At 52.9% G+C, this 230,686-nt stretch carries 207 protein-coding genes, 6 tRNA genes and 2 pseudogenes (1 of these 215 cut by a window edge); 159 read left to right on the top strand and 56 right to left on the bottom strand.

All coding sequences use genetic code 11. The annotated features are described in order from the left end of the window. The 4 genes from N7326_RS01850 to N7326_RS01835 form a co-directional block, all read right to left on the bottom strand. A protein-coding gene (locus N7326_RS01850) for a glycogen/starch/alpha-glucan phosphorylase (RefSeq protein ID WP_259157645.1) crosses the window boundary here: on the bottom strand, window positions 1-565 show its start. It extends 1,823 nt beyond the left edge of the window; the window shows 565 of its 2,388 coding nt (coding positions 1-565); it begins with the start codon at window positions 563-565; its stop codon lies beyond the left edge, outside the window. 336 nt (window positions 566-901) lie between these two features. Then, entirely contained in the window at window positions 902-2,119 is a 1,218-nt protein-coding gene (locus N7326_RS01845) for an amidohydrolase (protein ID WP_259076228.1), read from the bottom strand. Between the two features lie 39 nt (window positions 2,120-2,158). Further along, window positions 2,159-3,487 (bottom strand): DUF4921 family protein, encoded by a 1,329-nt coding sequence (locus tag N7326_RS01840; protein ID WP_263088057.1) that lies wholly within the window; start codon window positions 3,485-3,487, stop codon window positions 2,159-2,161. A 63-nt stretch (window positions 3,488-3,550) separates the two neighbouring features. Further along, window positions 3,551-4,669: a glycerate kinase gene (locus N7326_RS01835; RefSeq protein WP_259076234.1), complete on the bottom strand. Its 1,119-nt coding sequence runs from the start codon at window positions 4,667-4,669 to the stop codon at window positions 3,551-3,553. A 380-nt stretch (window positions 4,670-5,049) separates the two neighbouring features. Between N7326_RS01835 and gdhA the strand changes: the two genes are divergently transcribed. The 15 genes from gdhA to N7326_RS01760 all read left to right on the top strand — a co-directional run bounded on the left by gdhA (window position 5,050) and on the right by N7326_RS01760 (window position 28,223). Further along, complete coding sequence (gene gdhA, locus N7326_RS01830; RefSeq protein WP_259076236.1) at window positions 5,050-6,396, top strand: NADP-specific glutamate dehydrogenase; 1,347 nt, start codon at window positions 5,050-5,052, stop codon at window positions 6,394-6,396. A gap of 72 nt (window positions 6,397-6,468) precedes the next feature. Beyond that, window positions 6,469-7,179 (top strand): DivIVA domain-containing protein, encoded by a 711-nt coding sequence (locus tag N7326_RS01825; protein ID WP_259076238.1) that lies wholly within the window; start codon window positions 6,469-6,471, stop codon window positions 7,177-7,179. Between the two features lie 100 nt (window positions 7,180-7,279). Beyond that, entirely contained in the window at window positions 7,280-7,813 is a 534-nt protein-coding gene (locus N7326_RS01820; protein ID WP_259076240.1) for a YceD family protein, read from the top strand. Beyond that, entirely contained in the window at window positions 7,810-8,589 is a 780-nt protein-coding gene (gene rnc, locus N7326_RS01815) for a ribonuclease III (RefSeq protein ID WP_259076243.1), read from the top strand. Before N7326_RS01820 ends, rnc begins: the two co-directional genes overlap by 4 nt. Continuing rightward, the gene (gene mutM / locus N7326_RS01810) at window positions 8,568-9,440 is read left to right on the top strand and encodes a bifunctional DNA-formamidopyrimidine glycosylase/DNA-(apurinic or apyrimidinic site) lyase (RefSeq protein WP_259157648.1); all 873 of its coding nucleotides are present in this window, start codon (window positions 8,568-8,570) and stop codon (window positions 9,438-9,440) included. Before rnc ends, mutM begins: the two co-directional genes overlap by 22 nt. Before the next feature lie 240 nt (window positions 9,441-9,680). Next, window positions 9,681-9,992: a hypothetical protein gene (locus tag N7326_RS01805; protein WP_259076248.1), complete on the top strand. Its 312-nt coding sequence runs from the start codon at window positions 9,681-9,683 to the stop codon at window positions 9,990-9,992. 265 nt (window positions 9,993-10,257) lie between these two features. Next, window positions 10,258-11,718: an alanine/glycine:cation symporter family protein gene (locus N7326_RS01800; protein WP_259076251.1), complete on the top strand. Its 1,461-nt coding sequence runs from the start codon at window positions 10,258-10,260 to the stop codon at window positions 11,716-11,718. 1,179 nt (window positions 11,719-12,897) lie between these two features. Then, a complete protein-coding gene (gene smc, locus N7326_RS01795; RefSeq protein WP_263088056.1) occupies window positions 12,898-16,413 on the top strand; it encodes a chromosome segregation protein SMC in 3,516 nt (1,171 codons plus the stop codon). A 67-nt stretch (window positions 16,414-16,480) separates the two neighbouring features. Then, the gene (locus tag N7326_RS01790; RefSeq protein WP_263088055.1) at window positions 16,481-19,903 is read left to right on the top strand and encodes a hypothetical protein; all 3,423 of its coding nucleotides are present in this window, start codon (window positions 16,481-16,483) and stop codon (window positions 19,901-19,903) included. A 106-nt stretch (window positions 19,904-20,009) separates the two neighbouring features. Then, the gene (ftsY, locus tag N7326_RS01785) at window positions 20,010-21,602 is read left to right on the top strand and encodes a signal recognition particle-docking protein FtsY (RefSeq protein WP_263088054.1); all 1,593 of its coding nucleotides are present in this window, start codon (window positions 20,010-20,012) and stop codon (window positions 21,600-21,602) included. Window positions 21,603-21,742: 140 nt separating this feature from the next. Further along, window positions 21,743-22,081 (top strand): P-II family nitrogen regulator, encoded by a 339-nt coding sequence (locus tag N7326_RS01780; RefSeq protein WP_259076267.1) that lies wholly within the window; start codon window positions 21,743-21,745, stop codon window positions 22,079-22,081. After that, complete coding sequence (locus N7326_RS01775; RefSeq protein WP_259076269.1) at window positions 22,035-24,179, top strand: [protein-PII] uridylyltransferase; 2,145 nt, start codon at window positions 22,035-22,037, stop codon at window positions 24,177-24,179. Before N7326_RS01780 ends, N7326_RS01775 begins: the two co-directional genes overlap by 47 nt. Before the next feature lie 75 nt (window positions 24,180-24,254). Further along, window positions 24,255-25,814, top strand: coding sequence for a signal recognition particle protein (gene ffh, locus N7326_RS01770; protein ID WP_259077084.1), 1,560 nt, complete (start codon window positions 24,255-24,257; stop codon window positions 25,812-25,814). Window positions 25,815-26,010: 196 nt separating this feature from the next. Beyond that, window positions 26,011-26,490 (top strand): 30S ribosomal protein S16, encoded by a 480-nt coding sequence (rpsP, locus tag N7326_RS01765; protein ID WP_259076271.1) that lies wholly within the window; start codon window positions 26,011-26,013, stop codon window positions 26,488-26,490. Window positions 26,491-26,597: 107 nt separating this feature from the next. Then, window positions 26,598-28,223, top strand: coding sequence for a hypothetical protein (locus tag N7326_RS01760; RefSeq protein WP_263088053.1), 1,626 nt, complete (start codon window positions 26,598-26,600; stop codon window positions 28,221-28,223). Here the strand turns inward: N7326_RS01760 and N7326_RS01755 are convergent, their stop codons facing one another. Next, entirely contained in the window at window positions 28,224-28,616 is a 393-nt protein-coding gene (locus N7326_RS01755; RefSeq protein ID WP_259157653.1) for a cupin domain-containing protein, read from the bottom strand. 78 nt (window positions 28,617-28,694) lie between these two features. On the opposite strand from N7326_RS01755, the gene rimM reads away from it, so the two are divergent. From rimM to N7326_RS01680, 15 genes are all read left to right on the top strand, one after another. Then, a complete protein-coding gene (rimM, locus tag N7326_RS01750) occupies window positions 28,695-29,210 on the top strand; it encodes a ribosome maturation factor RimM (protein WP_396124681.1) in 516 nt (171 codons plus the stop codon). Next, window positions 29,210-30,097: a tRNA (guanosine(37)-N1)-methyltransferase TrmD gene (trmD, locus tag N7326_RS01745; RefSeq protein WP_259157654.1), complete on the top strand. Its 888-nt coding sequence runs from the start codon at window positions 29,210-29,212 to the stop codon at window positions 30,095-30,097. Before rimM ends, trmD begins: the two co-directional genes overlap by 1 nt. Beyond that, entirely contained in the window at window positions 30,090-30,470 is a 381-nt protein-coding gene (locus N7326_RS01740) for a hypothetical protein (protein WP_259157655.1), read from the top strand. Before trmD ends, N7326_RS01740 begins: the two co-directional genes overlap by 8 nt. 154 nt (window positions 30,471-30,624) lie before the next feature. Next, window positions 30,625-31,743, top strand: a complete 1,119-nt coding sequence (locus tag N7326_RS01735) for a CE1758 family FMN-dependent luciferase-like monooxygenase (protein WP_259157656.1) — start codon at window positions 30,625-30,627, stop codon at window positions 31,741-31,743. A 6-nt stretch (window positions 31,744-31,749) separates the two neighbouring features. Beyond that, window positions 31,750-32,400, top strand: coding sequence for an FMN reductase (locus N7326_RS01730; protein ID WP_259157657.1), 651 nt, complete (start codon window positions 31,750-31,752; stop codon window positions 32,398-32,400). A 93-nt stretch (window positions 32,401-32,493) separates the two neighbouring features. Continuing rightward, window positions 32,494-34,767: a Tex family protein gene (locus N7326_RS01725; protein ID WP_259157659.1), complete on the top strand. Its 2,274-nt coding sequence runs from the start codon at window positions 32,494-32,496 to the stop codon at window positions 34,765-34,767. A gap of 7 nt (window positions 34,768-34,774) precedes the next feature. Further along, a complete protein-coding gene (locus N7326_RS01720; RefSeq protein ID WP_259289262.1) occupies window positions 34,775-35,338 on the top strand; it encodes a methylated-DNA--[protein]-cysteine S-methyltransferase in 564 nt (187 codons plus the stop codon). Between the two features lie 162 nt (window positions 35,339-35,500). Continuing rightward, window positions 35,501-35,842 (top strand): 50S ribosomal protein L19, encoded by a 342-nt coding sequence (gene rplS, locus N7326_RS01715; protein ID WP_259076284.1) that lies wholly within the window; start codon window positions 35,501-35,503, stop codon window positions 35,840-35,842. 124 nt (window positions 35,843-35,966) lie between these two features. Then, complete coding sequence (gene lepB / locus N7326_RS01710; protein ID WP_396124698.1) at window positions 35,967-36,758, top strand: signal peptidase I; 792 nt, start codon at window positions 35,967-35,969, stop codon at window positions 36,756-36,758. Window positions 36,759-36,773: 15 nt separating this feature from the next. Next, window positions 36,774-37,454, top strand: a complete 681-nt coding sequence (locus tag N7326_RS01705; protein ID WP_259289260.1) for a ribonuclease HII — start codon at window positions 36,774-36,776, stop codon at window positions 37,452-37,454. Then, on the top strand, window positions 37,444-37,749 hold the full coding sequence (locus N7326_RS01700; RefSeq protein WP_259076287.1) for a DUF2469 domain-containing protein: 306 nt from the start codon (window positions 37,444-37,446) through the stop codon (window positions 37,747-37,749). Before N7326_RS01705 ends, N7326_RS01700 begins: the two co-directional genes overlap by 11 nt. A 211-nt stretch (window positions 37,750-37,960) precedes the next feature. Next, the gene (locus N7326_RS01695; RefSeq protein ID WP_259076288.1) at window positions 37,961-38,359 is read left to right on the top strand and encodes a YraN family protein; all 399 of its coding nucleotides are present in this window, start codon (window positions 37,961-37,963) and stop codon (window positions 38,357-38,359) included. Continuing rightward, window positions 38,304-39,881 (top strand): YifB family Mg chelatase-like AAA ATPase, encoded by a 1,578-nt coding sequence (locus N7326_RS01690; protein ID WP_441303813.1) that lies wholly within the window; start codon window positions 38,304-38,306, stop codon window positions 39,879-39,881. The genes N7326_RS01695 and N7326_RS01690 overlap by 56 nt, the downstream gene beginning before the upstream one ends. Continuing rightward, window positions 39,868-41,043: a DNA-processing protein DprA gene (locus N7326_RS01685; protein WP_263088050.1), complete on the top strand. Its 1,176-nt coding sequence runs from the start codon at window positions 39,868-39,870 to the stop codon at window positions 41,041-41,043. Before N7326_RS01690 ends, N7326_RS01685 begins: the two co-directional genes overlap by 14 nt. A gap of 44 nt (window positions 41,044-41,087) precedes the next feature. Beyond that, the gene (locus tag N7326_RS01680; protein WP_263088049.1) at window positions 41,088-41,987 is read left to right on the top strand and encodes a tyrosine recombinase XerC; all 900 of its coding nucleotides are present in this window, start codon (window positions 41,088-41,090) and stop codon (window positions 41,985-41,987) included. 42 nt (window positions 41,988-42,029) lie between these two features. Here N7326_RS01680 and N7326_RS01675 read toward each other — a convergent pair whose 3' ends face one another. After that, window positions 42,030-42,563, bottom strand: a complete 534-nt coding sequence (locus N7326_RS01675; RefSeq protein WP_263088048.1) for a M23 family metallopeptidase — start codon at window positions 42,561-42,563, stop codon at window positions 42,030-42,032. 419 nt (window positions 42,564-42,982) lie between these two features. Between N7326_RS01675 and rpsB the strand changes: the two genes are divergently transcribed. From rpsB to N7326_RS01650, 5 genes are all read left to right on the top strand, one after another. After that, window positions 42,983-43,807, top strand: coding sequence for a 30S ribosomal protein S2 (rpsB, locus tag N7326_RS01670; RefSeq protein ID WP_259157664.1), 825 nt, complete (start codon window positions 42,983-42,985; stop codon window positions 43,805-43,807). A 281-nt stretch (window positions 43,808-44,088) separates the two neighbouring features. Beyond that, window positions 44,089-44,916 carry a translation elongation factor Ts gene (gene tsf, locus N7326_RS01665; RefSeq protein WP_259076294.1) on the top strand — a complete coding sequence of 276 codons (828 nt, stop codon included), beginning with the start codon at window positions 44,089-44,091 and terminating at the stop codon, window positions 44,914-44,916. 319 nt (window positions 44,917-45,235) lie between these two features. Continuing rightward, window positions 45,236-45,970: a UMP kinase gene (gene pyrH / locus N7326_RS01660; RefSeq protein ID WP_259076295.1), complete on the top strand. Its 735-nt coding sequence runs from the start codon at window positions 45,236-45,238 to the stop codon at window positions 45,968-45,970. A 151-nt stretch (window positions 45,971-46,121) separates the two neighbouring features. Beyond that, the gene (gene frr / locus N7326_RS01655) at window positions 46,122-46,679 is read left to right on the top strand and encodes a ribosome recycling factor (RefSeq protein WP_259076296.1); all 558 of its coding nucleotides are present in this window, start codon (window positions 46,122-46,124) and stop codon (window positions 46,677-46,679) included. A 129-nt stretch (window positions 46,680-46,808) separates the two neighbouring features. Continuing rightward, a complete protein-coding gene (locus tag N7326_RS01650; protein WP_259076297.1) occupies window positions 46,809-47,678 on the top strand; it encodes a phosphatidate cytidylyltransferase in 870 nt (289 codons plus the stop codon). A 67-nt stretch (window positions 47,679-47,745) separates the two neighbouring features. Here the strand turns inward: N7326_RS01650 and N7326_RS01645 are convergent, their stop codons facing one another. Beyond that, on the bottom strand, window positions 47,746-48,174 hold the full coding sequence (locus N7326_RS01645; protein ID WP_259076298.1) for a LapA family protein: 429 nt from the start codon (window positions 48,172-48,174) through the stop codon (window positions 47,746-47,748). A gap of 487 nt (window positions 48,175-48,661) precedes the next feature. Here N7326_RS01645 and rlmN point away from each other — a divergent pair, with 487 nt between their 5' ends. Continuing rightward, on the top strand, window positions 48,662-49,774 hold the full coding sequence (rlmN, locus tag N7326_RS01640; protein WP_263088047.1) for a 23S rRNA (adenine(2503)-C(2))-methyltransferase RlmN: 1,113 nt from the start codon (window positions 48,662-48,664) through the stop codon (window positions 49,772-49,774). 57 nt (window positions 49,775-49,831) lie between these two features. Here rlmN and N7326_RS01635 read toward each other — a convergent pair whose 3' ends face one another. Beyond that, window positions 49,832-50,254 (bottom strand): DUF2631 domain-containing protein, encoded by a 423-nt coding sequence (locus tag N7326_RS01635; RefSeq protein WP_259157667.1) that lies wholly within the window; start codon window positions 50,252-50,254, stop codon window positions 49,832-49,834. 338 nt (window positions 50,255-50,592) lie between these two features. On the opposite strand from N7326_RS01635, the gene dxr reads away from it, so the two are divergent. The 6 genes from dxr to N7326_RS01605 all read left to right on the top strand — a co-directional run bounded on the left by dxr (window position 50,593) and on the right by N7326_RS01605 (window position 58,716). Beyond that, on the top strand, window positions 50,593-51,756 hold the full coding sequence (gene dxr / locus N7326_RS01630) for a 1-deoxy-D-xylulose-5-phosphate reductoisomerase (protein WP_396124886.1): 1,164 nt from the start codon (window positions 50,593-50,595) through the stop codon (window positions 51,754-51,756). 22 nt (window positions 51,757-51,778) lie between these two features. Then, window positions 51,779-52,984, top strand: coding sequence for a M50 family metallopeptidase (locus N7326_RS01625; protein ID WP_259076301.1), 1,206 nt, complete (start codon window positions 51,779-51,781; stop codon window positions 52,982-52,984). Window positions 52,985-53,173: 189 nt separating this feature from the next. Next, the gene (ispG, locus tag N7326_RS01620) at window positions 53,174-54,364 is read left to right on the top strand and encodes a flavodoxin-dependent (E)-4-hydroxy-3-methylbut-2-enyl-diphosphate synthase (RefSeq protein ID WP_259076302.1); all 1,191 of its coding nucleotides are present in this window, start codon (window positions 53,174-53,176) and stop codon (window positions 54,362-54,364) included. A 118-nt stretch (window positions 54,365-54,482) separates the two neighbouring features. Next, on the top strand, window positions 54,483-56,318 hold the full coding sequence (locus tag N7326_RS01615) for a penicillin-binding transpeptidase domain-containing protein (protein ID WP_263088045.1): 1,836 nt from the start codon (window positions 54,483-54,485) through the stop codon (window positions 56,316-56,318). 62 nt (window positions 56,319-56,380) lie between these two features. Further along, window positions 56,381-57,253, top strand: a complete 873-nt coding sequence (map, locus tag N7326_RS01610) for a type I methionyl aminopeptidase (protein WP_259076306.1) — start codon at window positions 56,381-56,383, stop codon at window positions 57,251-57,253. A 23-nt stretch (window positions 57,254-57,276) separates the two neighbouring features. Next, window positions 57,277-58,716, top strand: coding sequence for a cobyric acid synthase (locus N7326_RS01605; protein WP_263088044.1), 1,440 nt, complete (start codon window positions 57,277-57,279; stop codon window positions 58,714-58,716). 48 nt (window positions 58,717-58,764) lie between these two features. Here N7326_RS01605 and mtr read toward each other — a convergent pair whose 3' ends face one another. Both mtr and N7326_RS01595 read right to left on the bottom strand, forming a co-directional pair. Beyond that, window positions 58,765-60,153 carry a mycothione reductase gene (gene mtr, locus N7326_RS01600; RefSeq protein ID WP_259076309.1) on the bottom strand — a complete coding sequence of 463 codons (1,389 nt, stop codon included), beginning with the start codon at window positions 60,151-60,153 and terminating at the stop codon, window positions 58,765-58,767. Window positions 60,154-60,174: 21 nt separating this feature from the next. After that, window positions 60,175-61,233: an alpha/beta hydrolase gene (locus N7326_RS01595; protein ID WP_259076312.1), complete on the bottom strand. Its 1,059-nt coding sequence runs from the start codon at window positions 61,231-61,233 to the stop codon at window positions 60,175-60,177. 407 nt (window positions 61,234-61,640) lie between these two features. Here N7326_RS01595 and mqo point away from each other — a divergent pair, with 407 nt between their 5' ends. From mqo to N7326_RS01570, 5 genes are all read left to right on the top strand, one after another. Then, entirely contained in the window at window positions 61,641-63,140 is a 1,500-nt protein-coding gene (gene mqo / locus N7326_RS01590) for a malate dehydrogenase (quinone) (RefSeq protein WP_259157848.1), read from the top strand. A gap of 137 nt (window positions 63,141-63,277) precedes the next feature. Beyond that, window positions 63,278-64,360 (top strand): ATP-binding protein, encoded by a 1,083-nt coding sequence (locus N7326_RS01585; RefSeq protein ID WP_259076313.1) that lies wholly within the window; start codon window positions 63,278-63,280, stop codon window positions 64,358-64,360. 70 nt (window positions 64,361-64,430) lie between these two features. Continuing rightward, entirely contained in the window at window positions 64,431-65,117 is a 687-nt protein-coding gene (locus N7326_RS01580; protein ID WP_259157849.1) for a vWA domain-containing protein, read from the top strand. Between the two features lie 78 nt (window positions 65,118-65,195). Next, window positions 65,196-65,816 (top strand): cob(I)yrinic acid a,c-diamide adenosyltransferase, encoded by a 621-nt coding sequence (gene cobO, locus N7326_RS01575; RefSeq protein ID WP_259076315.1) that lies wholly within the window; start codon window positions 65,196-65,198, stop codon window positions 65,814-65,816. Continuing rightward, on the top strand, window positions 65,810-67,198 hold the full coding sequence (locus N7326_RS01570) for a cobyrinate a,c-diamide synthase (RefSeq protein ID WP_259076317.1): 1,389 nt from the start codon (window positions 65,810-65,812) through the stop codon (window positions 67,196-67,198). Before cobO ends, N7326_RS01570 begins: the two co-directional genes overlap by 7 nt. Here the strand turns inward: N7326_RS01570 and N7326_RS01565 are convergent. Beyond that, entirely contained in the window at window positions 67,195-68,565 is a 1,371-nt protein-coding gene (locus N7326_RS01565) for a protein adenylyltransferase SelO family protein (RefSeq protein WP_259157678.1), read from the bottom strand. The two genes, N7326_RS01570 and N7326_RS01565, sit on opposite strands and share 4 nt — an antisense overlap. Window positions 68,566-68,600: 35 nt before the next feature. On the opposite strand from N7326_RS01565, the gene cobA reads away from it, so the two are divergent. Then, window positions 68,601-69,338, top strand: a complete 738-nt coding sequence (gene cobA / locus N7326_RS01560) for a uroporphyrinogen-III C-methyltransferase (RefSeq protein WP_259076321.1) — start codon at window positions 68,601-68,603, stop codon at window positions 69,336-69,338. 2 nt (window positions 69,339-69,340) lie between these two features. Here cobA and yaaA read toward each other — a convergent pair whose 3' ends face one another. Continuing rightward, entirely contained in the window at window positions 69,341-70,105 is a 765-nt protein-coding gene (gene yaaA, locus N7326_RS01555; RefSeq protein ID WP_259076322.1) for a peroxide stress protein YaaA, read from the bottom strand. Between the two features lie 214 nt (window positions 70,106-70,319). Here yaaA and N7326_RS01550 point away from each other — a divergent pair, with 214 nt between their 5' ends. The 3 genes from N7326_RS01550 (at window position 70,320) to N7326_RS01540 (ending at window position 75,112) form a co-directional block, all read left to right on the top strand. Continuing rightward, window positions 70,320-72,542: an acyltransferase family protein gene (locus N7326_RS01550; RefSeq protein WP_263088043.1), complete on the top strand. Its 2,223-nt coding sequence runs from the start codon at window positions 70,320-70,322 to the stop codon at window positions 72,540-72,542. An 87-nt stretch (window positions 72,543-72,629) separates the two neighbouring features. Further along, window positions 72,630-73,343 carry a copper homeostasis protein CutC gene (locus N7326_RS01545; RefSeq protein ID WP_263088042.1) on the top strand — a complete coding sequence of 238 codons (714 nt, stop codon included), beginning with the start codon at window positions 72,630-72,632 and terminating at the stop codon, window positions 73,341-73,343. Window positions 73,344-73,354: 11 nt separating this feature from the next. Further along, entirely contained in the window at window positions 73,355-75,112 is a 1,758-nt protein-coding gene (locus N7326_RS01540; RefSeq protein ID WP_263088041.1) for a proline--tRNA ligase, read from the top strand. 59 nt (window positions 75,113-75,171) lie between these two features. Here N7326_RS01540 and N7326_RS01535 read toward each other — a convergent pair whose 3' ends face one another. After that, on the bottom strand, window positions 75,172-76,014 hold the full coding sequence (locus N7326_RS01535) for a DUF4439 domain-containing protein (protein WP_263088040.1): 843 nt from the start codon (window positions 76,012-76,014) through the stop codon (window positions 75,172-75,174). A 28-nt stretch (window positions 76,015-76,042) separates the two neighbouring features. Between N7326_RS01535 and rimP the strand changes: the two genes are divergently transcribed. From rimP to N7326_RS01495, 8 genes are all read left to right on the top strand, one after another. Beyond that, complete coding sequence (gene rimP / locus N7326_RS01530; RefSeq protein ID WP_259076337.1) at window positions 76,043-76,582, top strand: ribosome maturation factor RimP; 540 nt, start codon at window positions 76,043-76,045, stop codon at window positions 76,580-76,582. A gap of 48 nt (window positions 76,583-76,630) precedes the next feature. Further along, window positions 76,631-77,629, top strand: coding sequence for a transcription termination factor NusA (gene nusA, locus N7326_RS01525; protein WP_259076339.1), 999 nt, complete (start codon window positions 76,631-76,633; stop codon window positions 77,627-77,629). A gap of 294 nt (window positions 77,630-77,923) precedes the next feature. Further along, window positions 77,924-78,280: a YlxR family protein gene (locus tag N7326_RS01520; protein ID WP_259076340.1), complete on the top strand. Its 357-nt coding sequence runs from the start codon at window positions 77,924-77,926 to the stop codon at window positions 78,278-78,280. A gap of 121 nt (window positions 78,281-78,401) precedes the next feature. Next, complete coding sequence (gene infB / locus N7326_RS01515) at window positions 78,402-81,305, top strand: translation initiation factor IF-2 (RefSeq protein ID WP_259289252.1); 2,904 nt, start codon at window positions 78,402-78,404, stop codon at window positions 81,303-81,305. A gap of 187 nt (window positions 81,306-81,492) precedes the next feature. After that, entirely contained in the window at window positions 81,493-81,918 is a 426-nt protein-coding gene (gene rbfA / locus N7326_RS01510; RefSeq protein ID WP_259076344.1) for a 30S ribosome-binding factor RbfA, read from the top strand. Window positions 81,919-81,944: 26 nt separating this feature from the next. Continuing rightward, window positions 81,945-83,309 (top strand): MATE family efflux transporter, encoded by a 1,365-nt coding sequence (locus N7326_RS01505; RefSeq protein WP_259076347.1) that lies wholly within the window; start codon window positions 81,945-81,947, stop codon window positions 83,307-83,309. A gap of 40 nt (window positions 83,310-83,349) precedes the next feature. After that, the gene (locus tag N7326_RS01500) at window positions 83,350-84,147 is read left to right on the top strand and encodes a metallophosphoesterase family protein (RefSeq protein ID WP_259076349.1); all 798 of its coding nucleotides are present in this window, start codon (window positions 83,350-83,352) and stop codon (window positions 84,145-84,147) included. Window positions 84,148-84,150: 3 nt separating this feature from the next. Beyond that, a complete protein-coding gene (locus N7326_RS01495; protein ID WP_259157687.1) occupies window positions 84,151-84,819 on the top strand; it encodes a 4'-phosphopantetheinyl transferase family protein in 669 nt (222 codons plus the stop codon). Here the strand turns inward: N7326_RS01495 and truB are convergent. Further along, window positions 84,816-85,733 (bottom strand): tRNA pseudouridine(55) synthase TruB, encoded by a 918-nt coding sequence (truB, locus tag N7326_RS01490; protein ID WP_259157690.1) that lies wholly within the window; start codon window positions 85,731-85,733, stop codon window positions 84,816-84,818. The genes N7326_RS01495 and truB overlap by 4 nt on opposite strands. 59 nt (window positions 85,734-85,792) lie before the next feature. Between truB and N7326_RS01485 the strand changes: the two genes are divergently transcribed. The 16 genes from N7326_RS01485 (at window position 85,793) to N7326_RS01410 (ending at window position 106,162) form a co-directional block, all read left to right on the top strand. Continuing rightward, entirely contained in the window at window positions 85,793-86,761 is a 969-nt protein-coding gene (locus N7326_RS01485; protein WP_259076367.1) for a bifunctional riboflavin kinase/FAD synthetase, read from the top strand. 35 nt (window positions 86,762-86,796) lie between these two features. Beyond that, the gene (locus N7326_RS01480; RefSeq protein ID WP_259157692.1) at window positions 86,797-87,756 is read left to right on the top strand and encodes a nucleoside hydrolase; all 960 of its coding nucleotides are present in this window, start codon (window positions 86,797-86,799) and stop codon (window positions 87,754-87,756) included. Between the two features lie 134 nt (window positions 87,757-87,890). Next, window positions 87,891-88,160 carry a 30S ribosomal protein S15 gene (rpsO, locus tag N7326_RS01475; RefSeq protein ID WP_259076371.1) on the top strand — a complete coding sequence of 90 codons (270 nt, stop codon included), beginning with the start codon at window positions 87,891-87,893 and terminating at the stop codon, window positions 88,158-88,160. 196 nt (window positions 88,161-88,356) lie between these two features. Beyond that, entirely contained in the window at window positions 88,357-90,636 is a 2,280-nt protein-coding gene (locus tag N7326_RS01470) for a polyribonucleotide nucleotidyltransferase (RefSeq protein WP_259076373.1), read from the top strand. Between the two features lie 776 nt (window positions 90,637-91,412). Further along, the gene (locus tag N7326_RS01465; RefSeq protein ID WP_263088038.1) at window positions 91,413-92,369 is read left to right on the top strand and encodes an aldose 1-epimerase family protein; all 957 of its coding nucleotides are present in this window, start codon (window positions 91,413-91,415) and stop codon (window positions 92,367-92,369) included. Window positions 92,370-92,450: 81 nt separating this feature from the next. Then, window positions 92,451-94,112: a sodium:solute symporter family protein gene (locus tag N7326_RS01460; RefSeq protein ID WP_259076385.1), complete on the top strand. Its 1,662-nt coding sequence runs from the start codon at window positions 92,451-92,453 to the stop codon at window positions 94,110-94,112. A gap of 22 nt (window positions 94,113-94,134) precedes the next feature. Next, window positions 94,135-94,386, top strand: coding sequence for a cell wall anchor protein (locus N7326_RS01455; RefSeq protein ID WP_259076387.1), 252 nt, complete (start codon window positions 94,135-94,137; stop codon window positions 94,384-94,386). A 5-nt stretch (window positions 94,387-94,391) separates the two neighbouring features. Next, window positions 94,392-95,537, top strand: coding sequence for a galactose-1-phosphate uridylyltransferase (gene galT, locus N7326_RS01450; RefSeq protein ID WP_259076389.1), 1,146 nt, complete (start codon window positions 94,392-94,394; stop codon window positions 95,535-95,537). Continuing rightward, entirely contained in the window at window positions 95,527-96,768 is a 1,242-nt protein-coding gene (gene galK / locus N7326_RS01445; protein ID WP_259157696.1) for a galactokinase, read from the top strand. The genes galT and galK overlap by 11 nt, the downstream gene beginning before the upstream one ends. A 97-nt stretch (window positions 96,769-96,865) precedes the next feature. Next, window positions 96,866-97,621 (top strand): 4-hydroxy-tetrahydrodipicolinate reductase, encoded by a 756-nt coding sequence (dapB, locus tag N7326_RS01440; RefSeq protein ID WP_259076393.1) that lies wholly within the window; start codon window positions 96,866-96,868, stop codon window positions 97,619-97,621. Then, window positions 97,614-98,372, top strand: coding sequence for an FAD-dependent thymidylate synthase (gene thyX / locus N7326_RS01435; RefSeq protein ID WP_259076395.1), 759 nt, complete (start codon window positions 97,614-97,616; stop codon window positions 98,370-98,372). Before dapB ends, thyX begins: the two co-directional genes overlap by 8 nt. Before the next feature lie 68 nt (window positions 98,373-98,440). Next, complete coding sequence (gene dapA / locus N7326_RS01430) at window positions 98,441-99,355, top strand: 4-hydroxy-tetrahydrodipicolinate synthase (RefSeq protein ID WP_259157698.1); 915 nt, start codon at window positions 98,441-98,443, stop codon at window positions 99,353-99,355. Next, entirely contained in the window at window positions 99,348-101,345 is a 1,998-nt protein-coding gene (locus tag N7326_RS01425) for a ribonuclease J (protein ID WP_259076399.1), read from the top strand. Before dapA ends, N7326_RS01425 begins: the two co-directional genes overlap by 8 nt. Before the next feature lie 83 nt (window positions 101,346-101,428). Next, window positions 101,429-102,061 (top strand): TIGR03085 family metal-binding protein, encoded by a 633-nt coding sequence (locus tag N7326_RS01420; RefSeq protein ID WP_259076401.1) that lies wholly within the window; start codon window positions 101,429-101,431, stop codon window positions 102,059-102,061. 76 nt (window positions 102,062-102,137) lie between these two features. Then, complete coding sequence (locus tag N7326_RS01415; RefSeq protein WP_263088037.1) at window positions 102,138-104,954, top strand: FtsK/SpoIIIE family DNA translocase; 2,817 nt, start codon at window positions 102,138-102,140, stop codon at window positions 104,952-104,954. 212 nt (window positions 104,955-105,166) lie between these two features. Beyond that, the gene (locus tag N7326_RS01410) at window positions 105,167-106,162 is read left to right on the top strand and encodes a TerC family protein (RefSeq protein ID WP_259076412.1); all 996 of its coding nucleotides are present in this window, start codon (window positions 105,167-105,169) and stop codon (window positions 106,160-106,162) included. Between the two features lie 75 nt (window positions 106,163-106,237). Here the strand turns inward: N7326_RS01410 and N7326_RS01405 are convergent, their stop codons facing one another. Next, window positions 106,238-106,534, bottom strand: a complete 297-nt coding sequence (locus tag N7326_RS01405; RefSeq protein ID WP_259076414.1) for a YciI family protein — start codon at window positions 106,532-106,534, stop codon at window positions 106,238-106,240. 61 nt (window positions 106,535-106,595) lie between these two features. On the opposite strand from N7326_RS01405, the gene pgsA (N7326_RS01400) reads away from it, so the two are divergent. The 4 genes from pgsA (N7326_RS01400) to N7326_RS01385 all read left to right on the top strand — a co-directional run bounded on the left by pgsA (N7326_RS01400) (window position 106,596) and on the right by N7326_RS01385 (window position 108,893). Continuing rightward, the gene (pgsA, locus tag N7326_RS01400) at window positions 106,596-107,177 is read left to right on the top strand and encodes a CDP-diacylglycerol--glycerol-3-phosphate 3-phosphatidyltransferase (RefSeq protein ID WP_263088036.1); all 582 of its coding nucleotides are present in this window, start codon (window positions 106,596-106,598) and stop codon (window positions 107,175-107,177) included. After that, entirely contained in the window at window positions 107,174-107,704 is a 531-nt protein-coding gene (locus N7326_RS01395) for a CinA family protein (RefSeq protein ID WP_259157702.1), read from the top strand. Before pgsA (N7326_RS01400) ends, N7326_RS01395 begins: the two co-directional genes overlap by 4 nt. After that, window positions 107,704-108,012, top strand: a complete 309-nt coding sequence (locus N7326_RS01390) for a helix-turn-helix domain-containing protein (RefSeq protein WP_259077089.1) — start codon at window positions 107,704-107,706, stop codon at window positions 108,010-108,012. The genes N7326_RS01395 and N7326_RS01390 overlap by 1 nt, the downstream gene beginning before the upstream one ends. Before the next feature lie 92 nt (window positions 108,013-108,104). Continuing rightward, the gene (locus N7326_RS01385; protein ID WP_259076426.1) at window positions 108,105-108,893 is read left to right on the top strand and encodes a PspA/IM30 family protein; all 789 of its coding nucleotides are present in this window, start codon (window positions 108,105-108,107) and stop codon (window positions 108,891-108,893) included. Between the two features lie 45 nt (window positions 108,894-108,938). Here the strand turns inward: N7326_RS01385 and N7326_RS01380 are convergent, their stop codons facing one another. The 3 genes from N7326_RS01380 to N7326_RS01370 form a co-directional block, all read right to left on the bottom strand. Beyond that, window positions 108,939-109,553, bottom strand: coding sequence for an energy-coupling factor transporter transmembrane component T family protein (locus tag N7326_RS01380; protein WP_259076428.1), 615 nt, complete (start codon window positions 109,551-109,553; stop codon window positions 108,939-108,941). Further along, window positions 109,550-110,242, bottom strand: a complete 693-nt coding sequence (locus tag N7326_RS01375) for an energy-coupling factor ABC transporter ATP-binding protein (RefSeq protein WP_263088035.1) — start codon at window positions 110,240-110,242, stop codon at window positions 109,550-109,552. The genes N7326_RS01380 and N7326_RS01375 overlap by 4 nt, the downstream gene beginning before the upstream one ends. Before the next feature lie 65 nt (window positions 110,243-110,307). After that, window positions 110,308-110,877 (bottom strand): biotin transporter BioY, encoded by a 570-nt coding sequence (locus tag N7326_RS01370; RefSeq protein WP_259077090.1) that lies wholly within the window; start codon window positions 110,875-110,877, stop codon window positions 110,308-110,310. A 68-nt stretch (window positions 110,878-110,945) separates the two neighbouring features. On the opposite strand from N7326_RS01370, the gene N7326_RS01365 reads away from it, so the two are divergent. The 3 genes from N7326_RS01365 (at window position 110,946) to N7326_RS01355 (ending at window position 113,063) form a co-directional block, all read left to right on the top strand. After that, window positions 110,946-111,152, top strand: a complete 207-nt coding sequence (locus N7326_RS01365; RefSeq protein ID WP_263088033.1) for a DUF3046 domain-containing protein — start codon at window positions 110,946-110,948, stop codon at window positions 111,150-111,152. Between the two features lie 195 nt (window positions 111,153-111,347). Next, a complete protein-coding gene (recA, locus tag N7326_RS01360) occupies window positions 111,348-112,451 on the top strand; it encodes a recombinase RecA (protein ID WP_259076434.1) in 1,104 nt (367 codons plus the stop codon). Window positions 112,452-112,463: 12 nt separating this feature from the next. Beyond that, a complete protein-coding gene (locus N7326_RS01355) occupies window positions 112,464-113,063 on the top strand; it encodes a regulatory protein RecX (protein WP_263088032.1) in 600 nt (199 codons plus the stop codon). Window positions 113,064-113,070: 7 nt separating this feature from the next. On the opposite strand, the gene N7326_RS01350 is transcribed toward N7326_RS01355, so the two are convergent. The 4 genes and pseudogenes from N7326_RS01350 to N7326_RS01335 all read right to left on the bottom strand — a co-directional run bounded on the left by N7326_RS01350 (window position 113,071) and on the right by N7326_RS01335 (window position 116,437). Next, window positions 113,071-114,012, bottom strand: a complete 942-nt coding sequence (locus tag N7326_RS01350) for an amino acid ABC transporter permease (RefSeq protein ID WP_263088031.1) — start codon at window positions 114,010-114,012, stop codon at window positions 113,071-113,073. Beyond that, window positions 114,012-114,698, bottom strand: a pseudogene (locus N7326_RS01345) (amino acid ABC transporter permease). Before N7326_RS01345 ends, N7326_RS01350 begins: the two are co-directional and overlap by 1 nt. Window positions 114,699-114,795: 97 nt before the next feature. After that, the gene (locus N7326_RS01340; RefSeq protein ID WP_263088030.1) at window positions 114,796-115,677 is read right to left on the bottom strand and encodes a glutamate ABC transporter substrate-binding protein; all 882 of its coding nucleotides are present in this window, start codon (window positions 115,675-115,677) and stop codon (window positions 114,796-114,798) included. Window positions 115,678-115,708: 31 nt separating this feature from the next. Beyond that, complete coding sequence (locus tag N7326_RS01335) at window positions 115,709-116,437, bottom strand: amino acid ABC transporter ATP-binding protein (RefSeq protein WP_263088096.1); 729 nt, start codon at window positions 116,435-116,437, stop codon at window positions 115,709-115,711. 234 nt (window positions 116,438-116,671) lie between these two features. On the opposite strand from N7326_RS01335, the gene miaB reads away from it, so the two are divergent. After that, window positions 116,672-118,222: a tRNA (N6-isopentenyl adenosine(37)-C2)-methylthiotransferase MiaB gene (miaB, locus tag N7326_RS01330; protein ID WP_263088029.1), complete on the top strand. Its 1,551-nt coding sequence runs from the start codon at window positions 116,672-116,674 to the stop codon at window positions 118,220-118,222. 51 nt (window positions 118,223-118,273) lie between these two features. Further along, window positions 118,274-118,918, top strand: coding sequence for an Rv2732c family membrane protein (locus N7326_RS01325; protein WP_263088028.1), 645 nt, complete (start codon window positions 118,274-118,276; stop codon window positions 118,916-118,918). A gap of 37 nt (window positions 118,919-118,955) precedes the next feature. Here N7326_RS01325 and N7326_RS01320 read toward each other — a convergent pair whose 3' ends face one another. Then, window positions 118,956-120,266, bottom strand: coding sequence for a DUF349 domain-containing protein (locus N7326_RS01320; protein ID WP_259076446.1), 1,311 nt, complete (start codon window positions 120,264-120,266; stop codon window positions 118,956-118,958). A gap of 256 nt (window positions 120,267-120,522) precedes the next feature. Here N7326_RS01320 and N7326_RS01315 point away from each other — a divergent pair, with 256 nt between their 5' ends. The 3 genes from N7326_RS01315 to dapF are packed head-to-tail and all read left to right on the top strand — an operon-like array spanning window position 120,523 to window position 123,018. Next, on the top strand, window positions 120,523-121,155 hold the full coding sequence (locus N7326_RS01315; RefSeq protein WP_259076448.1) for a hypothetical protein: 633 nt from the start codon (window positions 120,523-120,525) through the stop codon (window positions 121,153-121,155). Window positions 121,156-121,185: 30 nt separating this feature from the next. Continuing rightward, a complete protein-coding gene (gene miaA / locus N7326_RS01310; RefSeq protein WP_411512281.1) occupies window positions 121,186-122,115 on the top strand; it encodes a tRNA (adenosine(37)-N6)-dimethylallyltransferase MiaA in 930 nt (309 codons plus the stop codon). A gap of 18 nt (window positions 122,116-122,133) precedes the next feature. Continuing rightward, complete coding sequence (dapF, locus tag N7326_RS01305; RefSeq protein WP_263088027.1) at window positions 122,134-123,018, top strand: diaminopimelate epimerase; 885 nt, start codon at window positions 122,134-122,136, stop codon at window positions 123,016-123,018. On the opposite strand, the gene N7326_RS01300 is transcribed toward dapF, so the two are convergent. Continuing rightward, window positions 123,015-123,551 (bottom strand): hypothetical protein, encoded by a 537-nt coding sequence (locus N7326_RS01300; protein WP_263088026.1) that lies wholly within the window; start codon window positions 123,549-123,551, stop codon window positions 123,015-123,017. The two genes, dapF and N7326_RS01300, sit on opposite strands and share 4 nt — an antisense overlap. A gap of 43 nt (window positions 123,552-123,594) precedes the next feature. Then, window positions 123,595-124,347, bottom strand: a complete 753-nt coding sequence (locus N7326_RS01295; RefSeq protein ID WP_259076454.1) for a hypothetical protein — start codon at window positions 124,345-124,347, stop codon at window positions 123,595-123,597. A gap of 100 nt (window positions 124,348-124,447) precedes the next feature. Between N7326_RS01295 and hflX the strand changes: the two genes are divergently transcribed. The 3 genes from hflX to N7326_RS01280 all read left to right on the top strand — a co-directional run bounded on the left by hflX (window position 124,448) and on the right by N7326_RS01280 (window position 129,711). Continuing rightward, window positions 124,448-125,986 carry a GTPase HflX gene (hflX, locus tag N7326_RS01290; protein ID WP_259076456.1) on the top strand — a complete coding sequence of 513 codons (1,539 nt, stop codon included), beginning with the start codon at window positions 124,448-124,450 and terminating at the stop codon, window positions 125,984-125,986. A gap of 57 nt (window positions 125,987-126,043) precedes the next feature. Beyond that, the gene (locus tag N7326_RS01285; protein ID WP_259076458.1) at window positions 126,044-127,330 is read left to right on the top strand and encodes a uracil-xanthine permease family protein; all 1,287 of its coding nucleotides are present in this window, start codon (window positions 126,044-126,046) and stop codon (window positions 127,328-127,330) included. A 632-nt stretch (window positions 127,331-127,962) separates the two neighbouring features. Continuing rightward, entirely contained in the window at window positions 127,963-129,711 is a 1,749-nt protein-coding gene (locus N7326_RS01280) for a hypothetical protein (protein ID WP_259076460.1), read from the top strand. Between the two features lie 41 nt (window positions 129,712-129,752). Here the strand turns inward: N7326_RS01280 and N7326_RS01275 are convergent, their stop codons facing one another. Together N7326_RS01275 and N7326_RS01270 are read right to left on the bottom strand one after the other, a co-directional pair. After that, complete coding sequence (locus N7326_RS01275) at window positions 129,753-130,016, bottom strand: HPr family phosphocarrier protein (protein ID WP_259076462.1); 264 nt, start codon at window positions 130,014-130,016, stop codon at window positions 129,753-129,755. 172 nt (window positions 130,017-130,188) lie between these two features. Further along, on the bottom strand, window positions 130,189-131,154 hold the full coding sequence (locus N7326_RS01270; protein ID WP_259076464.1) for a 1-phosphofructokinase family hexose kinase: 966 nt from the start codon (window positions 131,152-131,154) through the stop codon (window positions 130,189-130,191). 394 nt (window positions 131,155-131,548) lie between these two features. Between N7326_RS01270 and ptsP the strand changes: the two genes are divergently transcribed. Beyond that, entirely contained in the window at window positions 131,549-133,234 is a 1,686-nt protein-coding gene (ptsP, locus tag N7326_RS01265) for a phosphoenolpyruvate--protein phosphotransferase (RefSeq protein WP_396124686.1), read from the top strand. A 44-nt stretch (window positions 133,235-133,278) separates the two neighbouring features. Here the strand turns inward: ptsP and N7326_RS01260 are convergent, their stop codons facing one another. Together N7326_RS01260 and lexA are read right to left on the bottom strand one after the other, a co-directional pair. Continuing rightward, window positions 133,279-134,058, bottom strand: a complete 780-nt coding sequence (locus tag N7326_RS01260) for a DeoR/GlpR family DNA-binding transcription regulator (protein WP_259076466.1) — start codon at window positions 134,056-134,058, stop codon at window positions 133,279-133,281. A 333-nt stretch (window positions 134,059-134,391) separates the two neighbouring features. Continuing rightward, window positions 134,392-135,105 carry a transcriptional repressor LexA gene (gene lexA, locus N7326_RS01255; RefSeq protein WP_259076468.1) on the bottom strand — a complete coding sequence of 238 codons (714 nt, stop codon included), beginning with the start codon at window positions 135,103-135,105 and terminating at the stop codon, window positions 134,392-134,394. Window positions 135,106-135,483: 378 nt separating this feature from the next. Between lexA and N7326_RS01250 the strand changes: the two genes are divergently transcribed. Further along, window positions 135,484-135,849, top strand: coding sequence for a hypothetical protein (locus N7326_RS01250; protein ID WP_263088025.1), 366 nt, complete (start codon window positions 135,484-135,486; stop codon window positions 135,847-135,849). Window positions 135,850-135,911: 62 nt separating this feature from the next. After that, on the top strand, window positions 135,912-136,376 hold the full coding sequence (gene nrdR, locus N7326_RS01245; protein ID WP_259077094.1) for a transcriptional regulator NrdR: 465 nt from the start codon (window positions 135,912-135,914) through the stop codon (window positions 136,374-136,376). 45 nt (window positions 136,377-136,421) lie between these two features. Here nrdR and hrpA read toward each other — a convergent pair whose 3' ends face one another. Beyond that, a complete protein-coding gene (gene hrpA / locus N7326_RS01240; protein WP_263088024.1) occupies window positions 136,422-140,459 on the bottom strand; it encodes an ATP-dependent RNA helicase HrpA in 4,038 nt (1,345 codons plus the stop codon). 142 nt (window positions 140,460-140,601) lie between these two features. On the opposite strand from hrpA, the gene N7326_RS01235 reads away from it, so the two are divergent. Then, entirely contained in the window at window positions 140,602-141,591 is a 990-nt protein-coding gene (locus N7326_RS01235; protein WP_259076474.1) for a hypothetical protein, read from the top strand. Window positions 141,592-141,623: 32 nt separating this feature from the next. On the opposite strand, the gene N7326_RS01230 is transcribed toward N7326_RS01235, so the two are convergent. Continuing rightward, entirely contained in the window at window positions 141,624-142,574 is a 951-nt protein-coding gene (locus tag N7326_RS01230; protein WP_259076476.1) for a hydrogen peroxide-inducible genes activator, read from the bottom strand. A gap of 263 nt (window positions 142,575-142,837) precedes the next feature. Between N7326_RS01230 and N7326_RS01225 the strand changes: the two genes are divergently transcribed. Both N7326_RS01225 and N7326_RS01220 read left to right on the top strand, forming a co-directional pair. Then, the gene (locus tag N7326_RS01225) at window positions 142,838-143,434 is read left to right on the top strand and encodes a peroxiredoxin (RefSeq protein ID WP_259076477.1); all 597 of its coding nucleotides are present in this window, start codon (window positions 142,838-142,840) and stop codon (window positions 143,432-143,434) included. A gap of 1 nt (window position 143,435) precedes the next feature. Continuing rightward, window positions 143,436-143,963 (top strand): carboxymuconolactone decarboxylase family protein, encoded by a 528-nt coding sequence (locus N7326_RS01220; RefSeq protein ID WP_259076478.1) that lies wholly within the window; start codon window positions 143,436-143,438, stop codon window positions 143,961-143,963. Window positions 143,964-144,015: 52 nt separating this feature from the next. On the opposite strand, the gene N7326_RS01215 is transcribed toward N7326_RS01220, so the two are convergent. Both N7326_RS01215 and N7326_RS01210 read right to left on the bottom strand, forming a co-directional pair. Continuing rightward, complete coding sequence (locus tag N7326_RS01215) at window positions 144,016-146,553, bottom strand: DEAD/DEAH box helicase (RefSeq protein ID WP_259076480.1); 2,538 nt, start codon at window positions 146,551-146,553, stop codon at window positions 144,016-144,018. Window positions 146,554-146,608: 55 nt separating this feature from the next. Next, window positions 146,609-147,544, bottom strand: a complete 936-nt coding sequence (locus N7326_RS01210; RefSeq protein ID WP_259076488.1) for a PAC2 family protein — start codon at window positions 147,542-147,544, stop codon at window positions 146,609-146,611. Window positions 147,545-147,695: 151 nt separating this feature from the next. On the opposite strand from N7326_RS01210, the gene N7326_RS01205 reads away from it, so the two are divergent. Beyond that, window positions 147,696-148,562, top strand: a complete 867-nt coding sequence (locus N7326_RS01205; RefSeq protein ID WP_259076491.1) for a DUF4192 domain-containing protein — start codon at window positions 147,696-147,698, stop codon at window positions 148,560-148,562. Here N7326_RS01205 and galE read toward each other — a convergent pair. The 6 genes from galE to N7326_RS01175 form a co-directional block, all read right to left on the bottom strand. Continuing rightward, on the bottom strand, window positions 148,559-149,536 hold the full coding sequence (gene galE / locus N7326_RS01200; RefSeq protein ID WP_259076493.1) for a UDP-glucose 4-epimerase GalE: 978 nt from the start codon (window positions 149,534-149,536) through the stop codon (window positions 148,559-148,561). The genes N7326_RS01205 and galE overlap by 4 nt on opposite strands. Before the next feature lie 20 nt (window positions 149,537-149,556). Next, window positions 149,557-150,243 (bottom strand): metal-dependent transcriptional regulator, encoded by a 687-nt coding sequence (locus N7326_RS01195; RefSeq protein WP_259076495.1) that lies wholly within the window; start codon window positions 150,241-150,243, stop codon window positions 149,557-149,559. Between the two features lie 291 nt (window positions 150,244-150,534). Then, a complete protein-coding gene (locus N7326_RS01190) occupies window positions 150,535-151,560 on the bottom strand; it encodes a sigma-70 family RNA polymerase sigma factor (protein WP_259077095.1) in 1,026 nt (341 codons plus the stop codon). A gap of 180 nt (window positions 151,561-151,740) precedes the next feature. After that, window positions 151,741-152,187, bottom strand: coding sequence for a D-aminoacyl-tRNA deacylase (gene dtd, locus N7326_RS01185; protein WP_259076500.1), 447 nt, complete (start codon window positions 152,185-152,187; stop codon window positions 151,741-151,743). Window position 152,188: 1 nt separating this feature from the next. Further along, window positions 152,189-153,775: a N5-glutamine methyltransferase family protein gene (locus N7326_RS01180; protein WP_263088023.1), complete on the bottom strand. Its 1,587-nt coding sequence runs from the start codon at window positions 153,773-153,775 to the stop codon at window positions 152,189-152,191. Between the two features lie 22 nt (window positions 153,776-153,797). Beyond that, entirely contained in the window at window positions 153,798-154,262 is a 465-nt protein-coding gene (locus N7326_RS01175; protein ID WP_259157745.1) for a DUF3099 domain-containing protein, read from the bottom strand. Window positions 154,263-154,319: 57 nt separating this feature from the next. Between N7326_RS01175 and N7326_RS01170 the strand changes: the two genes are divergently transcribed. The 4 genes from N7326_RS01170 to N7326_RS01155 all read left to right on the top strand — a co-directional run bounded on the left by N7326_RS01170 (window position 154,320) and on the right by N7326_RS01155 (window position 157,467). Then, window positions 154,320-154,556 (top strand): DUF3039 domain-containing protein, encoded by a 237-nt coding sequence (locus N7326_RS01170; protein WP_259076505.1) that lies wholly within the window; start codon window positions 154,320-154,322, stop codon window positions 154,554-154,556. Continuing rightward, window positions 154,556-156,232, top strand: coding sequence for a DEAD/DEAH box helicase (locus N7326_RS01165; RefSeq protein ID WP_259289237.1), 1,677 nt, complete (start codon window positions 154,556-154,558; stop codon window positions 156,230-156,232). Before N7326_RS01170 ends, N7326_RS01165 begins: the two co-directional genes overlap by 1 nt. Before the next feature lie 182 nt (window positions 156,233-156,414). Continuing rightward, window positions 156,415-156,852 carry a DUF4870 domain-containing protein gene (locus N7326_RS01160; protein WP_259076508.1) on the top strand — a complete coding sequence of 146 codons (438 nt, stop codon included), beginning with the start codon at window positions 156,415-156,417 and terminating at the stop codon, window positions 156,850-156,852. Window positions 156,853-157,287: 435 nt separating this feature from the next. Further along, complete coding sequence (locus N7326_RS01155; protein ID WP_263088022.1) at window positions 157,288-157,467, top strand: hypothetical protein; 180 nt, start codon at window positions 157,288-157,290, stop codon at window positions 157,465-157,467. Between the two features lie 230 nt (window positions 157,468-157,697). Here the strand turns inward: N7326_RS01155 and N7326_RS01150 are convergent. Beyond that, a pseudogene (locus N7326_RS01150) lies at window positions 157,698-159,308 on the bottom strand (RNA polymerase sigma factor); the annotation flags it as partial. A 464-nt stretch (window positions 159,309-159,772) separates the two neighbouring features. Continuing rightward, the gene (gene ppgK, locus N7326_RS01145; RefSeq protein WP_259076520.1) at window positions 159,773-160,528 is read right to left on the bottom strand and encodes a polyphosphate--glucose phosphotransferase; all 756 of its coding nucleotides are present in this window, start codon (window positions 160,526-160,528) and stop codon (window positions 159,773-159,775) included. Between the two features lie 310 nt (window positions 160,529-160,838). On the opposite strand from ppgK, the gene N7326_RS01140 reads away from it, so the two are divergent. Further along, the gene (locus N7326_RS01140) at window positions 160,839-161,132 is read left to right on the top strand and encodes a DUF4193 domain-containing protein (protein ID WP_259076522.1); all 294 of its coding nucleotides are present in this window, start codon (window positions 160,839-160,841) and stop codon (window positions 161,130-161,132) included. Window positions 161,133-161,168: 36 nt separating this feature from the next. Here N7326_RS01140 and N7326_RS01135 read toward each other — a convergent pair whose 3' ends face one another. Beyond that, complete coding sequence (locus N7326_RS01135) at window positions 161,169-161,699, bottom strand: DUF3093 domain-containing protein (protein ID WP_263088020.1); 531 nt, start codon at window positions 161,697-161,699, stop codon at window positions 161,169-161,171. A 133-nt stretch (window positions 161,700-161,832) separates the two neighbouring features. On the opposite strand from N7326_RS01135, the gene dut reads away from it, so the two are divergent. The 5 genes from dut to dxs all read left to right on the top strand — a co-directional run bounded on the left by dut (window position 161,833) and on the right by dxs (window position 167,140). Beyond that, window positions 161,833-162,291 carry a dUTP diphosphatase gene (gene dut / locus N7326_RS01130; protein ID WP_259076526.1) on the top strand — a complete coding sequence of 153 codons (459 nt, stop codon included), beginning with the start codon at window positions 161,833-161,835 and terminating at the stop codon, window positions 162,289-162,291. Window positions 162,292-162,406: 115 nt separating this feature from the next. Continuing rightward, on the top strand, window positions 162,407-163,117 hold the full coding sequence (locus N7326_RS01125) for a DUF3710 domain-containing protein (RefSeq protein ID WP_259076528.1): 711 nt from the start codon (window positions 162,407-162,409) through the stop codon (window positions 163,115-163,117). Between the two features lie 16 nt (window positions 163,118-163,133). After that, window positions 163,134-163,766 (top strand): DUF3159 domain-containing protein, encoded by a 633-nt coding sequence (locus N7326_RS01120; protein ID WP_396124688.1) that lies wholly within the window; start codon window positions 163,134-163,136, stop codon window positions 163,764-163,766. A 29-nt stretch (window positions 163,767-163,795) separates the two neighbouring features. Then, entirely contained in the window at window positions 163,796-165,040 is a 1,245-nt protein-coding gene (locus N7326_RS01115; protein ID WP_263088019.1) for a class I SAM-dependent RNA methyltransferase, read from the top strand. Window positions 165,041-165,214: 174 nt separating this feature from the next. Continuing rightward, complete coding sequence (gene dxs, locus N7326_RS01110; protein WP_259076532.1) at window positions 165,215-167,140, top strand: 1-deoxy-D-xylulose-5-phosphate synthase; 1,926 nt, start codon at window positions 165,215-165,217, stop codon at window positions 167,138-167,140. Here the strand turns inward: dxs and N7326_RS01105 are convergent. Further along, entirely contained in the window at window positions 167,090-168,337 is a 1,248-nt protein-coding gene (locus N7326_RS01105) for an HRDC domain-containing protein (protein ID WP_259076533.1), read from the bottom strand. The genes dxs and N7326_RS01105 overlap by 51 nt on opposite strands. Window positions 168,338-168,343: 6 nt before the next feature. Beyond that, window positions 168,344-168,958 (bottom strand): DUF3000 domain-containing protein, encoded by a 615-nt coding sequence (locus tag N7326_RS01100; RefSeq protein ID WP_259076535.1) that lies wholly within the window; start codon window positions 168,956-168,958, stop codon window positions 168,344-168,346. Between the two features lie 222 nt (window positions 168,959-169,180). Between N7326_RS01100 and hemQ the strand changes: the two genes are divergently transcribed. Beyond that, the gene (gene hemQ / locus N7326_RS01095) at window positions 169,181-169,885 is read left to right on the top strand and encodes a hydrogen peroxide-dependent heme synthase (protein WP_259076536.1); all 705 of its coding nucleotides are present in this window, start codon (window positions 169,181-169,183) and stop codon (window positions 169,883-169,885) included. 43 nt (window positions 169,886-169,928) lie between these two features. Here the strand turns inward: hemQ and msrB are convergent, their stop codons facing one another. The 3 genes from msrB to N7326_RS01080 form a co-directional block, all read right to left on the bottom strand. Further along, window positions 169,929-170,336 (bottom strand): peptide-methionine (R)-S-oxide reductase MsrB, encoded by a 408-nt coding sequence (msrB, locus tag N7326_RS01090; protein ID WP_259076539.1) that lies wholly within the window; start codon window positions 170,334-170,336, stop codon window positions 169,929-169,931. 64 nt (window positions 170,337-170,400) lie between these two features. Next, the gene (locus N7326_RS01085; RefSeq protein WP_263088018.1) at window positions 170,401-171,636 is read right to left on the bottom strand and encodes a glycosyltransferase family 87 protein; all 1,236 of its coding nucleotides are present in this window, start codon (window positions 171,634-171,636) and stop codon (window positions 170,401-170,403) included. A 39-nt stretch (window positions 171,637-171,675) separates the two neighbouring features. Next, a complete protein-coding gene (locus tag N7326_RS01080) occupies window positions 171,676-172,452 on the bottom strand; it encodes a dihydrofolate reductase family protein (protein WP_263088017.1) in 777 nt (258 codons plus the stop codon). Window positions 172,453-172,667: 215 nt separating this feature from the next. On the opposite strand from N7326_RS01080, the gene N7326_RS01075 reads away from it, so the two are divergent. The 16 genes from N7326_RS01075 (at window position 172,668) to N7326_RS01000 (ending at window position 184,600) form a co-directional block, all read left to right on the top strand. Next, window positions 172,668-172,740, top strand: a tRNA-Gly gene (locus tag N7326_RS01075). Between the two features lie 21 nt (window positions 172,741-172,761). Then, window positions 172,762-172,836 (top strand) — tRNA-Val (locus N7326_RS01070). Window positions 172,837-172,865: 29 nt separating this feature from the next. Then, window positions 172,866-172,938: transfer RNA gene (locus N7326_RS01065), tRNA-Gly, on the top strand. 36 nt (window positions 172,939-172,974) lie between these two features. Continuing rightward, window positions 172,975-173,048 (top strand) — tRNA-Cys (locus N7326_RS01060). 5 nt (window positions 173,049-173,053) lie between these two features. Beyond that, a tRNA-Val gene (locus tag N7326_RS01055) sits at window positions 173,054-173,128 on the top strand. 17 nt (window positions 173,129-173,145) lie between these two features. Next, window positions 173,146-173,221, top strand: a tRNA-Gly gene (locus tag N7326_RS01050). 953 nt (window positions 173,222-174,174) lie between these two features. After that, window positions 174,175-174,783, top strand: coding sequence for a copper resistance CopC family protein (locus tag N7326_RS01045; protein ID WP_263088016.1), 609 nt, complete (start codon window positions 174,175-174,177; stop codon window positions 174,781-174,783). A gap of 57 nt (window positions 174,784-174,840) precedes the next feature. After that, window positions 174,841-175,446: a copper chaperone PCu(A)C gene (locus tag N7326_RS01040; RefSeq protein WP_259157749.1), complete on the top strand. Its 606-nt coding sequence runs from the start codon at window positions 174,841-174,843 to the stop codon at window positions 175,444-175,446. A gap of 151 nt (window positions 175,447-175,597) precedes the next feature. Continuing rightward, window positions 175,598-176,860 carry a Dyp-type peroxidase gene (locus N7326_RS01035; RefSeq protein ID WP_263088015.1) on the top strand — a complete coding sequence of 421 codons (1,263 nt, stop codon included), beginning with the start codon at window positions 175,598-175,600 and terminating at the stop codon, window positions 176,858-176,860. 234 nt (window positions 176,861-177,094) lie between these two features. Continuing rightward, complete coding sequence (gene thrS, locus N7326_RS01030; RefSeq protein ID WP_259076570.1) at window positions 177,095-179,164, top strand: threonine--tRNA ligase; 2,070 nt, start codon at window positions 177,095-177,097, stop codon at window positions 179,162-179,164. A 178-nt stretch (window positions 179,165-179,342) separates the two neighbouring features. Continuing rightward, window positions 179,343-179,945, top strand: a complete 603-nt coding sequence (locus N7326_RS01025; protein WP_259076572.1) for an HIT family protein — start codon at window positions 179,343-179,345, stop codon at window positions 179,943-179,945. Beyond that, window positions 179,938-180,579, top strand: a complete 642-nt coding sequence (gene pgsA / locus N7326_RS01020; RefSeq protein ID WP_259076574.1) for a phosphatidylinositol phosphate synthase — start codon at window positions 179,938-179,940, stop codon at window positions 180,577-180,579. Before N7326_RS01025 ends, pgsA (N7326_RS01020) begins: the two co-directional genes overlap by 8 nt. A gap of 29 nt (window positions 180,580-180,608) precedes the next feature. After that, window positions 180,609-181,517 (top strand): phosphatidylinositol mannoside acyltransferase, encoded by a 909-nt coding sequence (locus N7326_RS01015; protein WP_259076576.1) that lies wholly within the window; start codon window positions 180,609-180,611, stop codon window positions 181,515-181,517. A gap of 77 nt (window positions 181,518-181,594) precedes the next feature. Beyond that, entirely contained in the window at window positions 181,595-182,689 is a 1,095-nt protein-coding gene (locus tag N7326_RS01010) for a glycosyltransferase family 4 protein (protein WP_259076578.1), read from the top strand. Continuing rightward, window positions 182,686-183,150 carry a hypothetical protein gene (locus N7326_RS01005; protein ID WP_259076580.1) on the top strand — a complete coding sequence of 155 codons (465 nt, stop codon included), beginning with the start codon at window positions 182,686-182,688 and terminating at the stop codon, window positions 183,148-183,150. Before N7326_RS01010 ends, N7326_RS01005 begins: the two co-directional genes overlap by 4 nt. Window positions 183,151-183,181: 31 nt before the next feature. Beyond that, window positions 183,182-184,600: a cryptochrome/photolyase family protein gene (locus N7326_RS01000; RefSeq protein WP_259076582.1), complete on the top strand. Its 1,419-nt coding sequence runs from the start codon at window positions 183,182-183,184 to the stop codon at window positions 184,598-184,600. On the opposite strand, the gene N7326_RS00995 is transcribed toward N7326_RS01000, so the two are convergent. Then, entirely contained in the window at window positions 184,590-185,831 is a 1,242-nt protein-coding gene (locus N7326_RS00995; RefSeq protein ID WP_263088013.1) for a hypothetical protein, read from the bottom strand. The two genes, N7326_RS01000 and N7326_RS00995, sit on opposite strands and share 11 nt — an antisense overlap. Window positions 185,832-186,126: 295 nt before the next feature. Between N7326_RS00995 and N7326_RS00990 the strand changes: the two genes are divergently transcribed. The 10 genes from N7326_RS00990 to N7326_RS00945 all read left to right on the top strand — a co-directional run bounded on the left by N7326_RS00990 (window position 186,127) and on the right by N7326_RS00945 (window position 197,976). Next, window positions 186,127-186,882 (top strand): YebC/PmpR family DNA-binding transcriptional regulator, encoded by a 756-nt coding sequence (locus N7326_RS00990; protein WP_259076586.1) that lies wholly within the window; start codon window positions 186,127-186,129, stop codon window positions 186,880-186,882. A 193-nt stretch (window positions 186,883-187,075) separates the two neighbouring features. Then, window positions 187,076-187,753 carry a crossover junction endodeoxyribonuclease RuvC gene (gene ruvC, locus N7326_RS00985; protein ID WP_259076588.1) on the top strand — a complete coding sequence of 226 codons (678 nt, stop codon included), beginning with the start codon at window positions 187,076-187,078 and terminating at the stop codon, window positions 187,751-187,753. A gap of 41 nt (window positions 187,754-187,794) precedes the next feature. Further along, entirely contained in the window at window positions 187,795-188,406 is a 612-nt protein-coding gene (gene ruvA / locus N7326_RS00980) for a Holliday junction branch migration protein RuvA (RefSeq protein WP_259076590.1), read from the top strand. Between the two features lie 17 nt (window positions 188,407-188,423). Then, a complete protein-coding gene (gene ruvB, locus N7326_RS00975) occupies window positions 188,424-189,503 on the top strand; it encodes a Holliday junction branch migration DNA helicase RuvB (protein ID WP_259076600.1) in 1,080 nt (359 codons plus the stop codon). A gap of 51 nt (window positions 189,504-189,554) precedes the next feature. After that, window positions 189,555-189,848 carry a preprotein translocase subunit YajC gene (gene yajC, locus N7326_RS00970; protein WP_259076611.1) on the top strand — a complete coding sequence of 98 codons (294 nt, stop codon included), beginning with the start codon at window positions 189,555-189,557 and terminating at the stop codon, window positions 189,846-189,848. A 277-nt stretch (window positions 189,849-190,125) separates the two neighbouring features. Then, a complete protein-coding gene (gene secD / locus N7326_RS00965) occupies window positions 190,126-192,006 on the top strand; it encodes a protein translocase subunit SecD (RefSeq protein WP_259076613.1) in 1,881 nt (626 codons plus the stop codon). A 1-nt stretch (window position 192,007) separates the two neighbouring features. After that, a complete protein-coding gene (secF, locus tag N7326_RS00960) occupies window positions 192,008-193,114 on the top strand; it encodes a protein translocase subunit SecF (protein ID WP_259076616.1) in 1,107 nt (368 codons plus the stop codon). A gap of 192 nt (window positions 193,115-193,306) precedes the next feature. Then, window positions 193,307-194,902: an ABC transporter substrate-binding protein gene (locus N7326_RS00955; protein ID WP_259076619.1), complete on the top strand. Its 1,596-nt coding sequence runs from the start codon at window positions 193,307-193,309 to the stop codon at window positions 194,900-194,902. A 149-nt stretch (window positions 194,903-195,051) separates the two neighbouring features. Next, complete coding sequence (locus N7326_RS00950) at window positions 195,052-195,603, top strand: adenine phosphoribosyltransferase (RefSeq protein ID WP_259076620.1); 552 nt, start codon at window positions 195,052-195,054, stop codon at window positions 195,601-195,603. 99 nt (window positions 195,604-195,702) lie between these two features. Further along, window positions 195,703-197,976, top strand: coding sequence for a RelA/SpoT family protein (locus N7326_RS00945; RefSeq protein ID WP_263088012.1), 2,274 nt, complete (start codon window positions 195,703-195,705; stop codon window positions 197,974-197,976). Between the two features lie 55 nt (window positions 197,977-198,031). Here N7326_RS00945 and N7326_RS00940 read toward each other — a convergent pair whose 3' ends face one another. From N7326_RS00940 to N7326_RS00925, 4 genes are all read right to left on the bottom strand, one after another. Continuing rightward, the gene (locus tag N7326_RS00940; protein ID WP_259076634.1) at window positions 198,032-198,559 is read right to left on the bottom strand and encodes a hypothetical protein; all 528 of its coding nucleotides are present in this window, start codon (window positions 198,557-198,559) and stop codon (window positions 198,032-198,034) included. A 238-nt stretch (window positions 198,560-198,797) separates the two neighbouring features. Beyond that, window positions 198,798-199,091 (bottom strand): hypothetical protein, encoded by a 294-nt coding sequence (locus tag N7326_RS00935; protein ID WP_259076636.1) that lies wholly within the window; start codon window positions 199,089-199,091, stop codon window positions 198,798-198,800. A gap of 217 nt (window positions 199,092-199,308) precedes the next feature. Next, window positions 199,309-199,581 carry a hypothetical protein gene (locus N7326_RS00930; protein WP_259076639.1) on the bottom strand — a complete coding sequence of 91 codons (273 nt, stop codon included), beginning with the start codon at window positions 199,579-199,581 and terminating at the stop codon, window positions 199,309-199,311. Window positions 199,582-199,793: 212 nt separating this feature from the next. Continuing rightward, a complete protein-coding gene (locus N7326_RS00925; protein ID WP_259076641.1) occupies window positions 199,794-200,648 on the bottom strand; it encodes a peptidylprolyl isomerase in 855 nt (284 codons plus the stop codon). Window positions 200,649-200,857: 209 nt separating this feature from the next. Between N7326_RS00925 and tpx the strand changes: the two genes are divergently transcribed. The 3 genes from tpx to hisS all read left to right on the top strand — a co-directional run bounded on the left by tpx (window position 200,858) and on the right by hisS (window position 203,346). Beyond that, the gene (gene tpx, locus N7326_RS00920) at window positions 200,858-201,355 is read left to right on the top strand and encodes a thiol peroxidase (protein ID WP_259076643.1); all 498 of its coding nucleotides are present in this window, start codon (window positions 200,858-200,860) and stop codon (window positions 201,353-201,355) included. A gap of 64 nt (window positions 201,356-201,419) precedes the next feature. Further along, window positions 201,420-202,058 carry an MBL fold metallo-hydrolase gene (locus tag N7326_RS00915; RefSeq protein ID WP_259076645.1) on the top strand — a complete coding sequence of 213 codons (639 nt, stop codon included), beginning with the start codon at window positions 201,420-201,422 and terminating at the stop codon, window positions 202,056-202,058. A gap of 19 nt (window positions 202,059-202,077) precedes the next feature. Next, window positions 202,078-203,346, top strand: a complete 1,269-nt coding sequence (gene hisS / locus N7326_RS00910; RefSeq protein WP_259076648.1) for a histidine--tRNA ligase — start codon at window positions 202,078-202,080, stop codon at window positions 203,344-203,346. A 28-nt stretch (window positions 203,347-203,374) separates the two neighbouring features. Here the strand turns inward: hisS and N7326_RS00905 are convergent, their stop codons facing one another. After that, a complete protein-coding gene (locus N7326_RS00905; protein WP_263088011.1) occupies window positions 203,375-204,730 on the bottom strand; it encodes an L-serine ammonia-lyase in 1,356 nt (451 codons plus the stop codon). A 39-nt stretch (window positions 204,731-204,769) separates the two neighbouring features. After that, on the bottom strand, window positions 204,770-205,489 hold the full coding sequence (locus N7326_RS00900) for a hypothetical protein (protein WP_263088009.1): 720 nt from the start codon (window positions 205,487-205,489) through the stop codon (window positions 204,770-204,772). Window positions 205,490-206,941: 1,452 nt separating this feature from the next. Here N7326_RS00900 and N7326_RS00895 point away from each other — a divergent pair. Genes N7326_RS00895 through N7326_RS00880 form a run of 4 tightly spaced genes read left to right on the top strand, consistent with a single transcriptional unit; the run spans window position 206,942 to window position 208,529 of the window. Then, window positions 206,942-207,406: a hypothetical protein gene (locus N7326_RS00895; RefSeq protein ID WP_259076655.1), complete on the top strand. Its 465-nt coding sequence runs from the start codon at window positions 206,942-206,944 to the stop codon at window positions 207,404-207,406. Between the two features lie 13 nt (window positions 207,407-207,419). Further along, window positions 207,420-207,638 carry a hypothetical protein gene (locus N7326_RS00890; RefSeq protein WP_259076658.1) on the top strand — a complete coding sequence of 73 codons (219 nt, stop codon included), beginning with the start codon at window positions 207,420-207,422 and terminating at the stop codon, window positions 207,636-207,638. A 12-nt stretch (window positions 207,639-207,650) separates the two neighbouring features. Continuing rightward, window positions 207,651-208,109 (top strand): hypothetical protein, encoded by a 459-nt coding sequence (locus N7326_RS00885; RefSeq protein ID WP_310593315.1) that lies wholly within the window; start codon window positions 207,651-207,653, stop codon window positions 208,107-208,109. Between the two features lie 15 nt (window positions 208,110-208,124). Continuing rightward, window positions 208,125-208,529: a YhgE/Pip family protein gene (locus tag N7326_RS00880; protein ID WP_259076660.1), complete on the top strand. Its 405-nt coding sequence runs from the start codon at window positions 208,125-208,127 to the stop codon at window positions 208,527-208,529. On the opposite strand, the gene ypfJ is transcribed toward N7326_RS00880, so the two are convergent. Then, window positions 208,526-209,419, bottom strand: coding sequence for a KPN_02809 family neutral zinc metallopeptidase (ypfJ, locus tag N7326_RS00875; protein ID WP_263088008.1), 894 nt, complete (start codon window positions 209,417-209,419; stop codon window positions 208,526-208,528). The two genes, N7326_RS00880 and ypfJ, sit on opposite strands and share 4 nt — an antisense overlap. 290 nt (window positions 209,420-209,709) lie before the next feature. Between ypfJ and aspS the strand changes: the two genes are divergently transcribed. The 16 genes from aspS to N7326_RS00795 all read left to right on the top strand — a co-directional run bounded on the left by aspS (window position 209,710) and on the right by N7326_RS00795 (window position 226,699). After that, entirely contained in the window at window positions 209,710-211,509 is a 1,800-nt protein-coding gene (gene aspS, locus N7326_RS00870; protein ID WP_259076664.1) for an aspartate--tRNA ligase, read from the top strand. A gap of 93 nt (window positions 211,510-211,602) precedes the next feature. Continuing rightward, window positions 211,603-212,847 (top strand): phosphotransferase, encoded by a 1,245-nt coding sequence (locus tag N7326_RS00865; RefSeq protein ID WP_259076667.1) that lies wholly within the window; start codon window positions 211,603-211,605, stop codon window positions 212,845-212,847. Between the two features lie 17 nt (window positions 212,848-212,864). Continuing rightward, entirely contained in the window at window positions 212,865-214,190 is a 1,326-nt protein-coding gene (locus tag N7326_RS00860; RefSeq protein ID WP_259076670.1) for a replication-associated recombination protein A, read from the top strand. A 62-nt stretch (window positions 214,191-214,252) separates the two neighbouring features. Next, window positions 214,253-216,919, top strand: a complete 2,667-nt coding sequence (gene alaS, locus N7326_RS00855) for an alanine--tRNA ligase (protein ID WP_259076674.1) — start codon at window positions 214,253-214,255, stop codon at window positions 216,917-216,919. 79 nt (window positions 216,920-216,998) lie between these two features. Further along, on the top strand, window positions 216,999-217,499 hold the full coding sequence (gene ruvX, locus N7326_RS00850; RefSeq protein WP_259076677.1) for a Holliday junction resolvase RuvX: 501 nt from the start codon (window positions 216,999-217,001) through the stop codon (window positions 217,497-217,499). 89 nt (window positions 217,500-217,588) lie between these two features. After that, window positions 217,589-218,740, top strand: a complete 1,152-nt coding sequence (mltG, locus tag N7326_RS00845) for an endolytic transglycosylase MltG (RefSeq protein WP_259076680.1) — start codon at window positions 217,589-217,591, stop codon at window positions 218,738-218,740. Between the two features lie 12 nt (window positions 218,741-218,752). Then, entirely contained in the window at window positions 218,753-219,565 is an 813-nt protein-coding gene (locus N7326_RS00840; RefSeq protein ID WP_259076682.1) for a shikimate dehydrogenase, read from the top strand. Window positions 219,566-219,629: 64 nt separating this feature from the next. Beyond that, entirely contained in the window at window positions 219,630-220,016 is a 387-nt protein-coding gene (locus N7326_RS00835) for a prepilin peptidase (RefSeq protein WP_259076694.1), read from the top strand. A gap of 37 nt (window positions 220,017-220,053) precedes the next feature. Then, window positions 220,054-221,259: a chorismate synthase gene (gene aroC / locus N7326_RS00830; RefSeq protein ID WP_259289229.1), complete on the top strand. Its 1,206-nt coding sequence runs from the start codon at window positions 220,054-220,056 to the stop codon at window positions 221,257-221,259. 11 nt (window positions 221,260-221,270) lie between these two features. Next, window positions 221,271-221,783, top strand: coding sequence for a shikimate kinase (locus N7326_RS00825; RefSeq protein ID WP_259076698.1), 513 nt, complete (start codon window positions 221,271-221,273; stop codon window positions 221,781-221,783). Between the two features lie 5 nt (window positions 221,784-221,788). Further along, window positions 221,789-222,850 carry a 3-dehydroquinate synthase gene (gene aroB, locus N7326_RS00820; protein ID WP_259077098.1) on the top strand — a complete coding sequence of 354 codons (1,062 nt, stop codon included), beginning with the start codon at window positions 221,789-221,791 and terminating at the stop codon, window positions 222,848-222,850. A gap of 12 nt (window positions 222,851-222,862) precedes the next feature. Then, on the top strand, window positions 222,863-223,306 hold the full coding sequence (gene aroQ, locus N7326_RS00815) for a type II 3-dehydroquinate dehydratase (protein WP_259076700.1): 444 nt from the start codon (window positions 222,863-222,865) through the stop codon (window positions 223,304-223,306). An 86-nt stretch (window positions 223,307-223,392) separates the two neighbouring features. Then, window positions 223,393-224,484 carry a M24 family metallopeptidase gene (locus N7326_RS00810; RefSeq protein ID WP_259076703.1) on the top strand — a complete coding sequence of 364 codons (1,092 nt, stop codon included), beginning with the start codon at window positions 223,393-223,395 and terminating at the stop codon, window positions 224,482-224,484. A gap of 119 nt (window positions 224,485-224,603) precedes the next feature. After that, window positions 224,604-225,167, top strand: coding sequence for an elongation factor P (gene efp / locus N7326_RS00805; protein ID WP_259076705.1), 564 nt, complete (start codon window positions 224,604-224,606; stop codon window positions 225,165-225,167). Window positions 225,168-225,194: 27 nt separating this feature from the next. Next, window positions 225,195-225,773, top strand: a complete 579-nt coding sequence (gene nusB, locus N7326_RS00800; protein ID WP_259076707.1) for a transcription antitermination factor NusB — start codon at window positions 225,195-225,197, stop codon at window positions 225,771-225,773. A gap of 194 nt (window positions 225,774-225,967) precedes the next feature. Next, window positions 225,968-226,699: a hypothetical protein gene (locus N7326_RS00795; protein WP_259076709.1), complete on the top strand. Its 732-nt coding sequence runs from the start codon at window positions 225,968-225,970 to the stop codon at window positions 226,697-226,699. A 622-nt stretch (window positions 226,700-227,321) separates the two neighbouring features. Here the strand turns inward: N7326_RS00795 and N7326_RS00790 are convergent. Beyond that, entirely contained in the window at window positions 227,322-228,680 is a 1,359-nt protein-coding gene (locus N7326_RS00790; RefSeq protein WP_259076713.1) for a TIGR01777 family oxidoreductase, read from the bottom strand. Between the two features lie 474 nt (window positions 228,681-229,154). Here N7326_RS00790 and pyrR point away from each other — a divergent pair, with 474 nt between their 5' ends. Then, window positions 229,155-229,724 carry a bifunctional pyr operon transcriptional regulator/uracil phosphoribosyltransferase PyrR gene (gene pyrR / locus N7326_RS00785; protein ID WP_259076715.1) on the top strand — a complete coding sequence of 190 codons (570 nt, stop codon included), beginning with the start codon at window positions 229,155-229,157 and terminating at the stop codon, window positions 229,722-229,724. Between the two features lie 2 nt (window positions 229,725-229,726). Further along, a complete protein-coding gene (locus N7326_RS00780; RefSeq protein ID WP_259076717.1) occupies window positions 229,727-230,668 on the top strand; it encodes an aspartate carbamoyltransferase catalytic subunit in 942 nt (313 codons plus the stop codon). The last annotated feature ends 18 nt before the right edge of the window (window positions 230,669-230,686 follow it).

The raw sequence follows: 230,686 nt of genomic DNA, 5'->3' as shown, positions 1-230,686 counted from the left end.
GAACGACCATATCGTCGAATTTTACGGTCCGCTGCTCTTCCTCGCGACGGACTACGAAGGGGTAGCCGTCTTCCTTCCACGCGTCAGGCTCCTCGGTCTGGAAGCCGTTGTCAAAAATCTGCTTGAACAAACCATAACGGTAGAGGATGCCGTAACCGGTTACTGGATAGTCGTGGGTGACGGCGGAGTCGAGGAAGCAGGCGGCGAGACGGCCGAGGCCGCCATTGCCTAGTGCAGCATCGTTTTCGGCTTCAAGAACATCCGAGAGCTCGTGGCCCAATTCCCTGGTGGCCTTTTCTGCATCCTCAACCAGATCGAGGTTGGTGAGATTATTCAGCAGTGCGCGACCCATAAGGAATTCAGCAGACAGGTAGTGCTGTTGGCGAGTAGCGTTATAGGCCTTGGTGGTCCTCTCCCAGTTATCGGAGAGCTGTTCCATAACGGAGTGCGATAGGCCGAACCAGAACTTGCGGTTGGTTGCGGTAGCTGGGGATGAGCCGGCTACGGCGCGGACGTGGCCTGCAACAGTAGCATCCAGCGCAGGGGTCTTCGTGGAATTCTTCATAATATAGAAGTTCTTCTCCTGTAATCATAGGGGATAGATCGATGGCGAAATGCATCTGAAGCCATCGATCTCTTCTTAGCGCCCCAGTCTAGTAGCCGCGTACTGAAAAGTACTATTGAAAATACCCACGAACCTGTTTTGCCCCCGTTTTTAGCGAAACTACAGCTGCGCTTTATACCGCCTAAATCATTTAATACCGTATCTAGCTGGTTAAATAAAGGTGATTAACGGTTCAAATTTGGGTGATGTGAGTTTGGACTACATTTGCTGCTTTGAGATTTATCACATCTTAATGGAGATGGATGGGGTTATGGTGCCGTGCTAGTTATGAACATTTTAATTTTTTGATGAGTGGCCCAGGTAGTGCAGCACCGCCAATAAGGAAGACTCAACGCAAGCAGAGAGTGTGGGAGCGAAATCGGGAAGGAAATCGGGCATGTGGTTTCCTGGCGCACTACTTGGATCGGCCTCCCACACGTATTTGGGCGTTGCTCCAACAAACCAGAAGAAATAGGGGCTGTCCCACGAGCGCGGAATATTCGAAAAATCTTCCGAAGCGGTCCACCGTTCGGCCACCTGTGAGTTGTCACCGAAGTGGGAGTCGAAAACTGGACGTAAATCCTGATAGATTTTCTCCGAGTTATCGGTGAGCGGGGCATGAGCATAGTAGCGAATACTAGGTTCTTCTATAATTCCAGATGCTTGGCACTCGGCTCGCACCACTCGTTCGATTGCGGCATAGAGTGTGTCGCGCACAGAGGAATCATAGCTACGGCAATTGAGCACCAGGCGCGCTGAACCTGGGATCGTATTCGAAGAATGACCGGATTCAAGAGTTCCTACTGAAATAACCGCAAAATCGTGTGGAGAAATTTCGCGACCTACTATGCCCTGTAGTCGCATCACAATGGCTGCAGCGGTAAAGGTGGGGTCGATCGACAAATGTGGCATTGAGCCGTGGGCGGATTTCCCTTCAATAGTGATCTCAATCGTGTCTGCAGTAGTGAGAATGGGGCCCGGGCGGGTGAATACTGTACCTGCAGAGCCGGCAATAATATGCAGTCCCAAGCAGAGATCGGGGCGCGGCAGGATGGCATGAAGCCCAGCGTCGACCATTTTTTGAGCCCCTCGACCGTTTTCTTCACTCGGTTGGAATAGCGCGATGAAGGTGCCCGACCACGCTTGACGGTTCGCATCCAAAATAGCTACGACTGAAAGTAACGAGGTTGCGTGCATATCGTGACCGCAGGCATGCATAACCCCAGGATTCTGTGAAGTGTAGCTCACCTGGGTCTCCTCCGTGACAGGCAGGCCGTCGAAATCCGCGCGCAATAAAACGCATGGTCCGTCGCCATTGCGCAGAGTAGCCACGATGCCAAAACCGCCTATATCTGTAATCACCTCCGCGTCAAAAGGTGCCAGCGCACCAATAATGCTCTTCGCGGTGAACTCCTCATGCTCAGATAGTTCAGGGTGCTGGTGAAGATATTCATAGAGTTCCCGCTGCCAGGAGAGATCTGTGTGGGAAATGAGTTCGTGGATGGAGTTAGTCATTCTTCATACTGTAGTGAGTGCGAACCTTAAGTGGGAGGCTTATAAAGGAAGTAGGCGATTGTATTTGAGACTGTTGCGCTCGATGGTGCATTCGGTAGCGATCCGAATATCTGAGGAGATACTGTTGCTATCTCTTAATTGGAACATCGATGACACCACTCGGTCACGGACATCCCAAGGACTGAGGGTGTTCAGATATACTTTTGTGCCACCTTCGAAACCTGCCAAGGTGGATACGCGCCACTTAATCATCACCCGCCAGGGCATGGGGATGTCTAGGTCAATAGGTTTATGATGCCACTCTTCATTGCTGGGCACATGGGGGCCAACCGCTGCGTGGCAGGCGTGGATCAAGTCACTCATTGAAGCTACTTCTGCTGGAGTTTGCAGCCAGGGCTCAGGGGTGGGGGACTTCGAATAAACCTCTAAGGTGGGGTAACGGTGACCGAAGCCAGCGAAGCAGATAGCATGCTCATTCTCGGCGATCACTAAATTCCGCATCGCGGCATAGTTGACGGCCCATTCGTTGTACATATTGGGATTCTGCCGTAGTTTGGCTACCTCGTTCTCGGCCGCCAGCCCGCGCTCATCGATGCTAACTAGTTGCTTGTGCAAATGATCGAAAGAGGCGCCGGCGGGTTTGAGCCAGTTCTGAAAAACGGCAACATAAGGGGTGTAGCGATTATTGGAGTATAAATCCTGCATGGTGTGGATAGTGAACTGGATAAAGGCTCGGTGCTCCACGACGCTTAAGCTGCCCGCGGAGGCTAGGCCCGTATGGTCATGTGCATGATCGGAAAAATGCCGTCGGCCGATAATGAGGTCATGGCCACCGCCAAAAAAGCTCTCAGCTTCCTTGACCAGGATCTGGCTAGGAAGTTCAGGGTCAAGTCCAGCGGCCTGGCGCTTGGTTTTTACCATCCGCAATATATGGTCGATGCCGCGTGGATCCGATTGGTACTGCTGCATCCATGATCGTTGCGCTGCATTCATTTCGAAGCCGTAGTTGGCCTGCCAGTAGGCGTAACTGACGATCTCGAATAGGTTTGATACCCGCCTAAACTCCGCCTCGGTGCCATCGATTTCGGCAAAGCTGGGTTTTTCTACAATTTCAAAATCGTTTTCGCCGTGACGGATAACCCGCGCCTTTTCTGGTGGTGTTTCGTCTAAGCGAGCACTGCAGAAAGCGCAATAGTTTTCCCGTTCTCCTGGTGTGATTGGGAGAGTATCGCGGGCTGGGTGATCAAGAGGGCGGTGCCCGCGTCCGGGTACCGTCCAAACCTCAGTACCCGAGAAAGGATTAATTTGCTTAATCGTGCCATCGGCCATGGTTTGGATCGGATTAACTCGCGAAAACAGGAAACTCATAGGCACTGATAATAGTCGGTATATCGGTGCCTATTGCCAAACTTTGGGCGAAGGAGGGGAAAATTATTTCCGAGGATTCTCCTGTAATGTCCTCAGAATTTCGTGGGCGATCTTTTTGCCGGCGTCGCGAAGCTGTTCTGGCAAGGGGGCATCGATGAGTGTGTAGGTCCAATCGGCCTGAGGAGTGCCCTCAATTTTCCCCGCCACCACTATCGTGCGCGCCGGGGAGTGTGAGGCTATATCTAATACTTCAAAGACCACTTTCCCCGCCTCGGATTGGGAGTCAAACTGTCCTTCGCCCGTGATAATCCAGTCCGCTTCGTGGCTTAGATGCATGAGATCGAGGGAGTCGGCAACAACCTTGGCACCGGGGAGTAGATGGATATGATCGCTAGACCCATAGATAAGCCGTGACAGCCAGATGAGTCCTAGGGGTAGAGCCCCTGCTGCCCCGAAGCCGACTGTTTGCGGGTCGAGGTCGACGAGACTCGCAAAATCGGTGATGCCGCGCTCGAGAATGTCCTGCTCAGCTGGGGTTGCTCCCTTCTGCGGAGCGAATTGACGGGCGGTGCCGTTTGGGCCCGTGGCTGGGTTGGAGACATCTCGTAGTAGAATCCACTCGAGTTGGGCAGCGCCGATATTGAGGGTGGCGGTATCGAGGCGGTCAATGGAGCTCAGAGAACCCCCACCGTGAGCGACTGGGCGACCGTGAGTATCGACTGGCACCACTCCTAGGGCCGCGAGAATACCCGTGCCCGCATCAGTGGTGGCTGTGCCACCTAATCCCAGGACTATGCGGGTGGCTCCGCGGGCATGAGCATCCGCAATGAGTACACCGGTTCCGAAAGTATCGGCATCAAGAGGTCGTGGATCATCTGCTACGAGTGGGAGGCCAGAGGCTTGAGCGAGATCGATATAGGCCGTGTGGATCTCGGAGTCGAAGGTGTAACTAGCCTCAATCAGGCGCCCATTAGCGTCGATAGACGGAAGAGTGATGCGCTCACCCGTGAAGACTTCACTGGTTCCCTCACCGCCATCGGCCATGGGGCATTGTACAATATCAATCTCCTCTGGAGCCATGTGGTGTAAGAGTTCCGTTTGTATGCTGTGAGCGAGCATGGCGGCGATTTCGGTGGCACTACCAGAGCCCTTGAAGGAGTCGGGGGCGATAACAATGCGCATCGAAGGAACTTCCTATCGTGTGGTACTCGGGGCTAGATTTCTAGCCCCATACTATAGCGAGCGAGGGGCCACGCTGGAGTAATTTACCCCCACGACGAGCCCTTAATGAAAACTATATATAGCGATCCTGACGGTCGGATAATCTGGAAAAACCTCAGATGACATGCATCTATCCCAAAAGGGGGTATTGAATTCGATAGCTGAATAGGTACTAATTTCTATAGCTGTGTAGAATTATGCTGCACACAATAGTCGCCCCGACTCTTCGGCTCGTGAATATAGAGTTTTTATAGGTTTTAATCATCTCTCACTACGGTCGTAGCGGTTGTAGCTCAAGAGTACAAGCGGGGTGCTTTATATGGACTAGGGAAGGAACCACTATGTCTGAAATCAAAAAAACCATCGATACTTATTACGAAACCCTGGTCAAGCGCAACGCCGGCGAGGCTGAATTTCATCAAGCTGTCGACGAGGTTTTTGAGTCCCTGAAAATCGTTGCAGAAAAAGATCCTCAATATCTAGAAGACGGCCTAATCGAGCGCATCTGCGAACCCGATCGGCAGGTTCTCTTCCGGGTGACATGGGTCGACGACCAGGGGCGAGTGCAGACAAACCGCGGTTTCCGTGTCCAATTCAATGCAGCACTGGGGCCCTATAAAGGCGGCCTGCGTTTTCACCCCTCGGTCAACTTGGGCATTGTAAAATTTCTAGGCTTCGAACAGATCTTTAAAAATGCTTTGACGGGCCAGGCCATTGGCGGTGGCAAGGGTGGATCGGACTTTGATCCAAAGGGTAAGTCTGACGCCGAAATCATGCGCTTCTGCCAGGCATTTATGACCGAACTGCGCCGCCATATCGGCCAGTTTACCGATGTGCCTGCCGGTGATATCGGGGTAGGCGGCCGGGAAATTGGTTATCTCTTTGGCCAATATCGACGCCTCGCTAATCAATACGAAGCTGGAGTGCTTACCGGTAAAGGTTTGGGTTGGGGCGGATCGCTGGTGCGAACCGAAGCCACAGGTTATGGTTGCGTCTACTTTACCCAAGAACTAATGAAAACCCACGGAGCCTCCTTCGATGGTGCCACAGTGGTGGTCTCCGGTTCTGGCAATGTCTCGATATATGCCATCGAAAAGGCCCAAGAACTGGGTGCAACGGTGGTTGGTTTTTCGGATTCATCAGGTTGGGTTCATACCCCAGAAGGAGTGGATGTAGAAAAGCTCAAGGAGATCAAGGAAGATCGACGCGAGCGCGTTTCGGTCTACGCCGATGAAGTTGCTGGAACAACCTTCCACCCTGAGGGGTCGATCTGGGATCTGCCATGTGATGTGGCCCTTCCGTGCGCAACCCAAAACGAGCTCGATGGCAATCATGCTCGCACCCTGGCTCAGAATGGCTGTAGATTCGTCGCCGAAGGCGCTAATATGCCGTCGACAGCTGAGGCTATCGATGTCTATCGGGAACTTGGTATCCACTTCGCACCTGGTAAGGCCGCTAATGCTGGTGGTGTAGCCACCTCTGCATTGGAAATGCAACAAAACGCCTCCCGCGAGTCGTGGACTTTTGACTACGCTGATCAGCGCCTGCAAGAAATTATGAGCGATATTTATCGCACCTGCGAGGAAACCGCCCGCGAATACGGTCACGAGGGAGACCTTGTCATCGGAGCAAATATTGCTGGATTTAAGAAGGTTGCCGACGCCATGTTGGCTCACGGAGTTTTCTAAGCAGAAAATTTTCGGGCGGGATGCGTTGTTGCAGACAGCGCATCTCGCTTTTGTGCAGGTATGCTTGGAACTATGTACCGCGTCTTCCAATCCCTTGATGAACTAGTCCGTAACGTTGAACAAGCTTACGGGGTGCCCATGACCGCCAACTGCATGGTGCCTCGCAACGAGATGCTTGCGCTTCTCGATGATTTACGCAATGCGCTACCGATAGAAATAGACGATGCCCAAGACGTCATCGACCAAAAAGATGAGATCATTGGACAGGCTCAGATTGAGGCTCAGAATTTAGTAGACGATGCCCGTGAAGAAGCTCATTCGATGATGAGTCATGCTCAAAGCGACTCTGAAGCTATGCTGGCCGATGCGGAAAACAGGGCTCATGCCACTGTGGCGCGCGCCCAGGATGAAGCTGACGCGCTTTTAGAATCGAGCCGTCGAGAAGCTGAGAGCACCGTTGAGCGCGCGGGGATTGAAGCCAAGCGCCTCATTGACTCCGGTAACGACCAATACCAGCGCAGCATCGACGAGGGGCTTGCTGAGCAGCAGCGGCTTGTCAGCGAATCCGAAGTGGTACGCCGTGCTAATGAAGAAGCCCACCGCATCGTCGACGCCGCACACGCTGATTCGAACCGCCTGCGAACTGAATGTGATCAGTTCGTGGATTCAAAATTAGCTGAATTCGAAGAGGCTCTCTCCGCTACGCTGCGGGTTGTTTCCAAAGATCGCAGCGCACTGCGTAGCGGTGCCGGAGCTTCGGGTGGCGCCCGTTATAGCAAGTAGTTACTGAAACCCTAGGCCCCGAGTAAGCACTCGGGGCTTTTACTTCTGTTGGAAGCCTTAGGCTGCTAGAAGAATAAAAAGGGAGTAGAGTTTCAAAGCGATGAATACCGTAAAAAATAGCGCGCAATCGCCATTTATTTTCAACCTGTCGGAAGTGCTTCGCACCGGCGAAACCACCTTTACCACCCAAACCGGGCCAAGTCCCGAGCGTATTGGCCCGGCCATGATCGCCATCGATAAAGGCACTGAGGTCACCGTCGAAGCCACCATCAGTTCACTCGGCGAGGGCATCATGGTTGACGCGACAGTAAACGCCACCCTTAATGGTCAATGCGTACGCTGCTTAAGCTCCCTGAATCCCGACGCACGAATCCGCATCACGCAAGTCTATGCACTCAGCGATGATTTTATCGGGGGAGAAGACGCTGATGGAGACGATGATGACATTGAAGTCCTCACCGATGATTATGTCGATATCCTGCAAGCCGTCATCGACGAAGCAGGCATCACCCTTCCCTTTAACCCGCAGTGCGCCGATGAGTGTGATACTGAAAACGTACCGGAGCCAGACGGTCTGGCCGATGGCCCCATCAAGGCCGATCCGCGCTGGGCAGGCTTGGAGAAATTCCTGTGAGTAGGAAATCAACCCGATTGAGCGGGGACCTTGCCCTCGACGCAGCGTTTAATGCTCTCGATCTGGAGCCCCTGACCTCGGCGCTTGGCGTCGACATTCCCGAGGAGCTCTTTAAACTAGCGCTCTCGCATCGCTCATTCGCCAACGAAAACGGCCATCTCGCCAATAATGAGCGCCTAGAATATCTGGGCGACGCAGTGCTGAGCCTGTCAGTTGCTGAGAAGCTATACGATATGTATTCTTCTCGTCCCGAAAGTGACTTATCCAAAATGCGAGCCAGCATCGTTTCTCGCTATGGCCTCGCCGATATTGCTCGCGACATTAATCTTGGCGCCTATGTCCTCCTTGGAAAGGGTGAACTGCATACGGATGGGCGTAATAAAGACTCCATTTTGGCCGATACTATGGAGGCTTTACTAGGAGCTATCTACCTCGCGCATGATTTTTATACCGCGCGTGGGGTGGTATGGCGGCTCTTCGCTGAGAAGATCGCGCGTGCAACTGCGGTCGGACTCCACCAAGATTGGAAAACTACATTGCAGGAGCGGCTTGCCGAATATAAACTGCCGATGGCTGATTACCAGTCCACCAGCGAAGGCCCTGAGCACGACCAACTTTTTACTGTTGTTGTTAAGGTTTTCGGGCGGATTATCGGAACGGGCCAAGGGCGCAATAAAAAGCAGGCTGAACAGCAGGCTGCTCATAACGCTTTGGATATTCTCAACGATACCGCAGCGCGAAACGAGCTTCTTTTATGCCGGAACTCCCAGAAGTAGAAGTTGTACGTCAGGGGCTCAACGAGCATATAACGGGCAAAAATATTCTCGAACTTAAGGCCTACCACTCGCGGGCTATCCGACATATAGCCGGTGGGGAAGCGCAGCTGCAGGCAGCCCTTATTGGTCGCCGCATCTCCGCGGTAAACCGACGCGGAAAATTCCTCTGGCTCAGCCTTGAGAATGCAAACCAACCGCTTAAGACCACTGTCATAGTGCACTTGGGTATGAGCGGACAAATGCTCGTCAAGAACAACGAACCTCAAGGTGTGCCCACGCACACGCATCTACGTATCCGCGTTCTCTTCAGCGATAACTCCGAACTCTGGTTTGTCGATCAGCGCACATTTGGATATTGGGATATTAGCACTCTTGAGATGGTGCACGGCCGTGAGGTCCCAGCCCGAATTCGCCATATTGCCCCTGACCTTATGGAAAAGTGCGTCGACCTCGACACGATAGCCGCCCGAATCAAGCACAAAGATATTGAGATTAAGCGTATCTTGCTCAACCAAGAAATTGTCTCCGGTATCGGCAATATATATGCCGACGAGATGCTGTGGCGGGCCCGCGTACACCCGCAGCAGCGCGCATCCAGACTGTCTATCAAACGCATTATCGAGCTTCTTCAAGCAGGGCGCGACGTAATGACGAGTGCGCTTCGAGAGGGCGGGACCAGTTTCGATTCCCAGTATGTGAATGTGAACGGTCAATCAGGGTATTTTTCGCGATCTCTCCACGCCTACGGTCAAACCGGCCTGCCTTGCCAGCGCTGTGGTCAGGTTCTTATCCGACTACACGTAGCAGGGAGATCCAGCCACCTGTGTCCCAACTGCCAGCGCCGGCACTAAAAACGAAGCTGTTCGGTACGCCGATCTGGGATGAGGTGCACATACCTTGAGAGCTAGGGCGGAGCCTTCTCAACTAGGCGTGCCGTTGGCCAGGTCCGTTTCTTGTGCGGGGATCCCTAATATCTTGTATCGTGATCATCTTCGTGGATATTTTCAAGGGTTTCTCGGTGCGCAACCTTCTCGTTTTGTTTGCTTTAAATATTCAAAGTAACGTGAATATAAAAGATTGGAGTTAGTATCATGAGCACAGTTAGCAAACGCATCCTCGCAATAGCTTTGAGTGCGTGCATGTTCAGCACCGCTCATGTGAACGCAACCGAGATGGGCACTTCAGATACCATCGATCAGCCGGGAGCTTCAGCAAGCAGTCTTAGTCAGCCAAGCGATTCCAGAAGGGTCGGTACTCTTGTTTTAGGAACTGGGGCTATTCTCATTGCGATTTCCGCGTTTATTGCAGCAGCATCTCATCTTTGGTCCTCGGTGACAGCCCACCCTTCCCCCGAGTATCCTCAGGTGCAGGGGCCAAAAGGAAAGGCTATCGCTAAATCTTAAGCACCGGAATGCCCAAAAACAAGCGATCTACTCTCATATCTACAGCCCTTTACCTGTTATTTAGTAGGTTCAGATCGTTAGTAGAGGGGCTAATAGCGGGGGGTATCCATGCCGCTATCTGTCATTCATCAATGCCAGCAAGAATTAAAATTTTCGCAGTTTATGTGGCTTTTTTCTCGGATAATAGGGCCTAAAGTCACTCAAATTTTCTCAGTTTTTAGTTGTGATGCGGACGTAGTTCTCTTGCGGCTGTAAGGTAACTCGCATGGGAACCTTCGAATCATTCGTAACCGAATCGGTCAACAATAATATCTGGAAAGTTATTCCTTACCTCCTGATCGCCGCTGGGCTTTATTTTGCAATAGCAACCATCGTGGTGCAGCTTCGGATGCTGCCGGAGATGTTCCGAGCGGTCGTCGACAAAGGAGGCGAAACCCGAGCCGACGCTGAAGGCATTTCCTCGTTTAAGGCCTTCACGATCTCGGCTGCTTCCCGGGTGGGTACCGGCAACGTCGCTGGTGTTGCCGTCGCTATCACCCTCGGCGGTCCGGGTGCAGTCTTCTGGATGTGGATTATCGCATTACTAGGCGGCGCTACCGCCTTTGTAGAAGCAACTCTCGCACAGCTTTGGAAAGAGCGAGAAGGCGATGGCACCTACCGCGGTGGCCCAGCCTACTACCTCACTCGAGGTCTCAATATGCGGTGGTTGGCTATGATCTTCGCAGTGGCCATCACCTTCACCTTTGGTTTTGTCTACAATGCCATTCAGTCCAATTCCATTGCCGAAGCTCTCTCTACTTCCTTTGAAACAGACTCGACCATCTTCAAAGGTGGTATTGGTTTGGTCCTGGCTATACTTACAGGTCTCATCATCTTTGGCGGAGTCAAGCGCATCGCCAACTTTACCCAGGTGGTTGTGCCATTTATGGCGCTGTTGTACTTGACGGTAGGCATAGTGGTTGTGCTCATCAATATCTCCGAAGTTCCCGCAATGGTTGAGAATATCGTCCTGCATGCCCTGGGCTTCCGCGAGATTGCCGGTGCGACTGTGGGTGCAGCCTTCATGAATGGTATGCGTCGCGGTCTTTTCTCCAATGAGGCGGGACAAGGTTCCGCTCCAAACGCCGCGGCCACCGCCACTGTTTCCCACCCAGTCAAGCAAGGTCTCGTTCAAACGCTCGGCGTCTACTTCGATACCCTCTTGGTGTGTTCGATTACCGCCTTCATCATTTTGCTTGGTAACCCCACGATTAGCGGGGAAGTTGAAGGCGCAGCACTGACCCAAGCCTCCTTGGCTAATGAGATTGGTAGCATTGGCATTCACTTTGTCACCTTGATCCTCTTCTTCCTCGCCTTCTCTTCGGTCATTGGAAACTACTATCTGGCCCAAGCCAATTTGGAATACTTCACTCAGTCGAAGCCGGCACTCAATATTTTCCGGGTGGCGGTTATGTGCTTCGTCTTCTTCGGCTCAATCGGATCTGTTCCACTGGTGTGGGCACTCGGCGATACTTTCGCCGCGTTGATGGTGCTTATTAACCTAGTAGCTATTGTCCCACTGGGTGGAGTAGCTGTGAAGTTGTTGAAGAACTACACCCAACAAAAGGCCAAAGGCCTCGATCCAATTTTCCACCGCGATATGCTGCCCGAGCTTAGAAATATCGAAGCGTGGGATGGCTCTGACGCCTGCACGCGACGGGCTGGCAAAGTAGTCACCAGCTTCTAGTCATGACTTACCGCACCGGCCACGCGCTGGTGCGGTTTCTTCGATGGTCAGTCAAACCCGACCAGAATTATCAACGTCTGATATCGGTTTCATATCCCCTGTATGAACGACATAAATAACAAATCTCATTAGTCGACGGATCCTCTGGACTGCCAAGGGAGTGGTTGTAAGATCCGATGGATGCGACCGTGAGCTACTGCAGGCATAGGTCCAAGTGAATACGTTCGCGTCGACCGAGCAAATTGTGCTTCCGACAATACAGCCCCGGGTTGCCAGTAGGCACTGAGGCGATTCCTCATCGCGTATAGCTAGCTGCACGCGTTCTCGACGTTCACTAGAAAACTGCTCAGAATATAGCGACCTTAGACCATTAAGGCGGCGCTAAATCCCTACTAGTAGTTCTACCCGCCTCGACAGAGATAGGGCGGGCTGGGTTTCTGTCTCGACCCGGATTGCGACGAAGAACTACTCACACCCGAGCTGATTCACACTAATCCTTATGTGTGCCCATGAGCACCGTACAGAAGCGGACGCTCAATAGTTCTATGGTGACTGCTCAACCCAAATTCTTACCTATCGCATAAGTGAACCCACAACAGTTATAGCACCGCTCATATTGCTGAGCGCCTGCAGAGTCGATGAGGTTGCTGTGGAATAGATGGGTAGCCTGGGTACAAAACGGTGAGTCTTAAAAAATCGAGCGACAGTTCATTGATGGTATCAACTTAGCCTCCAGCCCGATCTCCGGCCGGAAGAACCAAGGTCTTGTACGAGATGATTTCTTCTTCATAGTCTGTCCTTCTGTTGGCATCTCATAGTTGATCGCTCATCGTTTTTACTGTTTGGGCTAACGTTTTATCGTATGCCAAGGGAAGTAGTATCCAAGGGTCCGATGAAATGGGAGGTCGGTAAATGAGAATCGCGCACAAGCATTCACCATGATTTTAGCTCCTAGTTAGGATATTGCGGTCGCGTAAACAGCCCATATCTCCGTGGCACGACTAGGAGTCTAGATTTATACTCAGAAAGCTCCCTGCCACCACGCTGCAGATATACTACCCACTTACCTAGGGTAAGAAAATGCTTGGCACTTTTTTGTCCCCTTCAGATTCAATGGTTTGAATGAGGAGCTAATACAATCAAGGTGCTAGATGCGTCTGATACTAAGGAATGGCTACCGTGCATTTAAAGTCACTGACTCTTAAGGGGTTTAAGTCCTTCGCGTCTGCAACAACTCTGAAATTCGAACCCGGTATATGTGCAGTAGTTGGCCCTAATGGCTCCGGAAAATCCAATGTCGTCGATGCCCTTGTCTGGGTGATGGGTGAGCAGGGTGCGAAGACTCTGCGTGGGGCGAAGATGGACGATGTCATCTTTGCCGGAGCAGGTGATCGTAAACCCTTAGGTCGAGCTGAAGTGACGCTGAGCATTGACAACTCTGACGGCGCACTGGATATAGCCTACTCCGAGGTATCTATCACCCGCCGAATGTTTAGAGACGGAGCTAGTGAGTACGAGATCAATGGTTCAAAGGCCCGTCTCATGGATATTCAGGAACTTCTCAGCGATTCCGGTATCGGGCGAGAAATGCATGTGGTGGTGGGCCAAGGAAGGCTAGCTCAAATTCTGGATTCCAAACCAGAAGATCGTCGCTCCTATATTGAGGAAGCTGCAGGCGTGCTGAAATACCGACGACGCAAAGAAAAAGCAGAGCGAAAAATAGTCCATATGCAGGCAAACCTGGACCGCCTCCAGGACCTCACAGACGAGTTGAAAAAGCAGCTCAAACCTCTAGCCCGTCAGGCCGCGACTGCGCAACGCGCCCGGACTGTCCAGGCAGAGGTCCGGCAGACTCGCCTTGATCTCGGCGTGTACCACATCCGCAGCCGAAGGCGCGCACTGGAAACGAGTGCGCATGCCCATCAGATAGCGGCTGCAGAAGTAGCCGCTATTAGCAACACGCTTGGCGAGGAACGCCAGCGCTTGACAATTATCGAAGAGGAAAATGCACAAGCAGAAGAAGCCGCCCGCCGCGCCCAAGAGATGTGGTTTCAATTCACCAGGTTAAAAGAGCAAGCTACAGCCACTGCGCGCATTGCCAATGATCGGCAACATTCTTTTCAACCCGCCCCTTATTCGGGACGGGACCCAGAGGAATTGAGTAGACGGGCGAATGAGATGGCAATCGAATGCGAGATTGCTGATGAGAAGATCAACATCGCTACCGACACTCTCGAATCCATTCGCGAGGAAGTAGTCGATAAAGAAGACCAAGCCCGCGAGGCCGAGCACGAATACTACCGCCATGTGCAGGCGCAGGCGGATCGTCGCGAGGGGATTGTCAGACTTCAAGCCCAAGAGCAATCGCAGCGTACCGCTCTAGAAGCAGCTCGTGCTGAGCATGCTCGTATCGTGGAACTAAACACTGATTATGCAGCGCAACTGGATGAGGTTGTCAGCGCTCTCAAGGAAATATCTGACCAGTTACTCGTGGCGCGAGACGAATGCGAACTGCGAGAAGAAGCTCACCGCCAGGCCGAACAGGAACTAGTTGATGCAGAGCAGAGGCTCGATGACTTGCGTCTTAAACAACGCTTTGTAGAGAAGAAGATTGCAGCTTTGGACTCTCGCGTGGGCACGTTACGAGATACCCTGCCCACAGCGCCCGTAGAAGCCCTTTCGGTTATAGCACCTGATCGCGAGGGACTACAGACCTTGGCAGAATTCATTCAGGTGAAACCCGGCAAGGAAAAAGCTCTCGGGGTAGCCCTCGGCTTGTACCAAGAAAGTCTCGCCGGTGGTTTACCATCAGCTCCCGATATCATCGCAGCACTTGAAGGATCACATAACGAGGCTATCGAGCGCACCACAATAATGCTCGAACAACCTCAGCAACTATCCTGGCACCTTGATATATCCCTGTCCGGCGGGGCCTCGTGGTTGCTAGACGATATCACCGTCGCAGAGGAATTCCGAGCTAGTGTAAGCAGACTTCTGGCCGATGTCGTGTGTGTCAATGACCTGAAACAGGCGCACATGCTAGTCGCCCAGGAACCTCGCCTCAGAGCGGTGACCGTAGATGGCGAAATGGTAGGGGAGGGGTGGATAATCTTCGGTCATCGGAGCGCCCCGAAAGCCATAGAAGTCCATAGCGTCATTGAGCAAGCCTTGGCCGAAAGAGATACCTATCAGGCTGAGCTCAACGAACTAGTGGGCACTCTTGAAGGCGCGCGCTTAAGTGCCGATGGGCGACGCGTCGAGCATGCTCGTCTTATTGCCCACTTTCGCGATAGTCTCGCTCACGTTCGAGAAATGGAGCAAAGCGCAGATAATTACAAGGCCAAAAAAGAGAAAATCCTGCTAGCGATGGAAACACACGGGCAACAGCGGAAAAAGGCCGAGCTCAGCCTCGCTGATTGTGAAGAGGCTATCACCGTCACTCGAGACCGTCTCGCACTGGTCGGGGAGATTGATCAAACACCTGATCTCAGCCCCATGCTCGAGCGCCGCGATCAAAGCCAATCTGCGCTCGCCCAGGTCAAGGCGATGGAGGTTGAAGCCCTCCTCCAGCTTCGCTCCCTGCAAGATGCCTTTCAGAGTAAAAGAGAGCGAGTGGAATCGCTTGAGCGTCAAGCCCGCAACGAGCGCGAACACAAGATACGCCATGAACGCACTCAAGCCCACCGCAAGGCCAAAGCAGACCTAGCGAGCACGGTGTCCTTCTTAGCTTCCACTATTAATCAGCGCCTCGATGCAGCCTTAGAAAAAGCCGCTGATGAGCGAGCACACTGCCAAGCAGATCTAGCAAGGAAGAAACTTATACGTGATCAGCTCAAGAAAGCAGTAAATAACTTAGACCGTGAACTTAAGGATAAAAGTGCTCGGGCCCATAGCGCTGAACTCGCCTACAGCGAGGAAGCAGTGCGCCTGAAGGAGACTGAGCGCCAAGTAGCCGAACAAATGGGTATGGCGATCGACGATTTGCTTACCACCCACCATATTCCTGAAGATTTCGATGCTCAGTCGGCCACTGCCAAGCTCGCCCAGGCCCAGCAGGATCTGAGTGCTCTGGGCAAGGTCAACCCCTTGGCCCTAGAAGAATATAAAGCTTTAGAAGAGCGCTATAATTTTTTGTCCTCTCAGCTTAACGACGTGGAGAAAGCTCGAAAAGACTTAGAGACTGTGATTAAAGATGTCAATCACAAGATCCTGCAACTGCTGACCGATGCCTGGCATGATGTCGAGCGAGAATTCCCCCGAGTGTTTGCTACTCTCTTCCCCGGAGGTGAGGGGAGGCTTTTTCTCACCGACCCCGAACATATTCTGACAACCGGCATAGAGGTTGAAGCGCGACCACCAGGAAAGAGAGTCAAACGACTCTCCCTATTATCTGGCGGGGAGAAATCTCTCACAGCTTTGGCAATACTGGTCGCTATTTTTAAAGCGCGACCCTCCCCGTTTTATGTAATGGATGAGGTGGAGGCCGCGCTCGATGATGTCAACCTGCGTCGCCTGATAGCGCTCTTTGAACAACTTAGAGAAGACTCACAGCTGATCGTCATTACTCACCAAAAACCTACTATGGATATAGCTAATGTGCTCTATGGTGTGACCATGCGCGGAGATGGTGTAACCAAGGTCATTTCGCAGCGAATGAACCCAGTGAGAACACATAAAAACCCCAGCTCCTTATGAGCGCTTAGGTTTCATTTAGAACATGGTAAACTCTGCTTTTTTAAAAAGAGAAAGGACGCAACTCTCTATGCCCGCTGAGGTTCAACCTATTGCCGATCCCACTGACTCCCTCCTCGGATGGGCATCGCAACACGACGTCGAGCTCACCGCCGACCTCGATGCGGCAACCTTGGTTGCTGATCTCGATCTCGCAACTGACGAACTGGAAAAGGTCAAAAAATTATACGGAATCTTCCTCAGTCGTCAGATCACAGCAGGCTCAACGCTCAAGGCGCTGCTAGAGATCAGTGAATCCACAGCGCTGATTACCTTGGTGCAACGTGCCCAGAAACTCGTTGATGCAGATAATTTTATCCACGAATACCTCAACGGTGTGGGCCTTGATATCACCCAGCAGACAGTTTCTGAGCTAGAGAAATTCCTCGAGGATGATCTAGAAGCCGCGTTGAAGCGTAGAGGTCTAGCAACATTTGATACCGATCCCATCTCTACCCTCTGCTTTCATGCTGGACTGATCAACACGGAAGTTCCTCTCTTGCTGGAAGCCCTCGATAGCAATCCAGACAAGCTACCTCCATATTTTTCTCGTTTTTCTGCCCATGCCCCCGAGCTTGCCCAGCGAATCCTTGACGGAGTTCTTACGGTGCGCGAATTCGCCCTCGCGCACCCACACTCGTGGGTGGATCGGGAAGATGAGGGCGTGAGAACATCTTTGGTGACTTCGATCAGGGAAGCGGTTATAGCAGAACTCCGAGAGCGTCCAGTGGGCACCGTAGACAGATTGGCTGCCGTAGGGGTGGCTAATCGCGAGATGCGACCACGCCTTATTCTTGATGCTAGGCGCAAAAAGGTGCTGCTGCGGCTGCCAGAACAAAAAGTGCCAGATTCGGGCGAGATCACTTGGCGAGTGAGTATCGATGGTTCCACCACGGTTTATCGCACAGGCCGTTCGTGGGGAGATGTCACAGGGTATTCCGATCCACTCGATATCAGCTTGCCCAAACCCGTTCGTGAAGTAACCGTCGAAGATTTAGCTAACTCAATCACGTGGAATGTGCCGGTGGTTGATGCTGCTGACCCCATACTCCTTTTTAATAAACGCGGCGGCACAGTAACCGATAAACGATCCTTGCACCATATGAAACTGCGAGCTCTGGTGCCAGAGGATTATAAGCTTATCGATCCTGTCACCGGCGCGCACAATGTTATTTCTGCGTCCTTTGCTATCGAAGGCTGGAGTGGGTGGACCTGCCATAACGTGGACCTTGCCGAGTCCCAAGCGATCGACGCGGTGGCGCCTGGTACCCACGCCGATTTAAAACGCGCTCGTTCCATTGACCCCCGGCAGCGTGTGAGCTTTTCGACACCCGATGACGCCTTGCCCGATATTTTTACGATGACTGGTCTGCGCGTCCATTCCACCAGTCTGCTAGCAGAATTTCCACCCACTAGCTCCGGTGTCAGCGAGATGTGGTACCTCTCTATTGCCTCGTTTTCCGGCGCGGGAACTCAAGGTGAGGAAGTCACCCAACCAGAGCCTTTGGAAGTTCCCGCTGAAGGAGGCGTTTTTGAGGTCTTTGATCCAGAATTGTACGACGCACCCTGGGTCGGTGAATATCTGGTGCGACTTCGAGGACCACGTAATGAATCCTTTCGCCATGAATTCGCCATAGTGGAGGGAGCCTTAGCTCGCAGCACTTTCCAAGGAGGCTGCGGCTCCTTCAGGATACCGTCCCAAGGAGGTCTCTCAGAAGCAACTCTCATCATTAAGCCTGGTGACAAATCCTTCGAGGTGCAGCCGGCTCATCCTGCCGTGGGGCCGCTTGACCCAGGATCAGACTTCGTCATAAGTACCGACGAGGGCGACGCTCTCCCGCTGAGATTTTCGCCTCCGCGGCTCATCTTTGAACTCCCCACCATTATCGAACCCGCGATGTGGCGAGCATCACGGATGTCCGTGCACCCGCACCATATCGATCTCGCGGGAGAGATTCGAGTGCGCGGTACGCGCTCTATGAACGATCCCAAGATCTCCGTAATCAACCGTCACGGACAGCCGGTTAAAACCACGACTATGGCCACCACCGACGGTGGTTATACCTATACAGCGCATATGTCGAAGATTGTCGGGGCCACCCACATGCTTCCTACGGGTCGAGTCAATCTAGAATGGACTGATCCCGCAACCGACCGTCGTATCTCGGTGGTATTAGCTGATAGCGAAATCGCAGACCTACCTCATATAAAACTGGACGGCTCCACGATCACCTCCGATGCATTGGGCCCCTACTGGGGGGTGTGGGTCTGGCCAGAAACTGCGCCGTGGGAGCCAGCCGAGCGTCTGGAATTCAGTGAGGGTAGAGCTGAATTACCGGTGCGCTATATCGGATCTGGCAACCTTATCGTGCAGGTTAATCGCCGCGATCCTTTTACAGCCCTCCGCACCCCGGTGGCACCAGGGCCGCAAGCTCAAACCCTTGAGCAACAGGGTTTCTATGGGGAATTAGACGGCGGACTGGGGACTCTGAGTGCTTTCCTCTCGGGGGAAACCGATCAGGTTCCCACCCAAGCAGCAGTGATGCCAGTACTGTGGGATATATTGGCAACTGGGGGGCGTCGGGGGGAACTCCGCAAGGCGGTGCGCACTGTGTTTAGTGCGCAACCGAATGCCGCTATCCGTGGTTTGGCACACTCACTCGTTACCTCTGAACAGCAACCAGGGCGCTTTATCGAAACCGGCCTTGTGCGAAGCATCTTCGATAAAAGCGCCGGATCCGATGAATCCCATCATCGCGCTGCTTGGATCGGGGCGCTCGAGCTGATGGGTACTCTCTCGAACCTTTATGGAACCGAGGGGATTACAGCCGAGCAGCGGAGCGCCGCTCGGCAGCTCTACCGCGAATTACAAGCAGTGGCGGGCGAGAATGTCGTGGAAATTCTAAAGACCGGGCGTGATCAGACTCTTGACTCTGCCTGCATTGATCGCTCTACAGTGATGATTGCGGGTCTTGACCCAGCGCAACAGCGGGCAATTTTGCAGCAACTTTTCGACGACGCTCATATTGTCCCGGGCGCAGTCTTAGACGACGGCTCACGGTTACTGGCAGTGTTCGAAACCTTTAATAAGCGCACAGAGCTGAACCAACTGCTCGCTGGTGAAAAGCTTATCGCCGCCGCCGTGACCATCTTGCGAACACTACGCAGCACCAACAAGACTGTTTACGCCCTTGCTCGGATCCGCTTCGATAAGCTCGATGGAGTAGATACCAATAATCAAGAACATTTATGGGCGCTGAGCCCAGTGGTTTCTTTCGTATTAGCTTTGGCTTCAAGGTTATCGGCACACGGACTCATTACGTCAAATAAAACTCTTGATGCGGCCACCGATGGGTGGGCGCGCATGGCCGATATAGTCCCCGATCTAGTGACCAGCGATCTGGTCTCAGCAGAGGCGATAGTTTTAGCTCTATCGAAACCCGGAATTGCCTAATAAAGTGTGGCCGCCACATGAGCGGCCACACTTTATTAGGCAATAAGAGTTGATGCATGGCGCGGTTCAAGGTGTGAAAAGCCTCTAAATTTGCCAAGATGGGAGCATGACTATCGAACCGCTCTATGGGATCATCCTAGCTGCCGTCGTGGTGGCAATCATTGTTGCCATCCTGATCGTTATTGGCTTAAAACGTAGAAAAACCAAAACAATCGCGTTCCAGAAACCCGATGATGATCAACCCAAAGAACTAACTCAAGAGCAAAAATCTGGAAATTATCAGGCTCATGGAGGCTTTCAATTCGCCCCAGCCGAGAAACACCCTGAGCTGCTCGATCCACCGCAACCTCCTGGAGCCGATCAAACACCGATCTCCACGGTGGAGCCACTAGCCCCCATACCGCCGTCGGACGGTGCCAAGGATCTCAAGCCGGATATCTCGAGCGATTTTAAGCCGGAAGCTGAGCTTGTCACAGCGGCCGACGAGGCACTACCAGACAACGGGTCGGTAGATGCTGATACAGAGGGCGTAGCCGATGATTTAGATGATAATTTCGTCGAGCTCGTTGATTTCGAAGATATCGCAGCCTTGGAAGAAAATGACGGTGATGACAAAGCCGAGGACGCTGCTGACACTTCAGACACCGCACCAACCGGGCTAGTGGAACCCGCTAATATCTCCGCTCACGGAGAAGTAAGCACGAGCTCTGAAAGGCTCGATGGGCTTGTTGATCGCTCCCCAGAAAGCGCTCGAGTGGAAGGCACCATCGACGATATAGCTCCCGCAGCCGGTCGCATGGGTCGACTGCGCGGTCGACTGGCGCGCTCGCAGAATGTTTTTGGACAATCTGTGCTGGGAATACTCTCTGCCGGCGATCTCGATGAAGAAGCGTGGGAGGATATTGAAGCTGAGCTCATTCAAGCTGACCTCGGGGTGGCGATCACCATGACTGTGGTGGAAGAGCTACGGGATATGATCGCGGTCCGTGGAGTGGAATCTGAAGCTCAAGCGCGTTCTATGCTTCGAGAATGCCTTATTAAAGCATGCAAGCCCGACATGGATCGTTCCCTTAAGGCTATCCCTTATGGAGGTAAACCGGCGATTATCTTGATGGTCGGCGTCAATGGGACGGGTAAGACAACAACCACCGGTAAATTAGCGCGCGTACTGGTATCGATGGGGCATAAGGTGCTTCTCGGTGCCGCCGACACCTTCCGTGCCGCAGCAGCTGATCAGCTCGAAGCTTGGGGGCGTCGGGTTGGAGCAGAGGTCGTTCGCGGTGCAGAGGCTGCCGATCCGGCATCCGTAGCTTTCGATGCTGTCTCACGTGGAGTGGACCACAAAGCCGATGTGGTGGTCATCGACACCGCTGGGCGACTTCACAATTCCGCCAATCTGATGGATCAGCTTGCCAAAGTCAAACGAGTTGTGGAAAAGAAGACTAACGTCGATGAAGTGCTGCTTGTTCTCGATGCTACGACGGGTCAAAACGGTTTAAATCAGGCCAAGGTTTTCGGTGAAGTGGTTAATATCACTGGTGTGGTGCTGACCAAGCTCGATGGCACAGCCAAAGGTGGGATAGTTTTCCAAGTCCAAGAGAACCTAGGTGTTCCAGTCAAGCTTGTGGGCTTGGGTGAAGGTGCCGACGACCTCGCTCCATTCGAAGTAGAAAGTTTCGTTGATGCGCTCCTCGGCTGAGGTCGCTATGACTAGTAGTTAGTAAAAGGTCATTCTTGACACCTAGCCAGCCTCCCCGCCAGGAGGCTGGCTAGGCTACTATTTTGGGGAGTACCCAAAAGATTTTCAGTGGGCTTAACGGAGCCTAGCAAGGACAAATAATGAAGCTCGTCACTGCCATTGTTAAACCATTTACATTGATGGATATCAAGGATGCGCTTGAGCAGGTGGGAGTTCACGCTATGACTGTCACCGAGGCTCAAGGATTCGGTCAGCAAAAAGGCCACAACGAGGTTTACCGAGGTGCCGAATATGCTATTGACTTCGTACCCAAGGTAAAAATCGAAGTCGTTGTTGAGGATCCCATCATTGACGATGTCGTCACAGCCATCGTCGACGCAGCCCATACCGGTAAGATTGGTGACGGTAAAGTCTGGGTCACCAACGTGCTGGATGTCGTTCGCGTGCGTACTGGTGAGCGCGGCTCCGCGGCAATTTAGCTCTGTGCGTGCTCACGATATCCGTGACCGCGCGAGAGCCCGTGCCGCACACGTCCTCGCCAATATCCGCCTACCGAAAGGGAGCGCACTCGCTGCCACCGGCTCGCTGGCACGCGGTGAACTGCAGCCGCAATCAGATCTGGACCTGGTGCTTATTTATGATGGCACCATTGCCGCTGAGAATCTTCAGGACCTGTGGTATCCAGTATGGGATGCATCCTTCCGCCTCGATCACGCGGTGCGCACCAGAGATGAGTGTGTCTCATTAGTCAACTCCGATCCCACCGCGGCATTGGCTCTATTAGAACTCAAGCATATTCGCGGCGATAAAGAATTAACGTCGGCCACCAGGGACGCTGTGCTGCGTAGGTGGCGAGTCCATCTCAACCGGAACTTTAATGCTTTTGTCGACCTTGCCATCGCACGGTGGCGACGTTCTGGCTCTGTCGTTGCGATGACGCGACCGGATCTAAAACATGGACGTGGGGGTCTGCGCGATCACGAATTTTTGCGTGCTCTAGCCCTTGGCCATATGGTCGATATCCCCGATCTATCCAAAGAACGTGCTTTATTAGTGGATTCGCGCACCCTCTTGCATTACCATGCCCGGCGCGCACGCGATGTGCTGGATCCGGAATTCGCTGTGGATGTCGCAGAAGATCTGGGCTACTCAGACCGGTATGCGCTCTCTCGGGATCTCGCTCACGCAGCCCACCGCATCGATGGTGCTCTGACTACCGCTCTAGCGTCGACGAGGCATCTGCTGCGCCGTAATTCCCCTGCGCGAAGTGCCCAGCGTCGCCCTCTCGATATCGACGTTGTTGAGGAGAATGGCGAGATTACACTCGCCCGGCAACCGAATCTCGGCGACCCAGGGCTGGTGCTTCGCGTAGCTGCGGCTGGCGCACGAACTGGAATGCCCATTCGACGCTCGGTCTGGCGACAGCTCATCACCGTCCCCAGGGCGAATCGCCATGAATGGACGAAAACGATGACAGGGGATTTCTTTGCTCTTCTTTCCTCACCAGATCATAGCGCTCGGGTGATTCTGGAGCTCGACGAATACGGGTTATGGGAAAATATTTGCCCTGGTTGGGGGCGTATTCGGGGAATGTTGCCCAGAGAACCTACCCACATCCACACCGTGGATCGACATAGCCTTAAGGTCCTAGAGTTTTGTGCTCGGTCTCGGGGCCGTGTCTCCCGTCCTGACCTCCTTTTCCTATCTGCCCTCTACCATGATATTGGCAAAGGTCACCACCGAAGTCATCAGGAGGTTGGGGCGCAGATGGTTGTCGAGATGGCCCAGACTTTAAAGCTCTCAGCTCAAGATCAAGCGGTGGTCCACGCCGTTGTTCTGCATCACACTCTTATTCCAAGGCTCATCGCAACCCAGGACATTGAATCCGATAATATCCGCGACACGCTTTTAGACACCCTTGGATACAATTTCCTTGTTCTCGAGTTATTAGAGGTCTTAGTAGCCGCAGATGCCCAAGCTACCGGTCCTGGTGTGTGGTCCCCAGCTCTGCAATCGGGCTCGAGGCTGCTCATTTCCAAAGCTCGTGCTCAGTTGCACAGCCATCAACCACGGCCTCCGGTTATTCGCTATCGCGCGGGTTTGGACCTGTTAGGAGGAGAAGAATCCCAAGCCAGAATCTGCTGGGAAGGGGAGTACTGGCGAGAGAGTATTAGGCTTTTTGCCCTCATCGCAGCTAAAGGATGGACAATTACTGAAGCAGACTTTATCGACGATGGATCACGGGGGAAGATCATCGCTGAATTGACCGTCTACAACACGCTAGGCACTGGTTTCGATAAGGGAGAATTCATCCAAGCCTATAAATCAGGAGTTTATTCGGCGCTGCCACCTGTTACGCGCTCCGACCCAGTCACCTACTGGCACGGAGATATATTAGAAATTCGTACCAGTGATCGGCGCGCCGCACTGGGGACCCTCATGGGGGTTCTGCCCGATCTACACTGGCTGAGCATGTCTACTCCAGGGGCAACCATTATTGTGGTGTGCTCGCTCAAACCGGGATATGAGCGAGCTGCCGTAGACCGTGACGTGACCCGAGTGTTAAGCAGAGGTTAGTATAGGTGGGAAGAGAACTGTGCGGAGACCTCGGAGCGAGGCTGAGCATAAGATATTAAGGAGATGAGTAGTAACGTGTTTGAATCTCTATCAGACCGCCTCGGCAAAGCCCTCACGGGGCTGCGATCAAAAGGTCGCGTCTCAGAAGCTGACGTCAATGCGGTGGCTCGCGAGATTCGACTCGCCCTCCTCGAAGCCGATGTTTCTCTCCCCGTCGTGCGTGGCTTTATCTCTCGAATCAAAGACCGCGCGCTTGGGGCCGAAGTTTCCAAGGCTCTCAATCCAGCTGAGCAAGTCATTAAGATCGTCGACCAAGAACTCACAGGCATACTTGGTGGGGAAACCCGCCGTCTCAGCCTAGCCAAAACTCCTCCCACGGTTATCATGCTCGCTGGTCTTCAAGGAGCGGGTAAGACTACTCTCGCCGGCAAACTTGCAAAATACCTGAAAGATCAAGGTCACACTCCAGTTTTAGTGGCCTGCGACCTACAGCGCCCTGGTGCAGTGCAGCAGCTTGAAATCGTCGGCGACCGCGCTGGGGTTCCGACCTTCGCTCCAGATCCAGGAACCTCCATTGATACCGTCGATCATGAAATGGGCACCTCCCATGCGGATCCGATCGAGGTGGCCGCCGCTGGTATCGCCCATGCCAAAACCAAAATGCACGACGTGGTGATCGTCGATACTGCTGGACGCCTTGGTATCGATGAGACTCTCATGGACCAAGCACGCGGGATCCGTGATGCTATCAACCCTGATGAGGTGCTCTTTGTCATCGATGCCATGATTGGCCAGGACGCGGTGCATACCGCGCAGGCCTTCCGTGACGGCGTTGATTTCACGGGCGTAGTGCTCACCAAGCTCGACGGTGATGCCCGAGGTGGTGCAGCGCTTTCGATTCGCGAAGTCACCGGCAAACCGATTATGTTCGCTTCCACAGGTGAGAAGCTCGAAGATTTCGACGTTTTCCACCCTGATCGCATGTCCAGCCGAATCCTCGGCATGGGCGATGTGCTTTCCTTGATCGAACAGGCCGAAAAGTCCATCGACCAAGAACAAGCTATGGATGCTGCGGGCAAGCTCGCTTCGGGTGAGCTCACGCTCGAGGACTTCCTTAATCAAATGCTGATGATCCGCAAGATGGGGCCAATAGGCAATCTTCTGAAGATGCTGCCTGGGGGCTCGCAGATGGCCAAGGTCGCGGATATGGTCGATGAGAAACAGCTCGATCGCATCCAAGCAATTATTCGTGGTATGACCCCCGCTGAGCGTGAAAACCCCAAAATTCTGAATGCTTCCCGCCGCAAGCGAATTGCACGTGGCTCCGGAGTGAGTGTGAGCGACGTCAATCAGCTGATTGACCGTTTCTTCGAAGCCAAAAAGATGATGGGAAAGATGGCTGGCTCCATGGGTATGCCAGGAGGCTTTCCTAATCGAAGCGCCACCAAGAAGCAAGCTAAGGGTCGTCGGAAGAAGAACGGGAAGCGGAAGGCCCCGAAGCGTCAAGGTCAGGGTATGCCTGATCTTGCGGAATTACAAAGAATGCAGCAGCAAATGGGCGGCGGTTTTCCCCAGATGCCCAAGGGTATGGAAAATATCGATCTGAATAATCTCGACTTTGGCAAAGGGCGCTAGTTTGACCCGAATACAGGAGGTGTACTAGTCTTGGCGGGGTTATCTACGATTTTAGATAACCCCGCAACCTGCAGATTACACCGCCTCCGGCTCCGGCCGAACGGTACGTCACATCGCAGGATAAATACGAAAGGGGCGCAACCGGCCGGTATATTTTCCGGTGTCTGAACGGCCCAGTGACTGAAAGGAAGCCTTCATGGCTGTCAAGATTAAGCTCCAGCGTCTCGGTAAGATTCGCACTCCTCAATACCGCGTGGTTGTGGCTGATGCTCGCACTCGACGCGATGGTAAGGTCATTGAGAACCTTGGCATTTACCAACCCAAAGAAGACCCATCTGTCATCCAGATCGACTCTGAGCGTGCTCAGTACTGGTTGAGCGTGGGTGCTCAACCTACCGAGCCTGTTCTCGCTCTGCTAAAGGTGACAGGCGATTGGCAGAAGTTTAAGGGACTACCTGGTGCTGAAGGTACCTTGAAGGTGGCAGAAGAGAAGCCTTCCAAGCTCGAGCTCTTCAACAAGGCACTCGCTGAGGCTAATGAGGGCCCTACTGCTGAGGCTATTACGGAAAAGAAGCGTAAGGCTAAGGAAGAAGCTGACGCTAAGGCTAAGGCAGAAGCAGAAGCTAAAGCTAAGGAAGAAGCTAAAGCTGAGGAATCAGTCGAGGATTCAGAGTAATTCTTCCTAATTTTTTCGCAGCCCTTTTCGGTGTGCATCCGTGATCTAGAATGATGGCGAGGCACTGAAAAGGGCTTTGTTAACCCTTGGGAAGGGAGAACTTGAGAGTGGATCCCATAGAGGAATGTCTGCATCTCGCTGCCAGCGGTCTCGATCGTGATATCGAGGATGCGATCGAGAAACTAGAGAAATTACTTGCTACGGTCGACGATGCGCAACAGGGTCGTATTCACATCTATCTGTGTGAGATGCACGCCGAATTTAATCGATGGGACAGGGTAAAAGAGCACGCCCTGAAGGCCTCTTCTCTCCCTTTTTCCGGCAATAGTGGGTGGTGCTGGCTCGAATATGCGCGCCTACAGACGGAGCCTGGCTATACCACTCCCGTCGCCCAGTTACTGCAGCGACTGAACTCGATCGCTTTAGAACCAGCTCACGAGTTCACTGGTTTGCAGCTTTTAACTATGTTGGAAAATACGTGGCAAGGTCGCAAATTTTTGCGAGTTTTTATACCGTGGTTGGGCGAACGTCGCGATGTGCTCTTTTCCATGGTTCCTGATTCTATTGTGGCTATCTTAGAAAGAAATCTCGCGCTTCTTGATGGCTTGGAACGGATCCACTGTTATGAGCGTGTCCTCTCCTGGCCAGAAGTTCGGAATACGAGCGCGGGTCTTGACTTCTATATCGAGTTTCTCGATAGCGTGGAATCGTCAGGTGCCATACAGGATCCCGTTATCCTCCCCGTGCTCCAGGAGCACACGCGGACTCTTGCCGATTTAGCGCTCATGCAGGATAGTCCCGGGGTCGAATTCATTGCGCGCAAGAAGTATGCTCTCTATCTCATGGCTGGGGCGCGTTACCCAGAGGCATTGATTGAGATTGATCGATTAATGGAATTCTACGATTGGGACGCGCGTCCGGAGCAGGAGCGCGACGACGCTAAAGTCGGCCAAGAGTTTCTGTCTCTGACAACCCACCACGAACTCCAAGCCATGCGCATCGAGTGTTTGGTCACTGTCGAACCTGGTGTAGCCACAGAGGAAGCTTTAGATATTCTCGCTGACTATGAAAAGCGCGCCCCTGTCAGCGATTACGGAGTTATTCTAGCTCTCTATTTACATGCCGAAGCGCTGAAGACGGGAGATAACGCCACCGCCACCACGTTTCTTGGGGAACGAGCCGCTCATTTTGCAGCAGATTCGTACGAGGAGTCTCATCGTGGGCGTTCTCTATTAGCCTTGGTTCTTGCCGAACGAGCCCAACGCTTATATCAGGATGGTCACTGTGAAGAAGCTATGAGCGATATCTACCGGGCGCTGAAAATCGAGCAGATTAACGAAGCGGTAGAATTTCTCGTTCGAAATATTTGGGAGCACGTGGAACTGGATCGCCACGGTCTCGACATGGTGTCATCGGTTACCGAAGCGGTAAGGTACCTATACGATTGTGGAATATTTGCGCAGAGCGAAGGGGATTGGTCCAGTGCCATTTACTACTTAGGTCGCTGTGTCGAGATTGCCGAGCATTCCCCCGATCCCGCCCACCGGACGCCACTGATTTATGCCACCTACGAGATGGGTGCTGTGCGCGAGGAACTAGGGGAGAACGAATCGGCAGCTCTGTGCTATCGCAATGTTATCGATATGGTGGAAAATGGAGAATTCAATGATCCGATTATCAATGAGCTCTACGAGGCTGCTGCCGAAAATCTCAGTGCTTTGCAAGGGCGCTAGCTAAACCTTAACCGGTGTGAGCATGGTGAGAAGCAGAATATTCTCAGCTGCGGCATCGGTCGGACAACTCACGCGGTGGACCGTATGCGCATCCAAGTGAATAACACGTCCAGGGGTTAGGACGATATTATCGCCATGACAGCCGAAGACAAGTGAGCCGGCTAAACATTGCACTGTGATGGGGTGCGCTGCCTTGTGATCTTTGAGCTCTTGGCCTGGGGCGAAATTAAAGAGAATGATATTCGCGCCATTTGCTCGAGCTACCCTTTGCACCCCGGGTTTATCCCCGTGCGGTTGTGGTGCTGCCTGCGGGGCGTCGATGACGGTGAGACCGCTGTCGGTGCGGTCGAGGTTGCCGAAAGTCTCTGGGGTATGTACGGGCTCAGTATTCATACCCGCCACTATAGTTCAGTCCCGATAGTTCTGCGCCAAAATTTATGCCCAGGGATTATGCTCTAAGCAGTGTTTGCTATGGTATTGACCATGGAATTGATGATTGGCAAGGTAGTAAAATCCCACGGGATCAAGGGCGAAGTGGCTGTAGAGATAACCACTGATGATCCGGAGCTTCGGTTTCGGGTCGGTGAGCCCCTGAAGGCTCGTCAGGGCCGCAAGGATAGCGTATTAACTATTGAGAGTCTCAGGCCACATCAGCATCGGTTATTAATTAAATTTGAAGAAATTGCTGACCGCACTCAAGCGGATAGTTTGCGCGGCACTCACTTTTATGCCGAGCCCCTTGATGCTGAGGATGACGAAGAGGCCTTTTATGACCACGAATTGGAAGGTCTGGAGGTCCACCATAACGGTCTACATATTGGCGAGGTTATCGGAGTAAGCCACGGACCAGCAGGTGAACTACTTGAAGTACGGTTGCGTTCGGGCAAAGAGGCGCTGATACCTTTTGTGCACGCCATCGTGCCAGATATTAACCTCGAATCTGGCTTCCTGGTTATTACCCCTCCCGAAGGGCTCCTGGATCTGTAATGCGTCTTGATATCATCACAATATTCCCCGAATATCTTGAGCCACTACGCCATGCACTCCTCGGGAAGGCTATTGAGCAGAAAATTCTTGAAGTTGGCGTGCATGATTTACGCCAGTGGGCTCATGATGTGCATAAATCGGTCGATGATACTCCCTATGGTGGAGGACCTGGTATGGTCATGAAACCGACGGTGTGGGGGCCAGCCCTCGACGATATAGCTACGCGAGATGGACTATTCTCCACTGCTCAGGATCTTAGCTCCGCCACGGCGCACCGTCACAGGTCCAGCGATAATTCCTCCACCCTTGATGAAGCCCGTGCGGATTGTCGAGATCCTCGACCCCTGCTTGTGGTTCCCACCCCGTCGGGTAAACCCTTTAGCCAGCGGGATGCAGAGGAATTTGCGGTGGAAGATCATATCGTCTTTGCCTGCGGGCGTTATGAGGGTATTGATCAGCGAGTCATCGATGACGCTCACAAACGTTATCGGGTGCGTGAGGTCTCCATTGGTGATTATGTTCTCATCGGTGGGGAAGTAGCTACTTTAGTCATTGCCGAAGCCGTGGTGAGATTGATTCCTGGCGTCTTAGGCAATCAGCTCAGCCATGAGGACGATAGTTTTTCCACTGGTTTGCTTGAGGGGCCAAGTTATACCAAGCCGCGGCAGTGGCGTAATCTTGATGTCCCGGAGGTACTTTTCTCCGGTAATCACCAAAAAGTGGCGCGGTGGCGTCGCGATCAAGCTCTTTTAAGAACTTATCTCGTACGCCCGGATCTCTTGGACGCAGTAGAGTTGAGTGCTCGAGATATGCAGGCTTTACGTGAATGCACCTTCTTCGCCGACCAACCTACAAAGAAAGAGCGAGGAACGGAATTCGATGACTAATCGAGCTGTGACAACTGATCTTTCCGTATTGATGGATCCGTTGGCACTCGATCAACTCGTGGCCGATTTACCGGTAGCTCTTAAATCGCACGGTTATACAGTGCGTGCGATTCATAGTGAGGCGGTAACCATGAGCTGCGAGCCGGAAAATATGCTGGTTTCGGAATATGAACAGCGTGAGGGCCGCGTTCCTTTGGTTGAAGTCCTATTTAGGGTACTGATCCACGGATCAACCAAGTTGGACTTGAAGGCGGCTACCCAGGCTGTAAGCTCCTCGTTTCCCCCTCAAACCTACTGGTATGGCACCAGTGTGGAGGGAAGTGTAAATCCCCACATCGATGCTATCTGCCAATTTAAAACTGAGGAGAGCTGATTCGCTAGATATGAGCGGTGCTTAACCTCTGTGTAGGCACAACAAGCGGTCGAGGTAGAACATTAAGCTGCAAATTTTGTGGTGGTGAGCCGGGGATGAGGGTTGAGAGTCCCTAGTTGTTGACACGTCTACAACTTTTATTTATTCTATGGTTATGCAAATCGGAATTTTCTCAATCGGCGACGTAACCAAAGACCCAACGACAGGTACAACCCCAACCGAACACGAGCGCATTAAGGCCACCGTAGACATAGCCAAGAAGGCCGAAGAAGTAGGCCTCGACGTTTTCGGTACAGGGCAACACCACAACCCGCCTTTCGTGGCTCCGGCGAATCCGCCCATCTTAATGGCTCACTTAGCGGCTCAAACTCGTCATATCCAGTTCACCACAGCTACGACTCTGATTACCACCACCGACCCCGTTCGAATCGCTGAAGATTATGCGTATGTCCAGCATCTAGCGGAAGGCCGGGTGGACCTGATGATGGGCCGTGGTAATACCGGCCCCGTTTATCCTTGGTTTGGTAAAGATATCCGCAAAGGCATTGAATTAGCAGTAGAAAATTACCACCTTTTACGTCGATTGTGGCGTGAGGAAAAGGTCAACTGGAAGGGGGAATTCCGCACCCCACTACAACAGTTCACAGCCGTTCCGCGGCCCCTCGACGACGTAGCCCCCTTTGTCTGGCACGGCTCCATCCGCTCCACCGAGATTGCCGAGCAAGCAGCTTATTATGGTGATGGGTTTTTCCATAACAATATATTTTGGAATATCGAACATACCGCCAGCATGGTGAATCTCTATCGCCAGCGTTTCGAGCACTACGGACACGGTGCCGCCGATCAAGCAATAGTCGGTCTCGGGGGACAATTCTTCGCTGCCGAAACCGAGCGTAAGGCTCAGGAGTTTTTCCGCCCTTATTTCGACGAGGCGCCAGTATATGGACACGGGCCTTCTATGGAAGATTTCACTCGCATGACCCCACTGACGGTGGGGACCCCAGAACAGATCATTGAACGGTACCTCGGCTATGCCGATGCGGTAGGCGACTTCCAGCGTTTGATGTTCCTAATCGACCATGCCGGTCTTCCTCAGGAGGTTGTGCTCGAGCAGATCGAGATTCTGGGTAAGGAAATCGCCCCAGTACTACGACAAGAATTCGAAGCTCGTCGCCCCGCCCACGTACCAAGCGATCCTCCAACCCACGCGAGCTTGGTTGCTGAAGGTGAGAACTCGTACCATCGCCTCGTTATTCCGGCTGAAGGAAAGTAGATAGAGATGAAGAAACTATTAGTGCTTAACGCTGGAATGTCTAGCCCCTCGAGTACCAGGCTTTTGGCCGAACGTATTGCGCAATCGGTGGTGGCCCAGGTTTCTAAGCGGGGTGAGGGACTTGAGGTTGAGTATGTGAACCTCACCGAATACGCAACTGATCTTGCCACGGTGATGACCACAGGTATCTATACCGATAAACTGCGTGAGGCTATGGACAACGTCACCGACGCTCACGCTGTGGTGGCGGCAACCCCCATCTTTGCGGCAAGTTACTCAGGGCTATTTAAGATGTTCATTGACACTCTCGATCCGCAGGCATTAACTCGGATGCCTGTCTTGATCGCAGCTACCGCGGGAACCCCACGGCATTCGCTCGCTCTCGAATATGCGATGCGCCCGCTATTTGCCTATATGAGAGCTGTGGTTGTGCCAACTGCGGTCTTCGTGGCCACCGATGATTTCGGTTCCGACAGCGAGATCGAACACCGCGTCAACCGTGCTGCTACCGAACTTGCAGAGCATATTGTGAGCACCAACTCCGGAGTTGTTGGATTCGGTCCCGATTACGATTCACTACCGCAGCGTAGCTCCAATACCACCATTAATCCCGAAGTCAGAAGCTTTGCAGACCTCCTGAAAGGGCATACTGGCTAGAACCTTCCTCCTATACTACCGTCGTCGAAGTCCATGATGGCGGTAGTATTTTCCTTTTCACAATCGATTTCTGGCCTGACTACAATAACGCTCATGAGTGAGTCAGCAGCGTTTCATGTCGAGACCATTGCCACGGAACTCAGTGTCGACCCCGATCAAGTTCGCCGTGCCCTGGCGCTAATCGACGCTGGAAATACCGTTCCCTTTATCGCCCGTTATCGCAAGGAACACACCGGTGGACTTGACGATTCCCAACTGCGTCATATTCACCAACGCAGCCAATATTTAGAGGAATTTCAGGCCCGTAAGCACGTTGTCCTCAGTGCCATCGACGAGCAGGGCAAACTTACCCCCACACTGCGTGAGCTCATTGCGGGATGCGAGAATAAAGCCCGCCTAGAAGATCTCTACGCACCCTATAAAAAGCGCCGGAAAACCAAGGCTGATACCGCACGCGAAGCAGGTCTCGAAGCCCTCCTCGACGAGCTCATGACCGATAAACCCCATGACCCAGATGAGTATGCAGCGCGATTTATCCACGCCGATTTCCCTGATATCAAGGCTGTGCATAAAGGTGCGCTTGCCATTTTTGTTGACCGGTTGACATTCTACCCGGATCTGCTCACTGAGATCCGCGAGGCCATGTTTAGAAATGGAGTACTATCTTCACAATTAATTGATGGTAAAGCTGAGGAAGGGGCGAAATACGCCGACTACTTCGATTTCTGCCAACCCTTCCATAGCCTCCCTTCCCATCGCATTCTGGCGATCATGAGAGGAGAGAAAGAAGGGATTCTTAAGCTCGAATTAAACCCGGGGGATGATGAATTCTATATCGGACTGGTCATGAAGCATCTGGGGCTCACCGCTGGGTATCCATGGCTCGACCACGCGGTGCGATGGGGCTGGAAAACCAAGCTTTATGTCGGTGCGAGCCTCGATACGCGGATGCGCTTAAATGAGAAGGCCGAAGCAGGCGCCCTCGATGTTTTTGCCCGCAATCTCAAAGATGTCCTGCTTGCAGCGCCCGCGGGTCAACGCACCACTTTAGGTTTGGATCCGGGCTATCGCCACGGAGTGAAATGTGCGGTGATCGACGGCACCGGAAAAGTTCTCGATACCGCTGTGGTCTATCCCCATCAGCCTCACAACCAGTGGGACAAGACGTGCCAGCACCTCACTCACCTGTGCCAACACTATGCAGTGGAACTAATCGCAATCGGCAACGGAACGGCCTCGAGAGAAACGGAGAAACTAGCAACAGAAATTGCCGCTGCTACCTCACAATCCGGCGCAGCCCGCCCGATCCCAGTGGTCGTGAGCGAGTCTGGTGCCTCGGTGTATTCTGCGTCCGAACTAGCAGCGCAGGAATTTCCCGATATGGATGTCTCCCTGCGCGGCGCTGTCTCCATTGCTCGGCGCTTGCAGGATCCCCTCGCCGAATTGGTCAAGATCGATCCGAAGGCAATTGGGGTGGGCCAGTATCAGCATGATGTCAACCAGGCAAAGTTAGCGTCAACTCTTGATGCCGTCGTTGAAGATGCCGTCAACGGGGTCGGCGTAGATCTCAACACCGCCTCCCATCCTTTGCTCACCAAGGTGGCTGGTATCACCCCAACGATCGCCAGCCACATCATTTCTTACCGCAATGAGCATGGTTCTTTCAGCTCTCGAGCTGCACTCAAGAACGTACCCCGTCTGGGGCCGCGGGCCTTCGAACAGTGCGCTGGATTTTTAAGAGTCACCGGTGCCGCAGATCCCCTCGACGCTTCCGCCGTGCACCCAGAGGCTTATCCGGTCGTGCGCGCGATTGCACGCAGCGCCAACCTCGACGTTGCTGACCTCATAGGTAATACCAGGCTTCTCAGCTCCCTCAATCCAGCTGACTTCGCAGACGATATGTTCGGTGTTCCCACCGTGGTAGATATTCTGGCTGAATTAGATAAGCCTGGTCGAGATCCTCGCCCAGAATTCAAAACGGCGGTCTTTAAGGAAGGCGTGACCTCGATTGGTGACGTCCAGCCAGGCATGATTCTAGAGGGAACTGTGACCAACGTTGCCCAATTTGGTGCATTTGTTGATATTGGGGTTCATCAAGACGGATTAGTGCATATTTCCGCTATGAGTGAGAAATTTATCTCTGATCCCCACGAGGTTGTCCGTTCGGGCCAAGTCGTGCGCGTGAAGGTTCTCGACGTGGATCCCCAGCGCCATCGAATTAGTCTCAGCATGCGCCTTCGAGATGAAAAAGCGACGCGGTCTCCTAATAAAAAACAGCCGCAGAGGAAGCAGCAAGCGTCGGCCTCCGGCTCTCTAGCTGATGCCATGCGACGCGCCGGCCTGGAAAATAACCTGGAACAAAACTAGTCTCGCCATGGCGCGCCTACCAAACTATGCGAGCATCGATATCGACTCTCCAGTAGGACAATTGCGGGCCCGTTTCTGCGGAACGCGTATTGTGGGTTTGTGGCACCGCGAACAGCGCGGCTTCCCCGACGAGAATCAGATCTCGAATGATACCGTTCCAGCTCATGCTGCGGCTGGATTACGACAGTGGTTAGCTCAGTATTTTGCCGGAGACGAACCTGACGAGGGTCTCATCACGCCTGAGATTCAGGGAACCGACTTTGCGATGCGTGTATACCGAGCCCTTCAAACCCTTCCGAGGGGGGAGATGATCACCTACGGAGGATTAGCTCGTGCTATTGGAAAACCAAGAACCGCCCGAGCGGTGGGACGCGCACTTGGAGCCAATCCACTCCTGCTCATCGTCCCATGTCACCGCGTCGTAGCGGCGCACTCACTCGGCGGGTTCGCAGCCCCCATGGTCATCAAGGAATTTCTCCTCACGCTCGAAGGAGCAGATCTCTGCGCGGTGAAAAGGAGGGAGCTGAAGAGACCGCAAGCGACGGATGGTGGCCTCCCTGAGCTAACTTGATGTTCCTAGCTAACAACGGTAATATTCCCACAGTTGTCTGGTTTCTTGCCAGCCTTCAATACTCTGTAGTGGATATGAACCAGCACGAGCGCCCAAAAGTTTTTTTAGAAGGAAGTGCCGCTAGGTTCCTCTTTCCTATAAAAGAAAAGGATTGGTTTAACTGTGAACCTTCTTGACAAAGTTGATGCAGCTTCATTGCGCGACGATATCCCAGATTTCCGCGCCGGCGATACTCTTGACGTCCACGTTAAGGTTATTGAGGGCAGCAAGTCTCGTGTGCAGATTTTCAAAGGTGTCGTAATCCGCCGCCAGGGATCCGGCATCCGTGAGACTTTCACCGTCCGCAAGGTGTCCTTCGGTATCGGTGTGGAGCGTACGTTCCCAGTGCACACCCCCAATATTGAAAAGATCGACGTGATCACTCGGGGCCGTGTTCGCCGAGCTAAGCTGTACTACCTGCGTGATCTACGTGGTAAGGCTGCCAAGATTCGCGAAAAGCGCTAATTTTTCTGGCGTAAAAAGAATTCATCCTGTGGGTACGGAGACCATCCGCCCACAGGATTTTTTGTTGGTGCCAGCTCAGCTTAGTCATCCGATATCTAGCAATAGGAATCAGACGCTGCACGAGATGCTGCTAAGATTCCACAGTGTGAATCAGCATCCAGAATATGACGCATCGGGCGCGAAAGATCCCGACGATAAGAAGCCGAAAGAGAAGAAGGGAAAGCCCTGGTATATCGAGATACCGCTGGTTGTTCTCCTCACCATTATCTTCATTTCGATTCTGCAAGTATTCGTCGGCCGCATCTATCTCATACCCTCGCAATCGATGGAACCCACTTTGCATGGATGCGCGGGTTGCTTCGGCGACCGCATCTTTGTAGAGAAAATAACCTACGCATTCGATGACCCTCAGCCAGGCGATGTAGTGGTATTTAAGGGTACCGATTCATGGAACACGAATTTCGTATCTTCGCGCTCCACCAATCCTCTTATCTCTGGTCTCCAGGAGGCAGGAGCCTTCATCGGATTCGTCGCTCCAGATGAAAACGATCTAGTCAAGCGCGTCATTGCTACGGGAGGACAAACCGTGCAGTGTTTGCCGGGTGATTCCGGCGTCATGGTTGACGGGAAGCGAACAAACGATTCCTTTATCAATACCCCACCTCAATACCCAATTTCGCCTGACACTGGTTCCGATGCATGCGGGGGCCCATATTTCGGCCCGGTTAAAGTACCCGACCAACACCTCTTCATGATGGGAGATAACCGAACCAACTCAGCCGATTCGCGCTACCACTTGGGGGACAACACCCAAGGAACCATCCCCGTAGATAATGTGAAAGGTAAAGTATCCTTTATTCTCTTCCCCCTACCGCGCACTGGTTTTATTGAGCACGTAGACCTAGGCACCAATTAGTAAACCATATTATCCATGCGCACCCTGAAATATCTTCGCACCTTCGAAGTCGCCCTAGACAAAGCAGGTCTAGGGCCCGTTGCGGGGGTCGACGAAGCAGGGCGGGGGAGTTGCGCTGGCCCTATTACAATCGCCGCGTGCATATTACCCTCTCATCCCATTGCCGAACTCGCGGAATTAACCGATTCCAAAAAACTCACACCGGTAAAAAGAGCCCAGTTATACCCACTGATCCTCCGCTACGCACTCGCAAGCGCAATTGTTCATATCAGCGCCCCAGAAATTGATATCCGCGGAATTCAGAATGCGAATACTTCTGGTATGCGTCGAGCGGTGGCTCAATTAAAACTAAGCCCGCACTATATTCTGACTGATGCCCTGCGCATTGAAGGTTTTTCCGCGCCCTCCTTGCCGATTATCGGCGGCGATAGCCAAGCGCGGTGCATTGCAGCCGCGTCGGTTCTGGCTAAATACGCGCGGGATACGGTGATGGAGGAATTCCATGAGAAATACCCTGTCTATAATTTCGCCCGACATAAAGGGTATGGCACCCGTGAGCATATCCACGCGGTGCGCCTCCATGGAGCCAGCCCTATTCATCGTTATAGTTATGCAAATATAGCCGCAGCGCATAAGCAGTGGCTGGCACAAGAAAATTTCCCACATCAAAGGGAGGAACAGATTGATGAGCGCTGAAGATCTAGAGAATTATGAGGCTGATGTCGAACTAGCCCTATACCGCGAGTATCGGGATGTGGTTAGTCAATTCTCCTATGTGATAGAAACTGATCGGCGCTTCTATCTTGCTAATGCGGTGGAGCTCATCCCGCATACCAACGGCGCTGATGTTTACTATGAAGTTCGGATGTCCGACGCCTGGGTGTGGGATATGTACCGAGCCGCACGCTTTGTTCGCTACGTGAGAGTTATAACGTACAAAGATGTCAATATTGAAGAACTAGATAAACCTGAGTTAGTCATCCCTGACTAGAGGCAACGCAACTCGATCTTTTACGGGTCCATTTAGACCAATGATAGCTATGGTCCATATGGACCCTTTAAGCAGAATCCCACAGAATCTGTTTGCCAGCATATTTTACCTTTGCCACGGTGCCCGTTCTCGTCAACGCTAAGAAGTGAGCGCAGAAAAATCTGCGTCCAATCACTTTAAGTTTTATGCCTTGCTAGAGAAGAGCACCCCAATGTCTATAACCTCTTTATCTTCTTCAACTCAGCAACTGCCACCTCCAATACTCGCCACCGTCGGCGAGAACGCAGCCGTCGATTTTCTGCGGCGGCGAGGTCTTAAGATCCTTGGTCGCAATATCGCCTATCCATGCGGAGAGATCGATATTATCGCCTACGATCCCCTCCACCGCATACGTGTGGTGGTAGAAGTGAAAACTCGAAGCTCCTACACCTATGGAGCCGCTGAAGCAGTAGATCAGAAGAAACTACGGCGGATGCGGGCCACCGCGATTTTATGGGCGAAAACGCGAATTTTCCTGCCCATGCGATTTGACGTTATCACTGTGGTCACACGCGATGGTCGCTTCGCTGAGATCACCTGGTATCGAGGGGTGGACTCGGGTGCTCGCTAAAACTTATTCAGTAGCCTTTGATGGGATCAACCCCATACCCGTAGAAGTGGAAGCAAATATAGGGCCGGGTCTGCCTGGAACCTATATCGTAGGGATGGCGTCGGCCGCAGTTATCGAGGCTAAAGATCGCATAAAAACAGCCGCCCACAATCGCAACCTTCCTTGGCCGAAGACTAAGATCACGGTGAACCTCCTGCCCGGGGATATCAGCAAAACGGGCAACCACTTCGATGCCGCTATAGCCACCGCCATCTTAGTTGCGCAATCGGGAGACACAGATCTTCATAGGCGCGCCGCTCGCACCTTGATTGTGGGAGAAATCGGTTTAGATGGTCGCCTCCGCGGGGTTCGTGGGACCTTACCTGGAATACTGTGCGCTCATCGTAATAAAATACCAACAGCGATCATTCCTCATGCCAATATCGAAGAAGCTCAAGTAGCCGCCGGTATCGGCGTTGAGATCAGGGCGGCGAAGACTGTCGGCGATATCGTGGCTTGGCTACGAGGGGATATAGTCCTCCCAACCGTATCGAGTTGCCCCAACCCACAGACACCACCACAGGGTGTCGTTGATATGAACCAGATCATGGATCAATCAGTAGCGAAAGAGGCAGCCGAAATTGCGGCTGCTGGCGGTCACTCACTCTTTTTAACCGGGCCTAGGGGAAGTGGAAAATCCATGATCGCCGAGCGAATCCCCACTATTCTTCCCCCTTTGAATCAAGCGGAAGCCATTGAAACCGCAGCGATCTATGCTCGTGCAGGGCAGCGAATGAGCCATGAGGCATATCGTGCCCCCTTCGTAGCCCCACATCACAGCGTGAGCGCGGCGGCACTCATCGGAGGAGGACATGGGCACCCTAAGCCCGGTGCGGCATCGCTGGCACATCACGGAGTCCTCTTCCTCGATGAGGTTTCGGAGATCCCCGCTAGGGTGCTCGATCATCTTCGCGTCCCCCTTGAACAAGGATGCGTGCGCTTGCAGCGCCGCCACCGCATCATCGAATTACCAGCACAGTTTCTGCTCATTATGGCCGCCAACCTGTGCCGCTGTGCAGCACATGAAGTTAGTGAATGTACCTGCTCCGCCACTACGCGGGTCAAGTACCTGGCTAATATTTCTGGACCGCTGCGGGATCGGATCGATATCTATGCCAAGACTCATAGCCGCGGAACCGTCACCCCAGCGACTACTGTCGAGTCTTCTGCCAATATTGCCCAACGGGTGAGCCAAGCACGAAGTCGAGCGCGTTATCGTTGGGAAAAAGCGGGCTTCGGCCCAATGATCAATGCCACATTGGAGCCAGCGGTAGTGCGCCGAAACCACCCCGCAGACGACGAAGCCATGGCGATGATGAGTAGTTTTCTAGCCCGCGGACTCATCACACAACGAGGAGTTGATCGAATCTTAAAAATCGCTTGGACCCTCGCCGACCTCGAAGGTGCGCCGCAGCCTGGGGTAGATCATATCGCGCGTGCCAGTAAACTGCGCGGATCGGAGAGATCTTATGCCAATATCTGACTCAAGAATCGAAGCGTGGGCCTATCTATCGCGCGTCATCGAAGGTCCCAGCCGGCATCTCCAAGCCCTGATCGATCAAGGCCATGATATTGAGGAGATTGCGTGTGGAGTCAAAAAGCGGGCTCCGTGGATCGGCTCCTTAGCGGCTGCAACGGCCGCTCGCTATCATATTGATCGGGCGAAAGAGGACCTAGACAAAGCCCATGACTGCGGCGCTAGATTAATAACACCCGAGGACAAGGAATGGCCAGGTGAGCTTTTTGATTCGGGCTTCGGGTTCGCTGAGCGTGGCATGAGCCAGTCCCCAAAAGGTCAGCAACCTGACGCAGCGAGGCCCCATGCACTGTGGGTCAAGGGGGCAAATATTCGTGCTCTAACCGCTCAATCACTGACAGTGGTAGGAACTCGCGCTGTTTCCGCATACGGACGCGATGTCACTGAACTCATGGTTGCAGGGCTCGTCAAACACCAATGGACCATTATTTCCGGGGGAGCACTCGGCGTGGACACCATCGCACACGCTACAGCTCTCAACGCGGGTGGAGCGACCGTGGTCGTTCAGGCATGCGGAATCAATCGAAGCTATCCAGCGGCAAATAGGGCACTGTTTCGGTCCATAGCGAAATCCCCTGGTGGGGCACTCATCAGCGAATACCCTCCAGATGCGCCGCCGTATCGGCACCGCTTCCTCACGCGCAACCGGCTCGCGGCAGTTCTTGGGCAAGGAACCGTTGTCACTCAAGCCGCATGGCGTTCCGGGGCTCTCAATACCCTGCAGTGGGCGGCAAGTCTCGGCCGCCAGCCCATGGCAGTTCCAGGCCCTATCACGGATATCAATTCCTTTGGGTGCTTGGAGAAAATAAAAACTGGTGAAGCGCAGATGGTTCGATCCCCGAACGAGGTCAGAGAACTCGTACAACCTCTGGGTACCATCGACCCCGAAGCACAATACGAGCTCGATTTTGCACCCACAGCGGTCCAAAGACTTTCTCGGAACGAATTGCGGGTCTACGATTCCACACATGCGCAGCCATTAAGCGCAACTGATATAGCCGAACGTGCAGGACTACCCGTGGGATTAACCATGCACCTCCTTATTGAATTGCACGGGAAAAATATGGTGAGCCGGAAGCGCAATTATTGGATTCGCGGCGAAAGCTAACGGTGCTCTAGACCTTTAGGCTCACATCCGCCTACGCTAGAGATATGACGGGTTCAGATAATGAATACGGCCAACTCGAGACCGCAATAGCAGATTATCTCACCCACCTCGAAGTTGTGGTGGGGCGTTCACCGGCGACCGTAAGAGGTTACCGCGCCGATCTGCGCGATTTTGCAGCCACCTACCGCAACTTCACGGACTTCAGTCTCAAAAATTTACGGGCATGGCTTGCGGGTGCGGTTGAATCTGGAAAATCCCGGGCCACCATGGCAAGACGAATCGCTGCAATCCGTAGTTTTTCTACCTGGGCTTTTAAAAAAGGTTATATCCAAGGCGATATTGCCCAACGCCTGCAAAGCCCCACCCCGGCGCGCAATCTCCCCCACGTCGTACCCGCACCTAAGATTAATCAACTCATGACAGCCTCCGCAGCCACCCGCGAGCCGGAGTACCTGCGCGATCACGCAATCTTGGAACTTCTTTATGCCACGGGAATCCGCGTATCCGAACTCTGCGGTATCGACTTGGGAGACTTCGACTTCACCAGAATGGTCGTTACAGTCACCGGCAAGGGCAATAAGCAGCGCGTCGTTCCCTTCGGAGACCCGTGCCGAACAAGCCTTATTACCTACCGCGATCAAGCCCGAGCAGAGTTAATCAAAGAATCCACTCCCGCCTTCTTCCTCGGTTCCAGAGGCGCACGTATTAATCCGCGTGTGGTACGGCGGTTAGTTGAGCGCGCCGGGCTGGAATTGCGCATCGCGGGGCTAGGGCCACACGCTGTCCGCCATAGTGCAGCCACCCATATGTTGGACGGTGGTGCAGACCTGCGAATGGTGCAGGAACTCTTAGGTCATTCATCGTTAAACACAACGCAAATCTATACCCATGTCTCTTCCCAACGGCTCTATGAGGCCTACAAGCAATCGCATCCCCGAGCCTAGTAGTCACGAGGGTATTGAAGTTGTACGGGTCGACGGTGGATTTCAGATTTTCATGTGATTCCATGGTTTGAGGCGGATATCTATATCCGCAAGAAGAGAAAGTGGATCAATATAGCGATCGGAGGCTATTTTGGCACCCCAGTGCAATCCGTCATGGTCTCGCCCCGAATTTCCTAAGGTTCCTAGGACCTGACCTTTATACACCGGATCTCCGTTAGAGAGGGTACTGTCGACAGGCGTATAGGTGGTGCGTACCCCGTTCGGATGCTGGATAGAGATTGACGGCACTCCGGCAACTGAGCCCGAAAAATATACCTCCCCCTCACCGGCAGCTACAACCGGTGCTCCGCGACTGGCGCGAAGATCCACCCCGCGGTGCCCAGCGTGCCAGTTGTGTTCGAGATCATCGAAGCCGTGGATGACAAAGGAGACGGTTGAAGTGCCAGTGATCGGGTCTATGAACGCCGCTTGGCTAGATGAATAGAGTTCATTCGGAGTCGCGGCGACGACGCCGTCGATAGAGAGAACACTCAATCCCGCCGATATTATGACGATCAATTTGATGTTTGTGAGCATAGCCATAATGACAGTGCACCACTACGGCCGCCTCTGCGCCTGTGCTGGTAACTGCTGTGAGCCACAAATGTGGATAACTGTGTCCTTTCAAAAAGATTAAGTCGACCGACTATATGGCGGGTTTTCGACTTGATTAGCTTACTTAGCTCCGCTAGAATTCACCAACGGCAGTGTGTGCTTTGGATACGTCTTGGATATGTCCTAGCATTCACGTGCTTAAATTTCGCGCAGTCACGTGTATTCCAGTCGTATCAAACGCACTTTGTGTGGGGATGTGCCAGGAATACGCCGGTGATCAGTGACATGGTCCGTGAATCCTAATATTTCAGGGTGTAACGGTGTTACTGTCGGTGCTGGCTGCTAGGAACTGGGGAAAGCCCAGTGATATATAACCAAAATTACTAGAGAAAGGAAGCACCATGGCAGTTGTATCCATGCGCGAGCTTCTCGATTCTGGTGTGCACTTCGGCCACCAGACTCGTCGTTGGAACCCAAAGATGCGTCGCTTTATCTTCACCGAGCGCAATGGCATCTATATCATCGACTTACAGCAAACCCTGACGTTCATCGATGAGGCTTATGAGTTCGTCAAAGAGACCGTCGCTCACGGCGGCACCATCCTCTACGTTGGAACCAAAAAGCAGGCTCAAGAGCCCATTGCTAACGAAGCCGAGCGCGTTAGGATGCCCTATGTGAACCACCGCTGGTTGGGTGGCATGCTCACCAACTTCCAGACTGTTTCCAAGCGTCTGCACCGCATGAAGGAATTGCAGGCCATGGATGCCGCTGAGAACGGCTACGAAGGCCGCACGAAGAAGGAAGTCCTCATGCTCACCCGTGAGCGGACCAAGCTTGAGCGCGTACTTGGTGGCATTGCCGATATGACCAAAGTTCCTTCCGCCTTGTGGGTAGTTGACACCAACAAGGAGCATATTGCCGTAGCCGAGGCACATAAGCTCAATATTCCAGTGGTTGCCATTCTTGACACCAACTGTGACCCTGACGTTGTGAACTTCCCAGTTCCTGGCAACGACGATGCTATCCGTTCCATTGCAGTTTTGACCCGGGTCATTTCTCACGCCGTTATTGAAGGCAAGAAAGCCCGCGAAGAGCGCGCTCTGGCAGCTGCTAAAGACGCAGCTGGCGAGAAGGAGGACAAGGTAGAGGTAGCCGCTAAGGTGGAGGCCCCTGCCGAGGTTGCTGAGGAAGCTAAAGAGGCGCAGCAGGAAGCTGAAGCCAAATAAGTACTTCCCACCATCAAGCCTCCGAGCTCCTACTCGATAACAGCCAAGCTACGAGGGGATAACGAGACTATAGATGCAGCGCCTCACCGGTTCAGCCACGAAAACTTTGGCGGCTATATATATTGGTGGGGCGCTCATTCTTTTCCTTTCGCTTAAAACGCGGAACAGAGAAAGAATCACAAACAAATACATCGTATTTCAGTGCGAGTCTGCTCCATGATGAGTACTCTAGGCACAGAGATATTAGTAAAAATTCCAACAACTGAGGAGGATCGCCCCCTATGGCGAACTACACCGCTGCAGACGTAAAGAAGCTGCGCGAAATCACCGGATCCGGCATGCTGGCCTGCAAGAATGCGTTGGCTGAAACCGACGGTGACTTTGAGAAGGCCGTCGAAATTCTGCGCATTAAAGGCGCTAAAGATGTCGGAAAGCGTGCAGAGCGCAACGCATCCGAAGGTCTCATCGCGGTCTCTGGCAATACAATGGTTGAGGTTAACGCCGAGACCGACTTCGTGGCAAAGAACGCTGAATTCAAAGAATTTGGCCAGAGTGTTGCCGATGCCGCTGCTCGCGTGAATGCTAATACCCCCGAGGAGCTGGCTGCTGCACCTCTCGGTGATAAGACTGCTGGTGAGGCAATCCTGGAACTCTCGGCAAAAATCGGCGAGAAGCTCGAACTCCGCCGCGCCGTTACCCTCGCCGGTGAGAAAGTTTCCGTTTATCTGCACCACCGTTCCGCTGACCTGCCACCATCAGTCGGTGTCATGGTTGCCTACACCGGTGAAGGAGAGGCCGCTGAAGAGGCTGCTCACTCCGCCGCGATGCAAATTGCTGCACTCAAGGCTCAGTACCTAACTCGCGAAGATATCCCAGAAGATGTTTTGGATAAAGAGCGCCACGTCGCTGAAGAGATCACTCGCGCCGAAGGTAAGCCAGAGGCTGCAATCGCCAAAATTGTAGAAGGCCGTCTTGGCGGCTTCTACAAGGACGTCGTTCTTCTCGAGCAGCCTTCAGTTGCGGATAGCAAGAAGACTGTCAAGGCACTGATGGACGCCGCTGGCGTTACCATTACCGCTTTTGCCCGCTTCGAGGTTGGCCAGCACTAAAAGTAATTCACTGACCAATCTGCGACTTCGCTTCCTCCCCTCCGCACGGAGATAGAGGGAGCGAAGTCGCTTTTTACCGCCTGATACAGCTATATCGGTTGGGTAGGTGAGGGGTCCATAGGAACGATTGTGTCCTCGAGGGAACCAAGGTTTTATCAGGGATAAGGTAAAATAAAGAATTTGAGACTGCTGTCTCATCCTCACCGCGGTCAATTGGTGGCGAGGACGAGATGAACTCCACAAAGCGGTTTGTCTTCCCTCTTAAAGAGAAGTGCAGGATAACCGCGATCGTTGAATATGAGGAAAGGCGCTGTGGACTATGACAATAACTGAATTTGAGGAACCTCGTACTGGCTATAAGCGGGTCATGCTTAAGCTGGGTGGTGAAATGTTCGGCGGGGGAGCAGTGGGTATCGATCCAGACGTTGTTTCCAATGTGGCACGTCAAATCGCTGGGGTTGCCCGCTCCGGAGCACAAATCGCAGTAGTCATTGGCGGCGGCAATTTTTTCCGGGGCGCCCAATTACAGCAGCGAGGCCTCGACCGTAATCGCTCCGATTATATGGGAATGCTGGGGACCGTCATGAACTGTCTCGCACTGCAAGATTTTCTGGAACGAGAAGGTATTGAATGCCGCGTACAAACGTCCATCAATATGGCTCAAATAGCGGAACCGTACCTGCCCCTGCGTGCCAAGCGCCATCTGGAAAAAGGGCGAGTGGTTATCTTCGGGGCGGGGATGGGTATGCCCTATTTCTCAACGGATACCACAGCTGCACAGCGCGCACTCGAGATCGACTGCGAGGTGCTCCTGATGGCTAAGGGCGTGGATGGGGTCTATTCTGATGATCCCCGCCAGAATCCTAACGCTGTGCTGTATGAGTCTATAACCCCTCGTGAGGTACTAGAAAAGAGCCTCAAAGTAGCCGATACTACCGCCTTCTCCCTCTGCATGGACAATAATATGCCGATCCTCGTCTTCAATCTCCTCACCGAAGGCAATATTGCCCGTGCTATTGCTGGCGAGAAAATTGGAACCTTGGTGAAATCCTAGGCCCTGGGCTCAGACTCTCAACCAGTAGCTAGATTTAAAAGTCGGCATCGACCATTGCACCCGGTCGGGCCACAGTACCCAAAAGATTGTTATGGGAGAAAAGAATTTCCCCCATAACGCATACCTTTACCAACACATAGAAGAAGGAAAAATGTTAGACGATATTCTCCTCGAGTGCGAAGAACGCATGAGCAACTCCGTCGAGCACACCCGAGAGGATTTGGTGACCATTCGAACCGGTCGCGCTAATCCCGCCATGTTCAATGGAGTCATCGCAGACTACTACGGTGTGCCCACTCCGATCACCCAAATGTCGACCATTTCGGTGCCAGAAGCAAGAATGCTCCTGATCAAGCCTTATGAAATGTCCATGATGGGCGAAATAGAGAATGCGATCCGCAACTCCGATCTTGGTGTTAATCCGACCAACGACGGACAAGTGCTGCGAGTGACCATCCCACAGCTCACCGAAGAGCGTCGCAAGGATATGGTTAAATTAGCTAAATCCAAAGGCGAGGATGGCAAGATTGCCATCCGTAATATTCGTCGCAAGGGGATGGATCAGTTTAAGAAGATCCAAAAAGACGGCGACGCCGGTGAGGACGAAGTCAACTCTGCCGAAAAGGAACTTGATAAGCTCACAGCTAAATATGTTGCCGCTGTTGATGAAGTAGTAGGCAAAAAAGAATCCGAACTCATGGAAGTTTAATCCACATATCACCGACCCCGAATTCGGCCGTTATCGATATGAGGAAAACGGCTCGGCCCGCACAAGCCTTCTGATCCTCTCATATTCTCTGAGGATCTATGGCGCGTGCGTGATTGAAGGAAATGATTAATGCCGTCCACACCTCGCCGCTTACCTAGGCCTAGGAATTCTGCCGGGCGCGATCTCAAACAAGCGATTCTGATTGGAGTCGCCCTCTTTGTGCTCGCTGCCCTCGCAATGTTCTCGGGACCTCATGGTTGGTACCTCTTCGTCTCCATCGCCATCTCCATTGCTATGTGGGAAGTGATGTCGCGGTTGAATGAAAAGGGCTATATCGTCCAACGCTGGTGGCTGCAAATTGGGGGCCAACTGATGCTGTGGCTCAGTCTCTTCTTTGGCCCCAAGGGGTTAGTCTCCGGATTTGTCACGGCCGTGTTATTACTAATGTTCTCTAGACTCTTCCACCACGGACGCCACGCCCCGCCACAAAACTATTTGCGTGATACCGCTATGGGAATCTTTGTCCTTACGTGGGTCCCGTTATTTGGTAGCTTTGCTGCGATGATGTCTTTGCTTGAGGGCGACGGCGGAATAAGCGGGACGATGTTTATTGCTACCTTCGCGCTGTGCGTGATTGCCTCCGACACGGGTGGATATATCGTCGGGGTGCTCATCGGCTCTCACCCCATGGCTCCGGCCGTTAGCCCCAAAAAGAGCTGGGAGGGCTTTGCAGGCTCCGTAATTTTTGGGGTAGCTACTGGAGCCATGAGTGTGCACTTTCTCCTCGGCTACGAATGGTTCTGGGGGATAGCTCTGGGGATTGGTCTTGTTATTTGTGCCACTCTGGGTGATCTCGTTGAATCCCAATTTAAGCGCGAATTAGGAATTAAGGATATGTCGGACTTGCTCCCTGGCCATGGTGGCGTCATGGATCGCTTTGACGGCATGCTGCCCGCAGCCATGGTGACGTGGTTAGTCTTGAGTTTTATTGCAAGCTAAATATCAAATGAGAAAACCGTAGCGCCGAGGGAGCTACGGTTTTTTCGATCTTTTTTAAAGCGAAGAACTAGATGTGGTGAGCAGCTTTCTTCACTTGACTGCGCAATTGTAGAATGCGTACACCGCCGACCAAAGCCATAATAAGTGCGCCTGCAATAGCTGCGAGAAGGAAGCCAACCCCAGCTGGGAACGTAAAGTTCCAAGCGAATAAGACCAGTTCAATTTGTTGCTGATTTTGCAGGATGAAGACCAAAAGAACAATAAGAAGCAGCGCCCCTAGGATCAAGGCCACCCACGTGCCACCGGCAATAGAGCTTTTTACCTCGGATGTGGAAGATGTCGCGCTCGCTTTATCCTCGTTGACCGCGGTGGCAGGCGTCACAGCTGCACCTTCATGGACAACAGGGGTGATTGAAGTCGCGGGATTTGCATCGCCAGGGTTGACCACGACCGGATCGGCGTCTAGGGGATGAGATTCGGGATTAAGTTGATTCATATTATTAATTCAACGTTAAGCAGCGGAACAACGCAACTATTTTTCACAGCTAAACCACCACAATCCCCCAATCGTATAAAGCTGGCCCCAAGGGGTATTGCCCGCGACCTTCTCAAGGTTCTCCCAACCCAAGTGGCAACTGTCAGTTTTAAAAGTTTAAGATATGGACTCTATCGAAGGGAGAGGGCTCATACTAAGGGAAATATCGCCTGGACGCACAGCCTACTAGCAGCCCTGATATATATACCATCACCATCGCGTGCAATGCCCCTAAATATTTGCGGAAGTTCAGAGTGATCGTTACCGGCGCCTGCTATATACAGGGTGAGCATTAGAACGAAAAATATAACCGTCCGATAGCTCCATCGCAACGGTGTTGGAGCTCGCGGCGGCAGATGGAATCTGGAGCACGCCTGGCACGGCTGGGTAGAACGAGAATCTGTGCTTAATCGACCTTTGCATCAAAACATGAAAAGATGGAGTGACTATGGCTACTGCAATTCCTCTCAATTTCTCCACCCCACGGCGATCCATGCCACCTACTCACTTTGCTGACTTAAGCACCGCGGAGCGTCAGGCTGCAGCCGAAGCGATGGGGCTGCCCAGGTTTCGGATCAATCAGCTAGCCAAACATTATTACGGGCGTCTCGAATCCAACCCGCGCACCATGACCGATCTACCTGCGAAGGATCGTGAACGTGTGGCGGAAAAGCTTTTTCCACCGTTGATGAGGCAGGTGCGGGTAGTCGAGGCTGATGATGGGGAGACCCAAAAAACCTTATGGCGACTGCACGACGGGACTCTCCTGGAGTCAGTATTAATGCGCTATCCACAACGCGCAACCTTGTGTATCTCCTCTCAGGCGGGCTGTGGAATGGCATGTCCGTTCTGCGCGACTGGGCAGGGAGGGCTGGATCGCAATTTATCCACCGGAGAAATCGTCGATCAGGTGCGCGCCGCGGCCGCAACGATGGCTAGTGAGGGTGGACGCCTCTCCAATATCGTATTTATGGGAATGGGAGAACCGCTAGCGAACTATAAGCGTGTGGTTTCTGCAGTGCGCCAAATTACGCAACCCGTTCCCGAGGGTTTTGGAATATCGCAGCGAAATGTAACCGTCTCGACGGTGGGTCTCGCACCTGCGATTCGCAAGTTAGCGGACGAAGATCTCTCCGTTACACTAGCCGTTTCACTGCATACCCCCGACGATGAGTTGCGCGATAGCTTAGTCCCCGTCAATAACCGTTGGGCGGTAGAGGAGGTCCTCGACGCCGCCGCTTATTATGCGGATCGGTCCGGACGGCGCGTTTCCATCGAATATGCACTCATCAGAGATATCAACGATCAAGGGTGGCGCGCTGATCTTCTAGGCAAACGATTACACAAGGCGCTCGGATCCAAGGCGCATGTGAATCTCATTCCCCTCAATCCGACCCCGGGGTCTCAATGGGACGCATCGCCTGTAGAACGCCAGGAAGAGTTTGTACGCCGTGTTATCGCTCAGGGCGTTACGTGCACAGTTCGCAATACCAAGGGCCAGGAGATAGCCGCCGCCTGTGGGCAGCTTGCCGCCGATGAACTGAGCCAATCATCGCAGTAGAATTATAAAAAAAGGAACGGCCAAATCGGCCGTTCCTTTTTTTAAGATGCGTAGCGCTTAGTTGTCGAGGGCACGCAAGTGTGCCACACGCGAAGGCTCGATATTGAGAGCGCGCAACTCAGAGTCTTTCAGCTGAGCATAAGGGCCAGAGACCGTGGCTTGAAGATAGGCCCAGTCTGGTTCCTCATAGCCTAAGGGCTTATTGCGCGCGGTGAGAGTCCGCGTTTGTTTACCCTGGGGCTCGAAGATCTGCCACAGCAGTCCGACGGCAATAAGAGCCGCGAAAGTAAAGAGATAAAAGGTTTCTACATGTCCGGTATGATTACCAAAATTGTAGGCCAACAGGATAAATACAGTGGTCCATCCAGATAGCTGGACAGCGTGGCGGCCTAGATGGTGCCACCCCCATGCAGCCGAAGGCTCATCCAAAGTGGACACACCATTATGAACTTCCGGGGTGATTTCGTGTGAACCTGCCACGCTAGTCTCCTTATATTACTTACTGATACTTCGCTACTAATAATACTGGTTATACGTCACCATTTTGGCATATCGGTACCGCAAATGCGAGGTGGGTCTAAACCCCATGCGCTGCAGAAGGATCCAGCACATACCGTATATGCGCTTTATTGTGCTCGAAGCCTTGGTGGCGCCATCATGAATCCTGATGACGTCACTTAGTGCGATCACATCCATCCACCAAAAGTACAGCCACTATAGGGGGATGGTGGCTATTATCGATAGGATTGAGATCCGCATTTTACCCAGTTACAGGCAACTATTCTCCAGTTGGGCACATTAGTGGAACAATAGAAAAGATGAGCAAGCGAATTTTAATTTTGGGCAGTACGGGCTCGATCGGCACCCAGGCCCTCGAGGTGATCGCCGATAACCCCGATAAATTCACGGTATGTGGCATAGCTGCCGGTGGTCGCAACCCAGAACTTATCATCTCTCAGGCTCGTGCTCTCGGTTTGACCCCCGATCACATAGCTGTCGCTGACCCCGCAGCGGCCGCGGTAGTCTCTCAAGCTCTCGGTGGAGCAGTACTCCAAGGATCCGATTCTGCGAAGGAACTTGTGGAGGCAGTACCCGCCGATACCGTTTTGAACGCGCTGGTAGGCTCCATGGGCTTGGCTGCAACGATGGCCACGCTAGCCAGCGGTGCTTATTTGGCTTTGGCTAATAAAGAATCCCTTGTCGCAGGTGGACGTTTGGCCATAGCAGCAGCTGAGCCGGGTCAGATCATCCCTGTAGACTCCGAACACTCCGCCATGGCACAGTGTCTTCTAGCTGGACACCGCGAAGAAGTAGCGCGCATCGTACTTACGGCCTCAGGGGGTCCCTTCCGTGGTTGGACACGACAGCAAATGTGGGATGTCAGCCCTCAGCAGGCGGCCAATCATCCCACGTGGTCCATGGGGCAGATGAATACCCTAAATTCAGCTTCGATGGTGAATAAGGGGCTAGAGCTAATCGAAGCCACCTTGCTTTTCGATATCGCTCCGGATCTCATTGAAGTCACCGTGCACCCGCAATCTATAGTGCATTCCATGATCACCTTCCACGACGGGGCAACTATTGCTCAGGCTTCGCCCCCTTCGATGAAACTGCCTATTTCTCTGGCACTCAACTGGCCTCACCGCGTGAAGGAGGCTCAACCAGCCCTCCAATTTTCCCACCAGCATATGTGGGAATTTGAGCCCCTCGATGATGAGGCATTTCCTGCCGTGCGTCTTGCTCGACTAGCAGCTGGCGAAGGTGGAACCTATCCAGCAGTGTATAACGCAGCCAATGAACAAGCGGCTGCTGCCTATTTGAAAGGGTCCATTAAATTCCCGCAGATCGTCGACACCGTGGATGAGATACTCTCCCAAGCCCCAGCTTTTGCCGAACCCGCCACCACAATCGACGAGGTCCTCGCCGTTGAGCGAGAGGCGAGGCTGCGCACGGACCAATTCCTCAGGACCATAACTAGGTAATTTTGCGGAGAAAGATAATTAGATGAGCTATATAGCAGGAGTTATACTGTTCGCCCTAGGAATTGCACTCACAATCGCTTTGCACGAGTGGGGGCACTATTTTGCGGCTCGGTCTTTTCATATGAAGGTGCGGCGCTATTTCATCGGATTCGGACCCACCCTCTTTTCCGTGCATCGCGGGCACACAGAATACGGCTTGAAGATGATCCCTCTCGGTGGTTTCTGCGAGATTGCTGGGATGACCAATCAGGACGAGGTCACCGCGGAGGAGGCCCCCTATGCGATGCGTAATCGGCCGTGGTGGCAGCGTGTCATCGTCATGATGGGAGGAATCGCGATGAACCTCCTGATTGCCGTCACAATCCTCTATGGCATAGCTGTATCTTCTGGCTTGCCCGACCCACGTGCAGATGTGCGTGCCACTGTGGCGAGCACTGGGTGCGTCGCTGAAATACAGCGAGCGGATGGATCCCTCAGTGAATGTTCCGGCCTCGGGCCCGCGGGGGAGGCGGGGATTCAGCCAGGTGATAAGATCATCGCCGCAAACGGCAATCCCCTCGGAAATTTCGGTGAGCTGCGACAATATATTCTCGACAAACCGGGTAAAGTGATCGAGCTCAGTATAGAACGAGCTGGAGAGGTGCAGGATATAACGGTGCAGGTGGCCGCGGCTCGCAGGATTACCACCACGGGTGAATCCGTGACGGTTGGAGCTATTGGAATTAGCAGCGCCCCGCTTGGTTATATCAAGCGATTTGGCCCCATCGAAGCAGTATCGGCCACGGCCTCCTTCACCAATACCGCAGTCAAGGAAACCGCTCGCGGACTTGCACAGTTCCCAGCGAAGATCCCCGGCGTCGTAGCCTCTATTTTTGGCGCAGAGCGTGCTCAAGATGGTCCTATTAGTGTGGTGGGAGCTTCGAGAGTAGGCGGCGAATTAGTAGAGCGATCTTTATGGGCTATGTTTTTTATGATGCTTGCCAGCCTTAATCTTTTCCTCGCATTTTTCAATCTCGTACCATTACCGCCGCTCGATGGCGGACATATTATTGTGGTGCTCTACGAGAAAGTGCGAGATTTCTTCCGCGCCCTCCGCGGCCTAGCCCCAGCCGGACCAGCCGATTACACCAAACTCATTCCGGTCACCTTATTTTTTGCAGGTTTACTGACTATTGTCGGAGTGCTTGTTATCGTGGCCGATATAGTGAACCCAGTTCGGTTATTCTAATGCTGAGCTTTAGCTATCGCTCGCTTATATCTTAGGGAAACCTCTCGCTTATATCTTAGGGAAACCTAAGGTATAGGCACTGCCAAGCGCTGCCCACGTCGGTGGTAGGCTATGAAAAAGAAGCACCGGTTTACTAACTCATTAAGTCCGATTTGAGGCTTCGCACATTTTTCATTTCCCCCTTGGGGAATGACGGATAAAGGAGTAACTGTTTCAGTGTCTACCTCGATAGGTTTAGGTCTTCCCTCAACTCCGCCCCGAGTTTTGGCCCCACGGCGCACCACCCGTCAACTGCAGGTTGGTAGCGTAGGCGTCGGTTCCGAATATCCCATCTCAGTTCAATCAATGACAACCACCAAGACGCACGATATCAATGCCACCCTGCAGCAAATTGCGCAGCTTACGGCATCAGGCTGCGATATCGTACGCGTTGCCTGCCCCAAACCCATCGACGCTGAAGCGCTGCCGATTATTGCAAAGAAATCGCCCATTCCAGTGATTGCCGATATTCACTTTCAGCCGAAATATATTTTCGCAGCTATCGAAGCAGGCTGTGCGGCAGTGCGTGTTAATCCAGGAAATATCAAGGAATTCGACGGCCGAGTTAAAGAGGTGGCCCTAGCGGCCGGTGAAGCTGGGGTTCCCATTCGGATCGGTGTTAACGCTGGATCCCTCGATAAGCGTCAACTAGAGAAATATGGGAAAGCCACGCCTGAGGCCCTCGTGGAATCTGCGCTGTGGGAGGCTTCTCTATTTGAAGAACACGGATTCGGCGACATTAAGATCTCTGTCAAACACAACGACCCAGTCATCATGGTGGAAGCCTACCGCCAACTAGCTGCGCAGTGTGATTACCCGCTTCATCTTGGCGTGACCGAGGCCGGCCCAGCCTTCCAAGGCACGATCAAGTCTGCTGTTGCCTTTGGTGCACTCTTATCCGAGGGAATCGGCGATACGATTAGGGTGTCACTGTCGGCGGATCCAAAAGAAGAAGTCAAAGTTGGCGACCAAATCCTGCAATCGCTGGGACTTCGTGAACGTGGCCTCGAAATTGTTTCATGCCCATCCTGCGGACGTGCTCAAGTTGACGTGTATACCCTAGCCGAAGAAGTATCGGCTGCTCTTGACGGCATGAATATTCCACTGCGAGTCGCTGTTATGGGTTGCGTGGTCAATGGACCTGGGGAAGCCCGAGACGCCGATCTGGGAGTAGCTTCCGGTAATGGCAAGGGACAAATCTTTGTCAAGGGAGAAGTTATAAAGACGGTTCCGGAATCCCAGATAGTGGAAACTTTGATCGAAGAAGCTATGAAGATTGCTGAGGCTGAGGGCCTCGAAATCAAAGAGGGTGGAACCACTAAAGTTTCCATCACATCCTAAAGATTTCCTCCACGCATATAACCCGAGGGTCCCGCTTCAAGACCGTCGGGTTTTGTCTCGATCAAAGAAATAGGTGCGCCATCGCAATAAGCACATGGCTGAGTGCTAAAATTTTCCCATGATCAGAGCTTTATTGCGGTCACCGCAGGCCCTTGTATGCGCCGTTTTCCTCATCGCTTCGCTTACGGCCTGTACCCCTAAACCAGCCGCAGTAAAGCCAATAGCGCAAGAATTTCTCTCCCATTTTATCGACCAAGATTTCGCCGCAGCCGCTGCTCTTACCGATATACCGAAAGACGCGGAAAATGTCCTCGCGGAAACTTTCCAAGGGCTGCAAGCCGACGCTCTCGAGGCTACTATCACAAAGGTCGAGGCGCGTGAAACTCTAGCTACAGTCTACTACCAGCTCACATGGATTATCCCGCGCGAGCGCACTTTGGAATATGAGAGCTCTCTGGTTTTAAATAAATTCAACGATCAGTGGGTGATCCGTTGGCAGCCCTCGATAATTCACCCGCGCTTAGGGGCCAGTCAGCACCTAGAGTTACGTGCCATTAATGCCCAACGGGCAAGCATCATTTCCTCTGATGGGGCAGCAGTACTCGTTCCGGGAGTTGTGGATCGGATCCTGGTCGATCTCGATCAAGTAGGGGATCGACGAGCAATGGCACGGGCCATTGCGGCAGCATTCGCCGAGATTCACCGCACTGATCCCAACGCTCTCCTTATCGATGAGGCCACTCTAGCCGCTAATCTACAAGAAGCCAGCGGAGTTTACTCGGTGACCACCGCGCGCAAGGAAATATCAGCTCAGATCAAGGCTATTTTGGGAGGAAAACCGGGAATAATTTTCCACGAAGAAGCAGCGATGGTGTCAACAGATCCGGGATTTGCGCCCGAGATCGTGTCCCGTGTGGCCCACCTCGTCAACGATCGTCTCGACGGAGTCAACGGCTGGCGTATCGTGGTGGTGACCCACGATGGAGCGGTGATTGATACCATCGAGCACCACGAACCGGATACTGCTCCCGCCATCGAGATTAGTTTGGATCATCTTGTGCAACGGGCTGCGGAGGAAGCCGTGGCGATGCGCAGTGAGCAACAAGCCATAATTCTCGCACTACGCCCCACAACGGGAGAGATTTTGGCGGTGGCTCAAACAAAAGAAGCAGATAAACAAGGTGCCCTCGGCCTGACGGGCCTATTCCCACCTGGTTCGACATTTAAAATTATCACCGCTGCAGCGGGTATCGAACAAGGGGGCCTTCACCCCGACACTGTGGTCCCTTGCCCTGGTTCGATGAATATCTATGGACGCATAGTCAATAACTATAATGGCTTCAGCCTCGGAAATGTTCCCTTAGAAACCGCGTTTGCGCGTTCCTGCAACACGACATTCGCACAGATATCAACCGACTTGCACGCAGGAGAACTGCAGGCTGTCGCTAAGGAATTCGGCCTCGGAGTGGACTATGAGATCCCGGGACTCGCCACCGTGACTGGCTCGGTCCCCACAGGGGAGAAGCCCCTTGAACGTACAGAGTCCGGCTACGGCCAAGGAGAGGTTTTAGTCAGTCCATTTGGGCTTGCTTTGGCCTCGTCGACCGCCGCAACCGGAAAAACTCCACTCCCGTGGCTGATCTCTGGGTTTGACACCAAGGTAACAGGAAAGAAGAAAGATCCCGATCCAGCTACTATCGAACAATTGCGGGCTCTAATGGGTGCCGTGACCGAACCAGGGGGCACGGCCGCCGGAATGCGCGCTGGTGGAAAGATTTTCGCGAAGACAGGCGAGGCCGAAATTAACTCAGGATCCCACTCATGGTTTACAGGGTATCGTGATGATATCGCATTTGCCACGCTCATCGTCCTCGGTGGGGGTTCAGAATCGGCTGTAGCGATGACCGATCGCTTCTTTAGTCGTCTCGATGAGCTAAGAGAGGGCGGGCAATAGGAAGATGATCTGGTCGGGTAGAAAATCGCGACCTGAAGCGGGGGCGTACTACGATAGAACTCATGCAGAAAAGAAGTCCCATTAAGCCTGGAAAACCCACTCCGATTCGCACCGTCCCGGATAGCATAGAACGACCAGAGTATGTGTGGAAGAAAAAGGTTCGTGAAAATATGGGCGAGCCTTTTATCCAGACCCCCGAGGTCATCGAAGCTATGAGGGAGTCATCCGCCATTGCCGCCAGCGCCCTACAGGAAGCTGGTAAGGCAGTCGCCCCAGGAGTGACTACCGACGAGCTCGACCGTATTGCTCACGAGTATATGCTCGATCACGGCGCTTACCCATCGACCCTAGGTTATCTTGGTTTTCCCAAGTCCTGTTGCGTATCGCTTAACGAGATCGTATGCCACGGAATTCCCGATTCCACGGTGATTCAGGACGGGGATATAGTCAATATAGATGTCACGGCTTACAAAAATGGAGTGCATGGCGACACTAACGCTACTTTTCTCGCTGGCAACGTCTCGGAGGAACACCGCCTCCTCGTCGAGCGCACGCACGAGGCAACAATGCGAGGGATTCGCGCGGCCAAACCAGGCCGTAAAATCAATGTGATTGGTCGCGTGATCGAATCATATGCCAAGCGGTTTGGCTATAACGTAGTACGGGATTTCACTGGCCACGGAGTGGGGCCCACCTTCCATAACGGACTCGTGGTTCTCCACTATGATTCCGACGCCTATACGGATACCCTACAACCAGGAATGACCTTAACCGTCGAACCCATGATTAATCTGGGATCCCTAGACTACCGGATCTGGAAAGACGGGTGGACCGTGCAAAATACCGATCACAAATTCACCGCACAATTCGAACATACCTTCGTGATCACAGACGACGGGAATGAAATTCTCACTATTCCCAGCTCCGGCTCATAGCCTATTCACGGGTAACGAATAATATGGTGAGTTTCTTAGTAGCAGGATGTACTTCCGACGCGGGTAAATCCGTGGTCGTAGCCGGACTTTGCCGCGCTTTCTATCGCCGTGGCGTCGCAGTAGCACCCTTCAAAGCCCAAAATATGTCCAATAATTCTGACGTCACCCCTGATGGTGGTGAGATCGGACGGGCACAGACATTCCAGGCCCTTGCTGCAGGTCTTGAGCCGGAGACAAAATTCAATCCAGTTCTGCTCAAACCCGGCAGCGATCGCACTAGCCAGCTTGTCGTGCGAGGCCAAGCGATGGGAGTAGTAAGCGCCCACGATTATTTTCACCACCGTAGCCATATTCGCGATGTAGCGGTGACAGCGTTGAAAGAACTCGAACAGGAATTTGACCTCGTCATCTGTGAGGGGGCGGGATCTCCCGCCGAGATCAATCTCCGTCACACTGATATAGCGAACTTCGGTCTTGCAGAGAAAGCGAATTTGCCCGTTTATCTTGTTGGAGATATCGACCGTGGTGGGGTCTTAGCCCATTTTTACGGCACACACCAGATCGTTAGTCCCGCAGACCGAGCTCGCATTCAAGGTTTTGTAGTGAACAAATTCCGTGGAACACAATCACTACTCGAGCCGGGATTGGCAGAATTAGAGCGACTCACCGGTGTGGCAACAAAAGCCGTCTTGCCCTTTATCGAGGGCTTGTGGATCGATGCAGAAGATTCCCTGCAGTCCCAACCTGGAGCTACCATCGGCCCGCACCAGCAGGCCCTCGGCTCACAGCGCATTAACGTTGCAGCTATCAGGCTGCCGCGTATCTCTAACGCCACCGATATCGAGGCACTCGCCGCCGAACCTGGGATAAATGCAAGTTTCAGTGTCGATCCCGACTATATCGCCGAAGCTGATCTAGTTGTCATCCCTGGGAGTAAATCCACTCTCTCGGATCTACTATGGCTGCATGATACTCACATCGCCGCAGCCCTCGAGCACCGTCGCATCAATAATCTACCGACGCTTGGAATTTGCGGGGGATTTCAAATGATGTGCAAGACCATCGTCGATACAGTCGAATCTAGTGATCAGACCTCAGCTCAGGGCCTAAATTTCTTCGATGCCGATATAGAATTCGCCGACACCAAAACCCTGATCCGTCATGACCACGGGGCCTATGAAGTGCACTATGGCCAGCTGGTGCGAGCACACGATGACCCGTGGATTTCAGGCGAGGGATTAAGGCGCGGAAACTTCTTTGGCACTCATCGGCACGGGCAAATGGAAAATAACAACTTCCGGCGTGAATTCCTCGGAGACATCGCAGGTGCGCTAGGAAAAAACGATTTTGTTATCAGCCCCACTACCGATTTCGCAGCTGAACGGTTGACACAACTCGATATGATCGCGGACCATATTGAAGACCATTGGGATCTCGATCAGCTTCTTCAGGAAATATCCTAAAATATCCCCGCGATCGCTACGTAGAGATCGCGGGGGTACGTGCAGATTTTAGGCCGACGCAAACTCCAGTCCTAAGAGAGCATTTTCCACAACTTCCGGCAGAGCTGGGTGAATCCAGTACTGCTTGCGGGCAAATTCTTTGATATTAAGATCATAAGACATCGCAGTGATCAGCGGCTGGATCAGGGTGGAAGCTTGGGGGCCAATTATATGGGCTCCCAAAAGTTTCTCACTGTCCCTATCTGCAATAAGTTTGACAAAGCCCGTGGTGTCCTCCATAGCCCATCCGTAGGCTACATCTTTGTAGTCTTGGATTTTCACGGTTAGCTCATGACCTTGCTGGCGTGCGGCAGCCTCCGTGAGACCTATGCTAGCAATCTGAGGATGGGTGAAAATGGCAAAAGGCACGTTGTCATGGGGCATGGGAACGAGATCATGAGGGTGGAGGAGATTGTGGCTAATCGCCCGGGACTCTGCGTTAGCAACGTGCTTGAGCTGGAATGGTGAGGATATATCTCCCAGAGCCCATACGCCCTCAGCCGTAGTGCGCCCGAAATCATCGACCTTGATCCGACCTGCATCGAGTTCGATGCCAGCCTTCTCTAGATCCATCAAATCTCCATTAGGGATGCGCCCGGTTGCTACTAGCAACATATCTGCATGCACGGTGTGACCATTGTCGAGAACGAGATCCACGGCTCCTGTTTCTTTTGACTGCTCAGCTTTAACAATCTCGACACCCACGTGGGTATCCATCTGCTGCGCTGTAAGTGTCGTGATCCGCTCGGCGATATCAGCATCCAATCGCCGCAAGAGAAGATCCGAACGGTTAATGATGGTTACTTTTACTCCCAGCTGATGGAAGATATGGGCAAATTCGAGAGCGATAAAGCCGCCACCCCACACCGCCATCGTCTCAGGAAGGCGCTCGATGCGCATGATATTTTCGTTAGTAAAAAAATCAATATCCCGGACTACTTCGGGGATTCTTGGCCGAGCGCCAGCAGCGATGACGATGTCCTCAGCGGTAATTTCCCATTCCTCTGCACCCTGAGCGGTGCGAATAGTGCGGGGGCCGGTGAAACGAGCGTGCTGATCAAAAACCTCGATATTAGGCGTCTGAGGACCGCGTCGGTATTCCTCGCCGCCCGCTGAGATGGGGTCAATGCGTTCCTCGAATACGCGTTTTTGAATGCTGTTCCAATCAATCTCGCCGCGCTCGGAGGCGATGCCGTACTTCTCAGATTCGGCTATCATGCCCGCCACCTCGGAGGCGTAGACAAACATTTTAGTAGGAATGCATCCTACATTCAGGCAGGTGCCGCCAAACGCGCCCTTTTCTACGATAGCGATGGATTTATCGCGGAAGTCCTCGCCTGGAATCATATTTCCAGAACCGGCGCCTATAACGATGAGGTCAAAATGAGCAGTTTTCATAAAATTCCTTATAACGAGGGATTACTGAAGGTGTTGCAGCCACGTCGTCGAGGCCTGGAGAGCTCGGTCGCGGACGGGCCGCGGAGATAGATATAGATCGTGCATACCATCCTCGATCTCCACGATGGTCGAGTGTGAGGAAACAAAGGGCGCCCATTGTTTTATCTGATCAACATCGAGCACAGTATCACTCCGATGAGAATAATCGTCGATGACCATGGACGTGTGCGACCTCGAGGAACACAGAGTAAGGACCGGAACTCCTGTGTTGATGGTGCGGCGACGCAGTTTGAGCTGCGCCCTCATCACTGCACGCATCCACCCAAAGTACTTCTGGCACCCCCCAATCGGTTTCATCCGTGTATCAAAATCCCATTCCCCAGAATAATCCTTGTGCACGGACTCTCCGTAAGTACCTAAATTCCCGAGCGTAAACGGGGTGAAAGGCTTGAAATAGCCTACGGTTCCGATCAACAGGTAAGCAAAAGGATACAATGCCTTCGGGAGTGGGACATCAAACCACGGGGAATTGAGAATAGCGGCTGTGACCACGGAGTGAAGGGTCGGGTTTGTGCGCCTAATATGATCAAGCCAGTCGACGACAACGAGTCCGCCAGTCGAGTGACCGATGAGCACAATGGAGTCGTATTTCGAGCTGAGGAAATCCACCGCGGTACTCAAATCCGGGTAGTAGTGATCCATATGCGAGGTATAGTGCCACGTTTGACCCGCCTGTCGAGAGCGCCCACATTTACGCAAATCAAGAGCAAAGAAGTCAAAACTGTTGTGGGAAAAGTGCTCGGCTAAATGTGTCTGAAAAAAGTAGTCGGTCATACCGTGGATATAGAGGACGGCCGTTTGGGCTGGCTCTGTGCGGTGACTTTGGTGCCGGATGAGGGTGGTACTCACCCGTCCTTCCTCGTCCGGGTCAGACCCCAGATCAAAAGTAAGCTGCCGGAATTCCGAGCCTAGAATATCGTCCTCCCACTGAGCCGTATCCCAAGTCGGAGGTGCAGGCGGCACCTTTTTTCGGGGAAGATCTGGGCTATAGGAGCGTTCGGAATGCGTCGGTGATTTCATACTTCGTAGTGTAGCCCGAGTTTTATATCAGTGGCTTGAGGGATAGATGTAGGTCACGGTAATGGGCCAGCCAACTGCTGGAAAAGGCCTCAGAAGTATCAAGGTGTAACTCAATAAAGGATGGATGGATAGGGGTAGCAGATGAATGGGACACCTAAAAAGGGGTGGGCATATGAGGCCTTTACGCACAGCCTCAGTGCAAGGATCGAGTCTATGATGGCGAGTAGGTACCATTTGTCTTGGGTCACACTCACTAGGGTGGAGTGGCGTACACTTATTCTTATCATTTTCTCACAAGGATAGTTGTCAGCACGCTACGGGCAACGAGATAGCTACTAGACCGTTTCAAGCTAGATATGCTTTCAGAAACAGATCTAACCAAGGAAGTTCTTACTATGAATAATGGCATAAATGACTCGATGACCGCGGGAAAAACAGTGGAGGATGATGTAGACGTCATCCTCATCGGCGCTGGGATTATGAGCGCTACCCTAGGCGCTATGCTGCGCACATTAGAGCCGCAGTGGTCGCAGCTCATCTTCGAACGCCTCGATGGTGCGGCGCTGGAATCATCGTCGCCCTGGAATAACGCAGGCACGGGTCACTCAGCACTGTGCGAGTTGAACTACACACCGGAAGTCAACGGGCGCATTGATATCTCCACCGCTCTTCAGACCAATGAGCGCTTCCAATTATCAAGGGAATTCTTGGCCTTCCAAGTCAACCAAGGAGTTTTACCCAATCCGCGGCAATTCATTCACCCGGTGCCTCATATCTCTTTTGGCAGAGGCCCCGATCAGGTGTCGTATTTGCGTAAGCGTTATGAAGCGCTTGCCCAGCATCCGCTATTCACAGGACTGAAATACTCCGATGACCGCGAAGTTTTCAATACCAAGCTGCCGCTGATGGCCGAGGGTCGAGATGCCAACGAAAAAGTGGCTATCTCCTGGTTCGATGGCGGGACCGATATCAACTATGGTGCATTAACTCGGCAGTTTTTGAAAAACGCCGCCGAGGAGGGTACCGAAATCCGCTACGGACATGAGGTAACCGACATCAAACGAGAGGGCAAGAAGTGGAAGGTCACAGTACGCAACGTTCACACCCGTGAAGAGTCGACCTATCGCGCCAATTTCGTATTCGTTGGCGCGGGCGGCATGGCTCTCCCACTTCTGCAGAAATCCAAAATCCCAGAGATCCGCGGTTACGGCGGATTCCCCGTGGCGGGGCAATGGTTGCGGTGTACAAATCCAGAGATCATCTCACGGCATCATGCCAAGGTCTATGGCAAAGCCGATATTGGGGCGCCTCCGATGTCGGTACCCCACCTCGACACGAGAATGATCGACGGTGAGAGGGGACTTCTATTTGGCCCCTATGCAGGATGGACGCCAAAATTCCTCAAGAATGGTTCCTGGTTTGATCTCTTGCACTCAGTCAAGCCAACGAACCTTCCTTCCTTATTGTCTGTCGGAATCCGCGAATTAGGATTGACGAAATACCTCATTCAGGAATTGCTGAAAGACCGTTCCGCGAAAATGGAGTCGCTGCGCGCATATATGCCACTCGCCGAGGAAGATGACTGGGAGGTTGTGGTCGCAGGGCAGCGAGTTCAGGTCATCAAGCCGGTGGTTGGCCCGTCATTCGGCTCCCTCGAGTTTGGTACCACCCTGATCTCCCACCGCGATGGCTCGATCGCTGGGCTGCTCGGCGCCTCTCCCGGAGCTTCAATTGCTCCAGCAGCAATGGTCGAGGTTCTGGAACACTGCTTTGGAGAGCGCATGGTCTTGTGGGGCGACAAAATCAAGGAAATGATGCCATCCTATGGAGTGAAACTCGGAACTGACCGGGAACTCTTCAACAAGATGTGGGCCTATACCCAGCAGACTCTGCAATTAGAAGAGTAACGGCTGCGAAAAATAGTGTAGCTTTTCACTCGGGCCTTATTTGTGGTTAAAGTAGACCACAATGAGGCCCGCATGCGGTCTGGTACTAGTAGTCCTCCGAGGCCTTTATGCTTGAGGCTAAGAAAGTTTGGGTTGATATGAGCGCTCAGATCCCTCCACTATATCCCTTCTCCGCCGTAGTCGGCCATGAAAAACTACAGGTGGCTCTCCTTCTAAACGCCATTAGTCCCCAAATTGGCGGGGTTGTCATTCGCGGCGAAAAAGGTACAGCTAAAACCACGACAGTTCGCGCCTTCGCTGGGTTATTAGAAGGCGCGCCCTTGATCAATCTACCGATTGGGGCTACCGAAGATCGAGTAGTAGGCGCGCTCGACCTGGAAACCATCCTGCACAGCGGTAGAGCTGAATACCGCCCAGGTTTGCTGGCTGCCGCCAACGGGGGCGTGCTCTATGTTGATGAGGTCAACTTACTGGCCGACCACATCGTTGATGCGCTTCTCGACGCAGCCGCAACAGGGATAGTCACCGTCGAACGCGATGGAATCTCTCACTCTGCTGCCGCTAAATTTGTTCTAGTGGGCACCATGAATCCCGAGGAGGGAGAGTTGCGCCCTCAATTACTCGATCGCTTCGGCCTCTCGGTCGCAGTAGAGGCTTCTCGGGACGTGGCGGTGCGCACCGAAATTATGCGCCGCCGCCTAGAATTTGATCGAAACCCCAGAATGTTCTGCGAGAAGTGGCGCGCGCAGGAATTAGAGCTTGAGCGTACGATCGCTGAGGCCAAACAATTGGTGGGATCGATCGAACTCAGCGATACCAACTTGGAGCGTATTGGCTTTATTTGCGCAAGTTTCGATGTCGACGGAATGCGTGCTGACCTCGTCATAGCTCGAACAGCCATCGCCCACGCAGCCCTCAAGGGTCGCGTGGAGGTAACAGACGAAGATATACGCGTTGCCGCCGAATTAGCTCTTGCGCACCGCAAGCGTCGCAATCCATTCGACGAGCCAGGTCTCGACGAATCACAGCTCGATGAGGTCATGGATCAGGCCCAACAATCCCACCCCGATGAAGATCCCTTTGAGAGCTCTGAGCAGCACAATCGCGATCAGCCACCCGCATCGCAAGACGATGACTCTAATACTCCTGATATGAGTGAAACCGAGGAGGTAAGCGCCGATCAGGGCGCTACCTTTCGCAGTCCGACAGCTTCGCCGTAAGCGGAGAAAGACCGAAAACGAGGCAACTCCAGGACGACGGCAAGCAGCCCATACCAGAGAAGGGTCCGTGGTGCGCGCCAGCGCGACGGGACGCGGAGTAAATATGGTCGCAACGATTCGCAATGCAGCCGAACGGGGGGCGCGCATAGATGGTGGGCGCCTCGAATTCATCCCCGATGACCTCGTGGGATCAACCCTGCGCTCAAAGGAATCTAATCTCATTGTCTTCTTAGTCGACGCTTCAGGATCAATGGCAGCGCGCGATCGCCTTGCTGCCGTAACAGGTGCGGTGACATCCCTCCTGGGAGATGCCTACCAGCGCCGCGATAAAGTCGCTGTCATTAGCGTGAGAGGCACGAATCCTAAAATCGTCCTACCACCCACCGGCTCCATCGACATAGCCCTCAAACGACTAGCAGATGTTAAAACGGGAGGACGCACCCCGCTCGCTGAAGGACTCAGCCTTGCATCGGAGCTCATCGAGCGGGAATTACGCCGCGAGCCAGGACGCCCAGCAATACTAGTGATTCTTTCTGATGGACGCGCCACCGGCCCTGATGGTTTGCAGCGACTACGCACCATCAGCGAAGTCATCGCGCGTCGAAAAGCGTGGGCAAATATAGTGATCGATTGCGAGAAACCGGGACGTATCCAACTCGGTTTAGCTCGTGAATTGGCTGAAAATATACACGGAGCACTCATTAAAGTCGATGAATTAAACGCTGATTCGGTTACAGGTATTATTGACGCATTCTAAACACTATTGCCCATCCAGCTTTCCCAAGAGCCCGTAAAGTGAAAACGTAACAACTTATTATTTTAAGGAGCACCCGAGATGGCCCGCGGACAACTAGACCCACTTTCAATTCCCGACGACGGTTTAACAACCCGGCAACGTCGTATGCTCCCCGTCACGGCGGTCCACACGGGCACCGGTAAAGGAAAATCCACCGCTGCCTTTGGCATGGCCATGCGCGCGTGGAACCAAGGCATGAATATCGGAGTTTTTCAATTCGTCAAATCTGCCAAATGGCGAGTCGGCGAAGAATCAGTCTTCAAAAAACTCGGCCAGCTCCACCTCGACGAGGGCATCGGGGGCGCAGTGGAGTGGCACAAAATGGGAGAAGGATGGTCCTGGTCGAAAAAGCGAGGAAACGAGGCTGACCATGCTCGGCAAGCCCTCGAGGGATGGGAGGAAATTAAGCATCGCCTGTCTCATCAACACCATGACTTCTATGTGCTCGATGAATTCACCTATCCCGTTAGCTGGGGATGGATCGATATCGACGATGTTATCACGACCCTCTCCAACCGCCCCGGTGTCCAGCACATAGTTATGACAGGACGCAATGCTCACCCCCGACTCATTGAACTCGCCGATCTTGTGACCGACATGCACAAGGTTAAGCATCCCATGGACCTTGGTCGTAAAGGGCAAAAAGGAATCGAATGGTAGATAGAGCTCAGTCGCAGAGATCCCGGGATCAGGAGCCAACAACACCGGGGATTTTAATCGCTGCCCCCGCCTCTGGGACAGGAAAAACGACCATAACCACCGGCCTCATCGCGGCCCTCAGCGCCCGCTTGTCCGTCGCGCCCTTCAAGGTCGGTCCTGACTATATTGATCCTGGTTATCACGGGCTGGCCGCGGGACGCACCGGGCGCAACCTTGACATGGTGATGTGTGGCGCGGATCTGATAGGGCCATTGTATCGACATGGTTCCAGCGGATGCGATATTGCCGTCGTGGAGGGCGTGATGGGACTGTTTGATGGCCGTATCCCTGATGGACTCGGATCCTCAGCCGATATTGCCCGACTACTCGGGCTACCCGTTATTCTGGTCGTTGATATTCGCGGTATGAGCCAGTCAGTAGGTGCCCTCGTACGTGGTTTCGCCACCGTAGATAAAAATGTTCGCATTGCAGGTGTCATCCTTAATATGGTTGGTAGCGAACGCCACCGCGATATTTGTACACAGGCGGTCGAATACGAAGGTATCCCCGTGGTGGGCGCCATACCTCGCCAAGATGCGGTGGCCGTACCATCACGACATCTCGGGCTAGTCACCGCCACAGAACACGGTCACCAGGCGGCCGAAGCCATCGCCCACATGGCTGATTTAGTAGACCGCTACTGCGATACCGATGCCATCGCTGCGCTCGCCTCCACTAGTTATTCCGGCCCCAGCTGGAACCCCGCTGCCCTCATGGACCGTGGGAATGCTGTTACCGTGGCAATTGCTAGTGGTCCTGCCTTCAATTTTTCCTATGCCGAGCATCGTGAGCTGCTGGCGGCTGGTGGAGCGCGAGTCGTGGAATTCGACCCCCTCGTCGACGAACTTCCTTCATGCGAGGGAATTATCATCCCAGGAGGTTTCCCTGAAGAGTATGCCGATATCCTCGCCTCCCGCGACAGCTTAAGGGAGGATATCAGAAGACATATCGCCGCGAAAAAGCCAGTACATGGGGAATGTGCGGGGCTTTTATGGCTTGTCGATCGCCTCGATGAGCGGCATATGCTTGGAGCGATCCCGGTATCAGCGAGTATGAAAAAGCGTCTCACCTTGGGTTACCGAAGCGCTGTGGCACTGGGCGATAATTTGCTATGCCGTGCCGGACAGCGCATTACCGGCCACGAATTTCACCACAGCGGTGTGGATCAGGAAACCGCCGAGGGCTTCGACCCCGCATGGGCGTGGCAAGACTACTACGGTAATACCAAGAGCGAGGGCTTCACCACGGCGACCGTCCACGCTTCCTATCTACACACTCATCCAGCCGCTTATCCTGAGATGGTGCAGCGCTTTATTCAAGCGTGCCAACGAGTAACCTCCTAGGTGCCACAAACCGTGTGGTAGGGTCCAAAGTCCCGGGGAGCGAGCTGCTCCAAGAACGCATAGTCTTGCCCAGTTCTGCGCCTAAAAGGATCCCCCAAAACGTCAAGGAGGAGGGTGCGCACCCGCGGGTCCTCGCTACTTGCCGCCACGAGGTGATTACGGGCGATATAAACGGGGTTCACCTTCAGCATCGCCGCGAAGTTTGGATCCATTTTTCGCCACCTAGCCATCCAAGACGCCCATGCCCCCGAATCTACGAGGTCGCCCACCTGTGGTAGAGCGCGCTGCTCGCTGAGTGCTCGAAGGACGAGCGTGCGATCGAGCTGATCATTTTTCATCAACTCCATAAACTCCTCGATCGTACTCTCCAGGTATGACCGCTCGAGGTGGGAGATCCCGAGCGCACGACCCATATACTTGAGCCACTGGCGGTAATACACCTCACCAAAGGTGGCCATGGTTTCCTGGGCCCACTCGAGTCCAACCAACGGAACAAGGCACTCAGCCAGGCGCGCTAAATTCCAGCCAAGAATCGATGGCTGGTAACCGTAGCGATAACGTCCATGCGTATCAATCGACGAATAGCAGGCATCATCGTTATAGGTATCGCTAAAGGCTGCTGGCCCAAAATCAATACTTTCCCCACTTAATGTGGTGTTATCAGTATTCATCACTCCGTGCACGAAACCGTGGCGCATCCACAGCGCCACCGTCTGAGCTTGACGCTCTACTACTGAGGAGAAAAAATCCCGGTAACGCTCGGGCCCGCGGGCGAGAGGATAGTGACGAGCGATCGTATAATCACACAAGGTCTGCACGACGTTATCTCCCAGCGTCGCAGCGTATTGAAAAGTTCCTACGCGGATATGACTTGAGGCTGCTCGAATGATGAGCGCGCCGGGTACCAGTTGCTCTCTTTTTATCATTTCACCCGTGGTAAAAGCCGCAAGAATGCGAGAGCTGGGAATTTTTAGACCAGTAAGTGCTCGGGAGTAGATAATTTCCTTCCACGCTGCATCAACCGGCATTTTTCCGTCACCTCCGCGTGCGAAAACGGTCGGGCCACTGCCTTTTAGATGAAGATCCACCACGTCCTCGCCCTTTGTGAGTTCACCGAGGAGCAAAGCTCGCCCGTCTCCTAAGCGCGGAGAGAAGTGACCGAATTGGTGGCCCGCATAAGCCATGGCGGGATAATTATTTTCCAGCAGGCTAGCCAGCCTATCTGCGCTGAGATCAGCCGGATTTAAGAGCAGGGAAGTCGCCACGTCGGTATTGCAATAAATTTGTTGCAAGCTGGGAAAATGAGGTGGTGTGGCGGGATGAACCAGTTCGGGAAGGGCGGCGGCGAAGTCCTGATGCAGATGCATGGAGATTACTTTATCTATGACTATGCTTATTTACCATGACTGAAATCAAGACCCACCCAGTTGTGCTCCTCGGTGGAGGGCCGGGCGCCTGGGATCTCATGACCATTCGCGGAATGAACAGACTCCAAGCTGCCGATATAGTACTCGTCGATCACCTCGGCCCCACCCAAGAACTCGACCGACTCTGCAATGTTGACAGCAAAGAAATTATCGATGTGTCCAAGCTGCCATACGGTCATCAAGTGGCTCAGTCAAAGATCAATGAACTACTCGTCGAGCACGCTCGCGCTGGTAAGAAAGTTGTTCGCCTCAAGGGAGGAGATCCGTATGTTTTTGGGCGCGGTTTTGAAGAGCTTGAATATCTCTCCGCCCATGGCCTCACAGTCGAGGTTGTACCAGGGGTGACAAGTGCAATCTCAGTTCCTGCTCTCGCAGGAATCCCCATTACCCAACGGGGAGTTGTACACAGCTTTACGGTTATCTCTGGACATCTGCCGCCAGAGCATCCTCAGAGTCTGATCGACTGGGATGCTCTGGCTCAATCTGGGGGAACTTTGGCGGTCATCATGGGTGTTAAGAATGCTCCCCGAATCGCTGAACGCCTCATTCATGCTGGGATGCGACCAACGATGCCAGCAGCGGTTATAGAAAATGGAGCCACCAGCGAGCAGCGTTCGTACCGCTGTACCCTTGAATCCCTCGCCGAGACCTTCAGTACTCACCACATTAAGCCGCCCGCTGTATATGTGATCGGCGAGGTAGCGGGACTGTAGCCTTAGGGATGAGGTTGTGAGGGGCGAACTACAAGGATCATGTCCCGCCCGCCACCGTGTTCAACATCGAAGCCGGCCTGAGTTGCGGTCTTTAATACATCCTGCACGCACGTCGGCTCCGTGTCAGTGATAGCCAACGCTCGTGCGAGGAGCCCCTTATAATGCTTATTGAAGTGGCTGACAACTGACCGACTCCCGTCAGCCTTGACGCTTTCAACTCGAACAGTTATTGCCTGTTTGTCTGGGCCTAATTGTCTATAAGCTCCTGAGCGCATATCTATAATCAGTTCATCGAGTTTCGCCAGTTCCGCTGAGATGGCCGCACCCCATCTTTTTTTCATCGTCGGTGCCGGAGAAATATTGCGATCCTCTCGGTAAGGCACCTTCGCATGAGCTGATAAGCGGTAGTGGGGAATGAGGTCATCTGCCTTGACCAGACCGAATAGTGCATCCCCAACAGCTAGGCGCTCTCGAGCGAATACGGGCAAAGTATCGGCGGAGAGGGCATCGAAAAGCACACCTTGAAAGCGTTCAATGGCGGGCATAGTCGGGGAGTGGAGAAGGTGTGTATTCGAGACGGCTTCTGTTCTCAAGTTTTCCGAAATTTTGAGTACCTGCAGAGCCTCATCAGGATGGAGGGCACCAAGATCCCGGGCGATGCTGCGGCGGATGGGATTGAGCACGGGGAAAGAGAGAGTGTCCCAAGAAAGCCGCGCTCCACTGCCACCTCGAGCTTTGGTCTCGGATGGGGGAAGTATGATCAACATAGTTTTTCACCGTACACTTCTCATCCCCGCCGAGGTGGAGCTCGGCTAATTTTTCGGCCGTGAACGCAGTGAATACTGAAGGTTGGGGTGATGCGTTAAGATGACTACTTTGTAAGGCCCTTTCGCCCCTTCCTTTTTAATAGCGGTGGATGAGGGACGGTCGTGGACTAAGTGAGTCCGCGATAGGCGCGAGTAACGAGGACAAAGTGGACACGTGTTGGCAGGACCATTAAATCGCAAGGGATCCGGTTCAAACCGTCGCGTCACCCGCTTTATCACAGCGGTCACGCGGCGAGTGATACGGGCAGTCCCTTGTTTAGCTGCCCTCGTGCGCTACCTAATGCTTAGCCTCCTTTTAGCACTGCTGAGGTTGCTAACGGGGCATACGATAACAACTGTCCGCAAACCCGTTCGACCGGATTTCGCGGCCGATCTCGAAGCGGCCATCGCCAAGGGCAGCCGTGGAAGGATCGGGGAAGAAAACCTTAAAAAGACCCCAGAGCCGCCTGCTCCGCACCCCGTGGCAAAGAGAGTGGGGGACCGCAACCACCTGGCAGCCAGCTCCCAGCAGCACGATGATTCCAAGAAAACCGTGACCTATCGAATTCGTCGAGTCCCTGGCATCGATGGGCTGCGCGGAATCGCGGTGATGGCAGTGGTCTTTTACCACTTCTTCCGCTCGGCCATGCCCGGGGGGTTTATGGGCGTGGATATGTTTTTTGTGCTGTCGGGATTCTTGATCACCTCACTTTTAGTTCGAGAGTATTCGGTCCTGGGAAGGATTGACCTAAAGAAATTTTGGATTCGCCGCGCACGACGCATCCTCCCGGCAGCTTTTATCGTCTTAATCATCACCACCGCTCTTGCAGGACTCGTCGGTGGTGACCCCAGTGTCAAACTAGGTGAGCAGTTTGCGGGCACACTGATTTTTGCCAACAACTGGACTCAAATTGCCGCAAGTGCCAGCTACTTTGCCGATTCAGGGGTGCAGATTTTAGCCCACTACTGGTCGCTTGCCGTGGAGGAGCAGTTCTATCTCATCTGGCCACTAATCTTCGTGGCCCTTATGAGGATGTTTAAGAAAATAGGGTGTGCGATCCTTGCGACGGTCTTAGTACTTGGCACTGCATCATTTGCCGCGATGCTCGCTCTCTATGATCCAGCAGCCGATCCCACCCGCGTGTATTACGGAACGGATACCCACAGCTTCGGGCTGTTAATGGGGGTATTTTTAGCTCTGATCATGACCTCGACCTCTGCAGACCCTCATGCGGATTCCTGGCCTCGCAACCGAAACCTCTTAGCTGGTTTACCTGGTGTTGTGGTCGGGGTGCTCAGTGTGATCGGACTAACGACTCTCTTCTTTGTCGTATCCGATACGGCTGCCTTCACATACCGCGGAGGCCTGGTTTTAGCCTCACTGTTCACTGTTTTGATTCTGGCGCAAGTAAGTTCCGAGGTAGGAATACTCTCCCGTGTGATGGGGACCTCGGTGCTGAGGTGGCTCGGTGAACGTTCCTTCTCCCTATACTTATGGCACTGGCCAATCGTTGTTCTCCTGCAAGAACTCAACCACCAACAGATGTGGGCACAGCATTCGGAGGTCATTGGTCTGCTCGCGCTGATCACCAGCCTAGTTATCAGCCATCTCAGTTATGTCTTTGTGGAAACCCCCGTACGCCGGCGCGGATATCGGCACCTATGGCGTAGCTCTGACCCTCGAGTTCGTGCTGTGGTGGCGGGAACGCTTATAACCCTCTTAGCGGCTGCTGCGCTGGCCATCGTGCGCTCTCCGCAACAAACTGAACTTCAATCCCAGTTAGAGCGGCTGGCTCACAATCAGACAGCGCCGCGTGAGATCACAGCAATTCCAGCTGCAGAGGCAACAGACGTTGCCACCCCCTTATATGGACCGCAGCTTCCTCCCACAGGGGATCGAATGACGGCTGTGGGAGATTCCGTTATGCTCGGGTCCGTACCTGCCCTGGAGAAGAACTTTCCGGGCATGTATATCGATGCCGAAGTGTCGCGGTCGCTCGTGGCAGCACCAAGTATCCTCCAGTCATTAGCTGATGCGGGGCGCCTTGATCCCTTTGTCGTTCTAGGTTTTGGAACCAACGGAGCACTAAGCGAGGAGGCATTGGAACAGGTCATGGATATAATCGGCCAGCAGCGCGTGGTCATTATGGTGATGCCTTATGGCGAGCGCACCTGGATTCCCATCTCTCAAGAACGTATCGCCCGTGCTCAAGACACCTATGAGAATCTCTATATTGCTCCCTGGTGCCAACTGGCTCAGGCGAACCCCGACAAGCTTTATTCCGACAGAATTCATCCCAATGAGCAAGGTCGCGAGCTATATAGCCAAGCGATCAGCGATGCTCTATCCCAATGGGCCAATCACCGCAAGAATCCAACAACCGGTTGTGGAGTTTAGCTGGACTTAGGCCATATACTTAGGGTGTCACTTGCACATGAAGCATCTAAATATCCCGACTCCTAACGTCAGCAAAGAGGATTCTTTATGAGATACCCGGCCATTGAAATCGCAGTGCAAGACCCGGTAGGAGCAGCCCAGGCTGCCCACGCAGGAGCCGACCGCATCGAGTTATGCGTGGGACTATCCGCAACCGGTGGGCTTACTCCCACCATTGGCAATATCCAGGCGTGCTCCACAATCATATCCACCCACGTCCTCATCAGGGTGCGGCCCGGCGGTTTCGTTTATAGCGAGGCTGAGATCGAAGTGATGGCTACTGATATTTCACAGGCCGTTAGCGCCGGCGCCGACGGAGTTGTTATTGGGGCTGCTCGATCAGACGGCACTCTAGACATACCTGCGCTGCGTTATTTAATCGATCATGCTCACGGCGCGGAGGTGACCCTGCACCGTGTATTCGATACAGTACCCTCGCGAATAGGTGCCTGCCACAGCATCAAGGACCTCGGAATCAAGCGCATCCTTAGTTCCGGTGGACAATCTAGTGCCCCTGCTGGAGCCCAGGAATTGGCGATGCTCGTAGCCCACGTACCGGAGATCGAAATTATGGCTGGAGGAGGCATCCGCCCAGATAATATTGATGCTCTGGCGACCACCGGAGTAGCCGCCATTCATAGTTCAGCTTCGACATTTGTTGAGCGAGGACCCGCCGGGCCGGGTGGGGGAGCAGCACCAGTTCAGGTCACAGATGAGCAAGCTATTAGAGCCTTGGTCAGTAAGGTACAAAGCTGGTGCTAAACTAACCAACCATGATTACTCGTCTTTCCACACTCTTCTTACGTACCCTGCGTGAAGACCCAGCAGATGCTGAAGTACCTAGTCACAAACTTCTTGTGCGCGCCGGCTATATTCGCCGCGCTGCCCCGGGAGTGTATACCTGGCTTCCGCTCGGGCTACGCTCCTTGAAAAAGATCGAAAATATCGTTCGCGAAGAGATGGACGCTATCGGTGGCCAAGAATTGTTATTTCCAGCACTCCTTCCGCGCGACCCTTATGAACAAACTGGCCGCTGGACAGAGTACGGGGACTCACTCTTCCGACTCAAGGACCGCAAGGGTCAAGATATGTTATTGGGGCCCACCCATGAGGAGCTTTTCACGGCTCAGGTTAAGGATCTTTATAACTCCTATAAAGACTTCCCTGTGACGCTGTATCAAATCCAAATTAAATATCGTGACGAAGAACGCCCTCGCGCGGGTATCCTCAGGGGCCGCGAATTCGTTATGAAGGATTCCTACTCCTTTGACATGACTGACGCTGGTCTGGAGGAATCCTATGCTCGCCACCGTCAGGCTTATCAGAATATTTTTGACCGTCTCGGCGTTGAATACGCGATCTGTAAAGCAACCTCGGGTGCGATGGGCGGATCGGCTTCGGAGGAATTTCTTGCTATTTCTCCTCATGGTGAAGACACCTTCGTGCGTGCCACGAAGGGAGACTATGCTGCCAATGTCGAGGCTGTAACGACTCAACCAGGTACTCCCCGGGAAATCGCCGGCCAAGCTCCTCTCGAGGTTCATGACACCCCAGGCGCTGAAACTATAGACAACCTGGTGGAGTGGGCACGCCGCAGTGGTCTTAGTATCGATGGGCGGGAATGTGGCGCTAGTGATACGCTCAAATGCCTCATGGTCAAGGTGCACACGCCGGGCGCCCAGGACGATGAGCTTATTGGTATTTTGTTGCCCGGTGATCGCGAAGTCGATGAGAAGCGTCTCGAGGCCTCTTTCGAGCCAGCTGAAGTGGAATTGGCCTCTGAGGAGGATTTCGCCGCTCGTCCGTTCCTTGTCAAGGGTTATATCGGCCCTCAGGCGCTCAATGAGCACGGCATTAGAGTTCTCGCTGACCCTCGGGTGGCAGAGGGAACAGCCTGGCTAACTGGTGCCAATGCTTTCGAGAAACATGCCAACAACGTTGTTGCTGGCCGCGACTTTACTATTGACGGATATATTGAGGCGGCCGAGGTACGCGAAGGTGACCCAGCGCCTGACGGTCAAGGCTCCCTTACCTTGGCTCGTGGTATCGAGATCGGTCATATTTTCCAGCTGGGGCGGAAGTACACCGAGGCTTTCGATGTGCAGATCTTGGATGAAAACGGCAAGCGAGTCATCCCCACCATGGGTTCCTACGGAATTGGTGTATCGCGGCTCATGGCTGTCCTGGCTGAGCAGCGTCATGATGACAGAGGTCTGAATTGGCCACTTGAGGTGGCCCCTTATCACGTTCACGTTGTTGTGGCTAATAAGGACGAAAAAGCCTTAGCTGCCGGTGATCGCCTCGTTGCAGAACTAGATCATAAAGGTGTCGAGGTTCTGTTCGACGATCGCACTAAGGTGTCCCCAGGAGTTAAGTTCAAGGATGCGGAGCTCCTCGGTATCCCGTATGTAGTGGTGCTGGGGCGCTCATTTAGTGAAGGCAAGGTCGAGCTACGCCGTCGGGGTCACGACATTGTAGAAGTCGACGCCGCTGATATCGTCTCTACTATCCTCGACACGGTCACCGCATAACTTCGAGTATCAAGGGCCACGGGACTATCTAGCGTCCGTGGCCCTTTTCTGCTGCGTGCCTATTGTGGATTCGTCAGGTAACCTAAGGTGCTCAGTGACGTCGTGCGCCATGGCGCATGATGCGCCTGGGAAGCGAAGGCTTGCCAGTCCCGTTCGTTACTTGCAACTAGCTCGTCCACAAATGCGGCTGCACTTCTATCATCGTAAGGAAGCTCGAGATCATCGAAGCTATATCCGGCCGCTGGCACCGGGATAAAAGCATCCTCGTTGAGGGCGAACTCCAGACTATCCGCAATTCGCTGATGGACTTTTTCCAGCTGCGCTATTCTCTGGTCCTGCATATCGTCAGCAAATGCAGTTGCCATGCCAAGGGCGTAGAGAAAACCGTATTCGCGGCGTAGCGCTTCCCTGGCCGCAACGAGATCAGCAAAAGCAGCATTATGAGAGTGGGTCTCGGGATCTGGTTCCTGTTGGGGAGCCGTACCGTCTGGATTGCGTTGTGCGGCAGCGGGAATATCCAACTTAACCACTACTTGGGAAATAGGTTCGGCATTTGTTGTGGCATAGAAGAGATATTGGTCAACGATAAGAGGCAGAGACTCTTGAGGGATATCAGCGATAATATTGAGGATGCCCGCTGTATCGGCGGAAAAATCCTGTGTCGAGGATTCTGTCAGGAATGTATCAGTTCCCTCGGGAGTGCAACTGGCCGGGACCTCGCCATCCCTGAGGTGACCGCACAACCTGGCGATCTCGGCACCCAGTTCTTGCTGTTGCTCCCCCTCGCTGACCCGGTAAAGCCCAGCCAAGGTGGGGTGGGGTGATGGGGCTGCGCAGCCACCGAGGATAAGACCGAGGACGAGAGCGCATAGGGGCAGGAATGAGATGCGAAATCGTGTCATAGTCGGTCATTGTACTACCATCGCCCTTATGGCTTTTCCTAGCAAAGAAACTCTCCTGATAACTCTAGAACCCCTAGCTTCGCAGTATGGTGTAGATATTGAAGATATCCGTATTGCTCTCGCTGGCAAGAAAACCACCGTAGCCATTGCCATTGACTCTGATGAGCACCCACATTCAGACCAGCTTGAGGCTTTGTCGTTGGAAATTTCTGCGCTTTTCGATGCCGAGGAGGAGGCCCGGAGGCTCAACTTTGGTGCCGGTTATACCCTCGAAGTTGGTACACCGGGTCTGGATCTGCCGTTAACCCTTCCGCGTCACTGGCGCCGTGCCCGTGGCCGCCTGGTGACGGTGGTCGTCCATGATAAAAAGGAGCGGTTTCGTGTTGGTCCCCTGAATGAGGATCACACTCACGTCATGCTCATTAGCAGTACAAAAGGGATAGCTCGCGCAGCAGCTTTCGAGATTGAACAGATCCTGCACGCACACCAGGAAGTTGAGTTTTCTGACGCACCTCAGTCCGAACTCGAGCTTGTGTCCATGTCTTTTGACGAGCTGGCCACTGTGTAGTTAGCTAAAACAGTCAGATTTAATCTCCACGAAGGGACTTTATTAAAAGTGAATATTGATGTTGCGGCACTCAAAGCAATTGAATCGGAAAAAGGTATCCCGGTGCGAGACTTGGTCGATACCATTGCCACCGCTTTGATGTTCGCCTACCGCGAGTATAAAGATGTCCCTCCACAGGACAATACGCGTACCCGGGTGGATATCGATATTCAAACAGGTTCCGTCGCGGTCATCGTCTCCAGCCTCGATGCCGAGGGCAACGTGGAATCGGAATACGATGATACCCCAAGCCACTTCGATCGACTCGGCGCCCACGCTGTGCGAGACGCAATCGTTAAAAGGCTCCGCGAGGCTGAAGCTCGGCAGGCGTATGTAGCATATTCGGATTATGAGGGCACTGTTGTTACTGGTGTCGTTCAAGCCGATGCTATGGCCAACGAGCGCGGCATGGTAGTGGTCCACCTTGGTACCGAGATGGACGGCCAAGACGGCGTGCTTCTTCCAGCTGAACAGATTCCAGGAGAAAAGCTGCGCCACGGAGACCGCGTCAAGAGCTTTGTCGTGGGGGTTAGTCAGAATCAACGCTCGCTCAGCATTAATCTCTCGCGTACCCACCCAGAGCTCGTGCGTCGGCTATTTGAGCTAGAAATCCCTGAAGTTGCCGATTCCTCGGTAGAGATCGTTTCCATTGCGCGCGAAGCAGGCCATCGCTCCAAGGTTGCTGTGAAAGCTAATGTCAAAGGGCTTAACGCAAAAGGTGCATGCATCGGGCCGCGTGGACAACGAGTCAGTAATATCATGCAGGAATTGGGAGGGGAGAAAATCGACATTATCGACTTTTCCGACGATCCTGCAACCTATGTAGGAAATGCGCTCGCTCCGTCGAAAGTAGTCAATGTTACTATTACGGACCCCGAGCAGCAGATCGCCCAAGTGACAGTTCCTGATTATCAGCTCTCCTTAGCTATTGGCAAAGAGGGACAGAATGCTCGTTTGGCCGCTCGCCTGACTGGCTGGAAAATCGATATTCGCTCCGACGCGGAATAGATCATTAGTCCGACGACCGTGTTGAGCCGACATCTATATAGACAGCGATGCACGGTCTCTTAGGGGGAAAGAACTTAACTTTTTCTGTTCCGTCGACTACTATGGGTTTAGGCCCTGTTGATTGTGGAATTTGCAGTCACGCAGAGCTGTTTCATTTTTACTGCCAGTATTATCAAGATGTCGATAATATCTAAGCGCGGGAAAAGATCAAACGCTACCGCTTAAACTACGCAGACTTGATATTGGAATCAATAGTGCGAGTGGCCTGTGAAGGTCGAAGATAAGGAATAGTACGTGAGCTCGAGCTTTATGCAGTCGTCGCCAGGCGACGGCGCTAATGCACCGACTATCCGTATTCGCACCTGTATCGCCTTCCGTACCCGGGCTCATGACAGCACGCTTTTGCGCGTTGTTCTCAGTTCGAATAAAGATGCACTCGTGCCCGATCCGCACCGCCGGCTTCCAGGTCGTGGATGTTGGATTACCCCAAATCTTGAAGCAGTGGAATTAGCGGAAAAACAGCGGGCGTTTACCCGGTCGCTGCGCGTGTCGGGACCACTCGATACCCGTTCGTTGCGCCAACATATTCAGGCGAGCCACGAACACACCAAGGAAATAGAAAGAGACCGAACACTGATGAGCACATCATGAAGCATCAGCGATGAACGTCAATGACATTCGGCTAGAAAACTGCATATAGGCTGTACTCCGCGGGTATTTTCCAGGACTTCAGGCTATCTGCTTGTTTTCTATCCATAACACAAGGAGAAAAGTGCCCGGAAAATTACGTGTACATGAGCTCGCTAAACAGCTCGGTATCACCAGCAAGGAGTTACTTGCCACACTCAGAGATAAAGGCGAGTTTGTCAAAACTGCTTCCTCAACCATAGAACCACCGGTAGTCAAGCGCATGAAGGCGCATTATGCCGCGCAGGCGGAAGCTGCACCTGCCGCCGCAGAAACACCTCAAGCTGATACCCAAAAAGCTGAGCAGACTACCAAACCCGCAGCAAAGCCTGCTAAACCTGCAGCCCAAGCGGCTAAACCCGCAGCTCAGGTCGCAAAGCCAGCCGCTCCAGCCGCTCAGCCAGCAGCTCAGACTGCAAAACCGGCTTCTCCCAAGCCAAGTGCGCCTGCCGCCACCCCTGCGAAACCTGTGGAGCAAAAAGCAAAACCAGCTGCACCCAAAGCGAAGCCCACTGAGCAAGTAGCGAAGCCTGTCAATCCAGCAGCCCAAACTGCCAAGCCGGCAAGCCCAACTTTCTCAGAGCCTGCTAGTGCAAGCTCTGATAAGCCTGCTCCAGCTGCTAAGCCAGCGGGACCCACCCCAGGGACAATGCCAAAGCCACAAGCGAAGCCTGCTCCAAAGCCTGGCGCACGTCGAGTGGCAAATAACCCATTCTCTACCGGAGGCCAAGACCGACCAGGTCCGCGTCCAGGAGGGCGCCCCGGTCCGCGCCCAGGAGGATCCACCGGCGACCGCCCAGCTCGCGGTGCTCGCGGAGGTCAGGGTGGCAATCGCCCTCAAGGTGATCGTCAGCGCCCAGGCGGACAAGATCGTCCGAATAACCAAGAGCGTCAAGGAGGAGGACGTCGTCCTTCGCCAGCTATGATGCCGAACCATCCATCACCAGGAGCTATGCCAGAGCGCGCAGCTTCTGGGGGTCGAGGTGGCCGAGGTGGCAATAATCAGGGCGGCGGCTTTGGACCGAATCGACCAGGCGGCGCAGGTCGCGGTGGTCGACGCGGAGGAACCGCGGGTGCTTTCGGACGCCCAGGTGGCGCCCCTCGCCGCGGACGCAAGTCGAAACGGCAGAAGCGTAACGAGTACGAGTCCATGCAGGTGCCAAATGTCATTGGTGGCGTCGCGCTGCCCAATGGCGCTGGCGCTACCGTGCGGCTCGCTCGCGGAGCTTCTCTCTCCGACTTTGCTGACAAGATTGATACCGATGCATCGGCATTGGTGCAAGCACTGTTCAACTTGGGCGAGATGGTAACAGCCACGGCTTCCGTTTCCGAGGAAACCCTCCAGCTTTTGGGCGAAGAAATGAACTACGTCGTTGAGGTCGTTTCCCCAGAAGATGAAGATCGTGAGCTACTGGAGACCTTCGATCTGCAGTTTGGCGAAGACGCCGGAACCGAAGACGATCTAGAATTTAGGCCTCCAGTTGTGACCGTAATGGGCCACGTCGACCATGGTAAAACTCGACTACTGGATACCATCAGGAAGGCTAACGTCGGTTCCGGCGAGGCAGGTGGAATCACCCAGGGGATCGGTGCCTACCAGGTTCAGGTTGATATCGAGGGCCGCGATCGAAAGATCACCTTCCTAGATACGCCAGGACACGAGGCCTTCACCGCCATGCGTGCCCGTGGTGCCAAATCCACTGATATCGCCGTACTCGTGGTGGCCGCAGATGACGGAGTGATGCCCCAGACCATCGAGGCGATCAACCATGCCAAGGCAGCAGATGTGCCGGTAGTTGTGGCTGTGAACAAGATTGATAAGCCGGGGGCTTCTCCTGATCGTATCCGTGGTCAACTTTCCGAATATGGACTGATCCCGGAGGAATATGGTGGCGACACCATGTTCGTTGATATTTCCGCTAAGGAAAATATCAATATCGATAACCTCCTCGAATCGGTTCTGCTCACCGCGGATGCTTCATTGGATCTGCGTGCTAACCCCGAGATGGATGCCCAAGGCGTTGCTATTGAAGCACACCTGGATCGCGGCCGTGGCCCGGTGGCCACCGTAATTGTGCAGCGAGGCACCCTGCGCGTCGGCGATTCGATCGTAGCCGGCGACGCATATGGTCGTGTTCGCCGCATGGTCGACGAGCACGGCAATGACGTGGAGGAAGCTGGTCCATCGCGTCCAGTCCAGGTACAGGGCCTCAACGGAGTTCCAGGCGCTGGTGATAACCTACTGGTTGTTGAGGATGATCGCGTCGCTCGCCAGATTGCAAATCAGCGAAATGCCCGCAAGCGCAACGCATTGGCTGCGAAGACTCGCAAGCGCGTTTCTCTCGAGGATCTGGATGCAGTATTGCGCGAGCACTCCACGCTCAACCTCATCCTTAAGGGCGATAACGCCGGTTCGGTGGAAGCTTTGGAGGAAGCTCTCCTACAGATCGATATGGACGACGAAGTCGAGCTCAATATCATCGACCGCGGCGTGGGTGCAGTAACCCAGACCAACGTATCGCTTGCTGCCGCTTCCGATGCCGTCATCATCGCCTTCAACGTGCGTTCCGAAGGTAAGGCAACCGAGGAAGCAAACGCTGAGGGTGTAGATATCCGCTACTACACGGTTATCTACCGCGCGATTGAGGAAGTTGAGTCCGCTCTGCGCGGCATGCTCAAGCCGGTCTACGAAGACCGCGATGTCGGACGCGCTGAAATTCGCGCCATCTTTAAGGCCTCCTCTGTCGGCCTTATCGCGGGCTGCAAGGTCGAAGATGGCAAGATGCGCCGTGGTGCATCGATCCGCTTGATCCGAGATGGCAACGTAGTAACCAGTGATGCCACAATCAGCTCGTTACGTCGAGAAAAAGACGACGTGACCGAGGTGGCTGCAGGTTATGAGTGCGGTATGGTGCTCAGCTACCCGAATATCGAGGTGGGCGACATAATCGAAGCCTACGAGAAGGTCGAAGTACCTCGCGATAAATAGGCTGACTATCCCGCTGTGAGAAGAATATCCCTCTCACAGCGGGATTTTTCTGCGCTATATAGCTTTCTCGCCTCGGATCGTTAATTGAGCACTAAACCGATACTATTTAAGAGAGGTTCAGGTGCACCGAAAAGTGAGCGCCCCCGCACCTCGTGATAAAAAAATATTATTCAAGGAGTGAGTTTTCATGGCAGATAATTCTCGCGCACAGCGTCTGGCAAAAAGGATCCTACAAATTGTTGCTACCGCCATCGAACGGGAGATCAAAGATCCGCGTTTGGAATTTGTTACGATCACCGACGCTCGAGTAACCGGTGACCTCCACGATGCGACTCTCTACTACACCGTGCGTGGAGCTAGCATCGACCAGCCAGCAGACCACGAACGAGCCGCTGAAGGGCTGGAAAAAGCTCGTGGTTCACTACGCAAGATAGTAGGTGAAGCGCTCTCAGTGCGTTTTACACCTACCCTGAAATTCGAACTCGATACCGTCCCGGAGACCTCTGCCCGCATGGAGGATCTCTTAGCGCGGGCTCGTGAGCGCGATGCAGAATTGGCGGAGTTGCGGAAGAATGCCCGGCCCGCTGGCGACGAGAATCCCTACAAGAACTAGAGCTAGGCGCTCGCAGCCGATAGGCTATGAATAATTCGATGATTACTGAGCAGTCCCACCCGGATACGTATGAGTTGCCTAGTGCTCGATCAATTCTCGCGCTGGCGCTTCCAGCCCTTGGCGTCCTCATTGCTACTCCGCTCTTCCTGCTACTCGATACTGCAGCAGTCGGACGGTTTGGAGGAGGAGAGTTCTTAGCGGCTTTAGCAACAGGAACGACGTTGTTCTCTATTGTGACCACGCAGCTGACTTTTCTTTCTTATGGAACCACTGCCCGTTCTGCACGATATTTCGGAGCGGGGGATCGAAGCAGCGCTATCGCCGAAGGGGTACAGGCAACTTGGGTGGGGATCGCCGTGGGAATCGTGCTCGCACTGATTATGTGGTTCGGGGCTCCATGGTTTAGCCTGTGGATCTCCGCTAATTCAGAGGTAAGCGAGCTCGCGACCACCTGGTTGCGAATCACTTCTTTCGCGATCCCGATGGTGCTATGTTCCATGGCGGGTAACGGCTGGCTGCGCGGGATTCAAAATACGAAGCTACCGCTCATCTTCACGCTGCTGGGCCTAGGTCCAGGCGCGGTTCTCATTCTGGTATTGGTTCACCGCTACGGAATCGTCGGGTCGGCGTGGGCGACTCTGGCTGCCGAAGCCATTATGGCTGGTCTGTTTGTAGGAGCCCTGGTGCTTATGCATAAGGGGAGCTGGGCTCCCGACGCGCGGATCATTAAGGATCAGTTAATTCTGGGTCGAGATCTCATTGTTCGTTCTCTCGCCTTCCAGGTGGCTTTTTTGTCTGCAGCCGCGGTAGCTGGACGCATCAGTGCGCAAGCTTTGGGCGCGCACCAGGTACTTCTTCAACTGTGGAATTTCTTTAGCCTGCTCCTCGATTCTCTGGCTATTGCTGCCCAGACCCTCGTGGGTGCAGCGTTAGGGGCGCAGAGTTTGAAGGCTGCTAGGCAAGTAGGTCAGCGAATTTTGCTCTATTCTCTGGGATTTTCTGTGCTGCTCGCGGCAGTGCTCGCAGCCAGTTACCGGATGGTTCCTCCTCTGTTTACCACCGATCAGTCGGTTCTTAAAGAGATCGCGGGCCCATGGTGGCAGCTCGTATTTATGATTATCGTAGCTGGTGTGGTATTCGCCCTTGACGGAGTTTTATTGGGCGCAGCCGATGCGGCATACCTGCGAACTACGACGCTTATCGGTGTCCTCGGCGGATTCCTGCCGGGAGTGTGGATTGCCAACTACTTTGGCTTAGGCCTGCAAGGGGTCTGGTGGGGGATTCTCGCTTTTATGATGATCCGATTCTTCAGCGTTGTGGGGCGCTTCTATTCCATGAAATGGGCCAGCCGGGCCCTCGCTTCCAACTACGCAACCTATACTGAAAGATAGTGCGTTCCAGCTTCTGCGTACCCACTTCGAAGGAGTGAATATGACCCAAACGCTGTGGGCGGTCGCCGACTTGCATGGAGCGGTTAAGCACAACCGGGAGATGATCGAATCCATCAAGGCTCGTGATCCGTCCGATTGGTTGATTGTCGCTGGCGATGTGGCTGAGCGCACCGAAGTGGTCATTAAAATTCTTGGCAAGCTACGCCGCACATTTTCCACAGTAATCTGGGTACCAGGCAACCACGAGTTATTTATGCGCACCGGCGATACCTTTCTGGGCCGGGCGAAATACGAAGAATTAGTGCGACGTTGCCGGCAAATTGATGTCCTAACCCCTGAAGATCCGTATCCTGTATTCCACGGCCGTACGGTTGTGCCGTTATTTACGCTCTATGACTACTCCTTTAGGCAACCCGATCTTAGCGTCGAGCAAGCAGTGCAAGCCGCTCGCGATAAGGGCATTATGCTAACCGACGAATTCGCTATAGCTCCCTTTGTCGATATTCGCGCGTGGTGCTGGGACAGGCTCGCGTACTCGGTCAAACGGTTGAGTAGAATCTCCGGCCCCACTATTTTGGTTAATCACTGGCCGCTCGTGGTAGAGCCGGTGAACCAGCTCACATATAAAGAGATCGGCCTCTGGTGCGGAACTCGTCATACGCGTACCTGGGCGCAACGATATCAGGCCGAAGCGGTAGTGTATGGTCACCTCCACAATCCTGGGTGCCTAAAGGTGGAGGGTATCAATCACCTCGAGGTCTCTTTGGGCTATCCGCGAGAGTGGCAAGCCACTATCAATAGTCGACAGTGGCCCTACCCAGTCGTGGAGGCATCATAGCGCATGGTAGAGGCTAATTTATTCCCTGAGTCCGCTCGCTTCCATGTCCTCAAAGTGGATCCTCAATCCGTTGATCTTCGGCATTTCAGGCAATTGCACCCCACGGAACAAGCAGCGGTGCACCATGCGGTTGATAAACGAAAGGCCGAGTTCGGCGACGGTCGCTTTTGTGCCCACCAAGCCTTACGGGCACTCGGGTGCGAATCAGGGCACCCCATTGTGCGTGGAGAACGCGGAATGCCGGTATGGCCAGAGGCAGTTTCCGGCTCCCTCACTCATACCGACGGTCTGCGAGCTGCGGTGGTGGCACCACGATCGCGGGTGCGCTCAATGGGACTCGATGCAGAGATAGCTGAGCATTTACCAGAGGGGATCCTGGGGTCGATTGCCCGGCGAGGGGAACTCGCCCAACTCGAGCAATTACGCAAACAAGGTATCACGTGTGCAGATCGCTTGCTGTTCTGTGCCAAAGAAGCCACGTATAAAGCGTGGTTCCCACTGACCCATCGATGGCTCGGTTTCGAACAGGCCGAAATCGATATTCGCCTAGATGGAAACTTCGTCTCCTACCTTCTGGTCCGGCCCACCCCCGTCCCTTTTATCGAGGGACGGTGGATGATTGCAGATGGCTATATTATTGCGGCAACTGCGGTGCTGAGCGAGAGCGCCTAGTTCAAAGTGTTGGGTCGTGCCACGAAGATGCTGGCCAGCCTCTTGCCCTGCTGTTTAACGAGGGCAATAGCTCGGCCATCTGGGTCTACCGCGGCAAATGGCCCCTCCTGCGCCACTGGTTGGAGCCATTTGCCCATCGACAGATCCCGAGCTTGGTCTGCAGTAATATCGAGAACAGGGTAGCAATGGGGGAGGGCTTGGTCTAGGCTCATGGATAGTTGTGGTGCCTTCTCGAGTTCCTCAAGGGTTCGAGCGTCCTCCAGAGAAAAGTGGCCGAGCACGGTACGGCGCAGATAAATAAGATGACCGCCGATGCCTAGAGCCTCTCCCAAATCGCGTGCCAGAGAACGGATATAAGTCCCTGAAGAGCACTGCACCCGAATATCTACGTCAATATGATCGCTGTGAGGGCGAATATCTGAGACAGAGTAGGAGAAAATTGTTACTGGCCGAGCAGGAATCTCTATATCCTCGCCATCACGGACTCGCTGATAGGCTCTCTTGCCGTCGATTTTAACAGCTGAAACTCGGGCTGGGCGCTGCATGATATCGCCACGAAATGGTCCGATGGCAGCGTTGATCGTTTCCACACTCACCTCAGCAAGCTCAGCTGCGCTAGCCCGTGAGATTTCCTCACCTTCGGCATCATCGGTGGTCGTTGCCGATCCAAGGCGGATTATCGCCTCATAAGTCTTTGTGGCATGGACTAAATGTGCTAAAAATTTAGTGCCGCGCTCAACCCCTAAAACTAAGACACCAGTAGCCATCGGGTCGAGCGTCCCGGCATGACCGACTGCGCGTGTATGAAAGGCGCGACGGACGCGCGCCACTACATCGTGAGAGCTCAGCCCAGCAGGCTTATCCACGATAACGAGGCCAGAACGGTCGAGTAGGGAAGAGGGCTTGTCAGTCATAAATCCCAAGTCTATGAGCTGCTATCACCTTTTGCCCATTTTCCCGTAAACTAAGCGGCGTGAATATATGGCGTGGACTCGACAATATACCGGCAGATCTCACATCTAGTGTGGTGAGTATCGGCGTCTTCGACGGCATGCACCGAGGTCACAAGACGCTACTCGATGCCGCCGTTAAACGAGCAGATGAGCTCGAGGTACCCAGTATCCTTCTCACTTTCGACCCACACCCGCTGGCAATCCTGCGCCCGGACCGAATGCCTCCGCTGCTAGCTAGCGTGGAAAGGCGGGCTGAGTTGGCGGCTCAGGAGGGAATAGACTTCATCCTCGCGATGACCTTCAGCGTAGACAAAGCGCAATTGAGCCCTGAGGATTTTTTCACAGAGGTTCTCGTCAATTCCTTACACGCCCGCGCTGTAGTCGTGGGTGAAAACTTCACCTTTGGTCACAATGCCGAGGGCACCACGAAAATATTGCAGGACTTAGGCAAAAAGTACGGGGTTGAGATTTATATTAAGGATCTCCTTGGCGACGACGGGGAGACCATATGTTCCACTTCGATCCGTCGGTATCTCAGTTGCGGTGAGATTCGCCTAGCTAACCACGCTTTGGGTCGCGAGTTCGAGGTGTGTGGCGAAGTGGTCCGCGGTGCTGGACGCGGCGGAAGAGAATTGGGCTATCCCACCGCCAACCTGTACTTTCCTGATTCGGTAGCCTTGCCAAAAGACGCCGTATATGCCGGATGGTTACGAGTGATCTCCGAAGCCCCAATAGATGGGGATATGGAGCATAATACTCGCTACCCAGCAGCGATCTCGGTGGGCCACAACCCCACATTCGGCGATAAACGCCGCAGTGTTGAGAGTTTTGTTATTGGGCGCGATGCCGATCTGTACGGACATACCGTGGTAGTGGAATTCGTAGATTTCGTTCGTGACATGGAAACGTTCAGCGGCATCGATGAACTAGTTGCCACCATTGACAAGGACGTGGCACATACCTTAGATATACTCAACCATTCCTCATAAGGCTAGGCGAGGACATTTACTGATCGGAGAGTGACATGTACACCAAGATCATTCTTGACCTCGATACAGGCATCGACGACGCGCTGGCAATCGCTTATACCCTCGGCTACTGCGCGGCCCATCCCGAGGTCGAACTCGTCGGGATCACCTCCACCTACGGGAACGTCGATATTGCCACCAGCGTGCGCAATAATCTAGCGGTGACGCAACTTTTTAAACGCTCCGATATCAAAGTCTATGCCGGCCCGCCTAAGGCTCTTGGTGCTTCAGATTTTAAAGTCCTTGAAATCTCGTCGTTTATTCATGGGGCAAATGGGATTGCAAATATGATAATCCCTGAACCGCATAAAAGTGGAGAGAACCGAGATGCCGCAGATTTCCTGATCACCTCCGTGCATACCTTCGGCGATGATCTCGTTATTATTCCCACCGGGCCCTTGACCACCATTGCTACGGCAATAGCGAAAGATCCCACCTTTGCACATAAGGCTCATATTGTCTTCATGGGAGGGGCACTAACCGTACCGGGCAACGTGAAGCCGTGGGCAGAGGCGAATATCCATCAGGATCCCGAGGCCGCTGATCGAGTGCTTCGTGAAGTCGAAGATATCACCATGGTGGGGCTCGACATCACCTTACAAACGCTATTGACTCCCGATGATCTCGCGATCTGGCGGGAGCTTGAGAATTCACGGGCGGAATTTATTACCGCACTCGCAGAATACTATATCGATGCCTATGCCGAATTTGATCCCACGCTTGGTGGGTGTGGGCTCCACGATCCGCTTGCTGTGGCTATTGCACTCAACCCGGATCTTGCTGTCTATCACAACATGAACCTCATGGTCGACACAGCGGAACCGCTGCGTGGGCGGACCACGGGCGACACCACACGTTTGGGGAATCACAGGAAAAATGTCAAGGTAGCCCTCGGGGTGGATGTGCAGCGTTTTAAGCAGCTCTTTATGCATTACACCACACTCGCTGCGAGCTAAGTGCACGAAAAGTCAACGCTCGTGCTATAGTCGTTGAAGTTTCTCTTACTGTGGTTCACAGCAGTTTGAAAAACCACCGTTTATAAGGCGGTGATGACGTTTAATGTGGACTGGAAATTTCAAGGAGTAACCCCATGGCTCTTAATGCAGAGCAGAAGAAGGCCATTCTCGCTGAGTTTGGTTTGCACGAGACTGATACCGGTTCGACCGAGGCACAGGTTGCCTTGCTCACTCACCGCATCAATACCTTGACCGAACACCTCAAGTCCCACAAACATGACCACCACTCTCGTCGTGGTCTGCTCTTGATGGTGGGTCGTCGTCGTGGTCTTCTGAAGTATCTGGCAGCCAATAACGTTGACCGTTACCGCGATCTCATCGCTCGTTTGGGTCTGCGTCGTTAAGCTCTAAGAAAAAAGAATCCCTCCCCTTGTGGGAGGGATTTTTGTTTGGGGCTAAAGACTGGGTGAAGTTGTGTTAAAGTCGTTCTTGTTGCGTTTTTTGGATATCCGAAAACAAAAATACCGAAGATATAAATCATGGTAGAAAGACGGCACCGATGATCGTCGAAAAGCACGCACAATAAAGAGGAGAACGTGCATGAGCAGTGCAAAAAAATTAGTTACTTTTACTGAGGATCCCGAAGTTGGCATTACCGAAGCAATAGCCACCATCGATAACGGCGATTTTGGAACCCGAACCATCCGCTTCGAAACCGGGCAACTAGCCCGCCAAGCGGGTGGTTCTGTTACTACCTATCTCGACGACGATAATATGCTGCTGTCAACGGTGACAGCATCCTCGCAGCCCCGCGAAAACTTTGACTTCTTCCCCCTGACCGTCGATGTTGAAGAACGGATGTACGCCGCGGGACGCATCCCAGGTTCCTTCTTCCGCCGTGAAGGCCGCCCCTCCACCGAAGCGATCCTCGCGTGCCGTCTTATCGACCGTCCTTTGCGCCCTACCTTTGTGAAGGGGCTGCGCAACGAAGTGCAGGTCGTGGTGACCGTTTTATCAGTCGATCCAGAAGATATGTACGACGTCGTAGCCATCAACGGCGCCTCCGCTGCAACCCAGCTCTCGGGACTACCCGTATCTGGTCCTGTAGGCGGCGTGCGCATGGCGCTTGTCGCAGATGAGAAACACCCCAAGGGGCAGTGGATTGCTTTCCCCACTCACGCCCAGCATCAGGAGGCTCTGTTCGAGCTCGTTGTGGCTGGCCGCATCATTACTAAGCGGCAGGGAAGGAAGACCGTCGAAGACGTCGCCATTATGATGGTGGAAGCGGGGGCCACCGAGTCCGTTGTAGACAAGATCAAGGATGGCAAACCAGCTCCAACGGAAGATGTTGTAGCGGCAGGTTTGGAAGCAGCCAAGCCTTTTATCGAGGTGCTCTGCCGAGCCCAGCTTGGTCTTGCCGAGCGAGCTGCAAAGGAGACCCAAGAGTTTCCTCTCTTCCCTCCCTATTCAGATGATATTTTCGCCGCGGTGGAGAAGCAGGCAACCAAAAAACTGGGCTCCCTACTCACTATCAAGGCAAAGCAAGAGCGCGATGATGCCACCAATGAATATATGGAGCACGTCGAGGCCCAACTGGTCAAGCGTTTTACTACGGACGAGAGAAGCGAGGAGACCGCTGCTAAGGAAATCCGTGCCGCATATAACGCTGTGATGAAGAAGGTTGTGCGTCGCATGATCCTCACCGATCACTTTCGTATCGATGGCCGTGGTGTCACCGATGTGCGCGACCTGGGCGTAGAAGTAGATCTCATTCCGCGGGCACATGGCTCCTCGCTCTTTGAGCGAGGAGAAACTCAGATCATGGGTGTGACCACGCTTGATATGCTCAAGATGGCGCAACAGATTGATTCGCTGTCGCCAACAACGTCGAAGACATATTTCCACCATTACAACTTCCCGCCATATTCGGTGGGTGAAACTGGCCGTGTGGGTTCACCGAAACGCCGCGAAATAGGTCACGGTGCTCTTGCTGAGCGTGCGCTTATTCCAGTGATCCCGTCCCGGGAAGAATTCCCGTACACGATTCGTCAAGTTTCCGAAGCCTTAGGCTCCAATGGTTCTACCTCGATGGGCTCGGTATGCGCCTCAACGCTTTCGCTTTATAATGCCGGGGTGCCACTGAAGGCTCCCGTTGCGGGTATTGCTATGGGCCTAGTTTCCGATGAGGTCGATGGGGAGACCGCCTATGTGGCGCTGACCGATATCTTGGGTGCTGAGGATGCCTTTGGCGATATGGACTTTAAGGTTGCCGGTACAGCAGATTTCATCACCGCCTTGCAGCTCGATACCAAGCTCGACGGTATCCCCTCTGAGGTACTCGCAGCAGCCCTATCTCAAGCTCGCGATGCTCGTCTGTATATCTTGGATACAATGGCTGAGGTCATTGATGGACCCGATGCTATGAGTGAATACGCTCCGCGAATCACCTCGGTTAAGGTTCCTGTGTCAAAGATCGGTGAGGTGATCGGGCCGAAGGGTAAGACCATCAATGAAATCACCGAGGCGACTGGTGCCGATATTTCCATCGAAGACGATGGAACCGTCTATGTTTCCGCAACCGGCGGCAAAGCTGCAGATGCTGCCATCGAGCGCATTAATGCCATCGCTAATCCGCAGTTGCCTAAGGTAGGCGAGCAATTCCTTGGTACCGTGGTCAAGACTACTGCTTTTGGTGCGTTTGTTTCCTTGGTACCTGGTCGCGACGGTCTAGTACATATTTCGAAGCTCGGGAATGGCAAGCGCATTAGTAAAGTCGAAGATGTCGTAAACGTGGGCGAGAAAATCGAGGTTGAAATCCTCGATATCGATAACCGCGGCAAGATTTCCTTAGGCCTAGTTAGTCACGAGGAAGAAAGCTAAGCAGAAACTCCGTTATGAGCCACCACCCCCCACATACTGGGGTGTGGTGGTCGTTGTGATTTTTAGGGCACTGATAACGCTCCATCACGCTTCAAGGGAGTAGCGTTGTCGAGCTCAGCGGAGCTCACGCCATGTCAGGCGCTCGAACCTATTTAATTTTTTTATCCCACCGATGGTTTTGATGAGAAATCTACGCCGGTTTCCCATCAGTACCGGGTATTAAAATCACGGGGCAGAGCAAGCGGATAGCTAGAAAAAATTACCGAGGACTTTGGTCAGATTCTGATGTGCTCCCTCTGGTAAAGGCATCTGCTGTTACCGGGCGCGAGCAGGTGTAGACCAACCGCTTAGCGTGAATACCAGTACAGGGTAGTAGACTCCGTGCATAATCAGATATCTAAGGCTATCCCTAATTACATGGGGCGCAGAGTAGGCACGGAGTTGGCGCAGAGATATAGGACCCCAAGCAAGACAAGCCTACCTAGGTGGTCCCCGAATCCGACATCGCGCACGATATAAGGGACGCGCGAACTGCATGCTTGTGCATCCTATTGGCTTTGCCCAAGTGGGGGTAAAGATAATGTGAATTAGTTCACGCTGCAACTGCGATGTCGAATAAAACACAACGCTTACACATCAGGTGTGTACTTATTCAACTAAAGGACCTCATCTTTTATGGCGATAATCGTTAACAACTCTTTATCTAAAAGCTAATATAACTTTTGGATGATGATCACCATGTGTGTGGAGCGGTAATAACTCGAAAGGCTACCGTTATGGGTAAGAATTTTCAGGAGCTCGTACTGGAGGCATCGGACTACCGCGCTGTCATAACCTGTAGGGGCGCCGGTCTGCGCGAGCTCAGTTATCGCGGGCGACCACTCATTCAGTCTTATAACCCAGGCGAGCCAGCTCCCTTAGGTGCCCACCAACTCTTGGCCCCCTGGCCCAACCGGACCGCGGACGGGCGCTTCATATGTGCTGGGCGCACCTTTGAACTCGAGCGCAGCGAGGCGGCCCGCCACAATGCGATTCATGGATTTATTCGTCGCCAAGAATTCGAGGTTATTAGCCTCTCTCCACACTCCGCAACCCTACGCCTTCGAGATCAACCACATCCCGGGTGGCCGTGGGCAGTGACCTATACCGTGGTGTGGTCACTTGGAGCTGAAACCGGCCTGAGTCTAGATTTCCAGGCCCACAATACATCAGATACTGCCATGCCTTTTGGGTTCGGTTTCCACCCGTATATATGTGCCCAAGGGGCGCCGGTAGATCGAAGTCTATTGGCTCTTCACTCGGTTTCATCGTATCTCCCACTCGAAACTTCCCGGAATCTCCCAGCCGGCCCTGTCTCTCCACTGCACACTCTGGAGAACGAAGGCACTGTTACGACACACCAGCTCGAGATGCTAGGAGAGGGGATGCCACTTGAAGGAGTATTTTTTGACCATTGCTTCGGACCTGGAGTTAATGAGGTAACTCTCATCGACCCCCGGAGCGGACGTGGAGTGAGGATTACAGGCGACGAGTCAATTTCCTGGATGCAGGTTTTCACCCCAGACCCTGCTCGTGGCTGCGGCTTCCCAGGGGTAGGGCGTGCAGTGGCTGTGGAGCCAATGACATGCCCGCCCGATGCTTTACGTTCCGGCACTGACCTTATGACCATCGCCCCGAATGAGGTGAAAAAAGTCAGTGTGAGTATAGGCGCCTACCAACGTACAACAACTTAATAAAACCGCCCAGTCTGACAATATTCCGCCCAGGCTGCGGCTTTGTCCTTCCTTCGTTCCTACTCTTTAAAGGAGGCAGCCATGCCCATGGCTGAATCTGCGCTGAAACTTGATGCTTCATGGGTCGATTATGCGCTTGTGGCACTCTATTTTGCATTCGTTCTCGGAATCGGCTGGGCGGCTCGCTCAAAAGTTTCAAGTTCGATTGACTTCTTTCTCTCCGGACGTTCCCTGCCCGCATGGGTGACTGGCCTCGCGTTCATTTCTGCGAACTTAGGTGCCGTGGAGATTGTGGGTATGTCAGCCAACGGTGTGCAGTACGGATTCCAAACGATGCACTATTTCTGGATCGGCGCCATCCCCGCCATGGTCTTCCTCGGCATCGTGATGATGCCCTTCTACTACGGATCGAAAGTACGCTCAGTACCCGAGTTTATGCTGCGGCGTTTTGGCCCCGGAGCGCACCTTGTTAACGCTATCTCTTTTGCCGTTGCCCAACTTTTGATCGCTGGTATCAACCTGCTCCTGCTGGCAAAGGTAGTTAACTCCCTGCTCGGGTGGCCACTATGGCTGACCCTCATCATTGCCGCGGTTATTGTGCTCTCTTATATCACTCTCGGTGGTCTTTCTGCTGCTATCTATAACGAGGTCTTGCAATTCTTCGTGATCATTGCTGCGCTGCTGCCGCTGACTATTATCGGCCTGCACAATGTTGGCGGATGGTCGGGATTGAAAGAGAGAGTGGCAGAGGAAAGCCACTTCCACACCTGGCCTGGCACCGATATCTCGGGTTTTGATAATCCAATTATTTCCGTGATTGGGCTGGTTTTTGGCCTCGGCTTCGTGCTGTCTTTCGGTTATTGGACTACCAACTTCGTTGAAGTACAGCGCTCCATGGCAGCAGATTCCTTGTCCGCAGCACGACGGACTCCGATTATCGGCGCCTTCCCCAAGATGTTCGTGCCCTTCATAGTGGTCATCCCCGGCATGATTGCCGGTGCTACAGTAGCCCCCATTATGGACGGCAGTGCCAAGCCAAATGATGCCATGTTGTACCTCATGCGCGATCTCCTCCCTAGCGGTCTACTCGGGGTGGCTCTCGCTGGTCTCTTGGCCGCATTTATGGCTGGAATGGCGGCCAATATTTCCGCGTTCAACACCGTGATCTCCTACGATATTTGGCAAACATACGTAGTCAAAGACCGAGAGGATAGTTATTATTTAGGCTTTGGTCGTCTTGCTACTGTAGCCGCAACAGTAATCGCGATTTTCACCGCCCTGATCGCGCAGAACTTCGGCAACGTGATGGATTATCTCCAGACTCTCTTTGGGTTCTTCAACGCTCCGCTCTTTGCCACCTTCATACTCGGTATGTTCTGGAAGCGAATGACCCCCACCGCCGGCTGGGTGGGCCTGGTCTGCGGTACTCTTTCTGCCATTATTTACTGGGTTCTAGCCACGTTCTCCGGCTCAGAGGCGGCTCTGTTCAATCTTCCGGGTCAGGGCACAGCCTTTGTTGCCGCATCCCTAGCTTTCGCTGTCGATATCGCCATCTCCATTGCTGTCTCTGCTCTTACGGTACCTAAAGCCGATCATGAGATGGTGGGCTTCGTACGCTCGGTAACCCCTAAGGAGGACTTGAGCGATGCTGCCGAGGTAGGTGTGGCCTGGTATAAGCGCACAGTTCCACTGGGTGCCCTATGCATGGCTATGGTCATCGTTCTTAATATCGTCTTCGCTTAAACCACAGTAAAGGACCAGCACAATGGCTCATCCACGTTCAATCAAAGCGAGTGCCTTTGATATCCGAAACGTAATCGGCGCCCTCATCGGCATCTATGGCGTCATCCTTGTTTTCGCTTACCTCGCCATCGACCCAGGTATCGACCCCAGCACCGGTATGCCCAAAGATGCCGGTTATAACCTCTGGGTTGGTCTCGCGATGGTGGGCTGCGCCGCAGTATTTTTCCTGTGGGCAAAACTGAACCCGGTCATACCGGAAGTCAAAGAGCACTAAGACTCATGACTGATATACGGGTAACCCGCACAACGCTTGCCGACGGCCGCGAACTGATATATTTCGACGACGATCCCAGCTATACGACCGGCGAGAAAACGCGTGAGCTTACCGACCCTCGCGATTTACCCGCGGCGACCACCGAATCAGAGATGCGCTGTGACCCCCTCACTGGGGACTGGGTAGTGTATGCCGCGCATCGCATGAATCGGACTTTTATGCCGCCGGCGGACCTCAACCCCCTCGCCCCCTCGCACCCGGGTAAACACCCCACCGAAATCCCTGCTCGAGACTACAACGTCGTGGTCTTTGAAAACCGATTCCCGTCTTTGTCTACCCATATGCATATTCCCGATGATTTCGCCCACCTGGTCGACGGTATCGAGTTGGTGCCGCGCCAGCCGGCATATGCCCGCTGCGAGGTCGTATGTTTTACACCTGAAGCGTCCCAATCATTTAAGGACCTCAGCCTGACTAGGGCGCGCACAGTGATAGAAGCGTGGGCGCATCGGACAGCTGAACTCTCTCGTATTAAGGGGGTGAGACTGGTATTTCCCTTCGAAAATAGGGGAGAGGAGATCGGGGTCACTCTCCAGCATCCCCACGGCCAGATCTATTCCTATCCCTTCCTCCCCGCCCGCGCTCAAGCGATTGTCAATCGCGCCCGGGCGCACCAAGAACGCACTGGTCGAGATCTTTTTGATGATTACCTCACTGCCGAGCTAGAGGCAGGGACACGAATTGTGGTAGCGGGAAAACAGTGGGTGGTATTTGTCCCCGCAGCAGCTAAGTGGCCAGTCGAACTGATGGTCATGCCGCGTCGACACGTGGCAGACTTTGCGGAGTTGAGCAATCCCGAAAAAGATGAGCTCGCTCGTATCTATCTCACCGTATTACAAGCTCTCGATCATTTCTTTGAGGGCGTCGACAAAACTCCTTATATCGCTGGATGGAACCAAGCGCCAGTTGGTGCGGATCGAACATTCGGCAGGCTACACCTGCAGTTATTTTCCCTTATGCGATCACCACACCGCTTGAAATACTTAGCGGGGTCAGAGTCAGCTCAGGGCGCTTGGATCTCCGATACAACACCTGAGCGGATCGCTCAACGCTTCCGAGATCTTTTAGAGGGGAAGATTGATGTCTTATAGCCCACGTTGGATGCAGACACACGGCGACGGTGCCGGTGCTAGCCTGGCACGAGAGTTATTTGTTCGCACATTCAACCGAGCCCCAGAAATCACTGTTGCCGCGCCGGGGCGAGTCAATTTGATCGGGGAACACGTAGATTATGCTGGCGGTATATGTCTTCCCTTCGCGCTGGGTCAGCGCAGCTATGTAGCGATCGCACGTAGAGATGACCGGAAACTCGCCGTCGTCTCGGATTGGCCTAATTCTGAGATCGAGTCTATAGATCTTCGCGATATTGGCCCCCAACATCCCGCTTCTTGGGCTGGTTATGTCGTTGGTTCAATTTGGGCCGCGTACCAAGCGGGAGTCATTGACGAGCAAGGTTTCGATATTGCGGTCGTCTCCGATGTGCCCGTGGGAGCTGGATTATCCAGTTCGGCTGCGATCGAGTGTTCGGCCGCCCTAGCCGCGGTGGAATTAATCCACCCAGGAAATCTCAACGATGAGATTCGCGAGCACCTTGTCGTAGCCACCATGCGAGCGGAAAACGAGATCGTAGGAGCCTCGACCGGCGGGCTGGATCAAAAGATTTCGCTCTTTGCGCGTCCCGGACACGCTCTTGCAATAGACTTCGGTGATAACAGCAGTCAGCACGTTCCTTTTGATATCGAGTCGGCGGGCTTAAGCCTACTGATTTGTAATACTAACGCCCCTCATTTCCTCGGCGATGGGCAGTATGCTTCACGGCGAGCGGTTATCGATGGGGTTGCCCACGCGGCGGGAGTTTCCACACTTCGCCAGGTGGAGGATCCTTTCGAGGTGGCGGCAAGCTGGGCAGCTAAGAACCAGCCCGCTAGCCAAAGCGCACAACAGTGGCAAGAGGTGGTGTATCGCAGGGTCAGGCATGTCGTTTCGGAGATAGACCGTACTGCTGAGGCCATCAATAGACTCAAAGCCAATGATATCGCTGGTTTTGGCACGTTAATGTGGCAGTCGCACGCTTCATTGCGTGATGACTATGAGGTGTCTACTCCAGAACTCGACCTCGTTGTCGAAGAAGCGCGAGCCATAGGCGCCCTCGGAGCGCGCATGACCGGGGGAGGCTTTGGCGGAAGTGCCATCGCTCTTGTGCGAACCCACGACGCTACCGAGTTAGCTCGCCGGATAGACACCAAGGCTAGGGATCAGGGGTTCCCGATACCGGAATTCCTCCTCGCAACGCCAAGCTACGGGGCTCGTCGACTCGACTAGATCCTACGGTCCGATCCTTCTGAGAAGGATCGGACCTTTTTAGCGCTTCCGCATTTGCTCTACACTATTAGACAGCAAACGCGAGAAAGAGGTTTTCATGACAATCAAAGTGGGTGTGCTGGGCGCACACGGACGCGTCGGACAAGCAATCGTCGACGGCATCAAATCTCAGGAGGATCTGGAGCTCTCAGCCGCTCTTGATCGCGGTGATGACCTGGCACAATTAGTTCAGACAGGAACCGAAGTCATTGTGGACTTCACCACACCGTCATCGGTGATGGACAATCTCGAATTTTGCCTACGTCATGGCATTCACTGTGTGGTCGGGACTACTGGTTTTACCCAGGAGCGCCTCGACCAGGTGCACAGGTGGTGTGATGAGGGCAAGGCTCACTGCCTCATCGCCCCTAACTTTGCCATCTCAGCTGTGCTGACCATGCATTTTGCTAGGATAGCGGCGCGTTTTTTCGAATCCGCCGAAGTCGTGGAATATCACCATCCTAAAAAACTCGATGCCCCGTCAGGAACTGCTATTCATACTGCGGAAATGATCGCTCAGGCGCGCGCTGCCGCTGGAATGGAAGCGATGCCAGATGCGACAGAGCAAAGCCTGGAAGGAGCACGGGGGGCGCTCGTCGATGGGGTACCAGTGCATGCGGTGAGAATGACGGGCATGGTTGCGCACGAAGAGGTTATCTTTGGCACCCAAGGACAGTCCCTGACTATTCGCCAGGATTCTTATGATCGGTCTTCTTTTTGGCCAGGAGTCTATGAGGGCATCCAACAGATTGGGAAGCACCCGGGTCTAACCGTAGGCCTCGAGCACTACCTGGGTTTTGGTAGCAATGGCTAAGACTGCCCACTTACGCGTCGAGTTAATTGCGTGTAGTTCCTTCTATGCACCCTCAGATATCGAGTGGGATACTCCCCCAGAAACCCCAGATTCGGAGGCTCTCATCGAGTTTGCGGGGCGTGCTTGTTATGAAACCTTTGATAAACCGAATCCTCGCACCGCAGATAATTCCGCCTATATCCGCCACATCATGGAGGTCGGTCACCTCGCATTGTTGGAGCATCCGACTGCGACCCTCTATATACGAGGTTTATCTCGTGCCGCTACACATGAATTAACCCGCCATAGGCATTTCAGTTTCTCGCAGCTGTCGCAGCGATTTGTCCATGCCGAGCATGCTGAGGTTGTCGTTCCTCCATTGATTGATCGGAACGAAGAACTTCGACGCCTGTTTATGGAAGCCGTCGATGAGACTCGATTCGTCTACAACGAGCTTGTTGATGCGCTCGAGCAACAACTCGATGGTGAATCCAACGCACTGCTGCGGAGAAAGCAGGCTCGTCAGGCTGCTCGTGCTATTTTGCCCAATGCGACGGAATCGCGAATCGTTGTTTCTGGCAATTTTCGCAATTGGCGCCACTTTATCGGAATGCGCGCGAGTGAGCACGCCGATAATGAAATCCGGGAAGTCGCTGTGCGGTGTGCGGAGGTCTTAAGAAGTGCCGCTCCTGCGGTTTTTTCAGACTTTGAGGTCACCACTTTAAGCGACGGTTCACGTATGGCATCAAGCCCATTTGTTAGCGACTTTTAAGGAATTATTTCCAACCCCTGGGCGGTGGATGCCAAACTTATGCTCAAAAGAAGGTAACGTTGAAGGTCATGAGCAAAGGTTTAGTAGCGCTAACGGGGGCCGAGTATTTCGGCTCGATTTCCGTTGCTATGGTTACCCCCTTTAACGAAAATGGTGAACTTGATCTCGGCGCAGCTGCTAAGCTGGCCCGCCACCTCGTTGATAACGGAGTAGATTCGCTCGTTCTCTCGGGAACGACCGGCGAAGCTCCGACCACCACGCTTACTGAAAAGATCGACCTGCTCACCGCCGTCCGTGAGGAAATAGGAGCAGCGGCCAGAATAATTGCTGGTGCTGGTACTAATAACACACGATCCACGGTGGAAGCATCAAAAGCCTGCGCCGACGCTGGCGCAGATGGGCTTTTAATTGTCACGCCGTATTACTCCAAACCGAGTCAAGAAGGCATTTACCAACATTTCTCCACAGTCGCGAAAGCAACCGAGCTCCCCATCTGTGTTTATGACATACCAGGGCGCACGGGAGTAGCGATCGAGGCGCACACCCTGAGTCGGATAGCGGAACTTCCAACAGTTGCGGCTGTCAAGGACGCCAAGGGAAATATCGCCCTGTCGACTGCACTAATCGATGCGCTCAATCTGGCATGGTATTCCGGTGACGACCCTCTCAATCTTCCTTGGTTGAGTGTAGGCGCCGTCGGGTTTATATCGGTGATCGGGCATCTAGCTCCGCGGCAATTGCGAGAAATGTACGAAAATTTTAACAACGGCAATCTCGCGGAAGCTCGTGAGATTAACGCTTCATTAGCTCCACTCGTGCGTGCCCAAGCGCGCTTGGGTGGAGTGGCCTTTGCCAAAGCTGGTTTAAGGCTGCAGGGCATAGATGTGGGCGAACCCCGCCTACCCAACCTTGCTCCCTCAGTAGAGGAATATGAAGCTCTCAGCCACGATATGAAAATAGCTGGAGTATTAACTAATGAGTGAAACCCGTAGTCGCAACCGACGAGCTGTGCGAAAAGCTGGCTCGCCAGAGACTGCAGACGCCCCAACCTTCATCTCGCCCGAAGGAAGCCCTGATACATCGGGCGCGCCAAGCGAAAAACGCAAGAATGCCACGCAGGGACGTGGCAGAAATAATCGCGGCCCTCAGAAAAATAAAAAGGGTCATGGCCAAGAAAGTGGTCAGCGCGACAGTCGCCGTAATGTGGTGAAATCAATGCAAGGTGCGGATCTTACTGGTCGCCTACCGTTGCCCGGTAAGCCGAAGCGGAACGGTTTGCGCATTTATGCCTTAGGTGGCATTTCGGAAATCGGACGAAATATGACCGTTTTTGAGTACAACAATAAGTTGCTTATTGTCGACTGTGGTGTACTTTTCCCGTCATCAGGCGAACCCGGCGTTGATTTGATCCTCCCAGATTTCGCGCCCATCGAAGACAAATTAGACCAGGTTGAAGCACTGGTGATCACACATGGACACGAGGACCATATCGGCGCCATTCCATGGCTGCTAAAGCTGCGCCCCGATCTCCCCATATTCGCCTCGCGTTTCACGACTGCTCTCATCATGGCAAAATGTCGCGAACATCGAATTCGCCCGAAGATCACGGAGGTAGATAAAGATTCCAACCTCGATCGCGGACCGTTCAATATTCGTTTCTGGCATGTCAATCACTCCATACCCGATTGCTTAGGTGTAGCAATCAAGACTGGAGCTGGCATGGTCGTGATGACCGGCGATATTAAGCTCGATCAAACCCCTCCCAATGGAAAGCCCACCGACCTGCCTGCACTCTCGAGGCTCGGGGATGAGGGGATTGACCTATTCCTGTGTGATTCCACAAACGCCACCACTCCTGGTGTATCTGAATCCGAATCTAATATTGCCCCTGCATTGCGACGTATCATCACCGATGCGAAGCAGCGGGTCATTCTAGCGTGTTTCGCGTCCAACGTTGACAGAGTCCAGGCGGCAATTGACGCCGCTGCGGAGTGCGGACGTAAGGTGGCATTCAACGGCCGCTCCATGATTCGTAATATGGAAATTGCCGAGAAGCTCGGCTATCTCAAGGCCCCGCGTGGAACTATTGTGTCCATGGACGATGCCGGCAAAATGGCTCCATCGAAGGTTCTCCTTATTACTACCGGTACCCAGGGTGAACCGATGGCCGCTCTGTCGAGGATGGCTCGTCGCGAGCACCGCCAGGTTACTGTTCGCGATGGAGACGTTATAATTTTTTCGTCTTCTTTGGTCCCCGGTAACGAAGAGGCTGTATTTGGCGTGATGAATATGTTGGCTCAAATCGGAGCCACCGTGATCACCGGTCGAGATGCCAAAGTACACACCTCTGGCCACGGTTATTCGGGCGAGCTATTATTCCTCTACAACGCTGCGCGCCCACGCCACGCGATGCCTGTACACGGTGAATGGCGACACTTGCGCGCCAACAAGGAACTTGCCATTGCCACAGGTGTGCCGCGGGAAAATACTGTACTAGCGCAAAACGGTGTGGTCGTCGATATGGTCGACGGCAAGGTAGAGATCGCGGGTCAAATCCCTATTGGGCACCTCTATGTGGATGGCGTCACCATGGGCGATATCGATCAAGAAGTGCTTGATGATCGCACGGCCCTTGGCGAGGGAGGTCTTATCTCTATCACTGCTGTGATTGATAATCGCACAGGCCGTCTCCTCGAAGCCCCCACAGTCCAAGCTAAGGGCTTCTCTGAGGATGCTATAGCGATGATGCCCGAGGTCAAAGATCTAGTTTCCACCACCATGAATGATCTCGCGGCGGAAGGGGAGAACGATCCCTATCGTATGGTGCAACAACTGCGGCGAAAAGTCTCCCGCTACGTGGAGCAGACATGGCGTCGTAAGCCAATGATTATGCCCACGGTGGTGCCAATGTCTTCAGATAACAGCACTCCGATACCCGATGAGGATGTGCGTCGCTCGCGTCCGAGTTGGTAACTAAAAAATCCCCGCCTCATTCAGACGGGGATTTTTTATGTCGAGCTTATGCCAAAGCAAAAGAAGATCGGTAGGCTAAATATATGACTCTTTCATCTTCCGAACGTTCCCGCTTGGCTGCCCTTTTTCGAGATACTGACCCCTCGGCGCCTACACTTTGTGGCCAGTGGAACGCCAAAGATCTTCTTGTTCACCTGGTGGTGCGTGAAAATGAGTTTCCAGCCGCTTTGGGTATTGTGAGCTCCCGATTTGAAGGTAGCTTGAAAAAACAGTCTGAGAAGGCGGCGAACCGTGACTACCAGGAACTTATCGATTGCTTTGAACAAGGTCCAGGTGCTTTGAGCCCGTTTCGATACCTTGATCGTTTCGTTAATGCTGCAGAGTTCTTTGTTCACCACGAGGATTTACGTCGTGGATCGGAGCCGGACTCGGTGGCACCCCGCAACTTTACCGATGCGGAAAACAAAGAACTCTATACTTTGCTGAAGTGGCTCGCACCGATGATGTTGCGGAGTTCACGTGTGCCCGTCGTCATCGAACCTCACGGTTTCCAACGGTTTGTGGGAAAAAACAAGCGTGGGGTCGCCACTAAAGGGGACCAGGTGGCAAGGATTCGGGGTGATGTGGGTGAAATCCTGCTCTATCTCTACGGCCGCGATTGGGCTCATGTCGATATCGTCGATGACTATGACGGAATCGATCGATCAAGTCTCTGAGGTTGATCGAGGGAAAATACGGTTCGAAAGTGTTTCAAATGTGAATAGTGTGATTTTTGAGGTTAAGCTTTAAGACATGACTGCCAAAAGCACTTCCTCCAGCCGCGGAGGGGCCGGACCTAAACGTCCCCCCTCACGTTCTGGTGACAGATCATCTCGCAGAGCACCAGAAAGACGAGTGAGCACAACGGCATTTGCCGCCTCGGGCAATTACGCTCGTTCGGCCAGACGTGCGGCTGAATCATCCGAGGAACGCACAGGCTCCGCCCTGAAGGCGGTGGGTGGGGGACTGGGCACCCTCTTTTCAGCAGCAGCCCACGGCGTGGGTACTCTGACACGATCCGTAGCTGGTCAAGAAGACGACCTCTATCCTCTGGACGAAGACCACCCCAACGAGAACCAGGAATTCGAAGAAGATACACGTGATGCTGAGAAGGAATCTCACCGAGACAGCTTCGGACTCGTCCTTATTGGTTTAGTCATCGTTCTCGGGGCTTCTGAATGGTTAAGCATCGCAGGTCCCATTGGGCAGTGGATTTCCACGGTGGCACACCTTCTCGTTGGTGCTGGCGCGTATATCCTCCCGATTATTCTTCTCGTTGTTGCCGTATTAGTCATGCTTGAGAAGCAGCCCAGCCTTAATATGAAGGGTTCCATGGTGCTTGGCGGTGGCTTGATAGTGCTATCAATGTTGGGACTATGCCATATTTTCGCCGGTCTTCCTGACAAGTGGTCGCAGCGCCAGTTGGCCGGTGGCGCCTTGGGTGCTTATATCGGTGGGCCTTTGGCGCAGGGCTTTAGCGGCTTTATCGCCGTGCCCCTGCTATTTATCATCATCATCTACGGCGCGCTCAAGCTCACAGGTATCAGCATCAGAGAGTGCATCGACGCCGCAACAGAATTTGTCGAGCAGCGCCGCAATCAGAACGACGAACTCAACGGGGATGATGAGGACGAATATTCCGAGGCCGAGGAAGACACAACTATCGCTCGCCGAACTCGCCCAGCGCCCGCGGAGATCCGACCACCGTATCAACGTGTGCGCCGTATAGAAAATAATCCGCAGCCGCTCTTTGGGGGCGGCCCGATGGAGAACTACCCCGTCAATGAAGCATCGGAAACCGATGAATTCCCAGTGGTCCCGGAGCAAACAGTTATTCTGCCCCGGCCAACGGAAGAACGGACCGAGTCCGCGGCACCCGTGGTTGCTTCACAACCAATGGCAGAACCGACTGAGGCCGCAGCGCCCGCGTCTGATTCGCGACCAACTCTCATAGGTCCCGTGGATGAGCATACAGACCCCGCGTCGGTCGAAGAGGACGTGGAGCCCGCCTCAGCGCCACAGATTATTCACTCTGATTACGAAGTACCCTCAACCAAACTTCTAGTGAACGGGGCGCCGCCTAAGGGGCACTCGGCGGCTAACGACCGCATGATTGAGGCCATCAGTGCGGTCTTCGAGGAATTTAAGGTGGACGCCCATGTCGTGGGACTGAGCCGAGGGCCTACAGTGACTCGATATGAGGTCGAATTGGGCCCGGGCGTTAAGGTTTCGAAGATCACAAACCTGCAGTCTAATTTAGCCTATGCAGTGGCCACTGATAACGTACGGCTGCTCACCCCAATTCCTGGCAAATCTTTGGTAGGTATCGAAGTCCCCAATGCGGATAGGGAAGTAGTTCGCCTGGCTGATGTCCTCAACGCACCTGCCATCCATGGCGATCATGATCCGATGCTGGTGGGACTAGGCAAGGATATCGAGGGCGAATTTGTGGCACACTCGCTCCAGAAGATGCCCCATCTACTCGTGGCCGGTTCCACAGGTTCGGGTAAGTCTGCTTTTGTAAATTCACTTCTAGTATCGCTGCTGACCAGGGCGCGGCCGGAAGAAGTCCGCCTGATTTTGGTGGATCCGAAGATGGTGGAGCTTACGCCCTATGAAGGTATTCCGCACTTAATCACCCCCATCATTACCCAGCCAAAGAAAGCCGCTGCTGCACTGCAATGGTTGGTCGAAGAAATGGAACAGCGATATATGGATATGAAATCCACTCGCGTGCGTCATATCAAGGACTTCAACCGTAAAGTAGAAAATGGCGAAATTCAGACTCCACTGGGTTCACAGCGTGAATATAAACCGTATCCCTATATCGTGTGCATCGTCGATGAGCTAGCCGATCTCATGATGACCGCGCCGAAGGAAATCGAAGAGTCCATCGTGCGCATTACCCAAAAGGCGCGTGCCGCAGGTATTCACCTCGTCCTTGCTACGCAGCGACCCTCCGTAGATGTGGTGACTGGGCTCATCAAGACAAATGTGCCGTCCCGCCTGGCTTTTGCTACCTCATCCCTGACCGATTCTCGTGTGATTTTAGATCAGGCAGGCGCTGAAAAACTCATCGGCATGGGCGACGGTCTGTTCATCCCACAAGGCGGCCGGGCGAAACGAATTCAAGGTGCGTATGTAACCGATGAAGAAGTACAAGCAGTAGTCGACGCCGCTAAATCCCAAGGTGAGCCAGAATATACTGAGGGCGTAACCGAGGACAAAGCCGCCGAGGCGAAGAAGAATATAGACGAAGATATCGGAGGCGATCTGGATGATCTGCTGCAAGCAGTGGAGCTAGTAGTAACCTCTCAGCTGGGATCCACCTCGATGCTGCAGCGCAAGATGCGCATCGGTTTTGCCAAGGCAGGCCGGCTGATGGATCTTATGGAATCGCGCGATATCGTCGGCCCTTCGGAAGGATCGAAAGCTCGGGAAGTTATTGCCAAACCAGAGGAATTAGAATCAATCTTGTGGCTGCTAAAAGGAGCAGATCCCGAGCAAGCGCCGCGTGAGGAAGACGACACAAATATTGAGACCTACAACCCCACAGGCAACGCCTTCTAGGGCGCGGATCCTAGGCCGCTGCATGGCTGTGCTAGCATCGTAGATCGTTGGAGGGGAGTACCCCGGTGACAACGTGAATCGTCAGCACGTGATTTATAAAGCACGCTTTATAGGGATCCGGTTCCGTTGGGCTAGTACCTGGTGCTGGCTGGGAGAGACCTCTGGCTTATTCGGAAAAATATTGTCCTCGAATGAGACCGGAGGTCTTTTTAATGGAAGTCAATCTTCTAACATGGGTTATTACCTGTGCTGTAGTGAGCGGATTTTTTATCTTCGATTTCTACTCCCACGTTCGCACCCCCCACGAACCGACCCTCAAAGAAGCAGCGTGGTGGTCTGCCTTCTATGTTGCACTAGCTGTTGCCTTCGGAGGTTTTCTGTGGCTGACCTGGGGCGAACCGGGTAATCCCCACCAACACGGAATCGAATTCTTCACTGGTTATATCACCGAAAAAGCGCTGAGCGTTGATAACCTATTTGTTTTCGCGCTGATCTTGGGATCCTTTAAGGTACCACGCAAATACCAGCAGAAAGTCTTGCTCATCGGGATAGCCTTGGCACTCATTCTGAGACTGATTTTCATCCTGGCGGGCGCAGCCTTAATCAGCCTGTGGTCAGATGTCTTCTATATCTTCGGCATCTTCTTGCTGTATACCGCGATCAAGCTCATTGTGGATGAGGTTCGCGATGCTCCCGAGACTGCCCCTGACGATATGTGGGTCATTCGGATGTTACGAAAAGTCGTGCCTGTTACGAGTGGCTATGAAGGTGACCACCTCTTCGTGCACAAGAAGGGTAAATTCGCGGTCACTACTCTTTTCGTCGCGCTCTTAGCCATTGGATTGATCGATGTTATGTTTGCTCTCGATTCAATCCCTGCCATCTATGGAATTACTACTGAACCTTATATTGTCTTTACCACCAATGCGCTGGCTTTATTGGGCTTGCGTCAGATGTACTTCCTCCTCGACGGCCTCCTCGATCGCTTGGTTTATCTCTCCTACGGACTAGGGGCGGTCTTGTCCTTTATCGGCGTCAAGCTTATCTTGCACGCGCTACACGAGAATAGTGTGCCCTTTATCAACGGCGGTGAACCTGTCAGTGTTGTGGAAGTGGATACGCTGACATCCCTTTTCATCATCGTGGGAATTTTGGCGGTGGCAATTATCGCCTCGCTGATCAAATCGAAGAAAAACTCCCCAGCATAACTAACTAGTGAGAGAGGGCCTGACGGTGAACGTCGGGCCCTCTCTCACGTTCATATCTTCTCTATTCAAATATATTTAAGCACTACCAAAGATATTGAGCACCGGATTCCAGGTATGGAAGTGCCGTTTCTCCAGAGCACCTGAGGTGAAGAAGGGATCATGATCGAGAAGTTCTCGAGCTTGATTGAGATCGGCTCCATCTGCCAACTGGATGATAATAAGTGCACCGCCCTTCCCATCCGTATACGGGCCTGAGCCGATGAGAATTCCTTGTTCCTTGAGCTTGGCTAGAAAACTGCGATGCTGAGGACGGATCTCGGCAATGGTAGGACTAGTAGGGGAGTAGCTGTATTCAACTGCGAAAACTGTCATATTTAATAGTCTAGTCTCCAGCAATTTCGAGAGCTGAAAGAGGCTGCTAAAATCGGGAAATATGAATGCTCCCAGCCCCGATCAGCTCAAGCCAACTAACCTCAATATTCCCAATATTCTTACTAGCTTGAGGATTATTGTTGTTCCGCTCTTCGTCTGGCTGGTCCTCACCAGTGAGAGTACGCGGCCTGTATGGATGTGGGCCTCTTTTGTGGTTTTTGCGGCGCTGATGATCACCGATAAATTAGATGGCGATATCGCTCGCTCGCGTAACCTCATCACCGATTTTGGTAAGATCGCCGATCCCATAGCCGACAAGACATTAATGGCGGGCGCGTTTATTTCTCTTAATATTACAGGCGCTCTCCCTATCTGGGTCACCGTTATTATTCTCGTCAGGGAAGTTGGCATCACGGTGTGGCGGATGGTGGAGCTACGCAAGGGTCGCATCGTCCCTGCTTCGAAGGGTGGAAAATTCAAAACGGTTTTGCAGACAGTGGCGGTGGCGCTCTACTTGATTCCGCTACCAGACTATATGAGCTTCATTGTCGCATTATTTATGTATATAACTGTGGCAGTAACAGCGCTAACGGGTGTGCAGTATCTTATCGACGCCGCTGCGGTGAAGAAGGCTAGGGGGTGAACACCGACCTCGCTATCCGCGTTGTTGCACGTTTGCGCGCCAATTCGCAAACGTTGAGTGTGTGTGAATCACTGAGTGCGGGGCTGCTGGGAGCCACGATCACCGGCGTTGCCGGGGCAAGTCAGGTATTTCGCGGGGGCCTGATAACGTATGCCACTGATACTAAACACCAGTTGGCTCATGTCCCGCAGCATATTCTCGAGGATTTCGGGCCGGTGAGTCCGCATACCGCACGAGCTATGGCGCAGGGTGCTCGGAATGTAGTGGGAAGCGATTGGGCAGTGGCGCTCACCGGAGTGGCAGGCCCTGATGAGCAAGACGGTCACCCCGTAGGTGAAGTATGGGTGGGTTTAGCTACCCCAGAAGGTCAGGTATCCGCATATTCTGCGGCTCAGATTCTCGGTAGTGCTTCATATCTTTGCGGCGACCGCGACGCCATCCGGTATTTAGCTGTTAGGGCTGCCTTGAGGATTTTCCTGGAATCTAGTTCGGGAACTTCTGCGATAGCTAGAACGTTAGCTGAGTGATGATGAAATATACTGCAGTTATTGAAAAGCCCAAGCCAAAGGCTTCGGAGCCGCTGCTGCGGCAAGCTCTTGGTGCAGCACTACGTGCCTTTCGCGCCGAGCGAGGTGTCACGCTGCGAGAACTCGCAGAAATATCACGAGTATCGCCCGGGTACCTCTCAGAGCTTGAGCGTGGACGCAAAGAGGTGTCCTCAGAACTATTGGCTAGTGTCTGTCATGCGCTGGGAACCAGTGTTGCCGATGTTTTAATTGAGGCTGCTGGATCCATGGCGCTCAGTAACGCTGAGCCGGAGCTCGTTGGCGTCTAAAGGCTTTCTAGGTAGGAGAGCGTGCGATCGTCTAAGATGGACGTGCAGATCTTTATCACTAACACTCGTTCCTGAAAGGGGCTTAATTCCCGATGGCTAACCCGTTTACTAAAGGCTGGAAATATCTCATGGCTCTCTTCGATAGCAAAATCGAAGAGCATGCCGATCCGAAGGTTCAAATTCAGCAAGCTATTGAGGATGCCCAGCGCCAGCACCAGGAACTCTCGCAACAAGCTGCGGCAGTGATCGGGAATCAGCGTCAATTGGAAATGCAATTGAATCGGCGTCTTGCTGAAATTGAAAAACTTCAGGCTAATACGCGTCAGGCACTGCAGTTAGCAGATAAGTCTCGCGCTGCTGGCGACGATCAGAAGGCGCAGGAATACGAAAACGCTGCCGAGGCTTTTGCTGCCCAGCTCGTAACCGCAGAGCAATCTGTAGAGGATACTAAGCAGCTACATGATCAAGCTCTGCAGCAAGCAACGGCAGCGAAAAAAGCAGTGGAACGCAACTCCATGGCCCTGCAGCAGAGGGTAGCTGAGCGGACGAAGCTGCTTTCGCAATTAGAGCAAGCGAAGATGCAGGAGAAGGTGGCTGATTCCATCACCTCGATGAATTCGATTACCGCGCGTAATACCCCTAATTTGGATCAGGTGCGCGAGAAAATCGAGCGTCGTTATGCCAATGCGCTGGGGACCGCTGAGCTTGCCGAGAACTCGGTTGGTGGTCGCATGGTCGAAATCGAGCAGGCCGGAGTGCAGCTTGCTGGACATTCTCGTCTCGAGCAGATACGCGCAGAGATGGCTACTAGCGAGAAAAAGGCAATTAGCGGAGACGACCCCGTGACCCGCCGTCTTGATGAACTCCGCGACGAATCTTAGATAATAGTCTGCAGAAGAAAAGGTGTCCTTTCAAGGGCACCTTTTCTAGTCTCCAACTCCTCGTGCCCACAAAGCATCAGCAATACCGCGGGCACGGCGAATAGCCCGGATGATCACAGGGGTTCCAAAAGCTAAGACCGAGAAATCGGCGCCGCGTGCTTTGCGAGCATCGAGGACCTCATTGACGGTACTCAGCATCACCGGAATCAGACGTAAGGTCAGTGAGATGGCTAGCACAATGGCATCGACATTCATCCCATATCTAGCTAGTGGTCTGAGATAAAACTCTAGAGAATCCATGAGATCCTCGAGCCGAGTGGTGAGAGTAAAAAGCGTAGCGAGCACTAGTGCCGAAAAAATAACCAGCACCAATCTGGCCCCCTCGGCAATCCCAAGCTGCCACGCCTGAAAGAGACCGAGCATGATGAGCACAGGAAGGGCCGGCCATAGTTGGCCCCAAGCCACCTGAAGAGGGATTCTAGCGAGAGCATGAAGGGCCAGACCCGCCCCTACCAAAACCAGAGCTAGATAGACGCTATGCACCCAGATTGTTGTGGTCACAACGAAAATAAAAAGAAAGAGAAATTTCCAGATGGGAGCCAAGCGATGTATGACCGTGTCTCGGTCGATATAAACCCCGAGGGGAACAGAACGAATCATGCCGTCATCTCCTGCATGAGAGTCTCATAGCTCGCAATGACGTCCTCGGGTTTGCCGTCAGCATATATTCGATGATCATGAATGAGCAGCACGCGATCGAAATCGCGAATGAAATCTAGGTCGTGGGTAACCACGATCAGTTGCTGGGGGAGACGAACAAAAGTCTTCTTTATCTCGAGCCTATTGCGCATATCGAGCAAGGTTGTAGGCTCGTCGGCAATTATGATATCTGGTTCGACCATCATGACACTAGCTAAAGCGAGGAGCTGTTTTTGGCCGCCGGATAGTAGATGCGGCGAGTGATCGTGGTGGGAAGCCAGGCCAAATTGCTCGAGTATGTCCTTTACCCGTTTTTGACGGTCGCTTTTGGGAAGCTTGAGGCGGCGCAGAGAAAAAGCAAGATCCTCGGCAACAGTAGGCATCACAATCTGATTATCGGCATCCGAAAAGACAAAACCTACTTTTCTGCGAATCTCTTTGCCCTTTTTGGCTACATCGATCCCATCCACGGTGACAGTACCGGTCGAGGCTTCGCTGAGACCGTTGATCAGCCGGATTAGAGTGGATTTACCACCGCCATTTGCCCCTATGATACCGATGCGCGACTCAGTGAGCTCGGTGGAAATATCACTAAGCACGAGCCGATCATCGTAGTTGACGGTTACATTCTCGAATGCGATGACGCTCATGGGGATACTTTCGTTAAAAGCGCTGCACAGGGCTGTCCCCGTAGCAGCGCTAATGAATGCTTGTTTTATCGACGCTTGAGGTCTGGGAAAGCAGCATGAACTGCGAGGGCGATGAAGATGATGAACACAACCTTGGCAATATCAGGAAGAATGAACGGTCCTTGAGCCACTACCGCAGCAGTCAAATCCATGTTAGCGCGCAGCATTAACCCGACAACGCCGAAGAAATACTGCAGTAATAGGCCGGCGAAACCACCCAGAGTGATGAAGAGTGTGCTGCGTGCGCGGTCTGAATTGGGGGCACGATAGGCAATGAGACCTGCCACGAATGCAGCGCATACATAACCTACAAGATAGCCCACTGTGGGGCCAGCGAGGGCGGCGAAAAGAGTGCGTCCCCCCGCTAGGATTGGGAGGTTCAGTAGACCGATGCCCAAGAAAAGCAGAGCTACGCTAAGTCCGCGCTTCGGACCAAGAACGAGCCCAGCGAGAATTATGGCAGCGTTTTGCAATACAATAGGCACACCGGCTGTACCGATGGGGATGGCAACGAAGCCTAGAACAATGATCAGAGCTGTAAATACAGCAATATAGGCAAGATCTTGGACGCCTGCGCGTGAAGAGGACGAATTCATATTCATAACCATAGTATTTAACGCCGTTCAAGAAAAGCAGCCGCTCAATATATGGCTAAACTATCCCTATGCGATTGACGGAATTTCACCAATTGGTTAATGAAGAATTCGGCTCGGCTCATGGTGCCTGGCTGGTCGATAGTCATGTTATCGAAAAATTTGGCAAAACTGCTCGGCAGTTACTAGTCGAGGGTACCGAAGTGCGAGAAATCTGGTGGGGGCTTTGTCACGATTTCCGCATTCCAGAGGAACGCTGGCTCGGTCAAGATCTTTAGAGTTGACGGAGCGCTAAGATTTCTTTTCGAACATATGTTCCTGTAAACTAACGGTTCGAACCATCTCATTTATTATGATTACACACAGATCGTTAAGGAACTGCAACTAATACAGAGCAGTCTTATAGAAGATGAATGCGGAGCGTTCGTTATAGCACCCCGCCTAAGACTGCCGACAAGAAAGAAGAATGCCCTATGGCTCCGAAGAAAACCACTAAATCTAAAGCGCCAGCTGGAAGCGACCGGACTAAAGCTCTAGATGCAGCGCTCGCTCTTATTGAAAAGGAGATTGGCAAAGGTGCTGTGATGCGTCTGGGTGACGAGAAACGTCCACCTATTAGTGCGATTTCCTCTGGCAATACCGCAATCAATATCGCCCTTGGTATCGGTGGTTTTCCCCGCGGGCGCGTGGTAGAGATTTACGGTCCAGAATCTTCCGGTAAAACCACGGTAGCTCTGCACGCCATTGCAGAGGCGCAGAAGGCTGGCGGAATAGCGGCATTTATCGACGCTGAGCATGCTTTAGATCCTGAATATGCGCGTAAACTCGGTGTTGATACTGATGCGCTGTTAGTCTCGCAACCAGATCACGGTGAGCAGGCACTTGAGATTGCCGATATGCTAGTGCGCTCCGGTGCCATCGATATTATTGTCATCGATTCTGTCGCTGCTTTGACACCAAAAGCTGAAGTGGAGGGGGAGATGGGCGATTCTCACGTGGGACTGCAAGCCCGTTTGATGAGCCAGGCGCTGCGCAAAATGACTAGTGCTCTTTATAATTCAGGGACTACGGCGATTTTTATTAATCAGCTTCGAGAAAAAATTGGAGTGATGTTCGGTTCTCCCGAGACCACTACAGGTGGAAAAGCGCTCAAATTCTACGCTTCAGTACGCTGTGACGTGCGTCGTATCCAAACCCTGAAGGATGGCCAAGATGCCATTGGTAACCGGACTCGGTTGAAGGTGGTCAAGAATAAGGTTTCGCCTCCCTTTAAGGTTGCCGAATTCGACATCATGTACGGGGAGGGTATTTCTCGTGAATCTTCATTGATCGATCTGGGCGTTGATAACGGCATCATTAAAAAATCCGGTTCCTGGTTTACTTACGAGGGAGATCAGCTGGGACAGGGCAAGGAAAAAGTGCGGATTAATCTCCGCAATAGTCCAGAGTTGGCTGATGAGATCGAGCAAAAAATCCTACAAAAGCTTAAAGTGGGCGAGTATGCCGATACTGACGATGAACTCAGCGATGAGCCAGTAGATCTCGTGCCCAATGTTGATTTTGATGACGAGGACTAAAAAACTTCCACAATGACGTCGCACGCGCAAACACTCGCCGAACTGAAGAAAGCTCTTAACAATTACGCCGGAGATGGCAGCTCCCTATTCGACAAGGAAAAGGACAAACTTAAACAGCAAATCCGCAGGCGCGCCTTGTTGCTCCTCGATCAGCGGCCACGCTCCGAAGCGGAACTGCGATCGCGGTTGATGGATATGGAGTTCGCGGAAGCACTTATCGAGGAAGTCATTCACGATTTTCGCTCTTCGCGCCTTCTCGATGACGAGAGTTTCGCTTTTGAGTGGGTGCGACAGCGTCATGAGAAGAGGGGTAAGTCGAAACAGGCCCTAGACCACGAGCTTCGCGACAAAGGAATTGTTAAGGACCTCAGGCTAAAAGCACTCGCTCAAATCGACGAAAACGACGAGTATCGCGCCGCTCTAACTCTTGCTGAGAAAAAGGCTCGGAGTGTACATACAGCCCCCTCTGATTACCAGGATTACCAAAAATTTCTGCGTCGTATTGTCGGCGTATTAGCGCGGCGCGGGTACTCAGATTCTCTAAGCCTAAACATCGGACGATCAGTGCTGGATGAGCGAATCAGTGAACTAAGCTCAGCGCGTAAGTTATAAAAGCACTCTAAAATCGCCCAGGGTCGCGCAGATCCTTGTGGTTTGGATCGTGCCAATCAACTATAACGGAATCCTTGGTATCGATTCCAGGATCGGGTTGATAGGGGACCGTGGCGAAAATATTCCGCCGAGCGCGCCCGGCGCGCAATTGGCGTTCCACCCTTTCCGCGAACACGGTGAGGGTGTAGTTGATGAGAATCATAATGGCTGCCACCACGACAAGTGAGGCTAGATAATTTCGGTTGAAAGCCGATGATTGAATACCCTGTCTGACTACCTCTACGAAACCAATCTGATAACCTAGCGCCGAATCTTTAATAGCGATCACCGCCTGAGCGATCAACGCCGGCAACATAGCGGCAATGGCCTGAGGGAGCATAACTGACCTCATCGTTTGTCCATGACTGAGGCCGAGAGCCGCAGCCGCCTCGTACTGTCCCCTGGGTAAATTCTTCATACCAGAGCGCAAAATTTCGGCTATGACCGAACCGTTGTACAAGGTGAGGGCGATTACGACCGCTGTGAAAGCTAGGTAACGAGGAAACACGATATTGTATACCGCGAGAAGCTGATAAGCGAAGATAATCAGAAGCAGGACGGGAATTGCGCGAAAAAACTCCACGAAGGCAGCGCAACACACAGAGATGATTCGCCATTGCGATAATCTTCCGAGCCCAAGGAGCACTCCGATGGCGATAGCTAGGATGACCGATGCAAAAGCCGACTGCAGGGTACCCAGGAGACCAGGAAGAAGGTAGGTCGTCCACGTATTAGCTCGAAGAAAAGGGGTCCACTTATCGGCCTCGAGTTGTCCCTCTCTTCCCAGGATGGTGAAGATCCATCCAGCTATAGCGAGAGCCATAACCAAGGTAGCAAAGGTGTAGATGCGATTGAAGAGACGGCCGCGGGCGCCCGGAGTGTCGTAGAGAACTGTGGCACGAGTAGACATTATTTACTAACCGCCACTTTCTGCGAGACGCGGCCTACGATAAGCCCCATAGGGATCGTAAGAATCATGAAGCCAAGAGCAAAACATCCGGAAATGATCCACAGTTGGTTGGCATTCTTCTCAATAACCTCTTTCATCAAAAGAGATGCCTCAGCTACTCCTATAACCGAAGCTACGGTAGTGTTTTTGGTCAGGGCAATAAGGGTATTGCCGAGAGGGACAACAGCGGCTCTGAATGCTTGGGGGAATACTATAGCGATGAAGGTCTGCCGGAAATTAAGGCCCAAAGATCTCGCCGCTTCCGCCTGGCCGAAGTCCACGGTATTAATCCCAGCCCGCAAGCATTCTGCTACGAAAGCAGAGGTATAGATGGTGAATCCAATCACGGCGAGACGGAAGTTATTATCTACGAGATAAGATGTAGAGTCGCGCTGGGCTAATTGCAATCAGAGGGTTTGGTAGAGGCCGAAGGAACAGAACAGCACGACCAGGGTGAGCGGAGTATTTCTTATTGTATTGATATAGAGGGTGGCTAGCGTGCGCAGGATCCCAATCGGGGACACCCGCATAGATACCAGGATGGTCCCGATGGCCAGCGCCCCTAGTGCAGAAAGGATAGTCAGTTTAATGGTGATCCAAAAAGTCGGAAGGATAGCTGGCCCGAGTTGTGCCCATAGTGCATCCATATAGTTCCTTCTCAATAGTTACCTCTACAATAAAGAGGCAAAAACTGCCATCTTCGATGGAAAGCATCTCAAAAATCAGCTGGGCTGATTGAGTGATCTAACCAATAAAGGCAAGGTCTCCTGGGACGTCAGTGGAGACACCAGTGGCATTTTTACCGAGGTTTTTGGTGATGAGCGCTGCAAAATCACCGGAGTCGTACATTTCTTGTAGTGCCTTGTTAACAGCGTCAGTAGCCTCTCGATCATCCTTGGCCAGACCAATGCCATAATGTTCATCAGTGAAAGGCATATCGTCCTTAGTCATCTCGATCACTGTGAAGGCGCCTTCATCCTGAGCTGCGTAGCCATTGAGAATAGTGGCGTCGGTGGTCATGGCATCGACATTGCCCTGGCGCAGCGCCTCCACGCATGAAGAGTAGGTATCATATTCTTGAAGTTGCACGTCTGGAAGCGAGTCCTTGACCTTTCGGGCGGGGGTGGAGCCCGATACCGAACATAAAATCTTGCCAGCACCAAGATCTTCTAGCCTCGTGATTTGGTCATCATCTAAGCGCACGAGTAGTGCCTGATGAGTAAGCAGGTAGGGGCCACCAAAGTTGACAGCTTCAGTGCGCGATTTGTTGATCGAATAGGTGGCCGCGATGAGATCGACTTCGCCGTTTTGGATCAATGTTTCGCGTTGCGAAGAAGGACACTCGCGCCATGTTATTTCCGGCTCCTCCCAGCCGTTATCGGCAGCGATTCGGTTGACGATATGGGTGGCAACATCAACGTCAAGTCCGGTGAGTTCCCCCGAGGCTTCTTTGAGGCCGAGTCCAGGTTGATTGAATTTAGTTCCTACTGTGACTGATCCTGCTTCAATATGTGCGATTAGTCCTGCGCCAGACTCCTCGGTAGAACCGCAGCTGGTAAGGGTAGCTAATCCGGCAATTGCGAGGGTGGTCATAGAAGCAATAGAGGTGGAGTGAGAGTTTTTCATAAGTGGTTCTCCTAGAGATTTGTAAAGGGATTTAATTGGATAGGATTTTGCTGAGGAAATCTTGAGATCGCTCGTGCTGCGGATTATCGAAGAAGGACTGAGGATCGCTGTCTTCGATGATTTCACCGTCGGCCATGAAAAGAACTCGGTGCGCAGCCTTGCGTGCGAATCCCATTTCGTGAGTGACGCAGACCATAGTCATACCTTCGTGGGCAAGGTCTGTCATCACGTCGAGAACTTCGTTAACCATTTCAGGGTCTAAAGCAGAGGTCGGTTCGTCGAATAGCATCACCTTGGGTTGCATTGCCAGAGCACGGGCTATAGCAACTCGCTGCTGTTGGCCACCTGAGAGTTGAGCTGGATACTTTTTCGCTTGATTTCCAATTCCAACCCTGTCGAGCAAATCGAGGGCGAGGGCCTGAGCTGTGTTTTTAGGCATACCCCGCACCTTGATGGAGCCGAGCGTGACGTTGTCACGGATGGTCATATGAGGGAAAAGGTTGAATGATTGGAAAACCATGCCCACCTCGCTGCGAAGCCGCGCGAGATCTTTTCCTTCTTCAGGTAGACGCTCACCGTCAATATAGATGGTGCCTTGTTCGATGGTTTCTAGTCTGTTAATCGCGCGACACAGCGTGGACTTGCCCGAGCCCGATGGCCCAATGACGACGACCACTTGACCGCGCGGTATATCGAGGTTGATATTTTTCAGAGCGTGGAAGTCATCGAAATACTTGTTGACGCCATCGAGCCTGATAATAGGGAACCGATCGGAGGAGGGGCTCCCATGCCCGTATGTGTTTTGTGTCATAGTTCTAGCCTGGTGATGCTTATGTCACTGCAGTAAGGCGGGTGTGGGAAAAGTAGAAAAAGTGCTGCACGATCACGTGTGGCGGGGGTGAGGTATAAACGGCAGGGTAGTCTGATTAATTCTAAGAACGAAAGTTCTCGATGCAGTTCGTCAAAAATTAAGGCAAGCGCTAGAATCACCCAAGTGTCTGCCACCAATAATCCTTCAGCCCTTACCGATTCATCGCGGTCTCCACTTAGCTACGAGGTTCGCACCTTTGGCTGCCAGATGAATGTCCACGACTCAGAGCGCCTTTCGGGCCTGCTTGAGGAAGCCGGATATCAGCACGTCGCCGAAGGAAGAGACCCTGACCTTATAGTCTTTAATACATGCGCAGTTCGCGAAAATGCCGATATGCGACTGTATGGCACTCTTGGCAATCTGCGTGCACTCAAAGAGCAAAGACCACATATGCAAATAGCGGTGGGGGGTTGCCTGGCGCAAAAAGACAAAGATGTGGTGCTGAAAAAGGCTCCGTGGGTAGACGTAGTATTCGGAACCCACAATATCGGATCACTTCCGGCGCTTCTAGATCGGGCGCGGCACAACAACAAGGCCCAGGTAGAAATCCTTGACGCGCTTGAACAGTTCCCCTCCGTGCTCCCCGCCAAGCGTGAGTCGGCTTATGCGGGCTGGGTATCGGTATCGGTGGGATGTAATAATACCTGTACCTTCTGCATCGTTCCATCTCTCAGAGGCAAGGAAACAGACCGCCGCCCAGGTGATATTCTCAGCGAGGTACAGGCCTTGGTAGATCAAGGCGTTAGTGAGGTGACGTTGCTCGGGCAGAACGTTAATGCCTATGGTGTCCACTTTGCGGATCCAGATTTACCTCGCGATCGTTTCGCTTTTTCCAAGCTGCTGCGTGCCTGCGGGACAATAGACGGTTTGGAGCGATTGCGTTTTACTTCGCCTCACCCTGCTGAATTCACCTCAGATGTCATCGATGCGATGGCTGAGACACCCAATATCTGTCCCCAATTGCATATGCCTCTGCAATCGGGATCCGACAAGGTTCTCAAAGAGATGCGTCGCAGTTATCGGTCAAAGAAGTTCCTCAAAATATTGGAGGAAGTGCGGCACAAGATTCCACACGCTGCCATTACTACCGATATTATCGTGGGCTTTCCAGGCGAAACCGAGGAAGATTTCCAAGCAACTCTTGCTGTGGTAGAACAATCACGTTTCTCTTCTGCCTATACCTTCCAATACTCACCGCGGCCTGGAACTCCAGCAGCCGAGTATGAGAACCAGATACCCAAAGACGTTGTGCAAGAGCGGTACGAACGATTGATAGCACTGCAAGAGCAGATCAGCTTCGAAGAAAACTATAAGCTTATCGGCCGCCAAGTCGAGTTATTAGTGCAAGAAGCAGCAGGACGCAAAAATGAGCTCACCCACCGGCTCTCAGGGCGAGCTCAAGATGGTCGACTCGTTCACTTCGCACCACAAATGCACGCTGACGGTTCTTCGATCGATATTCGCCCCGGCGATATAGTCACCGTGGAAATCACTGGTGCGAAGTCCTATTATGTGACAGCTGACCACGGGGTATTGACCTACCGTGCGACAAAGGCCGGTGATATGAGCGCGCAAGGACAACTACCAACTACCCCGCCAGTTGGCGTGCGCCTGGGCCTGCCTCCCATCGGCCGACCAGCTCGAGTACCGGACGAACAAGGTGGCTGTTGTTAGGGTGTAGAATGATGCTGCAACAAGCAATATGTTGATGGCGAGGAGAAATAGGTGTCAGCAGAGCTAGAGAATCTTAGCCCAGCACAATTAGCACTTGAGGAGCGGGAGGCATCACGCATCATCTCCTACCGCCCCTATGGGCCCTACCTCCGGCTTGCCCAATTATTCTTCGCGGTGGGCCTGCTCATACCGCATGCGGGTGATATGCGCGGTTGGCAGGTACTCTTCCTTCGCGCACCATCGGAGGGAATCCGCATCGGGATCGCGGAGCAGGTATTTGTTATTGTCTCCGCCCTCGGTGTGCTCGTCATGGGAGGTCTTCTGTTGACGACGTCTCGCACCATATTCGGCTGGGTGGCCTGGCTGCTGAGCGGAGTCGGTCTTGTTAGTTCCGTCTTCGCCTTGTGGATGCGATTGCAGGATAAAGAAGTAGGAGCGGCTCCAGGGATAGGTCCCGGATTTTATCTAGAGGTCGGATCCGTTATCTTTGCGGTAGTAGTGCTGAGCCTGATTGTGTGGCAGCGTACAGATCGGCAAAAGGAGATCGCCCAGATGCGAGCTGCCCGAGAAAACCTGGATGAAGTGGGATACGCCCAGCGCCAGGCGAGGGTAAATCCAGAGACGAATCCACTGCTTATTGATGACAGACGACAGCGAGCATCACGCAAACGAAAAATAAGACCGGTAGACGATTAGAAAAGCGGCCAAGATAGGTATCTTGGCCGCTTATTATTTAGCGATTTTCAACTGCGCTCAACGCAGCATCTGCCCATTCCTGCCACTGCTGAGCTTGCTCACGCAGTGACTGAGCTTTTTTGGCCTGCCCTTTTTCTTCGGCAGCAGTAGCCTGAGCATTAAGCTCCGTAACTTTGGCACTAAACTGAGCGGCGCGCGCCTGCGCCGCGGGATCGGTGCGCCGCCACTGCTCATCGGCAGCCTGAGTCACGCGCTTTTCCAGCTTGCCGATCTTCTGCTCGAATTCGCGCACCCTATCGCGAGGAACAAATCCGATGGCTTCCCACTTTTCCTGCAATTCTCGCAAGTGAGCTCGAGCCTTATCCAGCCCATTCTCGGGGTTGATCAGCGCATCATACTGATCGAGAAGCTCCTGCTTAGCCTGGGCGTTGTGCTCAAATTCCACATCACGCTCATGGGCCTGGGCATTACGTGCCTCGAAAAAGTGATCCTGGGCGCTCTTAAAAGCCTCCCACAATTTATCGTCAACGTCACGAGGTGCACGCCCAGCAGACTTCCACTCTTTCATCAAATCGCGGAAAGCTCGGGCGGTTTCGCCCCAATCCGTCGAGTCTTTTAATTCCTCTGCACGAGCGACAAGATCTTCTTTGACACGACGAGCTGCAGCGCGTCCTCGATCGAGTTCGGCAAAGTGAGCCCCCCGGCGCCGGTTGAAAGAATCTCGGGCCCGGGAATAGCGTTTCCACAAAGCGTCATCAGTCTTCCTATCGATGCCGCGAATGGTCTTCCACTCATCGAGGATTTCCCGAATCCGGTCACCCGCCTGTTTCCAGTCGGTGGACTTCTCCGCGAGATCCTCCGCCTCCAGGGCGAGCGCCTCCTTGCGCTTGATATTCTCTTCGCGGCGCCGTGCCTTTTCTTCCTTAGCCTTATGTCCTACTTCATCGGCATTTGCGATGGTAGATTTCAGACGATCTTCAAGGGCTGCAAGATCACCGATAACTGCAGCATCTGCGAGACTGGCAAAAAGTTCGTTAGCCTTAGTCTTGATATGCGATGCCTCATTAGGGTGACTGACGAGGCGGTTTTCCAGGTATGCGACCTCAGTTGCAAGATCATCGTATCGCGCCCCATAATGTGCGAGACCCTCAGCAGGAGTACCAGCCTGCCATGAGCCAATAAGACGATCCCCGTGAGCGGTGGTGACATAGGCGCTGCCGTCTTCCTCTACACGACCCCACTGAGTTGGATCGCTCACCGGTGTAGCGGTAACTATTGGTGCCACCGTGGCGGGCTTAGCACCAGCAAGAGTGCCAGGGCGGGGTACGGGTTTAGGGATACTGGTCATGGTCGGTGCCATCCTTTACTTCATGCGATCGTGCCGCGCGACGCGGCTGCCTCAACGGGAAACAACTAGAGAGAGCATCTCCCACTTCACAGAGCGGAGAGATGAAAATGCTCCTGTGATAAACATACCGCTGCAGCCAATGAATGTCATTGCTTGATGATCCCCCAGCTAACCAAGCGGGGGTAGAGAATCTAGCCACTCAGGCACGCTAGAATGGTGTGGGAGAAATTTCAACGATCAGTCTCGAGGAAACTCTATGGCAAGCGATTTGATTCTCATTCCGCCTTCTCCGGCCATTATCCCCGGGATCGGTCGCGGTGATGAGCAAGGAGCCTTACTGTACCAGCGGGCGAGGGCAAAGCTCACCGAGCTAGTGACAGGAAAGGCCGCCTCAACTCGCATTGTGTACCGCAAGTGTAGACGTGACTTTACTCGTCACACCGGCAGCTTGCAGGCGTGGGCACCCACCTCGTATCGGGTCAGTTCAGGCCACTATCTACCAGAGATTATCGCTCGACACCTACTTCCATACGAAGAGGCTTCCATCACTCACACGAGTGAGTCTATAGGCCCCCTTTGCGATGGGGAGGTCATTATCCTCATGCTCGACGGAAGCGCCGGCATGACCGAACGCGCTCCTTTAAGTCTGCTACCGCAATCTAGCGCAAGTGATCGCTGGTGCCTCGATCTTCTCCAGGGAAGAAATTTTCGAAGGATCTCGTACAATTTTCTTCTCGAGGCCGGTGTGGAAAACCCCGACCTATGGTTAGAACTGGCCAACTACCGACAGGAATTCCTCAAATCTGAACTCATTCACGTCGACTCCAGCCTGGGAGTAGCGCGCTATGTTGCACATATCAATATCCGTGTGGATACTGCTCTACACTAGGACCTCAAGTATGCAACACGAAGGGATATTATGGCTGCCACTTTGCCTCATCCAGTGGCGATAATCGGGCCTACAGCCTCTGGGAAGTCCAGCCTGAGCATCGCACTTGCCCACCACGTTAATGCAGAGATTGTCAATACTGATTCCATGCAACTCTACCGGGGCATGGATATAGGGACCGCCAAACTCACCGTCGGTGAGCGCGAGGGAATACCGCATCACCTACTTGATATCCTCGATGTCACCGAGCGGGCATCGGTTGCGAATTATCAAGCGCGAGCTATCGCCTGTGTAGAAGATATCCAACGACGCGGAAAAACCCCTCTACTCGTTGGTGGGTCCATGCTTTACGTGCAATCGCTAATCGACGACTGGCAATTCCCTCCAACCGATCCTGGAGTAAGAGCCTATTGGGAACAGCGCCTCGAAACAGATGGCATTGACCAACTCCACGCCTATCTGCATCACCTCGACCCTGTCGCTGCAGAAATCATCGAAGATAAAGATCCTCGTAGGACCGTTCGCGCCCTTGAAGTCATTGAATTAACTGGTCAACCGTATAAAGCCTCGCAGCCAGATAAAAGCGCCGCGCCGCGCTGGAATACAACCATTATTGGTTTGGCTACCACACCTGAGTGGCTGAACCCACGAATCGAACAGCGCACCCACCTGATGTTCGATCGCGGCTTTGCAGCAGAAGTGGAAAATCTCTACCGCAACCATGGGTTACGAGCTGATTCGACTGCGGGCAGCGCCATAGGTTACTCCCAAATGCTGGAGGTACTCACCGGAAATATGGAATTTGAAGAGGCATGGGAGAAAACTGTGATAGGGACACGGCGATACGTCCGCCGCCAGCGATCGTGGTTCCGTAGAGATCCGCGGGTGCAGTGGATCAAGGCCAGCGGCGATACCCTATCTCAAACCATGGATATCCTAGAAACTATAAGTGTTCCTTAACCGAGAAAGGATCGATCAGTGAATACCTCAGCCCATCTCGTACCTTTTATAAAAGGTCATGGTACGGAAAATGACTTCATAATCGTTGTTGATCCAGCTGCCAGCTTAGATTTAGCCCCCGAGATCATCCAGGCCCTCTGCAACCGGCATTCCGGTATCGGTGCCGACGGGTTGCTGCGCGTTGCTCATGCCGGGGCGCTACAGGAAGGAGGCTATATCTCTGAGCTCGCCGAGGGCATTAACGCAACACACTGGTTTATGGACTACTACAACGCAGATGGATCAGTGGCCGAGATGTGCGGGAATGGACTACGAGTATTCGCCCACGTGCTCTGCGTGGAAGGCCTCGTGGGTACAACCGAATTTACGGTAGGAACACGCGCAGGGGCGCGTCGGGTGCGGGTTTTAGCCGCCGATCCTCACCGTGCGATGGTCAGCGTTGATATGGGATCGGTTCAGGTCCGCGGTCTATCCACGTGTACCGTAGCGGGACAAGCCTTTGCTGGATTAGCAGTGAGCACAGGTAACCCCCATCTTGCCTGTGTGGTACCTGGAATGACGGCAGAGCACCTTAATTCTCTGGAGATGGCGCCACCGGTCTTTGATCGTGATTTTTTCCCCTCTGGTGTGAATGTGGAGATCATTGCGCTCAAACCCGGTGGAGATATCTATATGCGTGTATATGAGCGCGGAGTAGGTGAGACCCGTTCCTGTGGAACGGGAACCGTAGCTGCGGCCGTGGCTGCTCTTGCAGATCGGGGGGATACCACTGGGACGCTGCACGTAGGGGTTCTCGGCGGCGAGGTGACTGTGGAAATTACCGAAGACAGGGCAATTTTGAGTGGCCCTTCGCAGATCGTAGCGCGGGGAACGATCGATCTTAAAGCCTATACTGATCGCTAGGAAGATTTGTAATCAGTGCCGAGCCGTTGGGCAGCGCGGCGTGCCCGCATCCACGACTCTTGCAGTTCGAGGGCTCGGGCATCGGTGATCTTGAGAAGTTCTTCTAGTTGGGTTACCGAGAGGTTGCGGCGCAAACGTGAATCGAGGCGGGAGACGAAGCGCTTGGACGTCTTAGACAAGAAGATAAACTCTGAAATATCGGGCTCCGTACAATCCGAGTCAGCTAGGGCTGGTCTTATGATTGTGCGATCAGCTAGATCGTCTGCCTCCATACCATGTAAGAATTTGTCGTACTCGGCCAATACGTCCTCAATATCCTCTTTCGACAGAGAGATCGAGGACTTCAGGGCCGAGCCCTCCTGATAATTTGGTTGGAATTTAGTAATAAGAAAGACCCCCGCCAGGATGAAGACAGACAGTAAGACTCCCTCGATTTTGAAAAAGAAGATCAACAGTGCACAGCACACCAGCACCACGGGCCACGGCCACGTTGGCTGGGGGTTCCCACCGTCGATTGCTTCTAATTCGCTCATAAGGCCTTCAGATTACAAGATCTCGTCTCTTAGCGTCTAATTATTAATGGCTGCCGCAACCACCGGAGCCGCAGCCGCAACCCCCCGAACTACAGCCCTGAGGAGCGACTACAGATCCCACCAAGAGAGCTTCGCCCGTGATGACGCTGCCCTTCACAGGCAGCTCTGTTTGGTATGGCATGCATAGGTCCAACGCTATCGAAGCATCGATAGTGCAGTGTATGAACTGCTGACCATTGAGGGCGTTACGGCGATACTCGGCTTGCAAGACGCGCGCGCTAAATTTAACAGCGGCTGTTGGAGCAGAGGCAGCTGAGCCAGCGTTAATTACTTCGGCTCCTGGAGATTCGATGTACCCCGATTCACGACCGGAGGCATCGCGATATCTTTGTTCATCTGGGTGTATGACGAGTGTGTGCTCGTCAACCAGCGCCGTAATACCCACTTGTTGCCAGCGCTGTTGTGACTCATCGACCAACAACGGACCTTGAGCGAGATTAACTGTCAGGGTCGTGATCGGAGCGCCGTGGCAATCAACAACCTCCACAAGTGCGAGCACATCATTGATCATCGCGATATGCCCAAAATTCGTGGTCTCGGCTTCAAACCCCGCGAATGTTGCAAAGGGTTCCACAGCTAGGATATTGATCTGAGCCCCAGAGGGGTCGGCGTATTGGATTAATTGTCCGCCGCGAACCTCGCCTGTGACAGAGAGATTATTAGTAGCAATAGCTGCCTCCACGGCATCTTGCCAGTGCTCGTAGTTCAAGCCTAGGGCTTCCAAATCATGACTCATAGGACCCATACTATCCAGTGGGATCGGTCTTTACCATTTTATGAATACCAGTTAAATATTGGCCAAGACTGCCTAGGAAGTGAGACAATGAGTAGTAACGATGAACAATAATAAGAAAAATAACGAAATCGACCACGACGCACTACTCGCCCAAGCTTTCAGCGACCACCAGCAGACAGTACCCACCGAGCCTTCCGGCCACGACCTCACCGGCCTAGTGAGCGCTCAACCTACGGTCGGTGAACTCGATTTGGAACAGCGTAGTTCCTTAAGGCGAATCGGCGGTGAGTCCGAACTCCATGCGACCGACCAAGAAGACGGTTATGACGTCGAGTATCGGAAGCTCCGTCTCGAGCGAGTCATCCTCGTGGGCGTGTGGACCGAGGGCACTACCGCCGAGATCGAAGCAACAATGCAGGAATTGGCAGCTCTCGCAGAGACTGCAGGCTCGCATATCACCGATATGTTCTACCAAAAGCGCGACCGTCCCGACCCCAGTACCTATATCGGCTCCGGTAAAGTTAAAGAACTCAAAGAGATCGTTAATGACACCGGAGTAGATACTGTTATCTGCGATGGTGAGCTAAGTCCCAGCCAGATGATTGCACTAGAGAAAGCTCTCGATGTCAAAGTTATCGACCGCACCATGCTGATTCTCGATATCTTTGCGCAACATGCGAAGAGTAAAGAAGGAAAAGCACAGGTCTCGCTTGCACAAATGGAATATCTGATTACTCGCGTTCGTGGGTGGGGTGGGGCACTATCACGCCAAGCGGGTGGACGTGCAGGCTCCAATGGTGGTGTCGGTCTGCGTGGTCCTGGCGAAACTAAAATTGAAGCCGATCGCCGCCGACTTCGTTCTGATATGGCGAAGCTACGTCGAGAGATCTCTGGGATGAAGACCGCCCGTGACGTTAAGCGCTCACAGCGCCGCGATTCCTCGATCCCCCAGATAGCCATCGCGGGCTATACCAATGCTGGAAAATCCTCGTTGATCAATGCCATGACAGGGGCCGGGGTATTGGTGGAGAACGCCCTCTTCGCCACCCTTGATCCCACCACGAGAAAAGCAGAACTTGGCGATGGTCGCCACGTGGTCTTCACCGACACGGTCGGCTTTGTGCGCCACCTTCCCACGCAGTTGGTCGAAGCCTTCCGATCAACCCTTGAAGAGGTTGTGGAGGCAGATCTGGTCCTCCATGTTGTCGACGGTTCGGATCCCTTTCCGCTCAAGCAAATCGCTGCTGTTAACGAGGTGATCGGTGAAATCGTGCGTGAGCAAAAAGCCGACGCTCCCCCGGAGATCATCGTGGTGAACAAGATTGATCAGGCTGATCCGTTGGTTCTCGCTGAATTGCGACATGCGCTCGACGATGTTGTCTTCGTCTCTGCCAAAACTGGTGAGGGTATTCCAGCGTTAGAAGCTCGAGTTGAGCTTTTCCTCAACTCCCTCGATGCCCATGCCGAGCTGCTCATCCCCTATACCCGTGGCGATATCGTCTCTAAGCTGCACCACCTGGGAACAGTGCTGCAGGAATCCCACACCGAAGAGGGAACGAGGATGGACGTTCGCTTACCTCAGTCTATGGCCAACCAGTTGGCGGAGTTCCAGATCGCCTCAGCGGAAGGTCATGCCTAGAGCCTGGTTGGGGGAGAAATTTACAAAACGTCATATGCCGTTGGATAATAAGCCTTTGTGAGTAAATCTACCCTGGGCTGGGCCCTCCACGGAGACGGCAAGACAATTCAACCTGGTGCAGTTGTAGCACCTGAAGAGCGACTTAGTTGGGGTCGCACCATCGGGATCGGTATGCAGCATGTGATCGCCATGTTTGGCGCTACGCTCTTGGTGCCTACCCTTACTGGTTTCCCCGTTAATACCACTTTATTGTTCTCAGGTTTGGGGACAATGATCTTCCTTCTGGTCACCAGGAATCGCCTGCCTTCCTATTTAGGCTCGTCGTTTGGCTTTATCGCGCCCCTCATGGCGAGCCAATCCGAGGGGATCGCAGTGCAGTTAGGTGGCGTATTCGCTGCCGGTATCGCCCTCATCGCGGTGGGTTTTATTGTTAAGGCGATGGGTAAGCGGGTCATCGATATGGTGATGCCGCCGGCTGTCACGGGAGCGATCGTGGCTCTCATAGGTCTCAATCTTTCACCAGCAGCCGTCAATAATTTCCAAGAGCAGCCAGTGGTGGCATCAGTCACCCTGGCTGCAATTTTATTTTGCACGGTTGCTGGTCGCGGAATGATCGCGCGGTTGGGAATCCTTCTAGGTGTCATTATCGGCTGGTTATTTGCAGCCATAAGTGGCAATCTTTCGGAGGGGGCCCGCGAGACTATAGCTGCGGCACCATGGGTTGGTTTGCCACAATTTCATACGCCGCAGTTTACCGCTTCCGCAATCCTTATTACCCTACCGGTGGTCATTGTCCTCATCGCTGAGAATGTCGGTCATGTTAAAGCAGTCAGTGAAATGACTGGACGCGACCTCGACGACCTTGCGGGTGATGCTCTTATTGCTGACGGAATTGGTACCACCCTAGCTGGCGGCTTCGGTGGTTCCGGTACTACTACTTATGCCGAAAATATTGGTGTTATGGCTGCTACCAGGGTGTATTCAACAGCTGCGTATTGGATTGCGGCACTTACTGCCGTGATTCTAGCCTTCATTCCAAAATTTGGTGCTTTAATCTTCACGATTCCTGTCGGTGTTCTCGGTGGGGCAGCATTGGTGCTCTACGGTCTCATCGGCATGTTAGGCGTGCGAATTTGGCAAGACAATCATGTTAACTTTAACAATCCGGTTAATCTAACCGCCGCCGCTATCGCCTTGGTCGCAGGCATTGGTAATCTCACCCTTCCGATATTTGGAGTAGAACTAGAAGGCATAGCGTGGGGTTCTGTTGGCATTATTATCATCTACCCGCTATTGAAACGGGTGTATACTACCTTGGGCGAAGGTCAGAACGCACAGTTCTGAGCTGTGTTTTGATATTAGTCTTCCAACTTCTAACCCCTTGAGCTTACCCTTGGGGTCTTCCTGTCCTATACCCCGAGCCTGCTGTCGCGGCTGATTTTATTCCTCGATCCTGAGATAAATCCTGGACCCAATCGTGATCATGGTGGATATCTTTAGGGGCGACGCATGTGTAGGTGGAGTTTTGTCTCTCTTTTCTCTTGAAAAATAGGCCTTGGACAGAGGGTTCGATGCGATCGTGTTGGTATATGCTGTGCTCCGCCGGCTAGTTGTCGGCTATCTACGAAAGTGGTCGCGCATATTTAGGCATGGGGTGACCCAGGATAAGTCGCACCTATTTTTCCATGCTCTATTTCTGCTGGTTACCACGGCAGATCTGGCTGTTATAGTTGGCAGGGGACTAAGTGGATCATCAGGATTAGCAAGGCCGAATGCACCGATAGGCGCCCTAGGGACTTTATAGAAGTTCGGGATATTTAAGGCAGGGTGTGCTGGAGCGTCCCTTGTATAGTCTGTTGACAATAGGCGAGGGGAGAGGTGCCAGCGCTCATATTTTATGTGCCAGATATTGTGCATCTCGTTCCTTGGGCAGCCTCCTTTAATATCGCAGTGAAAATCTTGCTACCTTATACGATATGAGCGAAAACTATCTCGAGAAAATCCACCAATTGGTTGCTGATGCTCAGGACTCCACCCGGGCGCTGGAAACCTCCAACGAGGAACAGGTTTTCGCGGAAGAATCTAAGGACGCGCAACTGCGTCGCCAACAAGCAGTGGAGGCCTGGCATCTGGTTGTTGACGCTTGTACGATCGCACTCAGCGATGACGAATATTTCGGGGAGCACAGTGGCTACGGATTCGAGGTGCCAGAGCCCACTCTGCAGGTACTGAAGATGCGCAATATGGCCTTTATACATATCCAACACCTCAAACAGCAGGAATTTGAGGTCACGGTGGATATCGCACTCATGCGTAGTCTGCTTGATGCCGCCGTGGAGCTATACAACAATTATCACCAAACGGAGCAGTTTGAGCTACGCATGATCCTCGTAGAGTTGGAATTGATGTTGTGGCGGCTAGCAGATGTGGATCTTATTCGCACTGTCCTCGACGAACACGCTCATGGTCTAGAGCAGCAATGGAATGGCGAACCTGAGCAATTCTTTATCCATGTGGACTTTTTCCGAGCCCTCAAACTGTCCTCGGGGCGCTCTATTGAGCGGGCGCGAGCGTTGGCTATTTTTGCCCGGAGATATCCCGAATTTGGAAATGAAACGAGTCTCGATCTCGTATTCGCAGCATTCCAAATCAGTATCAGTGATTTTATGGCACAACCCACCAAGGAAACAGCGGAGATCCTGTTACTGTGTTCCGAAGCTATCTCCCTGTGGGACACACTTTCGCAAGAATTCGCGCAATCTTTGGCAATCCGCAATTCCGTGGCGACAATCGCCAAAATGAGAACTCAGCTCTTCCTTGAGGAATTTCTTGAGGCTCAAGACGAGGAGATGATTGCCGAAAACCACATAGAGATTTCGGTCCTCAGACTGCATATGATGATCAGCGAAGCTGCGGAAATTGAGCTCGAGGCCAGCAATGAGTCTAATGCTTTAGTCGACGCCACGGATGAGTTCATTGGACTTATTGAGGAGACTGAAGTCTACGAGCCACTTATGATCAAAGTTCTCTACGACGTGAGTAACAAACTCATGAGCGAGGGATTCCTGCGCGCTGGGGCGCGCCTGGGAGCAGCGATTGAACCTTTACTCCGCGGTCATATGGATCTCATTCCGCCCATTTTCCATGCCCCCCTGCGGATGCTAATGATAAACAGTGCAATCATCTCCCGCGTCGACCTTCAACGCGCCTTAGGATTAATTGGGGAGATGCGTCTGGAATTAGAGATGGCAGAGTTCTCAGACGAGTTCTATTCCACATCCACTAATTTGGCAACCACTCAAGCCACCGAAATCCTCGATGATCTTGAGCTCGCTGTTTACTATCTGCTGATTAACACCGAAAACGAAGACGCGGTGACCGCCCAGGGCGTTAGCGCTGCAGAAATTCAGGTGATCAAAGGCCTCGACACAAAGCTTTCCAGCCTTGAGGAAGCACAACGTTTAAGAGACCGCGGAGCTTTTGAACCAGCCTTAGAAATCCTAGAACAGGGTGGGGCTCTCATGGGCGAGCAACGCATAGGCGGTTTGCAAACCTTGGGCGCGCAAGCGACCCAACTTCAAGGTGAGCTGCAAAAGGCTCGTGTCAGTCAAGGGAAAAAGGTGCCGAAGGTCGCAAAAAATACAATAACCGAGGGGGTAAAACGGAACTTCTTCAATAGGGAGCCTGCACTGCAGCTCTTGAGGAAATTCCTCAGGCGCAAATAAAAAACGCGGGCTCATAGTGACCCGCGTTTGTTCGATATGCCCTAGGCGTCGAGATCTTTTTCGATCAAGGCAGCGATTTTCTCTACGGCTTCAGGGTTTTCCGAAACAACCGTAACTTTGTCACCCTTCTCTGCGCCGAGGGCCATAATCATCAACGAGGACGCAGCGTCAGTTTCGTCATCGTCTTCGCCTTCAATGCTTAGGAAGATGTCCTCATCAAATTCACCAGCAGCCTCGGCAATGATGGAAGCAGGGCGGGCATGTAGGCCGACTGCGGAGCCGACAACAACGGTCTTAGAAGCCATAGGAATGGATCCTTTCAGTAAAAGTGGACGCATAACGTGCCCACCGGGTCATTAAACTCATTCTCTTGTATTAACTCAGAGCTATACGTAGCTGCGACGTTAGAAGTCGCAATTCAAGAGTCAAACTTGATTCTAGGCAATTATCGACGCTTGTGCTACCTAAGTGGGTCTTTTAAGTCCATTGGCTAATCTTTATGCGCTCCGGATGTACTCCAGCGGGGTCTGGTATCTCGGTCCCTGGCAAAGAAGCGGCGGCGCAGCCATAAGCGGTCGCCAAAGCTAGAGAGTCGGGGTAAGACAGCCCCCTAGTACGCCCCATGAGATAACCCGCCAGAGCGCAGTCACCCGCGCCGACCGTCGAGCGCACATTGATATGTGGCGCCTTAGCGAAAAATATGCCGCTTTCTGTAGCCAATATTGCTCCTGCTGCTCCGAGAGTGATCAATAGTTCCTTGACGCCGCGCTTGAGAATCTTCTGTGAAGACAAGATGATAGGTTCGATATTGTCGTCGAAGGCCTTTTTTTCCAGCATTTCCCCGGGTATTCCGATAATCTGGCCGAGTTCGAAACTATTGGGGGTGAGAAGGTCAGGCGCCGCTATCAGGAGGTTGTCGCTAACCGACTGCAAGGGAGCATCCGACGTATCAACAGCGATGTTGAGATGAGGGAATTCACCTTTGATAAGGGTGATGAGCTCCGTATAGAAAGACGGCGAGGTCCCAGGCGGCAGCGATCCGGCCAGTACCACCCAACTCGCATGATCAAGGGTGTTCAGCAGCAGGTCTACCAGTCGCAGTTGATCTCGCCTATTGAGGGATGCACCCTGGCCATTCAGCTTTGTCGTTATGCCCTTCGGGGAAGAAAGCGTGGTATTAACTCGTGTAGAACCTAAAGTTTCGAGGTTTCGGTAGGGGATCCCGGTCTGCCTGATGAGGGGGAGGAGCGGGTCAGATTTCGAACAAGGGAAAACTGCCAGAGTTCGGCGATCGGCCTTGAAGATAGCGTGGGATACGTTAATCCCTTTGCCTCCAGCTGAACTGAGTGACGTTTCCATGCGGTGCACTCCACCTGGACGCAGCTCGTCGTTTAGCAGAAAAGTTGTATCTATGCTCGGGTTGGTAGTGAGGGTGACGATCACAAAAATTACTGGCTTTCATCGAAGGCACCATGGCACAAAGCCGGGTTGCGCGTATGAAGAACAGGACAAAACGCTTTCCGTGTGGTGCTATGAGGGGCACCTGAACCGTTGCGGATCCCGCAACCTAGCTCATGGCTGAAATATCTCATAGTTGATACGGAGTTGATATCCAGCCATCGAAGCTAAGGTGCAGCTCAGTGACGCGCTGCTGAGAGGATAACAGGATCTTCCTTGAAGAGTAAGCCTTATTATTTTTAGATGTCAATTAAAACCCAACAAAGAGGGTGAGTTTTGACGCCCGAATGTGTGAATCGTATTGCTTTTTTGGGATTTTTGTGGTGTTCTGGGTTTGTTAGCTATGTAAAAGTGAGGATGAATTATATTGACAAGCGATGTGACTGGTAACACGAAATATAAAGGTACTGGTGTGGTAGGGGGTGTCCGCTACGCGAAGGCTGTATGGATCAGCGCCCGCCCCGAGCTGCCCAAAGAGTCTCCCCAGCTTGCCGAAGATCTTCGGGCGCCAGAGGTAGAGCGCTTCGCTGGAGCTGCCGATATTGTGGCCGGACGCCTACTCAGGCGCTCGGAGCATGCCGTGGGCGACGCCGCTGCTGTACTGAAGGCTACCGCAGGTATGGTAAACGACCGTGGCTGGCGCAAGCTAGTGACCAAGGGAATCAAGGGTGGACACACCGCGGAGTACGCTGTGATGGCTGCTACCGATAAATTTGTGTCCATGTTTGAAGCCGCTGGTGGTCTTATGGCCGAGCGCACCACGGACCTGAAGGATATTCGCGATCGTGTAATCGCGGAGCTTCGCGGTGAACCAGAGCCTGGGCTCCCCGATGTCGATGAGCGCGTGGTGCTATTCGCCGATGATCTTTCTCCAGCAGATACCGCGGCGCTTGATACTAAATACTTCGTCGGTTTAGTCACGGAATTAGGCGGTCCTACCTCTCATACTGCCATCATTGCACGCCAGCTCAACGTGCCGTGCATTGTCGCAGCTGGATCAGAAATCACCGATATCAAAGCCGGAACGCACGTACTGGTGGACGGTTACCTGGGAACTATCGAGGTAGAGCCTCATCCGGAGACTGCTCAAGCAGCAGAGCGCAAGTCGGATGAATTAGCTGAGTGGGTCTCCAAGTGGCGAGGTCCGGCACAAACCAAGGACGGCTATGCTGTTCAGCTGTTGGCCAATGTGCAAGACGGTAAAGCCGCTCGCATTGCAGCTGAGGAATCACAAGCTGAGGGAGTCGGTCTATTCCGAACTGAGTTGTGTTTCCTGAATGCCACCGAAGAACCAAGTGTTGATGAGCAAGCCGACATTTACCGAAAGGTCCTCGAACAGTTCCCGGACTCCAAAGTAGTTGTACGCACCTTGGATGCTGGTTCTGATAAGCCTATAGCTTTTGCATCCCTTATTGACGAGACTAACCCAGCTCTGGGCGTTCGTGGTTTGCGCATCGCCTTGTCTAATGAATCACTGATGACCCGTCAGCTCGACGCTATTGCACAAGCTGCTCGTGAACTAGGCCGTGACGAGTCCGCTCCGACGTGGGTAATGGCTCCAATGGTAGCCACAACTCGAGAGGCCAAGTGGTTCTCAGATTTGTGCCGCGAGCGTGGCCTCGTCGCAGGTGCCATGATTGAGGTTCCGGCGGCTGCCCTTATGGCAGATAAAATCATGCAGTATCTAGACTTCGTCTCCATTGGCACCAATGATCTGACACAGTATACGATGGCCGCCGACAGGTTGTCTCCTCAGCTCGCCTATCTCACGGATCCATGGCAGCCAGCCGTGCTGCGTTTGATCGATCTCACGTGCAAGGAAGGCCAGCGGACGAATACCGCTGTTGGCGTTTGCGGTGAGGCAGCAGCAGATCCCATGCTTGCATGCGTGCTCACCGGTTTAGGTGTGAACTCGCTATCAACCGCTGCGACAGCTATCGCCGGAGTGGGTGCACAGCTAGCAGCCGTTGATTTTGAGACCTGCCAGAGAGCTGCTCAGGCTGCTCTCCACGCAGACGGTGCTAAGGATGCCCGCGCCAAGGTGCGTGACATCCTCGAAGGTTAGAACTAATCCCGCTAGTAGCTATGACTAGCGGGATATTTTTGTGCCTAGTCTGCGATTACTACCTCTATATTGTTTTCCTTCAGTGCTTTTACAAAGGATTCGGGGGCATTGGAATCAGTGATGATAACATCGATATCTGCAATCGAACCAAAGCTCACGAGATAATCTGTACCCATTTTAGTCGAGTCGCACAGGACGACGATCTTGCGTGCATTGGTGATCATGGCGGATTTAATAGCAGCCTCTTGCGCGTCCGCTGTCGAGAGACCGTGATCAAGCGTGAGGGCATTAGTCCCTATAAACGCAACCTCAGCACGCAGCAGTGCGAGGGTTCTTAGTGCGGTATCACCGACAACTGCCTGGGTAATTGAGCGAACGCTGCCTCCGAGTAGCTGGATTTCGTCGAGACCTGAATTGGCCAAATTAAGAGCAATGGACAAAGAATTAGTGACGATCGCCCATTGCTTGGCTTGGGGTTGTAGCGCGATGATATCTGCCAGGGCTGCTGTTGTTGTACCGGCATCAAGGAATATTCCTCCCTGTGAAGGCGGAAGGAATCTGACCGCTGCTTGTGCGATGGAATTTTTTGCCCCCGAGGCGGAACGGGCTCGGGTATCGAGGGGATATTCAGTGGTTTGAAAAGTCTGGTTCGCCACCGCGCCTCCGTGGACCCGGTGGACGACACCCTCGCGATCTAAAACCGCAAGATCACGTCTGATTGTCTCGGCAGTGACATTAAAGCGTGCGGCTAATTCGGTGACGTTAACTCGTCCTTCCACAGCGGTAAGAGAAGCAATTTGGCGGCGGCGTTCTTCTGAATACATGGTCTCAATCACTCCTCATATTGCCCCGAGCATGTGCGGCGGGTGCCCTAGAAACGGGCATAGGCCTGCGAGAAATAATGCCCGTTTTCTTTTTGTTTGGAAAATTCCTCCCTTTATTCTTGCATGTTTATGTGGGGAAAATCAGAAGTGGCCGTGCGATCACGACCTAAAAACCACACCTATACCTCTACGAGGCCGCTCAAATTGACTCATCTAGCTGGGGAAAAACTGATAAACACACTAGTTCTTTGTTTATGTTGTTTCCTGTGATTTCACTGACAATTCCGTTTCGGGGGTAATGTTTGTACCCCCGCAGGGTTCGGGCGGTAGTTCCTAAAAGGTGCGAAATACCGAGACGACCTTTCCCAAGATTTCGGTTTCGGGAGTTGCGGGGATGGGGTCGAAGACTGGGTTGTGTGGCAGCAGCCAGATGCCGGTTCGATCTTTTCTGAACTCCTTGACCGTAGCTTCCCCATCGATCATAGCCGCCACAAACTCGCCGTTATTGGCAACAGGCTGAGATCGGATGATGATATAGTCGCCGTCCAGTATTCCGGCGTCTTGCATGGACTCGCCAACGACCTGGAGCATGAAGAGGTCGCCATCACCTACAAAATCTTTGGGGACAGGGTAGTAGGTGTCGATATTTTCCTCGGCTAGAATCGGGTTGCCTGCCGCAATCGCCCCGACGAGCGGTATATAGGAAGTATGTGCACGATCACTCTCGTCTTGAACACTGATGGGTTGAGAATCCTTCTTGGCGGCAGTGCGCTGTGGAGAGAGGTTGACCTTGATATCAACAGCACGCGGCTTATTTGCATCCCTTTTTATATAGCCCTTGCGCTCGAGCTCTCTGAGTTGATAGGCAACAGAGGAAGTGGACTGCAAGCCAGTGGCATCCCCAATTTCTCGGATGCTGGGCGGGTAGCCGCGCAAAACCAGAGCGTCGTTGATGACTTGGAGGATGGTCTCCTGGCGCTTTGATAATTTCTCCCGAGCTAGAGTGCCAGAAATTTTGGTTGCGTCGGAGGTCTTCTTGGAGGCCATAATGCGCTTTCCTTGAGTGGGTTGGTCCTCGCGAGTTGACTCGCCAAGGTATTCGATTATTTAGTTTAGGGCACCGTGTTCGATTGTGCGAGTTTAGATGTAAAGAACTCCGAATTATTAGAACGCACTTACTATTTGCGCGATAGTGTTCGAAAAATCTGCGCCCACCCAAGGCGTTCCTGAGCAGCAAAAAAATGAGATTTCACACTTGTATATTGACATATCTCTCGAACATGAGCATAATTCGAACATAGTTGCTAAATGGATCGTATTGAGCCCCGCTTTGGATCTGTGGGGACGTTAAATTCGAACATAACTGTTAGAAATAGATCATGAGTCCAGACCCGGTGATTTTAGCGAGATATAAGGAGCCACACCATGACGATATTAGAACCATTGAACAAGGCAGATGCTGTTATGGTTCCTCCGGCTGAGGTTTGGGATGGAGGAGCTATTCGATCGCTCACGCATAGTAGTAGCGGACCTCGTTATATACGCACGTTGTCTTATTCGCTCGTATCCGACCCCTTCGAGCATGAGCCGCAGCGCGGTACAACCTATCCGGAGATAGTTTCCCACGACGAAGGTGATAGCGCTTGGAAAAATTATATTGCGGGTGGCATCTTTGGTCTTTTCATCTTCTTCGGACTGCTCGTCGCTAACGACGAGGGGGCTAGTAGCCAACCCGACGGGGAAAGTGCATATGCAGTCGCTTCCTATTCCTCGATTCCGCTGGGTGGTTAAATCGGGGCGGTCTATGATGTAGGTAAATATCGCTTTTTATTCGAAAAGGTATGAGTACGACTATGCACTGCCCCTTCTGTCAATATGAGCAATCAAAAGTGATCGACTCTCGGGTCGCCGAATCTGGTGCGGCGATTCGACGCCGGCGCGAGTGCATGTCGTGTGGCGGGCGCTTTACCACGGTAGAAAAAGCTCAACTACTCGTGATGAAGCGGAACGGCCTCACTGAACCCTTTAGTAGGGAAAAGGTGATTGTTGGGGTGCGAAGAGCATGCCAGGGGCGCGATGTGGGCGATGATGCTTTGAAGCTTCTTGCGCAGCAAGTGGAGGCCACTGTCCGGTCGCACGGTTCCTCGCAGATTCACGCCAATGATATTGGTTTGGCTATTCTCGATCCACTGCGAGAACTCGATGAGGTGGCCTATCTTCGATTTGCTTCGGTTTATAAATCGTTCGAATCAGCTGCCGACTTTGAGGCTGAGATTCGCCTGATGCATCGCCGCGAGCGCGAGGCTGAAAACAACTAAAAAGATCCAAGGGATGGAGGGAGTATGCCCCCATCCCTTTTAAATTTATGTCAGGCGAGTGATAGCTTTACTAATTTTTGCTTCTGAGACCTTTTCCGCTGTGCCTAATCGCTGAGCAAAGAAACTGACGCGTAACTCCTGGATGAGCCACTGAATATCTTTGACCTCACGTGACCGTCGCCGCGCTGGGGGGAGGTTCTCGATGCGAAGTGATAACTGATCTTCAAGCTTTTCAATTCGATGCTGATACTCTGCATCTCGATCGGGGTTGGCCGCCATATCATCGAGCCGATATTGCATGGCTTTGAGATACCGGGGAAGGTGTCGCAGACGTCTTATCCCATAAATCGTTAGCGCTTGTGCTGGTAGCAAGAACGCTAATTGCTTCCTCATATCCTCGATGGCCTCGCCGGTCCAGTTGTGTAGCTCTGCAGAAACAGCCAAGTATTCGACCAGTCCTGGTGCAATATCTACAATCATCCTGCGCACCCTAGACGGAGCATCATTTCTGATGAGAGCCTCTAATTGCTGGTATCTCTCTGGGTCTCGCACCGGGCCACCGTGATCGATAAGTGCATCTCGAATTGCTGCGATACGAGCATCGTTGACGAGTCCGTGCGAACCTCCATGGGGATAATTCTCCACCGCTACCCGTTGCTTGAGACTAAGTCCATTAAGCATCCTTTGATCGTTGACGTTAATGGCCCGCATCAACAGGGTCATCGTACTGGTCATCATCGCCTGCTCAGCTTCGGCCCGGGTGCCCATCGCCTGAATAGCTACGCCCTTTTCAGTAACTACTAATGCGGGATAGGTGGTCACGGGCAGTCCGTCGACCGTGGCAGCCGCTTCCTCGGCGATAGTTCCTAAAGTGTCGGCAGCCCACGTCTGTGAAATGCGGGTATTGACGTTTTGGGAAATATTTGCCACGGAGGACTTGATTTGATCCGAACGCCGCTTTTTTAGACGAGTGAGATTGCGGTCGTGGTCAATGACCTTCCCGCGACGATCGATCGCGGCGTAATTCACTTTGAGGTGATCAGGAACTTTTTCCCAATCAAATGCGCTAGGGCTTAAACCTTGGGCATCTAACTTTCCTAGTTGCTCTGATAACTGTGCGGTTAACGGAGTAGAAAGTCTGGCATCGAGGAGGGGGAGAACTTTTTTCGCAAACTCTGGAGCTGGAACGATTTGTCGCCGCAGAGGTTTGGGTAGCGATCTGATTAATTCAGTGATGAGCTCTTCGCGTAGACCAGGAACAAGCCACTGAAATGGATCTGGGTCGAGTCCAGCCAGCAGCGGCACCGGGACATAAACCGTGAGGCCATCATTATGGCTGCCGGGATCGAACTCGTAACTGAGTTCCAGCTTCATATCTTTAAGGTGCCAGAAGCTTGGGTAAAGGTCCTCGGTGATATCGCGGGCTTGTTCGTTGACCAAATTCTCGGGATCGAAGTCTAAAAGATGCGGATTTTTCGCCCGATTCCGCTTCCACCAATTATCAAAAGAGCGCCCCGAAGCAATATGTTCAGGGATTCGTTGCTCGTAGAAATCGAAGAGCGTGTCTTCGTCCACGACGATATCGCGTCGGCGAGCGCGGCTTTCGATGTCCTGTGCGCGGTCAAGTTTTTCCCTATTCTCGTGGAAGAAAGAATGGTGAGTGGTCCATTCGCCCTGTACCAGAGCGTGGCGAATGAAGATATCCCGGGCAGCTCGCAGATCAACTCGGTGATAGGGGACAAGCCGGTCGATGACAACAGGAACTCCGTAGAGAGTGGACTTTTGGTACGCCATCGCTGCCGTCTTTTTTGCCGACCAATGCGGCTCCGAATACTGATGCTTGAGAAGCGGGCCACCTAACTTTTCCACCCACCGTGGATCTAGTTCCGCAACATCGCGGGCCCAGAGACGCGACGTTTCTACGAGTTCGCCAGCCATCACGCACGGCGCCTTCGAAGAACTGAGCGCGGATCCGGGGAAAATCATGAACCGAGTATTGCGGGAGCCTCGGTATTCTTTGCTGTCCAGCTCTCGTATACCGATATGGGAGAGAAGACCCGATAATAGAGATTGGTGCAAGGCATCAGTCTGATTTTGGTCTATGAGCAAGTCGTGTGACTGAGAAAGTCCCTGCTTTTTTCCCCGAACAAAATCACTGAGCTCCTGCACAGTAGATAGGTTCCACCCTAATTGGGAGCAGATATTTATCAGCTGGTGAACTAAGTCAAACCATTCTCTAATGCGCATATAGTTGAGATATTCTCGGGATACACGCTTGCGGAATTGGTTGCCAGATAATTCTTGGCGAATCGTTGCCAGATATTCCCACAGATTGAGATAGGTCGAGAAGTCGGATTTCTTATCTTTAAATCGGGCATGGAGTTGATCCGCCTGAGCTTGGCTGTCGAGGGGACGCTCGCGAATTTCTTGGATACTCATGGCAGCTACGACGATCAGGGCCTCTTTCAGGCACCCCAGTTTATACGCTTCAACGAGCATACGGGCCATACGTGGGTCGAGCGGGATGCGAGCCACGTCTCGACCAATTGGGGTAAGTTTATAGCTCCCATTTGCTGTTTCCGTCTGTTCGAGGGCGTTGAGTTCATGCAGCAGCAATACTCCGTCCCGGATGGCCTTGGTATCGGGGGCTTCGATAAAAGGGAATTCCTCGATATCGCCAAGGTCGAGAGCTGACATTTGGAGAATAACGCTGGCTAGATTCGTTCTCAGAATTTCAGGATCGGTAAATTCGGGGCGAGATTGGAAATCTTGCTCCGAGTACAGCCGTATAGCTACACCGTCGGCTACACGTCCACATCGGCCGGATCGTTGGTTAGCGGAAGCCTGGGATATCGGTTCTATAGGCAGCCGCTGGACTTTGGTGCGAACCGAATATCGCGAGATTCGTGCTGTGCCAGTGTCAATCACGTAGTGAATCCCTGGAACTGTGAGGGATGTTTCGGCGATATTGGTTGCTAAGACTATGCGCCTGATGGAATGTGGGCTAAAGACCTTGTGTTGCTCATTATTAGATAGGCGTCCGAAGAGCGGAACGACCTCTACACGTGGCCACCCTCGGCCCTCAATTGCCTCGAGTGCTTCTCGGATATCGGCCTCGCCGGCGAAGAAACATAGGATATCGCCCTCACCGTAGCCCATAAGTTCCTCGATAGCGAGAAGAAGCCCATCGAGAGGATCCACTTCTACCGTTCGATCTGCTTCGACCAATTCCAAGGGGCGGTAGAGAATGTCCACGGGGTAGATTCGCCCCGATACCTCAATAATGGGTGCGGGCTTATCAGGCGAGGGTCCAAAATGACGCGCGAAGCGTTCGGGATCAATGGTTGCGGAGGTGATAATCACCTTAAGGTCTGGGCGCTTAGGCAAAAGCTGTTTGAGATAGCCGAGCAGGAAGTCAATATTGAGACTCCGCTCGTGTGCCTCGTCGATAATGATGGTGTCGTAGTTGTTGAGATAGCGGTCTCGTTGCATTTCGGCCAGCAAGATACCGTCCGTCATCAGTTTGACAGCGGTCGCTGGCCCAACCGAATCGTCGTAGCGGATGGCATAACCCACGGTTTCGCCTACACGTTGGCCGAGTTCTTGGGCTATTCGTTCCGCTACGGTTCGTGCTGCTAGTCGACGGGGCTGGGTATGCCCGATGAGCCCCCGTCGCCCGCGCCCTAAATCTAGGCATATTTTGGGCAATTGCGTGGTTTTACCTGAGCCAGTTTCGCCAGCGATAATAACGACCTGGTGATCGCGGATCGCTGCCGCTATATCGTCTCTACGGCCGGAAACAGGAAGGCTAGCAGGGTAGACAATGTCGGGTACGAGCATACTGCGCGAATGGACGAGTTTTTCGGCGCGGGTGATATCATTCTCGATCGCACAAAGGGCCTTCAGGCTGCGTGCTTTTTTAAGTCTGATACCAAAAACTCGGGCATCACTTAGGCTCACATTATCCAAGCGAGCTCGAAGCGTATCTCTTAGCTGCGAGTGCGCTGGATCTAGCTGTGTCTGATTGCGTCGCCGGCGACCTCGCTGATTTGTGTTGTGGTCATGTGATGTAGGTATAGACATAGTTGCTAAATCACTTTAGTGTATGGAAAGGGTGGCGCCCATTTTAAGGGCCTCACATTGAGGGGTGGTGCCAGCAGTGGTGAAAGTTTTTGGATACCCTTATATCCGTATTCGTATTTCACGTAACAGGAAGGCATAAATCATGACAGACAAGCACGAGCCACCATTAGGTGAAGATCCAGGTTCTGAGGGTTTCCAGCACCCGGAGAATGCTCAACCGTATAGCGAAAATCCATATGGCTACTACGGTGATGGCACCTCAGCCGGCTTTTCCGATCCTGTCCAGGATCGGCCAGATAAGATCAACCCCTACACTGAAACACGCATGGTGACTCGGGACAAGGGCCTCGATATCATGATGGCCTTTAGCTACGCCTTCAAGGCTACGTTTGCTAAGCCTTTACTCTGGATCGGCGGGGCGGCGCTCTTTCTCCTGCTGAGCCTGATTGTCGGTATAGCGTACGGTGTCTTAGGGTTTTACAGCTCAGGTGGGATGATCGCTGACCCCAACGCGGTTGATGGAGCTATCTATGAGGTACAAGCAGAGGATTCGCTGAGTTCGACCCTCCTCACATTTGGGATCTCCCTAATCATTGCTGCACTTTCCCCATTCTTGCTGGCTCTCCTCCTTGACCAGATTGATGGTCGCCCATTGAGCTGGGCAGGAATGAAAGAGCGCACTAACTATGTTCCTGTTTTCCTTGTGGCGCTTCTTGTAAGCCTGATTATTCAGGTACCAACGCTTCTCATTCAAGTAGCTCTCGGTGCTAACTCCTCCACGATGTTTGTTGATCCAGAAACTGGCCTCCCCACAGTGGCCATTGGGGCTCTTATTACGACCGTGTTGGTTTCTAACTTGTGGCTCTTTATTGCCTCGCTGTTCTTAAGCTTCTGTGAGTATTTGGTTGCTGATCGCCGCGATTCGGTAATTGGTTCCATCGGCACGTCAATCTCAATTGTTCTGAAGAACTTTTTCCCAGTTTTAGGAGCCACCCTTCTCATTGGTTTAGTAGCCGGTCTGGGAACTATCGTGACCTGCGGTTTGGGCGCAGTCATTCTGTTGCCCGCCATATACCATTTTTCCGTGCATATGTATCGGCAGCTTGCTCACGGAGAGTACCCGGAGATGTAGAAAAAAATTGCCCGCCTATGCGGGCAATTTTTTTACCTGATCCCAGGACGCTGGTGCCGAATATCATCAAAGGCGCGGGTAATAAGCTGTCCTAGGAGTTCGAAGTCAGTGGTACGTATTGAGGAATTTCTAAACGCTAAGCCTACCTCTCGCGAAGCCGTGACTCCCTCGGCAAAAGATGCTGTGGCCACATGCGTTCGAGAGCACTCGATTGCTTCAGCGGATTCGGGAATGAGGGTAGCTCCCATACCTGCGGTAATGAGCTGTAAAACGGTGGTTAGGGACGCCACGCGAGTTTCTTTGTATGTTGTGGGTAAAAAGTTATGGTCAGCCTGGCGGCACAAGTCTACTACTTGATCCCGGAGACAATGGCCATCATCAAGGAGGAGGAGCGATACATCTTTGAGGTTCTCCAATACTAAGTCGTCGCGCCCGGCTAGGGAATGATCAGCAGGAACCACCATGAGAAAGGACTCTGTGTAGAGAGAAATCTCATGCAGACCCGCTGTATTCGTAGGTAAAGCTAGTAATGCGCAGTCTATGGTGCCATCTCGCAACTGGTTAATGAGATGGTGTGTTTGATCTTCAACGATTTGGAGTTCTAAATTGGGATACTCTTCTCGTACTTTCGTAAATATCTGCGGCAAAATATAGGGTGCGATGGTGGGGATAATACCTAAAGAGAGGGGGCCGGTAAGCGTGCCTGAGGCGCCGTGAGCGTGGGCGATAAAGGTGTCTGCAGCGTCTAAGGTAGCCTTGGCGAGTGGGAAGAGCTTCTCGCCGGCTGGAGTAATAATAACTCGCCTGGTGGAACGCTCAATCAGTTGTACTCCTAAGCCTTGTTCGAGAGCAACGAGGGCTTGTGAGAGCGAGGGTTGGGAGATATTTAATTTACTGGCCGCTGTACCGAAATGTTTATTCTCCGCAATAGTGACGAAGGTGCGAAGCTGGGCGAGGGTAGGCCGATACTCTTTGTTCATCATAGCTATAGACAATAGCAAAGGAAGTATTATTTTCAGTTGATCTATAGCAGAAAATTAACAATGAAAGTCGATATTTTGAGTTGAGTGGGTAACCCTGGGTGAGGGAACCCAGTTAGCAAGATTGATAGTCAAAACCTTTTTCTCCATTCTTTAATTATAGGTTCAGTCGTTAGCGCAATGTGTCTATCGGATGTAAGATATCAATGGAGAGCCGGTTCATCGGCCGACAGTTTCAGAAACCATCCGCTTGAAGGAGCATACCCATGGCAGTTTTGTCTATTGGCGAAAAATTCCCCGAATTCAGTCTCACCGCACTCAAAGGTGGCGACTTGCACGATGTCAACGCCGCCTCACCTGAAGACTACTTCGAGACTGTTTCCCTCGACGCATATCAAGGTAAGTGGAAGGTAATTTTCTTCTACCCCAAAGACTTCACCTTCGTGTGCCCAACCGAAATTGCTGCTTTTGGAAAGCTCAACGAGGATTTCGAAGATCGCGATACCCAGGTACTCGGTGGTTCCGTTGACAACGAGTTCTCCCACTTCAACTGGCGAGCACAGCACGAAGATCTCAAAAGCATTCCTTTCCCGATGTTCTCCGATATCAAGCACGAGTTGGTTCGCGCTCTCGGTGTTGAAAACGCCGACGGCGTAGCTGATCGGGCAACCTTTATTGTAGATCCTGATGGATATATTCAATTTGTCACAGTGACTCCAGATGCCGTGGGTCGCAATGTTGACGAGGTCCTGAGGGTTCTTGACGCTCTGCAGTCGGAAGAAGTTTGCGCCTGCAACTGGCAAAAGAACGATCCGACCAAGAGCATCGATCGCTTCTCCGTTCTTCAAGAAGGCCTGAAATAATATGAGCATTGACAACCTCAAGACTTCGGTGCCGCAATTCGCTAAGGATCTTAAACTCAACGTGAGTTCGCTCGCGCGTGCTTCAGTTCTCACTGAGCAGCAAAAGTGGGGTACCTTCTTAGCTGCAGCAGCAGCATCCCGTAATGCTGTGGTACTACAGGAAATAGCTGCTGAAGCTAAGGAAAATCTGAGCCCCGAAGCGTATGAAGCAGCGTTTGCTGCAGCTTCTATTATGGGCATGAATAATGTCGCTTATCGCGCCAAAGGGTGGCTCGGCGACGATTATGCCCAGGTCCGCTTAGGCCTTCGCATGAATGTCATGGCTAATCCCGGAGTGGACAAGTCAGATTTTGAACTATGGGCCACCGCAGTTTCGACCATCAACGGCTGCGAACACTGCACGATTGCGCATGAGGACATTCTGCGTAAAGAAGGGCTCAGCAAGGAGCAAATCTTCGAGGCCATCAAGATCGCAGCAACCGTTCACGGGCTAGCTCAAGCTTTCGATATCGACGAAATTCTCAGCTAGTACAGCAAACGCCTGAAATCTCCTTGGTCTTCCAACCGAGGAGATTTTTCCTTTATCCGACAAAATCGATCGAAGCAAAGCGTACTTCGCCCGCCTCATCTGAGGCATCGAGATCGACATGAGCTATGAAACGGAAAGCCCGATCATCCTCGGGATCCTTGAGGATTTGGGTGGCCTTCATAACCCTGCCTTCCTCCTTAAGGTGGAAGTAGTCACCGCTGCGCGCCGCGGAACTTGTGTCTATATCCGCGTACTCGTCAAAATAATTATCCATCCAAGCCCCAAAGTCTGGTTGAGGGCTTAAATAATCGGTCATGGTCTCGAGCTCTGCCTCTTTCTCCCAGGCGAAAAGCGACAGCAACCGAAACATTGCATTGCGCACCATAATGCCGAAGGCACGACGATTAGCGCTGACTGCCGTTGGATCTTCCACTCCAAAGGCTAATTCCTGCTGGAGAGTCACTTCGGAGATAGGCGCGTCAGGATCTGCCATTTGCGCCCATTCGTCGACAAGAGAAGAATCGACTTGGCGCACTACTTCGCCGAGCCAAACAATAATATCGTCTAGCTCCTCATTGAGAAATTCAGTCGGCACTGAATGTCGTAGTGTGCGCCAGGCGTCCGTGAGATAGCGCAAGATGACCCCTTCTGCGCGGGCCAAAGAATAGGTGGCCACCAGATCCGAGAACGTCATGCCTTTCTCTATCATTTCTCGCACGACCGATTTGGGTCGTAGCTCGAATTCTCGTGCCCAGGGGACCTCCTGAGCATAGAGCTCGTAGGCTTTTTCTAACTCTTCCGCTAGCGGTTTGGGCCACGTAATATCCTCAACTATGGCCATGCGCTCGGTGTAGTCAACCCCCTCTGCCTTCAATTCCGCGATTTCTTCTCCTCGACGCTGCTTTTGCTGTGCAATCAAGAGGACTCTGGGGTCTTCCAGAATCGCCTCATACGTACTCACCACATCAAGAGCAAAGGTGGGGCTATCCGGGTCGAGGAGTTCCAGAGCCGCCATTGCAAAAGGACTCAATGGTTGATTGAGGGCGAAATCTCGCTGGAGCTCTTGGGTAAGAATATAGCGTCTCCCCGTGGCATCTAGGGTTTCAAGTCGCTTGGCGATCCCAGCATCCAAGAGACTGCGGAATAGCTCGAGAGCTTTGAGAATATCTTTGTTTTGCTTGCCGCGCCGGTCGTGATTACTGCGCACTAAATGGCGCATATGCTCAAATCCGTCACCCTCGCGGGACAAAATATTAATCAGCATGGAGGTGCTTACTCTGAACTGACTGCGTAAACCCTCAGATTCCGCTTCGATGAGTCGTTCAAAGGTCTTCTTAGTCCAGGTAATTTCCCCATCACGTGCAGACTTTTTGCGTAGCTTCCTGATTTTCGCAGGATCTGCACCTGCGCGTTCTCGCATCCGCCAATTCTCAATTTCATGTTCGGTTGCCTCAACGACCACGTAGCCAACAGAGTCAAAGCCTGCTCGACCCGCTCGACCCGCTATCTGGTGGAACTCCCGGGATGCTAAAATGCGCATCTTAGAGCCGTCAAATTTAGCTAATCCCGTAAAGAGTACCGTGCGGATTGGGACATTAATGCCCACGCCGAGTGTGTCTGTTCCGCAGATAACCTTCAGTAGACCCGTTTGCGATAATTTTTCCACTAAACGCCGATATTTCGGCAACATGCCAGCATGGTGCACTCCAATTCCACGCCGCAATAGTGAAGATAGAGTTTTGCCGAAGGTGGTGGTGAAACGAAAATCACCTATCTCTTGTGCAATCTTCTTTTTCTCTTCAGCATTGACTATGGACAGGCTGGTTAGGGATTGCGCTCTCTCAATGGCATCGCGCTGGGTAAAATGTACAACATAGACAGGAGCCTTGGAGGTACTCAGAATATTCTCAATTGTCTCATGAATGGGGGTGTAGACAAACGAGAAATCAAGCGGAACCGGACGCTTTGTATCTTGACCGATGAGGGAGGTTGTCCGACCAGTTCGGGCGCTCAAATCCTCCCTTAAAAAGCGAGTCTCGCCCAGAGTTGCAGACATAAGCAAGAATTGGGCTTGTGCCAATTCGATAAGAGGTACTTGCCACGCCCAACCACGATCCGGCTCGGAGTAATAGTGAAATTCATCCATTACTACTAGGTCTATATCTGCATCTTTACCCTCACGCAAGGCAATATTGGCAACAATTTCTGCGGTCGCGCATATGATCGGAGCGTTACCGTTGACAGTGGCGTCGCCAGTCATCATGCCGACAGATTCCGCGCCAAAAATCTCACACAGAGCGAAGAATTTTTCATTAACTAAAGCTTTAATGGGGGCGGTGTAGAAACTACGCTGGCCGCGAGCGAGAGCAATGAAGTGTGCTGCAATTGCCACCATTGATTTCCCACTTCCTGTGGGGGTTGCAAGGATAACGTTATCACCAGCAACTAAGCTGAAAGCTGCCTCATCCTGAGCAGGGTAGAGGCTAATTGAGCGGGACGTAGCCCATTGCTGGAAGGAGTCATAGATAACCTCATCAATGAGAGAATCAGGCACCTCCGCTAAATCGGGCAATACCTCGGTCAATTTCATAGCCACCCTCGCTTACGACTTAGCTGTTTAACTCAGAAAAGCTCTTTGAACTAAATTATTCAGATTTATCATCTTCAATGTCCTGCAAAAAACGTTCAAACTCAGCACCAAGCTTCTCTGCATCAAGAATCTCGTTGCCGAGAAGGGAAGCACGTCCCCGTTCGGATTCGATTTTCTCTCGGTAACGCGCCATCGACTCATCATATTGGTGCTCAAGATGTTCTACGATACTCAACATTTCAGGATGAGACTGCACTTGCTCCTGGATCATGGCAAATACCTTAGGTATATCCTCCTTCAAGCTTCCCAACGGTAACTCCAGGTCCAATGTATTGGCGGCCTCCTGAAGAAGGGTAAATGTTGCCTCGGGATAGTCAGAGGCTGCCACGTAGTGGGGAATATGTGCTGTATAGCCGCCCACTTTCCGCCCGGAATCCGCCAGCGCCTTTTCGATAAAAAGCGATGCTGATCCCGGTACTTCTAAGCGTGTATCAAGGGTGTAGTGCTCAGCGAGTAATTCCTGTGAATTGCCGTGCGCGCTTAGAACCAGGGGACGTGTGTGGGGAACTGTCATAGGAACGGCGTAGAGGCACAGCGTGCGGGAGACATTAAACTGCTCGACCAAATCGGCAATGACCTCACTAAAGGCCTCCCAACGTAGATCTGGTTCGGGACCGGACAACAGAAGGAAGGACTTATTCTTCGTATCTTTGAGCACATGAAGCGCCAGCATGAAATCGTCAATATGGGCGACCGAGTTATTGTCCACCGTTACTGTAGGACGGCGGGAGCGATAATCTAAGAGCTCGTCACTGTTAAAGGAAGCGACGAGATGATGCTCTAATGCGGCCAGAAGATGCTCCGCGCTGTCACTCACAGCGGAGCCGGCATCGGCGAAGCCATCGAGGGCAATAATGAGAGAGGGGCCCTCGTTCCTCGCCGCAGAAAACTCCGGAGCAGGAAATTCGAGTTCATATATGCGCTTTTCCATGGCACACCTCCCTAGTAGATAGTTAAAGGTCAATTCTAGCCGATTTAGTCAAACACTGAGTTTTTCTTAAAACTACCTCGTTATCCACAATTATCCGGACCCCACGACGCTCCGCCGCGCGGGGACCAACACGAGGCGCTCTGATGGATATATGAAACCATTCGACGCTGCAATATTCCTGTCCAGCCTTTCGCCATACCTTGGAGCTCCGTCAGATAAAAGGATAGTTGTAGCGGCGCTTGATGCTTCGCACTCCATTGTGGCGGTATTCGCCCTCAGAGATACCGAAGCCGTCCCAGAGCTAGCAGAGAAAATATCGGCGATGGCTCCACGGTATTGTTTCGGTCTCATCATCCACGGCGAGCTAGATCCTGGCCCATTGCTCAAATCTCTCCACCCACTCCGTCCTCTCGATGGCTGCTGGCTCATCCCTTCCTTGAGCGCCGGTGAGCGGTACCATCTTGCTTTTACCGATAAGAAATCCAATCTCAAGCAAAAGGGTTTTATCACTGGTCGCATCCCAACTTCCGCTGCATCCACGGAAGCTAAAAGTAGAAAGATGGTGGCTCGCGCTCAGGTTGATCCCGACACTCTGTTGAATCGCTGTCACGACCTAGCGACCATTCTTCTCAGCATCGAAGCGGATCCTTTACGGCCGATCACTGATTGCGATATAGATGTGCTCGCCCAGTTTATGGGGCATATAACCCTACGAGACGCCGTTCTTCGAGTGCTCTTTATAAGCCCCGGAGCGGCCATAAAACTTGCCCACGAGGTGGCAGCGCGGTACGGCGGAGGTATTCGGGCAAATGCCCTATGTTGCGTGAACCTTGCCCACTGCATCGCCAACCCAAATGATGAGCGCGCCGTGGGGGAGTTGGACCCTCATCACCGACTTAGTCAACTCATATATGAGTGTTATACAGCAGGTAAAAAAGAAGAGCTCATCGAGGCCGCAAAAAGAGGGTGTGACCGTACCTGGCTTAACCTCCTCAAAAATGGCCGCGCTGCCGCCTAGCTACTGTGCGCTTGATCTCCAAGGTTGGAGGTAAACGCCCACGCATCTTCTATAATGGTGCGCAGGTCCTTATGCTCTGGTTTCCAGCCCAGCTCTTTCTGAGCTTTGCTCGAGGATGCAATAAGCACAGCTGGATCCCCGGCACGTCTGGGCTTAATTTCTGCAGGGATCGAATGACCAGTAACCTCTCGGCAGGTATCTATGACTTCTTTGACCGAATAACCATCACCAGAACCAAGATTGAAAATCCTGTGGGTGAAGGGAGTATTACTCTCTAGTGCAAGGGCATGTGCTTGGGCTAAGTCAAGAATATGGATATAGTCGCGAATACAGGTACCATCTGGGGTCGGCCAATCGTCGCCGAAAATCATGATCTTTTCACGATGCCCCATAGCAACCTGGAGGACGAGCGGTATTAAATGGGTTTCAATCTCTCGGTTTTCTCCGATAGGTCCATAAGCTCCGGCTACGTTGAAATACCGCAGTGACGTGGCTCCCAAGCCATAGGCATGAGCATACGAAGAAATAGCATGATCGATCGCTAGTTTCGTGGCCCCGTATGGGTTCGTCGGCGAAGTAGGCATATCTTCGGTGATGGGCACCTCATCGGGTTCACCGTAGGTAGCAGCCGTGGAACTAAAAACCAGGTTATTAACCCCATGGCGTCGCATGCTGTCGAGAATGCCAAGAGTGGTGATGACATTACCGTGCCAGTAGTCGTGAGGTTTTTCTACTGATTCACCTACAAGGGAGCGAGCTGCGAAGTGGAGGATGCCGTCGATACGCCCAGAAGCGAGCACGGGATCAATGAGGTCAGCCACATCGCCTTCGTGAAGCTGCGCCTTCTTGGGTACGGCCTCGCGGTTTCCGGTGGAGAAATTATCGATAATGACAACCTCGTGACCGCGTTCTATGAGGTACTGGGCGCACACGCTACCTACATAGCCTGCGCCTCCGGTAACTAGGAGTTTCAAACCCTTGGCCTTTCTAGTGTCTAGAGAGCTTCAACCCGAACGGCGTGAGCCATCTCCTCATCGAGGTGGATCACCTTGTCTCCCTTTATCAGAGAGATGCCCCCATCTTCGCGGTGCTGGAGTTCTACCGTGGTTCCCACAGTCATCTCCGCGTCATACAACATTTTGAAATAATGTGGGTCTACTTGGAGGATTTCATTAATTTGAACGATGCGCACCTGCTGAATAGTGCTGATATTCCTAGTATCAGTGGCACGGACCCCCGGACCTGCGGGCTCCTGAAGGTGAACACCGAGCTGCTCAAGCCCTGGGATGGGGTTGCCGAAGGGTGACCGTTCGCAATTGCCAATCACTGAAATAACACGCCGCTCAACTTCTTCGCTCATAACATGTTCCCAGCGGCACGCTTCTTCATGCACCTTATTAATGTCGAGGCCTAAGATATCGACAAGCAGGCGCTCGGCCAGGCGGTGTTTACGCATGACAGAAATGGCGAGTGCTCGCCCCTTCACAGTCATCTGGAGGCTGCGATCGCTAGCGACAACGACGAGGCCGTCGCGTTCCATACGGGCAATAGTTTGACTCACTGTAGGTCCGGATTGTTCGAGGCGCTCGGCAATACGTGCCCGTAGGGGAGTGATCCCTTCTTCTTCTAATTCGAAGATGGTGCGCAAATACATTTCAGTAGTGTCAACGAGGTCTTTCATGGCTTAGCCTTCCATTCGCAGTGAGTCACCACCAGGGCGCTTTTCCCAATAATTATAGGTGGAATTTATGCTCGGGTGAATTTTAATAGTAAACAAAATGTGGGATGACCCACGCAGAGGTCTCGTGGAATAAATAATAACAACAAAAGCCCCAAGGCGGAGAAGTGGTGTCCACCACACCTAGCACAGGCACTAAGGCTGGCACATTCAGGGCGTTAATCAGACGTTAATCAGGCGTCGAACAACCTTGAGAAAAGGGTTACCCCCAAGGGGATAACCCGATCGTCTTATCTAGTGGGCATAGGCTCGTAATTTTTCGGCCCGATCGCCATCGCGCAATTTCCGCATGACTTCGCGCTCGATCTGACGTACCCGCTCCCGCGAAAGCCCATAACGGCGCCCAATCTGATCGAGGGTGCGAGGAACGCCATCATCGAGCCCATAACGCATTCGGATCACATCTTGTTCGCGCTGCTCTAGGGTGGAGATTACCTCTCTAATATCGGCATGTCGCAGGGTAGCAACCACCGAAGCTTCTGCATCTGCAGCCTCAGAGTCCTCGATGAAATCACCTAATGGAGCTTCCTCATCCGCGCCCACCGGCATATCAAGCGAGACGGGATCACGCGATTGGCGTAGAAGCATCTCAATCTTTGAGGCATCAATACCCGTTTCCTCGGCAAGCTCTTCGTGGGTAGCCTCGCGCCCGAGGTGCTGATAGAGCTCACGCTTGGTTCGCGAGAGCTTATTAACTTGCTCAACCAGATGAACTGGAAGGCGAATAGTGCGCGACTGATCCGCCATCCCCCGGGTAATCGCCTGCCTAATCCACCACGTTGCATACGTGGAGAATTTGAAGCCTTTCGAATAATCAAATTTCTCCATGGCACGGATGAGGCCCAGGTTTCCTTCTTGAATGAGATCAAGCAGAGGCATCCCGCGACCGGTGTATCTTTTGGCTAAGGAAACAACTAACCGCAGATTAGCTTCCAGGAGGTGTGATCGAGCCTTTCGCCCGTCGCGTACTAATACTTTCAAATCGCGTTTCATGGCTCGGGTGAGGGGACGTTCGGCCGATTGCAGGAGATGCTCGGCATACAGACCGACCTCGATAGTTTGAGCGAGGTAGACCTCATCTTCCGCGTTAAGCAGGGCGGTCTTGCCAATACCATTGAGATAGACACGAACAAGATCTGCGGAGGGGTTATCATTGGTTTGTCCCCGTCGCGAGCGGGTATCCACTTCTGGACGGGGGTCGTCGAGAATATTTTCCTGCACAGCATCATCAGTGTTCTCGGTGTATTTAGCAGCCGTCATCGACTTGTGCCCCGCTTTCTCCGTCTTATACTCAAGCACGCTACTTTACTCACAGCGATAAACTAATCTGAAGTAGATGTGGTAGCGACGTTTCTATATTTAACAACGGGGCATCGATGGATTTTGTTCCCCTAGGCCGAATGCGCGCCTACTTCTGGAAAAAAATTATTCCCTTCGCTGTCACAGTGTGGCTCGAGTATCCACGAGAACCGTATACGGCCCCTCATTAACACTCTCCACCTGCATATCTGCCCCGAATACCCCCTGTTCGCAGGAAATACCGCGGTTGGCGAGCTTCGAAACTACAGCATTAAAGAGGGCACGCGCTTGCTCAGCGTGAGCGGCATCGGACCACGAAGGTCGCCGCCCTTTTGCGGTTCGTCCTAAAAGGGTGAACTGGGAAACAAGGAGAACTGGGGCTGCCAAGTCCGAGATGCTACGCTCGCCCTTGAGAATTCTCAGTTCTGCTATCTTGCGCACCATCGTGTCAACGTCAGATTCATCGTCAGTTGCTGCGACACCAATAAGGGCCAGTATGCCGCCATATTCCGGACACGAAATCTGGCCAACTATGTGGCCATCTACCCTAACTTGAGCTTCGCTGACACGCATTAAAACTGCCCTCATACTAGGACCCAGATAGAAGATCGGCAGGAATGATAAATCCGTGACGAATCAGATCCACTACCGCGGGGAGCGCAGCTTGTTGGGTTAGATCCGGATCGAGACCACGACTGATAGCAAAGAGTTCGATAACTTCGCTGAGGTTGAGGCCTTCAGGGTGTAGCCCAGCCAAAATAGCGGCTAGCTCGGCGTCGATATCGTGAGACCATCTCGGTCCGTCCATGCGGGTTATTCGCCTGGCTGCGGGAACAAAGCCCATAGCCTCTCCTGCATCTGCCACACTTATCTCCTCCTGGGCAATACCGGGACGCACCTGATAGCGAGCCTGCAGAATCTCGTTCTCGGTCTGGGCGTGCAGCCACGAGATACGGGCGAAATACTCTTCAGCCTCTTGAGCAAGATCCTCAATGGGGTGGGTGAGTTCTTCAACAAGAATATCTGACGGCAGATCATCAGAGATTCTCTTGATGAAGACAAAACCGAATCCGATGGCTAAGACATGATGGGAAGCAAAAAAGTCGAGCCAATGGAGAGTCTTGTGAGCACCCTGTTCGCTCCGGGGATCGATGGATTCATCGCGTAGCCACGTGCCGCAATAATGTTCAGGCGAAACCCGGTCGCGTTCGAGTATCCAACACATCACACCCTTATCTGGAAGCCACGATGCTAAACGCTGCTGGAAGGAGTGCCCGGACTCGTGAATCCACGATCCTAAAAGCGTAGCTGTGCCGTCCATATTGAGATAGTCGGGTATATTTTCCATCAATAACTGCGTTGCTCCATCAAGAGCGAGACCTGAATCTCGATAGATATGCGAGACATCATCAGGACCAACCACGAAGGGTGGGTTGGCGATAATGCGGTCGAAGCGACGCCCGCGGACTGGCTCAAACCAGCTCCCGCGCTGAATATCAACGGTGGCGCGGTTATCGGATATCAGCCCTGCTGTGTCCACGAGGGTTGCGTGGGCAAATAGCAGAGCACGTGGATGAATATCGGTCGCCGTGATCGACTCTGCCGCGTGCAACTGGCCCAATACCTGGATGCCGGACCCGGTTCCCAGATCGAGTACCGAGGACACAGCACTGCGACTGGTTGCCGATAACAAAGAGAGGCTGGCTGCACCCACCCCTAGAACGTGATCCTTTCCGGGGATGTAGTTACTCAACTGAGAGGCATCGCAGTCCGAAAAAACAAAATAGTCATTGCCGTCAACTCTGTGGGGATGGATATCGATGAGCGCAGTCACGTGGCTATCGTTTGCGGATTTAGGCCCCAAGATGCCGACTCGAATCAGGTCGTGGAGCAGTTCGCTGCCGAAAATTTTGGTGAGACCTTCCTCGCTTAACGCCCGATGAAGGAGAAATACAGTTATTAATTGAGCCAGTGGTTGGGTTCGGCTATTTCTCATAGAAAAAAGCACCGCATGGGGTTCGCCTCGGTAGAGGGCCTTATAGGCATTCTCGCCTAAAAATTCGCGCACCCCATCAGCCGTGAACTCGTAACTGATAAGGGCTGCCTTTAGTTGGGCAGCACAACGCACAAAGTCATCGTGTTGTTCCTGCAGATGATCAGTGGCGGGAAATTTCATAAAGTTTCGTCACTTTCTCAGATTAGTTTGTATCGCCGGAGTCAATAGCGGCGGGACCAGGCCGGGAATTGTGGGATAATTGCTGGCGCGCCAGAGCCGGCTTGTACACAGATCTTTCGCGCGGATCACGCGGTTGTCCCACTCCATTAGCGATGACTACCGCGATCCATGGTAACGGGACCGAGATGACAAATAGCACGGCAGAGAACCACACCAACTCGAGATATAGGTAGCTAAATGCCGCGAGTGCTAGAAATGGCAGCCTGATCGCTTGGATGATCGCATATTGGCGTTCGCGCTGCTTCCGATTCTCAGCCGGGGACTGCCGAGCCGACGTAATGAGCGCAGCTTTTTTCCTTCTCCCAGGCCACCATATTCTCTGACTCATCCGTTGTGCGGAGAGTGGTCGGGAGGTAGCGTCGATAATGGTAGGCGAGGAGTCAGGTGCCGCGCCTGTGTGCGAGGTATCTCGTTTATCCTGCTCCATAGCTATAAACCTAGTCTCGCTTCGCGTCAGAGGCGAACGTGGGGCACAATAGGAGGAGTGACTACTCAAACTCAAACGATCGAACGTCCAGATATTCGTAGCGATGAGCTTCTTGACGACGATACTCCGAAGTTTTTCCATTATGTGAAGAAAAATCAGATAGTGGAATCGGCAGTATCCGGTCGCATCGTGGTTGCTCTCTGCGGTGAAACCTTTCCCGTAACCAAGCAAGCAAAACCTGGGTCCCCCGTGTGTCCCGACTGCGAAAGCATTTACAGGAGTATGCGCAAATAGTGAGTAATGATCTGCGCGTTTGGCAACGTCAAGCGCTAGAGAAATATCTTGCCGTTCAACCTTCAGATTTCCTCGCTGTTGCCACTCCAGGAGCTGGAAAAACGACGTTCGCGCTGCGGGTTGCCACCGAGTTGCTAAACAGCCACGTCGTAGAACGAGTCATCGTGGTGGTTCCCACCGAGCACCTGAAGGTGCAGTGGGCGGAGGCGGCGTCGAGGGTAGGAATCTCTCTAGATCCTCATTTCAAAAATTCGGGCGCAGTTAACCCTCATTACCATGGCATTGTGGTGACCTACGCCCAAGTTGCCATGCACCCATTCAAGCACTATGCCATCACCACGGCGCACAGGAGTCTCGTGATCCTTGATGAGATTCACCACGGCGGGGATGCAAAGAGCTGGGGCGATGGAATCCGGCAGGCGTATCGCGATGCCACGAGGCGCCTCGCGCTCACGGGAACCCCGTTTCGCTCCGATGATTCCACGATCCCCTTCGTCCGCTACGACGAAGATGGCGAGGGGCACCTCGTCTCCCAAGCCGATCACACCTATGGCTATTCCGATGCTCTCGCCGACGGCGTGGTCCGGCCGGTGGTATTCCTGTCCTACTCAGGGGAGGCACGTTGGCGTAACTCCGCTGGTGAAGAATACGCAGCGCGCCTTGGCGAGGCTCTTTCACCGGAGCAAACCGCACGCGCTTGGCGCACTGCGCTTGACCCTAAAGGCGACTGGATACCTGCTGTCCTCGGTGCGGCCCACACGAGGCTTCTCCAATTACGCAAATCGATCCCCGATGCTGGTGGTTTAGTTATCGCTACTGATAAGACCACAGCGCGCGCCTACGCCAAGATCTTGGAAAACTGGAGTTCAACACCGGTTACTGTGGTCCTCTCCGATGAAGTGGGTGCATCAGATCGGATTGAGGAGTTCTCCGCAAGCAGCGATGAATGGATGGTGGCGGTGCGCATGGTGAGCGAAGGGGTGGATGTGCCGCGGTTGGCCGTGGGCGTATACGCCACGAGCGCTGCAACACCGCTTTTCTTTGCTCAGGCAATTGGACGTTTTGTAAGAAAGCGCCGCCCTGGGGAGACCGCGAGCGTCTTTTTACCGTCGGTACCCGTGTTGCTGGAACTAGCGGCACAGTTGGAAGTTTCTCGGGATCACGTTTTGGGTAAACCTCACCGATCTAAAGAAGGTTTTGATGATGATCTTCTGGCTCAAGCTAACCGGACAGAAACCGAGCCCGATCTAGAACGTAGTTATGAGTCTTTAGGAGCCGAGGCGGAGCTTGATTCCTTGATATACGATGGCTCTACGTATGGAACGGGTTCGATTGCAGGTTCGGCTGAGGAGGCTGATTACCTCGGCTTACCAGGCCTTCTCGATGCTGAACAGATGCGGGAATTACTGCGTCAGAGGCAGGCCGAGCAAATTGCCCAGCGAGAAAAAGAAAGGGCTAACCACGTTAGCGACTCTTCCACCGATCACGTTGCTAGTAAGGAAATCCCAACACTGCGCAAAGAGCTCAATAGCCTAGTGTCTATGGAAGCGGCCCGTACTGGACGTCCTCACGGGGCCATCCACACAGAAGTAAGAGCTAGATGCGGAGGCCCCCCCACGGCAATGTGCTCTGCTGATCAGTTGCGCGAGCGTATAGCCTATTTGCGACGGTGGTAGCCCCGATTGTGGCTATGGAGTGGTGGGGCTTAAACGTTGCAGAGAATAAGTGCTGTAGGATAGTCCCCGCTGGTATGTACCCCGCGAAGCTACAGAAACGAAAGCGCAGGGGAGCAATACCATAGAACGCGGAGAAAAATTTTCTCCATATTTACAAATAACTACTCTCTAAGGACATCTTTATGACCAATCCCTATAACAACAATGACGAGTTCGTACAACCAGAGCAGAGCCTGCCCGCCTACAATCCCGTCGATCCCGCGCCTGCAGCAACACCGGTCGTCGTAGCAAAAAATGGCCTCGCACTTGCAGCTCTGATTGTTTCGGCTGTAGCTTTGGTGCTCACCCTCACCGTTGTTGGCGTTATCATTTCTTGGGCTGTAGCACTGGTGGGACTCGTGCTCTCCATTGTGGCCTTGGTTAAGGTGAAGAAATTCGCCCCAGGTGCCGGTCGAAAAGGTATGGCCATCACAGGTCTGGTCTTGAGCATTCTGGCACTTCTACTAACCATCGTTTTCGGACTCGTCTTTGCGCAGTTCGGCGCTATCGTGGGGGATTGCGCCCAGTATGAGGGTGAGGAGCTTCAAACCTGCATCGAGCAGCAGCTCGTTAACCAGTAGTAGCTACTACTACCTAGGTGAGGTGGTTACCGTGGTCAAGAGCTACGGTAACCACTTTTTGCTTATTGGCACAGATACCTGGGTAGAGAGATCAAGCTACGAGTGCGAGGTGCAGCCATGTGTAGACGCGCAAAATACTCATTTGCTGTGTAATCCGGACCACGGCTCAGCCTGGTGCTGGACTTTCGACTTTTGCCGGGGCGCTGGCGGTAGATATGCATGCGACCGAGCCCGGACGAGTATGGTCCCCATATTTGTTGTGGCTTTTTATAGACCGTGGGCATGAGGTTTCTCTCGGACCATCGGTACAGTTACGTACCTAGGGGGCGCGGGTCACTCTTATACGGCATTATATGGCTGACATCGTGTAAGACTGTGTGTGGAGAATAGCGCTGCGCCCAACTGCTCTTTACTCTAATAACGTCCTATTTGGGGGTGGATAACCTTTACGCAGCGATCGCGGAGGCCCAGTTATGTGCTGGTTTAGATTTTCATGCTTCACCCATTAAAAAACGCATGTGGAGTCCGACATCCCTCGTCGACGCCGAGATCGATAGTGCGTGGACAGCCCAGCAAGGTGCCGGTTCTGCTGCTCCCTCACCACAGCTGACGTAGGTGCAACGGTGAGTTACTACAAGTAGTGCGGGTCTGTTATGCAGATATAGCTAGTGTGGCACTGGAGTAATAGAGTGTATACGCGATCTTCCCATCGAGGTCACCTCACCGCGGCTGAAATCGGCCACTAATACGATATATGGCCTGCCGTATTCGCTTGGGAATGAGCGAAATTTTTAGACCCCTCGGACTATCCGAGGGGTCTAAAATTGTGATATTAACGTCCAGCGTTAGTCAAGATAATCGCGCAGTACTTGGGAACGCGAGGGGTGGCGCAGCTTAGACATGGTTTTAGATTCGATCTGCCTGATACGCTCGCGTGTAACACCATAGACCTGGCCGATTTCGTCCAAGGTTCGTGGCATGCCATCCGTGAGCCCGAAGCGAAGTCTCACAACTCCAGCTTCACGTTCGGTGAGGGTATGGAGGACATCTTGCAGTTGGTCCTGCAAAAGCGTGAACGACACCGCATCGACTGCGATAACGGCCTCAGAATCTTCAATGAAATCACCCAGCTGGCTATCGCCTTCGTCACCGATCGTCTGGTCCAGCGAAATGGGCTCGCGCGCATACTGCTGAATTTCGAGGACTTTTTCCTCGGTGATATCCATTTCCTTGGCAAGTTCTTGCGGAGTGGGTTCACGGCCAAGATCCTGAAGCAGTTCACGCTGAATGCGTCCGAGCTTATTTATGACCTCCACCATATGGACTGGAATGCGGATCGTTCGTGCTTGGTCGGCCATAGCGCGGGTAATAGCCTGCCTAATCCACCACGTGGCGTAAGTTGAGAATTTGTAGCCCTTGGTATAGTCAAATTTTTCCACAGCACGAATGAGTCCAAGGTTGCCCTCTTGAATCAGATCAAGGAAAGCCATACCCCGGCCGGTATAGCGCTTCGCCAAGGAAACGACGAGACGTAGGTTTGCTTCGAGTAGGTGGTTCTTGGCCTTGCGGCCATCGCGAGCGATAGCCCTGAGGTCGCGCTTGACTGCGGGGGTCAGTTTCGCTTCCTTATCGCCATTATGAAAAGCTTCTGTCATCTGGTCCATGCGGTAGGTTGCATAGAGTCCAGCCTCGATTCGCTTAGCGAGTGAAACTTCTTCCTCAGCATTGAGCAGCGCAACTTTACCGATCTGTTTGAGGTATGCGCGAACCGAGTCGGCTGAGGCCGTAAGCTCGGCATCCTTACGGGCTTGACGCAAGGCTGCGGACTCATCCTCGTCCCATACCGACGACCCATCGTCCTCGTCGTCTTCAGCATCCTCGTCGTCGTCATCTGGGACGTCGAGTTCATCGATTTCAGCGCTGAAATCCTCAGCATCATCGTCAATCAAAGTATCATCGGCGATGAGATCAACGTCAACGTCTTCATCGGAGGACTCGTCGAGAACGCCGGTATCTTCTACCTCGACAACAGGTTCTGCAACTTTTTTAGTCCGAGTCTTTTTGGCCGTCTTCTTCGCAGATTTCTTTGCAGTCTTTTTAGCTCGAGTTTTCGGTTTTTCCGACTCCGGAGCGTCTTCGGCTTTGGGCTGCACCTTACGGGAGCTAGCAAGCTTCCGAGAGACCTTTTTAGGCAAAGACGCCGACTCTTCGGAACCTGCGTCGGCTTCGGCTTCGGCTCTAGTCGCGCTCTGAGCAGATTTTGTCCGCGTGACCTTCTTCGCTACCTTCTTCACGACCCGCTTGGTAGTCGATTCGGTGTCAGTACTTTCCTCTACTTGAGCGCTGGATACAGTTGGCTCTTGCGATGTCGATGCGCTCTTACTGGTAGCTTTTCTGGTTACCTTGCGGGTCGTCTTACGCGCTACTTTCTTTGCTGCAGTCTTTTTCGTTTCAGTCACAATTGCCCCTTCTCCGGCGTGGTCACTACGTTAACGACAAAAATAAACTCTATGCACATTAGTGACCATCACTATGATGCTTATTCCAGCATAAAGAAAAATTAACAGTTATGCCGATATCCCCGTGCGATACCCACGAGTCTTTCCTATAACAAAGTCCATGGTACTGCTAGTTTCCCGGGTGGGAACGAGAGATATTGACGTGTCTCGGTGATCTTAATGTCAGTCCGTTAAGGGTGAAGGGTAGTTCGCAGGGGACGTATCAGGTCTATGCGCTGCGCGTAGTGACTTTATTATTAAGATCATAGAATCCGGGGAGAGCCAAACCTTGGGTCTCCGTCAGACAAACGGCAATTATAGAGCACGCGCAGGCAAAAGCCTAAATAATACTCTGGAATTAGCTGCGTTGGATTCTCCTCGGAAATATCCAACGCAGCGACACTAAGCAATCTAGCGGTAATCTAGGGGAATAAGCGGTGCTCGACCGCCAGTGCAGCACCCACGATACCAGCGCGATTACGCAATTTTGCTGCAATAACAGGGGTCTCATTGCTTAGTTTCGGAATCCACTTGTCGCCCTTGCGGGAGATGCCACCGCCGGCGATGAACAGCGTGGGATTAAAGATCCTCTCGTATTCCTTGAGAACTGTGGATACCCGAGCGGCCCACTTGGTGTAGCCAATCTCGTCCCTGTCTTTAGCGGAAGACGAAGCGAATGACTCAGCTTCACGTCCCTCGACAATCATATGCCCTACCTCTGTATTTGGAAACAGGGTGCCATCTACAATGAAGGCGGATCCGATACCGGTACCGAAGGTTAGCAAAATAACTGCACCCTTTGATGCTTTTTCGTCGCCGAAGGTCACTTCGGCCAAGCCGGCGGCATCAGCGTCGTTGAGTACGCTGATCAGGCGAGCCTCGCCGAGGTGATGAGCAAATAACTCGCGAACATCTACGCCAATCCACGAGGGGTCGATATTAGCTGCGGAAAGCACGAACTGATTTTTGATCACCGAGGGGAGGGTGATGCCGACCGGCCCATCCCATCCTGCGATTCTTAAGATCTCGTTGCACGTGTCCGCAACGGCTTGAGGGGTGGCGGGCTTCGGCGTCAAAATCTTAATGCGATCACCGACGAATTCGCCGGTATCCAAGTCAACGCGAGCTCCTTTAATTCCAGAGCCGCCAACATCGATTCCAAATCCAATTCTGCTCATGGCGCATAGTTTAGTGGACGAGTACGAGACCATCCCAATATCCTGATAGTGATAAATCTTAAATTCTCCGAGAGCTTTATAAGCTCTTAAAATAGGTACTCACATGGAGAAAGTCGCTGTGTAGCTGCAAGTAGGAGCGCTTTTTTGCTTGCATAAACGCTGCTGCATTATGGTATTGCTTGCTCGAAAATGGGAAAGAGTGTGACAAGAAACTCGATTCCGTGTATAAATAGCGACAACTAACACTTCACAATCTCGCATCCTTTGAGAGGGTGCAGCTAGCTAAACCGAAAGCGAGGGGATCGAAGGTATGGCTACCGACTATGACGCACCACGCCGTCGTTCCGACGATGACATTGAGGCCGATTCTCTCGAAGGTCTCAAGGCTCAAGAATCAGCTTCATCGACACTCGATGATGACGATGAGATGGTCGATTCCTTTGAGATCCCCACAGCCGATCTCACAGGCGAGGAATTGAACGTTTCCGTGGTTCCCCGTCGCGATGACGAATTCACGTGCTCCTCATGCTTTATTGTGCAGCGCAAGAAACGAATCGACCACGTCGAGGACGACGGCAGCATCATCTGCATGGATTGTGCCTAAAAAAGACGCTACTTAGAAAAGTAGCGTCCGCACCTCCTAGTTCAGGGACTGTGTCGCTTTATCGGCTTGATCGGGTAGATAGGCCCGCAATAGTTTCTCAGGATCGCGGGTTGCCACAAGCCAATAAGGGGTGGGGTCTTCGGGATCGTCAAGAACAAGCATCACCATTTCTGGGACCCACCCATGGGAGACCACGAAGGCTGCAGGGTCGAGCTGTCGTCCCATCGCATTACGTTTAGCGGTTGCTGGAACAGCTAGGCTGCGGGACACTACAGTATGGGGGAGGTTTGCTTGGCCAGTGACCAGCCATCGGGTGCCGTCGGGATCTCGTTCCACTCGCACCCGAGTACTCGACATGCTAAGCAGGAGCCAGACTGCAAGAGCGCCTAAGGAAACCGCTGACACCACAGTCCACACTAGACTTCTGTTGAGACCCAGTTGCGCGGAAATAAGCGAAACTACGAAGGTTGCCATCAGCCACCAATACCACGGCACCCACTGGCGCTCGGAGTAGAGAATGGCCGGCTTCAACGCTGTTTTCTTTTCACTGTCACTCACGGTATTCATTGTAGCGGCGATCTTCGGGAAAAAGCCAAGGAGTTGGTCGCTAGGCTGAGCGCTAGGTCTTAGGCTATCCTGCTTGCAGGAGATAACGCGAGAAGTCTTGCGAATATTTAAGTCTCAACAAAGGAATTACTCTGTGCATACCTATACCGAGCCAGTGAAAACAGTCGCCCTGAAATTGCTTGATCCGGGCCTTCCTGTTCCGAGGCGGGCCCACCGTGACGACGCAGGCGTGGACTTGTACTCCACCATCGATTTAACCCTGGAGCCGGGTGAGCGCTCTCTCGTCCCTACTGGGATCGCTATCGCCCTGCCTGTAGGATCCGTCGGCCTCGTGCATCCGCGTTCGGGTTTGGCATTGAAAAAAGGACTGTCAATTGTCAACGCTCCGGGCACTATCGATGCTGGTTATCGTGGGGAGCTTAAGGTGTGTCTCATCAATCTCGATCCCCGTGAACCTATCGTAATAAAGCGTGGAGAGCGCATAGCTCAGCTCCTCGTACAAAAAGTGGAACTCTTTGATTTCGTAGCGGTTGCTGAACTCGATGACACCGAGCGCGGAGTCGGGGGGCACGGATCAACTGGTCTACGTTAGGCTGGGATAGGTGTTCTCAACGCTGAGAGATAATGGCTCTAAGGCGCTGAGATTTAATCAGGCGTTCTAGCTGGCGCCACATGACGTAAATATAATGATAAAGAGGTATCTGGACATGTCACTCTGGCCGTTCTCAAAAGATAATAGTAGTGCCCCCCACAAGTCCGAGACAGAGCCGCTCGAAGCTCACCCAGCTCATGACGCCGTTAATGGGGGCATGGGGCCTTTCGACGGCGACTCGGTCGATATCGATGAGTTCGAGTTTGGAGACTTTGCCCAAGGCATCCTCAATCTAGGTTCCCTACAGGTGCCGCTCCCTATAGGTTCCGAGGTGCAGGTTGAGATGGGACCCAACGGTCCTACGATGCTCCATGTCCTCACTGAATATGGTCGTTGCACACCGGTTGCCTTTGCCGCCCCTCGTTCTGGAGGACACTGGGATGAGGCTCGCGCAGAAATCACCGCGGACATGAGCAAACAAGGTCTCAGTGTGAGCGAAGAAATGGGCCCCTGGGGACCGGAAATTGTGGGGGCAGCCCCGCAACAGGGCGGAACCATCCGTGTCATCGGCGTTGATGGCCCTCGCTGGATGCTACGTATGACCTTGGCGGCCCCGCTCGATAAAGCCGATGATATGGCAGCCTTGGGCCGCGAGATAGCGGCGCGTACTTTCGTCTACCGTGGCAACGATCCGATTCTTCCTGGTACCTCTTTGCCGGTAGCTCTTCCGCAGCCTTTGGCTGAACAGGTCGCCCAGGAGATGCAACGCCGCTCCCAGCAGAACAACGGTCGAGGTTTCCCCAATAACTCCGTGTCTTTGAATTAAGTCCAGGAGACTATCTGTGAACGATCACCAATCTAATTCTGAGACAAAACCCAATCTTATAGACCAAATGGGCGGCCTCGGGGGTCTAGTCGCATCGAGTGTACCTGTGATCACCTTTGTGCCCGTCAACAATAGATGGGGGCTGCATTCTGGTATCGCAGCAGCACTTCTAGTGGCCGTGGCAATCCTAGTGTGGCGCCTTGTGCGTAAAGAGAATCTCCAGCCCGCCATTTCCGGCTTTTTTGGCGTGGCTATTGCGGCCGGCATCGCTTGGTATACCGGGTCCGCGAAAGGCTACTTCCTTTTCGGAATTTGGATATCGGCCTTGTATGCAGCGATCTTCATTGTATCCATTATTGTGCGATGGCCCTTGGTCGGAGTGATATGGAAAGGGATCAACGGGGACGGCATGGCGTGGCAAAAAAACCCGCAGGCAGTTAGGGCTTATACCTGGGCCACCGCGGGGTGGGCTGTGGTTTTTGCCGTGCGCTTTTATGTTCAAAACTTTTTCTATAATTCCGATGCCACCAATTCCCTGGCCATAGCGCGTCTGCTGATGGGGTGGCCACTGTCCGCACTCGTCATGGTATTTACCGTAGTCATGGTGCGCAAAGCCACCGCGGCCCTCAAAACCACGCCTGCGGATTAACCAACAACGACGAAAACTAGGTTATTGTCATGAACTTTTACCCCAGTTCCACTGAACCAAAACTGTCCACGGGGCAGCGACTCGAGCTCAAGATCTCGCGAGTGGCCCACGGTGGGGAGGGTATCGCCATCTTCGACGGCCGAGTGATCTTTGTCCAAAGCTCCTACCCAGGTGATACTGTCCTAGCTGAGGTCACTAAGGTGAAGCGGAACTTTGCCAGAGCGCTACTCATCGATGTCCTCGAACCAGCACCCGCGAGGGTCGAACAACGGTGTCCCGCAGCTGCTCTAGGCGCCGGCTGTTGCGACTTTGGAGACCTTGAACCCAAAAGCGCCGTGGGCTTAAAGACCACCATCTTGCGAGACCAACTCACCCGCCTCGGTGGACTAGAAAATCTGCCCGACATCCAGCAACTGGCACTCAATCCTTATCAGGGGTGGCGGACCCGCATGCGATTGGGTGTTGACGACCAAGGACGCGCGGGAATGCGGGCTCTCCGGTCGAATGACGTTATATCTGCGGCCCCGTGTGCTCAAGCAGTGCCAGGACTGCTTGATTCAGTGGTGGGAGAAGAGGCGCGTCGTTTTACCCCTCATGCAGAGGTGATCGTGGTCATGGACGACGATCATAACCGTCATATCGTCGAGATCTCCAAAGCGCCTCGCGGGCAGCGGAGTGAAACCATCACAAAGATCATAGAAGGCAGCGATCACGCTATCCAAAAAGTCGCTGGATATACTTTTAAGATCCCAGCAACAGCATTCTGGCAAGCTCATGTGGCTGCCCTCGAAACGTATTCGCAGCAGATTACCTCGTGGTTGAAAAACTACGGTCCTAAGTCTCACGAGTTGCTAGCTTGGGACCTCTATGGGGGAGTGGGGGCGCTCGTTCCAGCCATTCGGGAAGGGTCAAACCCCCAAGCCACAATTTACTCGGTGGAAACATCTCCGGGATCAGCGCGCGCGGGGCGAAAGGCTTTCGATAGGGGGATAACCTTTATTACTAATTCCGTTGAGGCTGCCCTGGGAGAGTTGCCAAACCCGGATATCGTAGTCCTCGACCCGCCTCGTACCGGGGCTGCGTCAGGGGTTATCGAGGGTATTGCTGCTGCTCAACCGGATATCGTTATTCATATCGGTTGTGACCCTGCGACCTTTGCGAGAGATGTGCGACGATTTGTCGATCAGGGGTATATTTTCTCTGAGTGCGTGATGATTGACGCTTTCCCTGGCACCCATCATCTGGAAAGCATGGGCCTCTTCCTGCGCTCTTAGGCTTAAGTTACGGGGTAGAATGAGTATTAGCCGTCTGAGACGCTCAGCCGATATGATGGACAATAACTATTAGTGCGTGGGAAAAACAGTGACCCTGTGGACTCCCTCCAAATCTGATCGGAGAGGACCGATTTTCGATCAGTATGAGAAAGGACAAAGGTTTCTCTTTCGCCCATGAGTATTCTCGCAACACTTACACACCCCGCTGATGTCAAGAGGCTCAAGCCTGAAGATTTGGCGCAGCTATCTGAGGAAATACGAGAATTCTTAGTTGAGAAAGTAGCCGCCACCGGAGGCCACTTGGGGCCGAACTTAGGCGTTGTGGAACTCACCATCGCACTGCACCGAGTCTTTGATTCGCCTAAAGATCCAATCATTTTCGACACCAGCCACCAGTCTTACGTGCATAAAATGCTGACGGGGCGCATGAACCAATTTGATACTCTTCGGCAAAAGGGTGGACTATCTGGCTATACGTCTCGGAAAGAATCTCCGCACGACTGGGTTGAGTCGTCTCACGCCTCTGCTTCTTTAAGCTATGCAGACGGACTGGCTAAGGCTTTTGAAATCAAAGGGGAAACCGATCGCTGTGTCGTCGCAGTAGTAGGAGACGGCGCTTTAACAGGTGGCATGTGCTGGGAGGCGCTCAATAATATTGCCGCCTCCAAAAAACGCAAAGTCGTAATCGTTGTCAACGACAATGGGCGCAGTTACTCGCCCACAATCGGTGGTTTCGCGGAGAATCTAAAAAAGCTACGCACTCTCCCTACGTATGACAGAGTGATGGAGCACGGCAAATATACCCTTAAGCGTCTCGGCTGGGTGGGGGAGCGAACTTTTGATGCACTCCATGCGTTTAAGGAGGGGCTCAAATCCACAGTCATACCCACAGAGATGTTCAATGAGCTGGGAATAAAATATGTTGGTCCTGTCAATGGCCACGATTCCGAAGCTCTCGAAGATGTTCTCAACTATGCTCGTGATTTCGAAGGTCCTCTTATCGTTCACGTCGTTACAGAAAAAGGTCGCGGCTATCCACCTGCTGAAAATGACGCAGCGGAACTCATGCACTCCACCGGCGCTATTGATCCTGTTTCTGGACTACCTGTCTCCAAAGATTCTCCTGGTTGGACGGCGATTTTCAGTAAGGCGTTGGTAGCGGCCGGGGGACGCCGCGATGATATCGTTGCCATTACAGCAGCGATGGCGGGCCCTACCGGACTGGTGCCCTTTCAGCAGCGCTTTCCCGCACGTTTTTTTGATGTTGGCATCGCCGAACAGCACGCCTTGACCTCAGCAGCCGGCTTGGCGCTGGGGGGTTTACACCCCGTGGTTGCGGTATACGCGACATTTCTCAATCGGGCTTTTGATCAACTCCTCATGGACGTAGCTCTTTTAAAACAGCCCGTTACCCTGGTTCTCGACCGCGCTGGCGTCACCGGGAGCGACGGAGCAAGCCACAACGGCGTTTGGGATTTTGCGATTACTGGCATAGTCCCGGGTATCCACGTGGCCGCCCCGCGAGATGGGCTAAAATTACGTGAGCTTTTCGATGAGGCAATAGAGATTCAAGGGCCCAGCGTTGTGCGCTTTCCAAAAGGGGCACTGCCCCCAGTCTTTCCGGCCCTGGAAAAACGTGCAGATGGTGTGGAAGTCCTCTATAGCTCGGCTCGAGACGCAGAGAAGAAGATACTTGTCATTGCGGTGGGTCCTATGGCTGAGCCGGCCCTCTCGGCGGTTGAGGCTTGCACACATATACCAGTGGACTTTACGGTGATTGATCCCTGTTGGGTGGTGCCCGTCGCCCCCTCCATTCTCGAAATGGCACTCGACCATGATCTCGTCGTTACCATTGAGGACGGCGTTATCCATGGTGGCATCGGATCGATGATCGCGGAATCTCTAGCAGCAAGCGATATCGATACCCCGATTCGGCAGTTAGCTTTCCCTGAAATCTTTCCGGAACATGCCAGCCGCAATGAATTACTTGCGGAGGTAGGTTTGGATGCTCGCGGCATTACAGCGTCGTTGCAGGGATGGATTGAAACCTTAGTGGCGTCGTGCCCTATTGATGAGACGGCTGAAAATCCGGAATACTAGTCCCGCCTGCCAAGGGCGTACCCCAACATCCTTTAGGTAGCTCTGCAGTTCCCGTTCGCTGCTGACGAGACCCTCGTGGGCAATCGCCCACACCAGAGCGCGGCTATCGGCTGGAGTGATGATATTCTCTTGCGGCACAGCTAACTCAGCTGCTCTTTTGGCCAGCTGACTATTTACCCACTCCAGTTCTTCGTAGACTGCAGGGTAGTGCTGCTGTATAGCACGTTTGGATAATACGGTGATCTCACCGCCTGATGTGGTGTGCACTTTGTGGGGAAGTTCGAGCGGATCTGGCCATAGAGCTGAGTCAGTTCTCTTGGCCTCTGCAATAATTTTCGCCCACGTCGTAGCCCGAGAGCGAAGCCGGTGAGGGTAGCCCTTGGTGCGGAGAACTTTAGAGGCATGAGTCGGCATGGACGATGCTAGAGCCACCAAAACCCGATCCGGCAAAATTGCAGACGGGGCCAGATCTTCCATCGAACCCTCTCGTTCACGCTCCTGCCATAGGGCGCGGGCAACAGCTAATTTTTGGGGGGTTTTCAGAGAGTTAAGGCCTTTGGTGTCGGTCCACAGTCTTGATGGGGCTTGGTAGTGGGCAAAGCGAGTCTGAACGAACTGGCATTCCTGTTCTATCCAAGTGATTTTTCCTGCATCCTTGAGATCTTTGGCCATAAGGCGAGCTAATTCGATGAGCAACTCCACATCGAGAGCGGCATAGTTAATCCACTCCTGAGGAAGGGGCCGCCTAGACCAGTCTTCGGCTCCGTGGCCCTTGAGCAGCTCCCGATCAAAGTAATGCTGAACCATAGCTGCAAGGTTGACCTTGTCGTAGCCTAAAAGCCGTCCAGCTATTTCGGTATCGAAAAGTCTCCCTGGATGCAGGCCAAGGGCCGCTAGGCTGGGTAGGTCCGATATTGCTGCATGGAGAATCCAATCGGCGCCATTAAGGATTGGTTCCAGATATGTTGAAGTGGCTGCGCGATCACTTTCGACGTCGAACAACACTGTTCCAGCCCCCTCGCGGCGAACCTGGAGCAGAAAGACTCGGTCGTCATAGCGAAAACCTGCGGCCCGTTCAGTATCGATGGCAAAAGGGCCGTAGCCGAATTCCAAGACACTGACCGCAGCGGCTATTTCGCGGGCGCCTGTGGCCACGGAGGGGGTTCCTTCGCGTGGGACACCCAAGATTCTGGACATATTCTTCTACTTAGAGTTCACTGAATCTAATTCGCGCACACCCTCGGGTGGCAGACCAGCGACATGAGCTAAGATTTCCGCAAAGGCTGCGACGTGAGTGCTCAGATCGCTTTCGCTAGCGGTCCACGATGCTCGCATCTCGAGCTGGTATGCCGATGGTGGGCCACCAATCTCCCCGAAGCGAACAGATGTGGTGGAGGTGACTGTTCCCCCTAAATTCGTATACCCAACGCCTTCAAGTGCCTCCGCTAACCACTGCCACGCTACCTCCGGAAGAAGAGGGTCAGCTGCTACTTGGGAATCCATATCGGCCTGGATATACGCAACTAAGCGCATATCACCATCCCAAGTATCCTCAGCGTGTGGGTCATGAAGCAGGATCAGCCGACCGAATGCGTCATCGTCGCTGTGTGTTGTCAGCGGTTGATCATCATGAATGACCTCCAAGCCAATGGCATGGGAAAAAGGTGCAAGCCGCTGTGGTGGGCGAATGGTGCCGAGAGAGATTTCTGGGCGTAGCTGAGCCTGGTGCATGGACTCCACGGCGCGCGAGAAGTTCTCCGGTATGGCCTCGTCTGAGCCAGACTCTTTGGGGGGTGGAGATTTGGGATTTTCGGTCACGAATCAAAAGGTATCGAAAAATCTAAGCTTCTGTGAGTTGCCACGCCGCCTATGGGCGGAAAGATGCCGGATATTAGGCCAGCCTGCGTGATGAGAACCATACTTATATTCTAGTTGGGGTTCAATCTTTTGGATGAGTGTCGATATAATGGGTTTAGTTCTAAAGTGCGGGGCAGATATCCCGCTCCAACCAGTCGGCCGGCAGTGCAAAGGATCTTTTAGATGGCAGAGAAACTAAACTTCGAAGAGCTCAATAACATTCAGCGGTACTCACAATTTGCTGTATTCAAGGTGCAGCCTTTGGCGGTACACGAAGGGGAGGCCGAGATTGCGGCTGATGCTCAAGAATTTTTTACAAAGATGGCAAACTCAGGTTTGATCACGGTGCGGGGTCTTTATGATCTTGCGGGTTGTCGGGCTGAGGCGGACTTCATGATCTGGTGGCATGCGGAGCAGTGGGAAGATATTCAGAAAGCCCTCACAAGCTTCAGGCGTGAGACTAAGCTGGGGCGAAAATCAACAGCTGTCTGGTTCGGAAATGGCCTGCACCGCCCTAGCGAATTTAATAAATCCCATCTTCCTAGTTTCATTATGGGCGAAGATCCAGGTGCGTGGATTTGTGTCTACCCTTTCGTTCGTTCCTACGACTGGTATGTAATGGATGCTAAAGATCGCCGTCGGATTCTTGCTGAACACGGCAGGCAAGCCCGGGGATATCCTGATGTGCGGGCAAATACCGTCCCATCCTTTACCCTTGGCGATTATGAGTGGATGCTGGCCTTTGAGGCACCGGAACTTCATCGTATCGTTGATCTGATGCATGATATGCGCTACACGGAGGCTAGGCTGCATGTTCGCGAGGAGCTACCCTTCTTTACAGGGCGGAGGGTGACAGATCTCGCCGAGCTAATTAAAGCTCTCCCATAGAAAAAACCCCGCTATATGGCGGGGATTTTTTACTGCCAATTGCTCAAGGTTGCTCCGGTTGCAGAGTTAAGCATACGGAGTTGATGCAATAACGCAGATCGGTAGGTGTGTCATAGCCCTCGCCCGAAAAAACGTGGCCCAAATGGGAGTGGCAGTGTGCGCATATGACTTCCGTACGGACGTGCCCTAGTGAGCGGTCTTCACGTTCAATGATCCGATCTCCAGCTAGCGGGGAGAAAAAAGAAGGCCAGCCGCAATGAGAGTCGAATTTCTCCGTGGAGCGAAACAGCTCCGTGCCACAGGCCCGGCAGGAGTAAATCCCCGATGTTGTTGTATTAGTATACTGTCCGGTGTGTGGAGCTTCGGTTCCAGCCTGGCGTAGCACTCGGTATTCTTCGGAGTTGAGGCGCTCGCGCCATTGGGAATCGCTAAGTTTCCTAAAGTCAGTCATTGCATCTCCTTATTAAATTGGGTGTGCTTAATACTAGAAACCTACCAAAGATCACCAGGGGCGTCTAGAGCTGCTTCCCCTCCATCAATGTCCACCGTACCGCCGTGGTGGATATAGCAACGATAAGCAATGCCCAACCGGCGGTAGCTTGATAGACATTGAGCCACCAGCCCAGCTGTGGACTCACGATTGATCCGTAATCGAGCGGCGCTAGTGCCAGGTATAGACCAGCCCAGGCACCCCACGAATGCAGCACGCTCATTCGCGAGAATACCGTAAAAACAAAAGGGAAAAGCAGCATCGAATAATACATTTGACCGAGCGACGACAGCAGAAAAACCCCACTGAGAATGAGTGCAGACGTCGTCGTGATCCATACGAGAGGATCGGTGAGTCGAATCCTCAGCAAGAAGATAACACCAACAACAACTATCGAGGCGAAAAGAACCCACACACCCGTGGCGAGAAACGGCTGCAGACCAAAGTAGACGGAGAATCCCTGCCATGATGCATTGGCGTAATCGCGCACCTCGCCCAAATACGGGATAGTGCGCCGGATATAGTCATTGGCGCCTGGGATAATAGGCCATGCAACGAGATTGAGAATAAGCGGTACCCCTAAACCAGCAAGGATTGTCGAAATTTGTCCGCGAACAGCGGGCAAGAAAAGCAGGGGCAAGAAAATAGGCTTGATCAATATGGCAAAGCCGATGAGGATACCTGCCCATACCGTGCGCTCCGACCACAGGCAAATAATAAAGCCGGTGAAAATCAACAGTAAAACTCCGTTGATATTAGAAAAGACAAGCGTGTTCTGCACCGCTTCTGTCATAAAGGCGATGCTAATCGCGGTGGGGAAGGCTAGAGAGGAAAGCTTAAAGCCGCTCAGGCGCGTTAGTAGCCCCAATGACACAATGATCGCGGCGGCGTTACAGCAAATGAAAGCAAAGCGCGCCGCAGCAAAGGGCTCAAGAAAGGCGAGAGGCGCTAGGATGAGTGTCGCGCCGGGGTTGTATAGATAATGCGGATCAACGAATGTGTAATTTTCATTATAAACGTTGACACCCTCGATAAAGCGGCGTAGCGCCGTATAGACGGTCGTATAATCGTCAGTGATCGAACCGTTGATGGCGAGGAAGAATAACCGGTGAACCACGAGCAGGAGAGCCAACGGCCATAGGCACGCATTGCCAATAGCGTCCATGGAAGTCCCGCGCGGTGCTGGGTGGTGGTCACGAGCATGCTGAGGCGCGCGGCGCACCCACAAGGAATCAAGTTTTTGCTGGATAGCTAATGCCACTGCAGTCCCACCCTACCTTCGAACGGAGTCTAAAATTCTTCAATCTTCAACCATATATCGTTTCGATCGTTCGTAGTGGAGGAAAACGGTTCCATCATCGGTCGCCGCGAGAGAATGGAGTTGAAAGTGACGCGCGTCGTCGATGTGGTTCCCAAATAGGCGAAGATTCGAGCTATCAATGATGCACGGGCTCAAAGTGAGATGAAGGTGATCAACCAGATCCGCTGACATCAGATCGGTGATGACACTCGTTCCACCTTCCACGCAAATATTCGTCATTCCAGCTCGTCGTAGCCAACCAACGCAGTAGCGCGGGCTGAGATTGGCGCTAAAAATCACCTCGGCTCCTTGATTCTTCACGAATGCTAGGCGCTCTGGATATCTTCTCGCAGCTTTAAAGGTAGTGAAAATCAGTGGGGGCGTGCCAGCAAAAAATTCCGCTGCACCAGAAAAATCCAGTGTTGCTGTAAGAGTAGCAATCCGAGGCGGTAGATCGCGCCCAAATGTGCGGCGAATACGTTGACTTTGAAGATTTTCCACTATGGGGCCGTATTTTTCGCTACGAATCGTTTGCGCGCCCACGAAAACGACGTCGGAAAGAGCTCGCATATACAGTAATAAAGCTTGATCTACAGCATTGCCCAACCCCCCACTGGTGCCTGCAAGAGTCGATGACCCATTAATGCTTGTGATCCCTATCAGCCGAGTGCCAAAATCAAATCTCACAGTGCTGAGACCCACCTGGTGGGTGAGGAAATCAGGTGGTGGAGTGTCGCCAGCGGGCAAAATTACAGGGTAAACAACCGGAGCGCTCATGACTAATGAGTCTAATAATAACGAAGTGTCAGGTTTGGGATTTAGCGGGTTCAGTGCGCGGCATCACCGCCATCTGACTTCCTAGGGCCTAAAAAATCTGCGAAATCTGCTCAGCTCCAGCTCAATGGGGTTTTGGCTCGTGGATTTGCGTTCAGATGCAATGAGGCATTAAAGTTTCATCCGCACGACAAAATCCCTACCATGGAATGTCGTCTGCGGATGTAGCGCAGTTGGTAGCGCATCACCTTGCCAAGGTGAGGGTCGCGAGTTCGAGTCTCGTCATCCGCTCAGCTTTGAACACAAAGCTATGCGCGATTAGCTCAGCGGGAGAGCGCTTCCCTGACACGGAAGAGGTCACTGGTTCAATCCCAGTATCGCGCACCAGAGCAAAGAAGCTCTTTAAAACAATATATGCGGATGTAGCGCAGTTGGTAGCGCATCACCTTGCCAAGGTGAGGGTCGCGAGTTCGAGTCTCGTCATCCGCTCAGGCACTCTTCAGTGCTCCGAGGCAGGAATGCCACGGTGGAATGGCCGAGTGGTGAGGCAACGGTCTGCAAAACCGTGCACACGGGTTCGATTCCCGTTTCCACCTCCAATTTTGCGCGTTTAGCTCAGCGGGAGAGCGCTTCCTTCACACGGAAGAGGTCACTGGTTCGATCCCAGTATCGCGCACCAACCCTTGACAAACTCATGCGGATGTAGCGCAGTTGGTAGCGCATCACCTTGCCAAGGTGAGGGTCGCGAGTTCGAGTCTCGTCATCCGCTCCATACATCACCCAGCTGATACTTATGCCCAATACAATCGAGGCATTTGTCCCTGCTGGGTGCTTTCTATTAGCAACAAATATCTTGATAAGTAGAGTGCGATAAATCGCCTGGGCCATCAGATTAACGCTGTACCGCGGACAAGCCATCAGGTACGTCGGGGGGGGGGGCGTGCTCAGAGATCTGCGAATCCGCACCAACCCCTATATTTGGCTTTCGGAACTGACATCACTGGAGTGAGAGGTCTGCGGCATGCCCCAATCGCCCATCGAATTTCTTTACCGGGTGAACCCCTTATATGTGTGGGAGCCCTGCGCTTGGTGCGGCATTTTTACTGACTATCTCTCTTCCATAGGGGTCGTAGCCTCATCCTCATAACCCTGATTGCGCAACGAGAATATCTCGGTTTGTACGAACGTCCTCACAAAGGACAACGAGCTTGAGATCTGCTGATTTTCAAATCAAAGCACGGCATATTCCCCGTCCACCGGCGGGCGGCAGCGAAGGAGGAGCACAATCACCACTCTTCCTCTCCTAACCTCATCTCTACTCCCATATAGTCAAGTCCCAACTGCGCGCGTGTGGAGAAGTTAGCGTTGAACTACGGTCAGCCGAATGTGGCCAAAGTGCTCTTTGAGGACGGAGTCTAGGAAGACTAGAAACTGGAATATACTTTCGTTCAGTGCCTATGAGTCAAGGCATTATGGATCGTTGAGGTGATGCAGCGTGGATCCCACAAGGAATTTCCCGGATCATCTAAGGACAATATCGAGGGCCGGCTGGGTATTTTAAACTCAGCACCAAACTAATGAGGGGTAATAGGCGTAACCCAAAGGGATTGAGAGATCAATGTCTCTCTCCGTCCTCACGGATATAGCCAGGTGGGCTAAAGGAGGCAGAAAATCCCTAGTCGTAGTACGCTTCGAAGTAGAATATCAAGACGAGAATGAGGATATATGAAGGTATTAGTGCGAAAAGTTGCCACCATAGGCTGCCTCAGCGCATTACCGATGAGTGTCGGGGCTTTATTCCCAGACTTTATCCATCATGCGCAAGCACATGATGTGGTGGTCGGTGGTTCGCCAGCCGATGGGGAGGCCATTGACGGCACCCCACGTCGGCTGGTCCTCGAGTTCTCTGCTGAGCCAAAAGAGGGATTCAACTCTATGGCCTTGACTGACCAAAACCGCACCATTATTACGAGCGGGGAACCTGAGGTAGACGGTCGACTAGTAAGTCTTGATATGCCATCTGATCTTATTCTGCCGCCTGGGGCGTACACCATAGGCTTCCAAATTACTTCCTCCGATGGGCATTCAACCCGCGGGAAAACCACGTTCACAGTTCAAGGGACCGCCTCTGGCGCACCCTCGACTACTCCAGAAATAACGGCTGCTCGCCCGTCGGAATCAGCTGCAATCGATCCCGCAGACACTACATCGGACTCACAGCAGTGGTGGTTGTGGCTGCTAGGTGTAGTGGCGCTTAGTGCTATTATTGTGGCGCTAGCAATTGCCCGCCAACGCCAGAGGAATAAAGGTGGCAAACCTAAAAATGGCCGCTAAGCACTGAGGGAAATACCCAATTAATCTCAACAAATCTAACCGGAGGAATATATTCCAATGAAATCTTTATTCGTACGTCGAGCTGGACTCGCCGCTTCCGCTGTTGCTCTCACCGGGCTCGCCCTGGTTGGCTGCTCCGATAAAGAGGCTGGCTCTCCTTTGATCGAGGACCCCATCGCTACCACGATTTCCCCAGAAGAGGAAATCCTGGAAGATACGCCAGCCCTGACGTTCTCCGATGCTTACGTTAAAGCTGCTGGTGTGGACAGTGGAATGACCGCCATTTTCGGTGTGCTGCACAATAACTCTGATCAAGATCTCCACATCACCAGCTTCAGTGCTGATATTGATGCCGCGAAGTTCGAGATTCACGAGGTTGTCGATGGAAAAATGCAGCAGAAGCTTGATGGTCTAATGATCCCGGCAGGTCAGACTGCTGTTCTCGAGCCTGGTCATGACCACTTCATGATTTTGGGTCTCACGGAACCGGTGCTGGCCGGTGACGATCTCGATATCGAGTTGCGTCTAGCCGACGGTTCAGAGCTGGAATTTGAAGATATCCCAGTACGGACTATCTCCGCTGGCGACGAGGACTATTCCATGGACCACATGGACCACGACAAGATGGACCATGACGATAAGATGGAGAAGATGGAGAAATAATTCCATCGCATTGAGTATGGGATAAATAGTGATGGTGGGAGCGGGGAATTTCTTGGGATATTTCCTCCTCCCACTTTCGATCATTCACACGCTTTTCATAAGGCTGCGAGTCCTAGTGCCCGCACAACGACATTTTTAAGGTGATGCAATAATGAGTACGGGGTGTCCGCATAACGCGGGACGCAATTCGAGTGGATTTAGCCGGAGGGATTTTCTCCTCGGCGCGGGGGCATCCGTCGGCGCCGCTTCGGTAATCTCGACTCCTCTAGCTGAAGCTCAGCCAGCTGACACCGATGCGGACCCCTTCCTAGAAAACGCTCGTGTACCTTTTGACGGTCCGCACCAGGCAGGGATAGCAACTCCTGCACAGGCCTTGCTGCGAGTCGTCGCGTTTCAACTTTTTTCCAATAATGATCGCGAATCGGTACGCCGCTTGATGAAGCTGTGGACGGAAGATGCTCGTCGACTGTGTCGCGGTCAGGCCCCTTTAGGCTCCCTTGAGCCCGAAATGATCAATAAGCCAGCTAATCTCACCATTACCTGCGGATTCGGAGCAAGACTCTTCGATATCATCGGTGCAGCGGACCAGCGACCATCGTGGTTGGGGCCGCTGCCTGCCTTCGAGCGCGACGCTCTAGACCCCCGGTGGGGCGAGGCGGATATGGTGTTGCAAATATGCTCCGATGATCCCCTAACCCTCGCTTTCGCTAGCCGACGCATGCAACTAGCAGCTCTCGATTTTGCTCAGGTGAGCTGGGTGCAAGAGGGCTTCCTCAATGCCAATGGGGCTCTCAAACCCGACGAAACTCCCCGCAATCTATTCGGTCAAATTGATGGCACTGTCAATCCTCACACCAAGGATGAATATGACGACTATATTTGGATCGATTCCGAGCAAGATGCGCCTTCTTGGGCGCACGGGGGCAGCTGCATGGTCGTTCGGCGCATCAGTATGGACCTCGATGACTGGGAGCGCCTCGATCGCACCTCTCGAGAAGTCGCGCTTGGTCGCGCCCTCGACACGGGCGCTCCCTTGACAGGCGAGCGCGAGCACGACGACGCAGATTTTGATGCCACGGATGAGCTTGGATTACCCGTTATCGACCCGCGTAGCCACATGGCGCTTGCCGCACCGCCGGCGGATAAACCAAAGCAACGGTTGCGTCGCCGAGCGTATAACTTTGACGATCCGCCGCAGCCTGGCTCGCCCCGTACCTCGGATTCGGGATTAGTCTTTGTGTGTTTCCAGCAGAATCCGCTCCGGCAGTTTGTTGAGATCCAGAAGCGTCTCGATGCCGGCGACCGGTTGAATGAGTGGAATACCCACATCGGCTCGGCTGTGTTTATTGTACCGCCTGGAACTTCAGAGGATGGCCCAGAGCACTTCTGGGGCCAATCACTGCTGGAAACCTAAGTTCGTGAAGTGGATCAGAGTCCCAGTCCGGACATAACGGCTCGTCGGTCTCCTCAAGCGATATTTTCGAAGGATTCAAGCATCAGTTAAAATAGCTTGCTAGTTGCCAACCTCGTACTGCGTATGTCTGACCATATCCTTCGTAGTGATGGTGTCGGTAGCGGTTTATCCCATTCTTCTGCGCTCGCGTCCAGGTCTGACGGGGGCGCCTGAGCTCAAAGGAGCACACCCCATATGGCACAGCTTACTGCTGCCGCAAATCCCCATGCCGCTTTTCTTTGTCCCCAAGGTGTAGCCGCCGGTGCTGCAATGCGGGAATTGGACTTACCCAATAAGGGTCCAGAGGCGATTGTGTGCGTTAAGGATGCCACCGGCCAGTTACGGGATCTCTCCTATATCCCTGATCAAGACGTTGAGTTGACCCCTGTTCCCGCTAATACCGAGGACGGACGAGCGGTGATCCGCCACTCCGCCACTCACGTTTTAGCGCAGGCTGTTCAAGCGGAGTTCCCTGGGACAAAACTCGGAATTGGCCCTGCTATCGAGAACGGTTTCTACTACGATTTCGACGTAGCCGAACCTTTTACTCCTGACGATCTCAGGCGTTTGGAAAAACGCATGAAGAAGATTATTAAATCAGGGCAGCGTTTTGAACGTCGCGTTTATGCCACGCAAGCTGAGGCAGAGGAAGCGCTGAGAGATGAGCCCTATAAGCTCGAGCTCATACAGGACAAAGGTTCAGTCGATCCTACTTCTGATGAGGCAACCGAAGTTGGTTCAGGGGAACTAACGGGATATTACAATGTGAATCCGCGCAGCGGCGAGGTTGAATGGTACGATCTGTGCCGCGGACCGCATATCCCTACCACCAAGTACATTCCGGCATTCGCCCTGACGCGTTCGTCGGCGGCGTACTGGCGCGGCGACCAGACCAAGGCCGGCCTCCAGCGAATCTATGGCACCGCATGGGAATCCGCCGATATCCTCTCTGAATATCAGCATATGTTAGAAGAAGCAGAAAAGCGCGATCACCGCAGACTGGGCGCGGAACTTGATCTGTTCTCCTTTCCCGACGAGATTGGTTCAGGATTCCCAGTCTTCCACCCCAACGGCGGGATTGTCCGCCTTGAAATGGAGGAGCATTCACGCCGTCGCCATATTGCTTCTGGCTATTCTTTCGTTAATACCCCGCATATTACTAAGGGTGACCTTTTCCAGAAATCAGGGCATCTCGATTTCTACGCGGAGGGGATGTTCCCTCCTATGCAACTCGACGGCGAATGTGCTGATGATGGCACTGTTACTAAGCCGGCGCAGGATTATTATGCCAAGCCCATGAATTGCCCGATGCACAATCTGATCTTTTCATCGAGAGGTCGGTCCTACCGCGAACTCCCGCTTCGCCTTTTCGAATTTGGTACCGTGTACCGCTACGAAAAATCAGGAGTCGTACATGGGCTCACACGAGCTCGAGGGTTCACCCAGGATGACGCGCATATCTACTGTACCGAGGACCAACTCGAGCGTGAGCTCACCACAGTCTTAGATTTCATCATTTCTCTGCTCCGCGATTATGGCTTGGATGATTTCTACCTTGAGCTTTCCACCAAGGACCCCAATAAATTTGTGGGTTCGGATGAAATTTGGGAGAAATCGACCGCGATCTTGCAGCGAGTCGCAGACAATTCGGGCCTCGAATTGGTACCCGACCCGGCAGGTGCAGCTTTCTATGGCCCGAAGATCTCGGTACAGGCGCGCGATGCCATTGGGCGCACGTGGCAAATGTCCACGGTACAACTAGATTTCAATCTGCCAGAACGTTTCGATCTGGAGTACACTGCCTCTGACGGGTCCAAGAAGCGCCCTATTATGATTCACCGTGCACTTTTTGGTTCGATTGAAAGATTCTTCGGAGTGCTTCTCGAGCACTATGCAGGTGCTTTTCCTGCATGGCTAGCTCCGCACCAAGTAGTGGGTATTCCCGTAGCCGAGGCGTTCTCAGATCACCTTGAAATGGTGTGCGGGCAACTTCAGGCCCGCGGAATCCGTGCGAGCGTTGACACCTCTGATGACCGGATGCAGAAAAAGATCCGAAATCACACCCAGGCTAAGGCACCGTTTATGTTACTTGCCGGAGAGCGGGATGTGGAAGCGCAGGCAGTATCCTTCCGTTTCCTAGATGGTAGTCAAGTTAACGGAGTTCCCGTTGGCGACGCGGTAGCGATCATCGAGGCCTGGATTTTTGGCCGAGAAAATTCCCAGCCATCTGCCGAAATTATTAAGGAAAAATTAGCGGCTCGTTAATGAGCCGAGAACGCGGCGGTGCTAGATCCAGAAAGATCTGGGCTAGCCCGCCGCTGTGTCTGTGCGTGCTGATTGTTATCTAGAATAGGATGGTGATGGCACAGGGTAACGACAGCTCGACCGCCGAAGCGAGGGTGAGTAGGCCCTTGTGCAGGATTCGGGAAGCACGATATGGGAAGTGAGTAGCGTGGACGATAGTCAATCCAATTATGTCGATACTGGAGTAGGTATCCCAGATCGACTTATCCGCTTATGGGCTCCCTATCGCATGAACTATATTGTGAACAAAGGCGCTCACGATGACCAATCATCTCAGCGTGATAACCCTTTTATCCGCATCCCAGCGCTCAGCGATGAAGACGGTCTAATCGTAGCCCGAGGTGAGCTGGTGTACTGCGTGCTCAACTTATACCCCTACAATGCCGGGCACATGATGGTCGTCCCTTATGAGCAGAAAGCGAATCTCGAAGATCTCACGGCTGCAGAGATGACCGAACTCATGCAATTCGCTCAGATGGCAGTGCGGGTTCTCAAGCAGGTGTCGCAACCGGACGCCATTAATGTTGGATTTAACCTAGGGCGCTCAGCAGGTGGGAGCGTAGGGGAACACTTGCATCTACATATCGTGCCTCGGTGGAATGGCGACGCTAATTTCATGACAGTCATCGAAGGAACCAAAGTACTGCCGCAACTGCTGCGTGATACTCGCAGCCTCCTGGCGGCAGGGTGGCGTGATCTCACCCAGTCAGATCCTAGCGATATTGGAGCGAACGGTGCTTAGCGTACGAGGACGCAAGCCAGCGGCAGTGCTCACGGAACCGCTGGCTAAAATGCTATTGCAGGTCGGACTGACCCCAAATGCTGTCACCGTTATCGGAGCATTCATTACCATTATTATCGCCGTGACCTTGATACCTACAGGCCATCTTGTTCTAGCAGCTGTACTGTCGGCTCTTTTTACAACATTTGATCTCATTGACGGCACAATGGCACGGCTGCGCGGCTCGGGCACGGCTTTTGGTGCCACTCTCGACGCCACGTGCGATCGTATTACCGACGGAGTGCTATTTGCCTCGATTACGTGGTGGCTGATTTTTAGCTACGAGGCTTCACATTCCCTGATCGCGGCTAGCTTTACTGTGGTTATTGCCTCACAGGTCATCTCCTATGTGAAAGCACGCGGAGAAGCTAGTGGCTTGACCATGGATGGTGGGCTCATCGAGCGCGCAGAGCGCCTGATCATTGGTTTGCTAGGGCTGGGACTCACTGGGCTAGGAGTACCATGGGCTATTGATATAGCTCTCTGGGTTTTGGCAGTCGGGAGCGTCTTTACTGTTATTCAGCGTCTAGCCATGGCCAAAAAGGATCCCCGAGCACTTGACCCCATTGCTCCACCAACCGGGGCGAAGCTTTAAGATCCACTGATGAGAATAAGAGCCTCACGATGACTCCTATAAAAACCAAGAAATTTCTTAGTCTCGCCTCCACCTATGCCTATCTTGCGGGCTGGTCTGTGGTTAAGTGGTTGCCCTTAAGCATCGCAGCTCCGTTATTTATGTGCTTTGCAGATCGTGCGAGTAAAAATGGACGCGGCTTGGAGCAGCTACGCAGAAATCTCATGCGGGTTGTGGGTCCTGAAAATACCACCAGAGATTTAGTAAAAAACTCAATGCGTTCTTATATGCGTTATTGGTTAGAAGCCTTTCGGTTGCCACTTATTGCTCATGACCCCAGTGTCATTGATGCAATTGAGCAGAATATCCAGGGTAAAGAGCATCTGCTGAAATCCCTATCCGAAGAACGCGGGACAATTTTAGTTCTGACCCACTCAGGAAATTGGGATCTCGCAGGCCTCTATCTTGTGCACCTAGCGGGTGGTTTTAGTACCGTAGCTGAGCGCCTAAAGCCGGAGATCCTATACCGAGCCTTCCTCACTTTTCGGGAAAGTCTGGGCTTTACGGTGTACCCTCACCGAGATGAGTTGGGTCGATCTCCCATGGGCCAACTTACTCGCGATCTTGAATCTCGAACGGTGGTCTGCCTGCTGGGAGAACGTGACTTAGGTGGGCGGGGGTTAGAAGTCCAATTTTTTGGCGAAGAAACAACGATGCCAACTGGTGCCGTGAAACTTGCCTTAGATACCGGAGCCGATTTGTTGGTCGTAGCTAATTGGTTCGAGGGGAACGCCGCTCACCCCGGGTGGGGAATAAAAATCTCCGAACCGATAGCCCACACAACCTTGGCGGAGATGTTGCAAGCTCAGGCAGTAATTATGGAAGAAAATATCCGAGAGCACCCCGCAGACTGGCATGTCCTGCAGCCAGTATGGCCAACTGATCGAAGAGGCACTTAAGCTTTTTCATTGCTGAAGTTGACGGGCTATTAGACTGAGTGGGATCGTAATATCGGCCTGTGGAGAGGAGGGATTATATGAGAATCGGATTCGTGTGTCCTTATTCCTTTGATCATCCTGGGGGAGTGCAGGCTCATATCCTGGATCTCGCTGAAGTTTTCCGCCGTCAAGGTCATGACGTTGCTGTTCTGGGGCCAAGTACCCGCCCAGACACCCTCCCTGACTTCGTGCACCCTGGTGGGCCATCCATTCCAATTAAATATAACGGCTCGGTGGCCCGGTTGAGTATTGGGCCGAAAACATTCGCCCACGCTCGAGATTTTATCGAACAAGGGGAATTCGATGTCCTCCATATCCACGAGCCGAACTCTCCGAGCTACTCCCTTGTCAGTCTATCCATCGCACACGGACCAATTGTGGCCACGTATCATGCCTCAGCAGCCAATTCACGGCTATTGCGTTTGGTTCAGCCGATACTAAGGCCCCACTTGGAAAAAATTCGGGGTGGGATTGCAGTTTCGGAAATGGCTAGACGCTGGCAGGTTGAACAATTAGGGGGAGATCCCGTTCTGATCCCTAACGGAGTTCATACTGAATTTTTCCGGCGATCTGAGATCAAGACTAGCTCTCAAAAGGTCGAAATCGCCTTTCTAGGGCGGATAGATGAGCCGCGTAAAGGGCTAGATATCCTCCTCGAGGCATTTCAAGGACTCGAAGAATGCGCACATCTTACTGTTATGGGAGACGGTTCTGTGCGCCCCCAACCAGGTGTGAGCTTTGCGGGGCGGGTAAGCGAAGAGGATAAAGCAAGGATTTTGGGAGCGGCCGATATCTATGTTGCCCCCAATACTGGAGGGGAGAGCTTTGGGATTGTGCTGGTCGAAGCGATGGCGGCTGGATGTGCGGTAGTAGCTAGTGATCTCGAGGCTTTCGCCGCGGTTTCAGATGCCCACTCAGCCGTACCCGCTGCTCGACTATTTAAAACTGGTGACCCAGCCTCCCTGCATCACGCCCTAAAAGAGCTCATTGCCAACCCCCTCGAAAGAGAAAAGCTGCGTCAGGCCGGACGTAGTCGTGCTACTGATTTTGAATGGAAGAATATCGCTGATCAGATCATGCGGGTATATGAGACTGTTTGTGACGGTACGAAAGTGACGGTCGAGAGTCAGTGACTACCATCATTGCGGTCATATGTGCGGTCATCGGTGCGATCTTCTTATTCACGCTTTATTCCACCGCAGCGCGTCTCCATCGTCTTCATATTCGCACTGAGGCGGCGCTCGCGGCTCTCGAGGCGGCACTCGATCGCCGCGCAGCAGTATTTGCGGCATTGGCACCCGAGTACCGCGACCTAACTGCCGGCACTGAGGCGATCGGACTAGTTCCAGGCAACTTTAGGAGACGAAGTGAAAAGGAACGAGAGATTGCACGAGCAATATCAGCTGATGGTCATACCGTCGAACCCGCTATTGTCGATGCTCAAGCACGGGTTCATATCGCGCACCGATTCTATAACGACGCTGTGACCTCAACCCGCAGTCTGCGGCTACAACCAGTGGTGCGTATTTTTCACTTGGGCGGGACTGCCAAACTTCCCGAGTACTTCGAACTCGTTTACGATGAGACCGATTAGAGTCGGCGCTTTTTAACCAAGAAGGAAAAAGATGACAGAGAAAATATCCCTCATGTGGTTCCGCGACGATCTACGTCTCGAAGACAATAAGGCATTGGAATCGCTGGCTGGCCACAGTCGGATTCATGCCCTCTATATTCTTGATACCTCCTCATCGACTCGCCCCCTTGGCCGAGCCTCTCAGTGGTGGTTGCACCACAGTCTCGTCTCCTTGGCCACGCAGCTAGCTGATTACAATATCCGACTTCAGATCGCCTTAGGTGACCCGCGTAAGCTCATTCCACAGCTAGCTCATGATTTAGGGGCACAGAGCGTAGCCTGGTCTCGCAGGTACTACCAGCCGTGGTGTGAGATGGACGCCCATATCAAGAGCATGGTGCATGAGAGTGGAATTGAAGCCCACAGTTACCCCGGACACCTTCTACTTGAACCTTGGCAGGTGCGGACCCTACAGGGTGAGGCGTATCGGGTGTACACCCCATTTTCCAAGCGCTCGTTTGAGGTTCTGCACGCGCAGTCTTCCGTTGATCTAGCCGATGTTCTTTCCGATAATTCCTTCATCGAGCAACTCGATGGGGCCGGTGCCGATCTTGAGGCCAGTATGGTGGAAATCGCCCAGTTGAGACTCCTGCCAGCAGATCGCGGGGAACCCAATTGGGCTAAAGAATTTCCCTTCAAACCCGGCGAACAGGGTGCCTGGGAGGTGGTGGAGAAATTTGGTACACCAACTAACTACCACAAGGGCAGGGACTTTCCTGCGGTCAAGGCGACCAGTGGGCTCGCCCCTCACTTACGATTCGGTGAAATTAGCATACGCCGGCTCTTCGAACTTGTTGGAGATAGCGCTGATGCTCACGTTTTTCGCAAAGAGTTACTATGGCGAGACTTTGCCTGGCACCGACTCTATGAGAACCCTCAGATGATAGATACTCCCTTGAGGGAAAAATTTGCTGTCTTCCCATGGTGGAAAGAAAGCTACCGCATCGATGACATTCATCAAAGGAAAATCGCGCCCGATAATAAAATGGCAGAATTTACCGCTTGGGCCCGTGGTGAGACTGGAATCCCATTGGTCGATGCCGGGATGCGGGAACTGATGCGAACGGGCACGATGCACAATCGGGTTCGCATGGTTGTCGGCTCCCTGCTCACTAAAAACCTTGGAACCCACTGGATAATGGGTGAGGAGTGGTTCTGGGACAGTTTGGTGGACGCTGACCTAGCCTCCAATACCTTCAATTGGCAGTGGGTAGCTGGCTGCGGCGACGATGCGGCCCCATATTTCCGTATCTTCAATCCCATCACACAGCAGCAGCGCTTCGACGCAGATTACCATTACTGCTCATCGTGGGTTCCAGAGCTCCACACCCCCATCTACCCGGAGCCGGTTGTTGATGTGAAGGCTTCCCGCACCGCTGCTTTGCACGCGTATGACGAGATTAAAGAGTAGGCACCCGTCGGTGTGCATAGGCAGCTCGCAGCTCTACGATCGTCCACGCCATGCTGATGAGCATGAGGGCTACCACCAAACTGTTTCTTAGGTAGATAGCCACCAAGCCTATGGCCAAAGGATTATCCGAGGAGAAAAGGTCAGCGTAATGGAAGGGATAAATACAATGACTCAGCCCTGCTAATGCCAAAGTCAATAATGCAATAGCACTTACGAGTTTGCGGTGGCAGAAGACCACCGCTACCGCGACCATTGGGCCAAGCCATGTTATATACTGAGGACTAAATACTTTGTTAGCCACCAACAACATCGACGTTGCAGAAACCATAAAACTCAGCGCCAACTGTGGGTTCCACAGGTCATAGCGGAATACTACAAGCGCAAAGGTTAGTGCCATCAAAAATGTGAGAAGCAGGAGCGCTGATGCTATCGATAGGGCTAGGCTTACGGCGGGGCCAGTAATTTCGAAACTTTTAGAAGCTGCATAAAAAAGTTCGTACTCATCCGATCCTGGCTGAGCTGCTCGAAATAGCAGCGGGGTAGCAACGACCGACTCGATTTGAAGCCCACGTTCACCCTGATACGTCAAAGGGGTTAGCAAACGCCAGACTCCAGAGCGTAGTAAAACAGCGATGGTGAGCACGGTTAAGGTGATCGCGCCGACACCGATATCGATATATGTGCGCGTATTTCTATATCCTCGAACAGAAGCCACCGCTAGAAGACCTGGCCACAATTTAACCATGGTAGCCCATCCGATAAAGACCGCGGTCAGAGCAGGATAGGAGAAAAGAAATAGTGCCGCGATTCCAACCCCAGCAGCGGGGTAGAGGTCGAGACGGTAAAGGTAGACCGCACCAAGAAGGGGCGCAAATAAGGACCAAAATACGCTGGCAAAGACCCGATCTTTAGTACCAAGCCCGCGACTGCCGTATATGAGCGCCCCATGAAAAGCAGCGTCGCACAGTAGAATGAGCGCAATAAATGTGAGGAGAAATCTCTCCGGATCTTCTCCAGCGAGCCATAATGTGACCTCAGCGGGCCATATTCCTACGGGTGGATATTCGGCAGTTCCTGAAGAGGCTGGGTCCGTGAGGCTGGCAAAATAGTAATGAATATCAGCGTCTGAATCTACCCAGAAGGGTCGCATTAACAGCATGATGCCACGGCCGCATAGCCACAACGACCACAAAGCGAAGTGGATACTGATGGTGCGAGTGATCTTGGGCATCAATATGTCCTTTTCCGAGCAATGAAGGGATGTCAGAAGAATTCTAAACCAGTGTTTCTGGGTATAGAATATCTCAACGTATATCGACGGGATCAGGGTGTTCTCATTGAGGGTGACGGTGTCCAATTCAAGCAGGAGAAGTACCGATCGGGAGCGCTTTTACCGTATAATTGGAGCTTTGTTAGGTCAAAGAGCTAAATATAGCTATATACAACAGAGCTGAACATATACGTAACTCGTAGCTCGCTACACCTTCAAGACAGGCTGTAGCGGTGTAGAGGAGGAAAGGTAGCCAATGTCAGGCCACTCTAAATGGGCAACGACTAAACACAAAAAGGCAGCAAACGATGCCAAACGTGGTAAGGAGTTTGCCAAATTAATCAAAAATATCGAAGTCGCAGCACGCACCGGCGGCGGTGATCCCTCCGCCAACCCAACCCTCGACGATATGATCCGCAAGGCTAAAAAGGCCTCGGTTCCTAACGATAATATCGAACGCGCCAGGAAACGTGGGTCCGGCGAAGAGGCTGGCGGAGCCGACTGGCAAACCATAATGTACGAGGGCTACGGCCCGAATGGTGTGGCCGTTCTCATCGAGTGTTTGACCGACAATCGCAATCGCGCGGCTTCCGAGGTGCGTAATGCGATGACCAAACACGGCGGCAATATGGCCGAATCCGGTTCCGTCTCCTACCTTTTCACCCGTAAGGGAGTCGTACTCGTTGAGCGCGGTGAACTGGACGAGGACGATATCTTGATGGCGGTCCTCGATGCCGGGGCCGAAGAAGTTAACGCGGTAGGCGACAACTTCGAGATTCTAAGTGCCCCTAGTGAATCAACGGCAGTACGTGAAGCTCTTCAAGAAGCCGGAATTGAGGTTGAAGATTCCGATTCCGATTTCCGTGCTTCCGTCGAAGTTCCGTTGGAGCTTAACGACGCCAAGAAAATTATGAAGCTGATCGACGCTTTAGAGGATTCTGACGATGTTCAAAACGTCTATACGAATATGAGCCTCAGTGACGAGGTCATCGCTGCCCTTCACGCTGAATAACACGAAGATTCCTCGGTGCTGCGAAACGAGCACCGGGGATTTTCTATATCTGCGAGGCGGATGCTGAGCGAAGGGTGATCGAACATCTGTGTGATAGATTGTGTTACTCTGAATTCTCATATCAAAAGATTCTGAGACTCGATAAATGGCTCGATAAAAGGCTCAACAAAAGAAGCTCAGGGGAGAGGTGCGGATGTCTGTCAAGTCCATCGAGGGGTTGCGCATAATGGGCATCGACCCTGGATTAACGCGATGTGGCCTTTCGGTGGTGCAAGCCGGCCGTGGTCGCAGTGTTATCCCCGTGGCGGTGGGTGTGGTTAGAACTCCCGTCGATGCCGCGATAGAGAAGCGTTTGTTGGAGTTGAGCAAGGCCGTCAACGAGTGGATGGATGAGTATCGGCCTGACGTGGTAGCTATCGAGCGCATCTTCGAACGTGGCAATGTATCAACAGTGATGAACACCGCTCACGGCGTGGGCGTCCTTATGCTTGCTGCTGCCCAACGCGATTTGAGTTGTTATTTGTACACTCCGTCAGAAGTGAAGAAAGCTATCTCTGGTAATGGTCGCGCCGATAAGAAGCAAATGACAGCGATGATCACGCGTATCCTCGGTTTGAATGAGGCTCCGAAACCCGCCGACGCCGCCGATGCTTTAGCTCTTGCTGTGTGTCACTGCTGGCGGGCCCCGATGATCTTAGCGCAACAGGAGAATCAAGTCCGAGCCCAGTCACTCATGCGGCATCACAACGGCGTCCTCGGAAAAGCAAAGCAGCAAGCACTCCAGCGCGCCGCTGATATTGCACCGTCCGACGCGGAACTGCGGTCCCTAATACAGCAACAGACACGACCGCGAGGGGCATGGCGCCGCTAGACTATGGTTAATGAATCAAGACAAAATGGAGGCAGGCGATTATGATCGTTTCCTTACGGGGGCACGTCGTTGATATCACCTTAAAAAGTGCAGTCATTGAATGCCACGGGGTCGGCTACGAGGTAGTCGCTAGCCCTAAAACCCTTGGAACACTGCGCCGCGGCGAAGAGACTTTCATGCTGGTTAGCATGATTGTGCGCGAGGATTCGCAAACGCTCTACGGCTTTCGGCATTCTGATGATCGAGATATGTTCGCACTCTTGCAAAGCGTTTCGGGTCTGGGTCCCAAGCTCGCTGTAGCGATACAAAGCGTTTACGATGCCGAAGAGCTTTCGACACTGATATCCGAACATGATATTAAGGGGCTGCAAAAAATTCCTGGAGTGGGCAAGCGCATGGCTGAGCGCCTAATCGTTGATCTCAAAGACAAGGTCACCAGTTTTGGAAGCGCCGAGAGCGAAGCGAATACCTTAGCTATCGACACCCATTCCGCCATTGCCGATCAAGTGCTCGAAGCCCTAGTGGGTCTGGGATTCAGTGAAAAAATAGCGGCGCCAATTCTGGCCGCGGTACTAAACGAATCCCCTGACATCACAACATCTGCTGCGCTGCGCGCAACCCTGGCGGCGCTTGGGAAGAATAGAACGAACTGAGCAACTGCGGAAAAATTATGGCTAGCGTAGAGAAAACCGAATTTGAACTCCCCCAACCGTCTTCGGGGCACCGTCGTCCCGATGCGCCCATCAACCCCACCATAAACGACGGGGAAAACGATGTGGAAACCACGCTGCGACCGCGTAGTTTGACGGAGTTCATCGGCCAACCAAAGGTCCGCGATCAACTCGATCTTGTACTCACCGGAGCGAAGAACCGCGGAGTAACCCCCGACCATGTTCTGCTTTCCGGCCCTCCCGGTCTTGGAAAGACGACGATGGCGATGATTATTGCCTATGAGATGGGTACGAGCTTGAGGATGACCTCTGGCCCGGCACTGGAGCGTGCTGGTGATCTCGCCGCAATGCTGTCTAATCTCATGGAGGGTGATGTCCTCTTCATCGATGAAATACACCGGATGGCGCGACCTGCAGAAGAGATGCTCTATATGGCGATGGAAGATTTTCGGATCGATGTGATCGTCGGCAAGGGACCGGGTGCCACTTCAATCCCGCTGGAACTAGCCCCATTTACCCTCGTGGGAGCAACTACTCGTTCGGGCATGCTCACCGGACCGTTGCGCGATCGCTTCGGTTTTACTGCGCAGATGGAATTCTACGACACTCCAGAACTCACCAAGGTTGTGAGTCGGGCCGCTACGATCATGGGCGTTGAAATAGAACCGGTGGCAGCTGTGGAAATCGCCTCTCGTTCCAGAGGTACACCACGCATCGCTAACCGTCTCCTGCGACGGGTTCGGGACTACGCCGAGGTTCATGGCACCGGCTATATCGATCTGCAAGCAGCTAGGGCCGCATTACTTGTCTTCGATGTAGACGAGATGGGACTCGATCGTCTCGATCGCGCGGTCTTGGAGGCACTTATCAAGAGCCATGGAGGCGGTCCCGTAGGAGTATCGACTCTAGCCATAGCCGTCGGGGAAGAAGCATCGACAGTCGAAGAAGTGTGTGAACCATACCTAGTTCGCGCCGGTATGATTAGCCGCACCGGGCGGGGGCGTGTGGCCACCCAAGCAGCATGGCGCCATCTAGATCTGGAACCACCCGAGGGGTGCCCTGGAACCGGACTGCGCTAAAAAGGGTGTGAGTTTTCCAACTTTCCCTTAGCTATCTGGCACACTGGGTGTATGGATTCAATTTTTCTTCTCATTCTAATTCTGGCAGTGGTTTTTGTGCCTAGTTTCCTCATGCAAAGGAAACAACGGCGCAAAATTCAAGAAATCCATGAGCTCCAAGAGGCCCTCATGATTAACGATCAAGTTCTTACGACCGCAGGTCTCCACGGCACCGTTGTAGGCATAGCGGAAGCAACCGTGGAGCTAGAAACTTCCCCTGGGGTAGTTAGCACGTGGGAAAAGGCAGTAGTCGTGCGCAACCTCACCCAGGAGCAACGCACCCTTCCAGATCACGAAGACGCTTAAAAGCAGGCTTTCTCGCTCAAGGTCCCCACGGGTTCAACCCGCAGGGACCTCCACTATATATGAGACTTCCTCTTAGAAAATCGCCGATCGGTCGAACCATGGCGTAGCATAGCTGGGTGCATATACAAACTGTCGAGAAGTTGGGTCTAGGATAGATTCAGGTTGTTAGCTTGGCCTATGTCAAGCGGGTTAACACACTCGGCGACGAGGTATCTTCCTTAAGGGAAGGGGCACCTCGATAACCTTCATTACACATCCGATACAAGGAGAAACTTCATTGGCTTCGACAACACGAAGCGGCGGAAGTCGATGGGAGCAGTGGCCCAAGAGAGCCATTGCGGGATTCATCACCCTTCTCGTCTTAGTCTACGCCCTCATTTTTTTCACCGGCGATCGCAGCGCGAGCCCCAAGTTGGGTATTGATCTCCAGGGCGGCACCCGCGTGACCCTTGTCCCGCAAGGCTCCGATCCGACCCAAGACCAACTCGCACAAGCACGAACCATTTTGGAAAATCGTGTCAACGGTATGGGAGTCTCTGGTGCAAGTGTCATCATCGATGGCTCGACCCTTGTCATCACAGTCCCCGGAGAAGACACCTCTCAGGCTCGAGCTGTTGGGCAAACCTCACAGCTACTCTTTAGGCCTGTAGCCAACCCAGGAGACTTCGATACTTCAAAGCTGATCCCAGTGGTCCAAGATATGGCTAATCGCTGGGTCGAGGCAGGAGTAGCTAGCCCCGATCAGCTCAATGAAAAATTGGAGAAGATCTCTTCTTTCGCTGCGAATGAAGAAAGCAGCAAAGATAACGCGGAGCAAAAAGATGCCGCGGATATATCGACGATCACGGTGACTGCCAAAGCTCCGCAAGCTCCCCAAAATTCCATTGAATCTGCGGCGCGCCGGGAAAAAATTCTCGAAGTCATGCATGAGGATCGCCAATCGAGTGATCCACTCCGCCAATTTGCAGCGGCAACGCTGCTGATTTGCGACGACAACCCAGACCTCCTCCAAGGCAGTGACGACCCAGCCAAACCTCTGGTGGCTTGCGACCCCGGCTCGGCTGATTCCGAAGAGGATTCCCAAGTCTATATTCTAGACCCCGCACCTTTGCTCGTAGGCGAGACAGAAGGGCCACAAGCGAAGCGCTTGACTGGTGAGGAAATCGACACCGCCCGACCTATTACAGGAGGTCTTAACTCCCAGACTGGTCAGATGGAAATTAGTTTCGCTTTCAAGTCGGATGGTGGTTCCGAAGGCTCTGCTACATGGGCTAAGCTCACGCAGGACTATCTCAAGCGCAACGTAGCCATCACCCTTGATTCCAAGGTGATTTCCGCTCCAGTGATCCAGTCCCCAACTCCCATTGGTTCGGCTACTTCCATCACAGGTAAATTCACTAATAAGGAAGCTCAGGATTTAGCTAATAATCTCAGGTATGGCGCCCTACCTCTGTCCTTCGCCGGTGAAAATGGCGAACAAGGTGGAACGGCCATCACTGTCCCCGCATCCTTAGGTGTGGCCTCCCTCAAGGCTGGATTGATAGCGGGCCTCGTCGGGTTGATTTTAGTGGCTCTTTTCAGCCTGTATTTCTACCGCTTTTTTGGCGTGATTTCTCTTGTTTCTCTGATCATGTCTGGACTCTTTGTCTACGGTTCCCTAGTTTTGCTGGGTCGACTCATCGGTTATTCTCTCGATCTAGCTGGTATCGCTGGTTTGATCATCGGCATTGGTACCACCGCCGACTCTTTCGTGGTGATCTACGAACGTATCAAGGATGAAATCCGCAACGGCCGAACGTTCCGCTCAGCGGTGCCCCATGCATGGGACAGAGCCAAGAACACCATTATCACTGGTAACTTCGTTACGATTATCGCTGCAGTCGTGGTTTATCTTCTTGCAGTAGGCGAAGTTAAGGGATTCGCCTTTACATTAGGTCTGACTACGGTATTTGATTTGCTCATTACCTTCCTCTTCACGGCACCTTTGGTCATACTTGCGTCGCGTCGTCCGTGGACTGCTCAGCCTGCGGCCAACGGTCTGGGTCGAGTTTTTGATTACGTAGCGCGCAACAACATATCTGCCCCGCTGGACACAGCTGCGCCAGAGATGGCCACAGCAGCGCAGCCTCAAGCCCCTACCTCGAATGAGGAGAAGTAATATGTCTTCGAAAACGACTTTGGAAAAAATCTTCACCGGTGAGGGTGGGTTGGATTTCGTCGGCAAGCGCCGGGTGAGCTATATGGTCACGCTTGCCATCATTGTGGTCTGCTTACTGTGCATTCTTTTCCGCGGCTTTAATTTGGGAATTGATTTCCAGGGCGGCACCAAGATGAATATGCCTGCCGGCAACCTTGACAAGGTAGCAGTTTCGCAAACCTTCGAGGAAGCTACTGGAATTGAACCTGCACTGGTTCAGATCGTCGGGTCCGGCGACACTCGTATTTTAGAGATCAATTCCGAAAGGCTCACCCAAGAGCAGATCGACAGCGCGCGTCGAGCGATCTTCGATGAGTACCAGCCAGAAAACCTTGTTGGCGAGGCTACCCCTGATGTGATTGGTGATTCTACCGTTTCGGAATCATGGGGTTCAACAATTACCAACCGGATGTTTATATCGATGGGCGTTTTCCTACTGGCGGTCTTCATCTATATAGCAATCCGCCTCCAGCGGGAGATGGCTGTGGCCGCCCTAGGAGCACTCGGTGTGGACCTCGTTTTCATCACCGGACTCTATGCCCTCTTCGGCTTTGAGGTAACGCCAGCCACCGTTATCGGTCTTTTGACTGTACTTGCCTTCTCTCTCTACGACACGGTGATTGTTTTCGATAAGGTGGGGGAGAATACCGCTGGTTATCTAGGCAATCGAAAAATGACTTATGCCGAGCATGCCAATCTTGCAATCAACCAGACGGTCATGCGCTCGATTTCTACAACTGTGATTTCGGTACTACCCATGATCGCGCTGATGGTTGTTGCTGTATGGCTCATGGGCGTGGGAACGCTCAAAGATTTGGCGCTGGTGCAGCTTATCGGTGTGATCGAAGGTACCATTTCATCGATCTTCCTTGCTACCCCCTTCCTCGTTTCTCTGAAGAACCGCTCAGCTAAGACTAAGGAACATAATGTGGCTGTTGAACAGTTACGGGAAACTGGTCGCATTGATGCCGACGTTTTAGCGGACCTTGATGGAGCGCCGAAACGACAGATTCAGGGACCAGATCTCAATCATCGAGGCCCTAGCTCTTGGCGCCCTCGTAGAGTTTAAACCGGGTATAAATAATGAAGGTTTTCTCCCGATCACTACTTTGAGAGGTGATCGGGAGTTTGTCTTTGTGCAATAAGGTCGAGCACAGATATATTGTGACCTTCACATTCCTTTGGGAGAGCGAAAAATTAGTTGCAACGGCTCTTAAAGAACTAGGCTGGGATCTAATAACATATCTAACAAGGGGTCGTTATGAAGCACGAAATGTGGGGGCGTGTATGCGTAGCGCTCCTTAGTTCTTTGGCAGCCGTCTTAGCTGGATGCTCCTCCCCATCGTCCCGGGAAGATTCTTCACCACATATCTTTGGCTACGCCGTCGATCGCCCCTTATTGACTACGAATGTAGGTTCGAGTTTGGGACGATCCACGAATGCCCACGAACTAGCAGGAAGGCTGTACCCAGGTATTTACGTCACTGGACCTGAGGGACAGACAATACCCAATTCGGATCTGATGGACGCTAGGCTCCTGCCGGGTGCGCAACAGCGTGTTCAGATTCAAATCTCCGATAAAGCAGTCTATTCTGACGGCGCTCCCATAACATGCGATTCCTTCCTTCTCGCATTTACCGCGGCCACCCAAAGGCCAATTTTTGATTCTGCTATGCCCCTCTATCAGCAGGTTGATAGCGTTGAGTGCGTACCCGGTGGGAAGCTAGCCATAGTAGTTTTCAAAGATAACTTCGGCGAACGATGGCGTCATCTTTTCAATGCGGGGACTCTGCTGCCTGCGCATGCAATTGCAGCGAAGCTGGACATGCCATTGGACGTTTTTAGCAACGTGCTGAAATCCCGAGACCCTGCGGCAATGGAACCTATCGCTCAGATTTGGAACACAGGGTTCAACCTCGATCAATTCGACCCCGAGCTGCAAATAAGCTCAGGACCACTAAAGATTGAATCCATAGGATCGAGTGGGGAAGTTACTCTGGTGCGTAACGAGCGGTACTTTGGTGAAAAGTCTGCTCTCGAGCGTTTGATTGTGTGGCCCTCTGGTTCGGATATTCAGACTTTAGCTGGGCGTGGAGATATTCAAATTGCGGAAGTAGCCTCGACCTCTCAGGCCTCGTGGGTCAATAGAAACGACCCAAATAACCCCTTTACTATCATATATAAGCCTGGAGTTCTCAGTGAACAACTGGTTCTTGGCAGTGGAGGTATCTTTGCTGACCCTGAGAACCGACGCGCTTTTGCCGCCTGCATTGATCAGCCCCGGCTGGCGCATATCAGTAAAGAGTTTTCAGGTGTAGACACCCCTGCCACGACCGTGCGCACCGTGAGACCCCAGGACCCCGTCCACCTCAAAATGCGTGATATCACCGATCCGCACCGCGGAACAGATATACCTGCAGCTACCCGCATCAGCGGTCAAACCGTCCGCATTGGGTATTTCGGCCCTGATAAAAGAAAGGCTGCTATGGTGCAGGCGATTGCGGATTCTTGTCAAGACGCTGGCGTATCTATTGTCGATGTATCCCGCGAAGCACCTAGTTTAGGGAATCTATCTGAGGTTCTTGGCAATGAATTCGGGGTGTACTACAGCCAAGAAGGGGGAGCTGATGCCAATCTGCTCTCTGTCGACCCTATGCTAGAGTTCCCGATCCGAGCTACCTCTACATCGAATATAGGCGCGACTCGTGAAGCCGAACAACGCAGTTGGGATTTAGTCCCTAGTATCCCCATCGCTGTAGAACCCCGTATTTATATCATTGACAAGAAGATCGCCAACGTGGTGGAAAATACCGATCTCTACGGACTGAGCTGGAATATTGATCGCTGGCAGGAGTAAGGCTGCCCTCGAAGGTGAATTCTGAGATTTGCTGCTAGACCAAATTCCTCATACCTTTTAGGGGTATGAAGCTATAACCTCGATTCCGCTCACTTCAGGCGGTTGGATGAGGCCTAGTCCTCGATTGACAGAAAGTTTGACTGAAAACCATGACCGTTGCCCGAACAGCCCGCTTCGCCAATTCTCAGCAAGCACTCTCCGAGAAAACTCGCTTCGTCAAGGACTTCCCAGTTCAAGGGGTAATTTTTGAAGACCTAACCCCAGTCCTCGCTGACGGTGAAGCCTTCTCATTACTGGTGGATGACCTTGCAGCGGCGGCACAGAAGATGGGCGCAGACCTCATTGGTGGTCTAGATGCCAGGGGCTTTCTTCTCGGTTCGGCAGTAGCCTACAGGCTCGGTTTGGGCATCCTAGCCATTCGTAAAAAAGGAAAGCTGCCTCCGCCGGTGCACACCCAGGAATACGCACTTGAATATGGGACCGCCGCTTTGGAATTGCCGGCTTCTGGCATTGACCTCCAGGGCAAAAAGGTCGTGCTTATCGACGACGTCCTCGCCACCGGGGGAACCCTTATTGCCGCTACCAATTTGATCTCAGAACTCGGCGGCACCGTGACCGGTTATGGCGTCGTGCTGGAAGTTGCTGGCTTAGGTGGTCGTCATCGTATTGATCAAGCTCCAGTATTTGTGGTTAACGATTAACCGCATATCTTATCTTTCCGATATCGACGAAGTCTCTCTCGGTACGGGTATTGTTAAATTCAAAGTTAAGACAGGGCTAATAGGGAAAGCTGAGATGAGATGAGTCAACGCAGTACTAATAAACAGCCATCTACTGTGCGCAGCATGTCAGCTCGCTTGGCGCGGAGCTTAACCAGCAACCGCGTAAAAGTAAATCCTGTATTAGATCCACTTTTGAGTATTCACCGGCAATTTCATCCGAAGGCCGACATAGCGACTCTCTCGCGCGCCTATGACACCGCAGAAAAACTCCATGCTGGTGTTCTGCGAAAGTCGGGGGAGCCTTATATCACCCATCCGTTAGCGGTGGCCACGATCGCTGCCGAAATTGGTATGGACACCACCACGCTTATTGCAGCCCTCCTCCACGACACCGTCGAAGATTGCGAAGACTATACAATCCACGATCTATCGATGGAATTTGGCGAAGAAGTAGCTAGGTTAGTCGATGGCGTCACCAAGCTCGATAAAGTCGCATTGGGAGCGGCGGCCGAGGCTGAGACGATACGAAAGATGATCGTCGCAATGGCCCAAGATCCGCGAGTGGTCGTTATTAAGGTAGCCGACCGGCTTCATAATATGCGTACTATGCGCTTCTTACCGCCAGAAAAGCAGGCAAAGAAGGCCCGCGAAACACTCGAAGTGATCGCACCTTTGGCACACCGTCTTGGCATGGCGAGCGTGAAGTGGGAGTTGGAGGATTTGGCTTTCGCTATCCTCTATCCCAAAAAGTATGAGGAAGTGGTCCGATTAGTTGCCGACCGGGCCCCCTCACGGGACCGATACTTAACCGAGATTATTGATCAACTTCATCAAGGGCTCAAAGAGGCTAATATCGAAGCCGAAGTGATGGGTCGGCCGAAACATTACTGGTCTATCTACCAAAAGATGATCATTCGCGGCAAAGAATTCGACGAGATCTTTGACCTGGTTGGAATTCGCATCCTCACCGACACGGTGCATAACTGCTACGCCGCGGTGGGCGTAGCGCACTCCCTCTTCGCGGCCATGCCAGGGCGATTCAAGGACTATATTTCAAGTCCAAAATTTGGAGTCTATCAATCCCTCCACACTACGGTGATGGGCGAGGGTGGCAAACCACTCGAGATTCAGATCAGGACCCGGGAGATGCACTTCAATGCTGAATACGGTATTGCAGCTCACTGGCGCTATAAGGAAACTAAAGGTTCGCAGAAGGGTGGCGAATCCGAGGTCGATCAGATGTCCTGGATGCGCCAATTACTCGACTGGCAACGAGAGGCAGCCGATCCCAATGAATTCTTAGACTCCCTCCGCTTTGATCTCACCGCTAAGCAAATATTTGTATTCACACCCCACGGTGATGTCATCAGTCTTCCAGTTAAGTCAACCCCCGTTGACTTTGCCTATGCGGTCCACACAGAGGTGGGGCACCGCTGTATCGGGGCTAAGATCAATGGCAAGCTCGTTGCTCTAGAATCCACCTTGGACAGCGGCGACCGAGTGGAGATCTTCACCTCCAAAGATAGCCAGGCCGGCCCCTCTCGAGATTGGCAGGATTTTGTAGTCAGCCCTCGCGCAAAGGCAAAAATTCGACAGTGGTTTGCTAAAGAGCGCCGCGAGGAGTACCTCGACGCCGGACGTGACGCGCTCGCCGCCGAAATTCAGCGCGGGGGTTTACCGCTACACCGTCTTTTCACCGCGGAATCAATGAAGGCAGTGTCTCGGGAACTGCACTATAACGATGTAGATGCGCTCTATACCGCAATCGGTGCAGGTACGGTGTCGGCAGCTCATGTAACAAAGAGACTAATAGCTAAATTTGGTGATCTCGACGACGCCGAGGATGATCTCGTTTCACGCACACCCTTTAGCGAGCTGGTATCGAGTCGAGTTCCCGCAACCTCCGAGGCTGGTGTCCTCGTTGAAGATGTTCCTGATGTTATGGCTAAACTCGCACAGTGCTGCACGCCGGTACCAGGGGACGAGATTTTTGGTTATGTTACCCGCGGTGGGGGAGTCAGTGTCCATCGAGCAAATTGTCGCAATGCGCCTCAACTGCGTAAAGAACCAGAGCGCCTAAAAGAAGTGTCATGGGCACACGAAGGTAGCGGAGGGGTATTTCAGGCGGATCTCGAGCTGCAGGCGCTCGATCGCACCGGCCTCTTAATGGAAATTACCAAGGTAGTTAGTGAGCAGAAGGTTGTTGTCCTGTCGATGAGTTCAACAGCAGCCGATGATCATATCGCGACAGTGCGCTTTAAATTTACGGTATCTGATAAAAAGCAACTGGGAGCGCTCATGGTGCAACTTCGAAACATTGAGGGCGTTTTCGATGTCTACCGAGTGCTGTGAACATAATTTAACTGCACCTCCCTCGTGCGGGTAGGTGCAGTTCCTTGCTGTTAGCTTAAATCTTCAATAATTCTCGAGCTTTAGCAACCAGGCCAAAAAGTGCCCCGAGAGCGCTAAAGATGGTGGCCGCTATACCGATCCAAGCGGTGGCTTTTTCCAGGTCGGTTTGGGGCTCTTTATCCTCTGTTGCTTCGTTATTAGTGCCACCCTTATTAGCATCTCCTCCCAGCCCGAGAAGATTGGAGAGATTACCTCCAGTGATGGCATTGATGAGAGCCAAGAGGACGTTTTTGAAGCTGGAGCCCTCTTTACTCGGTTTCTCAGGCTTAGGTTCGGTGGTAGGAGAAGGGGCTTTAGTTGTGGAGGTTTTCTCCGGGAGTGGGACCTCACTGGTGGTCTCTGACGCACTTGCGGAGGGAGTGGTGGTTACGGGTATTTGTACGGACGTCTCCACTGGAGAAGCCATCGGCGCGCTAGTCGTCGGTACAGCAGGAGGTTCTGCTGCGGTGACTGGCGAGACGGTGGTGCTGAGCGCAATACTCAAAGCGATGGTTGTGGCTAGGTTCCGCTTTAACTTTTTCATGATTGTTTCTGAGCTTTCTTGTGGAGCGTATATGATGTTTCCTGCGTCAGCCGTCCCAGTTCCGTCTCAGAACCAAGGCGGTAAAAGTGACGGCCGTGAATCACATCAGTTGATAGAGCTGATGGTCTGCTAAAGACATTAGCAAACGTAGAAACAAGGAGACGAGTGGATTCTCTGCAAAGAGATTCCACTCGTCAAAATAACTGTACGTAGCTACGGCGTTACTGTAGTTACCGAATTAGAAAAGTTGCTTCTGAGCCTTAGCGAGGAAGCCTAGCAGGGCACCCAAAACGCTGATGACGCTGGTGATAACCCCGATCCATTCACCAATCTTCTTGGCGGAGATATTGCCGTTTGCATCCTGGGAACCAGCCTGAAGGTCCTCGGAGGATGAGCGCTCACCGGTTGGCTTAGGTGAATCAGGGGCAGTGGAGGTTGAAGTAGTGGTCGCAGCCTGGGAAACAGCGGCGGTTCCAGTGGTCAACAGAGCAGCGGTGGCAATGGAAGCCACGGCGGTGCGAATAATTTTCATACTTATCCTTTTATTAAGAGGGTAGATCTGTGTTGAGTGCTTTGATCTTAGCATGAGAGAAAGCAATGCTAAGAATGAAGCCGGGCGGAAGAAATTTTCCTCTCGCTTGTGACAGTAATTGTCTCACAACTTGTGTCAATTTCTAACTTCGCCCTTCGAGTGTTTTTAACTTGCCCCCATTCAAGGGCAACTGTCACCGCATTTGCGATAACCCGCATTAACCAAATAGGTTATTTGCTTTGCCGGCGAGGCTGGTGAGAGATTCCAGGGTGCGCAGGATATCACTGATCATTTTGATAAAATCCTTGACCTTGTCAGGGCTGGGGATGGTATTGCCGTTGGCATCGGTTTCCGAGGACATAAAGGCGAGTCCAGCAAAGAAGGAGTCATCCTTCGGGGCCTCAGCGGCGATAGCGGGGGTAGTCGCGCCACCAATCATGGCTGCAGACAGAGCCAGGGCAGCAACAGTGGAACGGGAAAAGCGCTTCATAAAAGCCTTCTTTCGAGATGAGAGTAAGTGAAGTGAATCTGGCGTTGAAGATGTCAATATTCCAGATACGCCTACAGTGACCAAGATAGGGAAGTTCTTCAGTTTTTTCAAGGGCCCTAGCCAAGATCGTAGCCTGTGCATATGGAAATACCCGATGCCAGAGGTCATTCTCGAGCATCGGGTATTTTCGCTGGGTAGGTGGCCCGGAAGATCTAAGAGCCCACGGTTACCTTAGAAATCTTGACTTCTTTGGCTGGTGCACCGTCCATCGCGTCGCCGTCGACACCTTCCTTGGCGATAGCATCTAAGGTCTTAAGACCAGCTTCATCGATCTTGCCAAAGTAGGTGTATTGGGGAGGGAGGGTGGAATCGCCGTAGTTAAGGAAGAATTGCGAGCCATTGGTATCAGGGCCTGAATTAGCCATTGCGATGGTGCCGCGGGGATAGATCACCGGTAAAGTTGCCGCATCCTCAGACGCTTCGTCGGTGGGGTACTCGTTGGCGAAACTAAAGCCAGGCCCACCAGTGCCAGTTCCGGTGGGGTCACCGCACTGCAGTACTTTCAGGCCTTCAGACGTAGTCAGACGGTGACAGACGGTGTCGTTGAAATAACCCTCTGAAGCTAAGTGCGTGAAGGCATTAACCGTGCAGGGGGAAACCGAGCGATCGAGGTCGAGATTGATCTCGCCGCTATTCGTAGTCATTGTTGCAGATACTGTGCCAGTTGCCTGGATATTGGATGTATCTGGCAAGCTCACCTTCTTTGCAGCAGTACCAGACTCAGCGTAGTCGCAACTTACCGTATCCTGCAGAGACTCAGCGCGGGCTAGAGTCAGAGGTTCGGCTGCAAAAGAGTCCTCTTGATCGATTGACTCCGCCGCTGAATTGCTGGCGTCATCACCGGTGTACTTCACTGCGAGAACAACGCCGCCTATGATAACCACAATTGCTAAAGCTGCAGTGAGAATCAATCCCAGTGGTTTAAGGCGCTCGGCTCGATCCCGCGAAGCAATCTCCTTCTCCAAATCGCGTAGTGCTTCTTCACGACGTTGTTTGTTATCGCTCACCAAAATTCCTTAATCTTCGACGTATGCTAGTGATGGAGCAGGCTGCCCCCACCCCGTCGGTCATCAACTGCCAAGGTGGGAGTGAAGCGGGAACAGAGTTCATCAGACGATCAAGGGAAAAGCCCACGGACTGATTCGATATCGTCCCCGTTCAACGACTTTAGCCTATCGACGGTGAAGTCGGTGAAGTGGCGCTACTCTTGAAGATTATGAGTACTACACATTTCCACGGAAACGAAGTTCCACTAGTCGGAGACCTCCCGGTGGTCGGCGACAAACTACCATCATTCGCGCTCGTTAAAGGAGACCTAAGCGAAGTAACGAATGCCGATTTTGAAGGCAAGCGTCTTATACTTAATATATTCCCCTCGGTAGATACGGGGGTATGTGCCCAATCGGTTCGAGTCTTCAATGAAAAAGCCTCGCAACTGGACAATACAGTCATCCTCTGTATCTCGGCAGATCTTCCCTTCGCGCAATCTCGATTCTGCGGGGCAGAGGGCATTAACAAGGTCGAAACTGTTTCGAGTTTCCGCTCTAGTTTCGGAAAAAATATGGGAGTTCTTCTTGCTGGCTCTCCACTCGCTGGTTTGCTCGCCCGGGCGGTCATCGTGGTTGATGAGAGTGGTATCGTCCGCCACGTGGAGCTTGTCGAAGAAATCGCGCAAGAGCCTAGTTATGATGCGGCACTTGCGGTGCTGGGCTAAAAGTTAGAGTTCGTATCCCAAAACTTCTTGGAGCCCGCCCTCCAGGTGCTTTAATGTGGTTGGCATGAAGATATTCGGATTCCCCACGGGCCCCTACCAAACGAATTGCTATATTCTGACGTATGAGGGGCGGGCAACAATTATCGACCCAGGTATGCATGCCATCGATAAAGTAGTAGCTCACTGTCGCACTGAGCGAGTAGATCCCGAGCGTATCGTGCTCACTCATGGGCACCTCGATCACACTCGCAGCGCCGCCGAACTGGGGAATCGCTTTAATATACCGGTCTATATTCACCCTGACGACGCTTTTATGCTTGACGGTGGGGCCGGCCTCAGCGACGAATCGCGCGTGCTATTTCGAGCCCACCACATGCCTCAAGTAAAAAATCTACAGGCTCTCCGACATTTAGATACCTTGAATGTCGGAGAGGAGGTGCTGAGTGTTCGTCACGCGCCTGGGCACACAGCCGGATCCATACTTCTGGTTGGAAAAAAGGTCGTCTTTACTGGAGATGTGCTGTTCCAAGGAACCATTGGACGCACTGATCTACCTACTTCTTCCCCAGCAGATATGGAGAAGTCATTGAGGGAGGAAGTGATGGCCCTGGACGATACCCTCGATGTGCTTCCCGGACACGGGGCTTTGACCACGATACGTGAAGAAAAACGCTCAAATCCATTTCTTGCTAAATTCGCATAACTCACTAAGGTTGAAATTCGTGTCTGAAAAGAAGCTCTCCAAAATCTCCGCCCCTAAGGGCGTCCCCGATTATATTCCCCCACGATCGCGTGAATTCTTAGCAGTTCGTGATACATTTCTCAACCACGCCCACCGCGCCGGATTTGAGCATATCGAGTTGCCAATCTTTGAAGAAACTTCACTTTTCGCCCGCGGTGTAGGGGAATCAACGGATGTGGTCTCCAAGGAGATGTATACCTTCGCGGATCGTGGAAACCGCTCTGTGACCCTGCGCCCTGAGGGCACGGCGGGTGTCATGCGCGCGGTAATCGAGCATAACCTGGATCGCGGACAGCTTCCCGTTAAACTTTGCTATCAGGGGCCATTTTTCCGCTATGAGCGCCCGCAAGCCGGACGCTACAGGCAGTTGCAACAAATGGGCGTTGAGGCTATTGGAGTGGACGATCCCGCCCTTGATGCCGAAGTCATTGCGCTAGCTGATCGATGCTTCCGAAGCATCGGGCTCACAGGCTACCGCCTCGAGTTGACAAGTTTGGGTGACCGCCATTGCCGACCACAATACCGTGAAAAGCTGCAAGAATTCTTGTTCACTTTACCGCTCGATGAGGAAACTCGTCGCCGTGCTGCATTAAATCCGCTGCGAGTCTTAGATGATAAGCGTGCAGAGGTCCAAGAGATGACTCATAACGCTCCGCTGATGCTAGATTATCTGTCTGCCGAGAGCCAAGCCCACTTCGAAAAACTAACGGGGCATCTCGACGACCTGGAGGTGCACTATGAAATCAATCCTCGTATGGTGCGCGGCTTAGACTATTATACCAAGACCTGTTTTGAATTCGTCCACGACGGTCTGGGTGCGCAGTCCGGAATCGGGGGCGGGGGCCGCTATGATGGCCTGATGTCACAATTAGGAGGTCAAGACCTCTCCGGAATCGGTTTCGGTCTCGGAATTGACAGAGCTCTGCTGGCGCTCGATGCGGAAAACCGAAGCCTCACCGATAATAGTAAAGTTGAAGTATATGGCATCGCCTTAGGCGGCGAAGCGAAAAGCGCTATGGTGAAAATTATCGATGAGCTGCGTGCCGCGGGGATTAGTGCGGATATGGCCTACGGCGATCGCGGGCTGAAAGGGGCCATGAAGGGCGCAGATCGTGCGGGGGCGCGGATCGCTGTGGTGATTGGCGATTCCGAGCTGGCAGCCGGGGTGGTGAGCGTGAAGAACCTCAAAACTCACGAACAGATCGAGGTTGCCCGCAATAAGGTGATTGAATACGTGCTCGATATATAAAGGATCAGCCCTCTGGCGCAGCCGCTGTCTAACATTCGGTTAGAGAGACCGGCAAACCTAGGGTGACTGCGAGACCACCCGTGGAGGTTTCTTTATATTTGCTCATCATATCGCGGCCGGTTTCGGCCATTGTTTGGATGACATCGTCGAGTGAAACTCGGTGCAGACCACTGCCGAGCAGGGCCAGACGCGCCGCATTGACAGCCTTAACAGCTGCAATTGCATTTCTTTCGATACAGGGGATTTGTACAAGGCCGCCTACCGGATCGCACGTCAAACCTAAATTATGTTCAAGTGCGATTTCGGCAGCATTTTCGATATGTGAAGGGCTTGCGCCCAAAACTTGGGCAAATCGGGCACTCGCCATAGCAGCCGCAGAACCAACCTCTCCCTGGCAGCCAACCTCGGCCCCGGAAATGGAGGCATTTTTCTTGATTATTATCCCTATAGCTCCTGCGGTCAGGAGGAAGTCGCGGTGCCACATGGGGTTGCTCGGCTTCCGAAAATCTCTTATATAGTGCATGACTGCTGGGATGATACCCGCGGCACCGTTGGTGGGCGCAGTCACAACTCTTCCGCCCACTGCGTTTTCCTCATTGACAGCTAAAGCGTAGACGTTGAGCCATTCCATACCCGCTAAAATATCCTGGTGCTCTGCGTCCTCAAGGGTGGTGAGACGCGCATAAAGATCGGGCGCCCGGCGCGCAATATGCAATCCACCTGGCAGTACCCCGCGTGTTGTCAGACCCGAGCGGACGCACTCTTGCATATGTTGCCATACCAGGTCAAGATAGGCACAGACGTCGAGGCCTGAGTTATCGATAGCGCTTTCGTTGGCTACGATAATGTCCGGAATCGGGAGCCGGATACTCCGTGTCAGTTTTAATAGCTCGTGTGCGGAATGAAAGGGATGAGGCTCTCGGGAGCTCGCGGAGCTGGCGGTGTTAGCTAAACGCTGAGATATCCCGAGGTCATCTGCGCTGACAACAAAGCCGCCACCTACCGAGAAATATCTACGGCTGATCGCATCAGTTGCGAAGGTGAGTGCGTTGGGGTGTTCGGCGAGGGGTACGGGTGAGAACTCTAGGTGATACGTGATTTCAGCGATCTTACCGTCTACAGGAATAGCGGTTCCATATACCGGTGTTGTATGAGGGGATATAGTTTCCGGGGCATAGCCTGCTAGACCTAAAAGTATGGCACGGTCGGTCCCGTGACCCTTCCCGGTAGCCGCAAGCGAGCCATACAGAGTGATCGTCACATGATCGCCAGGTTGCAGGGCGGCGGTTTCGGCAAAGATTTTAGCGGCCCGCATGGGTCCGACAGTATGGGACGATGACGGGCCAATCCCGATACTGAAAAGATCCTTCACGCTGATAGTCATAATTGGCGATCGTAATAAATGGCACGGAAAGGAGCACCGTTAGCTCTGCGCTAGGCGGATTGCTTCGCTTGCTGTTATCAGACGTATCGCTTTCTCATCGCGCCGCCCATGAGCTGTGATGATGACCGCCTGCGGACGTTCGGACTCACCGATTGTATTCAGTGCTGTGATAACCTCGGGGACCGTAGCGAGTTGATCAAGAAAAACTACAGGTCGGTGCTTGGCTGACTGGGCTATTATGTCCTCAACTCGCAGCGTTTCAGGGATTGTCCATTGCGAAGAACTGTCGCGCAAATAGTCGATGATATCGGCGGGAATCAATAATCTCTGGAATATATCTCCTTTGTAGATCGGGTACTTGTTCACACGAGAACTCAGCAGCTGGACAATAGGATGATGTTGTTTGAAGATGCGGACCTTTTGTGGGGGCAGCACCTGCATTACCGGAGGCGTCGTGTGTAGCATTTTCCGTAGCGCGACGATTTGGCGCACCGTTTTCTCATTGGGCTCGGCAATCGGTTCGAAGTCTTCATCATAGGCACCGTGCGCAAGGGCGTTACGAAGCTCGGCAAAATCGATCAGCATCTGAGCTTGATCTTTACTTAGTAATTTGTCTTTAACAGCACCATAGACAAGTTGCCGAAAACTTTCGTGGTGAGGGGCTTGTAATTCACCGCGCAAAAGGCTTTCGATATCATTGAAAGCTGCTAGGAAGGGCCAAGCACGGTGGACGTGGGAGTCGGTCGTCGCGGAATCCATATCTTGACTGTAACTAAAAATACTGCCGCAAGGGTCGAAAATTGTTCGATAGGTGAAACGGGTGGCGTCATTACGGATGCGGGTGGAACAGCTCAAGTCACAGAGAATAAAGAGAATAAGTGGAAGGGCGGAGATTGGAAAAATTATGGGCGCATGGTTTGCTTACCGTCCCGGTTATAGACGCGGTCAGACCTTGTGGGTTTCAGTGCGGCAATATCGGATTAAACTAGCTAGAGGGATCAAATTTATTACCCCAACACCAGCGGCTTAGTGGCTGATATGTCAAGAAGTGAGGCTTCAGAAGAGGTCGAAGAAACAGTGGGTGAGCTTTTGATTGTCCGAAGGCTGAGAGTCTAATCGGGACACGAGTACCCGGGTTTTAGCGTTCCGGATCGAGGGCCAACATTCCCCTATACAGCGCGTAAACGAGCATCAACTCTCCTTTCCTTCACTTTTGCTGGGCGCATGAAATCCAAAAGAGGTGTTATTTTTTCTCCAATATTCACGCTCACTCCAGGAACGCTTTTCTGCTATTGGACTTGCGGGGGTCCTTGAGTTTGACAGTTCGCAGTGTGGTGCGAGAGCAGGCGGCTTGGCAGCTGCCATGGTATCGCCGCACACCCAACAGCATCGACGATCTCGCATATTATCAGTTTTTAGTCTCAGCGCTTGGCTTTGCCGGCGGTGTTACAGGAGAGGACTGCATTCCAGATACGAGAGCCAGTAGAACGATAGTAGGAGATTTGGAGCCGTATCAGCGATTCCTACTAACAATAGTGCTGGCTTTAATGTCCAGGCCGCAGGCACGACTGTCGGTCGTCGACGGTTGTGACCAATTGCGCAGTATAAAGCTGTGGCAGCAGCGTATGGAAATTCTCGGAGCGTTCAGCGCTACAATGCCAGTGATCGTTAGCTCCTGCAACAGTGACACGGCGGGAATAGAGTGCATCTTTTTAAATTTGACCCATCCAGATTCACAGAACCAGGTAGACCTGGACCAGCATGCTGAATGTGGGAGAGTTAAATAGCTGTGAGTATTTTCCATATCGGCACTGAGCTGGGACGCTTTGGCCGCGGAACGTTGCCGCCGCTGGTGATTTTGGGTGTCGTCTTATTTCCGCTTCTTTTTGGTGGCCTTTCCGTATGGAGTTACTAGGACCCTATAGGTAGGCTCAACCAATTACCGGTTGCCCTGATCAACTCCGATCAGCCTGCAACAGTGAAGGGCGAGGACGTCAATGCCGGCGAGCTCGTTGCCCTAAAAAAATTATTGAGGGGAAGGCTGTTGGTTGTCATCTTGTATCTGCTGCAGAAGTAAAGAGGGGGTTCGGTAGCGGCACGTACTACTTTGGGCTGGAGATCCCTCGGGATTTTTCTCAGGCAATTGTCAGTGCCTCGAGTCCCCATCCTCTCCGAGCTATTATTAATGCCGCCTTTGATAATGCTGATGGGTTGATTGCAACCACCCTCGGTAACCACGTAGTGACACGAGTGCTCGCAACTATAAGCGAAAACTTGAGAACCGAGGTCGCCGACCAATTGGTGGTGGGATTTTCCACGATCGATAAAGGTTTAGAGCGTGCCAGTGTCGGTGCTACACCTCTCCATGTTGATTATGCTCGAGCGGAAGCGGGGGCTACCGGACTCCGTGATGGTAGCGCGGAGCTTGCACAGAGTATGCGGCGGGCTGAAGCTGGCGTTGTTGAGCTTGATAACGGTGCCACCTTACTTAGCGAGAAGCTAGGGGACGCGGTAGAGGGAGCCGCTGCACGTGCAGCGGGTATGAATCAGTTACAAACTGCCACCAATCAGCTAGGCGCTGGTGCGGAAAAGCTTTCGGAAGGCGTAGAAAAACTTACCGGCAGCGCTACTGGTCTCGTGGCCGCGCAAAAAAAGGGCTCTCGTACCACTGACTGACTAGAGTGCCGAGTTGCGGTTGACGGGCATTCCCCAAGCAGTAGCACTTGTCGACGCTGCCGATAGTCTGGTGTCCGATAGTCGAGCGCGTGGCCTAGGCTCGGGACCGGATCTCATATCTCAGATGCACCAACTGAATATGGGGCAAAAGAAATTTACCATCAGCTCAGCAACCTTGATGCTGCATATCGATCGGGTATCAATCAAGCGACTCACGGGGCAAATCGCCTAGGTCGGGCCTAAAATTGCTGCACGGCGGCTCTGCGGAACTTGTCGTGGGATTCGCACACTTGCCTCCGGCACCTCCCAGTTGGCAGCCGGATCCGAGCAACTCACGGTGGGTGCCGCACAGTTGGCTAGTGGGCTAGTTACTTTAGATGCCGGCAGTGGCGAACTAGCTTTGAAATTGCATCAAGCTCGCGATGAGATGCCCCATTGTGCCGATAATGCGGCGGCCAGCATATCGACGCGAGTCCCAATCTTAGAAACGCGGGATTCTCTCGGACTATTTGGTCCAGGACTGAGTCCCATCTTCGTTTCTTTGGGGTTGTTCAAGAGTTCCACTGTGATCGTCGTGTTGCTGCGCCTTCTAGGCAGGCGCACCGTCGATTCTGGGTCGGGAGTGCTCAGCGGGGTGCTCGCTAGCTATATTCCAGCAGCGATGATCAGCTTGTCGCAGGCTACAGCGATGTTCGTAGTATAAGCAGGTGCCTTACAGTTGCGCGCTCACCATGAAGTGGGTTTGTGGTTATTCATGTGCCTGGTCTCGTTGAGCTTTGTCACCATTACGCAGGGCTTCAATGCTCTCCTGGGGCCAGCGGTTGGTCGGGTGTCGTGTATTGCAGTTATGGCTTTGCAGGTGGTTTCCTCAGGCGGGCTCCACCCACCTGAGACGCAGCCTACCTCTCTGCGCTTATTCCATACCATAGATCCCATGTCCTACTCGGTAAATCTTCTGCGGGAGATGATCTATCACGGTTCGATATTCGCTAATCACCGCGGCGTCATAGCTGTTCTGGTTCTCGTAGGTATCGGTATGGGATTTATGAGCCTATTCATGCTGGCTGCTAAGAGGCGTCGGCAGTGGACGATGCGAGATTTCCGTCCAGAGATGTCCGTTTAGCGAGTTGTATTGAGGATGGCGTCGAGGGAGCACTGGCTCATCTCTCCCGAACGATAGCCGGCATAAAAGGCCTTTTCGCGCTGATCTGAACGACCATGGGTGAAAAGGTCCGGGCGAACCTCACCGCCTCTGTGTTGTTGAATATGATCGTCACCCACACTTCGGGCGGCGGCGAGTGCATCCAACACCTGCTCCCGGGTGACGGGTTCCAGAAAAGCATCGGGTCCTTTGTCGGCAAAATGCGCCCAAATGCCAGCATAGCAATCAGCCTGCAACTCTATACGCACCGCATTCGACTCTGGGCCGGGATCGTTATAGTTGGATAGCCCCAGTGTTCCTTGCAGTTGCTGGATATGATGGCCGAATTCATGGGCCACAATATATTCTTGAGCAAAAGGAGCATTCCGGGCCCCGAGTGTTTCTAACTGGTGGAAGAATTCCGGATCAAAATAAGCGGTCCTATCACCAGGGCAATAGAAAGGCCCCGTTGCGGTACCGGCCACACCGCAGGCTGATCGCGTGCGGCCGGTAAAGATCACTAGCCCTGGCTTGTTGTAGTTAATTCCAATTTGTCGTGGTAATTCGCGTGCCCACACAGCATCTAGGGAAAGGGCCGTGAACTCGATACGGCAATCAACGTAGTTGTTGGCGTCTGCGCCAGTCTTGCAATGGTCGAGGGATTGGGCCGGACCCGCCGGCGCGCTCATCGAGGAGTCTTGGCTATTAAGGCCGTTGAGGAAGCCTAGGATTTCCTGCGGACTTCCACCAAGGGCCCACACAATCAGCACAAGGATGATGGTTCCTGCCCCTCCGCCCAAGGCGATTTTTCCGGTTCCTCCACCGGTACGAGCTCGGGGGGCAGTTTTACGTTGGTTATGACGAAAAGTCATTAGTTCCCTCTCCACCCTGATCACATCGCATGAGCAGGTTTTGATCTGGTCCACAACAAGTCTCTTGATCATATACGTTTCTGCGCAAGCAGAGAGTGCCTCAGTAATCGGTCTCGGTTGCGGCAGTTGAGATCACAGGGACTGAAATTCGGAGATAAGACGGTCAAGAATCTATGGGTAAAGCTGGGAGATGAATATTGGGAGCTTCGTGCAACGCGTGTAAGGTGAATTGCTTAGAAGAGAGTCTGCATTCTTGACTTATTGAGAGAAATGGAAAGGATTTGGTGCACGTGCTGCGCACTCATCTCGCCGGTGAACTCCGCAAGGAACTAGCTGGAGAAACAGTAACCCTCACTGGTTGGGTTTCCCGTCGTCGTGATCACGGTGGTGTGATATTTATAGATCTACGGGATTCCTCTGGCCTAGCTCAAGTGGTCTTCCGTGAGAGTGACGTGGCCGAAAAGGCACACCACTTGCGTAGCGAATTCTGCATTAAAATTACCGGATCTGTTGAACCACGCCCGGAGGGTTCCGAGAACCCTCAGCTTGCTAGTGGCGATATTGAGGTCAACGTCAGCGATATCGAGGTGCTCAACGAAGCAGAGCCGCTGCCTTTCCAAGTAGAGGACTCGAGTAAGAGCGGCGAAGTGGGCGAGGAAACTCGACTGAAATACCGCTACCTAGACTTGCGTCGACCAGCACAAGGGGGAGCGTTACGCCTGCGTTCGGCAGCCAACAAAGCTGCCCGTACGGTTCTCGATCACCACAACTTCGTCGAGATCGAAACCCCAACTCTCACTCGTTCTACCCCCGAAGGCGCCCGAGACTTCCTCGTGCCGGCACGTTTGCGCCCTGGTTCGTGGTACGCGCTGCCACAATCCCCTCAGCTATTCAAGCAGCTGCTCATGGTTGCTGGGATGGAGCGCTACTACCAAATTGCGCGTTGCTACCGAGACGAAGATTTCCGCGCCGACCGCCAGCCTGAGTTCACGCAGCTCGATATTGAGATGAGCTTTGTGGAACAAGACGACGTTATTGCGTTGGCCGAAGAGATTGTTAAGGAACTGTGGAAACTCATTGGCTACGAGATTTCCACGCCGATCCCACGGATGACCTACGCAGATGCGATGAAATATTATGGCTCCGACAAGCCTGATCTTCGCTTCGATATCAAGTTGGTCGAGTGCACCGATTTCTTCAAAGATACACCATTTAGGGTCTTTCAAAACGAGTACGTTGGTGCCGTTGTTATGGAAGGTGGCGCCTCGCAACCTCGACGCCAGCTTGATGCCTGGCAGGAGTGGGCCAAGCAGCGCGGCGCCCGCGGTCTCGCATATATCCTTATCGATGATCAGGGCGAACTAGCTGGTCCCGTCGCGAAAAATCTATCCGATTCGGAACGTGCTGGTATTGCCGCCCATGTCGGTGCTAAACCCGGCGATTGTATTTTCTTTGCTGCAGGTGACACCAAGAGCTCACGCGCGCTGCTAGGTGCGGCACGTAATGAGATCGCCCGCAAACTAGATCTCATCAAGGATGGCGAGTGGGCCTTCACCTGGGTTGTCGATGCTCCGCTCTTTGAGCCCTCGGCTGATGCAACCGCCTCGGGCGACGTGGCGTTGGGCCATTCACAGTGGACGGCTGTGCACCACGCATTCACCTCGCCTAAGCCTGAGTGTCTCGACACCTTTGACACCGATCCTGGTCAAGCCTTAGCTTATGCCTACGATATTGTGTGCAACGGTAACGAGATTGGGGGCGGCTCCATTCGTATTCATCGCAAGGATATCCAGGAGCGGGTATTTAAAGTGATGGGCATTAGTAAAGAGGAAGCAGCCGAGAAATTTGGTTTCCTCCTTGAAGCTTTTGCTTTTGGAGCGCCGCCTCATGGTGGTATCGCCTTTGGTTGGGACCGCATCGTATCGCTTCTGGGAGGATTCGATTCGATCCGTGATGTGATCGCCTTCCCAAAGTCAGGGGGCGGAGTCGATCCACTGACGGACGCTCCCGCTCCGATTCCCGCGCAGCAGCGTAAGGAGACCGGTGTGGATTTCAAGCCCCAGCCTAAGAAAGCTGAGAAAAAGAGCTAAGAGTTCGCAATCACCGCTAAGATGAGGGGGCTAACCATTAGTTGTAAGGGTAGCCCCCTTTAAACCTATTTGACTCGAAAAAGGTGTGGTTTCATGAATTCCCCCCAGCACAGCGAGATCATCGCAGTCGCCGAATCAGTACTCTCTCAACGTTATGGCGGAGAACAGCGACTTGCGGAGGTCGAAGAACTTGCTGGATCCGGTAGCGCTGTGGTGCTGAGAGCTAGGGTGCAACCCTCGCCATTTCTGCAGCAAAAATCACTGGTAGTCAAATATCTTCCCGGTGCCGATCATCCTGCGACCCAATCGCGGCTCATGCGGGAAATAGCGTCCTATCAATTCACCACCAGCATGCCGGAATCGGTACGTCCTGGCCCAGTGCTGCTTGCTCACGATATCACTCAAAAAATTCTCATCATCTCCGATGCTGGAGATGGTGATACCGTCGCTGATCTACTTAACGTAGCTAGTCAAACGTCTCGTGACACCCTATTGCGTGGGCTAGGGCGAGCTTTAGGACAAATGCATGCAGCTACCGCTAGCCGTGAGCCTGATTTTCGAATCCTGCTATCGAGAATGTTAAATCAAAACGATGAAATTGTAGCTCTCAATAACTACCGCGAGGAATTAATTTCGGCGTCCATCCCTTTCGGGATTAGACTGGTCGAAACAGCTGGAATAGAAGTTCCGCCCGAAGTAAAGCGGGTCGCTGCTACCGCGGCACGGCGCCTGATTTCCGGAAATCACCGGGCCTTTACCCCCTTTGATCTAAGCCCCGACAATATCCTGGTGGTCAAAAATCGCCTTCACTTCCTCGACTACGAGTGGGCTGGCTTCCGAGATGTAACATTCGATGTAGCATCTGTCATAGCTGGGTTCCCCCACTTCATTTCGGCCCAAGCCATGAGTGACGAGGAGGCAGATCTCTTTATCGACGCTTGGGTGCACGAGGTGGCAAATTTGTGGCCCAATACAGCCTCCCGAGCTCGCTTAAATATGCGCATCCTTACCGCCTTAGTAGGCTGGTCATTCTTTTCCATTGCATTGACCCATATCGATCTCGACGACCCGCAGCAGGCTAAACTACTCTCCTCGATCAACGAAGATGCTTCCAACACGGAGCGTTTGGTGCAGGCACTATATGAGGCTGTGGACCCGTGGGCCCATGAATTATTTAACGAAAACGCCCAAAAGCTCGAAGAGGACGTCTTGCTGATAAGAAAGGATTTACAGCAAACCTTCGAAGCTCTACGGCGTTTTGCCTCCCGAGATCTTGATGAAGGCATCCTAGACGTCGCACAGTTTGCCGCGTCGATGAACAGCCGGCTGAGCGTCTAAGTAGATGATTTCTGTATATGATTTTTGAGACACATCCACCTGCCCCACAAGGCGGTGATTATTTCCGTGTAAGTTCTCAAGCTCCACTTGCTGCGCGGATGCGGCCAGTATCACTGGAAGAGGTGGTCGGTCAAAAACATCTTTTAGGTGATGGGCGACCTCTGCGGCGTTTGATCGAGGGGGACGGGGCCGCCAGTGTCATTTTGTATGGTCCACCGGGGACGGGGAAGACTACGATAGCCTCACTGATTTCGCAGGCAACCAATCGCAGCTTCCAAGGGCTCTCTGCCCTCGATACGGGAGTCAAGGAGATCCGGGCGGTTATCGAACAAGCTCGGTTTGCACTGCGCAGTGGTCAGCAAACTGTGCTGTTTATTGATGAGGTCCATCGATTCTCAAAAAATCAGCAAGATGCCCTGCTTGCTGCGGTCGAGCGTCGAGATATTCTTTTGGTGGCTGCCACAACAGAAAATCCCAGCTTTTCCGTTGTTGCTCCGTTACTCTCCCGCTCTCTCGTTCTGCACCTTCAGCCTTTGAGTGAGCAGGATATCGGTGATGTTCTGCAGCGTGCAGTCGGCAGCGAGCGTGGCCTTAACTCTCGCATTTCTCTGAGCGAGGATGCTCGAGCGCTACTGGTACAGCTAGCGTCGGGAGATGCTAGACGCTCTCTTACCTATTTGGAAGCGGCTGCAGAAGCTGTTCCAGACGGGGGAGAGATAAGCGTAGATATCGTAGAGAAGAGCATGGACCGGGCGGTGGTGCGCTATGACCGCGATGGGGACCAACACTATGATGTGACAAGCGCTTTTATCAAGTCCATTCGCGGTTCTGACCCCGACGCCGCTATCCATTATTTGGCTCGCATGATCGAGGCGGGGGAGGACCCTCGGTTTATTGCACGCAGATTGATCATTCATGCTGCAGAGGACATCGGCCTAGCCGATCCGCACGCGCTAACTATTGCGGTTGCAGCAGCTGATGCGGCGGCTTTGATTGGTTTACCCGAGGCCCGTATACCGCTGGCGGAGGCCACAATTTACCTAGCCACTGCACCAAAATCGAACGCCGCCCTAAGAGCTATCGATGCAGCGATTGATGATATACGAAAAGGTAAAACTGGAACTGTCCCTGCCCACTTACGTGACGGCCACTATTCCGGTGCTAAGGAGATGGGCAATTCTTTAGGGTATATTTATCCGCACGATAGCGACCTGGCGGTGGTCGCTCAGCAATATTTGCCTGATCCGTTGTGCGGGACTGAATACTATCGTCCCACTGACCATGGCGGTGAGAAGCGGCTGCAACGGGTACTTGAGCGGCTAAGGCAACTAACTCGAGGCTAGGTGCTAGAATAACGGTTTTGTGTGTGCACCCTAGCCAAGGGCGCAAATAAGAAAGAGGAAGAATGCAAACTCACGAGATTCGAGAGCGCTTTACCAACCACTTTGTCAAGGCTGGTCACGAGGCCGTACCTTCTGCCTCGCTTATTTTGGATGACCCCAATCTGCTCTTTGTCAATGCAGGTATGGTGCCCTTTAAACCCTACTTTTTGGGGCAGCAAAATCCCCCCTTTGCTAATGGCACGGCAACGTCAATCCAGAAATGCGTGCGTACTCTCGATATCGAGGAAGTAGGAATAACTACTCGGCACAATACGTTCTTCCAGATGGCAGGAAACTTCTCGTTCGGGCAATATTTCAAAGAGGGGGCCATTAAGCACGCGTGGTCCCTTTTAACCGACTCTGTGGAGGATGGTGGTTACGGCTTTGACCCGGAAAGACTGTGGGTCACCGTTTATCTTGATGACGATGAAGCAGCAGATATTTGGCACCATCAGGTGGGCATTCCGTTAGAGCGAATTCAGCGACTTGGTATGGCCGACAATTACTGGTCGATGGGAATTCCGGGCCCGTGCGGCCCGTGTTCCGAAATCTATTATGACCGTGGTCCGGCCTACGGCAAGGACGGGGGTCCAATTGCTGATGACTCCCGTTACTTGGAAATCTGGAACCTAGTTTTTATGCAAAATGAGCGGGGTGCCGGAATTGGTAAGGACAATTTTGAAATCCTCGGCCCACTACCTAAAAAGAATATCGATACTGGTATGGGCATCGAGCGTGTTGCTTGCCTTCTCCAAGGCGTAGACAATGTCTATGAAACCGACCTGTTGCGCCCTGTTATTGAGGTCGCGCAGCGTGAGACAGGAGCCGTATACGGGGCCCATCACGACAACGATATTCGCTTCCGCGTGATTGCTGACCATTCCCGCACTGCCATGATGCTGATTCTCGATGGCGTAACTCCAGGAAATGAAGGACGCGGTTATATCTTGCGTCGACTGCTGCGCCGCCTCACCCGGTCAGCACGCCTTTTGGGGGCAAAGGGACAAACAATGGAGGTATTTATGAATACCATCATGGACACGATGACCTTGTCCTATCCCGAGATTGCTGACAATCGTGAGCGCATTCTGCGGGTGGCCATAACCGAGGAAAAGGCCTTCCTGAAAACCCTCGAAGCTGGTACCCAATTATTCGAAGATGCCGCACATAAAGTCAAGGATCGCGGACAGTCCACCATCGTCGGCGCCGATGCCTTTGCGCTTCATGACACCTATGGTTTCCCAATTGATCTGACCCTGGAAATGGCTCAAGAGGCCGGCCTGACAGTGGACACCGAGGGCTTTGATAAGTTGATGAACGAGCAGAGAGCTCGAGCCAAGGCCGACTCTCAGGCAAAGAAACACGGGCACACCGATCTGTCGATCTACCGAGAGTGGGTGGATGAGCACCCGACACAGTTCGTGGGATACGACAATCTCGAAGCTGATTCTAGGGTTATTGGCTTGCTGCGAGAGGGCGAGAAGGTCTCGGAAGTCCATGAAGGTGACGTCGTTGAGGTGATCCTTGATACCACCCCGCTTTATGCGGAGGCTGGTGGACAGCTAGGTGACCGTGGACGAATCCGCTATGGTGACACGATTCTTAAGGTTAACGACGTACAAAAGATTGCTAAGAAATTATGGATTCATCGCGCAACTGTGACCGCTGGTGGCCTTGGTCTCGGTGATACCGTAACCGCAAGTGTCGATCAAGAGTGGCGACACATGGCTCGCCAAGCACACTCGGCTACCCATATTATCCACGCTGCTCTGCGTCAGGTGCTCGGTCCTACAGCCGTACAGGCGGGATCTATGAACAAGCCGGGTTATTTGCGCTTCGACTTCAACTACACAGAGGCGCTAAGTCCGAGCCAATTAGCCGAAATCGAAGCAATCACCAACCAAGCGGTCGATAGCGATTGGCAAGTGCACACTCTTGAGACTTCTCTTGAAGAAGCGAAGTCCATGGGGGCCCTTGCGCTCTTTGGCGAGAACTACGGACATGAAGTCCGAGTCGTGGAAATGGGTGGACCATTTTCCATCGAATTATGTGGCGGGACCCATGTATCCCATTCTTCACAGATTGGCCCAGTATCAGTTCTCGGCGAATCTTCCGTGGGATCTGGCGTGCGGCGGATTGAGGCTTATTCGGGCCTGAACTCTTTCCGCCACCTCTCGCGTCAAAACGCCACCGTCTCGAGCTTAGCTACAGTGCTGAAAGCGCCGAGTGAAGAAGTACCCGATCGAGTGGCGCAGCTGGCTGCCAAACTTAAAGAAGCCGAGAAAAAAATAGCTGATCTACGTCAAGCTCAACTCATGGCCAGCGCAGGTCACCTACTTGATACGGCGCAAACTATAGCCTCTTTCCAGTTAGTGACCACCACGGTAGCTGCGGGAACACAGTCTTCGGATCTGCGATCACTAGCTGCTGATATTCGCTCTAAAATCAACGGCGCCGGAGTGGTGGTGCTACTTGCACCTGACCAGGATAAAGTTCCGTTCGTGGTAGCGGTCACCCCAGCAGCTATTGATGCTGGTATTAAGGCTGGCGACTTGGTCAAGCTCATTGGTTCCTATATCGATGGCCGCGGTGGCGGAAAACCTGATCTCGCCCAAGGATCTGGCAGTAATAGAGATGGCATCGAGAGCGCATTTAACGCTGTCGAGGACGAATTGCGCAAGCACGCATAACATCAACGGTGAAACAGGAGGACAAGCTACGCTCGTTCTCCTGTTTTTTCAACATCAATCTAAGGAGAAGCAACTGACGATGGAGTCACCGCAACCCGATCAACCCGGCCACAATGATCCCGGATTGGGCCGCCGTCTGGGGATAGATGTGGGAACTGTGCGTATCGGTACAGCGCTCTCGGGAAGCAGCGCCACCATGGCCATGCCACTGGAAACTATAAAACGACAAACTGGCTTCCACGACTACGATAAAGCCGACATTGATCGTCTCGTGGATATCGTTGAAGAGAACGACGTCGTGGAAGTAGTCGTGGGCTTACCGCGTGACCTGCGTGGTCACGGATCAAAAAGTGTACTCCACGCCCAGGATATTGCAGAGCGGCTCGCCCAGAGATTGCCCGAGATTCCTATACGCATGGCTGATGAACGCTTAAGTACTGTGGTCGCGCAGCAAGCGTTAAGAACATCAGGTATCAACGAGAAGGCGGGGCGTAAGATAATCGACCAAGCGGCAGCGGTAGAAATTTTGCAGTCGTGGTTGGATGGGCGACTCGCCTATATCAACCGCCATTTGCCATAATTATAGGTAAAGCAACTAGTCTGATAATTCAATGAGTATTAGTTAAGCTGCCGAGCACTGCGAATCAACCGAGGAAATGGATACGTTGGATGGATACCGAATCATATGATGTCAAGCGCCGAGAGCGTACTGTAGCCGTAATCGTCGCTTCGGTAGTGCTTCTTATCGGAGCAATAATCTATATCGGCGCTAGTATCGCGACCCAGAAACCCTATGATTTTCAAGGCGAAGGTAGCGGAGCAGTGGAATTAGTGGTCATTGAAGAAGGCTCATCAATGGCCGAAAAGGGCCCTGAATTGGTTGAGCGCGGAATTGTTGCAAGTGACCCGGCATTTCAGACCGCAGCCGCCAACAACCCAGCCGCTGGGAATATTCAGCCGGGAGTTTACCGCCTCCGCCAGGGGATGAGTGCCGCTGCCGCGGTGCGGGCCCTCCTTGATAACGACAAACAAGTCGACCTGCTAGATATACCAGGTGGTGCCACCCTCATGGATGTCAATGTAGTCGGAGGAAAGAAACGCCCAGGCATTTATTCTCAGATATCTACGGTCACCTGTTTTGAGGGCTCGACAAATTGCGTGTCCGTCGCCGATCTGCAACAAGCAGGTGCAACAGCCAATGTGGATGACCTCCATATCCCCACGTGGGCTAGGGCACAGGTGGCCGCACGGTCAAGCGATCCGCGCCGGTTGGAGGGGCTGATCGTGCCAGGCAAATACGTCGTGGACCCGCATTTTAGCGCCGAGGAAATTCTCGCCGACCTGCTCAAGCGTTCCTCCAAAACCTTTGAAAATACCAATATCGAAGCACGCGCTCGAGCCATCGGATTGACCCCTTACGAATTGTTAACCGCAGCCTCTCTAGTAGAGCGTGAAGCTCCAGAGGGTGATTTTGACAAGGTCGCACGGGTTATTCTCAATCGTTTGGAAGAACCCATGCGCCTAGAATTCGACTCGACTGTCAACTACGGCCTCGACGATGTCGAGGTAGCTACAACTGCGGAGGACCGTGCTCGAGTGACTCCGTGGAATACCTATGCTAAAGACGGGCTTCCAGATTCTCCTATTGCAGCCGCCGGAACTACCGCTATCAAGGCCATGGAGAACCCCGCACCAGGCGAGTGGCTCTTCTTTGTGACCGTAGACAAGTCCGGTACAACCGTCTTTACCAATACCTTCGAGGAACATTTGCAGGCAGTCGATCAATCACTCGCCAATGGCGTACTAGATTCACAGCGATAGGTTGATGATCTCGTGCCCCGCGCTGCAGTTCTCGGTTCCCCTATCAAGCATTCCTTGTCGCCCTTGATCCACAATGCCGGGTATCAAGCACTTGATATGGACGATTGGAGCTACAGCGCGCACCTTGTGGAGGAAGGAGAGCTGGCACATTTCTTAAAATCGGCTGCCCCGGACTTCTTAGGTTTTTCGGTAACCATGCCGGCCAAATTCGCCGCTTTAAAGTGCGCTGACTTCAAATCAGAGCGAGCAGAGGTAATTGGATCAGCGAATACCCTCGTCCGTAGAGGCACCGGATGGGGTGCCGATAACACTGATTGTGTGGGGATCACTGGCGCCCTCGTGGCAATAGCGCGCTCACCGTTTCGACAGGCTCTTATTATCGGCGCTGGGGGAACAGCTCGGCCGGCAGTATTTGCACTAGGCCAGCTTGGTGTTCAAAAGATCACCATCGTTAACAGGAGTGACCGCGCTACCGAGTTTTCTTCTCTGGCAGCATCCGTCGGGATCGATTTGGCATTCTGCGATTTCTCTGCGGATCTTGCTACTCTAGCCGCGCGAGCCGATATTCTCATTTCCACGGTTCCCAGTAGAGCTTTGGCGGGATATGAAGATGCTCTCGCCCGCACTTCGCTACTCGATGTGATCTATGACCCGTGGCCCACGCCCCTTGTCCAGCTCGCTCAATCGCGGGGACTGGCTGCGGTCGGCGGCCACGAGATGCTACTTCATCAAGCCTATGAGCAGTTTGAGATATTCACTGGTCGTTCGGCTCCCCGAGAGCAGATGCGAAGCGCGTTTAACCAGCACCTCTCTATGGAAAACTGAGAATATTGTGGAAAAGCCCGTTTCTTAAGACAAGGGAGCTCTCGGGCATCTAGCCTTAGAGCTCATGATGGTCGTAGTGACAGGGTTTTGGATGGCAGCACTGAGCTATTTTGATATTCGCTACCATAGACTTCCTAATATTCTTACTCTTCCAGCCCTCGTACCAGCATTTTATCTATCAGATTTGTGGTGGCCAGCGATTGTCTGGTCCGGACTCTATGCGGTGATCGCTGTAGGTGCACGAATAACTGGGCAGTCATTAGCAATGGGCTTGGGTGATGTAAAACTCGCTCCCTCCTTAGGTCTCATTGCCGGCAGCCACGTCCTGTGGGCCATTATATTCGCGCAGATTTTCACCATCGCGTTAGCTTGTGCCCTTAAAAAGCAACGGATCGCCCACGGCCCCGCGATGATAGCGGGGACAGTGTGCACCTATTTCATATGGGGGTAGAATTCATAAGTACCCTTATTCGTGCAATAATTGCCACATGCTTCGATGGACTACAGCAGGCGAATCTCACGGCCAAGCTCTCATCACCGTGATGGAGGGGATGCCCGCAGGCGTGCCCATCACGACTGAGGATATTTCCTATCAACTTGCGCGGCGCCGACTAGGCTACGGGCGGGGCGCGAGGATGAAATTTGAGGCAGATGAACTTAGTCTCCTGTCGGGAATTCGTCACGGGCTAACTATGGGGAGCCCCGTCGCTTTGATGATTGGAAATACTGAGTGGCCTAAGTGGACCACCGTCATGTCACCTCATCGTCTTGATGAACATGATCCCCACGTGGCTCGAGAATTGGATTCTGGTCGGGCGAAAAAACTGACGAGGCCTCGTCCAGGACATGCAGATTTCGCGGGAATGTTGAAATATGATCTTCAGGAGGCCCGTCCCGTTCTCGAGCGTGCTTCCGCTAGGGAGACTGCCGCTCGAGTCGCTATTGCTACGCTCGCCCGTAATCTCCTTCGAGAGCTCATGGGAGTCGAAGTGTTCAGCCATATTGTCTCTATAGGTCGCTCTAAGGTCGATCCCGGGTCCAGCCCTGTTGCAGCCGACGCTACAACTATTGACCAGTCGCCCGTGCGCGCGTTTTCCCCGCGAGCTGAGGCGTCAATGATCAACGAGATTGAAGCGGCTAAGAAGCAGGGAGATACCCTCGGAGGAATTTTCGAGGTAATTGTTGACGGTCTACCGATTGGACTAGGATCTCATACCAGTGCTGAAGAACGTCTAGATGCACAACTTAGTGCGGCAGTCATGAGCATACAGGCTATCAAAGGGGTCGAGATTGGCGATGGATTTGAGGAAGCTCGACGCCTTGGCAGTCAGGCTCACGATGAGATGGTGCGCGATGAATCCGGCACGGTAAGGCGTCTTTCAAACCGAGCTGGTGGTGTTGAAGGTGGTATGACTAATGGGGAACGTCTCGTGGTGCGAGGTGCTATGAAACCCATATCAACGGTACCCCGCGCCCTGCGCACTGTGGACCTCGATTCTGGACGTGCAGCCACCGGGATCCACCAGCGATCTGACGTTTGCGCAGTTCCTGCGGCCGGAGTGGTGGCTGAGGCTATGGTTGCTCTCGTGCTAGCTCGAGCCGTGCTGCAAAAATTTGGAGGCGACAGCCTGGTGGAAACTTCTCGCAATTTCGCGGCCTACCAAGACCAGATCGCCCGCAGGCTAGCGTTTTAGGAAGGAATAAAATGGCTCCCAAAATAGTTCTCGTTGGCCCCCCTGGTGCCGGCAAAACAACTATCGCCCGTCGTTTGTCCAGTGCCCTAAATATTGCGCATATTGATAGCGACGAGCTGATAGAACAGCGGACAGGTCAGCGGTGCCGTGACTTCATTGAGGCCAAAGGAATTGAGACTTTTCGCGCTATAGAGGCCGAGGTGATCGCGGAGGCGCTACAGCTTAACGGTGTGCTTAGTCTTGGTGGAGGCGCGATCGAGGAGGATGCAACCCGAAAGCTTCTGATTGATCATCCCGTGGCATGGATAGATGTGAGCATTGAGGAAGGAGACCTGAGAACTCGCGATACCACGGCGCGACCTTTACTCGATGATATGTCCTACGAAGAACTGGTGAAACCTCGAATTCCGCTTTACCGAGAGGTAGCGGATATCCGGATCCCCACCGATACCAGGCCACCTCAGCAGGTGGTAGCGGATATCTTAAGCTTTATGGAATCCTATGATGCTAAGGATTGTCAATGAGTATGTTGGCCGAGGTGAATGTGCGTGGGCCCCGCCCCTACCGGGTGTGCATAGGGGAGCGGCTCGAAGCGGAGTGCGCTGCCCACGTCTCTAGCCTGGGTCCCGGCCGGGTTGTGGTGTTATGTCAGCCAACGGTAGCTCACTATGCGCACCAGCTTATAAAGCAATGGGCTGAAATTCCGAGCACTATCATTGAGATACCCGACGCCGAGGAAGCAAAGACCTATGCGACTGCACAAAGGCTGTGGGATCGCCTCGGCGAGTTGAAGATCGGCCGACGCGACGTAATAATTGGGTTTGGTGGGGGAGCTGCCACCGACCTTGCGGGTTTTATTGCCGCAACGTGGATGCGTGGGATAGAAGTTATCCACATCCCCACTACTGTGCTAGCCATGGTGGATGCTGCGGTGGGAGGCAAAACCGGCATCAATACTCCCGGTGGCAAGAATCTAGTAGGAGCTTTCCATGAGCCCTCGGCAGTATTTATTGACATCCAATATCTAGCGTCAGTTCCTCAATCTGACCGAATTGCTGGCAGCGCTGAAATAATAAAAACAGGCTTTATTGCTGATCCCCAGATTTTGGAGCTCTATGTGCAATCTCCCACCCGCTGCCTCGATATCACAGGTGACCTTCCGGAGTTGATTCATCGGTCAGTCAGTGTCAAAGCGAATGTGGTCGCGCAGGATCTCAAGGAGTCAGGGTTGCGAGAGATCCTCAATTATGGACATACTTTTGGTCATGCAGTAGAGCGTTATGAGCAGTACCGGTGGCGACATGGTGATGCTGTAGCGATAGGGATGGCATTCGTTGCTCACCTAAGTGAGATCAAGGGTGTGATGACAGGTGATCTTGTGGCGCTTCATGAGGAAATCCTTTCCTCAATCGGTCTACCGATTCGCTATCAAAACGCTGGATTCGAGGATCTCTACGCTGCGATGAGCGTGGATAAGAAGAACAGAGATGGTCGGATAAGGTTTGTGGCCCTCAACGACGTGGCTACGCCGACGCGAATCGACGACGCAACAACTGCACAGCTTAAAGAGGCCTATGCGCGAATTTCTTAGAAGGAGAATGCGATGAGTCGCAGTATTTTAATACTCAATGGGCCCAACCTGGATCGGTTGGGTAAAAGGCAACCGCACATTTATGGTTCGACCACGCTTGCCCAGTTGGAACAGCTCCTTCATGCACATGCCAATGACATGGGTTTCACAGTTACCTGTAAGCAATCTAACTATGAAGGCGAGCTTGTGGAGTGGATACATGAAGCCGTCGATAAACAACAACCAATAATTATCAACCCTGGGGGGTTGACACATACCTCGGTAGTCCTTCGAGATGCTCTTGCTGAAATATCCGAGGGTGCAGGTTTCATCGAGGTGCATCTATCAAATATCGCAGCCCGAGAGAGCTTTAGGCACCACTCCTATCTCTCACCCATTGCCAAGGGGACAATTGCGGGTCTGGGTGTACGTGGCTATCTTTTGGCTCTCGATTATCTAATAGCGGAAGCTAGCTAGAACCCAAGGACCTGTGCAGCAGGAGTAAGATCATGCAAAGTTTGGTCGAAGGTGGCCGACTGGAGTTTCGAAGAAAGGTAATTTTCATGGTGGACGCACGTTCTTACTTTGTTAATCGCAGGAAAATACTTGCCCACGAACTTAAAGAGCTAAATCTAGATGCTCTCGTGATTTCCCACCTCACTCACGTGCGCTACTTGTCCGGTTTTACTGGCTCTAACGCTGGTTTGGTTGTCTACGCTGATGGGCAGGCAGATATCGCAACTGACGGACGATACCTAACACAAATAGCCGCGGAGGTTCCCGATATCAAGGCCCGAGAAGCCCGCGCATGTGCCCCGGATCTCATCAAGGGTCTCAGCGGCGTTGCTCGACTGGGTTTCGAAGCTGACTTTGTCACGGTAACTCAGCTGGAGATTTTAAAGAAAGCTGCTGGCGAGGGTCTCGAACTAGTCCCTGTCACCCAGGTCATTGAAAAGATGCGCCGTATTAAAGGAGAAGAGGAACAAGAGCGGTTGCGACGTGTCGCAGATATAGCAAATTCCGCCTTTCAAGAACTTCTCGATGAGGGTGGCATCCGAGCGGGTCGTAGCGAAATTGAGATTGCGGCTGACTTGGAATATAGGATGCGGGTGCGAGGCTCCGAGCGGCCCAGTTTTGACACCATCGTCGCTTCTGGCCCGAATTCTGCAATGCCGCACCACCAAGCTGGGGATCGGATACTATGCGAGGGCGATATCGTGACTATAGACTTTGGTGCCTACGCGGCGGGATATAATTCCGACACCACAAGAACCGTGATTGTCGGATATGCAACGGACTTTTCCCAAGAAATCTATGATGTGGTGCTACAAGCACAATTGGCTGGTTGCAAGGCTGCAGTACCTGGTACCTCGCTTGCCGATGTTGACAAGGCATGTCGGGATATTATTACTAAAGCAGGGTACGGCGACTACTTCGTCCATTCCACCGGACACGGTGTCGGACTCGATGTGCACGAAGCGCCAGCTGCAGCGAAGAATGCCGCGGGAGTATTGTGCGAGGGAATGACGGTAACCATCGAACCTGGCATATACATACCCGAGCGCGGAGGTGTTCGTATCGAGGATACCTTGATTGTGCAGGCTGGAGCTGCAGAAAATCTCACAGGTCTGAGCAAAGATCTCATGATCGTTTAAGAGAAATTCCCTCCCTCCCCAGGTCTGCAGTCTCGGGAGGAAGAGTTAAAATAACCGCGATGCATCATGTATTATCTTGTACGTTCACTCATGCCAATGATGAAGAAGGAAGTATAAAGGTGGCAACAACCGCTGATTTCAAGAACGGACTCGTTCTCAAGATCGACAATAAGCTCCAGCAGATTATCGAATTCCAGCACGTTAAACCAGGTAAAGGCCCAGCGTTTGTGCGTACCAAACTCAAGGACGTTGTCAGCGGAAAGGTGACCGATAAAACTTTTAACGCTGGAGTTAAGGTTGAGACAGCCACCGTGGATCGCCGAGACATGACCTACCTCTATCACGATGGTTCTTCCTTCGTGGTGATGGATGAAAAGAGCTATGAGCAGCTCGAACTTGCTGAGCATATCGTTGGCTCGGGAGCGAGGTTCCTCCTTGAGAACACAACCATCCAAGTTTCCTTCCATGAGGGAGAGCCGCTCTTTGCAGAGCTTCCCATTTCTCTTGATTTGAAAATTGCTCACACCGAACCGGGACTGCAAGGTGATCGTTCGAACGGCGGAACTAAGCCCGCTACGTTGGAAACGGGCGCAGAAATCCAAGTTCCGTTGTTCGTGGAGACCGGTAATATAGTAAAGGTCGATACCCGGGACGGCTCCTACCTCTCACGCGTGAATCACTAGATCGTGGCTGAGTCCGAAAATAATCCTATGCCAGCACCGCGAGCGCAGTATAAGCGTCATGGATCGCGCTATAAAGCGCGACGCCGCGCGGTTGATTTCCTTTACGAGTCCGAGGCCCGTGATATTGACCCGGTAGCCCTGTTATCTGATCGAGTCTCATTAGCTGCTCTTCCAGCTAGTGAGATCGCTCCAGTGAACCCATATACCAGGGAAATAGTGGCAGGGGTTGCAGAAGAGCTCGATAGAATCGATTCGGTCATAGCCTCTCATCTATCTGAGAACTGGGAACTACACCGCATATCAGCCGTTGATCGAGCTATCCTGCGGGTGGCTGTATGGGAGCTTATCTTTAATGAGGACGTTCCAGTTAAAACGGCTATCAAGGACGGTATCGAGCTAGCCTCGCAGTACTCAGTCGATGATGCATTCGCCTATATCAACGGCGTGCTTGATTCAATTGCGAAAAATATTGACGAACTGCGCGCCTTTGATGATCCAGACGGTCATGAGGACGAGCATAGTATGGGGTTCGCCGATGCCCTTGCTGAAGCGGAGGCCCATTTAACCGACGATGAGAGCTTTGATGGTCGCGACCCAGACGACTAAATATATCTAGCTTGGCTACCCCCATCATTTAAGAGTGGTGGGGGTATTTTCTCGCTATTTTGTTACAGATGTGACTAGAATGAGAGAAGTTTTTTAAATAGTCAGTTGTGTCGGATGTTTCTTGTGTTGTTGATATGGTAAGCCGCCGACTCAGCGCTTAGACATAGCCCTCAAATGAAAGTTGGTATGGCGCAGTGAAATTCAACCTGCCAGTTCTTGGTGACATCGACTTCAACTCTCCAGTGGTCCAGCAGATTATCGCCCTCATCACCTCAGTTCTCTTGTCCATAGTGGGCAGCGCCGGAATCAACGTCAGTGAGCTGAAGGCCCAGATTCCAGACAACGCGCCTACTTTGGTGAAAGATATCGGGACCACGCTATTCGACGATCCACAACTTGGGGAGACAGCCGGTCAATTAACCGCGCTCGCTACAGGATCGAGCGAGAAGCTCGACACTGTGGAGGTAAACCGATCGCGTGCCGCTGAAAGCACCACAGTGGTAATCGAGGATCCGAAGCCCACCCACGAAGAAGTTGCGTCCCCGGCTATTGTCTTTGCTGCGCCCTCCACCAATTTGCCTCAGACTGATCAGTTTATGGTGGCGAATTTTCCTAAAGCTGACGCAGCCGATAATCCCGCGCCTGTTGTCTTTAGCTTTGTGGAAAAAGTTAACGACAAAATTACTCCCGTGACAGAAGGCACATGGTCCGGAACCATTGCTGGCCGTGATATCTCCGAGATGAGGGCAGAAACTGATCGCCCGCTCGATGCTGGGATTTTAGCTCTCTCGGTCAAACCCAGTGAGTTAAGCGATATCAATATTCGATTCGATTCCAATAACTACCAGAGCGGTTTTGCCTCTGACCACATTGACCTGGACAGGGACGGCCAGACTACTCTCTTTACTCCGGGACGCTCCTCGTAGTCATCTAAGCGCGTAGCCGTACCTTCAACTCCCTAGACCACAGGGTTGGAGGTGCGGCTTTTAACTTTTGGCGGAGCAATATCTGCGATCGTGGCGCAGATTATGTTGCATTCCTCCCTACGGGTAGATTCATCGAAGTTCGCACCCAAAGTTGTATTGAGTTTTGATTCGGCTCATGAGAAGTAAAACTTTGCCATTGATCCACGTTGGTGAGCCTTTTCGTCCGAATTATGTGTGCGTGAACTGGGTTCATATTCTTAGTGGCAGCGGCCCCGTCGAGGAAACGATATCGCCCGCACGGTAGCAACCATTCCAGCTGTAGAGGACTGAAGAAAGTATTCGACGAGAGGTTCGAAGGGTTAACGCATTTGTGGATCAGAAATACCGAACGGTGGTGGATCTGTGATCTAATCTTTGGAATCGTGGCTGTGGAAACTCGATAGAGTTTCGTTCATGCGGTCGACGTGCCGACGATATCAATCAGGCGAGAGCCTCTATGGGTATATACAGGGAAAGTCTCGTAACCTGGTTATCGCTGTGCGAAACACTGAGACTTCACGTGGCGCACCACAGCTGGATAAGAAATGCCCAGGCCGCTCAGCGTCCTGGGCAGGGGAACAGTCTAAGAAGCGTCGACAAGCTCCTCATTGCCGAGTTCATGAGCCAAAGCCTGCTCAAGGCCCGGATACCTGAAAATATGCTCGCGAGCTAATAGCACTCGCGGTAGTACCCGCTGATCGGCCAGCGCAAATTCTTCGGCCCCCTGCGAACCCAGGAGGATTTTGGGACCAAGCGTTGGGACTGGGAATATCGCCGGTCGCCTTAACTGAGCCCCTAGCATCTTAGACATCTCGGCATTGGTAACAGGGTTGGGACTGGTGGCATTAATGGGGCCCGATATATGACCGTCAAGAGCCGCGGTGATGATTATGTCAGTCAGGTCATCGAGCGCAATCCATGAGAAACCTTGAGAACCATCACTGAGGTGCCCCCCTAACCCTGTCGAGAAAAGCGTGCGCATGACTGGCAGAAAACCACCACGCCCTGAAATAACGATGCCCGTGCGTAGGTTAACTACCCGCTTGCCTCCTTCAGAGGCAGGACTGGTCGCAGCCTCCCAGTTGCGAGCCAAATCCGCGAGAAATCCTTCGCCCGTGTCAGATTCTTCGTCGAGGGTCTCGCCACTACGGTCGTGACCGTAGACTCCGATCGTGGAGCCTGAGATCATCGTGTGGCAATCATCCGATTGAGCTACGAGTTGGGCGAGTTTACGGGTTGGCTCCACCCGAGAATCCCAAAGCGCCTTCTTGTGGGCCTCACTGAAGCGGCCGAAAATAGGTTCACCGGCGAGGTGAACGAGGAGATCAACATTCTCGAGAAGCTTTTTATCGGGGCACTCGGGGTCCCAAAGGCGTTGGTCACCCTCGGGATTGCTGCGCACCAAAGGGATAACTGTGTGACCCAGAGTGCTCAGTTGCGCAGCGAGAGCGCGTCCCACAGTTCCGTTCGACCCTGTGATCGCAACGCGTAGTTTCCGATCACTTATCACCTCGAATCGGGCTTTAGCCTGGAAATCGTTGATGATTTGGTGCTGTCGATACGCAAACATTGGATTCAAGCTCAAACTGGGCAGCCGGGTGCGAACATCATCGGTGATAGCAGTCGCCTGGATATCGTCGATGGAGGTGTCGTCGAAGATATGAGTATGGCGCCAGTTAGCCAGTACTTGGATCGGAGCTGTGGCACAGATATCAGTGAATTGACGTCCAGCAACATACCCCGACAGGTCGTGGCGGGCTACCCACTTCAGCCCTGCTGGGAGTGCAAAAACGGTTGTACCCGTGCTTAAGGACTCCGCCTCAGAGATCGGGTTGAAAGGGAAAAATGGAGGGGAGAGTCTTAATACTGCTCCCTTTCGATTATGCCACTCCCACACCTCACTCCTCGGGGCGGGGACAACGTGGGTGGAATGAAGACTCATAAGGATGTGTGCTCTTTCTTGATATAGCTTTAAAACTCGGCAACGTCGCTGAAACGACGTGGCAGATCTTAGGAGAACGGCCGTGTCGAATCATGGCGATAAGGAGAGCCTTGCAGGCTCTGCCTATCTTGGCGCCTAGCTAAAGGCGTAGAGATAATCGTTACCCACCAGTTTAGGGCTTTTTTGTCAATGAGGGGAGACTATGAACCAGCTAGCAGCCGCTGCCCTCATTCCAGTTTCTGCTCGGAAGCTTTACCAGTTCGGGTACACAATGGCAGTTGTGGGGGAGTTGCTCGCTCGAAATTGCTATAGTCTATTACCTGAGGTGCTATCATCTCACCTAGTTGAATCTATACGGTCGCTTTGCGGTGGCCAGCGGATCAGCCATCGCAACAATTTCATACTGTCCATCGCCTCATTCGGGGCACGACATCCTTTAACGGACCGCACAGAGAGGCGGGGAAGGAGGTCACGATGAGCGAATCTAAACCCGCTACGGTCGAGCTTTTTAAAGCTGAAGACGTGGCGCGCACTATCGCACGCATCGCGCACCAAATTATCGAAAAAACGGCCCTTGACGCCGCTGACAATTCGTCCATCCTGTTATTAGGCATCCCCTCCGGGGGCGTACCTCTGGCTAAGCGTTTACAGCAAAAAGTCGCCGAGTTTTCAAGCGTAGATATTCCTACTGGAAGCTTAGACATCACCCTTTATCGTGATGATCTCAGCTCTAAGCCACATCGCGCTCTGCAACCCACAGAAATTCCCACTCGGGGAGTTGACGGATCTCATATCATCTTAGTCGATGACGTCCTTTATTCGGGACGAACTATCCGCGCCGCACTTGATGCTCTGCGCGATTTGGGGCGGCCCCGCTCAGTACAATTAGCAGTCCTTGTTGATCGCGGTCACCGCGAATTACCCATTCGTGCTGATTATGTGGGCAAGAATCTTCCCACTTCTCGCACCGAAGATGTCACCGTACTGCTACATGAAATTGATGGCCGTGACGCGGTTATCCTAACTCGAGGAAGCGACAAGTAAAGATGAAGCACCTACTTTCCATCGGTGACCTGGGCAAAGATCAGATCCTTGCACTCATGGACGAGGCCGACCGTTTCCGCGAGGCCCTAATGGGTCGAGAAATCAAGAAGCTGCCGACGCTGCGCGGGCGGACTATATTCACGGTTTTTTATGAAAATTCCACGCGAACGCGTTCCTCGTTCGAAACCGCGGGTAAGTGGATGAGTGCCGATGTTATCAATATTTCGGCCTCATCGTCGTCGGTGCAAAAGGGAGAATCGCTCAAAGATACGGGACTCACACTCAAAGCTGTAGGCGCGGATGCCCTCATCATTCGGCATCCTTTTGCTGGTGCCGCCGCGCAATTGGCCGAGTGGGTCGCCCCAGGCGGTGATGGCCCTAGTGTCATCAACGCTGGAGACGGTGCGCATCAGCACCCTACCCAGGCTCTTCTTGATGCCGTCACTATGCGACAACGCCTGGGCGAGATTGAGGGCAAGAAGGTCGTGATCGTCGGTGACTGTCTCCATTCCCGAGTCGTACGATCCAACGTTGATCTTCTCAGCACCCTTGGAGCTCACGTAGTACTGGTAGCACCAGGTACCCTGCTTCCTCAGGGAGTGGAGAACTGGCCAGTTCGAACCTCCTATGACATGGATTCCGAGCTTAAAGACGCTGATGTCGTAATGATGCTGCGTGTTCAAAAAGAACGCATGCATGGAGGTTTTTTCCCGTCACACCGCGAATACGCAACCCTGTATGGGATGAATCGCGAGCGGGAATCCCTGCTCAAAGAGTCGGCCATTGTCATGCACCCAGGCCCAATGCTGCGCGGTATGGAAATTAGCTACGATGTCGCTGACTTACCTCGCACTGCAGTGCTACAGCAGGTGAACAATGGTGTTCACAGCCGGATGGCAGTGTTATTTACGCTGCTTGCTCATTCCGATAACCACGGCTTTTAAATCACGCGTCAGAGAAGG

Source organism: Corynebacterium sp. ES2794-CONJ1 (assembly GCF_025660615.1).
GTDB lineage: Bacteria > Actinomycetota > Actinomycetes > Mycobacteriales > Mycobacteriaceae > Corynebacterium.
This window is presented reverse-complemented; position numbering and strand designations above follow the sequence as displayed.

Coding starts and splice junctions, on each gene's coding strand:
- N7326_RS01845 (WP_259076228.1), bottom strand. CDS start 2,119: ATGACTAACTCCATCCACGAACTCATTTCCCACACAGATCTCTCCTGG.
- N7326_RS01840 (WP_263088057.1), bottom strand. CDS start 3,487: ATGAGTTTCCTGTTTTCGCGAGTTAATCCGATCCAAACCATGGCCGAT.
- N7326_RS01835 (WP_259076234.1), bottom strand. CDS start 4,669: ATGCGCATTGTTATCGCCCCCGACTCCTTCAAGGGCTCTGGTAGTGCC.
- gdhA (WP_259076236.1), top strand. CDS start 5,050: ATGTCTGAAATCAAAAAAACCATCGATACTTATTACGAAACCCTGGTC.
- N7326_RS01825 (WP_259076238.1), top strand. CDS start 6,469: ATGTACCGCGTCTTCCAATCCCTTGATGAACTAGTCCGTAACGTTGAA.
- N7326_RS01820 (WP_259076240.1), top strand. CDS start 7,280: ATGAATACCGTAAAAAATAGCGCGCAATCGCCATTTATTTTCAACCTG.
- mutM (WP_259157648.1), top strand. CDS start 8,568: ATGCCGGAACTCCCAGAAGTAGAAGTTGTACGTCAGGGGCTCAACGAG.
- N7326_RS01805 (WP_259076248.1), top strand. CDS start 9,681: ATGAGCACAGTTAGCAAACGCATCCTCGCAATAGCTTTGAGTGCGTGC.
- N7326_RS01800 (WP_259076251.1), top strand. CDS start 10,258: ATGGGAACCTTCGAATCATTCGTAACCGAATCGGTCAACAATAATATC.
- N7326_RS01790 (WP_263088055.1), top strand. CDS start 16,481: ATGCCCGCTGAGGTTCAACCTATTGCCGATCCCACTGACTCCCTCCTC.
- ftsY (WP_263088054.1), top strand. CDS start 20,010: ATGACTATCGAACCGCTCTATGGGATCATCCTAGCTGCCGTCGTGGTG.
- N7326_RS01780 (WP_259076267.1), top strand. CDS start 21,743: ATGAAGCTCGTCACTGCCATTGTTAAACCATTTACATTGATGGATATC.
- N7326_RS01775 (WP_259076269.1), top strand. CDS start 22,035: ATGTCGTTCGCGTGCGTACTGGTGAGCGCGGCTCCGCGGCAATTTAGC.
- rpsP (WP_259076271.1), top strand. CDS start 26,011: ATGGCTGTCAAGATTAAGCTCCAGCGTCTCGGTAAGATTCGCACTCCT.
- N7326_RS01755 (WP_259157653.1), bottom strand. CDS start 28,616: ATGAATACTGAGCCCGTACATACCCCAGAGACTTTCGGCAACCTCGAC.
- rimM (WP_396124681.1), top strand. CDS start 28,695: ATGGTATTGACCATGGAATTGATGATTGGCAAGGTAGTAAAATCCCAC.
- trmD (WP_259157654.1), top strand. CDS start 29,210: ATGCGTCTTGATATCATCACAATATTCCCCGAATATCTTGAGCCACTA.
- N7326_RS01740 (WP_259157655.1), top strand. CDS start 30,090: ATGACTAATCGAGCTGTGACAACTGATCTTTCCGTATTGATGGATCCG.
- N7326_RS01735 (WP_259157656.1), top strand. CDS start 30,625: ATGCAAATCGGAATTTTCTCAATCGGCGACGTAACCAAAGACCCAACG.
- N7326_RS01730 (WP_259157657.1), top strand. CDS start 31,750: ATGAAGAAACTATTAGTGCTTAACGCTGGAATGTCTAGCCCCTCGAGT.
- N7326_RS01725 (WP_259157659.1), top strand. CDS start 32,494: ATGAGTGAGTCAGCAGCGTTTCATGTCGAGACCATTGCCACGGAACTC.
- N7326_RS01720 (WP_259289262.1), top strand. CDS start 34,775: ATGGCGCGCCTACCAAACTATGCGAGCATCGATATCGACTCTCCAGTA.
- lepB (WP_396124698.1), top strand. CDS start 35,967: ATGCTGCTAAGATTCCACAGTGTGAATCAGCATCCAGAATATGACGCA.
- N7326_RS01705 (WP_259289260.1), top strand. CDS start 36,774: ATGCGCACCCTGAAATATCTTCGCACCTTCGAAGTCGCCCTAGACAAA.
- N7326_RS01700 (WP_259076287.1), top strand. CDS start 37,444: ATGAGCGCTGAAGATCTAGAGAATTATGAGGCTGATGTCGAACTAGCC.
- N7326_RS01695 (WP_259076288.1), top strand. CDS start 37,961: ATGTCTATAACCTCTTTATCTTCTTCAACTCAGCAACTGCCACCTCCA.
- N7326_RS01690 (WP_441303813.1), top strand. CDS start 38,304: ATGGTCGCTTCGCTGAGATCACCTGGTATCGAGGGGTGGACTCGGGTG.
- N7326_RS01685 (WP_263088050.1), top strand. CDS start 39,868: ATGCCAATATCTGACTCAAGAATCGAAGCGTGGGCCTATCTATCGCGC.
- N7326_RS01680 (WP_263088049.1), top strand. CDS start 41,088: ATGACGGGTTCAGATAATGAATACGGCCAACTCGAGACCGCAATAGCA.
- N7326_RS01675 (WP_263088048.1), bottom strand. CDS start 42,563: ATGCTCACAAACATCAAATTGATCGTCATAATATCGGCGGGATTGAGT.
- rpsB (WP_259157664.1), top strand. CDS start 42,983: ATGGCAGTTGTATCCATGCGCGAGCTTCTCGATTCTGGTGTGCACTTC.
- tsf (WP_259076294.1), top strand. CDS start 44,089: ATGGCGAACTACACCGCTGCAGACGTAAAGAAGCTGCGCGAAATCACC.
- pyrH (WP_259076295.1), top strand. CDS start 45,236: ATGACAATAACTGAATTTGAGGAACCTCGTACTGGCTATAAGCGGGTC.
- frr (WP_259076296.1), top strand. CDS start 46,122: ATGTTAGACGATATTCTCCTCGAGTGCGAAGAACGCATGAGCAACTCC.
- N7326_RS01650 (WP_259076297.1), top strand. CDS start 46,809: ATGCCGTCCACACCTCGCCGCTTACCTAGGCCTAGGAATTCTGCCGGG.
- N7326_RS01645 (WP_259076298.1), bottom strand. CDS start 48,174: ATGAATCAACTTAATCCCGAATCTCATCCCCTAGACGCCGATCCGGTC.
- rlmN (WP_263088047.1), top strand. CDS start 48,662: ATGGCTACTGCAATTCCTCTCAATTTCTCCACCCCACGGCGATCCATG.
- dxr (WP_396124886.1), top strand. CDS start 50,593: ATGAGCAAGCGAATTTTAATTTTGGGCAGTACGGGCTCGATCGGCACC.
- N7326_RS01625 (WP_259076301.1), top strand. CDS start 51,779: ATGAGCTATATAGCAGGAGTTATACTGTTCGCCCTAGGAATTGCACTC.
- ispG (WP_259076302.1), top strand. CDS start 53,174: ATGACGGATAAAGGAGTAACTGTTTCAGTGTCTACCTCGATAGGTTTA.
- N7326_RS01615 (WP_263088045.1), top strand. CDS start 54,483: ATGATCAGAGCTTTATTGCGGTCACCGCAGGCCCTTGTATGCGCCGTT.
- map (WP_259076306.1), top strand. CDS start 56,381: ATGCAGAAAAGAAGTCCCATTAAGCCTGGAAAACCCACTCCGATTCGC.
- N7326_RS01605 (WP_263088044.1), top strand. CDS start 57,277: ATGGTGAGTTTCTTAGTAGCAGGATGTACTTCCGACGCGGGTAAATCC.
- mtr (WP_259076309.1), bottom strand. CDS start 60,153: ATGAAAACTGCTCATTTTGACCTCATCGTTATAGGCGCCGGTTCTGGA.
- N7326_RS01595 (WP_259076312.1), bottom strand. CDS start 61,233: ATGAAATCACCGACGCATTCCGAACGCTCCTATAGCCCAGATCTTCCC.
- N7326_RS01585 (WP_259076313.1), top strand. CDS start 63,278: ATGAGCGCTCAGATCCCTCCACTATATCCCTTCTCCGCCGTAGTCGGC.
- cobO (WP_259076315.1), top strand. CDS start 65,196: ATGGCCCGCGGACAACTAGACCCACTTTCAATTCCCGACGACGGTTTA.
- N7326_RS01570 (WP_259076317.1), top strand. CDS start 65,810: ATGGTAGATAGAGCTCAGTCGCAGAGATCCCGGGATCAGGAGCCAACA.
- N7326_RS01565 (WP_259157678.1), bottom strand. CDS start 68,565: ATGCATCTGCATCAGGACTTCGCCGCCGCCCTTCCCGAACTGGTTCAT.
- cobA (WP_259076321.1), top strand. CDS start 68,601: ATGACTGAAATCAAGACCCACCCAGTTGTGCTCCTCGGTGGAGGGCCG.
- yaaA (WP_259076322.1), bottom strand. CDS start 70,105: ATGTTGATCATACTTCCCCCATCCGAGACCAAAGCTCGAGGTGGCAGT.
- N7326_RS01545 (WP_263088042.1), top strand. CDS start 72,630: ATGAGATACCCGGCCATTGAAATCGCAGTGCAAGACCCGGTAGGAGCA.
- N7326_RS01540 (WP_263088041.1), top strand. CDS start 73,355: ATGATTACTCGTCTTTCCACACTCTTCTTACGTACCCTGCGTGAAGAC.
- N7326_RS01535 (WP_263088040.1), bottom strand. CDS start 76,014: ATGACACGATTTCGCATCTCATTCCTGCCCCTATGCGCTCTCGTCCTC.
- rimP (WP_259076337.1), top strand. CDS start 76,043: ATGGCTTTTCCTAGCAAAGAAACTCTCCTGATAACTCTAGAACCCCTA.
- rbfA (WP_259076344.1), top strand. CDS start 81,493: ATGGCAGATAATTCTCGCGCACAGCGTCTGGCAAAAAGGATCCTACAA.
- N7326_RS01505 (WP_259076347.1), top strand. CDS start 81,945: ATGAATAATTCGATGATTACTGAGCAGTCCCACCCGGATACGTATGAG.
- N7326_RS01500 (WP_259076349.1), top strand. CDS start 83,350: ATGACCCAAACGCTGTGGGCGGTCGCCGACTTGCATGGAGCGGTTAAG.
- N7326_RS01495 (WP_259157687.1), top strand. CDS start 84,151: ATGGTAGAGGCTAATTTATTCCCTGAGTCCGCTCGCTTCCATGTCCTC.
- truB (WP_259157690.1), bottom strand. CDS start 85,733: ATGACTGACAAGCCCTCTTCCCTACTCGACCGTTCTGGCCTCGTTATC.
- N7326_RS01480 (WP_259157692.1), top strand. CDS start 86,797: ATGTACACCAAGATCATTCTTGACCTCGATACAGGCATCGACGACGCG.
- rpsO (WP_259076371.1), top strand. CDS start 87,891: ATGGCTCTTAATGCAGAGCAGAAGAAGGCCATTCTCGCTGAGTTTGGT.
- N7326_RS01470 (WP_259076373.1), top strand. CDS start 88,357: ATGAGCAGTGCAAAAAAATTAGTTACTTTTACTGAGGATCCCGAAGTT.
- N7326_RS01465 (WP_263088038.1), top strand. CDS start 91,413: ATGGGTAAGAATTTTCAGGAGCTCGTACTGGAGGCATCGGACTACCGC.
- N7326_RS01460 (WP_259076385.1), top strand. CDS start 92,451: ATGCCCATGGCTGAATCTGCGCTGAAACTTGATGCTTCATGGGTCGAT.
- N7326_RS01455 (WP_259076387.1), top strand. CDS start 94,135: ATGGCTCATCCACGTTCAATCAAAGCGAGTGCCTTTGATATCCGAAAC.
- galT (WP_259076389.1), top strand. CDS start 94,392: ATGACTGATATACGGGTAACCCGCACAACGCTTGCCGACGGCCGCGAA.
- galK (WP_259157696.1), top strand. CDS start 95,527: ATGTCTTATAGCCCACGTTGGATGCAGACACACGGCGACGGTGCCGGT.
- dapB (WP_259076393.1), top strand. CDS start 96,866: ATGACAATCAAAGTGGGTGTGCTGGGCGCACACGGACGCGTCGGACAA.
- thyX (WP_259076395.1), top strand. CDS start 97,614: ATGGCTAAGACTGCCCACTTACGCGTCGAGTTAATTGCGTGTAGTTCC.
- dapA (WP_259157698.1), top strand. CDS start 98,441: ATGAGCAAAGGTTTAGTAGCGCTAACGGGGGCCGAGTATTTCGGCTCG.
- N7326_RS01425 (WP_259076399.1), top strand. CDS start 99,348: ATGAGTGAAACCCGTAGTCGCAACCGACGAGCTGTGCGAAAAGCTGGC.
- N7326_RS01420 (WP_259076401.1), top strand. CDS start 101,429: ATGACTCTTTCATCTTCCGAACGTTCCCGCTTGGCTGCCCTTTTTCGA.
- N7326_RS01415 (WP_263088037.1), top strand. CDS start 102,138: ATGACTGCCAAAAGCACTTCCTCCAGCCGCGGAGGGGCCGGACCTAAA.
- N7326_RS01410 (WP_259076412.1), top strand. CDS start 105,167: ATGGAAGTCAATCTTCTAACATGGGTTATTACCTGTGCTGTAGTGAGC.
- N7326_RS01405 (WP_259076414.1), bottom strand. CDS start 106,534: ATGACAGTTTTCGCAGTTGAATACAGCTACTCCCCTACTAGTCCTACC.
- pgsA (WP_263088036.1), top strand. CDS start 106,596: ATGAATGCTCCCAGCCCCGATCAGCTCAAGCCAACTAACCTCAATATT.
- N7326_RS01390 (WP_259077089.1), top strand. CDS start 107,704: ATGATGAAATATACTGCAGTTATTGAAAAGCCCAAGCCAAAGGCTTCG.
- N7326_RS01385 (WP_259076426.1), top strand. CDS start 108,105: ATGGCTAACCCGTTTACTAAAGGCTGGAAATATCTCATGGCTCTCTTC.
- N7326_RS01380 (WP_259076428.1), bottom strand. CDS start 109,553: ATGATTCGTTCTGTTCCCCTCGGGGTTTATATCGACCGAGACACGGTC.
- N7326_RS01375 (WP_263088035.1), bottom strand. CDS start 110,242: ATGAGCGTCATCGCATTCGAGAATGTAACCGTCAACTACGATGATCGG.
- N7326_RS01370 (WP_259077090.1), bottom strand. CDS start 110,877: ATGAATTCGTCCTCTTCACGCGCAGGCGTCCAAGATCTTGCCTATATT.
- N7326_RS01365 (WP_263088033.1), top strand. CDS start 110,946: ATGCGATTGACGGAATTTCACCAATTGGTTAATGAAGAATTCGGCTCG.
- recA (WP_259076434.1), top strand. CDS start 111,348: ATGGCTCCGAAGAAAACCACTAAATCTAAAGCGCCAGCTGGAAGCGAC.
- N7326_RS01355 (WP_263088032.1), top strand. CDS start 112,464: ATGACGTCGCACGCGCAAACACTCGCCGAACTGAAGAAAGCTCTTAAC.
- N7326_RS01350 (WP_263088031.1), bottom strand. CDS start 114,012: ATGTCTACTCGTGCCACAGTTCTCTACGACACTCCGGGCGCCCGCGGC.
- N7326_RS01340 (WP_263088030.1), bottom strand. CDS start 115,677: ATGAAAAACTCTCACTCCACCTCTATTGCTTCTATGACCACCCTCGCA.
- N7326_RS01320 (WP_259076446.1), bottom strand. CDS start 120,266: ATGACCAGTATCCCTAAACCCGTACCCCGCCCTGGCACTCTTGCTGGT.
- N7326_RS01315 (WP_259076448.1), top strand. CDS start 120,523: ATGGCAAGCGATTTGATTCTCATTCCGCCTTCTCCGGCCATTATCCCC.
- miaA (WP_411512281.1), top strand. CDS start 121,186: ATGGCTGCCACTTTGCCTCATCCAGTGGCGATAATCGGGCCTACAGCC.
- N7326_RS01300 (WP_263088026.1), bottom strand. CDS start 123,551: ATGAGCGAATTAGAAGCAATCGACGGTGGGAACCCCCAGCCAACGTGG.
- N7326_RS01295 (WP_259076454.1), bottom strand. CDS start 124,347: ATGAGTCATGATTTGGAAGCCCTAGGCTTGAACTACGAGCACTGGCAA.
- hflX (WP_259076456.1), top strand. CDS start 124,448: ATGAACAATAATAAGAAAAATAACGAAATCGACCACGACGCACTACTC.
- N7326_RS01280 (WP_259076460.1), top strand. CDS start 127,963: ATGAGCGAAAACTATCTCGAGAAAATCCACCAATTGGTTGCTGATGCT.
- N7326_RS01275 (WP_259076462.1), bottom strand. CDS start 130,016: ATGGCTTCTAAGACCGTTGTTGTCGGCTCCGCAGTCGGCCTACATGCC.
- N7326_RS01260 (WP_259076466.1), bottom strand. CDS start 134,058: ATGTATTCAGAAGAACGCCGCCGCCAAATTGCTTCTCTTACCGCTGTG.
- lexA (WP_259076468.1), bottom strand. CDS start 135,105: ATGGCCTCCAAGAAGACCTCCGACGCAACCAAAATTTCTGGCACTCTA.
- N7326_RS01250 (WP_263088025.1), top strand. CDS start 135,484: ATGACGATATTAGAACCATTGAACAAGGCAGATGCTGTTATGGTTCCT.
- nrdR (WP_259077094.1), top strand. CDS start 135,912: ATGCACTGCCCCTTCTGTCAATATGAGCAATCAAAAGTGATCGACTCT.
- hrpA (WP_263088024.1), bottom strand. CDS start 140,459: ATGTCTATACCTACATCACATGACCACAACACAAATCAGCGAGGTCGC.
- N7326_RS01235 (WP_259076474.1), top strand. CDS start 140,602: ATGACAGACAAGCACGAGCCACCATTAGGTGAAGATCCAGGTTCTGAG.
- N7326_RS01230 (WP_259076476.1), bottom strand. CDS start 142,574: ATGATGAACAAAGAGTATCGGCCTACCCTCGCCCAGCTTCGCACCTTC.
- N7326_RS01225 (WP_259076477.1), top strand. CDS start 142,838: ATGGCAGTTTTGTCTATTGGCGAAAAATTCCCCGAATTCAGTCTCACC.
- N7326_RS01220 (WP_259076478.1), top strand. CDS start 143,436: ATGAGCATTGACAACCTCAAGACTTCGGTGCCGCAATTCGCTAAGGAT.
- N7326_RS01215 (WP_259076480.1), bottom strand. CDS start 146,553: ATGAAATTGACCGAGGTATTGCCCGATTTAGCGGAGGTGCCTGATTCT.
- N7326_RS01210 (WP_259076488.1), bottom strand. CDS start 147,544: ATGGAAAAGCGCATATATGAACTCGAATTTCCTGCTCCGGAGTTTTCT.
- N7326_RS01205 (WP_259076491.1), top strand. CDS start 147,696: ATGAAACCATTCGACGCTGCAATATTCCTGTCCAGCCTTTCGCCATAC.
- N7326_RS01195 (WP_259076495.1), bottom strand. CDS start 150,243: ATGAAAGACCTCGTTGACACTACTGAAATGTATTTGCGCACCATCTTC.
- N7326_RS01190 (WP_259077095.1), bottom strand. CDS start 151,560: ATGACGGCTGCTAAATACACCGAGAACACTGATGATGCTGTGCAGGAA.
- dtd (WP_259076500.1), bottom strand. CDS start 152,187: ATGAGGGCAGTTTTAATGCGTGTCAGCGAAGCTCAAGTTAGGGTAGAT.
- N7326_RS01180 (WP_263088023.1), bottom strand. CDS start 153,775: ATGAAATTTCCCGCCACTGATCATCTGCAGGAACAACACGATGACTTT.
- N7326_RS01175 (WP_259157745.1), bottom strand. CDS start 154,262: ATGGAGCAGGATAAACGAGATACCTCGCACACAGGCGCGGCACCTGAC.
- N7326_RS01160 (WP_259076508.1), top strand. CDS start 156,415: ATGACCAATCCCTATAACAACAATGACGAGTTCGTACAACCAGAGCAG.
- ppgK (WP_259076520.1), bottom strand. CDS start 160,528: ATGAGCAGAATTGGATTTGGAATCGATGTTGGCGGCTCTGGAATTAAA.
- N7326_RS01140 (WP_259076522.1), top strand. CDS start 160,839: ATGGCTACCGACTATGACGCACCACGCCGTCGTTCCGACGATGACATT.
- N7326_RS01135 (WP_263088020.1), bottom strand. CDS start 161,699: ATGAATACCGTGAGTGACAGTGAAAAGAAAACAGCGTTGAAGCCGGCC.
- N7326_RS01125 (WP_259076528.1), top strand. CDS start 162,407: ATGTCACTCTGGCCGTTCTCAAAAGATAATAGTAGTGCCCCCCACAAG.
- N7326_RS01115 (WP_263088019.1), top strand. CDS start 163,796: ATGAACTTTTACCCCAGTTCCACTGAACCAAAACTGTCCACGGGGCAG.
- dxs (WP_259076532.1), top strand. CDS start 165,215: ATGAGTATTCTCGCAACACTTACACACCCCGCTGATGTCAAGAGGCTC.
- N7326_RS01105 (WP_259076533.1), bottom strand. CDS start 168,337: ATGTCCAGAATCTTGGGTGTCCCACGCGAAGGAACCCCCTCCGTGGCC.
- hemQ (WP_259076536.1), top strand. CDS start 169,181: ATGGCAGAGAAACTAAACTTCGAAGAGCTCAATAACATTCAGCGGTAC.
- msrB (WP_259076539.1), bottom strand. CDS start 170,336: ATGACTGACTTTAGGAAACTTAGCGATTCCCAATGGCGCGAGCGCCTC.
- N7326_RS01080 (WP_263088017.1), bottom strand. CDS start 172,452: ATGAGCGCTCCGGTTGTTTACCCTGTAATTTTGCCCGCTGGCGACACT.
- N7326_RS01045 (WP_263088016.1), top strand. CDS start 174,175: ATGAAGGTATTAGTGCGAAAAGTTGCCACCATAGGCTGCCTCAGCGCA.
- N7326_RS01040 (WP_259157749.1), top strand. CDS start 174,841: ATGAAATCTTTATTCGTACGTCGAGCTGGACTCGCCGCTTCCGCTGTT.
- N7326_RS01035 (WP_263088015.1), top strand. CDS start 175,598: ATGAGTACGGGGTGTCCGCATAACGCGGGACGCAATTCGAGTGGATTT.
- thrS (WP_259076570.1), top strand. CDS start 177,095: ATGGCACAGCTTACTGCTGCCGCAAATCCCCATGCCGCTTTTCTTTGT.
- N7326_RS01015 (WP_259076576.1), top strand. CDS start 180,609: ATGACTCCTATAAAAACCAAGAAATTTCTTAGTCTCGCCTCCACCTAT.
- N7326_RS01010 (WP_259076578.1), top strand. CDS start 181,595: ATGAGAATCGGATTCGTGTGTCCTTATTCCTTTGATCATCCTGGGGGA.
- N7326_RS01000 (WP_259076582.1), top strand. CDS start 183,182: ATGACAGAGAAAATATCCCTCATGTGGTTCCGCGACGATCTACGTCTC.
- N7326_RS00995 (WP_263088013.1), bottom strand. CDS start 185,831: ATGCCCAAGATCACTCGCACCATCAGTATCCACTTCGCTTTGTGGTCG.
- N7326_RS00990 (WP_259076586.1), top strand. CDS start 186,127: ATGTCAGGCCACTCTAAATGGGCAACGACTAAACACAAAAAGGCAGCA.
- ruvC (WP_259076588.1), top strand. CDS start 187,076: ATGTCTGTCAAGTCCATCGAGGGGTTGCGCATAATGGGCATCGACCCT.
- ruvA (WP_259076590.1), top strand. CDS start 187,795: ATGATCGTTTCCTTACGGGGGCACGTCGTTGATATCACCTTAAAAAGT.
- ruvB (WP_259076600.1), top strand. CDS start 188,424: ATGGCTAGCGTAGAGAAAACCGAATTTGAACTCCCCCAACCGTCTTCG.
- yajC (WP_259076611.1), top strand. CDS start 189,555: ATGGATTCAATTTTTCTTCTCATTCTAATTCTGGCAGTGGTTTTTGTG.
- secF (WP_259076616.1), top strand. CDS start 192,008: ATGTCTTCGAAAACGACTTTGGAAAAAATCTTCACCGGTGAGGGTGGG.
- N7326_RS00955 (WP_259076619.1), top strand. CDS start 193,307: ATGAAGCACGAAATGTGGGGGCGTGTATGCGTAGCGCTCCTTAGTTCT.
- N7326_RS00950 (WP_259076620.1), top strand. CDS start 195,052: ATGACCGTTGCCCGAACAGCCCGCTTCGCCAATTCTCAGCAAGCACTC.
- N7326_RS00945 (WP_263088012.1), top strand. CDS start 195,703: ATGAGTCAACGCAGTACTAATAAACAGCCATCTACTGTGCGCAGCATG.
- N7326_RS00940 (WP_259076634.1), bottom strand. CDS start 198,559: ATGAAAAAGTTAAAGCGGAACCTAGCCACAACCATCGCTTTGAGTATT.
- N7326_RS00935 (WP_259076636.1), bottom strand. CDS start 199,091: ATGAAAATTATTCGCACCGCCGTGGCTTCCATTGCCACCGCTGCTCTG.
- N7326_RS00930 (WP_259076639.1), bottom strand. CDS start 199,581: ATGAAGCGCTTTTCCCGTTCCACTGTTGCTGCCCTGGCTCTGTCTGCA.
- tpx (WP_259076643.1), top strand. CDS start 200,858: ATGAGTACTACACATTTCCACGGAAACGAAGTTCCACTAGTCGGAGAC.
- N7326_RS00915 (WP_259076645.1), top strand. CDS start 201,420: ATGAAGATATTCGGATTCCCCACGGGCCCCTACCAAACGAATTGCTAT.
- N7326_RS00905 (WP_263088011.1), bottom strand. CDS start 204,730: ATGACTATCAGCGTGAAGGATCTTTTCAGTATCGGGATTGGCCCGTCA.
- N7326_RS00900 (WP_263088009.1), bottom strand. CDS start 205,489: ATGGATTCCGCGACGACCGACTCCCACGTCCACCGTGCTTGGCCCTTC.
- ypfJ (WP_263088008.1), bottom strand. CDS start 209,419: ATGACTTTTCGTCATAACCAACGTAAAACTGCCCCCCGAGCTCGTACC.
- N7326_RS00865 (WP_259076667.1), top strand. CDS start 211,603: ATGAATTCCCCCCAGCACAGCGAGATCATCGCAGTCGCCGAATCAGTA.
- N7326_RS00860 (WP_259076670.1), top strand. CDS start 212,865: ATGATTTTTGAGACACATCCACCTGCCCCACAAGGCGGTGATTATTTC.
- alaS (WP_259076674.1), top strand. CDS start 214,253: ATGCAAACTCACGAGATTCGAGAGCGCTTTACCAACCACTTTGTCAAG.
- ruvX (WP_259076677.1), top strand. CDS start 216,999: ATGGAGTCACCGCAACCCGATCAACCCGGCCACAATGATCCCGGATTG.
- mltG (WP_259076680.1), top strand. CDS start 217,589: ATGGATACCGAATCATATGATGTCAAGCGCCGAGAGCGTACTGTAGCC.
- N7326_RS00835 (WP_259076694.1), top strand. CDS start 219,630: ATGATGGTCGTAGTGACAGGGTTTTGGATGGCAGCACTGAGCTATTTT.
- aroC (WP_259289229.1), top strand. CDS start 220,054: ATGCTTCGATGGACTACAGCAGGCGAATCTCACGGCCAAGCTCTCATC.
- N7326_RS00825 (WP_259076698.1), top strand. CDS start 221,271: ATGGCTCCCAAAATAGTTCTCGTTGGCCCCCCTGGTGCCGGCAAAACA.
- aroQ (WP_259076700.1), top strand. CDS start 222,863: ATGAGTCGCAGTATTTTAATACTCAATGGGCCCAACCTGGATCGGTTG.
- N7326_RS00810 (WP_259076703.1), top strand. CDS start 223,393: ATGGTGGACGCACGTTCTTACTTTGTTAATCGCAGGAAAATACTTGCC.
- nusB (WP_259076707.1), top strand. CDS start 225,195: ATGCCAGCACCGCGAGCGCAGTATAAGCGTCATGGATCGCGCTATAAA.
- N7326_RS00790 (WP_259076713.1), bottom strand. CDS start 228,680: ATGAGTCTTCATTCCACCCACGTTGTCCCCGCCCCGAGGAGTGAGGTG.
- pyrR (WP_259076715.1), top strand. CDS start 229,155: ATGAGCGAATCTAAACCCGCTACGGTCGAGCTTTTTAAAGCTGAAGAC.
- N7326_RS00780 (WP_259076717.1), top strand. CDS start 229,727: ATGAAGCACCTACTTTCCATCGGTGACCTGGGCAAAGATCAGATCCTT.